Origin of the sequence: Pseudomonas sp. SW-3 (assembly GCF_016615645.1) — a bacterium.
In the GTDB taxonomy this organism is placed as follows: domain Bacteria; phylum Pseudomonadota; class Gammaproteobacteria; order Pseudomonadales; family Pseudomonadaceae; genus Aquipseudomonas; species Aquipseudomonas mandelii.
Map to the genome: position 1 here is coordinate 4,091,573 of NZ_CP067098.1, position 230,686 is coordinate 4,322,258.

General features: G+C 59.5%; 202 protein-coding genes, 9 tRNA genes and 7 pseudogenes (1 of these 218 only partly in view). 74 read left to right on the top strand and 144 right to left on the bottom strand.

Annotation, left to right across the window (positions count from 1 at the left end):
* The 8 genes from JIO00_RS18295 to JIO00_RS18330 all read left to right on the top strand — a co-directional run.
* A protein-coding gene (locus JIO00_RS18295) for a lipopolysaccharide biosynthesis protein (protein WP_077749050.1) crosses the window boundary here: on the top strand, positions 1-96 show its 3' end. Its footprint begins 1,209 nt before the window's first position; the window shows 96 of its 1,305 coding nt (coding positions 1,210-1,305); the start codon falls outside the window, past its left edge; its stop codon occupies positions 94-96.
* Positions 93-2,012: a hypothetical protein gene (locus JIO00_RS18300; RefSeq protein ID WP_200666538.1), complete on the top strand. Its 1,920-nt coding sequence runs from the start codon at positions 93-95 to the stop codon at positions 2,010-2,012. The genes JIO00_RS18295 and JIO00_RS18300 overlap by 4 nt, the downstream gene beginning before the upstream one ends.
* 86 nt (positions 2,013-2,098) lie before the next feature.
* On the top strand, positions 2,099-2,788 hold the full coding sequence (locus JIO00_RS18305; RefSeq protein ID WP_154501212.1) for an N-acetyltransferase: 690 nt from the start codon (positions 2,099-2,101) through the stop codon (positions 2,786-2,788).
* Between the two features lie 4 nt (positions 2,789-2,792).
* Positions 2,793-4,010 (top strand): GNAT family N-acetyltransferase, encoded by a 1,218-nt coding sequence (locus JIO00_RS18310; RefSeq protein WP_010455642.1) that lies wholly within the window; start codon positions 2,793-2,795, stop codon positions 4,008-4,010.
* Positions 3,982-4,773 (top strand): ChbG/HpnK family deacetylase, encoded by a 792-nt coding sequence (locus JIO00_RS18315; RefSeq protein ID WP_042932752.1) that lies wholly within the window; start codon positions 3,982-3,984, stop codon positions 4,771-4,773. The genes JIO00_RS18310 and JIO00_RS18315 overlap by 29 nt, the downstream gene beginning before the upstream one ends.
* A gap of 115 nt (positions 4,774-4,888) precedes the next feature.
* The gene (locus tag JIO00_RS18320; protein WP_077749045.1) at positions 4,889-5,581 is read left to right on the top strand and encodes an N-acetyltransferase; all 693 of its coding nucleotides are present in this window, start codon (positions 4,889-4,891) and stop codon (positions 5,579-5,581) included.
* A gap of 1,428 nt (positions 5,582-7,009) precedes the next feature.
* Positions 7,010-7,303 (top strand): type II toxin-antitoxin system RelE/ParE family toxin, encoded by a 294-nt coding sequence (locus JIO00_RS18325; RefSeq protein WP_010455649.1) that lies wholly within the window; start codon positions 7,010-7,012, stop codon positions 7,301-7,303.
* 2 nt (positions 7,304-7,305) lie between these two features.
* Positions 7,306-7,614 (top strand): addiction module antidote protein, encoded by a 309-nt coding sequence (locus JIO00_RS18330; protein WP_010455651.1) that lies wholly within the window; start codon positions 7,306-7,308, stop codon positions 7,612-7,614.
* 13 nt (positions 7,615-7,627) lie between these two features.
* On the opposite strand, the gene JIO00_RS18335 is transcribed toward JIO00_RS18330, so the two are convergent.
* A complete protein-coding gene (locus JIO00_RS18335) occupies positions 7,628-8,440 on the bottom strand; it encodes a class I SAM-dependent methyltransferase (RefSeq protein ID WP_200666539.1) in 813 nt (270 codons plus the stop codon).
* 179 nt (positions 8,441-8,619) lie between these two features.
* Here JIO00_RS18335 and JIO00_RS18340 point away from each other — a divergent pair, with 179 nt between their 5' ends.
* Positions 8,620-9,006, top strand: coding sequence for a hypothetical protein (locus tag JIO00_RS18340; RefSeq protein ID WP_083376379.1), 387 nt, complete (start codon positions 8,620-8,622; stop codon positions 9,004-9,006).
* Between the two features lie 3 nt (positions 9,007-9,009).
* Here JIO00_RS18340 and JIO00_RS18345 read toward each other — a convergent pair whose 3' ends face one another.
* The 5 genes and pseudogenes from JIO00_RS18345 to JIO00_RS18365 all read right to left on the bottom strand — a co-directional run bounded on the left by JIO00_RS18345 (position 9,010) and on the right by JIO00_RS18365 (position 14,263).
* The gene (locus tag JIO00_RS18345) at positions 9,010-10,437 is read right to left on the bottom strand and encodes a sigma-54-dependent transcriptional regulator (protein WP_154501214.1); all 1,428 of its coding nucleotides are present in this window, start codon (positions 10,435-10,437) and stop codon (positions 9,010-9,012) included.
* Positions 10,406-11,899, bottom strand: a complete 1,494-nt coding sequence (locus JIO00_RS18350) for a sensor histidine kinase (protein ID WP_200666541.1) — start codon at positions 11,897-11,899, stop codon at positions 10,406-10,408. The genes JIO00_RS18345 and JIO00_RS18350 overlap by 32 nt, the downstream gene beginning before the upstream one ends.
* 103 nt (positions 11,900-12,002) lie before the next feature.
* A pseudogene (locus JIO00_RS18355) lies at positions 12,003-12,242 on the bottom strand (SCO family protein); the annotation flags it as partial.
* A pseudogene (locus JIO00_RS18360) lies at positions 12,219-12,629 on the bottom strand (copper oxidase); the annotation flags it as partial. The pseudogenes JIO00_RS18355 and JIO00_RS18360, both read right to left, overlap by 24 nt.
* A 185-nt stretch (positions 12,630-12,814) precedes the next feature.
* Positions 12,815-14,263, bottom strand: a complete 1,449-nt coding sequence (locus JIO00_RS18365; protein ID WP_200666543.1) for a sensor histidine kinase — start codon at positions 14,261-14,263, stop codon at positions 12,815-12,817.
* Positions 14,264-14,554: 291 nt separating this feature from the next.
* Between JIO00_RS18365 and JIO00_RS18370 the strand changes: the two genes are divergently transcribed.
* The 4 genes from JIO00_RS18370 to JIO00_RS18385 are packed head-to-tail and all read left to right on the top strand — an operon-like array spanning position 14,555 to position 20,184.
* Positions 14,555-15,901, top strand: a complete 1,347-nt coding sequence (locus tag JIO00_RS18370) for a hypothetical protein (protein ID WP_083376373.1) — start codon at positions 14,555-14,557, stop codon at positions 15,899-15,901.
* A 35-nt stretch (positions 15,902-15,936) separates the two neighbouring features.
* On the top strand, positions 15,937-18,183 hold the full coding sequence (locus JIO00_RS18375) for an Ig-like domain-containing protein (RefSeq protein WP_010455667.1): 2,247 nt from the start codon (positions 15,937-15,939) through the stop codon (positions 18,181-18,183).
* Between the two features lie 60 nt (positions 18,184-18,243).
* Positions 18,244-18,705: a curlin gene (locus tag JIO00_RS18380; RefSeq protein WP_077750527.1), complete on the top strand. Its 462-nt coding sequence runs from the start codon at positions 18,244-18,246 to the stop codon at positions 18,703-18,705.
* A 27-nt stretch (positions 18,706-18,732) separates the two neighbouring features.
* Positions 18,733-20,184 (top strand): curlin, encoded by a 1,452-nt coding sequence (locus JIO00_RS18385; protein WP_145308173.1) that lies wholly within the window; start codon positions 18,733-18,735, stop codon positions 20,182-20,184.
* Between the two features lie 285 nt (positions 20,185-20,469).
* On the opposite strand, the gene JIO00_RS18390 is transcribed toward JIO00_RS18385, so the two are convergent.
* From JIO00_RS18390 to JIO00_RS18490, 21 genes are all read right to left on the bottom strand, one after another.
* Positions 20,470-20,829, bottom strand: coding sequence for a DUF6124 family protein (locus tag JIO00_RS18390; protein ID WP_010455672.1), 360 nt, complete (start codon positions 20,827-20,829; stop codon positions 20,470-20,472).
* 921 nt (positions 20,830-21,750) lie between these two features.
* On the bottom strand, positions 21,751-22,617 hold the full coding sequence (locus JIO00_RS18395; RefSeq protein ID WP_010455674.1) for a CsgG/HfaB family protein: 867 nt from the start codon (positions 22,615-22,617) through the stop codon (positions 21,751-21,753).
* A gap of 31 nt (positions 22,618-22,648) precedes the next feature.
* Positions 22,649-23,068 (bottom strand): curli assembly protein CsgF, encoded by a 420-nt coding sequence (locus JIO00_RS18400; protein ID WP_010455676.1) that lies wholly within the window; start codon positions 23,066-23,068, stop codon positions 22,649-22,651.
* Entirely contained in the window at positions 23,065-23,457 is a 393-nt protein-coding gene (gene csgE / locus JIO00_RS18405; RefSeq protein ID WP_010455679.1) for a curli production assembly/transport protein CsgE, read from the bottom strand. Before csgE ends, JIO00_RS18400 begins: the two co-directional genes overlap by 4 nt.
* Positions 23,454-23,993 (bottom strand): type II secretion system protein, encoded by a 540-nt coding sequence (locus JIO00_RS18410; RefSeq protein ID WP_010455681.1) that lies wholly within the window; start codon positions 23,991-23,993, stop codon positions 23,454-23,456. The genes csgE and JIO00_RS18410 overlap by 4 nt, the downstream gene beginning before the upstream one ends.
* The gene (locus JIO00_RS18415; protein ID WP_042932745.1) at positions 23,968-24,342 is read right to left on the bottom strand and encodes a type II secretion system protein; all 375 of its coding nucleotides are present in this window, start codon (positions 24,340-24,342) and stop codon (positions 23,968-23,970) included. The genes JIO00_RS18410 and JIO00_RS18415 overlap by 26 nt, the downstream gene beginning before the upstream one ends.
* Positions 24,343-24,345: 3 nt before the next feature.
* Entirely contained in the window at positions 24,346-24,819 is a 474-nt protein-coding gene (locus tag JIO00_RS18420; protein ID WP_200666545.1) for a type II secretion system protein, read from the bottom strand.
* Positions 24,820-24,821: 2 nt separating this feature from the next.
* Positions 24,822-26,657, bottom strand: a complete 1,836-nt coding sequence (locus tag JIO00_RS18425) for a type II secretion system protein GspD (RefSeq protein ID WP_077750408.1) — start codon at positions 26,655-26,657, stop codon at positions 24,822-24,824.
* The gene (locus JIO00_RS18430) at positions 26,654-27,172 is read right to left on the bottom strand and encodes a hypothetical protein (protein ID WP_200666547.1); all 519 of its coding nucleotides are present in this window, start codon (positions 27,170-27,172) and stop codon (positions 26,654-26,656) included. Before JIO00_RS18430 ends, JIO00_RS18425 begins: the two co-directional genes overlap by 4 nt.
* Complete coding sequence (locus JIO00_RS18435) at positions 27,172-27,720, bottom strand: GspMb/PilO family protein (protein WP_010455688.1); 549 nt, start codon at positions 27,718-27,720, stop codon at positions 27,172-27,174. The genes JIO00_RS18430 and JIO00_RS18435 overlap by 1 nt, the downstream gene beginning before the upstream one ends.
* Complete coding sequence (locus JIO00_RS18440; RefSeq protein WP_010455690.1) at positions 27,707-28,252, bottom strand: PilN domain-containing protein; 546 nt, start codon at positions 28,250-28,252, stop codon at positions 27,707-27,709. Before JIO00_RS18440 ends, JIO00_RS18435 begins: the two co-directional genes overlap by 14 nt.
* A gap of 1 nt (position 28,253) precedes the next feature.
* Positions 28,254-29,057, bottom strand: a complete 804-nt coding sequence (locus JIO00_RS18445) for a hypothetical protein (protein ID WP_042932742.1) — start codon at positions 29,055-29,057, stop codon at positions 28,254-28,256.
* The gene (locus JIO00_RS18450; protein WP_200666549.1) at positions 29,038-30,744 is read right to left on the bottom strand and encodes a GspE/PulE family protein; all 1,707 of its coding nucleotides are present in this window, start codon (positions 30,742-30,744) and stop codon (positions 29,038-29,040) included. Before JIO00_RS18450 ends, JIO00_RS18445 begins: the two co-directional genes overlap by 20 nt.
* Positions 30,745-30,828: 84 nt before the next feature.
* Positions 30,829-31,362, bottom strand: coding sequence for a response regulator (locus JIO00_RS18455; RefSeq protein WP_077750405.1), 534 nt, complete (start codon positions 31,360-31,362; stop codon positions 30,829-30,831).
* 219 nt (positions 31,363-31,581) lie between these two features.
* A complete protein-coding gene (locus tag JIO00_RS18460; protein WP_010455698.1) occupies positions 31,582-32,535 on the bottom strand; it encodes a peptidylprolyl isomerase in 954 nt (317 codons plus the stop codon).
* Positions 32,536-32,549: 14 nt separating this feature from the next.
* Positions 32,550-34,100 carry a cytochrome c/ABC transporter substrate-binding protein gene (locus JIO00_RS18465; protein ID WP_200666551.1) on the bottom strand — a complete coding sequence of 517 codons (1,551 nt, stop codon included), beginning with the start codon at positions 34,098-34,100 and terminating at the stop codon, positions 32,550-32,552.
* A 9-nt stretch (positions 34,101-34,109) separates the two neighbouring features.
* Complete coding sequence (locus JIO00_RS18470; RefSeq protein ID WP_200666552.1) at positions 34,110-34,730, bottom strand: SCO family protein; 621 nt, start codon at positions 34,728-34,730, stop codon at positions 34,110-34,112.
* Positions 34,727-35,383, bottom strand: a complete 657-nt coding sequence (locus tag JIO00_RS18475) for an SCO family protein (RefSeq protein ID WP_042932740.1) — start codon at positions 35,381-35,383, stop codon at positions 34,727-34,729. Before JIO00_RS18475 ends, JIO00_RS18470 begins: the two co-directional genes overlap by 4 nt.
* A gap of 13 nt (positions 35,384-35,396) precedes the next feature.
* Positions 35,397-37,349: a YVTN family beta-propeller repeat protein gene (locus JIO00_RS18480; protein WP_200666554.1), complete on the bottom strand. Its 1,953-nt coding sequence runs from the start codon at positions 37,347-37,349 to the stop codon at positions 35,397-35,399.
* A gap of 77 nt (positions 37,350-37,426) precedes the next feature.
* The gene (gene mnxG, locus JIO00_RS18485) at positions 37,427-43,252 is read right to left on the bottom strand and encodes a manganese-oxidizing multicopper oxidase MnxG (RefSeq protein ID WP_200666556.1); all 5,826 of its coding nucleotides are present in this window, start codon (positions 43,250-43,252) and stop codon (positions 37,427-37,429) included.
* Between the two features lie 205 nt (positions 43,253-43,457).
* On the bottom strand, positions 43,458-44,066 hold the full coding sequence (locus JIO00_RS18490; protein ID WP_010455720.1) for a lytic transglycosylase domain-containing protein: 609 nt from the start codon (positions 44,064-44,066) through the stop codon (positions 43,458-43,460).
* A gap of 195 nt (positions 44,067-44,261) precedes the next feature.
* Here JIO00_RS18490 and gspG point away from each other — a divergent pair, with 195 nt between their 5' ends.
* The 3 genes from gspG (at position 44,262) to JIO00_RS18505 (ending at position 46,579) form a co-directional block, all read left to right on the top strand.
* The gene (gene gspG, locus JIO00_RS18495) at positions 44,262-44,696 is read left to right on the top strand and encodes a type II secretion system major pseudopilin GspG (RefSeq protein WP_010455721.1); all 435 of its coding nucleotides are present in this window, start codon (positions 44,262-44,264) and stop codon (positions 44,694-44,696) included.
* Positions 44,697-44,710: 14 nt separating this feature from the next.
* Positions 44,711-45,898: a type II secretion system F family protein gene (locus JIO00_RS18500; RefSeq protein WP_200666558.1), complete on the top strand. Its 1,188-nt coding sequence runs from the start codon at positions 44,711-44,713 to the stop codon at positions 45,896-45,898.
* Positions 45,899-46,048: 150 nt separating this feature from the next.
* Positions 46,049-46,579: a hypothetical protein gene (locus JIO00_RS18505; RefSeq protein ID WP_234452904.1), complete on the top strand. Its 531-nt coding sequence runs from the start codon at positions 46,049-46,051 to the stop codon at positions 46,577-46,579.
* Positions 46,580-46,725: 146 nt separating this feature from the next.
* Here the strand turns inward: JIO00_RS18505 and JIO00_RS18510 are convergent.
* A pseudogene (locus JIO00_RS18510) lies at positions 46,726-47,037 on the bottom strand (LysR substrate-binding domain-containing protein); the annotation flags it as partial.
* A 441-nt stretch (positions 47,038-47,478) separates the two neighbouring features.
* On the opposite strand from JIO00_RS18510, the gene JIO00_RS18515 reads away from it, so the two are divergent.
* From JIO00_RS18515 to JIO00_RS18540, 6 genes are all read left to right on the top strand, one after another.
* On the top strand, positions 47,479-48,537 hold the full coding sequence (locus JIO00_RS18515) for a hypothetical protein (protein WP_077750461.1): 1,059 nt from the start codon (positions 47,479-47,481) through the stop codon (positions 48,535-48,537).
* Between the two features lie 130 nt (positions 48,538-48,667).
* Positions 48,668-49,900, top strand: a complete 1,233-nt coding sequence (locus tag JIO00_RS18520) for an MATE family efflux transporter (protein ID WP_234452969.1) — start codon at positions 48,668-48,670, stop codon at positions 49,898-49,900.
* Between the two features lie 91 nt (positions 49,901-49,991).
* Positions 49,992-51,041 carry a hypothetical protein gene (locus tag JIO00_RS18525; protein ID WP_077750462.1) on the top strand — a complete coding sequence of 350 codons (1,050 nt, stop codon included), beginning with the start codon at positions 49,992-49,994 and terminating at the stop codon, positions 51,039-51,041.
* Between the two features lie 5 nt (positions 51,042-51,046).
* The gene (locus JIO00_RS18530; protein ID WP_077750463.1) at positions 51,047-51,883 is read left to right on the top strand and encodes an inositol monophosphatase family protein; all 837 of its coding nucleotides are present in this window, start codon (positions 51,047-51,049) and stop codon (positions 51,881-51,883) included.
* A gap of 29 nt (positions 51,884-51,912) precedes the next feature.
* Entirely contained in the window at positions 51,913-53,049 is a 1,137-nt protein-coding gene (locus tag JIO00_RS18535) for a radical SAM protein (protein WP_077750464.1), read from the top strand.
* On the top strand, positions 53,046-53,732 hold the full coding sequence (locus JIO00_RS18540) for a dTMP kinase (RefSeq protein ID WP_077750465.1): 687 nt from the start codon (positions 53,046-53,048) through the stop codon (positions 53,730-53,732). The genes JIO00_RS18535 and JIO00_RS18540 overlap by 4 nt, the downstream gene beginning before the upstream one ends.
* A gap of 208 nt (positions 53,733-53,940) precedes the next feature.
* On the opposite strand, the gene JIO00_RS18545 is transcribed toward JIO00_RS18540, so the two are convergent.
* Positions 53,941-54,837, bottom strand: coding sequence for a LysR family transcriptional regulator (locus JIO00_RS18545; RefSeq protein ID WP_102595902.1), 897 nt, complete (start codon positions 54,835-54,837; stop codon positions 53,941-53,943).
* A 161-nt stretch (positions 54,838-54,998) separates the two neighbouring features.
* On the opposite strand from JIO00_RS18545, the gene JIO00_RS18550 reads away from it, so the two are divergent.
* Together JIO00_RS18550 and JIO00_RS18555 are read left to right on the top strand one after the other, a co-directional pair.
* The gene (locus JIO00_RS18550) at positions 54,999-56,018 is read left to right on the top strand and encodes an alpha/beta hydrolase (protein WP_010455725.1); all 1,020 of its coding nucleotides are present in this window, start codon (positions 54,999-55,001) and stop codon (positions 56,016-56,018) included.
* Positions 56,019-56,173: 155 nt separating this feature from the next.
* Positions 56,174-57,610 (top strand): mechanosensitive ion channel family protein, encoded by a 1,437-nt coding sequence (locus JIO00_RS18555; RefSeq protein WP_200666564.1) that lies wholly within the window; start codon positions 56,174-56,176, stop codon positions 57,608-57,610.
* Positions 57,611-57,820: 210 nt separating this feature from the next.
* Here JIO00_RS18555 and ycaC read toward each other — a convergent pair whose 3' ends face one another.
* The 5 genes from ycaC to JIO00_RS18580 form a co-directional block, all read right to left on the bottom strand.
* The gene (ycaC, locus tag JIO00_RS18560) at positions 57,821-58,447 is read right to left on the bottom strand and encodes an isochorismate family cysteine hydrolase YcaC (RefSeq protein WP_010455729.1); all 627 of its coding nucleotides are present in this window, start codon (positions 58,445-58,447) and stop codon (positions 57,821-57,823) included.
* A gap of 68 nt (positions 58,448-58,515) precedes the next feature.
* Entirely contained in the window at positions 58,516-60,354 is a 1,839-nt protein-coding gene (locus JIO00_RS18565; RefSeq protein WP_010455731.1) for an amidohydrolase, read from the bottom strand.
* Positions 60,351-60,944: an antibiotic biosynthesis monooxygenase gene (locus JIO00_RS18570; RefSeq protein WP_200666566.1), complete on the bottom strand. Its 594-nt coding sequence runs from the start codon at positions 60,942-60,944 to the stop codon at positions 60,351-60,353. Before JIO00_RS18570 ends, JIO00_RS18565 begins: the two co-directional genes overlap by 4 nt.
* Positions 60,937-61,353 carry a DoxX family protein gene (locus tag JIO00_RS18575; protein ID WP_200666567.1) on the bottom strand — a complete coding sequence of 139 codons (417 nt, stop codon included), beginning with the start codon at positions 61,351-61,353 and terminating at the stop codon, positions 60,937-60,939. Before JIO00_RS18575 ends, JIO00_RS18570 begins: the two co-directional genes overlap by 8 nt.
* A gap of 1,321 nt (positions 61,354-62,674) precedes the next feature.
* A complete protein-coding gene (locus tag JIO00_RS18580) occupies positions 62,675-63,595 on the bottom strand; it encodes a LysR family transcriptional regulator (RefSeq protein WP_145306316.1) in 921 nt (306 codons plus the stop codon).
* 157 nt (positions 63,596-63,752) lie between these two features.
* Between JIO00_RS18580 and JIO00_RS18585 the strand changes: the two genes are divergently transcribed.
* Entirely contained in the window at positions 63,753-64,193 is a 441-nt protein-coding gene (locus tag JIO00_RS18585; RefSeq protein WP_200666569.1) for a helix-turn-helix domain-containing protein, read from the top strand.
* A 55-nt stretch (positions 64,194-64,248) separates the two neighbouring features.
* On the opposite strand, the gene JIO00_RS18590 is transcribed toward JIO00_RS18585, so the two are convergent.
* Positions 64,249-65,073: an alpha/beta fold hydrolase gene (locus tag JIO00_RS18590; protein ID WP_172791304.1), complete on the bottom strand. Its 825-nt coding sequence runs from the start codon at positions 65,071-65,073 to the stop codon at positions 64,249-64,251.
* Positions 65,074-65,105: 32 nt separating this feature from the next.
* Complete coding sequence (locus JIO00_RS18595) at positions 65,106-65,681, bottom strand: flavodoxin family protein (RefSeq protein WP_102595815.1); 576 nt, start codon at positions 65,679-65,681, stop codon at positions 65,106-65,108.
* Between the two features lie 429 nt (positions 65,682-66,110).
* Between JIO00_RS18595 and JIO00_RS18600 the strand changes: the two genes are divergently transcribed.
* Positions 66,111-68,963 (top strand): ATP-binding protein, encoded by a 2,853-nt coding sequence (locus JIO00_RS18600; RefSeq protein WP_154912645.1) that lies wholly within the window; start codon positions 66,111-66,113, stop codon positions 68,961-68,963.
* Here the strand turns inward: JIO00_RS18600 and JIO00_RS18605 are convergent.
* On the bottom strand, positions 68,928-70,412 hold the full coding sequence (locus tag JIO00_RS18605; protein ID WP_200666571.1) for an ATP-binding protein: 1,485 nt from the start codon (positions 70,410-70,412) through the stop codon (positions 68,928-68,930). The genes JIO00_RS18600 and JIO00_RS18605 overlap by 36 nt on opposite strands.
* Before the next feature lie 185 nt (positions 70,413-70,597).
* Positions 70,598-71,548, bottom strand: coding sequence for a GlxA family transcriptional regulator (locus tag JIO00_RS18610; RefSeq protein WP_042932737.1), 951 nt, complete (start codon positions 71,546-71,548; stop codon positions 70,598-70,600).
* Positions 71,549-71,889: 341 nt separating this feature from the next.
* Between JIO00_RS18610 and JIO00_RS18615 the strand changes: the two genes are divergently transcribed.
* On the top strand, positions 71,890-72,612 hold the full coding sequence (locus tag JIO00_RS18615) for a pirin family protein (protein ID WP_010455748.1): 723 nt from the start codon (positions 71,890-71,892) through the stop codon (positions 72,610-72,612).
* Between the two features lie 194 nt (positions 72,613-72,806).
* On the opposite strand, the gene JIO00_RS18620 is transcribed toward JIO00_RS18615, so the two are convergent.
* Positions 72,807-73,682, bottom strand: coding sequence for a LysR family transcriptional regulator (locus JIO00_RS18620; protein ID WP_154912643.1), 876 nt, complete (start codon positions 73,680-73,682; stop codon positions 72,807-72,809).
* 115 nt (positions 73,683-73,797) lie between these two features.
* On the opposite strand from JIO00_RS18620, the gene JIO00_RS18625 reads away from it, so the two are divergent.
* Positions 73,798-75,015 carry a YbfB/YjiJ family MFS transporter gene (locus tag JIO00_RS18625; protein ID WP_200666573.1) on the top strand — a complete coding sequence of 406 codons (1,218 nt, stop codon included), beginning with the start codon at positions 73,798-73,800 and terminating at the stop codon, positions 75,013-75,015.
* A gap of 138 nt (positions 75,016-75,153) precedes the next feature.
* Entirely contained in the window at positions 75,154-76,152 is a 999-nt protein-coding gene (locus JIO00_RS18630; protein ID WP_200666575.1) for an NAD(P)H-quinone oxidoreductase, read from the top strand.
* Here the strand turns inward: JIO00_RS18630 and deoC are convergent, their stop codons facing one another.
* Positions 76,153-76,836 (bottom strand): deoxyribose-phosphate aldolase, encoded by a 684-nt coding sequence (gene deoC, locus JIO00_RS18635; protein WP_145306299.1) that lies wholly within the window; start codon positions 76,834-76,836, stop codon positions 76,153-76,155.
* Positions 76,837-76,963: 127 nt separating this feature from the next.
* Here deoC and deoR point away from each other — a divergent pair, with 127 nt between their 5' ends.
* Entirely contained in the window at positions 76,964-77,728 is a 765-nt protein-coding gene (gene deoR, locus JIO00_RS18640; RefSeq protein ID WP_010455758.1) for a DNA-binding transcriptional repressor DeoR, read from the top strand.
* Here the strand turns inward: deoR and JIO00_RS18645 are convergent.
* From JIO00_RS18645 to rbsK (JIO00_RS18655), 3 genes are read right to left on the bottom strand one after another with little or no spacing between them, the layout of a single operon-like run.
* The gene (locus JIO00_RS18645; RefSeq protein ID WP_200666577.1) at positions 77,721-78,779 is read right to left on the bottom strand and encodes an aldose 1-epimerase family protein; all 1,059 of its coding nucleotides are present in this window, start codon (positions 78,777-78,779) and stop codon (positions 77,721-77,723) included. The genes deoR and JIO00_RS18645 overlap by 8 nt on opposite strands.
* The gene (gene fucP / locus JIO00_RS18650; RefSeq protein ID WP_010455761.1) at positions 78,776-80,107 is read right to left on the bottom strand and encodes an L-fucose:H+ symporter permease; all 1,332 of its coding nucleotides are present in this window, start codon (positions 80,105-80,107) and stop codon (positions 78,776-78,778) included. The genes JIO00_RS18645 and fucP overlap by 4 nt, the downstream gene beginning before the upstream one ends.
* Before the next feature lie 44 nt (positions 80,108-80,151).
* Positions 80,152-81,078 (bottom strand): ribokinase, encoded by a 927-nt coding sequence (gene rbsK / locus JIO00_RS18655; protein ID WP_200666579.1) that lies wholly within the window; start codon positions 81,076-81,078, stop codon positions 80,152-80,154.
* A gap of 336 nt (positions 81,079-81,414) precedes the next feature.
* Here rbsK (JIO00_RS18655) and JIO00_RS18660 point away from each other — a divergent pair, with 336 nt between their 5' ends.
* On the top strand, positions 81,415-82,368 hold the full coding sequence (locus tag JIO00_RS18660) for an alpha/beta hydrolase (protein WP_200666581.1): 954 nt from the start codon (positions 81,415-81,417) through the stop codon (positions 82,366-82,368).
* Here the strand turns inward: JIO00_RS18660 and JIO00_RS18665 are convergent.
* From JIO00_RS18665 to JIO00_RS18675, 3 genes are all read right to left on the bottom strand, one after another.
* Positions 82,340-84,154, bottom strand: coding sequence for an ABC transporter ATP-binding protein (locus tag JIO00_RS18665; protein ID WP_200666583.1), 1,815 nt, complete (start codon positions 84,152-84,154; stop codon positions 82,340-82,342). The genes JIO00_RS18660 and JIO00_RS18665 overlap by 29 nt on opposite strands.
* 188 nt (positions 84,155-84,342) lie before the next feature.
* Positions 84,343-84,702, bottom strand: a complete 360-nt coding sequence (locus JIO00_RS18670) for a DUF6124 family protein (protein WP_102595833.1) — start codon at positions 84,700-84,702, stop codon at positions 84,343-84,345.
* Between the two features lie 401 nt (positions 84,703-85,103).
* Positions 85,104-86,117, bottom strand: coding sequence for an AraC family transcriptional regulator (locus JIO00_RS18675; protein ID WP_102595832.1), 1,014 nt, complete (start codon positions 86,115-86,117; stop codon positions 85,104-85,106).
* Positions 86,118-86,282: 165 nt separating this feature from the next.
* Here JIO00_RS18675 and JIO00_RS18680 point away from each other — a divergent pair, with 165 nt between their 5' ends.
* The 3 genes from JIO00_RS18680 to JIO00_RS18690 all read left to right on the top strand — a co-directional run bounded on the left by JIO00_RS18680 (position 86,283) and on the right by JIO00_RS18690 (position 88,289).
* A complete protein-coding gene (locus JIO00_RS18680; RefSeq protein WP_200666585.1) occupies positions 86,283-87,134 on the top strand; it encodes a 3-hydroxybutyryl-CoA dehydrogenase in 852 nt (283 codons plus the stop codon).
* Entirely contained in the window at positions 87,121-87,732 is a 612-nt protein-coding gene (locus JIO00_RS18685; protein WP_200666587.1) for a TetR/AcrR family transcriptional regulator, read from the top strand. Before JIO00_RS18680 ends, JIO00_RS18685 begins: the two co-directional genes overlap by 14 nt.
* A 143-nt stretch (positions 87,733-87,875) precedes the next feature.
* Positions 87,876-88,289, top strand: coding sequence for a VOC family protein (locus tag JIO00_RS18690; protein ID WP_010455786.1), 414 nt, complete (start codon positions 87,876-87,878; stop codon positions 88,287-88,289).
* A 56-nt stretch (positions 88,290-88,345) separates the two neighbouring features.
* Here JIO00_RS18690 and JIO00_RS18695 read toward each other — a convergent pair whose 3' ends face one another.
* Positions 88,346-89,572, bottom strand: a complete 1,227-nt coding sequence (locus tag JIO00_RS18695; RefSeq protein ID WP_200666589.1) for an RtcB family protein — start codon at positions 89,570-89,572, stop codon at positions 88,346-88,348.
* Between the two features lie 600 nt (positions 89,573-90,172).
* On the opposite strand from JIO00_RS18695, the gene JIO00_RS18700 reads away from it, so the two are divergent.
* The 3 genes from JIO00_RS18700 (at position 90,173) to JIO00_RS18710 (ending at position 91,587) form a co-directional block, all read left to right on the top strand.
* Positions 90,173-90,373 carry a hypothetical protein gene (locus JIO00_RS18700; RefSeq protein ID WP_042932734.1) on the top strand — a complete coding sequence of 67 codons (201 nt, stop codon included), beginning with the start codon at positions 90,173-90,175 and terminating at the stop codon, positions 90,371-90,373.
* Positions 90,374-90,515: 142 nt separating this feature from the next.
* Positions 90,516-91,223 carry a metallophosphoesterase gene (locus JIO00_RS18705; RefSeq protein WP_200666591.1) on the top strand — a complete coding sequence of 236 codons (708 nt, stop codon included), beginning with the start codon at positions 90,516-90,518 and terminating at the stop codon, positions 91,221-91,223.
* 88 nt (positions 91,224-91,311) lie between these two features.
* Positions 91,312-91,587 carry a hypothetical protein gene (locus JIO00_RS18710; protein ID WP_200666593.1) on the top strand — a complete coding sequence of 92 codons (276 nt, stop codon included), beginning with the start codon at positions 91,312-91,314 and terminating at the stop codon, positions 91,585-91,587.
* A gap of 144 nt (positions 91,588-91,731) precedes the next feature.
* Here JIO00_RS18710 and JIO00_RS18715 read toward each other — a convergent pair whose 3' ends face one another.
* The 3 genes from JIO00_RS18715 to JIO00_RS18725 form a co-directional block, all read right to left on the bottom strand.
* The gene (locus JIO00_RS18715; protein ID WP_200666595.1) at positions 91,732-92,112 is read right to left on the bottom strand and encodes a response regulator transcription factor; all 381 of its coding nucleotides are present in this window, start codon (positions 92,110-92,112) and stop codon (positions 91,732-91,734) included.
* 104 nt (positions 92,113-92,216) lie between these two features.
* Complete coding sequence (locus JIO00_RS18720; protein ID WP_010455797.1) at positions 92,217-93,140, bottom strand: LysR family transcriptional regulator; 924 nt, start codon at positions 93,138-93,140, stop codon at positions 92,217-92,219.
* A 31-nt stretch (positions 93,141-93,171) separates the two neighbouring features.
* Positions 93,172-94,236 carry a hypothetical protein gene (locus JIO00_RS18725; protein ID WP_010455798.1) on the bottom strand — a complete coding sequence of 355 codons (1,065 nt, stop codon included), beginning with the start codon at positions 94,234-94,236 and terminating at the stop codon, positions 93,172-93,174.
* Positions 94,237-94,611: 375 nt separating this feature from the next.
* Here JIO00_RS18725 and JIO00_RS18730 point away from each other — a divergent pair, with 375 nt between their 5' ends.
* Entirely contained in the window at positions 94,612-95,595 is a 984-nt protein-coding gene (locus JIO00_RS18730) for a quinone oxidoreductase family protein (protein ID WP_010455799.1), read from the top strand.
* A 381-nt stretch (positions 95,596-95,976) separates the two neighbouring features.
* The gene (locus tag JIO00_RS18735) at positions 95,977-96,495 is read left to right on the top strand and encodes a phage infection protein (RefSeq protein ID WP_200668656.1); all 519 of its coding nucleotides are present in this window, start codon (positions 95,977-95,979) and stop codon (positions 96,493-96,495) included.
* 98 nt (positions 96,496-96,593) lie between these two features.
* Here JIO00_RS18735 and JIO00_RS18740 read toward each other — a convergent pair whose 3' ends face one another.
* Entirely contained in the window at positions 96,594-102,065 is a 5,472-nt protein-coding gene (locus JIO00_RS18740) for a trifunctional serine/threonine-protein kinase/ATP-binding protein/sensor histidine kinase (RefSeq protein WP_200666597.1), read from the bottom strand.
* A gap of 267 nt (positions 102,066-102,332) precedes the next feature.
* On the opposite strand from JIO00_RS18740, the gene JIO00_RS18745 reads away from it, so the two are divergent.
* Together JIO00_RS18745 and JIO00_RS18750 are read left to right on the top strand one after the other, a co-directional pair.
* Positions 102,333-102,725 (top strand): response regulator transcription factor, encoded by a 393-nt coding sequence (locus JIO00_RS18745; RefSeq protein WP_010455803.1) that lies wholly within the window; start codon positions 102,333-102,335, stop codon positions 102,723-102,725.
* A 112-nt stretch (positions 102,726-102,837) separates the two neighbouring features.
* Complete coding sequence (locus JIO00_RS18750; RefSeq protein WP_154912632.1) at positions 102,838-103,695, top strand: hypothetical protein; 858 nt, start codon at positions 102,838-102,840, stop codon at positions 103,693-103,695.
* An 89-nt stretch (positions 103,696-103,784) separates the two neighbouring features.
* Here the strand turns inward: JIO00_RS18750 and JIO00_RS18755 are convergent, their stop codons facing one another.
* The 3 genes from JIO00_RS18755 to JIO00_RS29870 are packed head-to-tail and all read right to left on the bottom strand — an operon-like array spanning position 103,785 to position 104,975.
* Positions 103,785-104,519 carry a patatin-like phospholipase family protein gene (locus JIO00_RS18755; protein WP_200666599.1) on the bottom strand — a complete coding sequence of 245 codons (735 nt, stop codon included), beginning with the start codon at positions 104,517-104,519 and terminating at the stop codon, positions 103,785-103,787.
* Positions 104,467-104,667 carry a hypothetical protein gene (locus JIO00_RS30200; RefSeq protein ID WP_442793934.1) on the bottom strand — a complete coding sequence of 67 codons (201 nt, stop codon included), beginning with the start codon at positions 104,665-104,667 and terminating at the stop codon, positions 104,467-104,469. Before JIO00_RS30200 ends, JIO00_RS18755 begins: the two co-directional genes overlap by 53 nt.
* Positions 104,622-104,975: a hypothetical protein gene (locus JIO00_RS29870; RefSeq protein ID WP_234452906.1), complete on the bottom strand. Its 354-nt coding sequence runs from the start codon at positions 104,973-104,975 to the stop codon at positions 104,622-104,624. The genes JIO00_RS30200 and JIO00_RS29870 overlap by 46 nt, the downstream gene beginning before the upstream one ends.
* A 388-nt stretch (positions 104,976-105,363) precedes the next feature.
* On the opposite strand from JIO00_RS29870, the gene JIO00_RS18765 reads away from it, so the two are divergent.
* The gene (locus tag JIO00_RS18765; protein WP_010455806.1) at positions 105,364-106,383 is read left to right on the top strand and encodes a GlxA family transcriptional regulator; all 1,020 of its coding nucleotides are present in this window, start codon (positions 105,364-105,366) and stop codon (positions 106,381-106,383) included.
* Here JIO00_RS18765 and JIO00_RS18770 read toward each other — a convergent pair.
* Entirely contained in the window at positions 106,375-107,820 is a 1,446-nt protein-coding gene (locus tag JIO00_RS18770) for a mechanosensitive ion channel family protein (RefSeq protein WP_042932733.1), read from the bottom strand. The genes JIO00_RS18765 and JIO00_RS18770 overlap by 9 nt on opposite strands.
* A 27-nt stretch (positions 107,821-107,847) precedes the next feature.
* A complete protein-coding gene (locus JIO00_RS18775; protein ID WP_049870754.1) occupies positions 107,848-108,810 on the bottom strand; it encodes a LysR family transcriptional regulator in 963 nt (320 codons plus the stop codon).
* Between the two features lie 317 nt (positions 108,811-109,127).
* Between JIO00_RS18775 and JIO00_RS18780 the strand changes: the two genes are divergently transcribed.
* The 5 genes from JIO00_RS18780 (at position 109,128) to JIO00_RS18800 (ending at position 113,685) form a co-directional block, all read left to right on the top strand.
* The gene (locus JIO00_RS18780; protein WP_224795526.1) at positions 109,128-110,681 is read left to right on the top strand and encodes a sensor histidine kinase; all 1,554 of its coding nucleotides are present in this window, start codon (positions 109,128-109,130) and stop codon (positions 110,679-110,681) included.
* A 59-nt stretch (positions 110,682-110,740) separates the two neighbouring features.
* Positions 110,741-111,391: a response regulator transcription factor gene (locus JIO00_RS18785; protein WP_042932731.1), complete on the top strand. Its 651-nt coding sequence runs from the start codon at positions 110,741-110,743 to the stop codon at positions 111,389-111,391.
* A 102-nt stretch (positions 111,392-111,493) separates the two neighbouring features.
* On the top strand, positions 111,494-111,868 hold the full coding sequence (locus JIO00_RS18790; protein WP_042933056.1) for a response regulator transcription factor: 375 nt from the start codon (positions 111,494-111,496) through the stop codon (positions 111,866-111,868).
* 242 nt (positions 111,869-112,110) lie between these two features.
* Entirely contained in the window at positions 112,111-113,313 is a 1,203-nt protein-coding gene (locus JIO00_RS18795; protein WP_200666601.1) for an NAD(P)/FAD-dependent oxidoreductase, read from the top strand.
* Positions 113,314-113,424: 111 nt separating this feature from the next.
* Positions 113,425-113,685, top strand: a complete 261-nt coding sequence (locus tag JIO00_RS18800) for a hypothetical protein (protein ID WP_010455820.1) — start codon at positions 113,425-113,427, stop codon at positions 113,683-113,685.
* Between the two features lie 114 nt (positions 113,686-113,799).
* Here JIO00_RS18800 and JIO00_RS18805 read toward each other — a convergent pair whose 3' ends face one another.
* From JIO00_RS18805 to JIO00_RS18840, 8 genes and pseudogenes are all read right to left on the bottom strand, one after another.
* The gene (locus tag JIO00_RS18805) at positions 113,800-115,245 is read right to left on the bottom strand and encodes a sensor histidine kinase (protein ID WP_200666603.1); all 1,446 of its coding nucleotides are present in this window, start codon (positions 115,243-115,245) and stop codon (positions 113,800-113,802) included.
* A 201-nt stretch (positions 115,246-115,446) separates the two neighbouring features.
* Positions 115,447-117,090 (bottom strand): fatty acid--CoA ligase, encoded by a 1,644-nt coding sequence (locus tag JIO00_RS18810; protein WP_200666605.1) that lies wholly within the window; start codon positions 117,088-117,090, stop codon positions 115,447-115,449.
* Positions 117,091-117,121: 31 nt separating this feature from the next.
* Positions 117,122-118,900 (bottom strand): acyl-CoA dehydrogenase C-terminal domain-containing protein, encoded by a 1,779-nt coding sequence (locus JIO00_RS18815; protein WP_083376326.1) that lies wholly within the window; start codon positions 118,898-118,900, stop codon positions 117,122-117,124.
* A gap of 7 nt (positions 118,901-118,907) precedes the next feature.
* The gene (locus JIO00_RS18820; protein WP_083376325.1) at positions 118,908-121,427 is read right to left on the bottom strand and encodes an efflux RND transporter permease subunit; all 2,520 of its coding nucleotides are present in this window, start codon (positions 121,425-121,427) and stop codon (positions 118,908-118,910) included.
* Positions 121,428-121,458: 31 nt separating this feature from the next.
* Positions 121,459-122,536 (bottom strand): annotated as a pseudogene (locus tag JIO00_RS18825) (WD40/YVTN/BNR-like repeat-containing protein).
* Positions 122,537-122,685: 149 nt separating this feature from the next.
* A complete protein-coding gene (locus JIO00_RS18830; RefSeq protein ID WP_200666607.1) occupies positions 122,686-124,044 on the bottom strand; it encodes a DUF1329 domain-containing protein in 1,359 nt (452 codons plus the stop codon).
* Between the two features lie 41 nt (positions 124,045-124,085).
* On the bottom strand, positions 124,086-126,089 hold the full coding sequence (locus tag JIO00_RS18835) for a DUF1302 domain-containing protein (RefSeq protein WP_200666609.1): 2,004 nt from the start codon (positions 126,087-126,089) through the stop codon (positions 124,086-124,088).
* A 127-nt stretch (positions 126,090-126,216) separates the two neighbouring features.
* Complete coding sequence (locus tag JIO00_RS18840; RefSeq protein ID WP_154912627.1) at positions 126,217-126,783, bottom strand: RBBP9/YdeN family alpha/beta hydrolase; 567 nt, start codon at positions 126,781-126,783, stop codon at positions 126,217-126,219.
* 355 nt (positions 126,784-127,138) lie between these two features.
* On the opposite strand from JIO00_RS18840, the gene JIO00_RS18845 reads away from it, so the two are divergent.
* Entirely contained in the window at positions 127,139-128,191 is a 1,053-nt protein-coding gene (locus tag JIO00_RS18845) for an AraC family transcriptional regulator (RefSeq protein WP_010455830.1), read from the top strand.
* Positions 128,192-128,433: 242 nt separating this feature from the next.
* Here the strand turns inward: JIO00_RS18845 and JIO00_RS18850 are convergent, their stop codons facing one another.
* The 8 genes from JIO00_RS18850 to JIO00_RS18885 all read right to left on the bottom strand — a co-directional run bounded on the left by JIO00_RS18850 (position 128,434) and on the right by JIO00_RS18885 (position 135,369).
* Positions 128,434-129,444, bottom strand: a complete 1,011-nt coding sequence (locus JIO00_RS18850) for a YeiH family protein (protein WP_077748123.1) — start codon at positions 129,442-129,444, stop codon at positions 128,434-128,436.
* On the bottom strand, positions 129,441-129,767 hold the full coding sequence (locus tag JIO00_RS18855; RefSeq protein WP_010455834.1) for a Rieske (2Fe-2S) protein: 327 nt from the start codon (positions 129,765-129,767) through the stop codon (positions 129,441-129,443). Before JIO00_RS18855 ends, JIO00_RS18850 begins: the two co-directional genes overlap by 4 nt.
* Positions 129,764-130,429, bottom strand: coding sequence for a DsbA family oxidoreductase (locus JIO00_RS18860; protein WP_077748122.1), 666 nt, complete (start codon positions 130,427-130,429; stop codon positions 129,764-129,766). The genes JIO00_RS18855 and JIO00_RS18860 overlap by 4 nt, the downstream gene beginning before the upstream one ends.
* Positions 130,426-131,754 carry an MFS transporter gene (locus JIO00_RS18865; protein ID WP_077748121.1) on the bottom strand — a complete coding sequence of 443 codons (1,329 nt, stop codon included), beginning with the start codon at positions 131,752-131,754 and terminating at the stop codon, positions 130,426-130,428. The genes JIO00_RS18860 and JIO00_RS18865 overlap by 4 nt, the downstream gene beginning before the upstream one ends.
* 90 nt (positions 131,755-131,844) lie before the next feature.
* Positions 131,845-132,897 carry a 3-keto-5-aminohexanoate cleavage protein gene (locus tag JIO00_RS18870; protein WP_010455839.1) on the bottom strand — a complete coding sequence of 351 codons (1,053 nt, stop codon included), beginning with the start codon at positions 132,895-132,897 and terminating at the stop codon, positions 131,845-131,847.
* Between the two features lie 87 nt (positions 132,898-132,984).
* Entirely contained in the window at positions 132,985-133,833 is an 849-nt protein-coding gene (locus tag JIO00_RS18875; protein WP_200666611.1) for a TauD/TfdA dioxygenase family protein, read from the bottom strand.
* A gap of 13 nt (positions 133,834-133,846) precedes the next feature.
* Entirely contained in the window at positions 133,847-134,827 is a 981-nt protein-coding gene (locus JIO00_RS18880; protein WP_200666613.1) for a quinone oxidoreductase family protein, read from the bottom strand.
* A 344-nt stretch (positions 134,828-135,171) separates the two neighbouring features.
* Positions 135,172-135,369 (bottom strand): hypothetical protein, encoded by a 198-nt coding sequence (locus JIO00_RS18885; protein ID WP_200666615.1) that lies wholly within the window; start codon positions 135,367-135,369, stop codon positions 135,172-135,174.
* A gap of 385 nt (positions 135,370-135,754) precedes the next feature.
* On the opposite strand from JIO00_RS18885, the gene JIO00_RS18890 reads away from it, so the two are divergent.
* A complete protein-coding gene (locus tag JIO00_RS18890; RefSeq protein WP_042932728.1) occupies positions 135,755-137,197 on the top strand; it encodes a permease in 1,443 nt (480 codons plus the stop codon).
* A 22-nt stretch (positions 137,198-137,219) separates the two neighbouring features.
* A complete protein-coding gene (locus tag JIO00_RS18895) occupies positions 137,220-137,462 on the top strand; it encodes a thioredoxin family protein (protein ID WP_010455847.1) in 243 nt (80 codons plus the stop codon).
* Between the two features lie 271 nt (positions 137,463-137,733).
* On the opposite strand, the gene arsJ is transcribed toward JIO00_RS18895, so the two are convergent.
* The 9 genes and pseudogenes from arsJ to JIO00_RS18935 all read right to left on the bottom strand — a co-directional run bounded on the left by arsJ (position 137,734) and on the right by JIO00_RS18935 (position 144,921).
* Positions 137,734-138,954, bottom strand: coding sequence for an organoarsenical effux MFS transporter ArsJ (gene arsJ, locus JIO00_RS18900; protein ID WP_145306253.1), 1,221 nt, complete (start codon positions 138,952-138,954; stop codon positions 137,734-137,736).
* A gap of 9 nt (positions 138,955-138,963) precedes the next feature.
* A complete protein-coding gene (locus JIO00_RS18905) occupies positions 138,964-139,968 on the bottom strand; it encodes an ArsJ-associated glyceraldehyde-3-phosphate dehydrogenase (protein ID WP_077748114.1) in 1,005 nt (334 codons plus the stop codon).
* Positions 139,969-139,991: 23 nt separating this feature from the next.
* Entirely contained in the window at positions 139,992-140,267 is a 276-nt protein-coding gene (locus JIO00_RS18910; protein ID WP_077748113.1) for a protein-tyrosine phosphatase family protein, read from the bottom strand.
* 12 nt (positions 140,268-140,279) lie between these two features.
* The gene (gene arsH, locus JIO00_RS18915) at positions 140,280-140,996 is read right to left on the bottom strand and encodes an arsenical resistance protein ArsH (protein WP_010455860.1); all 717 of its coding nucleotides are present in this window, start codon (positions 140,994-140,996) and stop codon (positions 140,280-140,282) included.
* Positions 140,997-141,108: 112 nt separating this feature from the next.
* On the bottom strand, positions 141,109-141,579 hold the full coding sequence (locus tag JIO00_RS18920) for an arsenate reductase ArsC (RefSeq protein WP_200666616.1): 471 nt from the start codon (positions 141,577-141,579) through the stop codon (positions 141,109-141,111).
* A 27-nt stretch (positions 141,580-141,606) separates the two neighbouring features.
* Positions 141,607-141,978 (bottom strand): metalloregulator ArsR/SmtB family transcription factor, encoded by a 372-nt coding sequence (locus JIO00_RS29875; protein ID WP_010455862.1) that lies wholly within the window; start codon positions 141,976-141,978, stop codon positions 141,607-141,609.
* A gap of 9 nt (positions 141,979-141,987) precedes the next feature.
* A complete protein-coding gene (locus tag JIO00_RS29880; RefSeq protein WP_077748111.1) occupies positions 141,988-142,401 on the bottom strand; it encodes an arsenate reductase ArsC in 414 nt (137 codons plus the stop codon).
* 484 nt (positions 142,402-142,885) lie between these two features.
* Positions 142,886-143,224: pseudogene (locus JIO00_RS18930) on the bottom strand (PfkB family carbohydrate kinase); the annotation flags it as partial.
* 131 nt (positions 143,225-143,355) lie between these two features.
* The gene (locus tag JIO00_RS18935; protein ID WP_154501258.1) at positions 143,356-144,921 is read right to left on the bottom strand and encodes a carbohydrate porin; all 1,566 of its coding nucleotides are present in this window, start codon (positions 144,919-144,921) and stop codon (positions 143,356-143,358) included.
* A gap of 167 nt (positions 144,922-145,088) precedes the next feature.
* Between JIO00_RS18935 and JIO00_RS18940 the strand changes: the two genes are divergently transcribed.
* The 7 genes and pseudogenes from JIO00_RS18940 to JIO00_RS29885 form a co-directional block, all read left to right on the top strand.
* On the top strand, positions 145,089-146,363 hold the full coding sequence (locus JIO00_RS18940; protein WP_200668658.1) for an ABC transporter substrate-binding protein: 1,275 nt from the start codon (positions 145,089-145,091) through the stop codon (positions 146,361-146,363).
* 21 nt (positions 146,364-146,384) lie between these two features.
* Positions 146,385-147,347, top strand: coding sequence for a carbohydrate ABC transporter permease (locus tag JIO00_RS18945; RefSeq protein WP_200666618.1), 963 nt, complete (start codon positions 146,385-146,387; stop codon positions 147,345-147,347).
* Complete coding sequence (locus JIO00_RS18950) at positions 147,344-148,186, top strand: carbohydrate ABC transporter permease (RefSeq protein ID WP_077748107.1); 843 nt, start codon at positions 147,344-147,346, stop codon at positions 148,184-148,186. The genes JIO00_RS18945 and JIO00_RS18950 overlap by 4 nt, the downstream gene beginning before the upstream one ends.
* Before the next feature lie 27 nt (positions 148,187-148,213).
* Positions 148,214-149,359: an ABC transporter ATP-binding protein gene (locus JIO00_RS18955; protein ID WP_200666620.1), complete on the top strand. Its 1,146-nt coding sequence runs from the start codon at positions 148,214-148,216 to the stop codon at positions 149,357-149,359.
* Positions 149,356-150,858 (top strand): glycoside hydrolase family 32 protein, encoded by a 1,503-nt coding sequence (locus JIO00_RS18960; RefSeq protein ID WP_200666621.1) that lies wholly within the window; start codon positions 149,356-149,358, stop codon positions 150,856-150,858. Before JIO00_RS18955 ends, JIO00_RS18960 begins: the two co-directional genes overlap by 4 nt.
* Positions 150,859-150,933: 75 nt before the next feature.
* Positions 150,934-151,926, top strand: coding sequence for a LacI family DNA-binding transcriptional regulator (locus JIO00_RS18965; protein ID WP_154501260.1), 993 nt, complete (start codon positions 150,934-150,936; stop codon positions 151,924-151,926).
* A 522-nt stretch (positions 151,927-152,448) separates the two neighbouring features.
* Positions 152,449-152,746 (top strand): annotated as a pseudogene (locus JIO00_RS29885) (integrase); the annotation flags it as partial.
* A gap of 78 nt (positions 152,747-152,824) precedes the next feature.
* On the opposite strand, the gene JIO00_RS18970 reads toward JIO00_RS29885, so the two are convergent.
* The 9 genes from JIO00_RS18970 to thrS all read right to left on the bottom strand — a co-directional run bounded on the left by JIO00_RS18970 (position 152,825) and on the right by thrS (position 160,281).
* Positions 152,825-152,901, bottom strand: a tRNA-Pro gene (locus JIO00_RS18970).
* 89 nt (positions 152,902-152,990) lie between these two features.
* On the bottom strand, positions 152,991-153,347 hold the full coding sequence (locus JIO00_RS18975) for a MerR family transcriptional regulator (RefSeq protein WP_003179985.1): 357 nt from the start codon (positions 153,345-153,347) through the stop codon (positions 152,991-152,993).
* On the bottom strand, positions 153,328-153,630 hold the full coding sequence (gene ihfA, locus JIO00_RS18980) for an integration host factor subunit alpha (RefSeq protein ID WP_002553164.1): 303 nt from the start codon (positions 153,628-153,630) through the stop codon (positions 153,328-153,330). Before ihfA ends, JIO00_RS18975 begins: the two co-directional genes overlap by 20 nt.
* Positions 153,631-153,633: 3 nt before the next feature.
* On the bottom strand, positions 153,634-156,015 hold the full coding sequence (pheT, locus tag JIO00_RS18985; RefSeq protein ID WP_083376302.1) for a phenylalanine--tRNA ligase subunit beta: 2,382 nt from the start codon (positions 156,013-156,015) through the stop codon (positions 153,634-153,636).
* 26 nt (positions 156,016-156,041) lie between these two features.
* Positions 156,042-157,058 (bottom strand): phenylalanine--tRNA ligase subunit alpha, encoded by a 1,017-nt coding sequence (gene pheS, locus JIO00_RS18990; RefSeq protein ID WP_007905876.1) that lies wholly within the window; start codon positions 157,056-157,058, stop codon positions 156,042-156,044.
* Positions 157,059-157,167: 109 nt separating this feature from the next.
* Complete coding sequence (rplT, locus tag JIO00_RS18995) at positions 157,168-157,524, bottom strand: 50S ribosomal protein L20 (RefSeq protein WP_007905879.1); 357 nt, start codon at positions 157,522-157,524, stop codon at positions 157,168-157,170.
* A 28-nt stretch (positions 157,525-157,552) separates the two neighbouring features.
* Complete coding sequence (gene rpmI, locus JIO00_RS19000) at positions 157,553-157,747, bottom strand: 50S ribosomal protein L35 (RefSeq protein WP_002553160.1); 195 nt, start codon at positions 157,745-157,747, stop codon at positions 157,553-157,555.
* 60 nt (positions 157,748-157,807) lie between these two features.
* Positions 157,808-158,359, bottom strand: coding sequence for a translation initiation factor IF-3 (gene infC, locus JIO00_RS19005; protein WP_169857083.1), 552 nt, complete (start codon positions 158,357-158,359; stop codon positions 157,808-157,810).
* A complete protein-coding gene (gene thrS / locus JIO00_RS19010; RefSeq protein WP_200666623.1) occupies positions 158,359-160,281 on the bottom strand; it encodes a threonine--tRNA ligase in 1,923 nt (640 codons plus the stop codon). The genes infC and thrS overlap by 1 nt, the downstream gene beginning before the upstream one ends.
* 372 nt (positions 160,282-160,653) lie before the next feature.
* On the opposite strand from thrS, the gene JIO00_RS19015 reads away from it, so the two are divergent.
* Positions 160,654-160,956, top strand: coding sequence for a hypothetical protein (locus JIO00_RS19015; protein ID WP_200666625.1), 303 nt, complete (start codon positions 160,654-160,656; stop codon positions 160,954-160,956).
* A gap of 290 nt (positions 160,957-161,246) precedes the next feature.
* On the top strand, positions 161,247-161,459 hold the full coding sequence (locus JIO00_RS19020) for a cold-shock protein (RefSeq protein ID WP_007905882.1): 213 nt from the start codon (positions 161,247-161,249) through the stop codon (positions 161,457-161,459).
* A gap of 72 nt (positions 161,460-161,531) precedes the next feature.
* Here the strand turns inward: JIO00_RS19020 and JIO00_RS19025 are convergent, their stop codons facing one another.
* Both JIO00_RS19025 and JIO00_RS19030 read right to left on the bottom strand, forming a co-directional pair.
* Positions 161,532-161,852, bottom strand: coding sequence for an I78 family peptidase inhibitor (locus JIO00_RS19025; RefSeq protein WP_010455938.1), 321 nt, complete (start codon positions 161,850-161,852; stop codon positions 161,532-161,534).
* 167 nt (positions 161,853-162,019) lie between these two features.
* The gene (locus JIO00_RS19030) at positions 162,020-162,325 is read right to left on the bottom strand and encodes a hypothetical protein (protein ID WP_077748042.1); all 306 of its coding nucleotides are present in this window, start codon (positions 162,323-162,325) and stop codon (positions 162,020-162,022) included.
* A gap of 132 nt (positions 162,326-162,457) precedes the next feature.
* Here JIO00_RS19030 and JIO00_RS19035 point away from each other — a divergent pair, with 132 nt between their 5' ends.
* Positions 162,458-162,670 (top strand): hypothetical protein, encoded by a 213-nt coding sequence (locus tag JIO00_RS19035; protein WP_010455943.1) that lies wholly within the window; start codon positions 162,458-162,460, stop codon positions 162,668-162,670.
* Between the two features lie 32 nt (positions 162,671-162,702).
* Here JIO00_RS19035 and JIO00_RS19040 read toward each other — a convergent pair whose 3' ends face one another.
* From JIO00_RS19040 to JIO00_RS19075, 8 genes are all read right to left on the bottom strand, one after another.
* A complete protein-coding gene (locus JIO00_RS19040; protein ID WP_200666627.1) occupies positions 162,703-163,731 on the bottom strand; it encodes a nucleoside hydrolase in 1,029 nt (342 codons plus the stop codon).
* Between the two features lie 43 nt (positions 163,732-163,774).
* Positions 163,775-164,179 carry a D-ribose pyranase gene (rbsD, locus tag JIO00_RS19045; protein ID WP_010455947.1) on the bottom strand — a complete coding sequence of 135 codons (405 nt, stop codon included), beginning with the start codon at positions 164,177-164,179 and terminating at the stop codon, positions 163,775-163,777.
* Positions 164,176-165,093 carry a ribokinase gene (gene rbsK, locus JIO00_RS19050; RefSeq protein WP_200666629.1) on the bottom strand — a complete coding sequence of 306 codons (918 nt, stop codon included), beginning with the start codon at positions 165,091-165,093 and terminating at the stop codon, positions 164,176-164,178. The genes rbsD and rbsK (JIO00_RS19050) overlap by 4 nt, the downstream gene beginning before the upstream one ends.
* A 24-nt stretch (positions 165,094-165,117) precedes the next feature.
* Positions 165,118-166,137 (bottom strand): LacI family DNA-binding transcriptional regulator, encoded by a 1,020-nt coding sequence (locus tag JIO00_RS19055; RefSeq protein WP_010455951.1) that lies wholly within the window; start codon positions 166,135-166,137, stop codon positions 165,118-165,120.
* Positions 166,138-166,140: 3 nt separating this feature from the next.
* Entirely contained in the window at positions 166,141-167,118 is a 978-nt protein-coding gene (locus JIO00_RS19060; RefSeq protein WP_102595445.1) for an ABC transporter permease, read from the bottom strand.
* Positions 167,115-168,668, bottom strand: a complete 1,554-nt coding sequence (locus JIO00_RS19065) for a sugar ABC transporter ATP-binding protein (protein ID WP_200666631.1) — start codon at positions 168,666-168,668, stop codon at positions 167,115-167,117. Before JIO00_RS19065 ends, JIO00_RS19060 begins: the two co-directional genes overlap by 4 nt.
* A gap of 55 nt (positions 168,669-168,723) precedes the next feature.
* Positions 168,724-169,680, bottom strand: coding sequence for a sugar ABC transporter substrate-binding protein (locus JIO00_RS19070; RefSeq protein ID WP_010455958.1), 957 nt, complete (start codon positions 169,678-169,680; stop codon positions 168,724-168,726).
* A 176-nt stretch (positions 169,681-169,856) separates the two neighbouring features.
* Positions 169,857-170,294, bottom strand: coding sequence for a hypothetical protein (locus JIO00_RS19075; RefSeq protein ID WP_077748038.1), 438 nt, complete (start codon positions 170,292-170,294; stop codon positions 169,857-169,859).
* A gap of 346 nt (positions 170,295-170,640) precedes the next feature.
* Here JIO00_RS19075 and JIO00_RS19080 point away from each other — a divergent pair, with 346 nt between their 5' ends.
* The 3 genes from JIO00_RS19080 to JIO00_RS19090 all read left to right on the top strand — a co-directional run bounded on the left by JIO00_RS19080 (position 170,641) and on the right by JIO00_RS19090 (position 172,883).
* Positions 170,641-171,729, top strand: coding sequence for an asparaginase (locus JIO00_RS19080; RefSeq protein ID WP_010455963.1), 1,089 nt, complete (start codon positions 170,641-170,643; stop codon positions 171,727-171,729).
* A 169-nt stretch (positions 171,730-171,898) separates the two neighbouring features.
* Positions 171,899-172,189 (top strand): DUF1654 domain-containing protein, encoded by a 291-nt coding sequence (locus JIO00_RS19085; protein WP_042932723.1) that lies wholly within the window; start codon positions 171,899-171,901, stop codon positions 172,187-172,189.
* A gap of 4 nt (positions 172,190-172,193) precedes the next feature.
* Positions 172,194-172,883, top strand: a complete 690-nt coding sequence (locus JIO00_RS19090) for an endonuclease (protein WP_010455967.1) — start codon at positions 172,194-172,196, stop codon at positions 172,881-172,883.
* 58 nt (positions 172,884-172,941) lie between these two features.
* Here JIO00_RS19090 and JIO00_RS19095 read toward each other — a convergent pair whose 3' ends face one another.
* Together JIO00_RS19095 and JIO00_RS19100 are read right to left on the bottom strand one after the other, a co-directional pair.
* The gene (locus JIO00_RS19095; RefSeq protein WP_200666633.1) at positions 172,942-173,853 is read right to left on the bottom strand and encodes a siderophore-interacting protein; all 912 of its coding nucleotides are present in this window, start codon (positions 173,851-173,853) and stop codon (positions 172,942-172,944) included.
* A 101-nt stretch (positions 173,854-173,954) separates the two neighbouring features.
* Entirely contained in the window at positions 173,955-174,320 is a 366-nt protein-coding gene (locus JIO00_RS19100; RefSeq protein WP_010455972.1) for an SPOR domain-containing protein, read from the bottom strand.
* Between the two features lie 250 nt (positions 174,321-174,570).
* On the opposite strand from JIO00_RS19100, the gene csrA reads away from it, so the two are divergent.
* Complete coding sequence (gene csrA / locus JIO00_RS19105; RefSeq protein ID WP_007938114.1) at positions 174,571-174,765, top strand: carbon storage regulator CsrA; 195 nt, start codon at positions 174,571-174,573, stop codon at positions 174,763-174,765.
* Positions 174,766-174,950: 185 nt separating this feature from the next.
* Here csrA and JIO00_RS19110 read toward each other — a convergent pair whose 3' ends face one another.
* Positions 174,951-175,406, bottom strand: coding sequence for a DUF2214 family protein (locus JIO00_RS19110; RefSeq protein WP_077748036.1), 456 nt, complete (start codon positions 175,404-175,406; stop codon positions 174,951-174,953).
* Positions 175,407-175,863: 457 nt separating this feature from the next.
* Positions 175,864-176,058, bottom strand: a complete 195-nt coding sequence (locus JIO00_RS19115; RefSeq protein WP_010455982.1) for a hypothetical protein — start codon at positions 176,056-176,058, stop codon at positions 175,864-175,866.
* 191 nt (positions 176,059-176,249) lie between these two features.
* Between JIO00_RS19115 and JIO00_RS19120 the strand changes: the two genes are divergently transcribed.
* Positions 176,250-177,815: a methyl-accepting chemotaxis protein gene (locus JIO00_RS19120; RefSeq protein WP_200666635.1), complete on the top strand. Its 1,566-nt coding sequence runs from the start codon at positions 176,250-176,252 to the stop codon at positions 177,813-177,815.
* Between the two features lie 117 nt (positions 177,816-177,932).
* Here the strand turns inward: JIO00_RS19120 and JIO00_RS19125 are convergent, their stop codons facing one another.
* Together JIO00_RS19125 and JIO00_RS19130 are read right to left on the bottom strand one after the other, a co-directional pair.
* The gene (locus JIO00_RS19125) at positions 177,933-178,109 is read right to left on the bottom strand and encodes a hypothetical protein (RefSeq protein WP_200666637.1); all 177 of its coding nucleotides are present in this window, start codon (positions 178,107-178,109) and stop codon (positions 177,933-177,935) included.
* Between the two features lie 140 nt (positions 178,110-178,249).
* Positions 178,250-178,326, bottom strand: a tRNA-Val gene (locus tag JIO00_RS19130).
* Positions 178,327-178,509: 183 nt separating this feature from the next.
* Here JIO00_RS19130 and JIO00_RS19135 point away from each other — a divergent pair.
* Complete coding sequence (locus JIO00_RS19135; protein WP_010455992.1) at positions 178,510-179,793, top strand: NAD(P)/FAD-dependent oxidoreductase; 1,284 nt, start codon at positions 178,510-178,512, stop codon at positions 179,791-179,793.
* Positions 179,794-179,913: 120 nt separating this feature from the next.
* Here JIO00_RS19135 and JIO00_RS19140 read toward each other — a convergent pair whose 3' ends face one another.
* The 5 genes from JIO00_RS19140 to JIO00_RS19160 all read right to left on the bottom strand — a co-directional run bounded on the left by JIO00_RS19140 (position 179,914) and on the right by JIO00_RS19160 (position 186,614).
* Positions 179,914-180,885: an XdhC family protein gene (locus tag JIO00_RS19140; protein ID WP_102594072.1), complete on the bottom strand. Its 972-nt coding sequence runs from the start codon at positions 180,883-180,885 to the stop codon at positions 179,914-179,916.
* Between the two features lies 1 nt (position 180,886).
* The gene (locus JIO00_RS19145; protein ID WP_154912765.1) at positions 180,887-182,122 is read right to left on the bottom strand and encodes a c-type cytochrome; all 1,236 of its coding nucleotides are present in this window, start codon (positions 182,120-182,122) and stop codon (positions 180,887-180,889) included.
* A gap of 2 nt (positions 182,123-182,124) precedes the next feature.
* Positions 182,125-182,664: a (2Fe-2S)-binding protein gene (locus JIO00_RS19150; protein WP_154912766.1), complete on the bottom strand. Its 540-nt coding sequence runs from the start codon at positions 182,662-182,664 to the stop codon at positions 182,125-182,127.
* A complete protein-coding gene (locus JIO00_RS19155) occupies positions 182,657-185,488 on the bottom strand; it encodes a xanthine dehydrogenase family protein molybdopterin-binding subunit (protein WP_200666639.1) in 2,832 nt (943 codons plus the stop codon). The genes JIO00_RS19150 and JIO00_RS19155 overlap by 8 nt, the downstream gene beginning before the upstream one ends.
* A gap of 184 nt (positions 185,489-185,672) precedes the next feature.
* Positions 185,673-186,614, bottom strand: a complete 942-nt coding sequence (locus JIO00_RS19160; RefSeq protein ID WP_010456001.1) for a LysR family transcriptional regulator — start codon at positions 186,612-186,614, stop codon at positions 185,673-185,675.
* Between the two features lie 125 nt (positions 186,615-186,739).
* On the opposite strand from JIO00_RS19160, the gene JIO00_RS19165 reads away from it, so the two are divergent.
* From JIO00_RS19165 to aldA, 4 genes are read left to right on the top strand one after another with little or no spacing between them, the layout of a single operon-like run.
* On the top strand, positions 186,740-188,035 hold the full coding sequence (locus tag JIO00_RS19165) for an MFS transporter (protein ID WP_010456004.1): 1,296 nt from the start codon (positions 186,740-186,742) through the stop codon (positions 188,033-188,035).
* Positions 188,036-188,051: 16 nt separating this feature from the next.
* The gene (rhmD, locus tag JIO00_RS19170) at positions 188,052-189,236 is read left to right on the top strand and encodes an L-rhamnonate dehydratase (RefSeq protein WP_172791351.1); all 1,185 of its coding nucleotides are present in this window, start codon (positions 188,052-188,054) and stop codon (positions 189,234-189,236) included.
* Positions 189,237-189,250: 14 nt separating this feature from the next.
* Entirely contained in the window at positions 189,251-190,051 is an 801-nt protein-coding gene (locus tag JIO00_RS19175; protein WP_200666641.1) for an aldolase/citrate lyase family protein, read from the top strand.
* A gap of 20 nt (positions 190,052-190,071) precedes the next feature.
* Positions 190,072-191,505: an aldehyde dehydrogenase gene (gene aldA, locus JIO00_RS19180; RefSeq protein ID WP_200666643.1), complete on the top strand. Its 1,434-nt coding sequence runs from the start codon at positions 190,072-190,074 to the stop codon at positions 191,503-191,505.
* A 146-nt stretch (positions 191,506-191,651) separates the two neighbouring features.
* On the opposite strand, the pseudogene JIO00_RS19185 reads toward aldA, so the two are convergent.
* The 22 genes and pseudogenes from JIO00_RS19185 to leuC form a co-directional block, all read right to left on the bottom strand.
* Positions 191,652-194,074: pseudogene (locus tag JIO00_RS19185) on the bottom strand (TonB-dependent siderophore receptor).
* A gap of 67 nt (positions 194,075-194,141) precedes the next feature.
* Positions 194,142-195,092, bottom strand: a complete 951-nt coding sequence (locus JIO00_RS19190; protein WP_102594066.1) for a FecR domain-containing protein — start codon at positions 195,090-195,092, stop codon at positions 194,142-194,144.
* Positions 195,089-195,598 carry a sigma-70 family RNA polymerase sigma factor gene (locus JIO00_RS19195; RefSeq protein ID WP_042932721.1) on the bottom strand — a complete coding sequence of 170 codons (510 nt, stop codon included), beginning with the start codon at positions 195,596-195,598 and terminating at the stop codon, positions 195,089-195,091. Before JIO00_RS19195 ends, JIO00_RS19190 begins: the two co-directional genes overlap by 4 nt.
* Before the next feature lie 249 nt (positions 195,599-195,847).
* Positions 195,848-195,924: transfer RNA gene (locus JIO00_RS19200), tRNA-Asp, on the bottom strand.
* A gap of 105 nt (positions 195,925-196,029) precedes the next feature.
* Positions 196,030-196,106, bottom strand: a tRNA-Asp gene (locus tag JIO00_RS19205).
* Positions 196,107-196,161: 55 nt separating this feature from the next.
* Positions 196,162-196,237, bottom strand: a tRNA-Val gene (locus JIO00_RS19210).
* A gap of 182 nt (positions 196,238-196,419) precedes the next feature.
* Complete coding sequence (locus JIO00_RS19215) at positions 196,420-197,193, bottom strand: SDR family oxidoreductase (protein WP_010456018.1); 774 nt, start codon at positions 197,191-197,193, stop codon at positions 196,420-196,422.
* A complete protein-coding gene (locus tag JIO00_RS19220; RefSeq protein WP_010456020.1) occupies positions 197,190-198,401 on the bottom strand; it encodes an O-succinylhomoserine sulfhydrylase in 1,212 nt (403 codons plus the stop codon). The genes JIO00_RS19215 and JIO00_RS19220 overlap by 4 nt, the downstream gene beginning before the upstream one ends.
* Before the next feature lie 66 nt (positions 198,402-198,467).
* Entirely contained in the window at positions 198,468-199,973 is a 1,506-nt protein-coding gene (gene purF / locus JIO00_RS19225) for an amidophosphoribosyltransferase (protein WP_010456022.1), read from the bottom strand.
* 41 nt (positions 199,974-200,014) lie between these two features.
* On the bottom strand, positions 200,015-200,575 hold the full coding sequence (locus JIO00_RS19230; RefSeq protein ID WP_200666645.1) for a CvpA family protein: 561 nt from the start codon (positions 200,573-200,575) through the stop codon (positions 200,015-200,017).
* A gap of 98 nt (positions 200,576-200,673) precedes the next feature.
* Positions 200,674-201,336, bottom strand: a complete 663-nt coding sequence (locus JIO00_RS19235; RefSeq protein WP_010456026.1) for an SPOR domain-containing protein — start codon at positions 201,334-201,336, stop codon at positions 200,674-200,676.
* Complete coding sequence (folC, locus tag JIO00_RS19240) at positions 201,320-202,627, bottom strand: bifunctional tetrahydrofolate synthase/dihydrofolate synthase (protein WP_154912770.1); 1,308 nt, start codon at positions 202,625-202,627, stop codon at positions 201,320-201,322. The genes JIO00_RS19235 and folC overlap by 17 nt, the downstream gene beginning before the upstream one ends.
* On the bottom strand, positions 202,624-203,544 hold the full coding sequence (accD, locus tag JIO00_RS19245) for an acetyl-CoA carboxylase, carboxyltransferase subunit beta (RefSeq protein ID WP_010456031.1): 921 nt from the start codon (positions 203,542-203,544) through the stop codon (positions 202,624-202,626). The genes folC and accD overlap by 4 nt, the downstream gene beginning before the upstream one ends.
* 209 nt (positions 203,545-203,753) lie before the next feature.
* Entirely contained in the window at positions 203,754-204,377 is a 624-nt protein-coding gene (locus JIO00_RS19250) for a phosphoribosylanthranilate isomerase (RefSeq protein WP_010456034.1), read from the bottom strand.
* Positions 204,378-204,440: 63 nt separating this feature from the next.
* Positions 204,441-205,265: a tRNA pseudouridine(38-40) synthase TruA gene (gene truA / locus JIO00_RS19255; RefSeq protein WP_010456035.1), complete on the bottom strand. Its 825-nt coding sequence runs from the start codon at positions 205,263-205,265 to the stop codon at positions 204,441-204,443.
* A gap of 310 nt (positions 205,266-205,575) precedes the next feature.
* Positions 205,576-208,203, bottom strand: a complete 2,628-nt coding sequence (locus tag JIO00_RS19260; protein ID WP_200666647.1) for a FimV family protein — start codon at positions 208,201-208,203, stop codon at positions 205,576-205,578.
* Positions 208,204-208,411: 208 nt separating this feature from the next.
* Positions 208,412-209,422: an aspartate-semialdehyde dehydrogenase gene (locus JIO00_RS19265; protein WP_200666649.1), complete on the bottom strand. Its 1,011-nt coding sequence runs from the start codon at positions 209,420-209,422 to the stop codon at positions 208,412-208,414.
* A 269-nt stretch (positions 209,423-209,691) separates the two neighbouring features.
* On the bottom strand, positions 209,692-210,804 hold the full coding sequence (asd, locus tag JIO00_RS19270) for an aspartate-semialdehyde dehydrogenase (RefSeq protein ID WP_054052925.1): 1,113 nt from the start codon (positions 210,802-210,804) through the stop codon (positions 209,692-209,694).
* Positions 210,805-210,873: 69 nt separating this feature from the next.
* A complete protein-coding gene (leuB, locus tag JIO00_RS19275; RefSeq protein ID WP_154501291.1) occupies positions 210,874-211,956 on the bottom strand; it encodes a 3-isopropylmalate dehydrogenase in 1,083 nt (360 codons plus the stop codon).
* Between the two features lie 51 nt (positions 211,957-212,007).
* On the bottom strand, positions 212,008-212,775 hold the full coding sequence (locus JIO00_RS19280) for a class I SAM-dependent methyltransferase (protein WP_077750382.1): 768 nt from the start codon (positions 212,773-212,775) through the stop codon (positions 212,008-212,010).
* A gap of 139 nt (positions 212,776-212,914) precedes the next feature.
* Positions 212,915-213,559, bottom strand: coding sequence for a 3-isopropylmalate dehydratase small subunit (gene leuD, locus JIO00_RS19285; RefSeq protein ID WP_010456042.1), 645 nt, complete (start codon positions 213,557-213,559; stop codon positions 212,915-212,917).
* A gap of 11 nt (positions 213,560-213,570) precedes the next feature.
* Entirely contained in the window at positions 213,571-214,989 is a 1,419-nt protein-coding gene (gene leuC, locus JIO00_RS19290; protein WP_010456043.1) for a 3-isopropylmalate dehydratase large subunit, read from the bottom strand.
* Positions 214,990-215,131: 142 nt separating this feature from the next.
* Here leuC and JIO00_RS19295 point away from each other — a divergent pair, with 142 nt between their 5' ends.
* Positions 215,132-216,022: a LysR family transcriptional regulator gene (locus JIO00_RS19295; RefSeq protein ID WP_010456044.1), complete on the top strand. Its 891-nt coding sequence runs from the start codon at positions 215,132-215,134 to the stop codon at positions 216,020-216,022.
* Between the two features lie 66 nt (positions 216,023-216,088).
* Complete coding sequence (locus JIO00_RS19300; protein WP_200666651.1) at positions 216,089-219,367, top strand: PAS domain S-box protein; 3,279 nt, start codon at positions 216,089-216,091, stop codon at positions 219,365-219,367.
* Positions 219,368-219,417: 50 nt separating this feature from the next.
* Here the strand turns inward: JIO00_RS19300 and JIO00_RS19305 are convergent, their stop codons facing one another.
* The 10 genes from JIO00_RS19305 to gltX all read right to left on the bottom strand — a co-directional run bounded on the left by JIO00_RS19305 (position 219,418) and on the right by gltX (position 225,385).
* The gene (locus JIO00_RS19305; RefSeq protein ID WP_010456046.1) at positions 219,418-219,861 is read right to left on the bottom strand and encodes an Hsp20 family protein; all 444 of its coding nucleotides are present in this window, start codon (positions 219,859-219,861) and stop codon (positions 219,418-219,420) included.
* A gap of 131 nt (positions 219,862-219,992) precedes the next feature.
* Positions 219,993-220,952 (bottom strand): tRNA dihydrouridine synthase, encoded by a 960-nt coding sequence (locus tag JIO00_RS19310; protein ID WP_083376275.1) that lies wholly within the window; start codon positions 220,950-220,952, stop codon positions 219,993-219,995.
* A 172-nt stretch (positions 220,953-221,124) separates the two neighbouring features.
* Positions 221,125-221,562: an acyl-CoA thioesterase gene (locus JIO00_RS19315; protein WP_010456048.1), complete on the bottom strand. Its 438-nt coding sequence runs from the start codon at positions 221,560-221,562 to the stop codon at positions 221,125-221,127.
* A 48-nt stretch (positions 221,563-221,610) separates the two neighbouring features.
* On the bottom strand, positions 221,611-222,444 hold the full coding sequence (locus JIO00_RS19320) for an alpha/beta fold hydrolase (RefSeq protein ID WP_010456049.1): 834 nt from the start codon (positions 222,442-222,444) through the stop codon (positions 221,611-221,613).
* Positions 222,445-222,475: 31 nt separating this feature from the next.
* Positions 222,476-223,015: a TetR/AcrR family transcriptional regulator gene (locus JIO00_RS19325; protein WP_008151286.1), complete on the bottom strand. Its 540-nt coding sequence runs from the start codon at positions 223,013-223,015 to the stop codon at positions 222,476-222,478.
* A 183-nt stretch (positions 223,016-223,198) separates the two neighbouring features.
* Positions 223,199-223,274, bottom strand: a tRNA-Glu gene (locus JIO00_RS19330).
* An 80-nt stretch (positions 223,275-223,354) separates the two neighbouring features.
* Positions 223,355-223,430: transfer RNA gene (locus tag JIO00_RS19335), tRNA-Ala, on the bottom strand.
* 53 nt (positions 223,431-223,483) lie between these two features.
* Positions 223,484-223,559 (bottom strand) — tRNA-Glu (locus JIO00_RS19340).
* A 79-nt stretch (positions 223,560-223,638) separates the two neighbouring features.
* Positions 223,639-223,714, bottom strand: a tRNA-Ala gene (locus JIO00_RS19345).
* A gap of 189 nt (positions 223,715-223,903) precedes the next feature.
* On the bottom strand, positions 223,904-225,385 hold the full coding sequence (gene gltX, locus JIO00_RS19350) for a glutamate--tRNA ligase (RefSeq protein WP_200666653.1): 1,482 nt from the start codon (positions 225,383-225,385) through the stop codon (positions 223,904-223,906).
* 220 nt (positions 225,386-225,605) lie between these two features.
* On the opposite strand from gltX, the gene JIO00_RS19355 reads away from it, so the two are divergent.
* Complete coding sequence (locus tag JIO00_RS19355) at positions 225,606-226,655, top strand: HlyD family secretion protein (RefSeq protein ID WP_200666655.1); 1,050 nt, start codon at positions 225,606-225,608, stop codon at positions 226,653-226,655.
* Positions 226,656-226,704: 49 nt separating this feature from the next.
* Positions 226,705-228,195: an MDR family MFS transporter gene (locus JIO00_RS19360; RefSeq protein WP_172962157.1), complete on the top strand. Its 1,491-nt coding sequence runs from the start codon at positions 226,705-226,707 to the stop codon at positions 228,193-228,195.
* A gap of 147 nt (positions 228,196-228,342) precedes the next feature.
* Here JIO00_RS19360 and uvrB read toward each other — a convergent pair whose 3' ends face one another.
* Positions 228,343-230,358 carry an excinuclease ABC subunit UvrB gene (gene uvrB, locus JIO00_RS19365; protein WP_010456056.1) on the bottom strand — a complete coding sequence of 672 codons (2,016 nt, stop codon included), beginning with the start codon at positions 230,356-230,358 and terminating at the stop codon, positions 228,343-228,345.
* Positions 230,359-230,686 lie beyond the last annotated feature (328 nt).

The following is a 230,686-nucleotide window of genomic DNA, read 5'->3' on the forward strand; positions in this document are numbered from 1 at the left end:
TGCCGGTTGAGCGGCGTGCCGGTCTGGCAAACCCTGATCATCCTGCCCAGCGATGTAACGCCGATGCTGCACATGCTGCAACGGAAGTCGGCATGAAACGCCTGGTCCTGCTGTTTAGCCTTGGCCTCGCGCTGAGCGCCCAGGCGGCGCCCATGCGTTGGGCCGATATTCGCGACGGCAGCCTGTACCTGCAACCGGATCGTCCCGACACGCTGACCATTCGCTGGGCGCCGGCGTGGCAGGCGGATGCCAACGAAGAACGCCTGTACCTGCTCGACGGCCAGGGCAAACTCCAGGGCGAGCGCCTGATCGCCGCCAGCGAATCGCGCGGCAGCCAGAGCTGGCCGTTGACCCCGAGCGCCTCCAGCTATCAACTGGAAATTCCGGGCTACAGCTTCCGTCGCTACCGGGTTGAACACGACGAACACACGGTGGCGTTGTTCGCCCCGGCCAAGGTGCATTTCAGCGCCGAAACCCACAACGGCGATGAGCTGTACTTCAAGGTAGCGCCGGGTGAGCGCGCAGTGCTGGCCGGTAAGTTCCACGGCGGAGTCAGCGCCTTGCAAGCGCAGCGCGTGGGCGACGGCAAACAAGTGGCGCTGGCGCTGAAACCGTATCGGGGTTATTGGCAGTTCGACAAGGTCGAGTTGCCCGTCGCCACAGAAGCAAAGGTCTGGCGCCTGCGCCTGCAAGGCAGCGGCAAGGTGGCGTTCTGGCTAGATGGCACCGCCAACCTCTTCGCCCAGAATCCGCAGCAACTCAAGCCCCTGCGCGAGGACGATGGCCAGGTCCGGCTGACATTGCACAATAAAATGCTGGGGCCGACCCCGAACCTGGGCATCGCCCTGCCCTACGTCAAGGTGCCGGAATCGAGTTATGCCGTGCTCGATGCACTCAAGCCACAGGCGGGCACTTACTACAGTTTCGTCGACATCACGGCGAAGAATCCGCACTACGAAGATGAATTCCGTCGGCTGTATCAGGACCGCTTCGGCATCACCCAGGACATCACGCTGTTGGCCGGAAGCCAGCGCCAGGCTGACTTGCGCGCCGACACCCTGAGCAACGCCGGGCTCGACGCCTGGCTCGCGTCGACCCGGGCCCTGGGTGGCAAAGGCACGCACTACATCGGTTTTGCCGACGAGCCGAACCTCAATTACCCGGACTACGCCAACTACCAAAGCATCTTCAACAGCATGGCCCGGCAAGTGCGTAGCAATCCCGCCAATGCCAAGGCCGGCGTGCGCATCGCCATGCCCGCCAGTTCGCGACTGGTCAACGGCCCGTTTGCTGACAACGCCGCCGACAAACGCGGCATCGATTGGGCCAAACGCTTGCTGGCCGAATCCGGCGACAACATCGATGCCCTGGCCTGGCACGAATGGATGATTCGCGACCTGCTGGCAACACGGGTCTACCGTGACAGCGTGCGCCGCGCCGCCGACCTGGTCGGCCTCGACGCCCAGGGCCGGCCGCGCAAAGCCTTGCTGCTGGACCAGACCAACATGTCCAGCGGTTCCAGCCTCAGTCCTTACGATCAGGAAACCCACTTCGCATCGTTGTGGTGGACGTCGGTCGTCATCAACTCGTCCCAGGATGGCTTGCTGGAGATGCTGAGCTGGTTCCAGGCTGCTGACGAACCGAACTACCCCAAAGGCATGTTGCGTGTCCTCGGCGACGATCGCTTCGAGCTCAAGCCCGTGGGCCTGGCTCAGCAGTTCATCCGCCAGCATTGGCTGCACGACGTGATGCTCCTCGATAACGACGCCTTCGAGGTCGACGTGCTGGCCATGGCCGAGGACAAGAAGCGCAACCTTCTGGGCGTCAATAAAGCCACGCGCTTGCAGCGTGTGGCCCTGACTGGAGTCCAGTGTCCGCTGGCCAACGGTTCATTAAGCTACTTCGGTGCCGACAACCGCGCCCGCGACGCACCCTTCAATTGCCAGGACGGTCGCGTCAGCTTCGAGCTGCCAGGACGGACCCTGTTCAATCTCAGCTGGAGCGCCTCATGAATTGCCAAGTATTGAATAGCGAAATCGGCCATTGGCCGCACCTCGCATCACTCCACTCGCGGCCGAGACCGTCAGGAGTCAATAACATGAGCGTTTTGCAGAAACTCAGCCAACACATCAGACAAAAGGGTTGGCGTGCCACCCTCAATAAAATCTGGAAGCACTACGTGTTTTCCCACGAGGAACTGTTGTGGATGGAGCGCGACCTGATCACTCCATTGCCGCCTTACAAACTCCGGCCCTACCCGCCGCTGCAGGTAGTGCGCATCACCCCGGAAAACGCCGTGGCGTTCACCCGTTACTTCGGTGACCGCGTGGAGACCATGGCCGAACTGGCCCGTGAAGGCTACACCGGGCATATGCACCTGGACGACAAGGGTGATGCGGTGGCCTTCATCTGGGGTGCGGCACGCAACTATCACGACAAACACTATTACGGCTGCTGGTTCCCGGTGAAAGAAGGCGAGTTCTTCGAATTCGGCGGCGAGCTGACCCGCGCGTACTGGGGCACCGCGCTGTCGATGGATGTGCAGACGGAGTTGTGGAAAGCCATGCTGGACCAGGGTTGCCACACAGTGGTGGATGTCTGTGAGTCCCACAATGTCCCTGCCCTCAAGCTGCACATACGCACCGGCTACAAGGAACAAGGGCGGATCATGAACGTCTACGAGCTGTTTGGTCGCTGGCGCTTCTACCGCGAAACCCATTACAGCGGCTCACGCCTGGATGCCTTGCGCAAACCGGCACGTGAACCCGCCACAGCAGCGGTGAGCTGACCCTATGGCAGCACGATTCGAATGGCGCACTTCGTTGTGCGCCGCTGATTTCCCGGAAACGGCTTATGAAGCGTTGCGTCTGCGAGTGACGGACCACACACCGTTCAACACACTGGCCTGGATGCGTGCATCCGAACAGGCCCTGACCACCGGGCAACGCTTGCATGTGTTGCTTGGCTGGCAGGGTCATGAGCTGGTCTTGTGTTTGCCGTTGGTGGCCTCCGTCGAGCGTTTCGCCAGGCTGCCGTTTCGCGTGCTGCATCACCTTGGCTACCCACTCGCCGACCGCCTCGCGCTCCTTGCAAAAACGGACTCGGAGAATATCCGCAAGGCACTGATCGAGATACGCCGACAACTTCCCCACGCCCTGCTGCAACTCAACGAGTTGTCGGAACCGGTCGGCGAAGAAAGCGTGCTGACCGAGTGGATGGCGCACAGCTCGACCGGTGAACGGCGCCTCAGCTGTCGGGTGCCGGTGCACGTGATCAGCGACGCGGACCACCAGGAAGTTTCGGGTGACCCCCGCTATAAACTGCGCCGCGCACGCAAACGCATCGCAGCCTGTGGTGCTCAGGTTCGACGGATCACCCCCGATGCGTCGACCATGGGCCCGTTGTTGCAGGCCATCAGTGAAGTCGAAGCGGTCAGTTGGAAAGGCGATGAAGGCGTCGGGATTTTCGCCGACGAACGTCACCGACAATGGATGGACCGAGCCTTCACTGCCCTCGCCGAACAGGGGCTGGTGCGGGTCGTGGTGCTGGAGCTGGACGGGCGCTGCATCAGCTACCGCCTCGGGTTGCTGGAGCAAGGCCGGTTGTACGATTACAACCTGGCGTTCCTGCCGCAATACGCCGATCTGGGCAGCGGTCGGGTGCTGCTCGACGAGTGGATTCGCTGGGGGCTGGACGAGCACTGGCGCTGGATCGATGCCTCGCGGGTGAGCCTGGAAAATTCCAGCCATCAACTGCACGAACGCATGACCGGGCAACTCGAACACTGGCGCTGGAGTTTCTATTCCTGGCGCCCCAGCGGTCTGGCGCTGGGCCTGGCCCTGAGACTCTGGCAGCGGCTCAAACCCTTGTTGCAGAAATGGCAAGCCAAACGGGCAGCAGCGACCGTTGCCACTGCACCGGCGCCCGTTGCCGCAGTGGTCAAAGCAACGAAGCCAACCGACACAAACAGGGAGGGCGACCATGCCTCGCCAAGTCATAGTCAACGCTGACGATTTCGGTCTCAGCCCGTGCGAAAACGCGGTAATCCTGGGCGCCTTCCAGGCGGGGGTGATCAGCTCCGCCACGGCCATGGCCAATATGCCGGCCTTCGAAGCGGCGTGCATCATGGCCCAGCATCCGTTGCTCAAGGACCGGATCGGCCTGCATTTCAACCTCACGTATGGGCGTCCGTTGAGTCAGTCGATTCTGGGTCGAAGGAACTTCTGTGACAGCCATGGGGTGTTCGATCTCAACCTGTCCCGCCATCGCCTCTGGCTGAGCCGGGGGGACCGCGACGCAGTGTTGGAGGAGCTCAACGCCCAATGGCAACGCTGCGTGGACAACGGTGTACGGCCCAGCCACATCGATTCCCATCAACACGTTCACAACATCTGGCCCATCGGTGAGATCGTCGCCCGCTTCGCCGCGAGCCAAGGGGTGCCCGTGCGCCTTGCGCGCAATCTGGGGCAAAACCTGAGCTTGCCCAAGCGCGTGTTCAAGACCTTGCTCAACAGTCGTTTGCAGAGCCTGGCGGGTGTGACTGCGGATTATGTGTGCACGCCAGTGGACCTGCGCAATGAGGCCATGCCGACCGATGGTGTGCTGGAAATCGTGGCTCATCCGACTCAGCTTGGCGCTGATTTCGGTGATGCCTATTTGCAGCCAGAAGAGTCTCTAACCCTTGTTCTAGAGCGGCGTCTTCACGGTGTGCCGCGGGCATCCTATGGTGTTTTGAACAGCCATTTGGTGACCGGTGAAGCCGCGCTCGAATGAGTTACATACGTTGCAACACATTCAAAGCTGGCGCTTTGATATGAACTTTCAAGCTTGATCTATACCCATCAAAAGCGTTTTCACCCACACCCTGGCTTAGGCTAAGGAGAGCGTCATGAGCATCATCGAAAAGCTTCGCGAACGCATAAAACAAAAAGGCCTGAGCCGCACGTTCAACACGCTGTGGAAACGCTACGTGTTCTTCCACTGGGAGCTTTTATGGATGGAACGGGACCTGATCAGCCCGGTACCGCCGCACAAACTGCGTCCCTATTCGGGACTGCGCATGGTGACCATCACCCCTGAAAACGCCAGCGCCTTCGGCAAGCATTTTGGTGACCGCGTCGGGACCATGGCCGAACTCGCCACCGAGGGTCACACCGGGCACATGTATCTGGACGAAGAAGGCCACGCTGTTGCGTTCATCTGGGGCAGCGTCCGCGACTACCACGACCGTCACTATTACGGCTGCTGGTTCCCGGTCAAACCTGGTGAGTTCTTCGAGTTCGGCGGCGAAATGGCCCGCCCCTACTTCGGCACCAGCCTGTCGGTGGATGCTCAGGTAGACCTCTGGGCGGCAATGGCAGCCCAAGGCTGCAACAAGGTGGTGGACGTCTGCGAAACCCACAACATCCCTGCCCTGAAGCTGCACATCCGCATGGGCTACCACGAACAGGGTCGCGTCACCCACGTCTACGGCCTGTTCGGACTCTGGCGCTTCTACCGCGAAACCCGCTACACCGGCTCACGGCTTGATCCGCTGCGCAAACCGGGACGGCCAGTGGTAACAGGGGCGGCTAGCGCCTGATATCCGATAGACAGACCGAGTTGCGGCCATCGCGAGCAGGCTCGCTCCTACAGTGGGTTTTCAGCGCACGCAGATTTTGTGTTCGACGACGATCCAATGCAGGAGTGAGCCTGCTCGCGATGACGGCGGCACATTCGGTATTGATGTGACTGACAGAGAGCTATCGCGAGCAGGCTCGCTCCTACAGTGGATCTTCAGCGCATGCAGATTTTGTGTTCGACGACGATCCAATGTAGGAGTGAGCCTGCTCGCGATGGCGGCGGCACATTCGGTATTGATGTGACTGACAGAGAGCTATCGCGAGCAGGCTCGCTCCCACAGTGGATCTCCAGCGCACGCAGATTTTGTGTCCGACGACGATCCAATGTAGGAGTGAGCCTGCTCGCGATGGCGGCGGCACATTCAGTATTGATGTAACTGACAGATAGCTATCGCGAGCAGGCTCACTCCTACAGTGGATCTTCAGCGCACGCAGATTTTGTGTTCGACGACGATCCAATGCAGGAGTGAGCCTGCTCGCGATGGCGGTGGCACATTCGGCATTGATGTGACTGACAGATAGCTATCGCGAGCAGGCTCGCTCCTACAGTAGATCCTCAGCGCATGCGTATTTCGTGTTCGACGACGATCCAATGTAGGAGTGAGCCTGCTCGCGATGGCGGCGGCACATTCGGCATTGATGTGACTGACAGAGAGCTATCGCGAGCAGGCTCGCTCCTACAGTGGATCTGCGGTGCACACGGGCTTTGTGTACGGAGGGATTCAAATGTGGGAGCGAGCCTGCTCGCGATGGCGGCAGCACATTCGGCATTGATGTGACTGACAGAGAGCTATCGCGAGCAGGCTCGCTCCTACAGAGGATCTTTAGCGCACGCAGATTTTGTGTTCGACGACGATCCAATGTAGGAGTGAGCCTGCTCGCGATGGCGGCGGCACATTCAGCATTGATGTGACTGACAGAGAGCTATCGCGAGCAGGCTCGCTCCCACAGTAGATCCTCAGCGCATGCGTATTTCGTGTTCGACAACGATCCAATGTGGGAATGAGCCTGCTCGCGATGGCAGCGGCACATTCGGTATTGAAGTGACTGACAGTGAGCTATCGCGAGCAGGCTCGCTCCCACAGTGGATCTCCAGCGCACGCAGATTTTGTGTCCGACGACGATCCAATGTAGGAGTGAGCCTGCTCGCGATGGCGGCGGCACATTCGGTATTGATGTGACTGACAGAGAGCTATCGCGAGCAGGCTCGCTCCTACAGTGGATCTCCAGCGCACGAAGATTTTGTGTTCGACGACGATCAACTACAGGAGGGCCGGGTGATTTCGCTGCTGAGAGCGTGATACGTCCCACACATCTATGGGAAAAGCCATCCCTGGCGAAGGAAGCGCCTGACTGCTCATTCGTATCCAAGTGGATACATTTGAGCAATGAATTATATTGTTCAACAAACTATGATCTTCGTGGCATGGCATGCCTCAGTTCGTGACTTGCGGGCGAAGATTGCTATCGCTCGTCGCATTGATCGTGCCTCTGCAGGTAACCTGGGTGATATCAAGCCGGTGGGAGACGGCGTTTCCGAAATGCGCGTGGACGTCGGCGCCGGCTATCGGGTCTACTTCACTTTGCGAAACAGTGTCGTCATTGTGCTTTTGGCCGGTGGTGATAAATCTTCGCAAACCGCCGATATCAGGCGGGCTAAAAAATTGGCAAAGGAGGTTTAAACATGAGCCAGACTTTGACTACTTTCGATATGGCGGCACTGCTGGACAGTGACGAAGCCATTAGCGAGTACCTCTCACAAGTGCTCGCAGAGGGCGATAACGAGGAATTTCTTCGTGCTATCGGATACGTGGTGAAAGCGCGCGGAATGACACAGATTGCCAAGGACTCGGGTATGGGTCGCGAAAGCCTGTACAAGGCCTTCGCGCCCGGTGCAAAACCACGCTTTGATACGGTTTTGAAGGTCATCCATGCCCTCGGCATCGATCTCTGCGCGCAGCCAGGTCATTCGATCAATCACTCGGTGCTTTGAGAGATTCTTCTGGCTAGGCTGCTCGCTTCACCCCCACCCACGTAAAACACAACGGCAACTGCGCCGTCTGCCGCTCATACCGGTCATAGAGTTCCTCGCGGTTGGAATGCGGGTACTCCTTGAAATGGCTGATCTGCAGTCCCGCCTCGATGGCGCCGGTGAAGATGGCGCCCAGGGTGTGGACGAACCAGTAGGACGACGCGGTGTGCTGGTCGACTTTGCCTTCGTAGACGATCGGCTGGTCCTGCACGAACGGCTCGCTGCGAAAGTACGAGCTGTCCAGACGATAGGGATCGGCGGCCTCGGGGTCGACCATTTCCAGGAAGGGGTGGGTTTCGTACACCACCAACGCACCGCCGGGCTTGAGGGTCTGCGCGACATGGTGGAAGAATTCGCCGATGTCGGGCATCCAGTTCAAGACGCCGATGGTGATCAGCGCCACGTCGAAGCGGTCATGCAATTCAGCCGGCAGGTGATGAATGTCGGCCTCGATGAATTCGGGCTCATGGGGTGAGAGTCCAGCCAGTTCCCGCGCCTGATCGAGAAACGCGTCGGACTGGTCGACGCCCACCACGCTGCGAGCCCCCAGCGCAAACAGCGAAAGACTTTCCCGTCCGTTGTTGCAGCCCAGTTGCACCACGTCCTTGCCCTCGACGCCGACCTGCTCCAGTACACCGCGAAGTGTGTCATCGATGCAGCAAAAATCGCGATGACTGACCGCCTCCACCAGAGCCTGCCAATCGGGCGCGTCCTTGTGGTGTCGGGCGGAGTCGTTCCAGGCATCGCGGTTGCTGGCGATGGCATTTTTTTTGGTCGGCATTTCCATTGCACACTCCAGAATCCGGGTCATTGTTGACCGGCACGAGTCTAGATCAGGGGGCTGAAAAACCCCATTGGGCGTTTGTTGGAATGTTGTAATCCGGGCGTCGCGAACGCGTGCCCGTAGGGCAGCTATAGTTAATGGCCTTGGGGAAGTGCGGGAAAACCGATTTCGCAGGTGTTGCCATGAAAAAAACTGATCTGACGCTGTTGTTCGCCCTCAGCCTGACCGCCCTCACCGGCGCCCAGGCGGACGATACCCTGACACCCACCACTGACTACAGCAGTGAGTTCAATTATTACGGGGCCGACCAGCCCTTCGCCCACCCGGTGCCGCCCTCCCTGAGCACCGTGCCGCCTCGGTCATACATCCCGACCGCACCTCAGGATTTCATCCCGATTGCCAGCCAGCATGAGTTCCACGACTCAATATTACCGACCGTCGCGGATGCCTCAGTCCGGGTATTCATCCGTTCCTACGATCCGGTACGTGGCGTCTACGTCAACCAGGAAGTCCTCGACCCCACATGCGTGCTCGAATGCCTCATCCGTCAGGGGGCAACGTTGCAATAAACCTCACCACTGGCGTTTGTCCGGGCGAGCGAGGCCGAGTTTCTCGATCCGGTAACGCAGCATGTCGCGACTCAGGCCCAGCAAGCGTGCGGACTTGGTGACGTTCCAGTCGGTCTTGTCGAGCATCTTGCGCACCATGTCGCGCTCGACTTCCGGCAGGTTCATCGACTCGGTGCCGTTGTAGGCCGGTCGCGGTTCGTGGTGCTGGGGTTCTTGCAGCACGATCGGATCATCCACCAGGCTCAGGCAGACGTTGAGCTGATGGGCGGCAATCGTATCGCTTTGCGCCAACAACACGGTTTGCTCAAGCATGTTGCGCAATTCACGCACGTTGCCCGGCCAACTGTAGCTGAGCAGCAACTCTTCAGCCTGGTCACTGAAATGCAGGTGCGGTTTGCCATAGCGTTTGCCGTGGATCGCCAGGAAATGCCGGGCCAGCAGCAGGATATCGGCGCCGCGGGCATACAGGCGCGGCACCTTGATCGAAATAATGCGCAAACGGAAGAACAGGTCACGACGGAACTTGCCCTGTTGCACCATTTGTTCGAGGTTGCAGTTGGTCGCGCTGATTACCCGCAAATCGACCTTGCGTTCCTTGACCGAGCCGACCCGGCGGATGGTCCGGTCTTCCAGCAGCTTCAGCAGTTTGGCTTGCAGCAGCAGGTCCATTTCACCGACTTCATCGAGGAACAGCGTGCCGCCATCGGCCGCTTCCACCAGACCAACTCGACGGTCCTTGGCGTCGGTGAAGGCGCCCTTCTCGTGGCCGAACAGTTCCGACTCCACCAGATTGGAAGGGATCGACGCGCAGTTGAATTCAATGAACGGACCTTTGCTGCGCGGACCGTCGAAGTGCAGCGCCCGGGCCACCAGTTCCTTGCCGGTACCGGTCTCGCCTTCCACCAGCACGGGCGGCAGGTCGGTGTTGGCCATGCGCCGCTCGGCGTCGAGCAACTGGGTAATGGTGTTTTTCAAGTATTGCATCGGCGCCGATTCGCCGATCAATGCCTGTACGCCTGACTTCTGCGCCTCGCGCTCCTGATAAAACGACAGCGTGCGCTCCATTCGATCAGTGGCCAGGGCCTTGTCCAGCAGCAGCTTGAGTTCCGGCAAGGCCACCGGTTTGGTGACGTAATGAAAAGCGCCCTCTTTCATCGCCACCACGGCATCTTCGACGTTGCCGTAGCCGGTCATCATGATCACCTTCAGATCCGGCGCGCTGATGCGCAGCTTCTGGATCAGGTCGTGACCGCTCATGCCCGGCAGCGAGTTGTCGGTCAGCACCACATCAGGGGTGAACGCACCCAGTTTATCCAACGCCTCTTCAGCCGAATGGCAGACCGTCACCTCGAAGTCTTTGCGCTCCAGGTAGGTCTGAATATTCTCGGCCAGGAGTTCATCATCCTCGACCAGCAGTATGCTGTGCTCCATATTCCCCTCCCGTTGCCACTTTGAAATTGAGACAGACGCGGGTTCCTTCCTGCTCCTGGCTGGTCAGTTCGACCGAGCCCTCGAAACGCTCCATTATTCGTTTGACGAGGGCCAGGCCAACGCCCAACCCTCCCTGTTTGGTGGTGAAAAACGGCTTGAAGACCATCTGTTGCTGCTGCTTGGTCATGCCTTTGCCGGTATCGCTCAGGGTCATCCGCACCTGAGCGGACCTGGGGTGCTCAATATCGATACTGAGCAAACCGCCCTTGGGCATGGCCTCAAGGGCATTGGCAATCAGGCTATTAAGAATCTGGGTGAGCAGCACCCGTTGGCTGACGACCGGTGGACAGGTCTGCGGCGTGAAACGCACCTCCACGTTCGAGCGTCGGATCAGCGCGTCGAAAGCGCTCAGGGTGTCGTCGATGGCCAGCACCAGGTCCACCGTTTCGGAGTCGTCGTTTATCGGCCGCAACGACACCAGCAACTCCCGGACCCAGCGCGACATGCGATCGACCTGGTTGATGATGTCGCCGATGTTTTTCTGCGCACTCTGGCTGGCGATTTCCTGGGCCAGTTCGGCACTGGAACGGATGTTCGCCAGCGGATTGCGCAAGCTGTGGGCGACGGCCGAGGACATTTCTCCCAAGGCGACGAAGGTCTCGTTAGTGATCAATTGTTTTTGCTGGCTCTGCAGCAACACGGACGCACGCCGCACGATCCAGAACAGCCCAAGGTAGATAAGCAGGCCACCGAGCAAGGTCGCCAGCCAGATCGCCTTGAAGCCACGCTGAATGCGTTCCACCAGGTCCGCCGGTTCCTTGTAGATCTCGACCATGGCAATGACCTTGCTTTTGTCGGCATTGAACATCGGGATGTAATTCTCGATGAACAGGTACTTGGGCTCGCGCAACAGCATCTGTTCGGGACGTTCCTCGTCGATCTGGTGATAGCTGGTGGAGACCGGCTCCTTCATTTCAAAGGATTCGTCCAGTTCTTCATCACCTTCGACGCGCATGCCGATCATCTGTGGATTGGTCGACCAGACCACCGTGCGATCCAAGGCATACACCACCGCCAACAGCGTGTCCGGCAAGTGTTCGACGTGATCGAGAAACTCAATGCGGGCAGCGGCACGGGCACCTGGATTTACGTCGGGATAGGCGTTGTCTTCGCGCGGATCGAGCATCTCGCCCATGGTTCTTTTCAGGGTGATGCCGGCGTGGCGAATTTCCGCATCACCGATGGCCTGAATGAATTGCGCAGTCAGCATGGAATCACGCTCGATGCTCTCATCGACAACAAACCGCGTGGACACATAACCCAACCCCATCGCCACCACCGCAATGATGAGAAAGCTTCCCAGCGAAAACCAGCGCAGCAGATTGAACTGTCCACTTCGACTTTGGCCTTCTGCTGCCGGGGCGTCCGGCGCAGGTACTTTTTGTTGTTTCAGTATCTGCATGGGTCTTGTCCAGGGTGCTTGCATCAAGCCTTTTCAGTCATGTTTCGGATCAGTGTAGGTGGCATTGATCGTGGTCGACGGCTTCACTGATAGTATTTCGCCGCTATGGCACCTGCGCCGCTTGTAGCGGTTGCTGGCGATCGGTTTCTTCCTGCAAAAATCCCAGAATTGACTGCGCAGCATTCTCGTCCAGACGCAGATTGGGCATCGGGATTTTGTCGAAGCGTTCAAACAGTGCCAGCGCGAGCGGGTCCTTTTCAGCAAGCATGCGGTCCGGTTCGCGAATCCAACGGTTGAGCCAGGCCAGATCCCGTTGGCGCGTCACGCCGACCAGTTCCGGGCCGAACGCCTCAAACAACACCATCTGCTGAGTGAACGGCTGAGCGCCAAAGAGAGGGCTCGGTTTGCCATTGGCGGGGTAGTTGAAACTGGTCTGCATGGCAGGCGGCAGGATGTTTTCCGTGCGCGTCGTGTCTCGGCTGCCTTTGACGCCGTCGGGCAAATCGAAGGAATCTGCGTTGGCCTCGGGCAGGGTCAAAATGGCGTTCAGCGCCGCGGCTTCGTCAGCCGGTTCATCGTAGTAAGCCGAGGGGTCGGAAGGTTCTGGCTGTCGCTCGTCAACGATCGGGCTGGCCTGTAGCGTCGTGGTGCCGAGCGTCATTGTCAGGAGGACGCTCAAAGGTGTCAGGAGTCCGAACCACTTGCAGGGGGGCCGCGCGTTTCTGTCCATCACCAGCCGCCTCGACGTCATGAAGGAGGTGGTGGTGGCTTTGCAAGGAACTCGCCAGATCCATAACACTTTTATACAAAAGCATTAACACTCAACAAAACAATGGCTTATCAACAACGATGCACCCCGACCGGCGAAACGACTGGGTCCTGGTACCCGCTAGCGGGGAAAGTTCACACCCATGTTCAGGGAATCCGCCTGAACGACAGACGGACGCAAGTGCCCTCGCCTTCACGGCTACCCAGACTTACCCCGCCGCCGAAACGCTCCATGATCCGCTTCACCAGCACCAACCCGACACCCAGCCCGCCCTGCTTGGTGGTGAAGAATGGGCGGAACGCCATCCGGCGCTGTTCTTCGTTCATGCCTTTGCCGGTGTCGCACACGGCGACGCCAATGCCCCGGGTATCGGTCGGCTCCAGGGTAATGGTCAGTGTGCCACCCCGTTCCATCGCTTCCACGGCATTGGCCAACAGGCTGTTGAGGATCTGCGTAAGCTGCACCTGCTGGCTCAACACCATCGGCGTCTCCTGCGGCTCGAACACCACCTGCACACCGGCCTTGGCAATCTGATGCTCGAAGGCCATGAGGCTGTCATGCAGGGCCGCCACCAGGTTCACCGGCTCGGCGTCATCATTGAGCGGGCGTAAGGACTGCAGCAACTCCCTGACCCACTTCGACATGCGATCCACCTGACCGATGATGTCGTTGATGTTCTTGTGGGCCAGGCCAGTGTCGAACTCCAGGGCCAGTTCGGCGCTGGAGCGTATGGTCGCCAATGGGTTGCGCAGGCTGTGAGCCACCGCCGAGGACATCTCCCCGAGCGCCACGAAGGTTTCATTGGTAATCAGTTGTTTTTGCTGCACTGCCAGCAAAATGGCTGCCCGGCGCACGATCCAGTACAACCCGAGATAAATCAGTCCGCCGCCCAGGGCCGTGGCCAGCCAGATCAGTACCAGGCCGCGCTCCATGCGATCGATCAGGTCCCTGGGTTCCTTGTAGATCTCGACCATCGCCGTGACGGTATTGCCATCGGCATCGAACAGCGGGATGTAATTCTCTATGAAGATGTAGTCCGGGGGCGTGATGAACTTCTGCTCCATACGGCTTTTGTCGACGTTGTGATAACTGGCCGACACTGGAGTCTTGGAAGCGAAGGCCTGGTCCAGGTCTTCGTCGGCATGGATCGTGGTGCCCATCAGTGCCGGGTTGGTGGACCAGATCACCATGCGGTCAGGGGCATAAATGTTCGCCAGAATCACGTCTGGCAAATGCTGGATATGGTCGAGGAATTCACCACGGGCGCTGGCGCGGGCCATCGGGTCGACGTCAGGAAAGTCCCTGTCCTTGCGCGGGTCCAGCAGCTCGCCCATGGTTCGCACGTTGGGGATCGAGACATGGCGCACCTCGGCGGAGGCAATCGCTTGAATGAACTGGGAGGTGAGCAAGGCATCGCGCTGCACGCTTTCGGTAATCACGAACCGCGTCGACACCGCGCCCAGCGCCACGGCCACCGTGCCGATCACGGCCATGCTGATCAGCGAGAACCAGCGCAGCAGATTGAACGGCTGTTTGCGCGAGCTCAGGCGGATATCGCCCTCTTCTTTCAGGAGGGTGGTGGTCTGGATGTTCATGGACGTCGTTCCCCGAAACTCCCTATAGGGTTATAGCCCACTGCTCGATGTTTGCCCGACTTCGGGTGTTGTCCCCCCACCCAATTCCCCGCCTGCCCCACTGCCCCCACCTACCCCCAATGCTGGGGACAGTCGCCCGCTTACGCCCTCGCCCCCGCGAAACCGTTTGCGCGCTCCACGCCTTCACTGCGGGCCTCTGCCGGCCGTTTTGAAAGATTGGTATGGAAGTTGCCGAAGCCCTCCCAACTGACCCATCCCTACGGGGCAGGTACTCTGATAGAGGGAATACTCATGCACCCTTTACTGTCCAAAACGGCGGCCGCCCTGGTTGTCAGCGCTCTCGCCCAAAGTGTTGCCCAGGCAGCGCTGTTTGCCGTCGACCCCGGTCCCTATGTGCCAGCCAACGGCTCGTTCGCCGCCTGGTATCAGGACACCCATGGCCGCACCCTTGATCTGTGCCTGTCCAAGGCCGTCAGTTCGCGAGTCCCCGGCGCTCCCGGTGCACAGTCGTACATGTGCAACCTGCTGCCGACTCCCGGGGTTTTTGATGATGCGCAACCGGTCGTCTTTCCGACCAACTTCCCCGACGAAGCATTCTGGTTCACAGGCGACGGCGCCATTGTCGATGCCGCCCGGGGCATCGACCTGACCTACGTCAGTGCCATCGAAGCGGCCTTCAGCGGCGGCGACCCGGTCGAAGGTGATCAAATCAGCTTTGCGCGCATCCGCATCCGGGTGGACGTGCCCACCGCTGGCACCTACGTGATCACCCACCCCTACGGCGTCGATGTATTCAACGTCGACACCCCCGGGCGGCGGGCGATCAACATGACCCGGGACATCGGCATCGGCTCACCGAAAACCTACGACGGCGCTCTCAAGGGTGACATCGGACCGTTCCTGCGCAGTGTCAACGGCCCTTACACCGAAACCAATCCGGTGACCGGTGCTGCGGAGCAATTCGTCGGCGACCCGAACCTTTCGGAAGCCTTCACCGGCAGCCCTTTCAATACCAACTACATCCGCATCGAAGGTCCGAACGGACTGGACTTGCGCACCACGGTAATGGCCATCTCCGGCAAGTTATCGACGGTGGTGCGTCCGACTCCGATGATCACCCAGCGCAGTACCTACTCGCGCAAGGCCGGTGAAAGCGCCCCGGTGGCCCAACAAGACGTGTTCGTCATGGCCCCGCCGCCACCAGCCACTGTGACCCTGGACAGCAACAACCCGGCGCTGCACCTGACCGAGGCTGACACCACCGGAAACTGGTATGCGCAGTCCTCGAACAACCCGACGTTGCCGAGCACCCTGCAAGTGACGGCCGACAATCACCTGGCCATCCCCAGCAGCACGCCGACCACCTTGTCCATGCCCCTGACCGACCTGGTGGTGATCCAGCGTGCCGAGTACAGCTTGAGCTCCGGGCAATTGACGCTCGTGGCCTCGACCAGCGATGAAACCTCGCCGCCAGTGCTCACCGCCACCTCCGCCAGCGGTGCCGCCATTGGCGCCCTGAGTGGCGATGGCGCAGTGAAATCCCTGGCGACCGGCATCTCGCCGATTCCACCCGCCAAGGTTCGAGTGACGTCATCCAATGGCGGCAGCGACATCGAAGAAGTGGTCATCGTGCAATGAACGCTCACATGCGCAGATCCTCATCAGGAGGCATCATGAACAATTGGCCACGCCTGGCGCTCAACGCCCTGGGACTGACTCTATCGCTGTCCGGCAGTGCATTCGCGCAACTCGCGGCTGTCGACCCCGGCCCTTATACCTTCGCCACCGGGAAATTCCCGATGTGGTATCAGGACAACAATTTACTCTCGATGGAACTGTGCCAGTCCCGGGCAGTGAGCTCACGGGTAGGGACCACTGTGCCGCCGGCCTACATGTGCATCCTGCTGGCTGAACCGGGCATTTACGACGATGCCCAACCAATGATCTTCCCCGACAACTGGCCGCCGGAAGCGTTCTGGTTCCTGGCTGAGACTGCGATCCCGCAAATTGGCAACAGCGGCTATGAACTGGATGCCTACGTGGCCGGGATCGAGGCTGCATTCGGTGGCGGTAATCCGCTCGATGGCGATCAAGTGGCCTTCGCGCGGATTCGCGTTCGGGTCTCGGTGCCCACTGCCGGGGTGTACACCATCACTCACCCTTACGGGGTCGAAACGGTCAACGTCACCACGCCTGGCCGTCGTGCCATCAACATCACCCGGGACATCGGCATCGGTGCGCCTGGAAATTTCAGCGGCACGCTGAATGGCAACATCGGGCCGTTCCTGCGTAGCGTCAACGGTCCTTATACCGAGGTGAACCCGGACACCGGCGCCATCGAAACCTACGTTGGCGACCCGAACCTCACCGAACAGGTCACCGGCAGTCCCAATGACACCAACTTCGTCCGCATCACAGGTCCGGCCGGGACCATTCAAACCAATTTGTTCAACTTGTCCGGTAAAGTCCTGGACAGCCGTGCGCAAACCCCCGTGGAAGTTGATCGCGCTACTTACCGGCGCACCACTTCGGGTACAGGCACCAGCACCCGGGTCGAAGTCTTTGCCAAATCAGACAACAGTTCGACCCTGTGCTTTCGCGAAACCATCGCTCTGGTGCCGGGTCCGCCACTTTCGCCATGCCAGACCAACCTGTTGGGCGACAACAACGGCGGGTTCTTCGGTCAGCACCTGGCCAGCGGCACGCTGCCTTCGATCGTGGTCGTCACCGCCACCAATCCGTCGGGCACCACCCGGCCGACGGCGGTATCGAGCAAGGTCACTGACCTGGTGAAAATCCAGACCGCTCGCTACAACTGGAGCGATCACAGCCTGCTGATCGAGGCCACCTCCACGGATGAAGTGGCCGTGCCGGACATGGTTGCGCAAGGTTACGGACGCCTGTCGAAATCCGGCACCCTGCAACGACTGACCATCGCAGACCTGACTCAGCCACCGGCTACCGTCACCGTCAAATCCGCTGCTGGCGGCAGTGACACCGAACCTGTCGTGGTGGTCGGGACGGCTCCGGATACCGGTGAGAACCAGGCGCCGCTCTCAGTCGCCGACACTGGCAGCACCAGCTTCGGCGTGCCGCTGACCCTCAACCTGCTGGCCAACGACAGTGATCCCGATGGCAACACGCCGCTGAGCATCACCGCGCTGACCCCACCGGCTGCCGGGCAAGGCACCGTGGCATTGAGCGGCACGACTTCGGTGGTCTACACCCCGCCAGCCGTGGTCAATGCACCGCTGACAGCGACCTTCACCTACAAGGCTCAAGACGTCAAAGGCCTGGCCTCGACCGCTCCGGCGACCGTGACCATCACCGTGGCGCCCAACCAGTCTCCGGTGGCCGTCGCCGACAGCATCGCGACCCTCGGCGTGGCGATACCGATCAACGTGCTGGCCAACGACACCGATCCGGAAGGCAACGTGCCGCTCGCCGTCGCCAGCCTGACCCAACCGGCACTCAATCGCGGCAGCGTCAGCACCGACGGCACCGTCATCACCTACACCCCACCAGCGACGGTCACCACGGCCTTCACCACAACCTTCACCTACGTCGCCCGGGACAGCTTCGGCGCCCTGTCGGCTCCCGCTACCGTCACGGTGCAAGTCTCGCCACGGCCTGCTGCGGAAACCTTCACGGTCACCACGGCCACGGTGTCGGCGCGCTCCAACAACCGCTTCACCTGGGACTTTGCAGGTACCTCATCGGTGATTACCGGCAACGTCATCACCGTCAAGGTCAGCACCCCGACAGGGCTGGCAACTCTGGGCACCACCACGGTGCCGGTGACCGGTCGCTGGCGGTTGACGGTGAGCAACAGCACCACGGTGATTCCGTCGGCGAACCCGACAGCCACGATCACCTCGTCCCAAGGCACCGTGCGTACCGTGACAGTCATCTCCAACTGAGCCCTCGCCCCACCCGCCGATTCGGTGGGTGGGGCCGGCCTCTTCCCACAGGACAGCGCCATGAAAACGCCGACCGCCGCCCTGCTCTGCCTGCTTCTGCTTTGCAGCAGTGCAGGCGCGCGCGCCGACGATTTGATGGAGAACGACGACCTGGCACCCTCCGCCGACCTCGGCGAGTTGCCTCCACCGGTTGGCCAGCACGCGCTGATCGACCAGAACGGCCAGGCCAACGTGGCGCTGGTGCAACAGAACGGCCAGTCGTTGCTCGGCACCATCGTCCAGTCGGGCAGTAACCAGGAAGCCTGGATCCTGCAACAAGGCAGCGACCTCATGGCATTGATTACCCAGCAAGGTTCCGGCAACGCCGCCTCAATCACGCAAAACGGCAGCCACAACCGCGCGCAGATTTCGCAGAACGGCAATAACAACGACGCCAGCATCGACCAGGCCGGTACGGGACTTTCAAGCGCCGTGACCCAGTCGGGAAATGGCATGAGCGTTTCGGTCAAACAATATCGCTAAAGCACTGCACCACTTGGAGGTTTCATCATGTTCAAACTGACGCCCCTCACCGCTGCCATCCTGGTCATTGTCAGTGCCCAGGCAATGGCCGACGACAGCGTTTCCAACCAGTCCCAGGTCGGCACCGCCAACATTGCCGAAGTGAAACAGACCGCGGCCCCGTTCAGTACCGCAGCCCAACAGCAACTCGGCGAGGGTAACGATGCCATGGCGGTGCAAGACACCGCCACCGGCACCATCACCCAGGATCAGGCCGGCGACTTCAACGCCGGTTACGCTGAGCAACTGTTCGAGAACGGCAGCACCATCGTCCAGCAACAGGTCGGCAGTCTCAACATCAGCCATGCCAGTCAATCGATCGGCATGGGCGAAAACCAGGCGCTGCAACAACAGACGGGCAGCGGCAATTTCTCGTTCCTCTATCAGGACAGCCAGGAAGCCACCAAAGGCCAGACCTTCCAGTTCGGTGACGCCAACGAGGCCAATATCGAGCAGATTCAACTGGGCATCGCCAACAACGCGACGATCATCCAGTACGGCACCGCCAACTACGGCACCACTGAGCAGATCGCGCACATGGGCGGCGAGATCGGCATCAACCAGGCCGGCGAAGGCAACTATGCCTATGGCGACCAACGCGACGGCAACGGCGGCGTCATCACGATCAACCAGTTCGGCGACTTCAACGGCAGTGAAGTCTGGCAAGGCGGGCAAACCGCTAATAGTCAAGCCACCGTCAACCAGTACGGACAGACCAACGAAACCGTGGTCGACCAAAGCTTCGGCCAAAACAACAACGCCCAGGTCCTGCAAGTTGGCGACGTCAACGCCATTTATGCCGACCAGTTCGACTCCGTCGGCTCGGTGCTCGCGCTGTACCAGCAAGGCACCGGCAACGTGCACTTCACCTACCAGAGCGGCGACAGCCATGTGCTGAACGCCACCTCCGTGGGCACTGAAAACAAGGTCTACGCCAGCAACTGGAAAGGCCCGCAACTGGGCGGCCAATTCGGCAGCAACCAGCGTGCGACCGTCACCCAGGCCGGCAACGGCAACATCGCCAGCTTCAACCAGGATGGCGTCGGCCACATCATGACCACCAACCAGACCGGCACTGGCAACAAAACCACCATCAGCCAGGCCGACTCCTATAACGAGCTGTACTTCGACCAGAACGGCAGCGACAACATCCTGATCGCCGACCAGCGCGGCACCACCAACCTGGCCCAGGGCACCACCAACGGCACCGGCAACACCACCGAGTTCGACCAGTCCGGCACGGGCAACCAGGCATTCACCACGCAGCTGTATGGCAGCGACAACATGATCAGCGTCAAACAGGCTGACACCATGAACGTCGCCTACGTGACCCAGGGCGGTACCGGGAACATGGCCAGTGTTGATCAGAGCGGCATGACCCAAATGGCGACGGTTCAGCAGTTGGGCAGTGACAACCGGGCGACTGTGCTGCAGCAGTAATCGCAAGGCATAAAAAACCGCGGCCCTCGGGGGTGGGTCGCGGTTTTTTTGTGTGAGGCTGCGGCGAATTGGATGCCTGACAAGCCGCTTTCGAACGATTCGCGGCCCACTTGATGAACTCATACTGTGGCGAGGGAGCTTACTCCCGCTGGGCTGCGCAGCAGACCTAAACCCGGCAAACGCATCTCCATTGACACACCGCATTCACTGGTTTTTCGACGGCTTCGCCGCCGAGCGGGAGCAAGCTCCCTCGCCACAGAAACCCTCCCGCTCCAGACTCAGCGTTTACGCCTGCGGAACGACGTTATCCAGCGCCCGATTCACCGCCAGCTCGCCCAGCATGATGATTTGCTGAAGGGCCAGCATCGTGTTGCGTTGCGGGCCCTCGAGAAACCCCGCGAAGTCGCTGGCCATGACACTGGCTGAAGCCAGGGATTCGCAGGCATTGACCAACAGGGTTTCGGTGTCGATATCCGGGGCGATGAGGTAAATGGTGCTGGGCTTGCGTGGCGGGATCGCGCTTTTCAGCGGATTGAGATAGTGATCCAGCGCACGGTCGGCGGCTTCGTTGAGTTTTTTGGGATCAAGGGGATCGTAGGGGGAAACGTCGTCGGAGTGCGGGGGGTTGGGTGTGGCTTTGAACATGGTGAAACTCCTTTGAAAATTGGCGCCACCAAAACCCGTCGCTAAACAAATAAGGGTGGCGACTGTATGCAGGTTAGCGAACCGGTCAAAGGCACCCGGTAGACCCGAAGGTCTCCCGCACACAGTCACCATGACGAAATTACAGACGTAAAAGCCTGCTAGAAAGTCTGGAGCATTGATGCACTTTGAATGGTCCGAGTCGCTAAACCCGGCCGCTGAATTCAGCGACACGGAAACGATAAAGACCAGGCACAAAGCGCACAAGCCGGCGGATTCTGGCGCAGTCGTAGGCAACGGCGCAAGGAACTGTAGCTTTCAGGAAGTAACGCTAAACGCAATTAAACACACCCCTCAAATCAGCACACATTCCCTGTAGGAGTGAGCCTGCTCGCGATGGCATTGGATCAGCCGACATCAATGTTGAATGACACACCCCCATCGCGAGCAGGCTCGCTCCCACAGGGAATGACCTACATCTGCAAGTGATTGTTCGGCTGTCAGACCGCCTTCGCGGGCAAGCCTCGCTCCTACAAGGGGTTCGGTGTACACGCTTCGCTCCTCACCACTCATTAGGCCGAGCGTTAGCTCGCCTGCCTTTGATCTTGATCTGCTCGCCCCGTCGGGAGGCCGAGTGGAGGCGTTCATCTGGGGGGTGGGCGCGTAGCGCCGTGCGGCGAAGCCGCACACATCGAGAGGAGGTCGAAGCGAAGCCGACCGGAGGCGATGCCCCCAGATGAATGCCGGAGCGAGGGTACGCCGAGCCCAGGCGAGGGGCCGGACGTTGGGGCGAAGACCTTTGCTTCCTTTGGGGCGTTTGCCAAAGGGAGTCGCCGTAAGGGCGAAACCATAAGCAGCCGTTACCGCAGCAATGGATATGTACTCAGTCAACAAGAACCAGGTCGGCCCGAAGGCCGCCTAGGTTCACTCTTCCTCACCCTCAGGCACAACCTTGTTCTGGGTCAGGTAACGATCCAGCGTCGCATTGTTGTCAGGTGAAGAATTATCCCCCGCCACCTGCCACAAACGCCGTTCGATCCCCTGGGCCAACAGGTGCCCGACAGCCGCCTCGATCGCCGACAACACACACAACTGCGCCGGCTCGTTCGTGGTGTACCCGACCTCAGCCTCAAGCAACTTCTTGAACTCGATAAACTTGAACACCCCGGCACTGCGGCCCACGGAATAAATCGTCTTGCTGGTCATCACATTCGCCAGCACCTGCCCACTGCGTACATCCACCGCCCGCAGGTTGACCGTGACCTGATCTATCCGATACTCCCGGGAAATATCGATCCCCAGGTAGCGCGCCCCTTCCCCGCCACTGCGCACATTGGTGTCGTAGGCGATGATCCCGCCTTCGAGCATCATGTTCGCCGCTTGCAGCGGAGGCAGCTCGCCCTGAATGTTCACCGGCGTATTGGGCTTCTTCTGCGAGGCGCGAATGATCTTGCGCTCGGTCAGCAGGTTTTGCAGCCCTTCACGTTCCAGCACCACAAACCAGCCGCTGGCCTGCAACGCATCCATCAACATGCTCGCCGCGCCCTGGGTCACGCTGGTCGAAAACGAACTGGCCGGGGTCGGTTTGTACTGCCCGGTCTGGTCCCGGAAGCCGTACACCACCGCCATCAACCGGCCCTTGGGTCGTGGCATGTTGATCAAGTCGTAATAGGTCGACGCCCGGGGTGTCAGGGTCGGTGATTCGGTGTCCTGCTCGGCACCCACGTTCTCGCGCAAACTGCACCCTTGCAATGCCGCCAACATCAGCCCCAGCGCTATTATTTTTTTCATGTCCGTCTCTCCCCATCAACCCTGATCCCCGTCAAGGGGCGAGGCCATTCACCTGGATTTCCGAAATTTCACCGGTCGCTCGGTCGGTCACTTCAATGGTCAGTGCACCGGAGTCGTCGACGACGTTGACGATAAAGGCGTCGGTGGACAGGCTCCCGGTGTTGCCCGTGGAGATGTTGTCCAGCAACTGCCCCAGCAGCCGCGACTGCAACTGGCTGGTGAAGCGTTCGAGGGCCGAAGTCCCGGCCACAGACGTGCGGTTTTTCAGGTCAGGATCGTCGTAGTCGTTTTGTGCCTGGGCGTTGTTCAGCAACCAGGTGCCATTCAACGGGTTGCCGCCGAACGAAGGGTTGATGGGCGTGTAAACCAGCTCCGTGGCCTGCACCAGGCTGCAACTGCCCAGCCCGATCAACCAGAGCCCGAGGTTCCGTGAGACCGTTGTCGTTTTCATAATTCGTCCCTCTCAAGGTCCGTAGTGTCCTGCAACAAGGCTTCCAGCTTGCGCTGGACAATCTGTCCGCGAACCCAGTCGGCGGCGTCATAGGCCTCGTCCTTGAGTTCCACGGTGTTCGGCGGCAGGAAGCGTCGATAAACCAGTCGCTGCTGATATTCCACGGTCACCAGGCTGCCCCAGCGTGCCGAAGGTCGTTCGCGTACCACCAGGTTGAAATCCATCGGGCTGGTGGCACGCAGGCGTTCACTGAACGAGTAGTAAAAGTCGTGGCCGATGTGCGAGATCGTGTCATCGACGATAAAGCCCAGCATCTCGTCCTCCTCGCCGGCGCTGGCGAACGTCGCCACGAATGCGAGGATCAGGGCCGGCAGCCAGTGGCGGTTCATGGCGACACCGCCTGAGGCGATCCGGCCTGGGTTTTCACCGGCCCCGAAGCACCATCGAGGAAGGCTTTCTCGGCCACGAACTGCCAGTCCTTGTAGCTCGCCATGCCGGTGAAGTCCGACCACTGGCTGGGAAAATCCGACTGCTTCAGCGGCAGGTCCGTGGAAGGACTGCTGAGGCCGGTGATGCGTCCGTCGAACCCACGCATCAGCGTCCATTCACCGCCGCCGATCGGGTCCGGGTAGAGCTGGCGAATGTGATGTTTAGGCGTTGGAAAACGCTCGTCCTGCAACAGGTCTTCAAGTTCTTTCGGGTACTGCGCCAGCCCCGGAGAACTGCGGTAATAACTGCGCAACGCCTGGGCGTATTGCGTGCCGACCCACAGCAACTGACGTTCGCGATCACGGCGCGAGGCGGTTGACCACAACTCGCCGGCACTCGCCAGGCCCATGCCCATCAGCATGATCAGAAACAGCACGCCCAAGTACGTGAACCCGGCCTCGTCGGCGGGCTTACCACTCGGAATAAAGGCTGCCATCACGCGCCCTCCCTGTGGCACCGCTTTTGATATCGGCGACCCCGCCCGGTACGCCGTCAGGCGGCGCGACCAGCACCCAGAGGTCCTTGCGTTCGGAAATCGGGTCCATCGGCGGGTTGCGCAAGTAGCGCTGCTCCACCAGTTGTTCCAGGGAATCGGGATAGCGCCCGGTGTCGCCGTAGTAGTGATCCAGGGCTTCGCGCATGGCCGACAGGCTCTGGCGCAGCGTGGTTTCTTTCGAGGCCTCGAGGCTGTTGAAATAGCGTGGCAAGGCGATGGTCATCAGGGTCGCGATGATTGCCATGACCACCATCAGCTCTAGCAGGGTAAAACCCTTTTCCCGACGCATGATTCACCACTCCTTGTACGCGATGCCGTTGAGACCCTTGCCGCGTGCATGGGAGTAAACGTCAAAGACGTCTTCGCCCTCCCGCGGGTTCTGAGCCGTACTGTCGTAAGAGCGCAAGCCCCAAGCACCTTCATCGTCACGCTTGACCGGCGTCAGCGGGTCATGGGGCACGCGCCGTAAAAAGTAGAACTTGGCACCCTTGGCGCTGCGCACATCACGCACACCTTCCACCAACACTTGCAGGTTCGGTGGATAGCCGCTGCTGTTCAGCGACTTCTCGATGTAACCGGCGTCGAAGGCGCGTTTGTAGGCGTCGATGGCGTCGCGGATCTGGTACAGCGCCGCACGCAATTCCTGCTCTTTGCCCCGGCGCACCACGGTCTCGGTCAGCGGCGCGGCCATGCCGGCCAGCAGGCCGATCAGGGCCAGCGTCACCACGACTTCGATCAAGGTAAAACCACGTTGCGAGGCGTTCATGATCAAGGCTTCTCGACGACAACAGTGGTGGAATTGACCGCAACCGGCCGATCGATATGTTCATTCTGAATCGGCGCCTGCATCCGGCGGTCAGGCGCCTGGATGTGCATGCTGGTTTCGGTGCCGGTGGGGAATTCCATGTCCGACGGGCTCTGGTACGGCAGGTTGCGCACGATGCGCGGGGTGATGGAGAGCACCAGTTCCGATTTGCCGACGGTGTCCTTGTTGCTGCCGAACAACCGGCCAAGACCGGGAATGTCGCCCAGGCCCGGAATCTTGTTGCCGGTGGCGCCATGGTCGTTACGCACCAGGCCAGCAAGGATCTGGGTTTCGCCGTCATGCAAGCGCAGCGTGGTTTGGGCATTGCGGGTGTCGACCTGAACCGGAATCGTGCCTTGGCGGGTCGGTTCCAGTGGCGTGGCGTTACTGACTTCGAGTGCGATCTTGATCGCCACTTCGTTGTTCAGATGGATGGTCGGCTGCACTTCGAGCTTCAGACCGACGTCCAGGTAGGTGACGCTTTCAGTGATCACCGGACCTTGGGTCGACGGCACGGAGGTGGCGCTGATGATGGGCACACGCTGACCGATGTGGATGCGCGCCTGTTCACGGTTGCTCACGCGAATCACCGGGCTGGCCAGGGTGTTGATGTCGTTGTCCTGGGCGTTGATCTTGGCCTGAGGCGATGGCGAGATGGTGATCCGGCTGGAGTTGATGCCTTTGAGTTGATCGAGCAGGGTCACGGCCGAGCCGTCGCTGTTGACCACGCCGAAGGTGTTCGGCCATTGCAGTCCCAGGTCGAGAATCCGCTGAGTCGCGACTTCCATCACCTCCACTTCCAGCACCACTTCAGGGTTGGACTGGTCCTGCGACTGCAAGAGTTTTTCGGCCATGCGTATGGCGTCTTCGGTGTCGCGCATGGTCAGGGTGTTGAGGCGTTCATCGACGAACACGTCACGGGTCTTGAGCATGGTCTTGATCATGTTCAGCGCGGTGTTGGCATCGATGCTGGTCAGGTAGAACGTGCGCATCACCAGCTCTTGATAATCCTTGAGCTTCTGCGGCGAGTCCGGGTAGATCAGCAAGGTGTTTTCATTCACCACTTTCTGATGCAGCTGGTTCTGTTGCAGCAGCAGTTCCACGGCGTCTTCGATGCGCACGTCACGCACGAAGATGGTGGCTTTCATGTCGGGGCGCAGATCCTTGTCGAAGATGAAGTTCAAACCGGCGACCTGGGACAGCACTTCGAAGATGGTTTTCAGGTTGGCGTCGCGAAATTCCAGGGTCACCGGCCGGTCGAGACGGGTGCGCAGTTGCGGATAAGGAATCACGTTGCGGCTTTGCACCAGACGAATATTGTCTTGCAACTCCAGGGCACCGCCATTCTTGGGGTCCAGTTCGAGGATCTGTTTCACCTGACGGTCGGCGCCGTAGATGTCGCCGCGACGCAGGTCACCCCGGGCCAGTTCGAGTTTGTCATCAAGACTGCGCATGTGCTCTAGCTGGCGCATTGAGTCCTGGGCGCGGCGGTTGTTGGGTTCAATGGTCAACACCCGGCCATACTCCAGACGGGCCGAAGCGAAATCACGCTGGGCGCGATCCATGTCGGCCTGGGTCAACAATGCCGTCACGGCACGGGCACGGCCGCTGGTCAGGGCCAGGTGCAGCTCGGTATCCCGAGGGTTTTCCTTCAGCCCTTCCTCAATACGCGCCAGGCCGGCTTCGTACTGCCCCGACTCCATCAGGTCGGTTGCTTCCTGCTTGGCCACCTGCGCCGAACTGCACGCAGCCAGCCCTGCGCATATACAAAGGTTCATCAACAAACGGGAACTGTTCATTGCGTGCTCCCCACAGACAAGGTCTGGGACAAATGCAGAGGCAGGTAGACAAAGCTGAGTTCCACATCGGAAATCCCCTCGATCCGCCAGGTGTCGTCGATCACATCCCCTTTGCGCACGACGTATATTTTCTCGCCGTTCTGCAAAAACACTTGCAGGTCGGAACGGTCATTGAGCTTGCCGACGAACTGGAAAGGCATCGGCGGTACGCTGGGGACTGGCACCACCGGGGTCTGGTTGACGGGTTGTTCGGTGACGCTGGCCAGCATCGGTGCAGCCTTCCAGCTGCGGGCGGCGAATAGATCGCCGGACGGGCTCAGGTCCTTGATCACCGCGGGTTTGCCATTGGCTGAAGCGGCCGGCAGCGTGCCGCGAATTTTGCTTTTGGCGGGCGTGGCAGCGGTCGCAACCGACGCCTCGCCTTCGTCCGAAGGCATGAAGTAATCAGGCCCCCAGGTCAGCGCCGCGGCTACGCCGAAGAACGCCACCCAGCCCACCACGCGTTTGGTATTCATCATGACCTCGACAGGTAAAGGGTCATGCGGATCCGCCCGGTCAGGTCGGTGTCGGCGATTTTTTTACGCTGAAACTCCACGTCCTCCACCACCACGGCCGGCAACTGGCCGAGCAACGCGTGCAGGAAGCGCCGCAGTTGCGGGTAGCTGCCCCGCACCGGCAGCAGAATCTGATAACGGGCCAAGTGGGTCTTGGGGTCGATGCCCAATGAATATTCACCGCGCGCCAGGGTGATGTGTTCCTGGGCCGCCAGCGCGTAGATCTTGTCGATGGCCACCGTGGCCTGGGGCTGCGACGGCAGTTTGCTGCGGAAGTCGTCGAGCTGACGTTGCGGCACCACCGGGGCGGCGACACTGCCGTCTTCAACCTTGGCCAGGTACTCGCCGGCTTCGCGGGTCTGCTGGCTGAGGGTTTGCAACGAATTCCAGTCCGGCATCAGGCCACCCAGGGCCCAGGCCAGCGCCAGCAGCAACATCGCCAAGCCTGCCAGGCCGGGCATACCCAGGCCTTGCAGGTATTCGTGGACGATCAATCTAGGGATTCGCATCGCCGATCTCCCAGCTAGCCGACAGGTTGAATTGCACCGGTTGTTCCGGCGATTTCACGACAATTTCGTGGCTGAGCAGCGACACATCGGAGAGCTCGTCGCTGGCTTCGAGACGGCGGTGGAAGTCGAGCATCGCTTCCAGGTCCCGTGCTTCGGCGCTGATGCGCACCTGACCCTTGCGGGCATCCGGGGTCAGGGTCAGCAAAGCGATGTTGTCGCGCGGCATCGCTTCGAGCATGGCGAACAGACGTTCCCAGGGCCGGCGCAGTTGCTGCGAGACCTTGCGCATTTCTGCCAGGTTCTGTGCTTGCTCGCGGGTTTCGGCCGGGCTCAAAGTGACTTTGCTGCCGGTGTCGCCGGTGAGTTCACGCTGGGCACTTTGCAGATGGCCTTGCTGTTGCGAGGTCTGTTCGGCGACGTGCTGCTGGGCGACAAAACAGGTCACCACCAGCACCACGCCGCCCGCCAGCAGGCTCCAGCCCAATGGGCCCGAGCGGCGGCGCGGCTGGAAGTCGAGCGTCAGGGCGCGCATATCAGGCCACCGCCCGGGACATCACGTACAAACAATCGTGTACGGCTGTCCGGTCTTCTTCGAGGGTGCGCAAGTGCACACCGGGCACGTCGGGCTGTACCTCGATCCGCGCTGGCGCGTGCAGGTAAACGTTCAGCGGCCGCTCGCTGATGGAGGCTTGCAACTGGCTTTCCCGGCCGATCAGCGCGGTCAGTGCGGCATCGCTGTCGCTGCTGCCCACCGAACGCACCGAGGTCCAGCGCCCTTCCCTGGCCAGCAGCAAGACACTGCGTACGGGCTCGGCGACCACGAACAGGAAGTCACCGGCGTCGAGGCTTTTATCGAAGTGATTGAACGCCGCCATCAGGTACGGCTGTACCGACCGCAGGCGCAGGCCGCGACCGCTGACCAGATTGCGCAAACGCGTCAGCAAGTCTTGCGGCAGCGCGGTGGCGATCCGGTCGTAACCCGCAGGTTCAGCCGACAGCACCATGCTCCAGGGTTGGGCCGGTACACCGTAGAGGTCTTCGAAACACAGTTGGGCAAACCCGAGCAATTCGTCGGGGCTGCTGATCTGTTCGCTCCAGGGCACCAGGCAGAAGCGGCTGAAGTGACCGGAGACCACCACGCTCAGTTCCGCACCGGCCGGGGCGTGTTCGCCCAGCAAACGGTCGAGGGTTTCGAGGGCGACGGCCCAGGCATGGAAGCCTTCGTCGATAAAGCCGACGCTGCCCAGCCACAAGGTGTCGCCACCCTTGCGCTGACCCAGGCCGACACCACTGGCGCCGAGTACGGCGACATAACGATCACGAGACAAAAGTGACACGATTGATCTCCTCGAGCGTGGTCCGCCCCTCAGCTACCAGTTCCAGAGCGGACTCGCGCAACAAGCGCAAGCCACGATTGCAAGCGTGTGCCTTGATTTTCGAAACGGGTTGGCGCTCGACGATCATCTGCCGCAGTTCGTCGTCCAGGTGCAGCAGCTCGGCAATCGCGGTCCGCCCGCGATATCCGGTGCCGCGGCAATGGCCGCAGCCTTTGCCATGGACGAAGTGGTAGTGATCGACCTTTTGCGGATCGAGCCCTGAGAGGCGTAGTTCTTCATCGGTCGGGGTGCTCGGCACGCTGCAACTGGCGCACACCAGGCGGATCAGCCGCTGGGCGAGCACGGCGTTGAGGGCCGAGACGAGGCTGTAAGGGTCGATTTCCATCTGGGTGAACCGGCCAATCACGTCGAACACGTTGTTGGCGTGAATGGTGGTGAACACCAGGTGCCCGGTCAGGGCCGATTGCACGGCGATCTGTGCGGTGTCGGGGTCGCGGATCTCACCGACCATGATCTTGTCCGGGTCATGGCGCAGGATCGAGCGCAGGCCACGGGCAAAGGTCAGGCCTTTCTTTTCATTGACCGGGATTTGCAGCACGCCCGGGAGTTGGTACTCCACCGGGTCTTCAATGGTGATGATCTTGTCCACGCCGTGGTTGATCTCGGTGATCATGGCGTAGAGGGTGGTGGTCTTGCCGCTGCCGGTCGGGCCGGTCACCAGCACCATGCCGTAGGGTTCGGCGGCCAACCGGCGCAGCTGGCGCAGGGTGTTTTCTTCAAAGCCCAGGGCTTGCAATTGCACGCCGCTGACCTTGTCCGCCAGGTCCTGTTTGTCGAGCACCCGCAGCACCGCGTCTTCACCAAAAATGCTTGGCATGATCGAGACCCGGAAGTCGATCTGCCGGCCGCTGATGCCGATCTTGAAGCGACCGTCCTGGGGCACGCGTTTTTCGCCGATGTCCAGTTCGGCCATGACTTTGACCCGGGAGATCACCTGCTCGGCGAACTCGCTGCCCTGGATTTTGCTGATGTTGTTCAGCACGCCGTCGATCCGGTACTTGATCACCAGACCGCTGCCGGTGGTGCCCAGGTGGATGTCGCTGGCGTGCATTTTCAGCGCGTCGTAGAGGGTCGAGTTGACCAGTTTGACCACCACGCTGGCGTCTTCACTGATGCTGGTCAGGGACAGGCTTTGCAGGGTGTCGATTTCGACATTGGCGTCGGCCTGGGCGTTGAGCGATTCCACCGCGTGGAAACTCTCTTCGTGACGCGCCAGGTAGGCTTTCAGGTCGTCGGCATGCACCAGGTACAGCGGCGCGCCGTGCAGGCAGTCGTCGATCCACGCCAGACGGGTTGTGTCGAACGGATCGGCAAACACGCCAATGACCGCATCGTCATGACGCAGCAGGATGAATTCGCGCTTGAGGCATTGGGCCAGGGTGACCCGGTCGAACACCGGGGTGGCTTGAAACAGGGTGTCGGTGTCGAGCACCGGATAATGCAGGGTAGCGCCGAGGCACTGGATGAAGGGCATGGGGGCCAGTTCGCACAACCCCCCGAGGGCCTCCAGAACCCGCTCGCCGGAACCGGTTGCCAGGGCCCGGGCCTGGGCCAGTTGTTCACTGGAAAAGCGAGACGGTACACATTCCAACTGCGCCGGTTCTACGGCAAGGGATAGACGGTCCATGGCATGCTCTCCAACGCCGGGGGCTTTGAGCCCTGTCGACGCGGCAGGCCATTGCGGCGTATGCCGGAACGTCTTGTCGCGCCACTACTCCCCGGTGAGCAATTGTTGGTCGTCTGGTGCCTTGGAGGTCGATGGAGTTCGTCGACGATCTGCCAGCACCCAACTGCCGTCGTACAACTGCAGCGGGAAGCTTTCGGTCCTGCTCTGGCGTCGTTCGACGAATCCTTCGGACTTGCTCATGCCTGCTTTGGGTTCGCGCTCCATCCCCAAAAGGTCACAGACTGCACGGGCCAATTCCGCCAATGGAAACGGTTTGAACAGGATATGGCTGACTCCCAGTTGCCGGGCCCGCTCACAGACTTCAGCGGTTGGGTGCCCGGTAATCAGCACAAAATGGCAGTTCCTGTTCTGGCGGACGGCATCGAGCACCTGAAAGCCTTCCATGTCTGGCAAGCGGTAATCGAACACCATCACATCGGGTGAAAAACTTTTGGCTTCGCCGATAGCTGTTTCACCGTTGTGAGCTATCCGGACTTCCAGCGCTTGCGCCTGCAGGTAACCCTGGAGGTTTTCCGCCAGCAGCTGTTCGTCTTCAACAACCAGTACTTTGTTTAACAAGGTGGACTCCTTGAAACCGCAGGTCCGATATTCGTGCCTGGGAGTACGCGCCTTAATTAGGCTAACGCACACTTCATGCCAGACTGAGCGCCGGTTTTCGACCGCTTCATCTCTATGATTTTCATGAAAAAATCTTTTCGTTCAGGAACCCCGTCCCCCAAAGGCGGGGAAGCGCTCGGAATTGCCCCTGAAGCTTTCCCCACATTTGGGGGGGAACCTTCAATCGTCGTCAATCCGCTCGATTCGATTGCTTGATCGCAACTGCCCCAGAACTTGTAGACGAGCCTGGGACTTTTGCTGTCGGGCAAGGTAAGCCCGAACCATTTCAAGTCCCTGAGCTTCTGAGACATCGGCCGCCTCCTGGTGGTTCTGTAGGTAGATCAAATGCCAGCCCAACGGTGTGCGCACTGGCGCGCTGACGGATCCCGGCGCCAGCGCAAATGCCGCGGCTTCGAATTCCGGCATCATGCGCCCACGGGGAAAATAGCCCAGATCCCCGCCTTCGGTGGCGGAAGCATCTTCGGAGCCGGCCCGGGCAATGCTGGCAAAGTCCTCGCCCTGGCTGATTTTCACCCGCATCTCCTCTAAGCGTAGCCGGGCGGCTTCAACGGTGGCGGCATCGGCGCCCTGAGGCACTTTGACCAGGATGTGCCGCGCCTGGATTTGCTCGGGAGTGCTCATTTCGGCGCGGTGTTCCTCGTAGAACGCGCGGACCTGTTTTTCGTCCGGCTCAGCCACCTGGAGCAGGTCGGCGAACACCTTTTGCGCCGCGAGCTCACGGCGCGTGTACTCGATAAAGGTGGCTTCGTTGAAACCGGCGTCTTCCAGCCGGCGGGCGAACACCTCGGCCCCCCCCATCGCTTGCCGCGTCTGCTCAACCTGGCTTTGTACGACCTCATCGCTGATCTTCACCCCGCGTTTGCGCGCTTCCTGCCACAGCAACTCCTTATCGATCAGCGCATCCAGTGCTTTCTGGCGCAATTGCTTGTACGCCTTGGGGTTGCGAATGCTGCCCACTGCGCGGCCCTGGTCCTCCAGGTATTCGGCAAAATAGCGCTCGAGACGGAACTCGGAAATTTCCTCGCCATTGACCCGTGCGGCAGCCGGGCCGTTGCTGCAGAAGGCCACGGGGACCCACATCGTCAGCAGAATCAGCAGCGTCTTGAGTTTCATCATCAGCCCTCTTTTCAGGGTGTCACGGCAATCGGTTTGTACGGTGCGACCAGAAAGAAGCGCTGGTCGGGCAAATCTACGGTGACGATGTGGGCACCGCTCAAGCCCAGTCGGCGACCCGGACCGAAGCTGAGCAGCGGGGTCAGCCCGGTGTCGAAATCGTGCAACCCTTCCAGGGCACTGATGAGTTTTTCGCGGCTGGCGTCGCGCCCGGCCTGTTTCATGCCTTCGCTGAGCAGCAGCATCGAACTGTAGGCGCCGACTTGCAGCACCGCGTGCTCACCGCCGAGCCCCTGGTGCTCGCGCAGTTGCGTCAAGGCCAGGCGCCCGGCCAGCGTCCAGTCACTGGGCACGAACGGATAGGCCAGAAACACTCGCCGGGAAAACCCGCTGGGCAATTGAAACAGGTCACCTGCCACCTGATTCGACGCGGCGAACAGGTAAGGCACCTGCCCCGCCGTTTGCAGGCGCTCGGCGAAGCGACTGAAACCGACGCCGCTGCCCAGGTAAAACACCGATCGCGAGCCCAGCGGCAACTCGTCCTGCGCCGAGTTGTAGGCCTGCAGCCGCACTTGCTGCCAGGCGTGATCTTGCAGGTACTGGCCGAGGTGCTGCGCCGCCTCCTGTTGGCTCGGCTCGTCCGGGTAGACAATCAGCGTCGGGCCCTGGAGCAAGCGCAAATTGGCGGCACCGTAGTCGGCCAAGGCGATCAGTTGCTCGCGCAGCCCTGACAGCGGTTCGAAAATCTGCCGACTGGCCGGGGCCATGCCCTGCAACGAGAGCGGCCCGATCAGTGGAATGCCGGCGCGTTCCAGCCGCGTGACCAGTTCGGCGTCGAGCGCAGGTGCCAGTGGTGCGATCAGGGCGAACACCTGTTCCTGCTCAATCAAGCGATCCAGCGCCTGTTTGGCACTGGCGCGGTCCGGGCCCGGATCGAGGATGGTCAGGCGCAATTGCCGGCCATGGATCCCGCCCGCCTCGTTAATCCGCGCCACGCTGCCCTTGAGCACCGCCGCCACCGTGGCGCCCTCCGTGCTCAGCGGCCCCTGCCTCGGCAACAAGGTGCCCAAGTGCAGGCTGTCGGCGGTCAACCCGGGGTCGCGATCATCGGCCACGCGCTTGAGGTAGGCCGTGAGGTTGCGCTGATCATTCATCGACAGCACGAACCGGGGCATCGCCGGGTCGAGCCGATTATTCGCCGAATCGCGCCCTTCCTGGATCGCCCGGGCCAGTGCGCCCTCGGTGTAGGCCGGGTAATTGCGACCGTTGATCTGCTGTTGCCCGTAACCGCTGGAGAGCCGCGACCAGCTGATGTCCGGCGGCCGTACCCCGCCTTCGGGTCGCCCCTGGGCATCGGCGCCATGGCAATTGGCGCAGGGCAGGCTGGTGGCGGGCAGCAACATGCCCGCCGCGCCCACCCGAGCCATGATCGGCTCACCGCTTGCCGACACGCCCTCGCGATACAGCCGTTTACCGGCGCTTTCGCTGGGGCTCAGCGGCAACGCATTGGCGGCGAGATTGATGCCGCCAATCAGTAGCAGGCCGAGGACGAGGGCAATGTTCATGGCGCGTGCTCAACGACTGGCCACGGGCATTGTCAGCAACTGCAAGCGCTGGGCAATGGCGGCGGCCGGTGCATCGGGACGGATCTTGCTCCAGCGCTTGTTGGCCACGTCACCGACAATCAGCTGCGTCGAGTGCTGCTCGGGAGTCGGCACAATCTGGCCGATGCGCCCCAGTACAAGGTCCATTTGTGCCTTGTCGCCGGTGAGAAAAAGCCAGTGGGGGCCATCGACGCCCTGCTTCAAGGTGTAAGCCTTGAGTACCGCCGGCGTATCGCGCAGCGGATCACTGGTAAGGGAGATAAAGGTGATGCCATCGGCCTTGTCGCCCAGCACTTCGCGGACTTCCTTGAGCTTTTGGGTGATCAGCGGGCAGGCATCGTTGCAACTGGTGAAAATCACGTTAAGCAACACCACGCGGTTTTGTAGCGCGTCACTGTAGAAACGCAGCGTGTTGCCGTTCTGGTCCTGCAACGGCGTGTCGGTGAACCAGGTTTTCGCATCCTGGGTGCCGCCGGCCGGTTGCGCAGCGGCCACCGCCGGCGCCGGCTCCTGGTGTCCTTCGTGGGAAAACGCCATAAAGCTGATGACGCAAAAACACATCGTAAGGAAGATCAAGGCGAGGGCTTTCATGGTTGGTGCTCCATGGCAATGGCCGTGTGTTTGGCGTGGGCGTTGCGCTGGCCGCTGAGTTTCTCGACCTGGCGGGTCAGCACGGTCGGGTCGGTAAAACCGTAATAGCGTGTCCAGTGGCGGCTGTTGCCGTCCCCCACCAGAATCAGCGGTTGATGGCTTTTGAAGTCACCGCTGAAGGAGCCGAGGCCCTTGAGGGTCTCGTTGATCGACTGCGAGCTGCCAGTCAGCCAGCTCCAGCCCGGCCCCTTCTGGAAGCTGCGGGCGTAGTCGTTGAGACGCTTGGCGTCATCGCGCTGCGGGTCGATGCTGATGGACACCAGTTGCACCTCCTCGCCGACCCGGGCGCCGAGTTGCTTCTGCACCTTGCCCATGATCGAGGACACCACCGGGCACACCGTGGTGCAGCTGGTGTAGATGAAACTCATGACCACGATTTTGTCGGTCACCAGGTCCTTTTCCAGACGCACCGGTTTGCCGTTCTGGTCCACCAGCGCAACGTCGGCGAATTTGACCTGGGCGCTTTCCGAACTGGCACTTTTGGCCGGCATGTCATGCCCGGCGTGTTCATCCGCCGAGTGCGCCAGGGCCTGGCCGATGCCGACGGCCAACAGGCAGAACGTCAGCAGTCCACGGTGTGCGAATCGGTTCATGTCGGTTTCCTCTTCAGTGGGCATCGCCGGGAATCACCCGAACGCTGGCAAAGGTCTTGTCATCGAAACTCGCGCCAAGGGACGCCGCACGCACGTGCAGGTACCAGGCGCCGTTCTGGTCGAGGGTCACCGGGGCTTCATAGATGCCATTGCCCACGTCAAGGGCCGCGACTTGCTGGGCCCGGGAAGTCGGAGCACGGAAGTAGCGCACCTGAACGTCCTTGACCCCGCTGCGCTGTGCCTTCTGCTGGCCCTGAACAATGCGAAACCGCACGGTGTAAGGACTGCCGAGGGCGGCCGTGGATTTATCGAGCATGAACTCGACTTTTGGCACGCCGGGGAGCGTGGCGAGGTTCGGGTCTGGCTCAACCAGCGCCGTGAAGCAATGGATGATGTTCGGCTGGTTGAGCAGGAACGCCACGTCGAAACGCCCGGCGGCTGGCAGCTTGATCCGCGAACTGTAAAGCCCTGGCTCGACCTCGCGCAGGCTGCGGTCGATGACCATGGCGGCCCGCGCCACCTGCCCGCGATTGGGGTAGCCGGACATCGGCGCGTTCATGCCTTCGGCGTAGAAATAGGTGGTGTTGTCCACCGGGTTGACCACGAACACCGCGTTGTCGTCCCGCGACACCGCCAGGCTCGAGGCCAGGGGCAAATCACCGGCCAGTCGTGGCGCCTGGGGCCCGGCTTCGAAACCCTGACTGATCGGCGTGCGGCCGGCCCCCAACGACGAAAGGTTGATCATCGTGACCTTGGCCGAGGCCAGTCCGCGGACGTAGGCGTAGGCCTTGGTGAACACCACTTGATAGGGTTCGGCGGATACGTCCAGCTCGTGGATCATCGAATCGGTGGCCGCGTCGATCACCGCCACCTGGTTTTCCAGGGTGTTGAGGACGATGCCGAAACGCCCGTCCGCACTGAACCCCATCGGCCCCAGGCCCTGTTTCATTTTGATCACCCGCCGAACCGCGAGGCTGGCGGTATCGACCACGGTCACGCTGCCGTCCTTGCCGTCGGCGACATACACCGCCTGGGACAGCGGCGAGTACGCCACCGACAGCGGGTGCGAGCCGGTCTTGAGTTGCTTGCTGATGGTCAGGCTGGCGATGTCGATGATGCTCAGGGTGCCGTCGTCGCGGTTGCTGACGAAGGCAAAACGGCTGTCTTTGCTGAAGGCGATTTCATGGTGCCCGGCCCCGGTGGCCAGGTGTTTGAGTGGCTTGAGGCTGCGGGTGTCGATCACCGTGACCCCGGACTGCTCGGCGGTCTTGGCATTGTTGCCGACCCACAGCAGGCGCTCGTCCGGCTGCAAGGCTACGCGCACCGGGTTGCTGCCAGCGGCGACCGAGTCGACCAGCTTGAACTGCTCGCTGTCGATCACCGCCACTGCATCGGCGGTCGGCATGGAGACGAACACCCGTTTGTTGTCCTTGGGCGTGGTCCAGTCCATCGGCGGTTGCTTGATATCAATCCGCGTCATGGTGCTGGTGATGCCGCCCACCGACACCGACGGGTCGACCACCGAGACACTGGCGTCGCGGTTCATCACCAGCAGGAAGTAGCTGTTCAGGTCGAGCAGCGGCCGCGCGCCAATGCTGGATTTGAGGAAGACCCCGACCCGGGATTTGCAGCTTTGCTCGCGGCCCTGAGCCTTGTCGGCGGCGATGGTTTCCGGGTCCAGCCAGGCGCCGGGGTTGACGCCTGACAACGGCTGGCCCGAGGCACTGTCGCTGACGCGGAACTGCACGTCGGCAAACTCGCCTTCACGCAACACACCGTCCTTGGCCAATGACTTGACCTCAAGCGCCACCGAAATCCCGTCTCGGGAGAGGTTCTGACCGCTCCAGGTGTTCGGCAGTGCGACTTCGCTCAGCAGGTTGGGCGGCGCGGTGCGCCAGACGCCGAAGCTGATGAGTGCCACTGCGACGACCAGCCCACAACCGGCGATTTTTGTAGTCCTGTTCATTACCCTCTCCCCTTACAGATCTGTGCCTGCCTTGTCCCTTGTAGGTACGAGCGGTGTCAGCCCCCCAATCCCTGGCTTTACGGTGCCGGTGCAGGTTCTGGCTCGTTGGTCACCCGCAGCAATCCCCAAAGCCCGGCGGTGTTGCCGTAGGCGCCGTAATCGCGGAACAGGTAGTCGCCCGGTATTGCGTTGCTGCCCCCGGCGCTCGGGTGCATGAAGCTGAAGTGCGCCGCCGGCAGGATGCTTTCACGAGCGCCGATGTACATCGACATCGGGTTGTAGCCGAACCGCACCGACCCCACCCCAGGTGTCATCATCGGATAGCCACCGGTATCGCTCTTCTCCGACTGGAACGGGTTGACCGACCAGACGTGACCGTCCAGTTGGAAGGTCGTGCCGCGACTGCCACCGGTCGGCATCAGGATATGGGTGCGGAACGGTTGCCCCGGTTTCACATACAGCACCGGAGTCTGAGGATCGCCCCCGATGAGCGCATTGCTGTACGCCATATGCGCGTTAGGCACGTCACCGTAACCGGCGCCATTGGCGTGCCCGAACGGCGCATCCGGCGCCAACCCGAAGCGGAACCAGATCGGCTCGGCCTTGTAGTTGATGGCCATGCTCGAGTTGTCCTGTGGATCGGTCGGCACACCAAAGCCTTCGGCGGCAATACCTTCCACCGGCCGACCGTTGGCCCAGCGGATGTTCAACGCTTTCTGCCAGACCATCGCAAAGTCGCGGTAAGTGGTCTGCCCTGGTGCCGTGACCGTTGCGTTGGTTTTACGCGCATCCTCAACCCAGGTTGCGCCGACCGGCAGGATGGTCATCGCCCCACCCAAGCCTTTCTGCGGTTGTTTGATGAGGTCCGCCGGCGTGATATTCAGTCCGCCGAACTCCACCGCCGTGGCGTTGATGTTGTCGACACTGCGGCCCAGTTGCGAGATCGGCTTGCCTTCACGCTCCAGGTGCCCGGCGTAGTACTGATAAGTACGGGTCGGGTATGCGCCGCTGTTGCCGATGCGCGGTGGCACGGTCTGGATCGGGTTGGCGCCGACATTGGTGCCATCGGATTTGGTGATGTCATACGCCAGCAGTTGTGCATGCAGGCCAACATGGCTCGAAGGCCGCAGCAGGTTGTTGGTGAAGATGGTCGAGCCCTGGCCATTGTTGCGATCTCGCTTGACCAGCCCTTGCATCACGGCAGTCTGGGTCAGGTCGGGCATGACCACAGGCAAGCGGTTTTCCAGGGTGACGTTGATGCAGTCACCCGCCGCCGCGCGCAATACCAGCGGCTCCACCGGTACACCTGGTTTCATTGTTCCAGTGAGCGGATCGAGGTCGGATTTGCGCACGTACAGGATCGCAGTCGGATCATGCAACGGGCCGCTTTGACCGCCGATGGTGATGGTTTCGCCATCTTCAGGATCGACCACGGTGACCTGAGGGATGTTCACCGGCCGCGAGTTGAACACCAGGGTGCCACCCGCCGGGTTCAACGGCCCACCCACGTGTTGCCCGATACCGGCCGGATCGCCGATGGTCAGGTTCAACGGATTGCGCAGGATGTCGTTGGCCAGCGCCGCAACCACTTCATAGTTGCGTTGCACGGTCGGCCGGGTGCCGATGCCGTTCGGGTTGGCGCCATACCGTGGGCAGATGCCATCGAACGCCACGGTGTTGCGCATACCGGTCGGTTTCGGGTTGTTTGGCAGTGCGAACAGATCGCTGCGCTGGGTCGTGTAGTTGCGCATCACGCCCCAGATACCGTTCCAGTAACCTTCAATCGAAGCGTCCATCGAGTACAGGTAATCCCCCGTGGCCGCCGCCGAACTGGAGAGCATCGAGACCGGCGCGTTGAAGCCCAACTGTTCGGAGATACCGACCATCTGCGACGAGCGCCAGCCGGAGTTGGAGCTGTTGCCGAAGCCGGAACCGCTTTGCAGCCATTTCACGCCGTGCAGGGTCACGTTGTGCTCTTCTTCGTGACCGCCGGCATGCACCCGCAGCCGCACGTTGTCACCGGTGTAAGTGCGCAACATTGGCGTGAACGGGTCACCCGGTTCCGCGCCGCCACGGTTGACGTGTGGCGGGAACAGTGTGGTGCCGCCGGTTGGACCGGTGGCGGCGGTGACCAGGTTCGGTGCCAGGTTCATCGCCGGGATGGCGCGGTCGGTACGGCTTTGCATGGCGTACGCCAGGTCGCCGCCGAGGCCGTCGGCCTGCATGCCGCGCTTGCCGTCCGGGCCGACCTTGTTCGGGTCGTAGACCCGCAGGGCCAGCGGTTCGTTGCGGTAGTTGACCACGAACATGCCGGGGTCATCGACCGAAATCGCCTGTGGGCATGGCCGAGTCGGACAACCCGGCACCATACCGCCCTGCACTTCGATGATGCCGTCGAGCAAGGTGCTGGCGTTGTTGCGCACTGGCGGGTTGATCGCGTAGCGGAAGCTGTCCGCGGTGGCCGGGAAGGTTTGTGGATCAGGCACGCCGTTAGGACCGGCGCCCACATACACTCCGGCTTCATAGGCGTGCTGGAAGTCGCTGTACTCGAGGAAGAACTCACGGAAGCTGTCGTTCTTGCCGTCGCCGTCGATGTCCCCGGTGGACACCACCGCTTGCCACGACGTCGGCCCGCCGTCCTGGCGCGCGCCGCTGTACAAAGGCTCGCCGGTTTCGGCATGGAACCAGGTGGAACCGGCCGGTTCAGCCAGTACGGTGGCGTACAGGCCAATCTGTTGGTGAGTCGATGGGCCCAGGTGGTCATGGGTAAAAATGGTCCCCAGTCCACGGTCGACACCTTTGGCGTTTACCACCGGATCGGCGAACCAGCGCTGCATCGCCGTGCGCGCGCCCACCCAGTCCGCCCGGCCATACTGACCGAAGTACGGGTGATTCCTGGCTTTTGGACAGGCCGGTGTGCCGTCACGTGGATCGGTGCCTTCGCACTGGTTGAACTCGCGAATGGCGCGGATGCGTTCTTGCACGGCCCCCGGGGAAAGCACGCCGTCTTCGTAGTTCCAGCCGTTGGCCGAACCGTCGGCCGCCGTCAGGTCCCATTTGGGCAGGTGAATGTGCTGCCCGATCACGTCGGTCGGCGTGCGCACCTGATAGTCATCCATCTCATAGACGGCCGGCACCAGGTTGGTTTGCTGGTATTGCACGCAATCGAAGGTGTTCATGCGCATCACCAGCGGCTCTGGTGGACGCTGCTTGGTGATGACCGGCCAGGCGTCTTCCCACAGGGCCAGAATGCGCGCTTGCGGGAAGTGGTAGCCGACCTTGTTGTACACCGCGTCGAACTGGATGTTCGCCGCTTTGTAGACCCGTGGACGGTCGGCGGTGAAGGTCGAGGAGCCGGTGTAGGACATGCCGTCGATGCGTTCACCGCTGGCAAACTCGCCGGTGCCGGCGCTGCTGGTCAGGCGTTTCTGCCGGTCGTCCATGCACGGTTCGTAATAAGGCGCGCCGGCAATCGGCAAGGCACCGTTGGTGCGGAAGGCCTTCGCCACGATTTGATTGCCGGGCAGCAAGGCAAAGCTTGGGTGGTCCTTTTTGGCGTGGAAGGCCATGGCCGCCTGTTCGACTTCGGTGCCCTCTTCCGGCATGTAGATCGGTTTGGCGCGGGTCACTTCCTTGGAGAAATCCAGCGACGTGGTAATGGTGTGCGCCACGCCACCGGCGGAGAAACCGTCCAGGGAATGACGCCCCAGGCCGCCATCCCAGCCACCGGACTGCGCCGGGTCGAGGTTGGCCCACAAGGCGTTGCCGCTGGTTTTCAAGGACTGGGCCTTGGCCGCGTCGAGCATGTCCAGCGGTGGCGTCGGCGGACGTTGGCCGACCGAAGTTTCCATGCCGCCGATCCAGAACGGATAGCCAGGGTTTTTCAGGCTGCCGTCGGCATTGCGGTTGGCTTCGCTGCGATCCACCAGGGCCAGGGAACCGATGGCCTGAGCGCCGCCGCTGCTGCCGCTACCGCCGCCGTCGTCATCTTCTTCGTCATCGTCGTCACCACCACCGGCGACCAGGGTCTCGCCGATTTTCGGCACCACCGCGACCTTGCCTGGCATCGGCGCCATGGCTTTGCCCGGCAGCGGCACGACCGCTGGAATCGGCGTACCGGCAATGATTTCGCCATCGGGCAAGGCCCGCGCACCGGCCGCCGGTTTGCCGCTACGCAAGGCGTAGGGTTCGCTGTGGAACCCGTCGGCACCTTGCTGGGACACTTCGAGTCGGGTGCCTTCTTCAAACACGTCATGCACCCGCCACATGCTCCACATACCTTGTGCGAAGTGCGGATAGAAGTGGCAGTGGTAAATCGCATCGCCCGCTACGCGGTTACGGTTGCCCGAACCACCGTTGGCGATTTCATAGGTGTAGCCGGCACCCGGGCCGATGCCCTGGGCATCCACATAGTCGGAGTTGTCATCGTTGGGGTTGAACAGCCATTGATGACCGTGCAGGTGGAAGATGTGCTGCTCGTGGCCGTTGTGGGTGTTGCGGAATTTGACGAAGTCGCCAATGTAGCTGTGGTTGACGTTGGACGGCTCGGACGGATACAGCGCCATGGTCGCCTTGACCCCAATCTGATCGGCGCTCGGTACCTGCCCTGGAAGAATGCCTTCCAGGCCAGCGTTGGCCGGCACGTCCACCAGCATCGCCACGTCGCCGACAGTGTGCGAACTGAGGAAGAATTCTTCATAGGCGCAGGACAGGCAATCGTGCATCGGCCCGACACCCAGCCGGTTGGCCACCACCTCGGCGCCCATGCCGCCGGAGCCATAGTTGATCATGAACGAGTCGCGGGTCGGCTCCAGCACATGGGCCATGACCGGGTCGGCCCAATATGCGGGGAACGCCTGGGTCGCGGCGGTTTCATCCTGGAACTGCGAGGCGAAATCGCGGAACGGTTCCAGCCGGTTCGGAATCGCCGGGTTGCGTTTGCCGACGGCTTCCAGCGGATAGGTCGACGGCGGGAAGCTGCCGTCGGCGTTGCTGCCCATCACAATCGCGTCGCTTTCGCTGGAGATGATTTCATTGCCGTCGACCATGTTGATGATCGGTGTGCCGGCCTTGCCTTCACGGATCCACGGTTCGCGTTGCGGGTAGCGCGCCTGGTAGTCGACGATCGGTTGACCGGCCGGGGTGCGGCCGCTGCTGGCCAGGCGCATCTCTTCTTCGGTCACGGTGTTGCGGTAGCTGCGGCCTCCCTTGGGCACCACCACGACCTGGCCGAACAGGCCGTTGGCAACGTTGCCCGCATCGCCTTCACCACCGAACGTCGCGCCACGGCTGCTGGCGGCGAATGCACCTTCGCGCTCGGCGAACAAGGTGTAGGAACGGGTGCCGCCGGGGGCGACCAGCGAATTGCCGTTGCGCCCGGTGTACGAGGCGATGTCATCGATGCTGTTGACCGCTTGCATGCCGTTGACCTGGAAGCCGACGTGGCGGTCGGTGACCTGCTCATCGACTTTGAACTGCTCGACGTCACCGATTTCGACCTCCCCCTCGACCCCTTCCTCGCCGTTTTCGTGGCTGCCGGGATTGGCCTGATACGCCAGCAGGTTCTGCAGGTTGATGGTCAGGCAGTCACCAGCGGCCACCCGCAACACCAAGGGACGCGGACGCTTGTCGGGCCGCAGCGAGACTTTGCCCGGCACTGCCGCGCCGCCCTGAGCCAGGGACACATTGTGGTCGTCGACCACGTCACGGCGCAGGGCGAACATCATGCCGTTGGCGTTCTGCGCCCCGAGGCGGTTGAACATCAGCGGCTGATCCAGCGCCACGACGTTCGCCACCAGATTGCGCTCGCAGCGCAGGGCCGCCTCAGCCAGCTCGATGCCGAACATCGACACCACCAACAGCGCGAATTTAAACAAGGACGAAGTGTTGGGTATGCCGGTCATGATCACGGGCCTCGCTGTGGGTGCTCACAGGGAATAATTCTCGACAAATCCGCTTGAGCAATCCGCATGCCATAAATAATTCAGTTAGTTTTCAGCCACTTGAAGCGACGATCTGAGAACCCGGGGGATATTCCCCACTTATTCCCCACTTTTCGGCCCAGTCCTTGTTGCCCCACTATTGGGGGACGTTCCCCACACTCGCCGATCACAACGGTGCGTCCATGGCCAAGCCTTGCAAGCGCCGGTACTGGCGCAAAACGCTGGGCACATAACGCTGGGTTTCAGCAAACGGCGGGACCACTCCGCCACGGCTCAGCACCGCTTGCGGCCCGGCGTTGTAGGCCGCCACGGCGAGGGTGATGTCGTTGTCGAACAGGGTCAGCAGGCGCTTGAGGTATTTGGCGCCGCCCTGGATGTTGGCCTTGGGGTCATAGACGTTTTTCACCCCCATCTCCCGGGCGGTATCGGGCATCAATTGCATCAGCCCGCCGGCGCCTTTGGGGGACGTCGCATCCGAGTTGTAGCGGGACTCTTCGCGGATGACCGCGTGCAACAACGCGGCCGGCAATTCATTGGCCGTGGCGGCCGCCGACACCAGCTCTGCATAGGGTTGCCTGGCAATCATCTGGGGCTGCTGATCAAGACCGACCAGCGAGGATTGGGGCTCGTGAATCACCCGTTCATAGGTGCGGCCGGGACGGTGAACATTGGACAGTACGTAACTGCCCTTGGCGTCCACGGAAACGAACACATCGGCCTGTACGACGCTCGTCAGCAGCAAACAGCCGAGCAGTCCTGTGGTGAGTGTTTTCATTTTTTTGTCTCCCCTGCCCGGCCCCGAAAAATGGGGGTAATGCCCCAATGACCGGTAGTAAACAAGCCATACGCAAGCACTGTGCCGAAAGCGCAAAGGCCCGGAATACAGGGGTTGTGGAAGAATGACCGGGGGTGAGCATGGCAATTGCATACGCCTCCATGGCGACCCTTCTGCCGACTGTGTGAGGTCATCATGAATCAGCGTTTGCGTTCCGCCCCGCGCCCTCAAAGCGGGTTCACCCTGCTCGAACTGTTGGTGGTGCTGGTGGTGCTGGGGCTATTGGCCGGCATCGTCGCGCCGAAGTATTTCGCCCAACTGGGCCGCTCCGAAGTGAAGGTGGCCAAGGCGCAAATCGAAGGCTTGGGCAAAGCGCTCGACCTGTACCGTCTGGAGGTCGGTCATTACCCATCGACCGAACAAGGTTTGCAGGCGCTGGTCACTGCGCCAAGCGATGAAACCAAATGGACCGGTCCTTACTTGCAGAAAAAACTGCCGCAGGATCCGTGGGGCCGTAACTACAACTACCGCTACCCCGGCGAAAACGGCGAATACGATCTGTTGTCCATGGGCAAGGACGGCCAACCCGGCGGCGAAGGCGAAAACGCCGAAGTCACCAGCTGGCAATGACGGGGGGGCCGACCATGCGCTTTCATCTCAAGGCAGTGGGCAAGGCCGGCGTGGTCTCGATGACCGTCGAGGCCCCCGGCCACAGCGAGGCCCGGCGCATCGTCGAAGACCAGGGCTTGCGGGTGGTCAGCCTGCACGTCGAGCGGCACTGGCGCGCGTTGCGCCTTCGACAGCGCGAGACATTCAATCTGGTGTTGTTCAGCCAGGAACTGACCACCTTGCTCAACGCCGGCCTGCCGTTAATCGATGCGCTGGAAAGCCTCGCAGAAAAAGAGAACGCGCCACAGGCCCGTAAAACGTTGAGCGAACTGGTGCGCCTGCTGTATGAAGGCAAATCGTTCTCCCAGGCATTGGCCCAGCTGTCGGCGGTGTTCCCTCCGCTCTACGTCGCGCTGGTGCAGTCCAGTGAGAAGACCGGCGCCGTGGGTGATGCCCTGGGCCGCTATGTCAGCTATCGCCAGCGCATGGACGAGGTTCGGCAAAAAATCGTCAGCGCTTCGATCTACCCCCTGCTGTTGCTGGTGGTGGGCGGTGGCGTGGTGTTGTTCTTGATGGGTTACGTGGTGCCGCGCTTCAGCCTGGTGTTCGAAGGGCTGGGGTCGAATCTGCCGTGGCTGTCGCAAGTGCTGATGAGCTGCGGGATGTTCCTGCACGCCCACCAGGGTGAGTTCTTCGGCGCATTGGCGGCAATCATCGTCGCCCTCGGCTTTCTTCAGCGACAACCGGCTTTTCGTCGGGGCGTCGACCGTGTGATCGAAAAACACCCGGCGGTCCATCAACGCATTTTCATGTACGAACTGGCGCGCTTCTATCGCTCCCTGGGCATCCTGTTGCAGGGCGGCATTCCCCTCGTCACCGCCATGGGCATGGTTCGCGGCCTGCTCACCCCCGCCTCCCGCGTGCGCCTGGACCAGGCCTGCGAACGGGTACGCGAGGGGCAATCGCTGTCGGCCGCGCTGGAGCTCAATCACCTGGTGACCCCGGTCTCCCTGCGTTTGCTTCGAGCGGGCGAACAATCCGGCAACCTCGGCCAGATGATGGAGCGCAGCGCTGACTTCTACGACGAAGAAATCAGCCGCTGGATCGAATGGTTCGTGCGGCTGTTCGAACCCTTGCTCATGACCTTCATCGGCCTGCTGATCGGGGTCATCGTGATCCTGATGTACATCCCGATCTTCGAACTGGCCTCGAGTATTCACTGACCCGCTGGAACAGGGTCGATGTGTACCGTTCATCGTTCATACGCGTTGCCACTGAATTAATCGGCGCGTTGCGGTGTTCTCCCATTGAATCGAGCAGCAAGTTGCATTGTTCATCAACGTTCCAACCTGAATAAGAAGACGGAGAACGACATGCACATCAACAAGCTTTTACTGGCAGTAGCTATTGGCGCAGTTCTGTCGGCGTCTACCGTATTGATCCCGGACAGCTTGTCCGGGGTATCGAGTGCCCAGGCCAAGGATGGTGGTAGTGGTGGCGGCGGTGGATCGGGCGGCGGGGGCGGTGGTGGTGGTCACGGCGGCGGTGGGTCTGGCGGTGGTGGCGGAGGTCACGGCGGCGGTTCTGGTGGCGGTGGCGGCGGTCACGGCGGCGGTGGTTCCGGTGGCGGAAGCGGGGGCGGCGGCAATGGCGGTGGTCACGGTGGCAGCGGCGGCGGCGGCAATGGCGGCGGCCACAGTGGAAACGGCAGCGGCGGCAACAGCGGCAGCGGTCACAGCAGCGGCGACCATGGTTCGGGACACTCAGGCAGCTCAGCCTCATCCGGGCGCAGCGGCACTCACTCTGAGCCCGGCGACGATCACGGCGTGCACCGCTCGGGCGAAATCGGCGACGACCGCGGTGTGCATGTCGGTGGGGAGCCAGGCGATGACAAAAGGTCCTGACAAGGGCTGATCTTCAAAACCCCACAATCCCTTGTAGGAGCGAGGCTTGCCCGCGAAGGCGTCGTATCAGTCAGCGCTTGTTTTGAATGTCACGACGCCTTCGCGGGCAAGCCTCGCTCCTACAAGGAGATGTGTGATCCGGCGTCCTACAACCCACACTCAACCCGATCCAGCCGCTCGCGCAAAAACTCGATCAACGCCTGCACCGGCCGCGAACTCTGGCGATGCTGCGGATACACCGCCGACAACGTCAGCGGCGGCGGACGAAACTCATCCAGCACCGGCACCAGCCGACCCTCTTTCAGCGCCGAACCGACGATGAACGTCGGCAAATACGTAATCCCCATTCCGGCCACCGCCGCATCCTTGAGCAACTCCCCGTTATTGACCCGCATCCGGCCCGTCACGTTGACGCTCAGCGGCTTGCCCTGCCCTTCGAAACGCCATTGCACCTGACGCCAACGTGATCGCACCTATGATGAACCGAGAATCATCATCGGGTTCGTCGTGCTGGTGAAATCAGAGATGATCATGGCGTTCACTTTGGTGGCGTGCCAGGGACGCCGCCGGGCGTGACTAAACAAACCCCGAGCCTTGCACCAGTATTCAGCCCAGACGTTAATTCTGTAAGAGCTATCTCACAACAAAAAAGGAAGTTTCTTTCGTTAATTAAATACCAACACTTCAATACGCGTAAGAAAACTCTGATTTTCCATGTACATATTGACGACCAGCCGATATCACCACTAGGGTTTAATGCATAAACGTCACTATCTTGGGCTACCGACGAGTTTCAAAAAAAAAAAAACACTTACATCACCGATATTCTCAGGATTGACACTCGAACTTAATAAAGTAACAACAAACACACTCTCACACGTGCGCAAGGAATAACAAAAATGATACCACTCGTTAAAACAGCGCAGTCGAAAATCTCAGACAACGAAATCTCAATATTAAATGGAAGAGTATCAATTCCGAAAAACTATTTACGTGAAAGAGCTTATTTAGAAAGCACCAGCATTCTCGTGATCTCAGGTTCGTTAATCGAGGGCATTGGCACCATCCACTCCGATATCGATTGCATCGTTTTCTGCGAGCATCGACCCAAGGCAAGCAGCATGAAAAATTACGACCATGCGCTCATTACAGATATAAATTACCACCACATAACCCAAGACGAAGAAGTCCATAACACTACCAACTTCTATGGCGACACCAGTATCCACATTGATGCCGACTATATAACCTTTGCCGAACTGAACAACATTATCACCAAGATTGAGGTAGCATTCGATGAAATTTCTGGTGATCAGCGCTTCCTCTATGCCCCAGTACTGTCAAACACAGAGAACAACGTCATTCATAGATCATTAATCGGGCACGCGCTGGAGAATAAAGAAAAATTCAATCGGCTGAAATCCGAGATACCGCTGGAGAAACATATTTATGTAGCTCATCGTGAAAAACTGCCAGTATTTTATGCATTTCAAGATATTCAGGGTTGCTGGCAGTCGGGAAATCTTTGGATGGGTTGTGAAATTGCTCGGGACATGATGCTAAAAACGACGATGAGCTTTACCTACTTAACAGGCACAACGAACAAGCACTACAAATGGGTGTATTCGAACATGTTAAGAATTGATGGGTTTGATGAAATCAAGAACAGCTTTTTCTCCTTGGCTAGACGGGGAGCGGTTACAGAAACTGAATGCCTATCGTACATACAAGATATGCTGACATACATGGACCTGGTATTCTTAGCAATTGAAGGACTCCTAAAAAAAACCAATATCTATCCTTCAACGCAAAAATCTCTTTCCGTACTGGATGAGGAATTCAATAAACGAAAACAAACCAAACACAAAATATCAATGTGCGAATACTACTTCAGAAAAAAATACTTCGCTGCGGAGGGCACCCCCTCTTTAATTACCTTACTGAAAGAATGGGATTAAGAAGAATATATTTTAAACCCACCTTTCTACACACTTTAGGGCTTCGTTGTATTCTTTACACTAATACGGGTTAACGCATATGGAAATCACCCGAATAGCCGTCCCGCTAATATTTTCCAGATTAGGGGAGATGACCGCCTCATTGCTTTATTTTTCATTTATTGGACATTATATTGCTGATTCACTTAGTCATGCATCTTTTGCATGGGCGCTAATTTCTTTTCTAACCGTAGTAGCTATCGGATTTTTTTCAGCATCGCTTGTAAAAATAGCCGGGGCGACTGATCTAAATACGAAAAAAATCGAAAACGACCTGATTGTTTCATTTAGGCTAGCAATATTTCTTGGGGTTATTATTGTTGTTATTATCGCCGTAATTGGCACAAGCGCATCTAGATCAATTACGAACGACAGTGAGCTCGAGGCTTTAATAGCTCTATTCACTCTCTCACTCTCAATCCCCGCCCTATACCTACAAATAGTGATTTTCAACTTTTTCAACGCAACCAAAAAAACCATATACGAGGTGATATACACATGGTCATTCAATGCCACCCTCGCTTCAGCGTGCATAATTTTAGTTACGACGAACACAAACTTCAACTTTATTCATTTCGCCTTTATATATTCAGGCCTTAGATTAGTTTTTACTTGCCTTGCGCTAGCACTTTTTGATTTAAGGATCCGCCAACACATTTTTCACTTTAGCCACTCACAACCCATACCAAAAACAACATATGTGAATTACTTTGTTAACGGACTCCCAATGGCAATTTGTTTTGGAGGAGAAAGCTTATTATATTTTATTTTCCCTTTTATCTCAAAAACCATAGGCGATACGAGCTTATCGGCGTACCAGGCATCGCTGCATTTTTTAAGTTTCGTATATATGATCTCAATTGGAGTTGGAAACGCAACAGGGATAGGGGTTGCGCGATATTATGGCCTGAAAGACTTCAACTCATTGAGAGCCACCTATTCTCAAGGGATAATGTTCGGACTATTCATATTGCTTCCAATTTTGGTAGCATGTTTCTTCTTAAAGGAGGAGATATCTATAATATATTCATCCGACACGACAACAAGAAGATTAATCGAGGACAATATTTTGATCTCGATCCCTTTCTTATTATTTGAATATATTTATGTTGTGACTCGAATGACATTGAGAAGCATGGGGGACTTCTGGGTACCCACGCTAATGACTATATTGTCACTCAACATTCTAGGGCTAATACTATCTACCGGGTTGCTATCACTCCATGATTATAGCGTTAGCTCTCTATTTGTAACGCTAGTCTTTTGTTCATTATTTCTGATGCTGATTTTACTCTGGCGACTAGGACACGTCTTAAAAAAATAGCGATCCGTCAATTAATCGAAAATCAAAACAAGATACAAAATATTGTTTTTAGACTGACTGTCTATTTGCAAACTGTAGGGAGGACTTAACTATGAACCAGGTAAATCCCGTACTGCATTCGCTAAACCAGCGCACCAACTCCATCACTATCATAAGCGAGCATCATGGCTGGCGAACATTAAGTGGCGTTCAAACAAACGACTATTATGCTTACCGCAACGCTATTCTCAACGGCTGCCACCTTCAAAGAGCATCTTTCGATCTTCGGCACCCTGAAGAAATGATTTGCGACTTGAGCAACATCGAACCAATTTTTAATGGCATGTCCGCCGAGGAAATTCTGTCCATATGGGATTACTTGAGTTTAAGCACAAGTAAAATATCGGCCACAGCGATACGTAGAATTAACGGCGATGGCTTATCCCCGGAAATTGCCATTTCCGGCCCTTCGAAGACGGACCTTGTCAATCTGAAAAATACACTTATTAGTGAGGCATTTACGCACCTTCGTCGCGACACATTTCCTGTCCTTATGAAAGAATCCACTTACGGCATTGCAAAGAGCCGGCTACTTATAAACACGAGTAACGAAACCCTAGAGTTCCACAACAGGTTCTGCGCTTTTTATAGTAAGTTTATATCCCATGAACACTGGGATAACTGCTCTGCGCTTAATACCAGATATATTTACGAAAACCATGCAGTTTGGTCACAAATCGAAAAAATCTCAAAAAACAAACTATTTTTACTGTCCGCAGGCTTACCGATAGCCCTTGGCTACTTTGCAGCGACCGAAGATTCCAATATTTTTTTTTCAGAGGTTCATCGACAAAACGACTCTAGCCTGTTGAGTAGAGAAAATGCTTTTCAAGATATTTTTCCGCACCCGACCTCATCGAACGAATCATGGTTGATTATTGATAAAGCCTATACCGGGGGAAGCCTCAGGCAGGCGACAAACATGATCAGGAAAAAATTTGGATATGACATCGAAGTCAAAACTGTAGCGCTATTCCCTAAATCATTCAGTGCCTTTATGAGCGCGGATTATGCTGTTTATGCTGGAAAACTTTTCGAGGTCAAATCTTGCGCTTCACGATTAGACAGGAATCTGTGGCACAAACAATTGATAACGGAATAATCAACATGAGACCTTTATTTAAGCGCGAATATATTCTAGAGATAGAAAGATGTCTTTACGAAGCCAGAAAACAACTGCGCCGTTACTGGGCGGGAACTCTGGTTTGTTTGCCTTCCGTCAACCCTGAAGCAAAAAACTGGAATAATTCGCAAACCCAGTACGACCTGGACTGTCAGAGGATACTATACGACTGCCTTTCAAGCACTACTTTGGGAATCACGATTTATTCTGAAGAAAGTACTTCAGCGACCAAATATGGAGGAAATGAAAACTTCTACCTGTTAATAGACCCTCTAGATGGAACACACAACGCAATTCATGGGTTTCCTGCGTATACATCTAGCGTGGCTCTTTACCACGAGGGAGCCTATATTTTTGGTTGGGTTTATGATATCTCAAGAGATTTAGTCTATACCGCTGCGTTGGGCGAGGGATCCTACCTTCAGTCGCCTATTATTGTGAAAAGACTCTACACCCGTAAAGTCAGCTGCATTGAAGACATGCACATCTCTTTTCATCGGCCGAAAGACGATAGTGAAAAAATCACAATTCAAAAGCTCCTATGGACAGCAAACAAAGTCCGCATTTATTCATGCTCCTCATTAGAAATTTGTCTTATCGCCGCCGGAGTTCTTGATGCCTTTATTGACCTAGGCTCACCAGGACATGAGCGTAGTTGTGATATTGCCGCAGCGGAGTTGATTTTAAGAGAAGCCGGAGGCGCGCTATTTTATAAAGCAGGAAATGCTAGGTATTCCCTACCTCCGTCGCCCGCATCCCTTTCAGACTCCGAAACTTTGATTGCCTTGTCCTCCAAAGAGCTGATACGAATTTTCTTGTAAGTGCAGGATTAACTTAACTGGAGAAAATCATGCTAGTGGAAACTGTAAGCTTAAAACTTGAGTTATTGTGCAAGGGTGTTAGTTTTTCCAGAGAATTCCTGGAGTACTTTCAAGTCAGAACAGAGCATATTGAAAAAAGACGAGCTTATGGGACGGGAGACAGCATCATTCTTGGTTCGAACATTCGCACTCCGCAAGAAATCATTCTAGATGGACAGATCATTGCTGCTGCAAACTACAATCCGGATTCAAACTACTGCATTTCCTTAGAGAAAAAAAACCCTGTGCTCAAGCACGGGGATAAAACTGTGAAAATTACATTTCCAGTTAGGCCTAAATCTTACGGCACATATCTGAGCAACAACGAACTATTTGAGCAGCATATAACCGCATATGGCAATTCAACCCTTGGAGTTTTTTCCCCTGGTCATTGCTATTACTTCAACAACGGTAATGAGTGTAAGTTTTGCTCTTTGGGATCGGCAAGAGAAATACTATCCGATCACAAGATGCGAATAAAGGGTGACATCGCTGGTGAAGCCGTAGCCACAGCTATTAAGGAGGAGAGCGGACGATATAAAAGGGTTCTATTTAACGGCGGCACGATTCCAAATTACGACAAAGGATACTCGATACATATAGATCTAATGGATCGGGTAAAAGAAACGAACTATCAGAGCACCTTGGATTATCACTTAATTTCTATGCCTCCTAAGGATTTTCGCCTTTTTGATCGATTCAAAAAAACCGGCAATAACATGTCTATGAGTTTAGAGGTGTTCAACCCGACTCTATTTAAAGAAGTTTGCCCAGGCAAAGCACGTGATTACACTCGCGAACGGTTTTTGGCCGCTTTCGAAGCCGCTGTTGAAGTTCTAGGCCGTGGTAACGTATATGCAGGATTTGTGGCTGGGATGGAACCGCTGGAGTCAATAATTGAAGGTATTGAGTATTTCGGGGACAGGGGAGTGGTGCCTGCTGTTGCAGTATTTCATCCCGACGCCGGTTCACAATATTCTAATAGAAAGCGCCCATCAAAAGACTTCTTGACGGCAATCGGAAAAAAGATGTCGGAAATATATCACAGAGAAGGATTTCATCCGTTAATCGAGGGAAGTGGTAGAAACTCATTAGACACCGAAGCCTATTTAGGAGGATTTGCATGATGGGTACATCTGGCCAACCAGTATTTATCGCATTTGAAGGCACAGACGGCGCAGGAAAATCAACTATTGCCAGGGCAACTTTTGACAAAGTTTTTGAATCCTACTCAAAAATCACTTACATAGATAAAAATCGACCACCGGTATCATCAGGATATACAGAGTTTCATATGTCCCGCCTACGTGAAGTTCTTTGGGATTATCCGGATAACGCCCCTCTGGACCAACTGGGCGACAGGCATTGGATAAGTTTAATATCCGCTTGGTTTCAGGCCACGGATCATGCTGCGATCAGGCCACTAATCGGCTCTGGCGTTAGTTGCGTCGCTGATGGTTGGTATTACAAATATCTAGCGCGCTTTTTACTTAAAAATGAAAGTTTGGCTGAAGAGGCATTAACAATCTTCTCAACCATTAGACAACCGGATGCCGTAATTTTCCTGGATGTCGATCCTGCCCTTGCAGCACAAAGAAAGGGATCTTTCCGCCTTAGTGAAAGCGGTGCCTATGACGGAGGGAATGAAGATCGGCTTAAAAGCTTCATTGCGTATCAAAATAAGGTTCGAGCCAGTTATGAGCAATGTGGACTGGCCAATTGGGTGAGAATCGATACAACCGACCTCAGTGAGGAAGCAGTACTTGATAAAGCGGTTAGCGCGGTACAAAGCATACTCAACGGGATGTAGGGTTCGGTGACGAACACGGCGTGCATGTCGGTGGCGAGCCAGGCGACGACAAAAGGTCCTGACAGGGGCTGATCTTCAAACCCCCACAATCCCTTGTAGGAGCGAGGCTTGCCCGCGAAGGCGTCGTATCAGTCAACGCTTGTTTTGAATGTCACGACGCCTTCGCGGGCAAGCCTCGCTCCTACAAGGAGATGTGTGATCCGGCGTTCTACAACCCACACTCAACCCGATCCAGCCGCTCGCGCAAAAACTCAATCAACGCCTGCACCGGCCGCGAACTCTGGCGATGCTGCGGATACACCGCCGACAACGTCAGCGGCGGCGGACGAAACTCATCCAGCACCGGCACCAGCCGACCCTCTTTCAGCGCCGAACCGACGATGAACGTCGGCAAATACGTAATCCCCATTCCGGCCACCGCCGCATCCTTGAGCAACTCCCCGTTATTGACCCGCATCCGGCCCGTCACGTTGACGCTCAGCGGCTTGCCCTGCCCTTCGAAACGCCATTGCACCTGACGCCCGTGGCCGTAAGGCAGGCAGTCATGGTTGTGCAAATCTTCGGGTTTGAGCGGCGTGCCGCGCTCAGCCAGATAGGCCGGGCTGGCGCAGTACACGCGCTGGATGGAGGCGATGCGGCGGGCGATCAGGGTCGAGTCCTCCAGGATGCCGATGCGCAACGCCAGGTCGTAACCCTCGCTGAGCAAGTCCACCGGCCGATCGCTCAAGTCCACTTCCACCGTGACATCGCGATAGCGCTGCAAAAACAACGGCAGCAAGCAACCCAGATGCGCCAGCGCAAACGACAACGGCGCACTCACGCGGATGGTGCCGCGCGGCTCGGTGGTCTGGCCGGCGATGCCCTGCTCCACTTGCTCGACTTCACCGAGCAAACGTAACGCGGACTCGTAATAACTCTGGCCCAGCGGCGTGACGTCCAGCCGCCGCGTGGAGCGATTGAGCAGGCGCACGCCCAGACGCTCTTCGAGCTGCATCAAGCGCCGGCTGACAAACTGCTTGGACAGGCCCAATTGATCGGCTGCCGAGGTGAAGCTGCCGGAGTCCATGACCTGGCAAAAAATACGCATATCTTCGAACGGGTTCATTGTCACGCCTTGGTTGACAGTCAAACACTTTATAGCTGCTTTTTCCCTTTTGGGCGACCTATTAATCTGTGTCCACGGTGTTGCTGAGGCCTGACCTACAGCGCCAGCAGCGACCTGACCTCAGGTAATCAAAAATTAATTAATTAAAAAGGATTTGCCCCATGAACATCGTCAAACAAACCCTGACCGCTTCCCTTCTCGCCCTTTCCATCGGCAATGCATTCGCCGCCGGCAGCCCGGGTGTCGAACACAATACCCAGGCCTTCCTCGAAGCCCTCGCCGCCGGCGGTGGCAAGCCGCTTGAGCAGTTGAGCCCCAAAGATGCCCGTGCGGTCCTGACCGGTGCACAAAACTCGGTGAAGGTTGATCTGTCGGGTGTGGACGTCAGCGATCGTGCGATCAAGGTCGACGGGCAAACCATCAACCTGAAAATCGTCCGGCCGGCCAAGGTCAAAGGTGAATTGCCGGTGTTCATGTTCTTCCACGGTGGCGGCTGGGTGTTGGGCGATTACCCGACTCACCAGCGTCTGATCCACGATCTGGTGGTCGGCTCCGGCGCTGTCGCGGTGTATGTCGATTACACGCCGTCGCCGGAAGCGCATTACCCGACTGCGATCAACCAGGCCTACGCCGCGACCCGTTGGGTGGCCGAGCATGGCAAGGACATCGGCGTCGATGGCAAGCGCTTGGCGGTAGCCGGCAACAGCGTCGGCGGCAACATGGCGGCGGTCGTGGCGTTGATGGCCAAGGAACAGAAAGCCCCGGCGCTGCGCTTCCAGTTGTTGATGTGGCCGGTGACCAACGCACAGTTCGACAGCGGCTCGTACCAGCAATTTGCCGAAGGCCACTTCCTGACCAAGGGCATGATGAACTGGTTCTGGGACAACTACACGACCGACCAGGCCGAGCGTGCGCAGATCCATGCCTCGCCGTTGCAAGCCAGCGCCGAACAGCTCAAAGGCCTGCCCGCCGCCCTGGTGCAAACCGCCGAGTTCGACGTGTTGCGTGACGAAGGCGAAGCCTATGCCCGCCACCTCGACGCCGCCGGTGTGCCGGTCACGGCGGTGCGATACAACGGCATGATCCACGACTTCGGCCTGCTCAACCCGCTGAGCCAGATTCCGGAGGTGAAAGCGGCGGTTCGTCAGGCAGCACTGGAACTCAAGACTCACTTGAACTGAGTCACCTCGCCTCGCCACACAGCAATGTGTGGTGAGGCTGCTTTTTGTAGGAGCCAGGCTTGCCGGCGAAGGCGTACTTGAGGGCGCCTTCGCCGGCAAGCCTGGCTCCTTCAAAAAACTACCGCCAACAACAACCAGTCTGCCGGAGTTCCCCCATGTCTTTTGTCCTCGCTCACCTGCTGTCCTGGAGTGCCCTGCTGCTGGTGATCGACACCGTGCTCTGGCACCTCGCGCCGTTCAAGCATCGCGTCACGCGGGTTGGCGTGCGGCTGACGTTGTTTGTGCTGTTCAGCGCGCTGGTGATCAATGCCGGTGTGAGCCCGTTGCAGGCACCGTTGTTCGCCGAGGATCGTGTCGCGCAATTGGGCGCCACGGCGTTGGGGATTCTCTGGTGGCTGTACTCCGCGCGGGTGCTCACCGAAGTCATCGGCCTGGTGCTGATGCGCCGCATCGGTCACAGCGGTCGCTTGTTGCAGGACGTCATCGGCGCGCTGGTGTTCCTGATTGCAGTCGTCGCGGCGGCCGGTTACGTGCTGGAGCTGCCGGTGAAAGGCTTGCTGGCGACGTCCGGTGTCGTGGCCATCGTCGTCGGTCTGGCGTTGCAAAGCACCTTGAGCGACGTGTTTTCCGGGATCGTGCTCAACACCACCAAGCCGTATCAGGTGGATGACTGGATCATGATCGATGGCGTCGAAGGCAAAGTCCTCGACATCGACTGGCGCGCCACGCACCTGCTGACCAGCGCCGGCAGCACCGCTGTGGTGCCGAATTCGGTGGCGGCCAAGGCGAAAATCGTCAACCTCAGCCGGCCGACCAACATGCACGGCGTGTCCATCAGCATTCAAGTGCCCAACCACATCCGCCCGCGTCGGGTGCTGGATGCGCTGGAGCGCACGCTTCAAGGCAGCAGCAGTTTGCTGCTCAACCCGGCGCCGAAAGCCGTGCTCAAAGAGGCTGGCGAAACCATGTCCGAGTACGTGGCCAGCGGCTTTATCGCCGAGCTCGGCAAGAAGAGCGAGGTGCGCAATCAGCTGTTCGACCTGGCGCACCGGCACCTCGAAGCGGCGGGAATTTCCCGGCAGATCGATGGTGTTATTGAACCGACAACCCGCGCACGGGCGTTGCTGGATGAAGTGAAAGTCTTCCGCTCCCTGAGCGAGGACGAGCGTGATCAATTGGCTCAGTCCATGGTCCCGCAGCAATACGCGGCGGGTCAGGTGGTGCTGGAATTGGGCGAAGTGCCGGACAGCCTGATGGTGATCGCCACAGGCGTGGTCAGCGCCACCGTGCCCGATTGCACCGGGCAAACCGAAGCCGGGCGCATGGGGCCGAGTGAGGTGATGGGTGAACAAAGCGTGCTCACCGATACACCGTCCCAGGCCACCTTCACCACCCTGACCTCATGCATCATTTACCGGATCGACAAATCCCTGACCCGTGGTTGCATGGAACAACGGGTTGAAGTGGGTCGGGCACTGAACAAGCTGCAAGCGGTGCGGCAGCAGAACAGCCGGTTGGCGCTGATGGCCAAACCGGTTCCGATCAAGAAAAACGGCTTTCTCAACTGGCTGCAAAAACGCCAACAGGCCTAGTTTTTGTGGCTGCCTGAATGTTGTGGTGACGTGCTTTTGTGGCGAGGGAGCTTGCTTCCGCTTGAGCGCGCAGCGCTCACCCAAAAGGGGCTGCTTCGCAGCCCAGCAGGAGCAAGCTCCCTCGCCACAAAAAACCTCACCACCCCAATGAGGTTGTCCCAGACATAAAAATGCCCGCACAGTCGCGGGCATTTTTATGGATCGCCGGGCTTACTTCGAAGTCAGCGCCACGTAGCTGTTCATCAAGTTGCGATAGTTCGGAATACGCGGCGACAGCAGGTTCGCCAGGCCTTCCATGTCGTTGCGCCAGTCACCCTGCAGCTCGCACGCCACCGAGAACCAGTTGACCAATTGTGCTCCGGCCGCCGACATGCGAGCCCAGGCCGCTTGCTGCACGGTTTCGTTGAAGGTGCCCGAGGCGTCGGTCACTACAAACACTTCAAAGCCTTCCGCCAGTGCCGACAACGTCGGGAAAGTCACGCATACGTCGGTCACCACACCCGCGATGATCAGTTGCTTGCGGCCAGTGGCTTTAACGGCTTTGACGAAATCTTCGTTGTCCCAGGCATTGATCTGGCCTGGACGCGGGATGTACGGCGCGTCCGGGAACAGTTCCTTGAGCTCCGGCACCATCGGGCCGTTCGGGCCATTTTCGAAACTGGTGGTGAGGATGGTCGGCAATTTGAAGAACTTGGCCAGGTCCGCGAGGGCCAGCACGTTGTTCTTGAATTCGTTCGGCGAGAAATCCTGGACCAGCGAGATCAGGCCGGTCTGGTGGTCGACCAACAGGACTACGGCATCGTCTTTGTTCAGGCGCTTGTACGGAACGTTGCTCATGTGAAACTCCTCGATGGATGGGTATTACGCAAGGCGCCGACGCAGCGCATCGGCGCGTTTTGTGATCGTCAGAACGCGAAGCACGAGCAGCCGAACGCGCCCCAGAAACCGGCGAAATCGCTGACCGGCGCGTTCGACAACCGGGCCTTTTCATGGCTGTGGGCATGCACGCCGCACGGCCCGCTGCAATGGTGAACCTGCGCCTGCATCGGCGACGTCGGACGCCAATGACCCGGCACCTTGACCACCGGCGACCAGTCCGGCAGCACCGGCACGCTGGCAGGTCCCAGTTTTTCGAAATCACCGGCGGCGTACACCACCTTGCCGCCGACCACGGTCAACACCGATTCGATCCACTTGATCGCTTCTTCATCGACGCTGAAAAAGTCAGCGCTGAGCGCCGCGACATCCGCCAGTTGGCCAATCTTGATCTGGCCTTTCTTGCCCTGCTCGGACGAGAACCAGGCGCTGCCGTGGGTAAACAGCTCCAGCGCGGTCTGCCGGGACAGGCCCTCGGCGTGCAGTTCCAGGCCACCGACGGTGCGGCCACTGACCATCCAGTACAACGATGTCCAAGGATTGTAGCTCGACACCCGCGTGGCATCCGTACCGGCGCCGACCGGTACCCCTTCGGCCAACATGCGCTTGATCGGCGGGGTCGCCTCGGCGGCCTTGGCGCCATAACGCTCGACGAAATACTCGCCCTGAAACGCCATGCGATCCTGAATCGCAATACCGCCACCCAGCGCCCTCACCCGCTCGATGTTCTGCGGCGTAATGGTTTCAGCGTGGTCGAAAAACCATGGCAAACCGTTGAACGGAATGTCGCGGTTGACCTTCTCGAACACGTCGAGCATGCGGCTGATGGATTCGTTGTACGTGGCGTGCAGACGGAACGGCCAGCGCTGCTCGACGAGGTGGCGAACCACCGGTTCCAGCTCATCTTCCATGGTCTGCGGCAGGTCCGGACGTGGCTCGAGGAAGTCCTCGAAATCCGCCGCCGAAAACACCAGCATTTCCCCGGCGCCGTTGTGTCGCAGGTAATCGTCGCCCTGATGCAGGGTCACGCTCGACGTCCAGTTCTTGAAGTCGGTCAGCTCTTCTTTCGGCTTCTGCGTGAACAGGTTGTAGGCGATGCGAATGGTCAGCTGCTGGTCCTTGGCCAACTGTTCGATCACCTGATAATCGTCGGGATAGTTCTGGAAACCACCGCCGGCGTCGATGGCGCTGGTCAGGCCGAGGCGATTGAGTTCGCGCATGAACTGGCGCGTCGAGTTGACCTGATACTCCAGCGGCAACTTTGGCCCCTTGGCCAGCGTCGAGTACAAAATCATCGCATTGGGACGGGCGACCAGCATGCCGGTCGGCTCACCGTTGGCATCGCGCACAATCTCGCCACCCGGCGGGTTCGGCGTGTTGCGGGTGTAACCGGCCACGCGCAAAGCGGCGCGGTTGAGCAACGCGCGGTCGTACAAATGCAGGACAAACACTGGGGTGTCCGGCGCGGCCTGATTGAGTTCTTCGAGGGTCGGCATGCGCTTTTCGGCGAACTGGAATTCGTTCCAGCCACCGACCACCCGCACCCATTGCGGTGTGGGCGTGCGATCGGCCTGGTCCTTGAGCATGCGCAAGGCATCGACCACCGATGGCACGCCTTCCCAACGCAGTTCGAGGTTGTAATTCAGACCGCCGCGAATCAGGTGCAAGTGCGAGTCGTTGAGGCCGGGAATGACGCAACGCCCCTTGAGGTCGATGACCTGCGTGCCCGACCCGCGCAGGGCCATGGCTTCGGCGTCGGTGCCGACCGCGACGAAGCGACCTTCGCGGATCGCCACCGCGCTGGCGCGTGGGTTTTCACGGTCAACGGTATGAAATTGGCCATTGAATAAAATCAGATCGGCGTTCATCGCGTTTCCTTGGACGGAGTGGATTGAGACAGCCAGGGCGCGAACAGACGCGTCGCCATCGGCATGAACAGGTACACCACCGAAACGACGATGGTCAGCGTGATCAGGAACGTCGCGACCACGTAATTGGACAGGATGGCGTTAAGTTGCAGCAGCGGGCCCCAGAGCAGCGGCACCAGCAAGGTGTGCGGCAGAATCACCAGCAAGGTCACCACGGCCTGCTTCCAGCGCGGCGGCGGTGGCGAAGCGGCGTCGGCCTGCGGCGCGAACCAGAATTCGTTGACCGGATTGACCTCGGTCTGGTCGCCATCGGCGAGCATCGGCGTGGCTTCGTTGACCAAATCAAGGCGCTGCGGCGAATCGAGCCAACGCTGCATCGCGTCGGTGGAACAAAAGCGCAGCACGCAGGTGTACATGTCCAGGCCAGCGTTTTTACCGCGCATCACATCCACGCCCAAGTGCCCTTCCTGCTGCCCGGCGATGCTGACAATGTTGCGCAACCAGGCTTCATAGGGCGCGTCAAAACCGGCTTTGACCCGGTGCTTGATGACCAGGGTCACGACTTCCTCGAAACGATTGGATTCAGGCATAACGCAAAGCTCCGGCAAATCGGACATTGAGCGCCAGCCGTCCCGGCCCGGCGATAAGTAGGCTGGTGAACACAATCAACAGCAGCCAACCGAACTGCCCTTCATCGAGACTCCATTGCGCATGCACCACCAGCAGCGCGATCAGCAACACTGCCAAAATCGGCAGACACGCCAGACGCACCAACACCCCTGCGATAATCAGCAACGGGCACAGCACCTCGGCAAAAATCGCCAGCATCAGCGTGACATTCGCGCCGAGGTGAAACGGGTCTTCGATGACTTGCAGTTGAGCGCTGAAGTTAAGCAGCTTCGGCAAACCGTGCACCCACAGTAGAAACACACCGCCAGTGACCCGCAAAAACAGCAGTCCGAGATCCTGCGCCCGCTCATCCCATCGCGATGTATTCATGGGCTACCTGCACAAATGAAAAACCACCGACGTTCATGCGCCGGGACCTGGTTTGATAGTGCCGGGACGGGAGCGGGGAAAATTGGATGTACGTGCTGTTTTGCGGATGAGCCGGATCTACAACCGACGAAGATCCTGTGGGAGCGAGCCTGCTCGCGATAGCGGTGGATCATTCAGCCTTGATGGTGGCTGATACGCCGCCATCGCGAGCAGGCTCACTCCTACAATTGGATTGGGTGCATCTGCGAAATATTGGTCGGCTGGCAGGCCGCCTTCGCTGGCAGGCCAGCTCCCACAATTGGATTGGGTGTATCCGCAAAATGTTGGTCGGCTGTCAGGCCGCCTTCGCTGGCAGGCCAGCTCCCACAGTGGAATGTGGGTACCTGCAAGAGAATGGTCGGCTGTCAGGCCGCCTTCGCGGGCAAGCCTCGCTCCTACAGTGGAATGGGTGTACCTGCAAAAGATTGGTCGGCTGGCAGGCCGCCTTCGCGGGCAAGCCTCGCTCCTACAGTGGAATGGGTGTACCTGCAAAAGATTGGTCGGCTGGCAGGCCGTCTTCGCGGGCAAGCCTCGCTCCTACAGTGGAATGGATGTACCTGCAAGAGATTGGTCGGCTGTCAGGCCGTCTTCGCGGGCAAGCCTCGCTCCTACAGTGGAATGGGTGTACCTGCAAAAGATTGGTCGGCTGGCAGGCCGCCTTCGCGGGCAAGCCTCGCTCCTACAGTGGAATGGGTGTACCTGCAAGAGATTGGTTGGCTGTCAGGCCGCCATCGCGGGCAAACCTCGCTCCTACAGTGGAATGGGTGTACCTGCAAGAGATTGGTCGGCTGTCAGGCCGCCTTCGCGGGCAAGCCTCGCTCCTACAAGGGGTTCGGTGTACACGCTTCGCTTTTCACCACTCATTAGGCCGAGCGTTAGCTCGCCTGCTTTTGATCTTGATCTGCCCGCCCCTTCGGGAGGCCGAGTGGAGGCGTTCATCTGGGGGGTGGGCGCGTAGCGCCGTGCGGCGAAGCCGCACACATCGAGAGGAGGTCGAAGCGAAGCCGACCGGAGGCGATGCCCCCAGATGAATGCCGGAGCGAGGGTACGCCGAGCCTAGGCGAGGGGCTGGACGCTGGGGCGAAGACCTTTGCTTCCTTTGGGGCGTTTGCCAAAGGGAGTCGCCGTAAGGGCGAAACCATAAGCAGCCGTTACCGCAGAAATGGATATGTACACCTGAAAGAGATAGGTCGGCTATCAGGCCGCCTTCGCAAGCAGGCTCACCCCCACATTGGGACGGGTTACATCAAGGGGAACCTGGTCGGCCCGAAGGCCGCCACGTTCAAGCCGAAACCACCAAAGGCCTCGACATGAACTCACTGATCCGCGACCGCAACCACCGCTCCGCCGGATCATTGTCATGCACCCCACTCCAGGCCATCGACAACTGCGCCGCATCAATGGGAAACGGCGGATCCTCCGCCCGCAACGCACACCCCTCCACCAGCGCACACGCCGCATAATCCGGCACCGTGGCAATCATCTCAGTCCCGGCCAACAACGCCCGCAACCCGCTGAACTGCGGCACACCCAACACCACCCGACGGCTGCGACCGACCTTGGCCAGATCCAGATCGATATTGCCGCTCAAATCACCCGAGAACGACACCATGGCATGCGGACGTTCACAATATTCGTCCAGCGTCAGCGTCCCCGGCCGCTTGTCCCCGCGCAGCACCTTGCAAGGAATGTCCCGCAACTTCTTGCACTTGGCATTCGCCGGCAAATCCGTGGTGTAACTCACCCCCACGGAAATCTCACCCGAGGCCAGCAACGCCGGCATCAGCAGATAGTTGGCGCGACGCACCACCACCACGATCCCCGGCGCCTCTTCCTGCAATTGCCGCAACAACGGCGGAAACAAACCGAACTCGGCATCGTCCGACAACCCGATGCGGAACACATCGCTACTGGTCGTCGGATCGAATTCCTTCGCCCGACTGACCGCCCCGGAAATCACATCCATCGCCGGTTGCAGCTCCTTGAGAATAGCCAGTGCCCGCGCCGTCGGCTCCATGGCGCGACCATTGCGCAGCAACAACGGATCGTCGAACAAATCCCGTAACCGCCCCAGCGCCGCACTCACCGCCGGCTGCCCCATGAACAGTTTTTCAGCGACCCGGGTCAGGTTCTTTTCGAACATCAACGCTTCGAAAATCACCAGCAGGTTCATGTCGACGCGACGCAGATCGTTACGGTTCATAGGCACGGTTTCCTTGTGTGTTCAGCCAGGCTTGAGGGTAACGATTGTCTCTGACTTTACGTGAGACTGCCCACCCGGCATGAGGAATTAACAACGTTTAACTCGCCTGCCAAGGCCTCGCAACCAAGAATGAAACTCACCGACACGGACAATTGTCATGGCCCATTCTCAGCAAAACGTCGCCCGTGCTGCAGTCGATGAAGCACCCAAAAAAGCCACCGGCGGCTTGACCCCATGGCGTGAAGAGCTGGCCAAGCAACTGATCCTCGAACGCCTGGGTGAGACCGTTGAAGTCACCGAACTGGCCCGCGCCTGCGCCCTGTCGCGCAGTCATTTTTCCCGAGCGTTCAAGTGCAGCACCGGGCTCTCGCCCCAGGACTGGATTCGTCATCAACGCATCGCCCGGGCCAAGCAATTGATCCAGAACACCGACATGACGCTGACGCAAATCAGCCTCGAATGCGGTTTCTGCGATCAGGCGCATTTCTGCCACATCTTCACCCGCAGCGAAGGCATCAACCCATTTGCGTGGCGTTGCCGTGCGGTGCGCGCCCTTCCCCCACGTCGCGCCTGCACCGCTCAAACTCACGCGTTATAAAACCTGTTTTATCAGAGCGAAAACCGGCGCGGGTCCATGCCCGCGCCGGGGTACATCAACCCTTGAGAAACGCCAGCAGATCAGCGTTGAGCTGATCTTTGTGGGTATCCGTCAAGCCGTGGGGCGCGCCGGGGTAGACCTTCAGCTGCGAACCTTTCACCAGTTTTGCTGAGGCGATGCCCGCCGCTTCGAAGGGCACCACCTGGTCCGCGTCGCCGTGCACCACCAGCGTCGGGATGTCGAACTTCTTCAGGTCTTCGGTGAAGTCGGTTTCCGAGAACGCCTTGATGCAGTCGTAGGCGTTCTTGTGACCGGCCATCATGCCTTGCATCCAGAACCAGTCGATCATGCCCTGAGACGGCTTGGCGCCCGGTTTGTTGAAGCCGAAGAACGGCCCGCTGGCGAGGTCGATGTACAGCTGCGAACGGTCGGCCAGAGATGCCTGGCGAATGCCGTCGAACACTTCGATCGGCAGGCCACCGGGGTTGGCTTCGGTCTTGAGCATCAGCGGCGGCACCGCGGAAATCAGCCCGGCCTTGGCCACGCGACCGGTGCCGTGGCGACCGATGTAGCGCGCCACCTCGCCGCCGCCGGTGGAGAAGCCGAACAGCACGGCGTCTTTGAGGTCGAGCAACTCGATCAACTGCGCCAGGTCATCGGCGTAGGTGTCCATGTCGTTGCCAGTCCACGGCTGGCTGGAGCGGCCATGACCACGACGGTCGTGGGCGATCACCCGGTAGCCTTTGGAGGCCAGGAAGATCATCTGCGACTCCCAGCTGTCGGCGTTCAACGGCCAGCCGTGGCTGAAGACGATGGGTTGGCCGGTGCCCCAGTCCTTGTAGTAAATCTCGGTGCCATCTCGGGTCGTGAATGTACTCATGCGATGTCTCCTTTGCGAGTGTTGGGGGTGTATCAAAGCGGTGATGGGTTCATTCGTTCAGCCAGCCGCGCCACCCGCTCGCCGAGGTGCGCGGCGGTGCAACGGTCTTCGGGAGGTGGGGCGAGGTCCGGGGTCTGTTCGACATTCGACTGGGCCATGGCGCCGAGCGAGCTGCCGAGACGATTCATTTGCCCGTCGAAGGCACCGGTGCTGGAGCGCGCCGGCAGCAGGTCGAGGCCGACCCAGATCATCGAGTGCTGCGCGGCGAATACCGCCATCTGCAGCAAGGTGTTGAGTTTGTCGCCGCACAGGCAGCCGGAATTGGTGAAGCCCGCGGCCAGTTTGTCGCGCCACGGCTGGGCGAGGTAGAACGCCGCCGTGGACTCCATGAAGCCTTTGAACTGCGCCGACGCGCTGCCCATGTAGGTCGGGGCGCCGAAGATGATGGCGTCGGCGCTGTGCAACCGGTCCCAGTGCTGGTCCACTTCATCGACCGGAACCAGCAGGCAGGTGCTGCCCACGTGCCGTTCCACACCCAGGGCCACGGCTTCGGCCATGACCCGGGTGTGCCCGTAGCCACTGTGATAGACCACCACCACGTTGCTCATCCCGGTGTCCTCATGACAAGTTGATCCCTTTGCTACATGCCCCGCTCGCCAGCCCTGCACAATTCCCTGTGGGAGCGAGCCTGCTCGCGATGGCGGCGGCACATTCAACATCGATGCAAGCTGACCCACCGCTATCGCGAGCTGGCTCGCGCCTACAAGACCAGCGGGTGTTGAAGCAGCAGAGTTTTGGGCGTAGACCAGACGCAGGACGAGTTAAACGTTGTTAATTTTCGTTGGCGCGCCAAAAGCCTCAACAGCGGCTTTGCCAAGGTTGCCCCTCAATAAATGCGGCGCCTGCCAGGGACGCCAGGTACAGGCAGTCGCAGCGGACACCCGACAGTCAGGCGAACACCTCGTTGCGTTGCCGGAAAAACCTGAGGAATATGCTCGGAAACCGCGTACCAGACGGCTGCAAGCAGGAGCGACACGTTGACCCTTTCCCCAGAACAGGCCATCCATTTCGGCCCCTACCGGATCTATCCCGGACAACGCCTGGTGCTGGAGGCCGACCAGCCCCTGCGCCTGGGCCGGCGCGCCATGGATATTCTGCTGATCCTGCTGGAGCACGCCCCAAACGTGGTCAGCAAACAGCAACTGATCGCCGGGGTATGGCCCAAAAGCGTCGTCGAAGACATCAACCTGCGCGTGCACATGGCGGCGCTGCGCAAAGCCCTCGGCGACGGCCAGGCCGGCCAGCGCTATATCGTCACTGTCGCCCAGCGCGGCTACAGTTTTGTCGCGCCCTTCTCCCTCGAGTCCATCGAGCAGCACCCTGCGAGCGAAAGCCTCCAGCCGAGCGCCCATAACCTGCCGATCCGCCGGACGCGCATGATCGGTCGTCAATCGCTGGTCGAAAACCTGGTCACTCAGCTGTCACGCCAGCGCTTCATCACCCTCGTCGGCCCCGGTGGCATCGGCAAGACCACCGTGGCGCTGCGCGTCGCCGAACTGTTGATCGGCCGCTACCGGGACGGTATTCGCCTGCTGGACCTGGCGCCGCTCAGCGATCCGAGCATGATCAGCGCCCAGTTGGCGACGCTGCTGGATTTGTCCCTGCACGATGCCGAATCTACAAACGGACTGGCCACGTTCCTGCGCGAGCGGCGGATGCTGCTGGTGATCGACAACTGCGAGCACCTGCTCGACGCGGTCGCGCTGCTCTGCGAAAGCATCCTGCGCGCCGCGCCGCACGTGCACATCCTGGCCACCAGCCGCGAGAGCCTGCGGGCCGAAGGTGAGTTCGTCCAGCGTCTCGAATCGCTTGATTGCCCACCCCCCATCGCGGTGCTGGACCGCGCCCAGGCGCTGACCTTTTCCGCATTGCAACTGTTCGTCGAGCGGGCCATGGCCAGCCAGGACAGTTTCGAGCTGAGCGATGACGACCTGCCGTTATTGATTGACATCTGCCACCGCCTGGACGGCATTCCGCTGGCCATCGAACTGGCGGCGGCGCAAGTCAGTCACTTTGGTCTGAGCGGGTTGCTGACGCAGTTGCAAGGCAGTTTTCGCCTGCTAACCCAGGGCTGTCCGTCGACGCTGGGCCGGCACCAGACCCTGCGCGCCACGCTCGACTGGAGTTTCGAACTGCTCAACGCCTGCGAGCAAACCTGCCTGCGCCGACTGGGGGTGTTCAGGGGCGGTTTTACGCTGGAGTCGGCCGCGGCGGTGATCGTCGGCGAACACATCGAGCCCGGCGAGGTGTTTGGCTCGATCACGCAACTGGTGGCCAAGTCGTTGCTGAACGTGGAAGTGGGCGACGAAGAAGTGTTCTACCGCTTGCTCGACACCACCCGCAGCTACGCACTGGAAAAACTCGACCAGACCCTGGACCTGCCGGACACCCGAAAGCGCCACGCCGAACGCTGCCTGGCCTTGATGCATCAGGCTCAAACTGACTGGGAGCTGATTTCCACAGGCCTGTGGATCGAGCGTTACGCCCGCAGTCTGGATGACATTCGTTCGGCCCTCGACTGGGGCTTTAACGCCCAAGGTTCGCAGGCGCTGGCGATCCGGCTGACCGCGACGTCGACGCCGCTGTGGCAGGAGTTGTCGCTGCTCAAAGAACATGGCGTTTACGTGCGCAAGGCGCTGGCCTTGCTGGAGGCGGCGCCCGAGCCCTGTCCTCACCTGCAAATGGCCCTCAAGCTCGCCCTCGGCAGTTCCTGCTACCACACCCAGGGCGGCACGGCCGAAACCATTGCCGCGTTCGTCAGCGCCAGAACCCTGGCCAGGCACAACAACGACGTGGCCGGTCAACTGCGGGCGGTGTCCGGGCACATGGCGGTCAATCTCAGTTGCGGCCACTACCAAATGGCGCTGGAGCAGAGCCAGCTGTTCGACCGCCTGGGCGCCCAGGGTGACCCCGTGCTGTCGCTGAGCACGCACCGCTTGCGCGTCCTGGCCCTGCACTTTGCCGGCAATCAGCAACTGGCCCGGGTGAATGCCGAACAGGTCATCCAGCGCATGGCCCAGAGCGGGCACCTCAACCGCTTCACCCACGGCTTTGGCGTGCAATACGATCAGAGCGTGGCCGCCCTGACAATTCTGGCGCGCATCCTCTGGTTGCAAGGTCAGCCGGAGCAGGCGTGGCGCACCGCCCGCCAGGCGCTGGACATCGCGCTGCAGATCAACCACGGCACCTCCATTTGCTACACCCTGGCGCTGGCCGGCTGCCTGATCGCCCACTACAACGGCGACAGTACAACCGCACGCAAACTGTTACGGCTGCTACTGGAACAGGCGCAGAAACATTCGGTGCTGCTGTTTCATACGTGGGCGCAACACTACGCGCAAGTGATCGACCAGGCTGGAGCACCGTCGGCGCCACCGCCGGGTGCCGGGCTGATCAAGGAAATCATGGTCACGCTGGACGCCACGTTCGTCGATGACGCCTTGTGGCAACGGGCCGATACCGGGGCAGCGGGCTGGAGCACGGCGGAGATACTGCGGGCCAGGGCTGATGCGTTGCTGACTGAAGAAAATGCGCAGGCAGTGGATGACCCGAGTGAACGCGTTCGCGAGCAAGCTCGCTCCCAAAAAAGCGAGATGGCGGAGGAGGTATTGCTGCGAGCGTTGAATGTCGCCAGGCATCAGGGCGCCCTGGCCTGGGAGCTGCGCAGCGCCACTTCGCTGGCGCAATTGTGGCAGCGTCAGGGTCGGCATCAGCAGGCTCATGAACTGCTGACGCCGATCTACAACCGGTTCACCGAAGGCTTTGCTACCCCGGACCTGAGCAAAGTCCGTCGGCTACTCGACGAGCTGCATGGGCACCTGAACGCCTGAGACCCAGCGTGCCCGGCTGATGTAATGCGAGTAGCGCTGTTCGAACGTACGCAGGTGGCCGCTGTGTTCGAGTTTCTCCAGGGCATAGGTGCGCGTGGTATTGAGCAAGCGGTACCGCGTGGTGCCGTTGACCTGATCCATCGACAGCAGCGACTTGGCGACCAACCGCTGCACCAGCGTCGCCAGTTGATCGGGTTTGAGCAGCTCGCAACTGCTGACGCCAATCGCCGCCTCCAGGGTGAAGGACATCTTGAACACCGAGAGACGCTGCAACACGGTTTGCTCCCCCTGGCTCAGCCGTTCATAGCTCCAGTCCAGCGCGGCCTTGAGGGTCTGATGCCGGGGCACGGCTGTGCGCCGGCCCTGAGTCAGCAGTTGAAAACAGTTATCCAGTTGAGCCTGCAAGCCGACCAATGCCAGCGCATCGATCTGCGCCGCTGCCAGTTCAATGGCCAGCGGTAAACCGTCGAGCCGTCGACAGATTTCACGCACTGCCTTGAGGTCCTGTTCGCGCAAGGCAAACCCTTGTTGACGGGCTCGGGCGCGACTGACGAACAGCTGCACCGCCGAGTAGCCCATGGACTCGGCCACGCTGTGCAACGCCGACGCGGGCGGCAACGCCAACGACGGCAAGCGCAGGACTGTTTCCCCCGCCGCCATCAGCGGTTCACGACTGGTGACGAGAATCGACAGCCGAGGCGCCGACGCCAGCAAATCGTCGACCAATGCCCGGCAGCGTTCCAACAGGTGTTCGCAGTTGTCGAGCACCAGCAACATATGCCGATTCGCCAACACCTCCAGGGACGTGCCGACCTCCAGTTCCAGGGTTTGTGTCAGGTGATCCACCACGCGTGCGGGATCATCGAGCACCGCGAAATCCACCAGCCAAACGCCATCTTTATAGTGCTGCAACAGCAGTTCGGCCACGCGGAGCGCCACGGTGGTTTTGCCGATGCCAGCGGGGCCGACCAGGGTCATGAGCCGCCGAACCGGTAATTGCCGGACCAGGCTGCCGACCATCGAGTCCCGTCCGGTCACGGGTGTGAGCCGCGCAGGCAGGTTGTGTTGATGTTTTTGCGCGGTCTCGATCGAGACCACGGTGGTCGCCGGCACCGACTCCACCGGGGCGACAAAGCTGTAGCCGCGCTGGGGGATGTTGACGATGTAGCGCTCACCGTTCTGCCCGTCGCCAAGCGCCCGGCGCAGCGCCGCAATATGCACGCGCAGGTTGATTTCTTCGACCACGGACGTCGGCCAGACGTGGGCAATCAACTCGTCCTTGCTGACCACATGGCCGGCGCGCTCAACCAGCACCTGGAGGATATCCAGGGCGCGACCGCCCATGCGCAGTGGCCGATCACCGTCCAGGATCAGCCGTTGCCGCTGGTGAAAGGCGTAGGGGCCGAACCGCAGCACCGTATCGCTGTTTAAATCTCTGAAGCTGTTCATGCACGTTTGCGTGCTGAAAACCTGGCCCGGCTCACAGTGCAGAAATATCGATCGCACCCACCTTCCAGGCTCCCGCACCTCCATTGCAAAGAGTTCACGGCTATCTTGGCAGGCCTCGGTGACGGTACAACTGCCATGGGGGGAGCGTCACGGCCATTGCGGTGCGCACAACGGCCAAGAACGCTCTAGCTGAACTGTTCGCGGTATTGCGTCGGGGTCAGACCGAGCTTTTCAGCGAACAGAAAGCGCATATGGCGCACGCTGCCAAAGCCACTTTTGAAGGCCACGGTCTTGAGTGGCAGATCGCTGGTTTCCAGCAGATTCCTGGCGCAATCGATGCGCGCGCTTTGCAGAAACTCCATGGGCGTCATGTTCACGTCCCGGGCAAACATCCGGGCGAAGTGCCGCGTGCTCATGTTCGCCAGGCCGGCCATGCGTTCGATGCTGAAGGCTTCGTCGAGGTGTTCGAGCACGTGATTCTGCACGCGGGTGATCGGCGTTTCCTGCGGCGCGACAGTGGCCATCAACGGACTGAATTGCGCTTGCCCGCCCTGGCGTTTCATCACCACCAGCAACACCTTGGCCACGTCCTGGGCGACTTTCTTGCCGTGGTCTTTGGCGACCACCGCCAGTGCCAGGTCAATACCGGCAGTGACGCCGCCGGAGGTGATGAGGTTGCGGTCCTGCACGTAAATCTGATCGGTCTCCACCGTCGCCTTGGGAAAGCCTTTGATCAGCCGTTCGGTGTAATGCCAGTGGGTGGTGACGCGATAACCGTCCAGCAAACCGGCATGCCCCAACACGAACGCACCGGTGCAGATCGAGCCGTAGCGCCCGGCGCGATCGACAGCGGCTTTGAGCCAACACAGCAACGGCGGATGTTTTTCGTTGTACGCGCCCGGGCCGCCCGGCACCAGCAGCAGGTCATAGGCTTGATCGGCCTGATCGATGTGCAGATCGGCCTGCACGCTGACGCCGTTGGAGGCCCGCAACGCGCCATGCTCGGTGCCGATGGTCGCCAGTTCATAACGGTCATCTGCTGCCAGGTATCGATTGGCGATGGAAAACACTTCCATGGGCCCGGCCATGTCGAGCAGCAGAAAGTCCGGAAACAACACCATAGCCACGGTTTTCATGGGTTCACAGTCACTGAAGTCAAAAGAAGGTCCCTCTAACAAACACCAATCCCCTGTAGGAGTGAGCCTGCTCGCGATAGCGGTGTGTCAGTCAGCATAAATATTGAATGTAATGACGCTTTCGCGGGCAAGCCTCGCTCCTACAGGGTTCTTGCCAGGCATTGCTGTGCATTATGGCTAATGTCCGGCGCCAGCGTCGGAGGAAAATGCCTGAATGCCCGTTCATTACTGTCAACCACAAAGCGACAGTATTTCAATTTCCATCTACTTATTGCACCAGCCAGTAACCATTAACCTTCTCCTCACTCGGACGAATCAACGTCCCCACAGGAGATTTCATCATGCTGACCCTTCGCAAAGCCTCGGATCGCGGCGCCGCCAATCATGGTTGGTTGAAGTCGTTCCACACCTTTTCCTTCGCCAATTACCGCAACCCGAAAGAGCAGGGTTTTTCTGACCTGTTGGTGATCAACGATGACCGTGTGGCGGCCGGTAAAGGCTTCGGCCAGCACCCGCACCGCGACATGGAGATTTTCTCCTACGTGCTCGAAGGTGCTTTGGAACACAAGGACACCCTGGGCACCGGTTCGGTGATCCGTCCTGGCGATGTGCAATTGATGAGCGCCGGCAGCGGCGTGGCCCACAGCGAGTACAACCACTCGGCCACGCGGCCGGTGCACTTTCTGCAAATCTGGATCGTGCCGGACGTCAGCGGCGCCAAACCGCGTTATCAGCAAGAGCACTTCAGCACCCAGAAAAAACGTGGGCGCCTGCAACTGATCATCTCTCCCGACGGGGCCAAGGGTTCGCTGAAGGTGCGTCAGGACGCACGGGTGTATGCCGCGCTGATCGACGGCAAGGAAAGCGCCACACTGGAACTGGCCGCCAACCGCTACGCCTATGTGCACGTGGCCCGTGGCAGCGTCGAACTCAATGGCGTGCAGCTGCAAGAAGGTGATGGCGTGCGGGTGCGTGATGAGCAGGTGCTGGCGTTGAGCAACGGTGTGGATGCCGAAGTGCTGGTGTTTGACCTGCGCCCGCAGGAACTGCCAGAAATGCCATGACCGTGACTGACCTGGGGGCTTCTGTGTCCCCAGGCTTTACCAGCCAATCACATCATCTGTGGCGAGGGAGCTTGCTCCCGTTGGACTGCGAAGCAGTCCCCTTCTCTTTAGATAGACAGGGGGCCGCTCCGCAGCCCAGCGGGAGCAAGCTCCCTCGCCACAAGGGTTGTTTGAGTCCTTCGATTGGCGACGACTCACTCGCCGGTACCGGAAAACACCGCGACAATTTCATCGATAACCGCCCGAACCCTGGCCGTGTGCCGCAAGTCCGCGTGGGTCACCAGCCAGACGTCATAGGGCACCGGTCGCGTGCGCTCCGGCCATAACCTGACCAGCCCGTCCCTCTCCCCCATGTACACCGGAATTTCCCCGACCCCGAGCCCCGCCGCGATGGATCGGCGCACCAGCAGACTGGAACTCAGACTCGCCACAATCCGCCCGCGCCCCAGCGGTTCCGAGACCAGGGTCATGTCTTTATTGCCTTGCAGGTACGGCTGATACACCACCAGGTCGTGCCCTTCGAACGCCGAGCCCGGCGTTGGCACGCCATGGGCATCTACGTAATGCTGAGAAGCAAACAAACCCACCGGCCAGCGTGCGATGCGACGGGCGATCAGGTCCGGGTTGTCCGGCCGGGTGTTGCGCACGGCAATGTCGGCTTCGCGTTTGGCCAGGCTGAGAATCTGCGTGGAGGCGTCCAGTTGCACGCGCACGTCGGGGTGCTGTTCATGTAAGTGGGCAATGGCCGGGATCAGAAAATCGATGGCCAGGGAATCGGTGGTGCTGACCCGCACCAGCCCGGTCAGTCGATCGTCGAGCCCCTGAATCCGACGCTCCAGTTCCAGTGCCGAATGCTCCATTTTTTCCACGGCCGTCAGTGCCGCCTCACCCACCGCTGTCAGCGCATAGCCTTCAGAGGTGCGCAGAAACAGCGTCGCACTCAACGACTTCTCCAGCGCCGTGATCCGTCGACCGACCGTGGCCTGATCGACCCCCAGCACCCGCGCCGCGCCCCGCAGCGTCGACTCTCGGCACACCGCCAGAAACACCCGTGCGTCATCCCAATTCATACGGCTACCCCGCTGATGCAAATTTGCATCACCATAGCGCAAACTCGCTGCGTTATTACATCAACCGATCGGGATAGTCTGAAGGCCAGCGTAAAACCTTCTCAGGACCTTTCCCATGCACAGCACATCGACTACCTCGCGCAGCGCGATCTGGCTGCCGATCTTCGCCGGCCTCAGCGCCAGCTTGGTCAGCATCGGCCTGGCGCGGTTTGCCTACACGCCGCTGATTCCCTCATTGATCCAGGCGCACTGGTTTTCCGCCAGCGACGTGGTGTACCTCGGCGCCGCCAACCTCGTGGGTTACCTGATCGGTGCGCTGATCGGCCGGCCAGTGGCCAACCGCACGTCGAACAAAACCGCGTTACGCCTGATGATGCTGGCCGTGACCTTGTCGTTTTTCGCCTGCGGTTTTCCATTGTCGGTGAGCTGGTTCTTCGGCTGGCGATTGCTGTCGGGGGTTGCCGGTGGCGCAATCATGGTGTTGGTGGCCGCGACGGTATTGCCCCACGTGCCGGCGTCCCGCCGAGGTCTGGCCAGCGGTGCGATTTTCCTCGGCATCGGCCTGGGCATCGCCGGCTCGGGGACGATTGTGCCGCCGCTGCTGAGCCTTGGCTTGCAGCAAACCTGGTTTGGCCTGGGGCTGCTGTCACTGCTTCTGACAGCCACGAGTTGGTTCGGCTGGCCGAAAGAGGCGCATCATCAAGCCGTTGCGGTGTCGATCGAGAAAACCACCACATCAACCGACCCGGGGGTGTACCTGCTGTTCGCTCAATACGCCTTCATGGCCGCCGGGCTGGTGCCGGCCATGGTGTTTTTGGTGGATTACGTGGCCCGCGGCCTCGGCGCCGGCCCGCACATCGGCGCGCTGATCTGGGTGATGTACGGACTGGGCGCGATCATCGGGCCGGTGAGTTACGGTTTTCTGGCCGATCAACTGGGCGCAAAGCTGAGCATCCGCCTGGTGCTGGTGGTGCAGGCGATTGCCGTTGGCCTGCTGTCGATTTCCAGTTCGTTTACGGCATTGGCCGTGCTGGCCGTGATCCTCGGTTCGTTCCCGCCAGGCATCGTTCCACTGGCGCTGGCGCGGGTGCATGAACTGCTGCCGAACCATCACCAGCAGCAGATTGCCTGGAGCCGTGCGACGGTTTCATTCGCCACCTTCCAGGCGATTGCCGGGTTTGCGTATTCGGCGCTGTTCAATGCCAGCGGCGGGCAGCATGGGTTGTTGTTTGTGATTGCGGCGGGCGCGATTGTGATTGCACTGTTGCTGGAACAGGCCATGCGTTTGCTGAACAGACCCACTGTAGGAGTGAGCCTGCTCGCGAAGACGTAGGCAGATCCTGCAGCAATGTGACTGACATACCGCTATCGCGAGCAGGCTCGCTCCTACAGGGGGGCGGTGGTTTGGACTGAATTATTGGTTCACTGATGCGATCCCATTTACAGACGACTTTCTCCACAGGACTCCAACATGACTTTGCCCCACACCATGACCCTGATTGAAATCACCGAGCCCGGCGGCCCCGAGGTGTTGAAGCCGCGCCAGGAACCGGTGCCCACGGTCGGCGCAGGCGAAGTGCTGATCCGTGTGCACGCCGCCGGGGTCAACCGTCCCGATGTGATTCAACGCGCCGGCAAGTACCCGATGAAACCCGGCATGAGCCCGATTCCCGGGCTGGAAGTGGCCGGTGAAGTGGTGGCCGTCGGCACCGGCGTCAGCGAATTCATCATCGGCGACAACGTCTGTGCGCTGACCAATGGCGGTGGCTATGCGCAATATTGCGTTGCACCGGCCAGCCAGACGCTGCCGATTCCTGAGGGCATGGATTGGGTGCACGCAGCGGCCGTCCCGGAAACCTTCTTCACGGTGTGCGCCAACCTGTTCGACATGGGCGGCGCCAGCAAAGGCCAGCGCGCGTTGATTCACGGCGGCACCAGCGGCATTGGCACCACGGCGCTGATGCTCTGCCGCGAATTCGGCGTCAAGGCCTTCGCCACGGCGGGCAGTGAGGAGAAGTGCGCGGCGATCCGCAAGCTGGGTGCCGAAGCGATCAACTACCGCGACCAGGATTTCGTCCAGGTCATCGCGGAAAAAACCGCCGGCAAAGGCGTCAACGTGATCCTCGACATCATGGGCGGTTCGTACCTGAATCAGAACATCGCGGCACTGGGCATGGAGGGTCGCCTGGTGATGCTCGGCTTCCTCGGCGGAGCCCGCGCCAACGATGTCGACCTGATGGCGATCATGGGCAAGCGCGCGACGATCACCGGCTCGCTGATGCGCTCGCGCACCCGTGAAGAAAAAGCCTCGATCGCCGAACAGCTGCGCGAGTACGTGTGGCCGGTACTCTCTGCCGGGCGTTGCCTGCCGATGATCGACAAGGTTTACCCGTACACCGAGGCCGCGCAGGCTCATGCACGGATGGAAGCCGGCGATCACATTGGCAAGATTGTGTTGCAGGTGGACTGATCAGTAACCCTCGCCAGCCGCCAATGCGCCGCCGATGATCGCGATGCCCGAGCTGGTGCCCAGTCGCGTGGCGCCGGCTTCGATCATCGCCAGGGCGGTCGGGTAATCGCGCACGCCACCGGAGGCCTTGACGCCGATGTCGGGGCCGACGGTGCGACGCATCAGCGCAACGTCTTCCACGGTGGCGCCGCTGCGGCTGAAACCGGTCGAAGTCTTGACGAACGCGACCTTCAGCTCACGACAAATCTCGCAAGCCTTCACCTTTTCGGCATCGGTGAGCAGGCAGTTTTCCAGGATGACTTTCAGCGGCACCTTGCCGCACGCCTGCAACACCTGGGCGATGTCGTCGCGCACCTGATCAAACAAACCGTCCTTTAACCAGCCTATGTTCAACACCATGTCGACTTCCCCGGCACCGGCGGCAATCGCCCGCTCGGCTTCAAAGGCCTTGGTGTCGCTCAGGCCGGCGCCCAGCGGGAAGCCGACCACCGCGCAGATATTCACTCGCTGCCCTTCAAGGCACTGAGCCGCATGAGGGACTTGACCCGAATTCACGCACACCGAATAGAAGCCGTGTTCGGCAGCTTCGCGACACAGCGCGGCGATTTGCTCGCGGGAAGCATCAGGCGCCAGCAAGGTATGATCGATGTACTGCGCCAGCGCTTGGGGTTCGAGGTGTGCCATCGCAAAAACTCCTGTTTGTATATTCAAATGCCCCTGCGCCACAATCGAGGGTGATTCGCGCAAAAACGTTACAAAACTCACAAATAATGTTACTTAAATAACATCAACAATCAACCCCGGAATGCCTGTGGACAGTAAAAAAGCCGAGCGTCTCAAGCTGATTCAACAAGCCCTGCAAGACCAGAGCGCCATTCATCTGCGCGAGATGGCGGCATTGCTGGACGTGTCCGAGATGACCCTGCGCCGCGACCTCAGCAAGTACACCGACCACCTGCGCCTGCTCGGTGGCTACATCACCAGAATCCACGATGGCAACGAGCCCGGCGATTACCGCGTGGCCGAACAGGACACCCGCCACGTCGAAGAAAAACGCCGCATCGGCAAACTCGCCGCCGGGTTTATCCAGCCGGGCGACACGGTGTTCTTCGACTGCGGCACCACCACGCCTTTCGTGATCGATTTCATTCCCGACGAGCTCGAGTTCACCGCGGTGTGCAACTCCCTGAACGTGCTGACCAAACTGTCGCAAAAACCCAACTGCCACATCGTGGTGTGCGGCGGCACGTTCCATCGCAAGAACCAGGTGTTCGAGAACACCCGCGAAACCGGCATCCTCGACAGCGTGCGCCTGACCTGGGCCTTCGTTTCCGCCGCCGGCATCAGTCAGGACTTCGGCGTGACCTGCTTCAATTTCAATGAAGTGGAGGTCAAGCAGAAGGTCCTGCGCCAGGCGCAACAGCGGCTGCTGCTGGCTGACCACAGCAAGTTCGACACGGTGCGTACCGCGCATTTCGCCAACCTCGGGGATTTCCAGTTCGTGGTCAGCGACAAGAAAATCCCCAAGGCCTACCGCGACGCCATCACCGCCAGCGGCGCGCAGTTGATCATCTGATCAAGGCCTGTTGTTCCGCTGCACTCCGGTAACCGGTGGTGACGCAAAAATCCGCCGTCGCCCCTGCCGCCAGCGAACGCACATGGCCCTTGGCGGACTCGGCGCGATAGCCTTCCGGCTCGCAAGTGGACGGCAGCACAAACGCTGCCACTTGCTGATCGGGGTTGTGCAGGATCCAGCGCGCGGCGTGGTCGAATTGGTCTGGACGGTAGCGGGTGTAGAACGCCGCACCGTCGGGATGGCTCAGCAGAAAATGCGCATGACCGCTGTCGTCCGCCCGCACGCCGTCGAAGAAAAACACAATCTCGGGGTCGTAGAGCCTCGGCTGATCCAGGCAGGTGAACTGCTCCGGGTCTTTGGCCAGCACCTGCATGTATTCAGTCCAGGCCGGCGTCGGTTTGACGTGGGCCGGCACGCTGCTGCGCAAGCGCACGCGCTCGATACCCAAGGGCTCGATGAAGCGGGCGCCGTCGACATAGGCGTAATTCATGTGCGCCATGTACATCAGGTCCATCGGCTTGCCCGCCAGATTGGTCACCTGCATGGCGATGTCGAACAGCCCGGAATCAGCGCGCAACGTCACGCTGGGTCTGGCCAGGTATCGGTCACCAAACCCCTGCGCATATTCATACTCGCCACCCAGGCGCAGGTATTGACCGCTGCTGTCTTCACCGACCTCCAGCCAGGCACGATCCATCGCTGCGCAAGGCATCTCGCCGTGCAGCGGATGATCGTCCCCGGGGCTCGGGCAACCGTTGCGCAACAGGCCGCTGTGAAACATGAAACAGCCGTAAGTGCCGATCACCGTCGGGCTCGGTCGGGGCTGGCTGAACAGGTTGCTCATGGTCAGGTCGCAACCGTCGAACACGGCGGACCAGATCATCTGCCCCAGATACGGCAACACCACCAGACGGCCGCGACTGTTGGCCAACTCCAGCGCCAGAACACCACTGGGGTAAACCCAGGAACTGACCGTGAACGCCTCCGACTCCAGCAAAGTTTTGCGCGCCTCGCCGAACTGCGACGGCTGCAGGTTGATCCGTGTGTTCATGAAGTCACCACCGCACCCACTGGCCTCCGTTCGCTGTCGGAATGACGCAGGCAACGCACCGCGTACATCACGATCACGATGAAACACAGCAACGGCACGCTGTACGCCAGTTGCATGTTGCCGCCGCTGTAATCGGACAGCAGACCCTGGAAGATCGGGATCACCCCGCCACCGACAATGCTCATCACCAGCAGCGAACCGCCGACGCCGGTGTCTTCGCCCAGGCCGTCAATGGTCAAGCCGTAGATGGTCGGCCAGCAGGGACCGAGGAATACGCTGACGCCAACGGCGGCGTACACCGCCGTGATGTTCGGCACCAGGATCGTATACGCCAGCAACACAATGCACAGCACGCCATACACCGCCAACACCTTGGCCGGGTGCAGTTTGCGCATCAGCACGTTGGCGATCAGCTTGCCGACAAAATAGGCGGCGAAGGTGGTCAGCAAAAACCACGACGCGCTGCGTTCGTTCATGCCGCCCAACTGCATCGCCAGGCGAATGGTGAAACTCCAGACACCGACCTGGGCGCCGACATACAGAAACTGCGCCAGCACGCCAAAGGTGAAGCGCTTGTTGCGCCACAGTCGCGACAGGCTCTGGCCGAGACTGGCGGATTTCTTGCTGGCCACCTGATTGCCCTTGCACTTCGGAAACCGGGTGATGGCGATCAGGATGAACATCAGCACCAGCACCGCGATCATCCATTTGTACGGCAGCAAGGTGGACTGGATCATTTGCAGTTGCTGGACCGCCGCGTCCGAAGCGCTCATTTGCGTGAGCTGCTCGCGGGTGGCGTCGGTGTCCTTGAACATCACGAAGCTGCCGACGTAGACCCCGGCCATCGCGCCGAACGGATGGAAGGTCTGGGAGATATTCAGGCGGCGGGTGCCGGTTTCACGCGGGCCCATCAGCGTCGAATAGGTGTTGCACGCGGTTTCCAGAAACGACAGCCCCGCCGCGATCACAAACAGCGCCAGCAGGAACATGCCGTACTTGGCGGTCGACGCTGCCGGGAAGAACAGCAGGCAACCGAACATGTACAGCATCAAGCCGATGAGGATGGTGGTCTTGTAACTGAAACGGCGGACCACCAGCGCGGCCGGAATCGCCACGAAGAAATAGCCCAGGTAAAACGCCGACTGCACGAACGCGGTCTGGAAATCGCTGAGCAGAAAGGCCTTCTTGAAATGCGCGATGAGCACGTCGTTCATGCTCGCGGCGGCCGCCCACAGCGCGAAGATGCTGCACAGCAAAATGAAGGCGAACCAGGGCGTGCGGTTCAGGTAGAAACCATCGGCCGTCTGTTGGAGCGGAGGCTTTGTCATTGTTGTTCTCCGTGGTGAGTGTTGATGGGTAAATCAGCTTGATTTCAAGCGCCGGGCTGGCGCTGGAATTCAGCGAATGCAGTGGCGTCCGGGTAGGAGGTCTGGGTGCCCAGGCCGGTGACCGAGCAGGCGGAATACGCCACGGCCTGGATCATGGCGGCGCGGATGTCGCGGTCGCGGCTCCAGTGTTGAATGAAGCAACCGATGAAGGCATCGCCTGCGCCGGTGGTGTCGCGCGCGGCAACCGACAGGCCGGGAATCTGGAACTCGCCTTCCTCGCCGACGTACAGCGCGCCTTGCTGGCCGAGGGTCACGATGACGTGGCGAATGCCGTCGGCGACCAAGGTCTGGGCGGCTTTATGGGCCGACGCTGGGGAGTCCACGACCTGGCCGGTGATCAGCGCCAGCTCGGATTCGTTGGGCACCAGGAAATCCAGGTGCGCCAAATGCTCACGGCTCAGGCCGGACAAGGCTGGCGCCGGGTTGAGCAAGACTGGAATGTTGTGCGCGCGGCCGAATTCGATGGCGTGGTAAACGGTGTCGACATTGATTTCGAGCTGCAGAACGATCAGCGAGCACTCGCGCAACGCCTGGGCCGCCCCGTCGATATCCGCCGGGACCAGATGCGCGTTGGCGCCTTTGACGATGAGGATGCTGTTGTGCGAGTCGGCCTGGACGAAGATCGGCGCCACACCGCTGGACACGCCGGGCACGCGCTGCACGTAACGGGTGTCGATGCCAAAACGCTGGAAATTGGCCAGGGTGTTATCGGCAAACATGTCATCGCCGACCTTGGTGAGCATCAGCACATCCGCCCCGAGCTTCGCCGCGGCAACCGCCTGATTGGCGCCCTTGCCGCCGCACCCGAGGGCAAACCCCGGCGCTTCGAGCGTCTCACCCTGGGCCGGCATGCGGTCGATGTAGGTGATCAGATCCACCATATTGCTGCCGATGACTGCGATCTTGCTCATTGCTATCCCACCTTGATCCGGCTTGCCAGACTGATGCTGGACGTTGTTGTTTTGTTATTTAAATAACATTTTGTGTGATTATTCAATCTTTTTGTTGGGTGGGGTTTGAGGCAAAGACGAATGGCTTTGCGAGATGCGTGGGCAGAAGGGACGCCATCGCGAGCAGGCTCGCTCCCACATTGGAATGCGTTCCCCTGCAGGAGTGAGCCTGCTCGCGATGGGGCCCTAAGCATCACCGACTGATCCGTGCCCTTCATACGACTGTCGAATTTATCCCCACCTCCCCCACGCATCTGTTAAAACCCGAACTTTCCTTTTCACCCTCAGGCCGCCTGCATGTTTTCAAACCTGATGAGCCGCATAAGCCGCCGCTGGCTGCACTGGCTGTGCATGGCCACGCTGGTCGTCGGCTTGCCCGTCGGGTGCGGCGCACTCAAATACAAAGAACGTGAGCTGTTGTTCCGCATCGAGCCGGGCACCGCCGGCTGGTATCGCGGTTTACCAACAGACGTCCAGGAATTCGATATCAAGCCTGCCAGCTTCAAGGACGGGCAAAACCTGCATGCCTGGTGGTGGCCGGCCGCGCGCCGCGATGCGCCGTCGATCCTGTATTTGCATGGCGTGCGCTGGAACCTGACCGGTCAGGCGTTCCGCATCGAGCAATTGCGGGCGATGGGTTATTCGGTGCTGGCCATCGACTACCGCGGCTTCGGCCAGAGCAAGGGGGACCTGCCGTCGGAAGCCAGTGTCTACGAGGACGCCCGCGTCGCCTGGGAGCGCTTCAAGACGATGCAACCGGACGCCAACAAGCGCCTGATCTATGGCCATTCACTGGGCGGCGCGGTCGCCATCGACCTCGCGGCAGACCTGGCGACGCAGGCGAGAAAGGACCGCAACCCGATACCGGTGCGCGGTCTGGTGATCGAGTCCACCTTCACCTCGCTGGGCGATGCCGTGGCGCAAGTGGCCGACAGCAACCTGCCGGTGAAATGGTTGCCGGTGCGCTGGCTGCTGTCGCAGAAATTCGATTCCATCGACAAGATCGTCGACATCGACATGCCGCTCCTGGTGGTGCATGGCCTGGCCGACCCGTTCATGCCCTCGCGGTTCAGCCAGCAGCTGTTCAACGCCGCCAGCGAACCCAAGCGTCTGCTGTTGATCCCCGGCGGCACGCACAACAACAGCATGAGCCGGGGTGGCAGCCAATACCGCCAGGCACTCGAAGGTCTGATTAAAGCAAAACCACCGCAGATCGCCGGGCCTAGCGGTAACCCTGGGCTTGCAGGTTGAACAGCTGCGCATAGCGCCCGCCCGCAGCCACCAGACTGCCGTGATCGCCGCGCTCAAGGATCGCCCCCTGATCCAGCACGATGATGTGGTCGGCGTTGCGCACGCTGGAAAACCGGTGCGAGATCAGCAACGTCATGCGGCCTTCGGTGTGCTGGCTGAAATGCTCGAACACCGCCGCTTCCGCTGCCGGGTCGAGTGCCGAGGTCGGCTCGTCCAGAATCAGGATGTCGGCGTTACGGCGCATGTAAGCGCGAGACAAGGCAATCTTCTGCCACTGCCCCCCGGACAACTCCTGGCCACCGGCAAACCAGCGGCCCAGTTGAGTGGCGTAGCCTCGATCCAGCCCCTCGATAAACGGCGCGGCCATGCCTTCGGTGGCCGCTTCTCTCCAGCGTTGTTCATCGTTGAACGCCAGCGTATCGCCGACGCCGATGTTCTCGCCGACGGAAAACTGATAGCGGATGTAATCCTGAAAAATCACGCCGATGCGCCGGCGTAGCGCGTCTTCTTCCCAGGCCTGCAAATCGCTGCCGTCGAGCAGAATGCGCCCGTGATCGGGGCGATACAGACGGGTCAGCAACTTGATCAGCGTGGTCTTGCCCGAACCGTTCTCCCCCACCAGCGCCAGGCTGTGCCCCGGCACCAGGTGCAAGTCGATGCCTTCAAGGGCCGCGCGGCTCGCCCCCGGATAACGAAAACCAACGTTCTCGAATCGCAAACCATCGCCGGGCACGGCGCCCACCGTGAGATGCCCGGCATCGGCCACCACCGGCTCGGCGAGGTATTCGTAGAGGCTCGACAGGTAAAGCCCATCCTCGTAGAGGCCGCTGATGGCGCTCAAACTGTTGCTCACCGCCGTTTGCCCCTGCTTGAACAGCACCAGGTACATGGTCATCTGCCCGAGGCTGATCTGGCCGTGGACGGTATCGACCACCACCCACGCATAGGCCAGGTAAAACGCCCCCGTGCCGAGCAACCCCAGCACAAATCCCCAGCCATCGCGGCGCAAGGTCAGCCGCCGGTCTTCGGCATACAGGCGAGCAAACGTCTCGCGATAGCGCTTCAATAGCAGCGGCGCGAAGCCGAACAGTTTGACCTCTTTGATGTAGCCCTCGTGGGAGAGCAGCGTCTCGATGTAGTTCTGCTGCCGACTTTCCGGCGCCCGCCGCGTGAACAGCCGGAACGCATCCCCGGAAAAATGCGCCTCGGCGAAAAACACCGGCAACGCACCCACCACCAGCAACACCAGTGCCCAAGGCGAAAAATGCACCAGCAACACGCCGAAGCTGATCAACACGATCAGGTTCTGGACCAGCCCCAATGACTTCATCACCAACGCCAAAGGCCGGGTCGACGCCTCGCGCCGCACCCGCACCAACTTGTCGTAAAACTCGGAATTCTCGAACTGCACCAGCGACAACGTCTGGGCCTTCTCCAGAATCATCGTGTTGACCTTCTGCCCCAACTGCACCCGCAACAACGACTGCTGAACCGACAGCGCCCGCTGCGTCCCGGACAACAACGCCAGCACGCCCGCCTCGAACAACACGTAACGCACCACCGGCCACAGCGGCGCACTGCCCTGCTGCGCGTGCAATTGCATGGCGAAAACCACTGCGTCAACGATGCGCTGGCCCAGCCACGCGGCCAGCGCCGGAAGGACACCAGCGATCAGGGTCGCCAGCACGAGGCCGAGAAACAGCCCACGAGAAGTGCTCCAGACCAGCAGCAAGGCGCGTCGGGCCTGGTCGAGCAACGAGGTGAAACGGGAAAGTGCCGCAGGCATGGATTGATGAACTCGGCAAAGGAAGTCGCTGAACACTACAAAGACGTCATGGTACTTCAGCCAGAAATCCCACAGGCGAGAAACACCTGTGGCGAGGGCGCTTGCTCCCGCTGGGTCGCGCAGCGGCCCCAAAAAAGGCACCGCTGCACACCCCAACATCAGTTGCCACTCACCCCGGCAAACCGCACCTACTTGGACAGATCAATCCTATCCAATACCCGGTTCGCCGTAATCTCCGCCGTCATGATGCTGTTGGAAATACCCAACAGCGCATAACGCGACTCACCCTCCAGATGATCCACCAACTGGTGAACCATCACATCGACCGAGGCCAGCGTCTCAACCAGATACACCGCCAGCGTTTCGGCCGTGGCTTCGGGGTCCACGGAAAACAGGCTGCTGCGTATTCGCGGGGTGGCCTTGATGTCGGCATTCGACGGGAAGTGGAAGTCGAGCGCGCGCTCGGCGGCTTCGTTGAGCTTCTTTGAATCAGGTTCGTAGGGAGAGACCGGATCGGTGTCCGGTGGGTTGGGTGTTACCTTGAACATTGGCTCTAACCTCATCTAAGAGTGAGGCTGCAACCCGTTCGCGACTAAACGAAATGGAGGCAGCTGTGCACAGGTTAGTCGACCGATGAGCCAAGAAATCGGCGCGCCCGAAGGCGCCCTGCGCACAGCCACCATCAGGAGCAGGATGAGATACCCGACTGATAGAGACATCGTGCGACTTGACTACAACGGGCGACTAAACCCGACCACTGATGAGCAGTGGCAGGGAAACGATAGAGTCCGGGGTCAAACCGCACAAGCCGGCGGATTCTGGCGCAGCCGTAGGCAACGGCGCAAGGTTTTGTAGCTTTCAGGACGTAACCTTGACGGGTTTTAAACAAGCCCCGTTTCATGGTTAAACAACCGAGTCAGATGGCTCACAAAATGCCCGTTCAAAACGCTCACTGGGAATCCTGAAACCGCGCCCGATACCGCCCAGGACTCTCCCCCGTCCACTTCTTGAACGCCCGATGAAACGCGCTCGGTTCCTGAAACCCCAGCTGCTCAGCAATGTCACTGATACTCGCCCGGCTCTCACGCAGCTGCTCAAACGCCACCCCGCGCCGCACTTCATCCTTGATCTCCTGATACGAACAGCCTTCCCGCTCCAGTTTGCGGCGGAAGGTGCTGGGGCTCAGGTGTTGTTCCAGGGCGAACGCCTGCAAGGTCGGCCATTGGCTGTAATGGCTGTTGCGCAGGCGCTGATGGACTTGTGATGCCAGGCCATGCTGGTTGCGGAAGCGGATCACCAGCCATTGCGGTGCCGTGCGCAGGAACACTTTCAGTGAGGCCAGGTCCTGGACCACCGGCAGGCGCAGGTAGTGGCTGGCGAATTCGATTTCGGTGCGTTCGGCGCCGAAGGTCAGGTTGGGGCCCCAGAGCAATCGGTCGTCGCTGAGGGACACGCGCTCGTGGCGAAAGTCTGCGCGGTCGATGGGGATGCGCCGCCCGCCCAGCCAGCACAGCAGGCTGATCATCAACACCAGGAACGTCTCTTCACCGAAACGGCTGGCATCTTCGTTTTGCGCGTGGCTGTCCAGGCTGATGATCGCGCGTTTGCCGCGCACGGTCAGGGTGCCGCGAAAGTCGCGCAGGAACAGCGCGAAGTTGGCCAGGCACTGGCGCATGGCTTTGTGCAGGTCAGGTTCCTGGATCAAGGCGCGGCAGATCAGCGCGAAGCTGCCGGGTGGCATGCCGTGGGAGTCGAGTCGGAAGAACTCATCGTTCAATTCGCGGATCTGAATCAGCCATAGCGCAGCAAACGCGCTCGCCGGCACGCGGGCGGTCGGCTGCTCGATCAATGCCGGGTCGATGCCCGCCTCTTCCAGCGCAGCTCGCGAACGCTGCGGATTGTCCCCCTGCCCATGGATCATCGCCTGCACGAAGTAGGCCGCCACTGAGTCCTTTTCCCGCATTTGAACGCTTCTCTCCCCATCGCCCGACTGGCAAAAAACACCAGCACCGTTGAACAGTTGCGGCATAGGACAACCGCCCTGCCGGTTCTAGACTCGCGGCCAATAGTACGCCTTCGGCCGTTACGTCGGCCAAGGTATCGCAGGGTTTGATCGGAAGGACGGAACATGAATCTGCAAAACATCGGCGTGATCGGCGCGGGCACCATGGGCAACGGCATTGCGCAAGTCTGCGCAGTGGCCGGCTTCAACGTGACCTTGATCGACATCTCCGAGAGCGCGCTGCAAAAAGCCCTGGCCACCGTTGCCAAAAACCTCGACCGGCAGATTGCCAAGGAAACCCTGACCGAAGCGCAAAAGCTCGACGCCCTCGCCAGGATCCGCACCAGCACCGATTACAGCAGCCTGCACAACGTGCAGCTGGTGATCGAAGCCGCCACCGAAAACCTCGACCTGAAACTGCGCGTGCTGCAACAGATCGCCGCGCAGGTCAGCGCCGAGTGCGTGATTGCCTCCAACACCTCGTCGCTGTCGATTACTCAACTGGCCGCCAGCGTCAGCCAGCCTGAGCGTTTCATTGGCCTGCACTTCTTCAACCCGGTGCCGGTGATGGGCCTGATCGAAGTGATTCGTGGCCTGCAAACCAGCGACGCGACCCACGCCCTGGCGTTGGATATGGCCACCACCCTCGGCAAAACCGCGATCACCGCCGGCAACCGTCCGGGGTTCGTGGTCAACCGGATTCTGGTGCCGATGATCAACGAAGCGATTCTGGTGTTCCAGGAAGGCCTGGCCAGCGCCGACGACATCGACGCCGGCATGCGCCTGGGCTGCAACCAGCCGATCGGTCCGCTGGCGTTGGCCGACCTGATCGGCCTGGACACCGTGCTGGCCATTCTCGAAGCCTTCTACGACGGCTTCAACGACAGCAAATACCGCCCCGCTCCGCTGCTCAAGGAAATGGTCGCCGCCGGCTACCTGGGACGCAAGACAGGACGTGGCTTCCATGCCTATGCCTGAGCGTTGCTCGCGCTTCGCCGAGTACCGGGACATCGTGCTGGAGTTGTTCGCCAGCAAGGGGTTCGGGCAGGTCGGCATGCGTGAGCTGGCAACGTGCCTGGGGCTGTCCCCGGGCTCGTTGTATCACCATTACCCGAGCAAGCAGCACTTGCTGCTCGACCTGATCGAGGAGTTCTACGAAGAACTGCTGTCGACCCTGGGGCGCATCGACCAAAAAGGCTCGGCGAAACGCGACAAACTGCCCAACCTGATCCGCGCGCATTTGAATCTGCACCGGGAAATGCCGTGGCATTTTCGCCTGGCGGAGCGCGACAGCGGCTGCCTGAACGCCGAGCAGCAAGCGCGTGTTCGACAGTTGCGCGAGCAATACGAGCGCACGCTATTGAAGATGCTCGGCGCCCCGTCCCGCCTCGGCGAACAGGGTTTGATCGCCGCCGGACACGCCATCGCCAACTTGCTCAACAGCGCCCCCGGCTGGCTGGCACATCACCCGCTGGAGGACGCGCAGCGCGATGAGTTGCTGGAAAGCCTGGTGATCGGCGCCGTCGAGCGCTTGCTGCGCCCATCGCCCGCCACGCGTGCGGCGGCGGCGGCCTGAGTGTTCAAGCAATAAGCCTCGCTTCTTCCATAGAAAAAACGTCTAAACAAACCCGGCACGATTCCACGTCTAACGCTTTGCTACTTGGAGTCCATTCAAAGGCCAATGTGGGTCTCCAGACCCACGGTTACCGGGAGCAAAACATGAAAATCAATCCCTACCTCATCTTCAACGGCGACTGCAAAGCTGCCTTCACCTTCTATGAGCAAGCCCTGCCAGGCCAGATCGAAATGATGATGACCTTCGGCGAAAGCCCGGCGCGCGAACACTTCCCCGCCGACTTGCACAACCTGATCATTCATACCCGTCTGGCCGTGGGCGATCAGGCGATCATGGGTTCGGACACCACACCGGATCGCCCCACGGATGACATGAGCGGTTGCTCGGTCTCGCTGAACGTCGACAGCATTGCCGAAGCGCAACGTGTGTTCGACGCGTTATCAGAAGACGGCAAGGTGCAAATGCCACTGGAAGAGACTTTCTGGGCCGCACGCTTCGGAATGCTGGTGGACCGGTTTGGTGTGTCGTGGATGGTGAATTGCGAAAAGGATCAGTGACGAGTTCCAGACATCCAACAGCCCGATCAGGAAAGGTTGGGCTGGCGCAGTAGCGCCTATCCCTTCACGCACACCACCTGCCGCAAGGTGTACAGCACTTCCACCAGTTCGCGCTGGGCGTGCATGACGTGGTCGATGTTTTTGTAGGCCATGGGGATTTCATCGATCACCGATGCATCTTTGCGGCACTCGACGTGGGCGGTGGCGCGGACCTGATCTTCGACGGTGAACAGGCTTTTCGCTTTGGTGCGGCTCATGACGCGGCCGGCGCCGTGGCTGCAGGAACAGAACGATTGCTCGTTGCCGAGCCCGCGAACGATGAAACTTTTCGCGCCCATCGAGCCTGGGATGATCCCCAACTCGCCCTTCTGCGCCGACACCGCGCCCTTGCGGGTGACCAGAATATCCTGGCCAAAGTGCCGTTCTTTCTGCACATAGTTGTGGTGGCAGTTGACCGCTTCCAGAGCGACTTCGAACGGCTTGCTGATCAATTTACGTGTGGCCTGAATCACCGCGTGCATCATCAAGGCCCGGTTCTGTCTGGCGAAGTCCTGGGCCCAACCGACGGCTTCGACGTAATCATCAAAATGCCGGCTGCCTTCTTCGAAGTAGGCCAGATCACGGTCCGGCAGGTTGGCGAGGTGCTGGCGCATGTCGGCCTGAGCCAGTTGAATGAACAGGTTGCCGATGGCGTTGCCAACCCCGCGTGAACCGCTGTGCAGCATGAACCAGACGCGGTTGGTTTCATCCAGGCACACCTCGATGAAGTGGTTACCGCTGCCCAGCGTGCCCAGATGCCCGCGATTGTTGGTGTTGGCGAGTTTCGGGTATTTGTCGGTGATCGCCTTGAACCGCGGGTTCAGTGCGGCCCAAGCCTGATCGGCCTGTTTCGGAACGCTATCCCAAGCCCCTTTGTCCCGCACGCCACGCCCGACTGTGCGGCCATGGGGCACGGCTTTTTCGATTGCGCAGCGCAATCCATGCAGGTTATCCGGCAAGTCAGCGGCGGTCAGCGATGTGCGCGCGGCGATCATGCCGCAGCCAATGTCCACGCCGACAGCGGCGGGAATGATCGCACCCACCGTCGGAATCACACTGCCAATCGTCGAGCCTTTGCCCAGGTGCACGTCAGGCATCACCGCCAGGTGTTTGAAGATAAACGGCATCTTCGCGGTGTTGATCAATTGCTGCCTGGCTTCGTTTTCGACCGGGACGCCTTCGGTCCAGAGTTTGATCGGTTTACCGTTGGCGACTTCCAGCAGTTGGTAGTTAGGTGCTTGCATGTTTTCGAACAAGTGGCGCCTCGGCCCCTTGAGTTCCTTGGTTATTTCCTGGTTTCCAGGATCTTGTCAGCGAGCGCTTTGGCCCGCTTGATCGACAGGTTGTGCGTGGGCACCGTCTGATGAAAGAAGCGCCTCTATCTTACGCCCGAATATTCCCCTGAAAACCTCAACGTGATCACAGAACCAGTGGGAGCGTGGCTTGCCAGCGAAGAACGATGACACGCAATACCTGAAAAACCGCGGTGCATGCTTCGCGGGCAAGCTTCGCTCCCACTGGATTTTCGTCGCTCGTGGACTTAACGGCATCCGCCGAGGCCGCAGATGTTGAATGTCGAACGCGCTCTTCAGAGCTTGGCGATGGAGACCTCGGTGGATTTGACGAAGGCAATCACCTCGCTGCCCACGCATTTAAACCGTCGCGCTGAAGCCGACAACCCAGCAGCACGACAACCATTCGTCGCCTATGAAAACCTGGCGCACAACAGGCGGCCCTCTCTGGCTTAGGGATTGCACAAGCCGGTCTTGGCAGCCCCGGAACGACGTAATTCTGACGCGGCGGCCCTCTAATCAATGCTTGGTCAGTCCCCCCGGAGATGTAACGTGTCAACTCTCAATGAAATCGCAGCGAACCACGCGAGAATGGCTATGGCAAAGGCGCAAGAGTCGACCGGATTGAGTGAGCGACATCTTCAAATCGTCGGCAGCGTCGAAATCCGCACCAGCGATGAACAACCGCACGTTCCACTGCACTTCATCATCGTGACGCCGGAAAACCACCTCGCCCAGGCGGCTGGCTACTAACGCCGTCCCCTGACGATAAAACCCGGCGCAATGGCCGGGTTTTTCTATTAATCAACCCAAGCCCTTGCCCACGATTGGCGCCGACGCGCCTAAACTCAACTGACAACGAACTCGCCCTGCGATTGGAGGATGAGGCACTGTCATGTTTGAAATCTCAGCGGTGGCGCGGGTTAAGCGCTTCGCCGCAAACACGGCCGGCCGGGATTTCGCGGTTGGCGACATCCATGGCCACTTCACTCGGCTGCAAGCTGCGCTGGATGCCGCCAGGTTCACCCCTTCGGTCGATCGCCTGTTCAGTGTTGGCGATCTGATTGACCGCGGGCCCGAATGCCGCGCCGCGCTCGATTGGCTGGACAAGCCGTGGTTCCACGCCGTGTGCGGCAACCATGATGACTACGTGGTTCACTTCGATACCTGTGCCGTCGACAGCTGGATCTTCAACGGCGGCTTATGGTTCACGCACCTGTCGCTGCCCGAACAGAAAACATTCGCCGCGACGTTCGCCGAGTTGCCAATCGCAATCGAAGTCGAAACCGCCCAGGGCCTGATCGGCATCGTGCACGCCGATTGTCCGTTCCCATCATGGGCTCAACTGCGAAACGAACTGCAATCGCCCAAGAGCAGCCAGCGCCTGATGCAAGTCCAGAACCGCTGCCTATGGTCCCGCTGCCGCCTCGAACAGCGGGAAACACAGGGCGTTGCGGGTCTGCGTGCGCTGGTGGTCGGGCATAGTCCCATTCCCGTGCCCGTCAGGCTTGGCAATGTGATTCATATCGACACGGCGGGATGGAGGCCGGCGGAGGGCTATTTCACCCTGCTGAATCTCGAAACGCTTGAGCCGGCGCCTTGAGCATCCTGTACCGCTCGTCCTGACCTCGGCACGTTCACCTTCCATGCTTTTCCAATGGGTACATCCACTCGCACAGCAGGTGCAAACGATGAACAGCAAAATTGCTCCTCTCATGCTCGCCGGACTTGTCTCGATCTGCCCGCTCTACTCGCTCGCAACCGAGAAAACCACGGAAGACGCCACCCTCCCACCCAGCGCACTTCCCGGGCTCAACCAAGGCGAGTCGAATGCAGAAAAGGCTGACAAAAAGGGCGAGGAAGCATCGGGTTCCAATTCCGGCGCGCAATCGCATGAGATAGAAAAAGACGCCGCTGGTTCGAGTGGTTCAGGGAATGAAGGAGCCAAGTCGAAGCCGCAACAGTAAGCCTGCAGGCGAGTGGTGCACGGGCGTGAGTACGATAAAGGGCATCCCCCACGGCGCGAGCTCATCCCGGCACTGACGGTGATTGCCCCAAAACCCGTCACTTTTTGTGGCGGGCTTTTTTGCGTACGGCGCGTCGGATCGACGTTAGTCAGCCATTTTTATATTGAGGACGTCGTGCACATGAGCCATCAGTTGCTCACCATTGAAGGGCTTCCTGAAATAACCCCGCGCACCCAATTCCCGCGCCCTGATTTCCGTACTCTCTCCCACGCTGGCAGTGATGAAGATGACCGGGAAACGCATCGCACGCGCTTGCAGTGCTTCAACCAATTGAATGCCGTTCATGCCGGGCATCCGGATATCCGAAATAAGGCACGCCGTTAAATCCAGCGCCTTGCAAGCCAGAAACTCTTCGGCACAAGAAAAAGTACGACAGGCATACCCCATCGACCTCACCAGGCTGTCCAGTGAAGTACGAACAGTGTCGTCGTCATCAACGATCGAAATGATTGGAATGTTTGACAATTAATTCAACCTTGAAGTGATGGGAGCTAATCGATAAAGCGCCTCTTTTTCTTGAACACGCTCGTTCTGACGGGTGGCGTTGAAACCTGCATCGCTCATGGCCCTCAATGCCTGAATGGTTTCTCTGCCCCCCCTTCATGCTGCTTTAAAAAATCAATGAACACGCGCAGCTTTGGCGGCATGGCGCTGCGGCTGAAATAGTAAAGTGACAAACTGCGCCTGGGGCTCCAGTCCTCCAGCACTCTGACCAGGCGGCCATTGGCAAGGTAGTCCTGAACATAGCGGTCATACACATAGACAAAACCACAGCCATCAAGCGCAGCGCCGAGCAAGGTCATCCCGTCGTTGCTGGAAATGCGCCCTCTTGTCTCGATCTCGACATCCTGCCCCTCGCATGAAAATGTCCACCGCTCGCAGGCACCGGTCACGGCGCTGTTGTAGCGGACGCAATCATGGTCCAGAAGTTCTGCCGGAACCTTCGGTATGCCGTGAGCGTTGACATAGGCGGGCGATGCCACCACAGCCATCTGGATATCGGCGCCCAAAGGAACGGTCACCATGTCCTGTTCCAGCATTTTGTTCACTCTTATGCCGGCATCGAAACCGTCATTGACGATATCGACCACACGACTTTCGATGGCGATATCCAGATTGATGTCTGGATAGGCCGCCAGGAACCTGGGCACCAACGGTTCCAGAAACATCACATAGGCGCTGCGTGACATGGTCAACCGCAGCGTACCTGAAGGGTTCGCCGCGACCTCAGCCAAATCTGAAAAGGCGCTTTTCAGCTCAAGCACCAGCGGCGCAACCTTTCGATAGAACACTTCACCGGCCTCGGTCAGGCCCACGCTGCGCGTCGTTCGGTTGAACAGTCGAACGCCGGCACGTTTTTCCAACTGGCGGATGGCGTGACTGATCGCTGATTTGCTCACGCCCATCATGACCGCTGCCGCGGTAAAACCGCGCGAATCAGCCACGCAAACGAAGACTGTCAGCAGCTCGAATCCATCCGTATCGATTGTCAAAGCGGGTTCACCTGATAGTCAGAACAGCGCGTCAGGACAGTCGCAGCCCCGTGATGCCTAACATGATCGACAGGCTGGTCAGCACGCCGATAACGGCGCCACTCCACCAACAGATATTGGCTTTAGACAGGGAAACGCCGTGCGCCAGCATCACCACCCTGAGCCCTGAAAACAGGTGAGCAATGATAAAGAACACGCCAATTGCATAATGCGGCAGCAAACGAATGCCCCAAGGGTCATGAATCATTCCCACCGGATCACCGGACGCAAAGTCCCAGCCCGTTTCAATTCCGGCGTAGGTTCTTGCAAATACAAACACGGCGTTGAGGTGGCCCAGGATGAAGATGGACAGGAACACCCCGGAGCCCACTTGGAAAATACGATAGTTGTCGCCACCGACCGAGCTCCAGTTCCAGGCAAGGCGCAGGCCGCTGACCACCTGAAACAGCAGAGCAACGACCAGGATCGGTTCGACAAAGGATGAACGATAAACGGTTCGTCCCAGCTCCATGACCTTCGCGTGAACGTCCGGTCCGGCCAGGCCGAACAAATGATTGAACAAGTGAAAGACCACGAACAACAACACGATCACCCCGGCAATGCCGTGGGCCACTCGCAGTGCCGGCATGGAACGAATGGGCTTGATTGGCTGCTCGTTCTTGCCACCGTCTCTACTGAGATAAACTCCCAGCCCTATCCAGGACGCTGCCCAGAACCACTCATCCGGCACTGGGCTGCCCAACATGATCAGATTGACACCGACAAAGCAGTACAGCGTCGGCGCGCACATGATGAAGAGTGCCAAGCGTCTTGCTCTGAGCTGTGCTGCCGCGTTCTGTTGACGCGTAATGCGTTGGCACGCCAAGGCAAACCCCATGGCCGGCACCGCGAAAACGGCCACCATCAAGGCAATGGCCAGAAGCATGGAACCCAGCGGCATCGTCGAGCCCGGTTCAACCGACATGACCTGCGCGTGGAAGGCATTCAGGAAATAAGGGTATACGGCGGTCACCAGCACAGGCACCCAGATAGCCCATTTATGCGGCGCGTTTTGTACCGCCCTTTCGTAAGGGCTGACTGCCCACTTATCGACCATCCAACAACCCTCGAAAATAAGATAGTTATCGCAAGGATTGTAAAAGCCTATTCGCCCTGTGATATTCCAAGCAGAATGCCAGAGAAACGAAAAAACTAATGACTAACTAAGTATAGTCACACTATATGAAGGTATTAATCCTCAGAAAAAAACACACTTACTCTAGCGACTCACAAGTACTGACCCACCCGTAAATCCATTCAACCGACGATTGTCCAATTTCATTACACAGTCTGTGCACTGTCAGGATGATTGTCGCCTCAGCGCCAAGCCCTATAATTCGTTTGCCCCTATTGGCTACTTACAAATACCTGACTCCCTGAGTTGGCTGCTCACTCGAGCAGACACACACTCGCAATCATCAAGGAATCCAACATGACTCATCGTGCAAGAGCAGCTCGCATCCATGCTTACGGTCCGCCTGAAGTACTGGTATTTGAAAACATCGAAGTAGCGGAGCCCGGCCCCACTCAGGTATTGATCCGCAACACGGTCATCGGTTTGAATTTCGTCGAGGTTTATTACCGACGCGGGACATTTCCAGTGCCTGCATTCCCAGCCATTCTCGGTAATGAAGCGGTGGGTATCGTCGAGGCCGTCGGCGTCGATGTCGTGGGTATCAAGGTTGGAGACCGGGTCGTTTATTCGGACGATGTGCATGGCGCCTATTCAACGCTGTGCCTTTATCCCGCCGATCGCGTGGCAATCGTTCCGGATGACATCAGCGACAAACAAGCAGCGTCCAGCTTCCTGAAGGGCCTGACCGCACGTTACCTGCTCAAGGAAACCGTCAACCTCAAGGCGGGCGATACCGTGCTTTATCATGCCGCGGCAGGCGGCGTCGGGCAGTTGTTCACCCAGTGGGCAAAGGCGCTCGGTATACGGGTGATCGGTACGGTGTCTTCGGATGAAAAGATGGCTATTGCTTTAGCGGCAGGCTGTTCGCATGTCATCAACTACCGCACGGAAAACTTCGCCCATCGCGTCATGGAGCTCACCAATAATGTCGGCGTGAAAGCCGTATTCGACTCCGTGGGCAAGGACACTTTTGTCGACTCGTTGTCGGTGCTGCAGCCGAGGGGAACGCTTGTGGTATTTGGCAAGGCTTCCGGCAACCCTCCCTTGATCAACCCGTTCGACCTCGCACCGCGATCGCTGAACCTGACCTGGCCGGTATTGCCCGTGTACGTGGCAACAGCCGAACAGTTGGCGGTCGCGGCGCAAGACCTGTTTAACGCAATTACGACGGGAATAATCAATGTTGAGCCTGGGCGGGTTTATCCATTCGATCAACTAGTAGACGCCCACAGAGACCTTGAAGAACGCCGCACTACCGGTGCTACTGTTTTAATCGTTTGAACGACTCAAGTACGCTCATCCCGCCACAGGCCATACCAAGGGATGAGCAACTTATACGAAGATGCCTGCGCAGAGACCGTAGGCATAAGTGACGTCTCTGTTCATTCCTTTACTATTTGAATGGCTCTAACGAAACCAGCTTTTCACACGTTACCCGTTCAACTACATAAATAGCGCCTCGCAAACTTAAGGTTATTTATGAATTGAGCCTACTGACTAATCAGGGTGAATATAATGAAAACTTCCGAATTGGGTCTGGCCATCGCCTTTCTTGCCGCGACGGGTCTGATCGCTACCCAAGCTATCGCCTCCGAAGGGTACGCCGAACAAAATATTGCCGTCGGCCGGGAAAATAATGCACCGGATGATCGTGACCCACCGGTGCAACAACATCGCGCCAGATCGGCGCCAACTCGTGTCGCCGAAGGCGGATCGGATCGTCTGATCGAGCGCCGCAGTGTTGCCGAAGGTGGATCGGATCGCCTGATCGAGCGCCGCAGTGTTGCCGAAGGTGGATCGGATCGCCTGATCGAGCGCCGCAGTGTTGCCGAAGGTGGATCGGATCGCCTGATCGAGCGCCGCAGTGTTGCCGAAGGTGGATCGGATCGCCTGATCGAGCGCCGCAGTGTTGCCGAAGGTGGATCGGATCGCCTGATCGAGCGCCGCAGTGTTGCCGAAGGTGGATCGGATCGCCTGATCGAGCGCCGCAGTGTTGCCGAAGGTGGATCGGATCGCCTGATCGAGCGCCGCAGTGTTGCCGAAGGTGGATCGGATCGCCTGATCGAGCGCCGCAGTGTTGCCGAAGGTGGATCGGATCGCCTGATCGAGCGCCGTGTTGCCGATGTTGGCAATGCATACAACGGCGGGATGGATATCAATGCCCACTTTTCCATGGACTGACAGCTGTCGCGGGGGCGAGGACTCATTTCGCCGCTACGGTTACGCCCAGAAGCGTAAACATTCCGGGCGTAACACGGCGAATGCGAGCGGTGTCAGGTTCAATCCGTCGCAACAGGCAGCGTGAATTGGACCGTGGCCCCGCAAGGTTGATGAGCGCTTGCCCACAACCGGCCACCATGGGCCTCGATGATCGAGCGACAGATCGACAAGCCCATCCCCAGACCCGCAGGCTTGGTGGTGTAAAACGAGGTGAAGATCCGCTCAGCGGTTTCTGCCTCAAACCCGGGGCCCGAATCGCTGACGCTGATCAGCAAGTAGCCTGAGTCGCCCTCACCTGCGCTGATCAACAGTCGACGTTCGCCTTCAGGGTTGCTACTCATGGCTTCCAACGCATTCATGATCAAGTTGAGCAGAACCTGTTGCAGCTCGACCCGATCCCCCTCAATGGATGGCAACCCGTCCATGAGTCGAGTGTCCAACAACACCCCGTTTTTCATCATCTGGCCCCGGGTGAACTCGATCATTTCGCCGACTGCCGAATGAATATCGACTGGCCCCTTGGGCTGCGGCGCCTTGCGAATATGACCGCGGATTCGTCCCAGCACATCAGCCGCGCGATTGGCATCCTTGATGAGGCTGTCGAGTACCTGACGAACCTCGACGAGTTCAGGGGGCTGGGCGTTGAGCCAGCGTTTCGCCGCATTGGCGTTAAGGATGGCGGCGGCAATGGGTTGATTGACTTCATGAGCGATGGACGCCACCAACTGGCCCATGGTCGCCACGCGGTTTGCATGGGCCAACTCCGTCTGAACCTCGCGATATCGACGTTCGCTGTCACGGATTTTTTCTTCCGCCTCCTTGCGCTCGGTGAGATCCAGCACAAAAGCGACCCCTTCCGTGCTGCCAGGTTCGATCATGGCCAGGCCCACGATAACCGGCAGGCGACTGCCGTCCTTTTTGAAGTATTCCTTTTCGAAAGGCTGGGCATGTCCGGTTTGCACCGCCATCACCATCGAGCGTTCGCTGTTGTCGCGAAACTCCGGGACCGTCAGGTCACGCCAACTCAAAAGGCCCTTGTCCAGATCCTCCCGGGCGTAACCCAGCATGCTGAGAAAAGCGTCATTGGTTTCCAGAATGTCGCCGTCGGCGTTCCACACGACGATCCCGATAATGTTGGCATCAACGAGGCGCCGGATCTTCGCTTCGCGCTCCCCGACCTCGCGGTACAAACGGGCGTTTTCCAGTGAAATGGCCGCCTGCGACGCCACCAGTTTGAGAATCGCGACGCGGTCCGGACTGAACACCCGCACGCTCAGATTGTTTTCGAGGTAGAGCGCGCCGACCAGATTGGCCTGGTTCATCAACGGCAAGCACAGAACAGAACGGGTGCGATGCTGACGAATATAAGCGTCTGCGGCGAAGGGCGACTGCGTCACGGCATCGTCCAGAAACACACTCTCCCGGGTGCGCATGACATGGTTCAACACGGATTCGGGCATCAGTTCCATGCTGACCGGCGCATCGCGCAGTTGCGCGGCGCTGTCACCGGCGGTCACCTGCGCGGCGATGCGGTACTCGGCGCCCTTGCACAGAATCAACAGGCCGCGCTCGGCACCCGCCAATTCAATCGCCGTGCGCATCACCGTATCAATCAGTTTCTCCAGCACGATTTCACTCGACACGGCCTGCGACACCTTGAGAACGGTGGCGAGGTCAAGGTGCTCGACCGGCGTGGCCATGGTCGTTATCGCGCCAGGCGCGTGTTCTTCAGTCCTGAGCGACGGATACTTGGCTTCAAGCTGACGCACCTTGCCATCGCTGCCCCAACGCAAGTAGCCATATCGGGCATCCTGCAAATAGACACGGGCAATCTTGCCAAGACCGCGGGCCGCGTAGAAGCGTGAGGCAAGTTCGTTGGCCAACGCTTCGATGTGGATGAAACCGCTTTCCTGCGCCGTTTTGATCGCCTGCTCGTACAGCAGCTCGGCCTCAATGAGGCGCCCTTGCAGTCGTGCGATTTCGGCACCGACCAGTGCGGCCCGGCTCGCGAAATTCTCAGGACATTGCTGCTCCCACGTCTGCAGCTGCGCATGATCGGCCTGCATGGCGAGCAGGTGCTGCGCGCGTTGTTCACCCGAAACGCCATCACACGAGGCGGCCCGGGCCAGCGCGTCGTAGAAGTGATACTCGGCTTCCTCGAAAAACGAGTAGGACGTCCAGAGCAACTGCCGCGCCTTGGCGGAAGCGGACATTGCCGCCTCGATTTCGTCGGCCATGTAGTGCGCTTGCAGTTTACGAACCCAGTACCAACAAGCGGCCAATGCCAGGTCCGGACTGCTGGACAGATGGGCTTCGGTCTCGCGTTCCTCGAACTGTCCGTCGTCGAAGCAACCGAAGGCAGGCGTCAGGCCTCGGAGCATTCGGATCAGGGCAAGCTGCGTCACCATGAAATCAATGACCAGACCAAAACGGACTTTCCTCGCGTACGCCAGCCCCCGTTCGGCTTCGGCCTGGAGCTCGGGAAGCGAATCCCCGGCGAACAGTGAATCGGAGGTGAGGCAATTGCCTGCATAAGCGCCGTATGGAAGGTCGCCTATGCGGTTCGCCGCGACAAAGGCCCGATGCAGCAGGTCGCGACATTGCTCTACGGGTTTCATCCAGCGGACGGCAAAACTCGAGAAGCATAAATAGGTGCTGGCCTCGAATCGCTTAAGGCCGCGTTGCTCCACAAGATCACAGCCGAGTTGCCCAAACCGGAACCCCGCCTGGTAGTCACCGAAGCGCCTTCCGGCCACTCTGAAGACGTTGGCATAAAGCACACATGAGGCGTCGCAGTTACCCCGTTCGAGGCTGAGACTGACCGCTTTGCAAATCAGCAGGCAAGCCAGGTTCGCGTCCGTCTGCAAGGCGGGTGCAAAGAGCTTGCCCAGTGTGTTGACGGTCATCAGTGACGCCGCATCGTCCATCAACGGCAGGTCGATGAGTTCCTCGATCTGTCGGCTGCCCAGCAACGACCAGATGTGGTCATATTCTTCGCGCACTTCATCGTCGCTCGGATGGGCAGACCACTCGATGCCCACATGCCGCAGGTAAGCGAGGCAGACCGCCACGGCGCCGTCGCTGCGGTCCAGAAGCAAGTAGACGTCCATCTGCAAGCAAGCGACATTGGCTCGTTCGACCGTCGTCGTCGCGTGTGCCGACAGTGTCGTCAGGCGAGTGTCCGCGACGGCCAGTTGCCCGGTCAGGAACTCGCACTCGGCCCGGTTCAACTCCATTTCAAAGCGCAACGTGTGGCGCCGCACCCAACACTCCTCGTCCAGCAACTGGACGCCGGTGGTGAGGTAGTTGAGCGCTGACGCATAGGCGCTAGATGCCTTCGCGCGCTGGCCGGCGATCAGGTTGAACTCGGCCAGTTGTTCCTTTTCACTGGTGTCGGTGAGCAGTGCCGCGCCTTGATTGAGTTGACCCACGATGTCAAAGATCGCCTCATCCAACACTGACACCGGCGTTTGTGCGGCCAGTAACCGCCCTATTCGCAGGTGCGTGTGGGGGCGCAGTTCGACGGGGATCAGCGAATACGCCGCCTCATGGATGCGGTCGTGGACGAAACCGAACGCCCCGTCCAGGCGCTCGACCAGTTCCAGTCGGATCGCCTCCCACATCACCGCACGCAACTGTGACTTCGACAGGCCCAGTGCCAGGGAAAGCGTAGCGATTGCAGCGACGTTGCCCAGGCACGCCAGATGCTGCAGCGCCCGCTGTGTCTCGGCAGGCAGTCGGGCGAGTTTAGCGACCATCAGGTCTACAACGTTGTCTGTGTAGCCCATGGCGTGGATGCGATTGGGGTCCCAGCACCAGCGGCGTGCGCCATGATCGAAGGTCAGCAACTGCGCTTCGGCGAGTGCCTGCAGAAACTGAATCACGAAAAAAGGATTGCCGGCGGTCTTGTCCTCGATCAGCTGCGCCAAAGGTTCGACTCGCACGATCTCTTCGTGAAGGGTCTCGGCAATCAACTGCTCAATGTGGGTCCTGGCGAGCGGTGCCAGCATGATCTCATGGACCCGGCCCCCAGCCTTGCGGATGGACTTGAGCTTGGTCGTCAGTGGATGCGTGACATCCACCTCATTGCTGCGATAAGCCCCAACCAGCAACAGATGTCGCATGTCGGCGCTGGTGAGCAGATCCTCCAACAGGTCGAGCGTGGCGACGTCGAGCCATTGCAGATCATCAAGAAACAATGCCAGCGGATGTTCGGCCCGGGCGAAAACGCCGATGAAGTTGCGGAACACCACCAGGAAACGCCGTTGCGCCTGTTGCGGATCGAGTGTGGGGACCGGTGGCGGTTCGCCGATGACCAGTTTCAGCTCCGGGATGAGATCGGTCATGAGCCGTGCATTGGCCTCCAGTGCCTTATGCAACTTCTCACGCCAGTCCGCCAGTTCGGCGTCACTCTTGCCCAATAGCGTGCGCACCAGGCTTTGAAAGGCCTGCACCAACGTTGCGTAGGGAACATCACGGCGATACTGATCGAACTTGCCGGACACGAAAATTCCGCGTGGCGGCACTAACACTTTGTGCAGTTCGTTGACCACCGAAGACTTGCCGATGCCCGAATACCCGGTGACCAACACCAGTTCCGGCGCGCCGTTGGCAACGATCCGACCGAATGCGGCAATCAGTGTGTCGACCTCTTGCTCGCGACCGTACAGTTTTTCGGGGATCAGCAGGCGTTCCGAGGTGCCATGCTCGCTCAACGCGAAGGCGTTGATGGTGCCCAGGCGCTCCCAATCCGCCAGGCACTGGCGCAAATCATGTTCCACGCTGGACGCGGTCTGATAGCGCTCCTCGGCGGTCTTGGCGAGCAGCTTCATGACGATATCGGAGATCACTGGCGGTATGGTTTCAACGCGCAAACCAGGCGCCACCGGTTTTTTGGCGATATGGCAATGCACCCATTCCATCGGATCGGTCGCCGTGAATGGCAGCGAGCCGGTCAACATCTGGTAAAGCGTGATGCCAAAGGAATACAGGTCGCTGCGCGAATCGATCGAGCGATTCATCCGGCCGGTCTGCTCCGGCGCCATGTAAGCGAGTGTTCCCGCCATGGTTTCGGGCGCCTGCCGCTCGCGCGGTAACCGCGAGGTCAACCCGAATCCGGTCAGGCGCGCTTGCCCGTCGGCACAGTTCACCAGGATATGGCTGGGCTTGATGTCTTTGTGAACAAGCCCGCGCTGATGGAGCTTGCCCAACGCCACCGCAATGCTGATGGCGTGCTGCAAGAACGGCGACGTTTGCATGGGTGCGGCAAGCAGCTGCACCAGCGGTTCACCGCCGACATCCTCAAGCACCAAGTGCATCTGGCCAGCTTCGCGCACCAGTTCGAGGGGCCTGAGCGCCCAACTCTCGTCCAGTTCGTCCTTCAGGCCGAACTCATGCACGATGCGGCCCAGGCAGGCTGGATGCGGTTGCTCCGCTGCCGCTCGCGCCAGGAGAACCGTGCGATCACTGCCGCCCTGGCAGCGTCGCTCCCGACTGAACGTGCGCTCACCATCGTCCCACAGTATTTGCATTCTGGAATCCATTAGAGTTGGACATGCCGCAGTATGGCCTGCTGCTTTAATCTGTCGACTGATCGTCCAATGAATTCCAGTTGCCGGCACCATCGCACGGACGTGGCTTCCGGGGCTGCCAAGGGTCTGAGTACTGCGCAAGATGGCACTGAACGGCGGCTGCGGCATCAACACCTAAAGGTTAGTCAGTCATACATAGGTATACTTTCCCCCCCATCTGGACTGCGTATCTTGTAGTGACGACAAGTGCTGTCACGAGAAAACCCAATGACGCAAACCACTGCCATCCGTACGACAGCAATTATTGCGATTGTCGACGATGACGACTCCGTACGGAGTGCCCTGCAAAGCCTGTTAAGGTCCGGCGGTTATCAGACCCGAACCTACAGCAGCGCCTTGGCGTTTCTCGACGCAAACGTGTCGGCTGAAACCCATTGCCTGGTGTCCGATATTCAAATGCCGGGAATGAGCGGTGTCGAGATGTGTGAGCGGCTGGTCTCGATGGGCTTTCACATCCCCACGATTCTCATTACCGCCTACCCTGGTGCGGCGCCCGCCCTGAGTGCCCACAATCCAGAGCTGATCGCCTGCCTGTCCAAACCCTGTGACGCCGACAGACTGCTGAGCTGCATCGAAGCCGCCCTGCTCCAGCGGCATTGAGGGCCGACTAAACCTATGGATGATGGCGACGCTGTCCGAAAGATGATGTATTCACGGACAACGCATCTTCCATTCCTGCCTGACGCCGCGACTCACTCGCCAAGGAAGACCAATGTTAATCGGTTCCACCGCATCGAAAAGTGCGATGTCTGCCTACACGACTGCCGTCGACACCCAATCCGCCACTGAAGCTCAGCAGCGCATGGCCCAGGACGAGGCGCCACCGGTCAAAGCGAAAGAGGCCGATTCGGTGAGTCTCTCCAGCACCTCTACCGACTACAGCAAATCGATCGCAGGCAATGCGCCGTATTTCCCCGTGCGCGAAGGCATGAATGCCGATGCCCTGGTGTTAGGCGCCTCCAAGCCGGGCGCGGTCTCGAGTTCGAAGGACAAGACGTTTGAGCAAGTGGCCACCGATGCTCGCAAGCGCATGGATGAGAAATACGCCCAGATGAACGCCAGCGGCAAACCGTACACCGGCAGCGATGAGGACCGTAATGGCCTGATGGGTGATCTGGATCGTCGTTCGCTGAATGCAGTGGCCACCAATGAAGGCGGGATTTTCACGGCGCAGGAACAGGCCTCGGCACAAGCCTTGATGCGTCAGCAGGGGCGGCTTGCCACCGGCTATTACAGTGGCCCGGCGGACCAACAGCAAAACTGGAAAGATCCGTTTGCCAACGACCCTTTTGGTCGCGCCCGGGCGGCACTGGATTTTATGAATAACATGAGCCCGGAAGAAAAGGCCACGCCCGAATGGCTGTCACAACGCCTGTCTCTGGAAGCCGCCTTGAACCTGGGTCACAACACTGGCGCAGACCCAGTGGACAAGAAAAGCGGACACTTTCACAACCTGGCTGAAATTCTGGCGGGGGTGGTGACCGAGCCGGATACCCGGCAATCCAGCCAAGCCAAATACGGCGATCCCTCCGCGCAGATCTTGAAGAAACTCCAATCGCTGATCGCCTGAGCCAGAGATAACGAAAACGCCGCCTCATCGGGCGGCGTTCTCATTTATCGGACAAAGTCCCCAACCATTGATCTTATGAGCTTCGATGCTCAGGGCACGCTTTCAGCCAGAGGGGCGTCGCTGAGGCCTTGTGTCAGGTCGGTATAACGGGCGACACCCAAGTCGAACAGACCGGCCATGCGCGCGGCCTCGAAATCCAGTGGATCTGTATCCAGATCGGATGGCAGCGCCGCATACCGGAGCTGTACGTGATGGCGATGGGCAAACGCCGTGGCCATCGCAACGTGCATGCGCAGGTTGGCGCGGCTCAACGAGTCGAACGAACGTCCCATGATAGCGACGGCACCGCCACTCAATTGATTGTTACGGGGCGCCATCGGCGCGTTGATGATGATGAAAATCTTGCCCGGCATCAGGCTCGGCTGATTGATCTGCCACTGCACCAACGCTTCCGGCAACAGCAGGAAAGGCACATTGACTCCGCCATCGGCATGGATCTCCGAGGTATTACCATCAGCAATCGGTATCGGCGGAAAAATCCCCGGGACGCTGGCTGAAGCGGTCATGATCGTGCGAAACAGCGCCAGCGCCTGGTGTTCGTTTCCGGGTTCTTGAGCGGACAGCGCAATGGCCCCCATGTCCCAGATGTGCGTTTCCTGGGTATCGAGGTTGGTGGTCGCCACCAGCAGACGGCGACCCAGACGGTGCTGATCCGCCACGGCGTGCAACAACGCCGCACTGGTGTAGTGCTCAATGATCGCTGCAAGCGGTTCACCACTGTAAAGCGAGGGTCGCGCCAGCATGCCCAGGCCGCGCTCGGTCAATTGCGTCGCACCGACATTGCGGTAACCCCCGAATCAGGCGCGGGTCCCAGTATTTCCCGGCAAAGGCCAGTGGCGCGATCAACGCACCGGTGCTGACGCCGGTCACGAGATCGAAATCAGGGCGGGTGCCACTGCGACTCCAGCCCACCAGAACCCCAGCGCCAAACGCGCCATTGGCCCCCCCCCCCCGGAGATCGCCAGCGCAGTGATGCTCGTTCTCCCGGCCTTTTTGCGATCCGCCTCCCAGGCTTGCATGAACGCCATGGATTGCTGCGCGTTATCGGCCACAAAACGGAAGCGATTCAACGACGCGAATTCGCGAGTCGGCTGCGGGGTGGAAACCGTATCAATCATCGGGCGGCGGAGCGAGCCGCAGCCGCTCAACATCAATTCGAAAGTGATCATGATCACCAGCAACGGCTGGCGAAATTTCAGGCGTAGTGACTGATCGACCATGACAACGGATCTCTTGGCGAATGCTGGGGAAATTCAGGGAGAGCGCCCTGGTGAAGACAGCGCTCTACATAACAAACGTCAGTTTTTGCCAACCCTGAAAAGAAACAGCCAGACAGGTTTTGGGCGATATCTTTTTAGTTCTTAGTCGCTTAGTGAATTCGGTTACGAATCGTCGACTAACAGGAAATATTATCGATTGGCGCCGTTATTCGATATGACATATAACCCTGAATTACGGCCAGGAAAACGGGGCCTGCTCCTGCGTATAACCATTCGCAGATTGAGTGATCGCGAAAACTTGACAGGTTTTCAATACCGGCTTATTTCAATCGCGCCAGTCAAACCCCTTCATCGCCAATAACAGCGATAACCGAGTCTCGACGCAGCCATGAATTCCATTGTTCACGACACCGCCCCGCTCCATGAATCACTCTCTCAGCCGCGCAGCCTGGTGTTCCTGGCGTACCCCCAGATGGGCTTGCTTGACCTGACCGGCGCACAAACCGTGTTCTGGGCCGCCTCCAAAGCCATGGCCGAACGCGGTCTGCCAGGCTACTCGCTGCACACGGCAAGCCACGACGGTGGATTGATCGCTACCGCCGAAGGCCTATCGGTCCACACCACAGCCCTGCATTCACTCAACGGGATGGCGATCGATACGCTGATCGTGCCCGGAGCGCCGAACATCCGTCAGGCCATGATTGACAGCGTCGACCTGGTGAATTGGTTGCGCGAGGCGTCGGTCAAGGCCAAACGCACGGCCTCGGTGTGCAGCGGCACATTTCTGCTCGCCCAGGCAGGGCTACTTGAAGGCCTGCGGGCCGCCACGCACTGGGCAATGTGCGACATGCTCAAGAGCGGTTTCCCGACGATTGATGTCGACATCGATGCGATTTTTGTCCAGCAAGGAACTGTCTGGACATCGGCCGGGGTCACCACCGGCATCGACATGGCGCTGGCGTTGGTCGAGGCCGATTGCGGTCGTGAGGTCGCGTTGCAGGTGGCTCGGGAACTGGTGGTATTTCTCAAGCGCCCCGGTGGTCAGGCGCAGTTCAGCCAACTGCTGCAATCTCAAACGGACGACAGCGCCGGCTTCGACGATTTGCACCTGTGGATCAGCGCGAACCTCAGCGATGCCAGCCTGACGGTTGAAGCACTGGCTCGACAAGCCCAGATGAGTCCGCGCAACTTCTCCCGCGTCTACAAACGCAAGGTGGGACGGACACCGGCGAAGGCACTTGAGCTGTTTCGCATGGAAGCTGCACGGCGGATGCTCGAAGACTCTCAGCGCAACATCGACCAGATCGCGCAGTTGTGCGGTTTCGGCGATGAGGAGCGCATGCGCTACACCTTCCACCGCCACCTCTCGATTTCGCCTCGGGAATACCGCAGCCGCTTCTCACGCTGACGGCAGGCGTTTTTTCTGCAGCCAGCCGAGTAAGCCGCTGCGCTTGATGTGCGGCGTTTTTTTCGCAACCACCGACTCACGAATCTCCTCGCGCTGGTGCTGCAAATTATCCAGCGCGAGCTGCAGATCACTGTGGTGTTCCAATTGCGAGCCGAGCATGGCCTTCTCGATACGGAACAGACGCCCGCTGGTGAGGCTGCGAAATTCCGCTCTTGAGCGTCCTTGCGCGAGGATGCCCTCCTCGCCCATGACTTCGCCCGGGCCCAGGCGTCCGGCTTCGATGAAACGCTCGCCATCATGGATCGACGCTGAGATCACGCCGGTACTGATGAGCATGAGGCAGTCGGCGATTTCTTCGAACGCAAGAATCACTTGATCGGCCTGATAGTCCACGGCCGTCATGTGGTCGGCGAGTCGGTCACGGTCTTCCATGCTCAACGACCGGAACACTCTCACGTCTTCCAGCAAGCGTCGCGGCCGGCTCCATGCCTGAACGGCCGGTTCTGAAAGCCACGTCACCCCCGCCGCTTCGAGGTGCCGATGCGCGAGGTCGAACATCAGGTTGCGCACTTCGGTCTTGTGCGAAATCGATTCGATAAAGCCTTTGAGTTCGTATTCGTTGTATTCCAGGTGTGAGCTTTTCACCGACACTTTCGGCTTGAATCCGGGGAGCAAGGCGCGGGTGCCCTGCAAGGCTTTTTCCAGCGCGTCCATGGCCCGTCGTGGGCGCACATGACTGGGAATCGCGATGATCACAACGACCCCGTGCACATTGCCGGGACGGCTGAAATTGAGGATTTTGGTTTTCGCCGCCAGTGAGTTGGGCACGACGGCCATACTGCCCAGATCGGTCAGCAGGTGGGTGGAACGCCAGTCAATTTCCACCACTTTGCCTTCAATGCCGTCGATGGAAATCCAGTCGTCCAGGTCGTATGGCTTGGTGGTGTTGAGCACAATGCCGGAAAACACATCACTCAAGGTGCTCTGCAACGCAAGGCCGACAATGATCGCCATCGCCCCGGAAGTCGCCAGCAACCCTTTGACCGGCAACTGCAAGACATACGCCGCAGCGCCGACGATGGCGATCAGGAAAACGCCAGCCCCCATCACGTCATGCAACAAGCGTGCGGTGTGCCCTTCGCGCGAGGTCAGGCCATTGCCCAGAACCACCGTCAACGTCCTGGCCGCAAACAGCCACCAGGCGATGCCCAGAACGGTCGCCGCCAGATTCAGAATGGCGTCGTCAGGCCACAGCGGTGGCTGCAACGGGCTGATGCCGGCTGCCATCAATACCCAAGAGAACGCCACAAACAACACCATTCGTGAACAGATCCGCAACACAGGTTGGGTGGCGTCCAGGCAGTGCCACAGTGACAAGTCCAGCAGCATCAGGACGGCACCGATAATCAGCGGGTGTTCTTGCAAGAACATGAGCATTATTTCTTCCCGGAAGTCTGGATCGTCTCAGGCAACGGCGTAAGTGAAGGCCTCGGCCGACGCCGGGCGGCAGAGCGTTCCATCCTGCTCAGCCAGAAACGCGCTGCAGCGCGAGCGCAACCAGCGTTCGGCGGGGTCGTTGTGCGTCGCTCCGCGCCAGACCATTGAAAGTTCCTGCTGCGGCAGTTCGAGCGGCGCTACTTCGGCCCTCAGGCCACCGATCAAGGCCATGGACCGGGCAATGTAGTCCGGGACGATGGCAATCATGTCGCTGTTGGCCAAGAGCACCGGCAACGCGCTGAATTGCGGCACGGTCAACACGACCTTGCGATGACGGCCCAGGTGACTCAGCGCGCTGTCCGCGTCTTCAATGACATTGCCCATCGACGACACCACGGCATGTGGGCGTCGGCAGAATTCGTCCAACCCCAATTCACCGGCCTGCGAATCGGCGCGCAACAGCATCGGGCGAATCGAGCGCAGCGTTTTGCGCCGGGCATTGGCCGGCAGCTCAAGGGTGTGACTGATGCCCAGGGAGATGTCCCCTGAAGTCAACAGCTGCGGCATCTGCCAGTGATCCGCTCGGCGCACCACCAGCGTCATGTTCGGCGCCTCTGTCCGCAGGCGGCGCAGCAGTGTCGGCAGCAGCGCGTATTCGACATCATCCGAGAGACCGACATGAAAGGTTGCTTCGCTGGTCGCCGGATCGAAGGCCTGGCAACGACTCAGGGCCGCCGCAATGCCGTCCAGTGCTGGCGCAAGGTTGGAAAAGATCTCTTCCGCACGGGAGGTAGGCTCCATGACCCGACCGGACCGGATGAACAGCGGGTCGTCAAACATCAAGCGCAAACGCCCCAGGGCGCTGCTGATGGTGGGTTGGCCCAGAAACAGCTTCTCGCCGACACGACTGACATTTCGTTCGTGCATCATCGACTCGAAAACCACCAGCAGATTGATGTCAGCACGACGCAGGTCATTTCTGTTCATCATGGAAACCGCCCGACCATCAGGTCATTGAGGTTAAAGGATGCGGTGTCACCTCGCCCCTTCAAGCAATCGGAGCAGCGATGCGCGGTGTATGAACAGGTTATGCAAGTGGCCGCAGAACGTCTGTCGTACCTGAGGACAGCGCATTCATCCATGCGTCTAGCGTTCGATACTTGAGTATAGGGAGGGGGCATGAGCGGGAGCGCGGGAAGACTACGCGCGCGCACTTGGCGGTATTTCAGGGGTTTATGTCCTATTAGATGGAAACCATTGCTTTTACGATAGGCATCCATGCTCCGCCCCCATGACATCAGGAATGCATGACCACGATGAAAAACAACAGGTCAGCTACTGCGCGCAAATCGTCGCCATTTTTCTTCAACTTATTCGCCGCCACGCCGCGCACCTCCGACACGAGGACCGTTGACGCGGCCTCCAGCATCAGTCCCAATCCACTGATCAACGCATTGGGTTGGCTGGTCGGCCTGGTGGTGGTCATCGGCATCCTGGTGATCAACTCCGAAACCCGATCCGACTTCGCCCCGACGATTCTTTACATCACCTTGTTGTTGATGGCGGCCAATCTGTTCTCCATTAACGTGGTGATCAACATTGCACTAATGTGCATAGTGCTGCTGACAGCCACGTATTTTTACAACGGCGGTTATGAACGCTGGGAGTCGACCACTGGTTTTTTCCGGTGCCTGACGGCGCTCTCGGCAATCACCTTTCTCGCCCTGCGCAGCAAACACGCCGCGGACCGGCTGCGCCATAACGAGCTGTACCTGATCGGCGCGCAGCGCTTGAGCCAAACTGGCAGCGTCGGTTTCTGCGGTGACGACGAAGCAATGAGCTGGTCCGACGAATCGGCGCGAATTTTCGAATACCCCCTGACCCAACATCCGACGGCGGCGATGGTTCTGGCGCGGACTCATCCCGACGATCTGCCCTTGGTGCAGGGGGTGTTTGCCAAAGCAGCGCGCCATGAGCCGCTGCTCGAAATCCAGCACCGACTGCTGATGCCCGACGGCCGCATCAAGCATGTACATATGATTGCCAGCCCACTCTTCGAACAGCAGGACCGTTGTGAATACATTGGCGCGCTGATGGACATCACCGCGAGCAAGGAAGCCGAGACGGCGCTGTTCGGCATGCAGGCGCAATTGGCACATGTCACGCGCGTCACTTCACTCGGTGAGCTTGCTGCTTCCATTGCCCATGAAGTGAACCAGCCACTGACGGCGATCACCAGCAGCGGCGAAGCGTGTCGGCGCTGGCTTGATCGCCCAGTGCCGGATCAGAACGAAGCCCTGCAATCGCTTGATCGCATCATCGCCAGTTCGTGCCACGCCAGCGATGTCATCCGCCGAATCATCGCGCTGGCGCGCAAATCCGATCCACTGCGACAGCGCGAGTCGCTGGAGGACATCGTCAGCCAGACGCTTGGCCTGGTCCAGCATGAGCTGGCCTTGCACAAGATCAGCTTGAAAGTCGAGCTACCGGAGCACTCGAACTACGTGCATGCGGACCGGGTGCAATTGCAGCAAGTCATCATCAATCTGGTCGTCAATGCCTGCCACGCGATGGACGGGGTCAAGGTTGGCGACCGTTTTCTGCAGGTGCGCACGTGGGCAACGGATGATGAGGCCGTGGTGGAAGTGGCGGACCAGGGTTGGGGCATCGCGCCCGACGTTTTGTCTTCATTGTTCAACCCGTTCTTCACCACCAAGGAACGCGGGTTGGGCATGGGGCTTTCCATCTGCCGCTCAATCATCGATTTCCATGGGGGAAGGATCTGGGTAACCAGTACAGTCGGGCATGGCGCGTCATTCAAATTCGCGCTACCGCTTCTCTCCCAATGCGAATCGGACTAAATTGCTTTGACGCAGAACATTTCGCTTGAATCAGGATTACTGCTCTCTATGGATGCCTCATGAACGAACATCACCCTATGAACAAAGTCGTGAACCATGAGCCGCTGGTCTATATCGTCGATGATGACGCCCCGCTGCGCGAAGCACTCGGCAGCCTGTTGCGCTCCATCGGATTACAGGTGGCGCTGTTTGGCACGGTTACCGAGTTCATGAACTACGCCCGCCCCGACATCCCTAGCTGCCTGGTGCTGGATGTGCGACTGCAAGGTACCAGCGGGCTGGATTTCCAGAATGAGTTGGTGGCCGCCAATATCAACGTGCCGATCGTCTTCATGACCGGCCACGGCGACATCGCCATGACGGTCCGGGCCATGAAGGCAGGCGCCGTGGATTTTCTGGCCAAACCGTTCCGCGAGCAGGATTTGATTGATGCCGTTTCCGCCGCGCATGCCCGAGACAAACTGCGCCGCGAATCCGAACGTGGCAATGAGGAGTTGCGCAGCCGCTACGCGACACTCACACCGCGCGAGCAAACCGTCATGGCGCTGGCGGCCTCGGGGCTGATGAACAAACAGATTGCGGGAGAGATCGGCCTGAGCGAAATCACGGTAAAGATTCACCGTGGTCAGGCCATGCGCAAGATGTTCGCCCGCTCCTTCGCCGATCTGGTACGAATGGCGCAAGCACTTGGCGTCGATCGTTCTCAGTAAGGTTTTATACGCACGTATAGTACGTCCCCCGGGTGGACGGCGTATCTTGCGCTGATGGCGGGCCCCCTTGATGGGCTGCCTGATATCAGTCCAGGGATTGAAATGCCCCATACCGCTGTTGTTTCCGTTGTCGACGATGATGAGTCCGTGCGCATGGCGCTCGACAGTCTGTTGCGCTCAAACGGTTATACCGTGCGGGTGTATGCCACCGCCGAAGCGTTCCTCGCCGCCACCGGGACGCAAGACACCGGCTGCCTCATCTCCGATATACAAATGCCCGGCATGTCAGGCATTCAAATGTATGACGAGTTATCGGCCAGGGGGATCAGGATGCCGGTCATCTTCATCACCGGCTACCAAGGCTCGCCGCCCCGGGTCAGCGACAGATCCCCCGAGCCCGTCGCTTATTTCCCCAAGCCCTTCCCCTGCGGCGAGCTGATGGCCTGCCTCGAAGACATCCTCGATCGCAAGGCCTGAGCGTCGACGCTCCCTTGCTTTAATACCTTGGTATACACACCCCACACTTAGGCGTGTCGCAAATTACCCTATGTAGAAGTGCCCTGCCCATCCCCCCTCGATACCATCTCCTACAGCGAACCAAGCCGGATTAAGTGTTGCGGTTTTCCATTGAAGCCACGCACCTGGATCAAGCCGCATCACGGTCACGCTTAAACCGACAAACCCTTCAATGATCGACTTTTGTCTTCAGGAGCAACCCCATGAAACAGAACATTTTAGTAATCGGCGCAGGGTTTGGTGGTGTGTGGAGCGCATTGAGCGCTGCCCGTCTGTTAGACAAACATGACCGTAAAGACGTGCAGATCACCGTTTTGGCTCCCCAGGCAGAATTGCGCATCCGTCCGCGCTTCTATGAAGCGGATGTCCACACCATGATGGCGCCGCTCGGCGACCTGTTCGACGCTGTGGGCGTGAAATTCGTCAAAGGCAGCGCTGATCATATTGATGTGGAAAACAAGCAAGTCGCCTACAGCGACGTGTTTGGTACCCAAGGCACGCTGAGCTACGACCGACTGGTGCTCGCCGCTGGCAGCCGCGTGATTCGTCCAGCGCTTGAAGGCATGATCGAACACGCTTTCGACGTCGACCAGATCGAAGAAGCCAGCCGTCTTGAAGCCCACATCAAGTCGCTGAAAAACCTTCCGTACAGCACCGCCCGTAACACTGTGGTGGTCGCCGGTGGTGGCTTTACCGGGATTGAAACAGCCACCGAAATGCCCGCCCGTTTGCGTGCCGCGCTGGGTAGCGATGCCTCCATCAGAGTCATCGTGGTGGATCGCGGACCGCAAATTGCCGCCTCGATGGGCGATGGTATTCGTCCATCCATCATCGAAGCGTCGAACCACCTGGGGATCGAATGGGTGCTCAACAGCTCGGTCGCGTCGGTCGATGCCGGCGGCGTGACGCTCGCCGACGGCCAGCGCATTGAATCCAACACCGTGATCTGGATCGTAGGCTTTCGCGCCAGCCCGCTCACCGAACAAGTGGTGGGCACTCGCGACCCGCAAGGCCGTCTGCACGTCGACGGCAACCTGAAGGTGCTGGGCCATGCCGACGTTTTCGCCGCGGGTGACGTGGCGTACGCCGCCACCGACACCCTTGGCAACTTCGCCGGGATGTCCTGCCAGCACGCCATTTCCCTGGGCCGCTATGCCGGCAATAACGTCGCGGCGGATTTGCTGGGCGTCGAACCGATAACCTACAGCCAGCCCAAGTACGTGACCTGCCTGGACCTAGGCGCCTGGGGCGCGGTATTCACCGAAGGCTGGGATCGTCAATTGAAACTGGTCGGGCATGAGGCCAAGGAGCTCAAGACCCAGATCAACACCGTGTGGATTTATCCGCCGGCGGCTGATCGCGCGACTGCGCTGGCTGCTGCCGATCCGTTGATTCCAGTGGCCTGAACCTCTTCACAATGACCGCTCGCGGCCTCGGGAGACCGAGCCGCAACTCGGCGAACGACAACGCTGCGAGCGTTCATTGTGCTTCACGACATCCACCAGGGGCTGACCGACATGTATGACTTTTTCGAAAATCCGCACCGTGTGTTGAAGCTGTCGCACCTATTGCTGATCGGCGGGCTGGTGATGCTGTTGGTCGGGATCATCCTGGCGTATGGATGTGAGGCCTACCTGAAGTTACCCGAACTGATAGGCGCCCATGCGATGACGATTCTCGGTCCGACCGCGATCAAGCTGGGTTACGTCATGCGATTGCTGGCTTTCAACCGCTTGCGCCTCGACGGGATCGCGCAAGGCTATGGCGTCGCCGTTTGATCTGAATGTTCTTCCCTGACCGGTTCGGCTCTCTCCTTGCCGAACCGGCACTTCCCAAGCGCCCGCCACTGTTTTTTTTTGGCGGGCGTTTTTTTGCCTGGAATTCACCGGTGCTCAGCACTCACCTTTGAGCGCAGGCAACGCGATCGAGAACACCGCCCCTTCACCTTGATTGCTGGTTGCCCAGATGCGTCCCTCATGGAACTCGATGATGGAGCGGCAGATGGAAAGCCCCATGCCCAGCCCGTCAGCCTTGGTGGTGAAGAACGGATTGAACAACGATGGCAACGCCTCGGCTGTGATACCGGTGCCACAATCCCTGACTTCCAGAATGGCATCGTCGTTGTGCACCCACGTGCGGATCTTCAATATCCGCGTGCGTGGATCCACCTCGGTCATTGCCTGACAGGCATTGATGATCAGGTTCAGGATCACTTGCTGAAGCTGCACCCGGTCGGCGCCGACGTGCACCGGTATCACGGCCAGCTCCACACGCAACTTCACATGGTTGCGGCTCAGTTCGTATTGCACCAGGGCCAGCGTGTCACTGACGATCTCGTTGAAAGATTCACGCTGACGTTCAGGGTCGCCGTTACGCGAAAGCGTGCGGATGCGCCGAATGACTTCGCTGGCGCGATTGGAACTGCTGATCATGCGGTCAAGCGATGTGCGCACTTCACCGAGATCAGGTTCGCTGCGGTCGAGCCAGCGATGACAGGCTTCACCGCTGGTTCTGATCGCGGCAAGTGGCTGATTGACCTCGTGAGCAATGGACGCTGCCAGTTCGCCCAGCGAGGTCACGCGCGTGACATGCGCCAGCTGTGACTGTGATTGGAACAGCGCGTCTTCGGACTTTCTGGCTGCCGTGACATCCATCACCGCGCCGACGTACTCGAAGCCGTTATGTTGAGCCGGCAAGGGGTGAGCAATCATGTGGATGTACTTGATGCGACCATCCGGCATCTGCAACCGATGCTCGACTTCCAGGCGCGGTTCATGATGCGAGACCTGGTCGAAAACGCTTTCGACCAAATGCCGGTCATCGGGGTGCGTGCGCGCCAGAATCTTCAGCATGCTGGGGGTTTCTTTTACTGAGTACTCGAAGATCCTCGCGGTCTCCGCCGACCAGAAAATCTCTGAACGGTCGACCCGAAACCCGACGCTGCCGACCTGGCTGAGCCGTTGGGCACCCACCAGATAAGTCTCGTTACGACGCAACGTGTCCGCCAGTTGCTTGCTGCGCAAGGCTAGAAAAGTGATGGCAGACAACGAAACGATACAACGCACATAAGCCCCCACGGCTTCAGTGTTCAGGTAATCGCGTTCGACGATAAAAATGAAGGTCAGCACTGACAGACACGCCAAAGCGACGCAGATCACCAGTTTCACCGAAAACACATTGGCGGACATCAGCACCAGGGTCACGTACAGGACCGTCGTCGCCACGCTCAAGTTGGTAAAGAATTTGAACACGACGACGAAAGAGGCGACCAGCAAGGCGATCAGCAGCGCCATGGCATCGGTCTGGAAGTAATCTTTTCTAAGGGTCAGGGGCGGCATGAATTGTCCGGGCGTAACGGGTTGGTAACATACCCGCAGCGGACCGTGAGCTCCGCACCGAGCGACTGAAAGTCGACGTATGGAACGTTCGAAATGTGGACCGAATATAGTAAAAACACAGGCCTGGTGACAGGACGAATAACCCTGAAATCAAGACGTGTCAGCGCCCAAGGCGCTGACCTGTTGCACCCGCCACGCCTTTCAACTCGATACGCTTTTCCGGATGAGTTTCTTGTCAATCTTCCCGACGCTGGTTTTGGGGATTTCGGCGACGAACTTGAACTGCTTGGGGATCGCCCATTTGTTGATGCGGCCGCGCTCGACAAACCCTTGCAGGTGCGTCTCCAGGATCTTGCGGTCGAGGTACTGCCCCGGTTCGGACACCACCAGCGCCATGGGCCGTTCGCCCCATTGCTCATCGGCGATGCCCACGACCGCGACCGACATCACGGCAGCGTGCTCGCTGATCAGACTCTCCAGTTCCAGGGAGCTGATCCACTCCCCGCCTGTCTTGATCACGTCCTTGATTCGATCCTTGATTTCCACACCGCCCAACCCGTCGATGGAAGCCATGTCGCCGGTGTGCAGCCAGCCATCGCGCCAAAGTTCTGCACCCTTTTCCGGTTCCTTCAAATAGCCCTGGGTCAGCCACGGCGCGCGCACCACGATCTCTCCCAGCGACTCGCCGTCATGGGCAACGTCTTTGCCACTGGCGTCGATGATTTTCAGGTCGACCATCGGCACCGGCGTGCCCGTCTTGATACGAGCAGTCAGTTGGGCTAACGGGGATTGTTCGAGGTCTTCGTTACGCAGGTACGTCAGGCACAGCAATGGACAGGTTTCCGACATGCCGTAACCGCTGTGCACCTGCATACCTTTGGCGTTCGCTTCGCTGGCTATGCCTAAGGTCAGCGCGCTGCCGCCCAGGAGCATTTTCCAGCCATCAAAACGGGTGTGTGCCGCTTCCTCACAACCCAGGATCATTTGCAGAAGGGTCGGCACACAATGGGAGAACGTGACTTTCTCCTCCCGATACAGCCTGACCAGGCTGTTGGGTTCGTAGCGACCGGGGTACACCTGCTTGATTCCCATCAGGGTGGCAACATAGGGCACACCCCAGGCATGCACGTGAAACATCGGCGTGATCGGCATGTAGACATCATCCGAGCGCAGCAGCGGCAACCCCTGATAGACGCCCAAAGTGCCCACGGCATTCAAGGTGTGCAGGACCAGTTGGCGATGGGTGAAATACACGCCTTTAGGGTCGCCAGTGGTGCCCGTGGTGTAGAAAAGGGTCGCCACCGAGTGTTCATCGAAATCGGGAAAGTCGTATTGGTCTGTGGCCCCGGACAACAGGTTTTCATATTCCCCCAGCACCGGTAGCGACGTGTCGGTTGCTGTGTCGTCCGTGAGCTGCAGGTAACCTTTGACGGTTTCAAGCCGCCCGTGAATCTGTTCAACCAGCGGCAGGAAATCATCATGCACCAGCACCAGGTCATCCTCGGCATGGTTCATGGTGAAGAGCACCTGATCCGGCGAAAGACGGATGTTCACGGTGTGCAGCACCGCGCCGATCATCGGTATGGCAAAGAAGCACTCCAGGTAGCGATGGCTGTCCCAGTCGAGCAGGGCCACCGTATCCCCGGCCTTGACGCCGGCAGCGGTCAAGGCGTTGGCCAGTCGGCGGAACCGCTGGTTGAGGGTCTGGTAGCTGTAGCGCAGTTTGTCGGCATACACGATTTCCCGGCCCGGCTCGTAGCGCACGCCGGACAGCAACAATTGCTTGATCAGCAAGGGGTAGGCATAGGCGCCGTCGGCGGGCGGAATTATTTTTGTCGCCATCATGGTTGTGGTTCCCGGTCCTTTTTACGTGGGCTCAGAACTGCTCTGCATCCAATTGATAGAGGCATTCGCTGCCCGCCTTGGCCGACGCGCTCAACGAGTGGATACGTGGCAGCAGGCGGGCGAAGTAGAAGCGCGCGGTCGCCAGTTTGCTGGCGTAGAAATCGTCTTTGGAATGCGTGCTCATGGCAGCCTTGGCCATTCGCGCCCACATGTAGGCGTACGCGGTGTAGCCGAATACATGCAGGTATTCGACCGACGCCGCACCGATTTCATTCGGGTTGCTCTGGGCTCGGTCCAACAGCCATGCGGTCAGTTCGTCGAGGGTGTCGAGGGCGGCGTTCAACGGTTGGGTGAACTCGGCGAGGTCAGCGCAGGCGTTGGCGGTAAAGTTGCGGATTTCCGAAGCGAACAGCCGGTAGAGCGCCCCGTCGCTGCCGACGATTTTGCGCCCGACCAGGTCCAGGGACTGGATACCGTTGGTGCCTTCGTAGATCTGGGTGATGCGCACATCGCGCACCAATTGCTCCTGGCCCCACTCGCGAATATAGCCGTGGCCGCCGAGGATCTGCTGACCGTGGAGGGTGGTTTCCAGGCCCATGTCGGTGAGGAATGCCTTGGCCACCGGGGTCAGCAGCGACACCCGTTCCTGGGCGCGACTGCGGATCGCTGCGTCATCACTGTACTTGGCGATATCGAGTTGCAGCGCCACGTAGCTGGAGAACGCCCGCCCGCCTTCGTTCAAGGCCTTCATGGTCAACAGCATGCGGCGTACATCCGGGTGAACGATGATCGGATCGGCCGCTTTGTCCTTGTTCTGCGCGCCCGTCGGCGAACGGCTTTGCAGACGGTCACGGGCGTATTCGACGGCGTTCTGGTACGAACGCTCACCCAACGCCAGCCCCTGGATACCCACGCCCAGACGTTCGTAGTTCATCATGGTGAACATTGCCGCCAGGCCCTTGTTCGGCGCATCGATGATCCAGCCGGTCGCCCCGTCAAAGTTCATCACGCACGTGGCCGAGGCCTTGATGCCCATCTTGTGCTCGATGGAACCGCAGGACAGCGCGTTGCGTTCGCCCAGCGAGCCGTCGGTATTGACCAGCACCTTGGGCACCAGAAACAGCGAAATTCCCTTGGGACCGGCGGGTGCATCCGGTAACCGGGCCAGTACCAGATGAATGATGTTTTCGGTCAGGTCGTGCTCGCCGCCGGTGATGAAGATCTTGCTGCCGCTGATCTTGAAACTGCCGTCGGCCTGAGGTTCGGCACGGGTGCGAATCAGGCCCAGGTCCGTACCGGCATGCGCCTCGGTCAGGCACATGGAACCGGTCCAGGTGCCGGCGTACATGTTCGGCAGATAGCGTTCCTTGAGCTCCCGACTGGCGTGGGCATTGATCGACAGGCACGCACCGGCGGTCAGCATCGGGTACAGGCCGAACGACAGACTGGCCGAGTTGACCATCTCCTCGACCTGAGCCGAAATGGCCTTGGGCATGCCCATGCCACCGAACTGCGGATCACCACCAACACCCACCCAACCGCCGTCGGCGAATGCCTGGTACGCCGCGACAAAACCGTCCGGCGCCGTGACCGTGCCGTTGCTCCAGGTGCAGCCCTGCTCGTCGCTGCTGCGGTTCAGCGGTGCGATAACCTCACCACTGATTTTGCCAGCCTCTTCAAGGATCGCAGCGGCCGTTTCTTCATCGATCACCTCCCCAAGGCCAGGCAATTTGGCCCACAACCGGGACACCTGGAAGACCTCGTTGAGTACGAAGCGCATGTCGCGCAAAGGAGCTTTGTAATCAGACATCGTTGGCTTACTCGGAAGTGGTCAGGGCATGTGGCATGCCTGGACGTTGAGAGATCGGGGTGTTGTCGGCCTGCGTAACAGGCCCGGGTTCCAGCGCTCGTTCGCGAAGGAGGAAATAAGACAGGGCAGGAATCAGCACCAACGCGCCCAGCATGTTCCACAGGAACATGAAGGTCAGCAGGATGCCCATGTCAGCCTGGAACTTGATCGGCGACCAGACCCAGCACACCACGCCAGCCGCCAGGGTGATGCCCACCAGGCCCACGACCCGTCCGGTAAACGACACGGCGTTGCGGTAAGCCTGAGACAGCGGCAGGCCCTGGCGCTGGTAATGCAGTTGCACGCTGAGCAGATACAACGCGTAGTCCACGCCGATTCCCACGCCCAATGCGATCACCGGCAGGGTCGCGACCTTCACGCCAATGCCCATGGCCACCATCAACGCCTCGCAGAGGATCGACGTCAGCACCAGTGGCAACAGGGCAACCAGGGTCGCGCGCCAACTGCGGAAGGTGATCAGACAGAACAGCGTCACCGCCGCATAGACGTACAACAGCATGGTGCGATTGGCCTCGCGCACCACAATGTTGGTGGCCGCCTCAATCCCGGCAGACCCGGCCGCCAACAGGAACTGTCGATCTTCGCTGTTGTTCTCCCGGGCGAATTTTTCCGCGATGCCGACCACGGCATCCAGCGTCTCGGCCTTGTGGTCCTTGAGGAAGGTGATCACCGGCATCAGCGAACAATCGGTGTTGAACAACTCCGGCGAGTTGACCGAGGCTTGCTGCGCAGCGTAATTGAGCACGTCCTGATTGCGCTGGATGCTGTTGAGCTTGGGGTTGCCTTCATAGGTGCCAGCGGTGATTTGGCGCACCGCGTTCACCAGCGAAGCCGTCGCCTGCACGCCCGGATACTGCTGCAGCTCCCAGGCCAGTCGGTCGGCGAGAATCAACGTCTTGTAGTTCAGACAGCCTTCCGGTGCGGTCTTGATCATCACTGCGAACAGGTCGCTGGACAGCGCGTAGTGGCGGGTGATGTAGGCGTTGTCACGGTTGTAGCGCGAGTCGGCACGCAACTCAGGTGCGCCACTTTGCAGATCGCCGATTTTCAGTTGCAGGCTGACCATGAAGCCGCCGATGCCCATCAGCACCGCGACCAATACCGCCCCCGTGGCCCATTTGCGCGTGGTGAAACGGTCGAGCACGTCCCACAGTTTGCCGAAGCCTTTGTGCCCTTCTGCGCGCGTGTCGATGTTCAGCGCACGCTCGGCCGCCTTGGCGCCGACGCCGACATAAGACAGCGCCACCGGCATCAACAATAGCGAGGTGAAAATCAGCACCGCCACACCGATACTGGCGGTGATCGCCAGGTCCCGGATCACCGGAATATCGATCAGCATCAGCACCGCGAATCCGACGGCGTCGGCCAGCAGCGCCGTGACGCCGGCAATAAACAGACGGCGGAAGGTGTAGCGTGCGGCGATCAGTTTGTGGGTGCCACGGGCGATGTCTTGCATGATCCCGTTCATCTTCTGCGCCGCATGGGACACACCGATGGCAAAGATCAGAAAAGGCACCAGCACCGAATACGGGTCGATGGCATAGCCGAGCCAGGCGACGATGCCGAGTTGCCAGACCACAGCGATCAACGAGCAGCCGACCACCAGCAAGGTGCTGCGCACGCATCGTGTATAGGCGTAAATGATGACCAGCGAAGTGACCACGGCCAGGCCGAAGAACATCATCACTTGAATCAGTCCGTCGATCAGGTCGCCCATCAGTTTGGCGAAACCGATCACCCGGACTTTGTACGGGCCCTTGCCCTCCTCCCCGGCCTTGCGTGCAGCGCTGTCGCCGGCAAACTCGATCTTGTCGCGCAACTGCTCCTCAAGCATCTGCGAAAAGGCGTGGTAGTCGATGCGCTGACCGCTGGCCGTGGCCTTGTCCAGCAACGGCACGATCAGCATGCTCGATTTGTAGTCGCTGGCCACCAGACTGCCGACGATACCGGCGCGGGAAATGTTCTGGCGCAGTTGTTCTATTTCTTCAGGCTTGCCCTGGTAGGTATCGGGCATCACCGGGCCACCCTGGAAACCTTCCTCCGTCACTTCGGTCCAGCGCACCGCCGGGCTCCACAACGACTTCATCCAGGCGCGGTCGACGCCTTCGGTGAGAAACAATTGATCGTTGACCTGTTTGAGCACGTCCAGGTAAGCAGGGTCGAAGACATCGCCCTGAGTGGTCTCCACCACCACCCGCACCGAATTGCCCAAACCTCGCAGTGACTGGCGGTTTTCCAGGAAGTTCTGGATGTAGGGCTGGCTCTGCGGAATCATTTTCTCGAAACTTGGACGCAGCTCCAGCCGAGTCGCGGCCATGTAACCGAAGACCAGAGTGGCCAGCGCCATCAACAGCATGAACAGCGGACGGTAGTTGAACACCAGCCGCTCCAGCCGATTGCCGGAATCGCGGTCGAAATCATGCAGATCGCGGATCACCGGCATGGCGTCTTGTTTGATATTGCCCATGTCTGGGTTCTCGCTTTAAGGGTTCGAGGACTTATTCAACGGACAGCGTCCGCGCACCACGGCTGCCGACCACCACCAGCGCATCGGTGATGGCGCGCGTGACGCCCGTCACTGGCACCGGCTGGGCTTGCTGCACCCAGCGCTGTTGCGCACCGGTGCCCTGGCTCGCCAGCATCTGCCCGCCCTGGGTAAACAAGCGGTAATCACCATGGGCATCGACGAGGCCGGCGGTGATGCTGACGTGCAGGCCAGTGTCCAGCGAGGTCCAACTGAGGCCTGCATCGGTGCTGCGCAGCACATTGCCGCGCAAGCCGTAGACGAGCACTTCGCCGGGTTTGCCGACGACGCCGAAAAAGCTGCCCTGATAAGGTGTTTGCAGGGCGGCGAATCGCTGCTGGGCGTCATCCCACTTCAGCAACAGGCCCTGCTCGCCGACGATGTAAAGCGCATCGCCGGTGGCGGCGATGGCGTTGAGGTGAAAGCCCTGCGGGTTGTCGGTGCGATCCTGGAACGGCGTCCAGCTCTGGCCGCCATCCTCGGTGCGCAGGATCAGGTTGAACACCCCGACCACATAGCCGAGGCGGTCGTTGGCGAACCAGACATCAAGCAAGGGTTTGTCGGCACCCTGCGCCTCCAGCCGCTGACCTTCGGCGACCCGCAGCGGCCATTGTTCATTGCCAGGTTCGGCACGGGCCAACGCCTGGTAATGCTTGACCAGCAAGGCACCGATCTCGCGGCCGTCGAGTTGCTTGCTCCAGGTTGCACCCGCGTCATTGCTGTGCAACACCACGCCGTCGCCGCCCACCGCCCAGCCCTGAGTGGCGGAAGGAAAACTCACGGCATTGAGGTCGGCACTGACCGGCACAGCGGCCTGCTGCCAGTGCTGGCCGGCATCATCGGAATACAGAATGTGGCCACGCTGGCCGACGGCGACCAAGCGGTCGCCCGCGCGGGCCATGTCGGATAACGGGCTGTTGACGGCCAAGGCGCTGACTGACCCTGGCCGGCAGATCCAGCACGTCGACATAAGCGGACGCCTGGCTCAGGCCCTGCAACATTGCAAGCAGAGCGCCGAGCGCCAGCTGCAGGTAACTTTTGTACGAACACATACCGCGTCCTCTTCGGAAAACTGCGCCGGGACACACGTCCGTGTGCCTGACGTTCCAACCTGGCGTCCGAAACGGTCGGTATGCGCCGACCGTCGCGCGATCCCCTGCCTTGCAGGCAGCGGACCGAATGGACGCTTGTCACGGTTTGCTTAACGAATCCCGCTACCTGCCAGAGACTCCGACGACCATTGCGCCTTGGAAAGCGGATCGGTGTACTTGATGCCGCCATAAGGCCCGACCACACCGTTGATGTTGTAGGAACCACCCACCAGGTCGTAGATCATGAAGGGCGTGGAATCCGGGATCTGCTTGTCGTAGCTCTGGCTGAGGAACGCGAAGGAGCCACGGTACAACTGACCACGTGCGTCGTATTGATCAGAGGCCAGCGCGGTCCAGCTGTCTTCATCGAGGTAGAAGCGACGCTTCTGATAGATGTGTCGGGCGCCGGACTTGAGGTTGCCTTCCACCACCCAGACGCGGTGTTTTTCCCAACGCACGTAGTCGGGTGCCAGGTGATTGGCCGTGGTCAGCGATTTGGGATCCTGGGCGTAGGTCAGCTTGTAAGTGTTGTAGGGCACGATCATTTCCTGCTTGCCCACCAGCTTCCAGTCGTAGCGATCCAGCGCACCGTTGAACACGAAGACATCGTCGTAAGTACCCGCGCCAGCGGTGCCAGGGTTAGGCGTGTCGTAGGCCAGGTTCGGTGCCAGCTTGACCCGACGCTGGCCCGGCAGGTACTGCCAGGCACGGCGCGGTTGTTGCAACGGGTTGGCGGCGTCCTTGAGCATCACCGCTTCGCCGGCCCGGCGCGCAGGGCCGGTGTAGGACAGCTTCATCTGGTAATACACGTCGGCGCTGCTGATCGGCTGCGCGAGGTTTTCGTAGATCGGGTAGGAAATGAACGCCTGCCCAGTGGTCGCCAGGCTTGGCACGCCAGCGGAATCGACGTTCCAGGAGTCGTACTTGGAGCTGATGCTCACGCCCTGATATCGCAGCAGGAAGTTCCACATCGCTTCGTTGCCCGACTGCGGGATCGGGAACGGCACGCCCGGCAGTACGTTGTCGATGGCCAGCCCGTTTTCGAGGGATTTAGCGCCGCTGGCGTTTTTTACGCCGTTATCCAGAATGGCCTGGGGCAGCGAAACGGTGCGGTGGGTCGGGAACACATCGACACGGAAAGTCGGGAAACGCTTGGCCAGTTCAACGGTGGTAGCGCTGAGCATGCCCTTGTACTGCTCGACGTTTTTGCCGTCGATCTGCAGCAACGGTTTTTCACTGGCAAACGGATCCGGACGCATGCTGTCACCGGATTTGAAGCTGGCCGGCGGCGTGGTCAGGCCACCGTTGTAGGCGGGGATGGAACCATCAGCGTTCCCCGCTTTTTCAGCGCCCACCAGGGTCAGGCTGGTGCCCAACCGGGCAGCGTCCTGAGTTGAAACAGCGGCCTGTGCCTGGGCGGCAAGGACCATGGCCAGCGAAACGGCCAACACGGTTTTTGCGAATGTCATCTTGTTATTCTCCTGCTTGCATTGAGCAAATCAGTGGTGAATCAAAAAGTGGTTTTCATCGTCAGGTAAACGGCGCCACGGTCCTCAGTCGTGGCCCCGCCACCGGAGAAGGCGGAGTAGCCACCGGCGTAACAGGCGTAGTTTTCGTTACCGCTAAAGGCATTCGGCGCAGCGCCGTCGCCTCCGGTCGGACCGGTACTCACGCCGCTGACGTTGCACTTGTCGGCCTTGCCGAATGAGTCCACGTACTTCAGGTCGACAAAGTATTTGTTGTACACAACGGCCCCGAGGCCGATGGCGTAGTTACCGGTGTCTTTGGCGCCGCCACCGGAGACCGGTGAAACACCATCGAGACCGATGTTGATGGACATCGGGGCGTTGAGGTCGACACCAGGAAACACCTGGTACCAGGTAGGGGTGAAGTTGACCGCGATGCCCCAGTTGTCCCGGGTCGGCTGGTCGATGCCGCGATAGGTGTCCTTGCCCTTGTAGAGCGCCTCGTTGTTGCTATCGAGCTTGAGCAGGTTGCTGTAATACAGCTCGCCCAGCAGAGTGGCCGAATCGAACACAGGCGTTTTAGCAATGGTCATCAGGCCGTTGAGCGTCCAGTGCAAGGTGTCGCCGGTGGCGGCCATGCTGTCGCCCTTCTGCGGGGTGTCATAAACCACGCCGGTGGCAGCCGTGCGCGCAGGCAACAGGCCAAGACCTGCGCCCAGGCCCAGCGGACTGTTAGTGCTGACAACCGCCGGAATACTGGCCAACGGCATATTGTGACGAATGTTCAGGTCCGAACCGACGCTGATCCCGCCCACGTCCTTGGACAGGCTCAGGCCAACGATCTTGATGTTGTCGGCATAGGCCATTTGATAGGTGGCGGTGCTCAGCGAGTTGAGGGTGTTGACCACCGCAGGCACTTGCCCTGCCGGCCGGGTGCCGTTGGGATTGGCCGAACTCAGGCCTCTGGCATCCAGCCAGGCCTGCGGCAGGATTTCCGAGGTTTCGCGGTAGTAAACGCCGAGGGTCCCGTCCAGCCAGGCTGGCGACCACTTGGCCATAATCCCCCAGTCTCCGCGCTTGTCCGGCGTCAGGTCGTGACCGCGACGCACATTGGTCAAACCGTTGCAGGGTGCCAGACCACACCCCAGCGGACTGCCCGGCACCACGCCATTGGTGTTGCCCAGCAGGAAGGATTGCGCACCGAAACCGACCAGATCGGAACCGCCGTAATAAGTACCGGCTTCCGGCAGGCGCGCGGCGTCCCAATCCAGGAAATACTGAGCGCCTACGGTCAACTCGGGATTGACGGTGAATGACATCGACAACTGGTTACGCGGAACGAACAGTTCCTTGGCTTCGGTACCGGGCGAGGCAGCCAGTTTGGCCAGGTCCAGGCCCGATTGGCCGTAACTGTTCGAGTGCACCGGGTTGAGAATAGTCTCGCCCCAGAACACGTTATGCTGACCGGCCTTGACGCTTAACAGCGACTCCTCGCCCACTTCGGTGCTGTAGAACACGAAGGCGTCGAGGATTTCGCCGGAAGGACCGGTGTAATAACGCTGGGCGTAGTTGCTCAGGTGCGGGCTGCCATTGCCGACGTTGTCACGGGTGACCGCGGCCAGACGTGGGTCGTTGGCGACCAGCCCCGACCTTGCGTCGTTGCCGTTGACGAACGGATTGGAATTGGAACCGGTGTTCTCGTAGGCCTTGTCGTACCAACTGGCAGCGCTCACACGGAAACCCATGTGGTTCTGGTAGACCACATCCATCTCGGTCAACAGGTCGACACGGTGGGTGATGTTGGTCCCGGCCTTGCGGAAGTTGTAGTCGCCGTCGTTGTTGTTCGGCGTTGCCAGCATGCGCTTGTCGGCGCTTTCGGTGCGTACGCCGTAGTTGTACTTCACAGTGTTATCAAAACGCACGGTCCAGTCCGGGTTCCCGGTGTCGAGCTCGATCGCCTGCGCGACCGGCACGCCTGCGGCCAGAATGGCCGAGGCCAACAAGGTGTAACGCGAGGGTGCGAACCCGTGACTCTTATTGTTGTGCATTGCGTTGTCTCCGCCTTTTTGTATTTGTTTTAAGCGCAGCCGCCCTCGCGCAACCCCTTGTTCCAGGGGTTTACGTTTTCAGGAGTGAGGGCAAATGCCGGATGGCGCGGGCCAACCGGCGCCTGAATCAGCGGTCCAGTTCGAGGATGAGAGCTTCGGCTTGTGGCCAGCGCCCATACCCGGCGGCAGGATTGAGATGACCGACTTCGCCGAGATTGAGCAGCTCGCTGCCCCAGCCTTCGGCCATGCGCGTGGCGGCGTCCAGACTGGCGAGGTGGTCGTTGGTACTGGCGGCCAGCAGACTGCGGAACGGCAACCGGCCTTTGGGTAGAGGGTCCCAACCCTGGGTGCGCAGGGTTTCAGCGCAGGGGTAGCCCTGCGGCCATTGGGCATCAAGGTCCGGCGGAGCGGCCAGCAGCGCGCCCTTGATCGGCCGACTGTGACGCGCAGCCCAGTGCGCAACCATCAGCACGCCGGCGCTGTGAGCGACCAGAATCACCGGCCCGTCGATCTGCGCAAGTGTGTGCTGAATGGCTTCGATCCGCTTGCTGCAATCAAGCTTGTCGGTTTCAAGCGGCGGCACACTGCGCACCTTGCACAGCCTGGATTCAAGCAACGTTTGCCAATGCTCGGCAACGTGCTCACGCAGACCCGGTACGATCACAACGGTTGCGGCAGTTTGCAGTTTGTCCACATCAACACCTTCGCTTTCTCGATGACTCGACTGGCTCTATTGGCCAGGGGCTTTTTGTAGGAGTGACATTAAAGAGCGCCCGACCGAGGCGCTTTTCATTGGACGTCAGGCACTTTTCTTTTCATGACAAAATTCCGCGTATTGTCGCGTAGCGACCATTGGTCGAATATCCCCGCAGCTTCTCTCCAGCTCACTGTAATCAATGGGTGCGTGTCGTTTTTTACACTGTAACGATGTGATTCCGGCCAGCACCAGGCGAGCGCCCTCGACGTTGTCACAACTGTTCAATTGCTGAAGTGCTGGATATAGTCGCCACGCTCATTTGAATCGCAACCGGCCCAGGAAAGACCTTCGCATGCCCAAGCTTGTTCGCGCCGCCGTCTTGACCAACTACCTGGAGGTCACCCAGTACCTGGGGTTCAACCCCCGAGACGTACTGGCCGGCGTCGGTCTGAGTAAAGCCATATTGCAAGCTCCTGAACATCGCATCCCCATCGACGCCGCCGTGCGGTTGCTGGAGGATTCAGCCGCCGCCAGCGGCTGCCAGAGCTTCGGCTTGAGCATGGCCGAGTCGCGCCAGCTCTCGGACTTCGGCGTGGTCAGCCTGTTGCTCTCTCATCAGCGAACGCTGCGTGATGCGTTGCAAGTGTTGGTGCACTACCGTCATCTGATGAACGATTCGCTGGCCCTCTTCATCGAGGAGGCAGGCAAGATGGTGATCATTCGCGAAGAGGTGGTCACCGAATCGCCGATGCCCTGCCGACAAGCCAATGAACTGGCCATCGGGGTGATGTTCCGCCTGTGCGCCGCCCTGCTCGGCGCACACTGGCATCCCTACAGCGTCAACTTCACGCACCAGCCTCCCGACAACCTGCAACTGCATCGCCGCCTGTTCGGCTGCAAACTGGAGTTCGGCAGCGAGTTCAATGGCATCGTCTGCCCCAATGCCAGCCTCGACATGACCAACCCCCATGCCGACCCGGCCATGGCGCGCTACGCCCAGAGCTACCTTGACTCGCTGCTCAGCCACGAAGGCCCTTCGATGCTGTTCGAGGTGCGCAAAGCCATCTACCTGTTGTTGCCGATGGGGCGCGCCACCATCGAGCAGATCGCCCAGACCCAGGGCATGAACGTTCGGACCCTGCAGCGCCGCCTCAAAGACGACGGCTGCGCCTTCAACGACCTGATCAACGACGTGCGCCGCGACCTGGTGTTGCGCTACCTGGAAAACCCGAATTACTCGTTGGGGCGCATTGCCGACATGCTCGGCTATTCGATGGCGAGTTCCTTCACCCGTTGGTTCATCACCCAGTTCGGCATGCCGCCAGCGGCTTGGCGCAGTGCGCAAAAGCACACCGTCAAAGCACCGCCGGAGCTGACCACCCGGCCCGGCTCCAGCGAACCCTGAACCGAACGCAACAGACCCGGCGTTTTGCAAAAAAAAAAGCGGCGACTGCTGGTACAGTCGCCGCAAAAGAACCGGTGTCTGTGACACCGGCCGAGGAGTCCTGTGGCGAGGGAGCTTGCTCCCGCTGGGGTGCGCAGCGGCCCCAAAAAAGACGCCGAGTAGTTTCTGAAAAAGCACGGTGGTCTTTGTGGGGCGCTTCGCTCCCCAGCGGGAGCAAGCTCCCTCGCCACAAGTTTGTGTACCTACATTCCCCAGCGCAGCAACAACAGCACCAGCACGACGAGGAACACCGTCTCCCCCACCATCAACAAAATCGGCTTGATGCCCACCGCCGCCAGCTCCTTGAGTTGGGTTTTCATACCCAGGGCGCTGATGGAAACCACCAGGCACCAGCGCGACAACTCGTTGACCGACCCTTGCACCACCGGGGCCACCCAGCCGGTGCTGTTGATACAGGCCAACAACAGAAACCCGACGGCGAACCAAGGTAGCAGCGGAGGTCGTTTGCCTGCCGGGTCGGCGCCCTGCATGCGGGTGATCATGGCGGCACACACGATCACCGGCAGCAACATGGCAACCCGCATCAACTTGACCACCGTGGCCGTATCGCCGGTCTCGGTCGACATGCTGTAACCGGCACCGACCACCTGGGCGACATCGTGAATGGTCGCCCCCAGAAACACGCCCGCCACTTGTGGCGACAACGACAGCCAGTTGGCAATCATCGGATACACGATCATCGCCAGGGTCGACAGCGCCGACACCCCGATCACCGTGAATAACGTCGCGCGTTCTTTCTGCGGATGATTGGGCAATGCCGCCGCCAGCGCCAACGCGGCCGATGCCCCACAAATTGCAGTGGCGCCGCCGGTGAGCATGCCAAACAAACGCTGAAAGCCCAGCGCCTTGGCTGCGATCACTGAAACGCCGATGGTCACTACCACCAGAATCACCACCAGCGCCACAGGCTTCCAGCCCAGCGCAGCCATCTGTTCGAGGGTGATGCGCATGCCCAGCAGCGCCACACCAATGCGCAACACGGTGCGTGCGGTGAACTCAATGCCCGGCTTGCAAACACCGTCACCGGCCAGGAAGTTCAGCGCCATGCCCAGCAACAAAGCGAACAGCATTACCGGCGCGCCGTAGTGCTCGGACAAAAAGGACGCAGCCGCTGCAACGATCAGACTGACGATAAAGCCCGGCGCCAGTTCGCGCGTTCGGCTGTGGATACGGGTGAGAGCGATGGCGCTCATGGCGCGGCCTCCTCGGGAACGATAACGATGAAAGCCTGGCCGTCGATGATCTCAACCGGGTAGTTGGCGACTTTGACTGCGGTGGAATTAAGCAAGTAACCGCTGCGCAAATCGAATCGCAGGCCATGGGCGCAGCACTGAATCACCCACCCCTCAAGGCGCCCGCCACACAGCGAGGCGCCTTGATGGGGGCAACTGTCGTCGACGGCGAACACGTCACCTTCGACGTTGAATAGCGCCAGGCTTTTGTCATCGAATTCGAACAGTGCACGACCGCCCGCCTGCGGGAGCTTTCCGGCAGGCACGGGGATACGTCGGTTCATGCAGGTTGCCGCTCGTGATCACTTTCTTTCAGGGCCTGGTTCATGGCCCCGAGCAGCGCCTGAGCAGGTTGTGCACCGACCATCGTCATGCGACGGTCGAACTGAAAGCCCGGCACCCCACTGGTCGCGCCGGGAAAGCCGTCAAATGGCGTGGCGTCGCCCTTCAGGCAATCGAGCACCACCTGCGCATCAACGCCGCAGGAGCGGGCAATGGCGAGCAAGGTCTCGCGGCACCCCAGGTTTTCGCGTTTGCGGAAATAAGCGGCGAACAGCCGTTCGAGCAACATTTCACGCTGAGTAGCATTGCCCAGTACGCTGACGCGTTCGAACAAACGGTGCGCGTCTGCGGTGTTGGGCATTGTCTCGATGCGGCTGAAGTCGATGGTCAGTCCAACCGCCGCCGCAGCCTGCTGTACCTGGGCCTGGCGCATGGTCATAGCCTCGGCATTGCCCAGGCGTTTGCGGTAGAAATCGGCGAAGGGCTCCCCTTGTACCGGCAACTGAGGCAGCAACTGCACGCCATGCCACACCGTGGTGACCTGCACATCCGGGTGGCGACTGCGAAACTGTACTTGCGCATGCTCCAATTGGCGTTTGCCGATAAGGCACCAGGGGCAGATGAAATCGAAGAACACATCAATACGTAAACGACGACTACTCACAACTTCACCTCTAACACTGCTTTGCTAACCGAATCGTGGACTTGCTCGCCCTTAAGCCGGGCAATGTCCTTGTGGTAATGACACTTGGCATAAAAGAACACGGCCGCAGCCGCGATGCTGACCAGCGGCACCCATTGAAAAGCAGCCTGCAAGCCAATGAGGTCGGAGACCCTGCCGGTAATGAACGGCCCAGGCGCCAGCCCCAGCATGTTGTTGGCCAGGGTCAGCGTGGCGAAGGCCGTGCCGTGGACCGAGTAATGGGTCAGGTTGGCAACCATCGCTCCGCAAGGGCCAGTCGTGCCGGCGGCAATCAACATGCCCAGGCAGATCAGCGCCAGTTGCACAGGCCCTGCCGGCAGGGCAAATGCCGCCGACAACAGCAGGCAACTGCCCAGGCAATAGGCGATGGCCAAAGTGACTTTGCGCTCCGGCGAATGGCGCGACAGTCGATCGCTGAGCATGCCGCACAGGATCATCCCGGCCCCGCTGCACAGCACGATAATGGCCGCGACGCCGCCCGCCTTGTCCGTGGCCATGTCGTAATAGCGATTGAGGTAACTGGGCATCCACACAATCACCGTGCCGCCGACGAACAGTTGCAAGCCACTGCCGATGTAGGCAGCGATCACCGAACGGCTGGAAAACAGCGTACGCAACGGACGCTTGACCGCTGCCACCGCCTTGTTCGCCGCCTGGGCGGCACGTTGCGGCGCAATGCGCGCCTCCTTGACGATGACCGGGTAAAGCACGGCCAGCAGCAGACCGAACAACGCCATGCCGGCAAACGACCAGCGCCAGCCAAGTTTGGCGGCGATTGCACCGCCCAGCGCCATCCCTAATACCGAACCGAACATGCCGCCCGCCATGAAGGCACTGGCCAGCGTTGCACGCAGGTGCTTGGGAAAGACCGAAATGACGACTGCGATGCCGACGCTGCCGTACGCCGCTTCGCCAACGCCGACCATGAATCGTGCAATGAACATCTGCTGATAGTCCTGCGCCACGGCGCAACCCAGCGTCGCCAGACTCCACAGCAAGGCCATCAGCGCCAGGCTCTTGACCCGGCCAAAGCGATCTGCCAGCAATGACAGGGGAAATGTCAGCAGCCCCACCATCAGCGCGACAATGCCACTGAGCAAGCCAAGCTGGCCGTCGCTCAGAGCCCATTCGCCCTTGAGCATCGGGAACACCGCGTTCAAGACCTGGCGCGACATGTAATCGGATATCAACAGCCCGAACGTCAGTGCGAAGACGATCCAGGCATACGGTCGCGCAACACCGACAGCACTGTCGTCATCGTCTGCGGCGATTGGGTGAAAGGCCATGCAGCCTCCTCAAAGCTTTGTTTTATTGTTGTTATCAAGCGTGTTGCAGTGCAGCGAGCGGGAGGCCTGACCGCCCGCTGCGTCTGCCGATCAGCCGCGTTGCGGCACACCTTTCTGCCCAGCCTTGCGGTTGGGGGCCATGCCGTTGGCCAACAGCGTTTCTTCGATGCTCTGGTACTGCACGCCGATGCGGTAGATCTCACGGGCTTCTTTGCCGGTGGCGATTTCGCGACCCAGTTCATGGGCGATACGCACGGTCTGCCTGATCTGCGCAACTGAGCCGAAACGATCGCCCTTGTGATCAATGATAGTGTCTTCATTGCCCACTCGCGGGTGCAGACCCATGGCCATCGACATGGTGTTGAACGGCATGACGTTCTTGAGCAGCGACTCGGAGGTCAGGGTGCAACCGTCCGGCGCGCGGTGGATGAAGTTGAAGAAGTTGAACGGATTGGGACCGTCGAAACCGCCGCCAATGCCGATCCAGGTCAGGTTCAACGGACCCATGTAGACGCCCCTGCGCACCAGACGCTCGAGGGTTTCCATCGCGTGCATGCCGGTCAGCTGGAAGTGCGGCTGGATGCCGTTGTCCATCAGACGCTTGAGGTGTTCGGCGACCCAGGCCGGACCTGCCGGAACGGTCATTTCGCTGTAGGCGGCCTGAAACAGGGGATTGGCCAGGGACGTGCCTTCCAGGTATTGCGGATACAGCAACTCCATGATGTTCATCTGGGTGGTGTTGATAGCCACCGTGACCTGATCCGGTTTTGGCGTCAGCTCGGCCAGCATGTGTCGCGTATCGTCAGACAACCACTTGGCGGCTTCGCCATCGCTTTCCGGCGCGAAGGAAATCGAACCACCGACCTGGATGATCATGTCCGGCACGGCTTCACGCACACCGGCGATCAATTCGTTGAATTTGGACAGGCGCTTGGAACCCTTGCCGTCCAGCTCGCGCACGTGCAAGTGCAAGACGGTGGCCCCGGCCTCATAACATTCGACCGCTTTTTGCACCTGTTCATCCATGGTCAGCGGGATGTCTTCGGGGAAGTCTTCCGGCATCCATTCCGGGCCGTACGGGGCCACGGTGATGACCACCTTTTCCATGTTTTCCGGGTGCAGGGAATCGTCAAAAAATTGCATGAGTTACTCCTGTTCTTATGATTGTCGCGCCCACCCGGGATCGTGCCGGGCAGACGCGTTTACGAGTGCGAATGCAGAAGGGGTCGATCAGTAGGTCTTGTCGCCGATGATTCCGGCACGCTCCATCTTGCGATGGCACGGCGGATAATCCATGACGGCGTAGTGCTGGGTGCTGCGGTTGTCCCAGATGGCGATGCTGTTGGGCTTCCAGCGCCAGCGCACCTGATACTCGGGGATGAAGGCCTGGCTGATCAGGTAGCGCAGCAACTCGCTCGCGCCAGGGTTGGCGTCCTGGCCGAAGCGCACCCGCTCGGGGGTGTGGTAGTTGCTCAAGTGCGTCGTGAAGGCGTTGACGAACAGCACCTTTTCCCCGGTTTCCGGGTGGGTGCGAACCACCGGGTGTTCGGCATCGGGATACATCGCCTTGAGCGCCAGACGCTTTTCGATTGGCATGGCAGCACCGAAACTCGCTTCGATGCTGTGGCGGGCGCGCAGGTCGGCAATTTTCACCTTCACGTCCTCCGGCAAACGCGCGTAAGCCTCGACCATGTTGGCCCACATGGTGTCGCCGCCCACCGGCGGGCACTCTACGCAGCGCAACACGCAGCCCATCGGCGGCGCCTCGCGCCAGGTCGCGTCGGTATGCCAGGCGTTTTCGTAGCGGTCCATCGGCTGGTCCGGATTCTTGTAGATGCGCACCAGCCCGGGATGATCCGGATCGCTGCCGGCCACCGGATGGTCCTCCAACTCACCGAAGCGGCGGGCGAAGGCCACGTGCTCGGCGCGAGTGATGTCCTGATCACGCAGGAACACCACCCGATGCTTGAGCAACTGAGCACGAATCTCGCAAAAAAGACCGTCGTCATGGACCGCGTCGGCAAGATTGACGCCGATCAGTTCGGCGCCAATGCTGCAGGTCAATTGTTCGACTTTCATGGCAGATCGCTCCTTAGATGACGAAAATCGACGAGCCCGTCGTTTTGCGTGACTCAAGGTCGCGATGGGCCTGTACGGCGTCCTCCAACGCATAATGCTGGTTGATCTCGATCTTGATCCGACCACTGCCGACGTGGTCGAACAGCTCGCCGGCCAGGGCAGCTTTCTCTGCCGGATCGGCGATGTAGTCGGCCAGCGCCGGACGGGTCAGGAACAGTGAGCCCTTCATCGCCAGCATCACCGGGTCGAAAGCCGGAATCGGACCGGATGCGGTGCCAACGCAGACCATCAGTCCCCGACGCTTGAGCGAATCCAGTGATCCCATGAAGGTGTTTTTGCCAACGCTGTCGAACACCACGTTGACTCCCACGCCGGCAGTCAGCTCGCGCACGCGCTGGGCGACATTTTCGTGGCTGTAATTGATGACATGGTCGCAACCATGGGCCAGGGCAATTTCACCCTTGACCTCGGTGGACACAGTGCCGATGACGGTCAGGCCGAGCAGCTTGGCCCACTGTGAAACGATCAGCCCCACGCCACCGGCAGCGGCGTGCAGCAGAATGCTGTCGCCGGCCTTGAAATCATAAATGCGCCGCATCAGGTACGACGACGTCAGGCCACGCATGGTCATGGCGGCGGCCGTCTCGAAACTGATGGTTTCCGGCAGCTTGATCAGCGGCGCGGCCGCAATCAGTCGCTCGGTACTGTAGGCGCCCAAGGTATTGAGAAATCCGGTGTAGGTGACGCGATCCCCCACCTGAACGTTAGTCACACCCTCGCCGATGGCCTGGACCACACCGGACGCTTCAACCCCCATGCCGTTGGGCATCGGGATCGGGTAAGTGCCATTACGAAAATAGGTGTCGGCATAGTTCAGGCCGACCGCCACATGACGAAGACGGACCTGGCCCGGACCGGGTTCGCCGACATCGACCTCTTTATAACAAAGAACGTCGGGACCACCGGTTTCGTAGAAGCGTACGGCTTTGGCCATTTTTTCTTATTCTCCAGTCTGTGCAGCGTCGATTTACGCTGATTGGACTGTAGGACGCCGCCTGGCCAGCTGCTTTTCATCAGACGACAATGGCTTTTCATTTCATGACAATTGGCCACTGGCGCCCCCCCTTCTTAGGAAACCCGGTCAGCGCCATAGCGCAATTCAATTGACGCGCCACGGCCGGCTGTATGGGCTCTCACACTCAAAACCCGGACACAAAAAACCCCGCACACTGGCGGGGTTCGCAAACAGCAGGTGATTTACCAGGTACCCGTGCCACAAGGATTTTCTTTTGAAGCATAAGGCTTGGTCAATTTGCTGAATCCCAACTTTCAATCGACTTAAGGCTTGGGATGCTCGCTCGATACTGAATTATTGGCATCCACATCGGCCATTTCTTCATCGACAGGCGCCTCGTCGCCCCCTGGCAGCGGAACCTCAGGTTCATTCTCCTTTGAACCATGGCCTGTTTCGTTATCAGTCCCGCCCGTGACACCCTGTTGGGATTTGTTTCCTGGGGCATTTTCATCAATGTCCATGCTGGCTCTCCGTTCTGATGCACGGGATGTCGGTGCATGAACATCAGAGAGAAGCCAAGCCTTGCTAGTGCCGGGCACTGGACGAACGGCAGTGTGAACTCGGATAAAAAAGCAGACCGCCGGCATAACAAGCCCGAAAAGTCATAACCCGACCTTTTCACCTGCGTCTCACGCTATAGAGGCAGAGGTCGACCTTGCACAACGGAGGCTATGCGCAGCGATTCCGGTTGATCGTGATAGCCACCCTGGAGGCGCCCCTGAATCGGTCTTTCAGCACCACATCCTTGAAAAATTTTTCTGCGTGCAACTGATCGAAGTCAAACCCGGTCAACGCACAGCGGATACCATAAAACCTGACCTTAACGCTAAGGATTGAGGGCTCTCCATGGACCTCGTACTTAAGCTATTCAATGGCGGAGCCGGCAGTCTGGCTTCCTACTTGGCAGCCCACGTCCTTCTTTGCCTGTTGCCGGCGTTTTTTATCGCCGGGGCCATGACAGCACTTATTCCTAAAGCCAGCATCACTCACTGGCTAGGTCGACATGCACCTGTTTACGTTTCCTACCCTGCGGCGGCATTAGCCGGGTCACTGATTGCCGTCTGCTCATGCACAATTGTTCCTTTGTTCGCGGGCGTTTACCGCAAAGGAGCAGGTATCGGCCCGGCGATCACCTTCCTGTTTTTTGCTCCCGCAGGAAACATCATGGCCTTGGCCTATACCGGCAATATTCTGGGAGCGGAGTTTGCAATCGCCCGTCTGATCCTCTGCCTGATCTTCGGCATCGGTATTGGCTTGCTGATGGCTACCCTATTCTGGAAAGACGACCTGACCCACGACGCACAGGCGGATGCCCTGTTCGCAGAGAAGGCCAGCGTTTCCGGGCCTGCACTGGGCGTACTGCTATCTTTGGTGGCCTTGCTGATTGCGGGCACCTTGAAACTGTGGCCCCTGACCGCAGATCTGATCAGTTTCAAAGTCCCGCTTTTCTGGCCCCAGGCGTGGCAGGACACCTTGTTTGACTGGGTTCCATACGACGCCAGTAAAGGAGAAGAAGGCGTGAGCTTCCAAGGGTCTGTTCTCATCGCCCTACTCCTGATGATTGCCGCCACGGCCAAACGTGGTCTGGATAACATCACTGAAGGTGCCAACAACTGGACATGGGTTGCGCTGGGTCTGACCGCTAGTACCTTGCTGATCGCGTCAATGCGACTGACGCCAGAACCTGGCACATTAGCCTTTACCTTCACGGGTCGTGTATTCGGTGTCGCATTGACCATGCTGTCTGTTGGGTACTTTGCCCGAAAACTGCCAGCCGAAGACTGGCAAGGCTGGCTATGGGAAGCCTGGCGCTTCGTCAAGCAGATATTTGTTGTGCTGGTGGTGGGTGTATTCATTGTCGGCATGGTTCGCCAGGTGATTCAACCCGAGTGGATTGAAAGCCTTGCAGGCAGCAACACAGTGATCGCCAATGCCATAGCGGTAGGGTTCGGCGTGTTCATGTACTTCCCAACCCTGGTAGAAGTGCCCGTCGCCCGCATGTTCCTTGATCTCGGCATGCATCCTGGTCCGCTCTTGGCCTACTTGATGGCGGATCCTGAACTTAGCTTGCAGAGCATGCTCATGGTGGCGGCGGTGATTGGTCGCAAGAAGACCGCAGCCTATGTTGGGTTAGTCGCTTCGTTCAGCATCGTGGCAGGCCTGCTATTTGGTGCCTGGGTCGACGGCACCGGCTGGCTTACCCTTGGTGCAGGAATGGCGGCCTCACTGGCCATAACCGCTGCAATTTACCAGTTGATACGTTATCAGCGTAAACAAACAGCAAGCTGACTTACACACTAAGGAGCTTCCAATGCTGAACATCAAAATCCTCGGTTCAGGGTGCGCCAACTGCAAGAAGCTTGAGGCTGTAGCCCGTCAAGCCACGCAGAATCTAAATATCCAGGCCGAATTCGAAAAGATCACCGACATGGGCAAGATGATGACTTATGACATCCTCGCCACGCCGGCTCTGGTGATCAACGAGAAGGTTGTAAGCAGCGGGAAGATTCCGACTGTTGCGGATATCCAGGGCTGGATTTCGACTGCGCAATGATGCGCTGAAGGAGGATATCCCTCATCCCCCTGGTTATTGCGCCACTCACCTGTAAATCATGTCCCTTCAATCGTCTTGTCCATACCGGACGGACGCTTGGAGGGTGTCTCGCCTTTATCACAAGCGCTCAATGCGAACGCTGCAATCACCACGAAAGACAGTGCGGGGATGTGGATAAATTGCCCATGGCGTACCTCCGACAGCTGCTGATTCAGGCTCTACCCGCCCCCCAAACGCACATAGCGCGAAGAGGCTCATCGGCCTGACAGTTTCATATCGCCTCGGCATGCCTCGGCAGCCCGATAGAAATCAGTGCTGCGAGCAGAACGAATGCGCTCGATATCCACAAGCACGCTTGCAGCCCATACACCTGATAAACCCACCCGGACAGTACTGTACCTATCAGCCTTCCCATCGCATTCGACATGTAATAAAACCCCACATCCAGCGACACGCCATCTTCCTTGGCATAGGACACGATCAAGTAGCTGTGCAGCGACGAATTCACCGCGAACAGCGCACCAAAGACCATCAATCCGCCGAGTAGCATCATCTGCTGCGACAAAGCCGTGTTAAGCCCGAGAGCAATTGCCGCAGGCAAGCCTGCCAGTGCAAGGGCCCACAGAAATGCCGCACGACCATCCGGTACGTGGCCGCGTTTCTTGCCAGTGATGTTGGGCGCAAACGACTGCACGATGCCGTAGCCGATCACCCACGCCGCAAGGAAGCCACCCACCTTCCAGAAGTCCCAGCCGAACACGCTGCTCAGGTACACCGGCAAGGCCACCACAAACCAGACGTCACGGGCTCCGAACAAGAACATCCGCGCCGCCGAGAGGATATTGATCGCCCGACTCTTGGACAGGATGTCGCGAAACTTGGGTTTGGCTTTCGCTTTGCCCAAGTCCTTCTTCAGCAGTATCAAGCTGCTGATCCAGATCAGCGCCAGAACACCCGCCATGGCCAGCAATGCACCTTTGAAGCCGATCAGTGCCAGCAAGGCTCCGCCGAGAAAGAAGCCGACCCCCTTGAGTGCGTTCTTCGAGCCGGTGAGGATTGCCACCCACTTGTAGAGCTTTCCCTGTTGCCCATCCGGAACAAGAAGCTTGATGGAGCTTTTGGCACTCATCTTGTTCAGGTCTTTGGCAATCCCCGACAGCGCCTGTGCGCCCATCACCCATGGGATGGTTAGCCAAGCGACAGGAACCGTCAGCATCAACAGCGCCACGACTTGGATACCCAGGCCGATATTCATGGTTCGATTCAGTCCCAGCCGGGCGCCGAGGTAGCCACCCACCAGGTTGGTGATCACGCCAAAGATTTCGTAGAACAGAAACAACGCCGCGATTTGCAGTGGGCTGTAGCCCAACGCGTGAAAGTGCAACACCACCAACATGCGCAAGGCACCGTCGGTGAGGGTGAAGGCCCAATAGTTGCCCGTGACGAGCAAGTACTGCCGCACTTCCGGAGCGAGGGCTGACAACGCTTTCATGACCGCTCCTTAGTCCGCCAGACTGACCAGTCTGGCCAGTTCGACGGCGCGATTGGCATAGCCCCATTCGTTGTCGTACCAGGCATAGATCTTCACTTGAGTACCATTGATCACCATCGTCGACAGTGCATCGATGATCGATGAACGCGGGTCGGTGCGGTAGTCGATGGACACCAACGGACGCTCCTCAAAACCGAGGATGTCTTTCAGCTCGTTCTCGGAGGCGTCCTTGAGGAGTTGATTCACCTCCTCAACAGTGGTGGCACGCTCGACTTCAAAGACGCAGTCGGTCAGCGACGCGTTGGCCAGCGGCACACGAACGGCATGACCATTCAGGCGTCCGCGCAGTTCGGGGAAGATTTCGGCAATGGCGGTGGCCGAGCCGGTACTGGTTGGAATCAGGCTCATGCCCGAAGCACGCGCACGACGCAGATCCTTGTGCGGTTGATCGAGAATGCTTTGGGTGTTCGTCAGGTCGTGGATAGTGGTGATCGAGCCATGACGAATGCCCAGTTTCTCGTGGATGACTTTCACCACGGGTGCCAGACAGTTGGTGGTGCACGAAGCGGCGGTAACGATGCGATGTTCAGCCGGTTTGAACAACTGATGGTTGACGCCCATGACGACGTTCAACGCCCCTTTTTCCTTCACCGGAGCGCAAACCACCACACGCTTGACGCCCTGATCCAGGTAGGCTTGCAACACCGCCACGGTTTTCATCTTGCCGCTGGCCTCGATCACCAGATCGCAACCCGACCAGTCGGTGTCGGCAATCGCTTTGTTAGCTGTCACCTTGATGCGCTTGCCGCCAATCACCACCTGATCGCCTTCCGCGCTGGCTTCGTGGTGCCAACGACCATGCACCGAGTCGAAGTTCAGCAAGTGTGCATGCGTCGCCGCGTCACCCGCTGGATCGTTGATCTGCACGAATTCGAATTCTGGCCAGCCCCAGGCTGCTCGCAGCGCGAGGCGACCGATCCGACCGAAACCATTGATGCCAACTTTGATAGTCATGTTGTTGTGCTCTGTATCTGTTGTCAGTGGGAGTTCGACTGAGTGTCGAACTGGCCGATGTATTCGATATGGGCAGGATGTTGAATGGCGCGTGGACGCAACGACTGAACATCGCGGATGGCATCGCTGAATGGCACATCGCTCTCGATCAACAGTTGAGCGGCGACCAAACCGGTACGACCCGATCCGCCCTTGCAATGGATGGCGATGGTGTCCCCTTCGGTCAGCCGCTGCGGGGTGAAGATCAATTGGCCATTGAACTGTGCCAAGGGAAGTACCGAATAAGGGTGGTGTTGCACGGTGAAAAATCCTCAGATGGAGCGCTGATTGACACGTTTCATGAGTTCTTCCGCCGACTCTTTGCGCTCGGAATAACGATCAACCAGATAGTCCTGACGGTCGCGAAGCAGCAGCGTGAATTTCACCAACTCTTCCATCACATCCACGATGCGGTCGTAGAACGGAGAAGGTTTCATCCGGCCGTTATCGTCGAACTCCATATAGGCCTTTGGCACGGAGGATTGGTTGGGGATGGTGAACATGCGCATCCAACGTCCCAGCACTCGCAGCTGATTGACCACGTTGAACGACTGCGAGCCACCACACACCTGCATGACGGCGAGGGTTTTGCCCTGGGTCGGGCGTACCGCACCCATTGCGAGTGGCACCCAGTCGATCTGCGCCTTGAAGACCGCGCTCATGGAACCGTGACGCTCCGGGGAACACCAGACCTGCCCTTCCGACCACAACATCAGCTCGCGTAACTCCTTCACGCGCGGATGGTTGTCGGGGGCGTCATCTGGCAGCGGCAAACCGGACGGATTGAAAATCCGCGCCTCGGCGCCGAAGTGCTCCAGCAGTCGAGCGGCCTCCTCGACCATCAGGCGACTGAAGGAGCGCTCACGGGTCGATCCGTACAGCAGCAAAATGCGCGGCTTGTGGATGGAGGTCTTCTCGATGCCCAGCTTGTCAGCCGACGGAAGATCAACCAGGTCGGTATCGAGTTGGGGGATGTCGTCTTCAAACATAGTCTTTGTCCTGCGCAACAGCGCTCTTGGAGTCATCGAACCAACGGCCCTTCAACCAGATATCGGCCCAGGAAGGAAAGGCGATTTTTACTCATGGTCATTGTTCCTGTGGTTACAGCCTGCCAATCAGGGCCAGTTCTGCCTTGAGCTGTTCGGCACTCAGTCGGGCAAGCGGTAAAGCCAAGAAAGCTTCAATACGGGTTTGGATCTGCTCCAAGGTGGCTTCAAAAGCCGCATCGATCTCTTCTTGCGTCCCGTGGTATTCCGAAGGGTCAGCCAGCCCCCAGTGGGCTTTGGTGGCGGGTCCAAAAAATACCGGGCAAGCTTCACCAGCTGCCTTGTCGCACACCGTGATGACGAAATCAGGTGCCAAATTCACATGGACATCGCTGGACTTACTGAACAGCCCGAGCGTCGACATACCAGCGTTTTCCAAAGTTTTGAGACTCAGCGGATGCACGTCGCCTTTGGGTTGACTGCCCGCGCTGTAGGCTTTCATGCCTTGCGGTGCCAAGTGATTGAAAACCGCCTCACAAAGGATGCTGCGACAGCTATTGGCCGTGCAGAGGAACAGGATTTTCATCGAGTGATCTCATAGTCGAAGACGGAATCAGGCGATTTTGCTTTCACAGCACACGGCTGCCCGTTCAGGACGGTCACCCATTTCATCAAGGCGTTTGGCATCAGGGCTCAACCAGTGTTTGTTGCTTTCCAGCACGGTGGTCAGCACTTGATGAACCCAATCAGGGAGATTCGGGTGCAGTCGGTAATACACCCATTGGCCTTGCCGACGGTCCGACAACAGGCCGCAAGTACGCAGTTGCGCCAGGTGCCTGGAGATTTTTGGCTGACTCTCGTTCAACGCGCAGGTCAGCTCGCAAACACAAAGCTCTCCTTCACGGGTGATGAGCATCATCGTGCGGACCCGAGTGTCGTCAGCAAGGCATTTGAAAACAGTGGTCGGTGTCAGATGGTCAGCCATATCGTTTTCTCAGTGCTTGTTTTTGACCAAGACGAACATCTTGATGCGCTCATGAATTTCGTGAAGGGTGTGACGGAAGGCATCGGGTTTGGTGCTGGTGACCGGGTCTTCAAAACTCCAGGCCAATGCCTCACCCGCTCCAGGTAAAGACCGGCATTGCGCAGCGGCTTTATCACACAAGGTGATGACGTAATCGAAACGCTCACCACGAAACTCGTCTATCGACTTGCTACGTAATCCTTCGGTGCTCACACCGATGTGTGAAAGCGCCTCGAAGGTGCGCGGATCTACCTGAGTTGGAGTTGTGCCGGCGCTGAACGCCTCGAAATGCTCCGAATCGGTATGCCTCAGCAACGCTTGGGCCAACTGGGAGCGTGCAGCGTTGGCAGTACAGACAAACAGAACACGGGCTTTGCTGGTCATTGTGAAGCCTCAGCTCATATGCGGTTTGACGAATATATGTTTTCCCGTATGTAAGGTAAAGAGCCAACGAACATTAATCCATCAAAACGATTGGACGCCGCCGAGCACCTTCAATGAAAGCTTTGTATCAAGGCGCTAGCCAGCCTTCCGTGCCTCTTAAAATATCTGCGACGATGTATATATGGTTTCTGTAATAAATCTGTCACTCACGCAGAAATTGGTCGCCCTTGGCTCAAGGACTACCTGGATGTGCAAAAGAAAAAAAAGGTCGCCCCTATGCCGCCCCGGTCATCGAGGGCGGGTCAGGTTGCTGCGCACTGGGCTTTGCAACAAACCGGCGAGGTACGCTTTGAGTTGCGGGATCAAGTGCTATACGCAACTCGGCGAGCAGGCTCATGTCAGGTCGGATTCCAGTCGCCACAATGATTGTGGTCCACAGGTGGAAGTATCTGGCCTCCCGCCTTCACAACCAACCCTTGATCTATCCTTCTGGCATCAGATCCGGATCAAAAAACAGATCAGCATCTCCAGCAAAAAAGTATCTTGGAGGACGGCTCGATGGAACGATGGCGACCAAAGGATCTCGGTCTACCCGTTGGATAAACCTCATATCTAATGCTGCCGCTTCCGACTGCGAAACTATCTCGTCACCCAGTGAATCTATGCTCACCGCCCCAGCAAAAACGCTGTTAACACCCAAGCGACTTAGCGCTCGTGCAACGTTCCAGGGAGCACCGCCTGGGTAGCCTTTCCACTGTCCAGGAGTGCCTTGGACAAGGTCGGTCAGGGCTTCGCCAAATACTACTGCGCGAGGCAATACCATCGTCATTTCCTCATTTTTTCGTAGGGATAACTGCTGGCTGATCAGTTTTGACCGGTAATCAATTACTCAATACGCTTGGTGAAAAGCAGGGATCGATGAGCTGAAGGCGTGTTGGCCGACGCGTTCAAACATTAAAACCAGGTTTCCATTTGTATCCCGTATTGCCACACACCTCCGGCGTTGAAGTCCGTCTTGCCGAAGGAGTCTGAGGTACTGTATCTGTCCAGATCCGAAGACCAATTCATGAAGCTCGCGAACACACGCAGTTCGGGACGAGTGAGCAGGTCTCCAACGTCAGGTTTGAATGTCGGCGCGATCGTGAATTTCCAGAAGTTACCGTCGACCGCATTACGTTGTAGATAGCCCTTCGGGTCGAGGTTCATGGTTTGCCAGCTCATTTCGTAGGCCATCTCGAAATTGCTGTTGATTGCATTGGCCAAACGCATGTTCAGGGTCATCCAACGGTAATTGTCACCTTTAACGTATCTATCCTTGCTCTGTTCGACCAACAAGCTGGGGCCGATGCGCCAACCAGGCGCTATGGGTGTCTCGCCGTAAAGTGCCAGGCGCAGAGCGCGGGCATCGTCAATCAATTCACCATCCGAGCCGACGTTCTTGACCTCTGCCCCCAGACCTTGCCCATAGAGCAGTGCCGTTTTGAAGAAGCCTTCTCGGCCGAAAAAGTTTTTCTGGTGATTCGCCAGCATGCTGTGCAACCCGGAATCTGCTGGTGTCAGCCCCGCTTCATTACTGCGGGTGCCAATGTCGTTTTTCCTGGAGCCAATGGCATTGAACATCCACTGCCACTGACCATTATCGAAGAACTGGTTGGAGGTCAGAATGTAGCTTTCCACGTCTGCGTTGATGCCGCCTTCACTGAAATCCCCGTAGTTACGCCCGACCAAGGAGTAATTCGAGCGCCAACTCTTGTTCATCTGCACATCGTAGATTCCCCCCCCGGTACCAGCCAGATAGACAACGTCCGAGTCCAGCCAGTGGATATCGAAGTTATCTCGATCAAATCGCTTACCTGCCCACAAGGTCGCGTTCTCGAACACTGAATTACCCTTGAATGCAGCGAGATGGTCGAGCTCTGTAAATACCTGACGCACGTTCAGGTTGCTTTCGTCGGCCGTCCAGTCATTGGAGCTTTCCACTCCATCGGCGATGGAAACCGTGAATTTGGAACGGGTGCCGTTCTGCGCATAGGCCTCTTTCGACAGGTCGATGCGCATGTAGGTGTCGTCTTCATTGCCGAGTCGCCCGACGGCGCCACCGACTGAACCGGCCGGGGTTGTATAAGGGCCGCCACGACCACCACCTAGCCCATCGTTGATCAGCAATCCGGAACGGGCATAACCCTTAAAGCTGAAACCGTCCGTGAGGTGGCCGCTGCTGCCCTGCTTTTCCATGCTTTGCTGACGGGCTTCCAGTTTTGCCAGCCGGGTGTCCAACCCAGGCGCCTCAATGGCTGTCGCAGTGGACGCAACAGGCTGCGCGGCGGGAGTGGCGAGTTTGATCTGCTGCAATTCCCTGGCGAGTGCCTGGGTCTGTTGTTCAGCTGCGGCTGCGCGCTTTTCCGCTGCGCTGGCACGGACTTCAAACGCGGCCATGCGTTCTTCCAGAGTCGCGGCCTGAGAGGTCGCCGCCGAGGTGCCGAGCACACCTGCGAGTAGCCAGCTTGATGCTTTCTGCATGTGGATTCCCTGTTTTGTTTTTATTGTGTAATTCCCGCGACCATCCATTTTTCGTGAGTTGTAAATTGTGGTAATCGACGAAAAAATGGATGCTTCATCGCAAATACGCTGCTACATTTGGCGATGTTAACGTTAACTTTTCTAAAAACAAAAATAAAGGGTGCTCAATGAAACATCTGAAATCTCTCCTTCCAGCAGCACTAACCACCCTCTGTGCCGGACTTCCATCCGTCTCGAGCGCAGCCGATTTGACGATTTCGTGCGGTGCAGTGGGGGCCGAATTACAACTGTGCAAGGAGGCTGTCGAGGCGTGGTCGAAACAGACCGGCAACAACGTCGAGGTGGTTTCCACGCCTAACTCGGCAACCGAGAGGTTGTCGTTCTACCAACAGATCCTCAGTGCTCAGTCCACCGACATCGACATCATTCAAATCGATATGGTGTGGCCAGGGATGCTGGCCAAACATCTGATGGATCTGCGCGAGGTGCTGCCCGCCAACGCGACTCAAGGTTACTTCCAGACACAGGTGGATAACGCCACGGTGAATGGACGACTGGTGACGATGCCGTGGTTCACCGACTCGGGCCTGCTGTATTACCGCAAGGACTTGCTTGAGAAGTACGCCAAGCAGGTTCCCCAGACCTGGGAGGAAATGACCGCTACCGCCAGGGATGTTCAACAAGCAGAGCGCACTGCCGGGAACCCCAATGCATGGGGTTACATCTTTCAGGGACGCGCTTACGAGGGGCTGACGTGTAATGCGCTGGAGTGGATCAGCAGCCAACCGGAAGGCGGACTGGTCAATCCAGCAGGAGATATCGTGGTCAACAGTCAGGCCTCGAGAACTGCTTTGACCCTGGCGAAAAGCTGGGTAGGAGACATCTCCCCGCGTGGCGTCCTCAACTACACCGAGGAAGAAGGACGAGGCGTATTCCAGTCGGGAAATGCGTTGTTCATGCGTAACTGGCCTTATGTCTGGGCCTTGGTACAAAGCCAGGATAGTGCCGTAAAAGATAAAGTCGGCGTCGCTCCCCTGCCCCGAGGCGGCATGACCGGCACCCATGCCTCCACCCTCGGTGGCTGGGGCCTGGCGGTATCGCGTTACAGCGCCCATCCAAAACTTGCCGCAGAACTGGTGACCTACCTGACCAGTGCCCGGCAGCAAAAACATCGAGCTTTAGTAGGCGGCTATAACCCGGTTATCGAGTCGCTTTATCAAGACCCCGAGCTGCTCGCGGCCATGCCTTATTACAGTCAACTCCTCAGTATTCTCAACGAAGGGGTCATGCGCCCCGCCTCAATAACAGCCGAGCGCTATCCACGGGTCTCCAACGCGTTCTTCGATCGAGTGCATGGCGTGCTGGCAGGCGAGTTGCCGGTCGATCAGGCGCTGGCCGAACTGGAAAGCGAACTCACGCGCATCAAACGCCGGAACTGGTAAGCCACAAGGAAGGAATTCACCATGTCTGTCTCTATTACCCATGCCCCCTGTGACGAGTTCCTGGTCACCAGGGAAACGCCTGTACAGCGTCGCCGAGTACGCGCCGCCTGGCTGTTTCTGACACCGATGTTGATGTGTCTGGCCCTCGTGGCCGCCTGGCCGCTACTGCGTACATTCTGGTTCAGCCTGACTGACGCCACCCTGACTGACACCCGTGGTGGATCCTTCGTAGGCTTGAGCAATTATCTGTTCCACAACGGTTCCAACTGGTCGGGCATCCTGGTCGATCCACAATGGTGGAACGCTGTGCGCAACACGTTGCATTTCACTGTGGTGTCGGTGGGACTGGAAGTCGTACTAGGGCTACTGGTGGCGTTGCTGTTGAACATCAAGTTCACCGGCCGTTCTTTGGTGCGTGCGTTGATTCTGATTCCGTGGGCGATTCCTACCATTGTCTCGGCGAAGATCTGGTCATGGATGCTCAACGACCAGTTCGGCATCATCAATCACCTGATGCTAAGTATCGGCCTGATTGACGCTCCCCTGGCCTGGACAGCAGACGCGGATCTGTCGATGTGGGCGGTGATCATCGTCGACGTCTGGAAGACCGTCCCTTTTGTCACGCTGCTGATGCTGGCGGCCTTGCAGATGTTGCCGAGCGATTGCTACGAAGCCGCCAGGGTCGATGGCATTCATCCGCTGAAGGTATTCTGGCGTGTCACGCTTCCCCTGCTGATGCCCGCACTGCTGGTGGCGGCGATCTTCCGCATCCTCGACTCGCTGCGGGTTTTCGACGTCATCTATGTGCTGACCTCGAACTCATCGAGCACCATGAGCATGTCGGTCTATGCCCGCCAGCACCTGGTGGAGTTCCAGGATGTTGGCTATGGCAGCGCGGCCTCGACTCTGTTGTTTCTGGTCGTTGCGGTAATCGCCATGCTTTATCTCTACCTCGGACGCCGTCAACTGGAGGTTCGGTCATGAGCCAGCGCCTACTGAAAAAAGCGCTGTGGCGCCTCGGGTTCTGGTGTCTGATCGGGGTGTTGCTGCTGTATGCGGTCTTCCCTTTCTACTACGCCATCGTGACTTCGCTAAAGCCGTCCAGTGCCTTGTTCAAGGTGAGCTACTGGATCGAAAACCCCGACTTTTCCAATTACGCGGCGGTACTCCATCAAGCCTCATTCCTGCGGGCTATCGGTAACTCGCTGCTGGTTGCGCTGTGCGTGGTGACGCTGGCGCTGTTTCTCAGCCTGACCGCCGCCTATGCCTTGGGAAGGGTGAAATTCCGTGGACGTGGCACGGTATTGATGATGGTTCTCGGCGTGTCGATGTTTCCCCAAGTCGCTGTACTGTCGGGGCTGTTCGAAGTGATCCGCGCCCTGGGTCTGTACAACACGTCTTTGGCGTTGATCCTGAGCTACACGATTTTCACCCTGCCCTTCACCGTGTGGGTGCTGACCACGTTCATGGGGCAACTGCCCCATGAACTGGAGGAAGCAGCAATCATGGATGGCGCTTCGCCCTGGGTCACGCTGACCCGCGTGTTGTTGCCGCTGCTCTGGCCTGCACTGGTCACCACTGGCCTGTTGGCCTTTATCGCAGCCTGGAACGAGTTCCTGTTTGCCTTGACCTTCACCCTCACAGACACGCAACGCACAGTACCGGTCGCCATCGCCTTGATTTCCGGCGGTAGCCCCCATGAGTTGCCTTGGGGGCTGTTGATGGCCGCCTCGGTGCTGGTCACCGTCCCACTGGTGATTCTGGTGCTGATCTTCCAGCGCCGAATCGTTTCCGGTCTCACTACCGGCGCGTTAAAGGGTTGATGCCCAACACGTACAAGGAACAGCATCGTGATCAAATTGAAACTGGACAACGTGAACAAACAATTGGGCGGCGTGCGGATTCTTCGCGACGTTAGCCTGGAGATTGCTGCGGGTGAATTCGTGGTGTTCGTTGGCCCTTCTGGCTGCGGAAAGTCGACCCTGCTGCGACTGATTGCCGGACTGGATTCGATCTGCGGCGGCGACCTGCTGATCGACGGGCTACGGGTCAACGACCTGGAACCGCGCGAGCGTGGCGTCGGTATGGTGTTTCAGTCTTATGCGCTGTACCCGCACATGAGCGTCTACGACAACATCAGCTTTGGTCTCAAACTGGCCAAGACTGAAAAGAGCAGCCTGCGCGAGCGCGTGCTGAAAACAGCGCAAATCCTTCAGTTGGACAAACTGCTGCAACGCAAGCCAAAAGAACTGTCTGGAGGGCAGCGTCAGCGAGTGGCAATGGGCAGAGCCATGGCGCGCGAGCCGGACATTTTGTTGTTCGATGAGCCGCTCTCCAATCTGGATGCATCCTTGCGGGTGCAGATGCGCAACGAAATCGCCCGGCTGCATGATCGACTGGGCTCGACGATGATCTACGTCACTCACGATCAAGTGGAAGCGATGACCCTGGCCGACAAAATTGTTGTGCTCAACGGCGGTCGCGTAGAGCAGGTCGGTTCACCGCGCGAACTCTATGAACGCCCGGCCAGCCGCTTTGTCGCCGGTTTTCTCGGTTCGCCCAGAATGAACTTTCTGACGGCGCGCCTGCATGCCCCGGGCGAAACCAGCCTGGTCGATACTCCCGTTTTGGGTATGACCTCCCTGCCCTTCGACAGCTCGAACCTGGCGGCAGACGCCCCGCTTAGCCTGGGAATTCGCCCGGAACACATGTCGCTCAAGGCGGCGCAGGGAACTGCCGGCATCGTCGTTACCGCGGTCGAATACCTGGGCAGTGAAACCTATGTGCACCTGGATACAGGTCAGGACGAGCCACTGATCTGTCGTTGTGAAGTCAACGCCGGATGGCAGGCAGGCGATCGGGTCGAACTGCAGCTGGACTTCGACAACCTGCACCTGTTCGACGCCGACGGCGCGGCCTTGAGGCGCCACCCACATGTCATTGAAACCCTGCCGGATGACGTCTCTCCACGCTCAGTCCGAGCAGGCGCCCTATGACCTTATCTTTGAATACCATGAGCGATCCAATGTCTTCGTCCCTTGACCTTGCGCAGCGCGCACTGGGAGACAGCCTGTCTCGCGTCATCCAGGATTACCGACCCGGTTATCATATTTCCCCGCCGGCAGGCTGGATGAACGACCCTAATGGGGTAGTGTACTTTCGTGGCGAATATCACGTTTTCTATCAGCACCACCCCTTCGACGCGAAATGGGGCCCGATGTATTGGGGCCACGCCAAGAGTGCCGATCTGGTTCATTGGCAGCACCTGCCCATTGCGCTGGCACCCGGTGATGACTTCGACCGTGACGGATGTTTTTCCGGTAGCGCAGTGGTGTGTGGAGACACCTTGGCACTGATCTACACCGGACACACCTGGCTGGGGGAAGTGGGTGACGAACGCTTGATCCGACAAGTCCAGTGCCTGGCCACCAGCATCGACGGCATCCGGTTCGTCAAGCATGGCGCAGTCATCGAGACCGCGCCGCAAGACACTATCATGCACTTTCGTGACCCCAAGGTATGGAAGGAGGATGACTATTGGTACCTCATTGTCGGCGCACGTCTGGGCGATATGCCGCTGCTTCCGCTGTACCGTTCCACGGATCTGCATACTTGGGAGTTCCTTGATTATGTGTCCAGCGGCAGCGAGGGCGATGGCTATATGTGGGAGTGCCCGGATCTGTTTCGACTGAACGGACGCGATGTGCTGCTGTACTCCCCCCAAGGCATGCTACCCCATGGTTACGAACGGCTTAACAAGTTCCAGACTGGTTACCGAGTGGGCCGACTCGACAACGAGTGGAACTTCACCGGCGGGCCTTTTATCGAGTTGGATAACGGCCACGATTTCTATGCAGCGCAGACGCTATTGGCCGCCGATGGTCGACGCCTCGTGTGGGCGTGGCTCGACATGTGGGAAAGCCCGATGCCGAGCCAGGCCCATCACTGGTGCGGCATGCTCGGATTGCCACGCGAACTTGAACTGTGCGCAGATCGCCTTTTCGTGTATCCGGCACGGGAGCTCACCGCTCTGCGAATGACGCTATTGCCTGGTACGCCGTGGTGGGAGGAGTCGGGAACCCGGTGGGTGCCGGAAGTGAATGGCGATATGCTCGAAATCCATGTGCATCTGGATTTGTTCGGGTGCACCGACGGCCACTTGGGAGTCGCCTTGCGTTGCAGCGACGATGGCCGTGAAGAAACCCTGCTCTACTACGATGCATCACTGAATCGCCTGGTGCTTGACCGCAGCCGCTCGGGTGCGCAAGTCACAGGCCAGCGCAGCGTATCGATAGACCCGATACAAGAGCGACTGGAACTGCGCGTGTTCCTCGATCGCTCGTCCATCGAGGTGTTCGACGAAAACGGACGTTTCAGCCTCAGCAGTCGCCTCTATCCGCGGCCCGACAGTCTGGGCGTGAAGCTGCTAGCAAGCGGGAGTGGCGGGCGTGTCTCGATTCCCAAGGCATGGCCTCTCGACTCGGGATGGCTATGAGCGGCGTCATTCGGGTCGCGAGAAGCGCGGGCCATGTGTCATGATTCTGCGTCAACCTGACCGGCCTCACTTCGCATGACTTCAGTGAAAGACGTTGCACAGCTGGCCGGCGTGTCCCTGATGACGGTTTCTCGAGCGCTCAACACTCCGGAAAAACTGAGCCCCGAAACTCTTCTGCGGGTGCGTCGTGCCATTGATGAACTGCAATTCGTACCGAGCCTGTCGGCGCGCAAGATGCGCGGCGACAACCTCCAGTCGCGAACCATCGGTGTGTTCGCGCTGGACACCGCGACCACACCATTCGCGGTCGAGCTGCTGCTGTCCATCGAGCAGACCGCGCAGCAAGCCGGCTGGAATGTATTTATCCTCAACCTGTTAAGCAACCCGCCCACCGACCAGAACATCGACCTGATGCTATCGCACCGTCCGGACGGCTTGATCTTCAGCGCCATGGGGTTTCGCCAGGTGTGCATTCCCGAGCGATTGAAGAGCAAACCCCTGGTGCTCGCCAATTGCCTGGCAGATGACAGCCGTCTCGTCAGCTATGTACCAGACGACGAAATGGGGCAGTATCGGGCCGTACACCACGCGTTGAACCTCGGCTATAAGCGCCCTCTGTGTATCAATCTGCCAAAACAAAGTCTGGCCTGGGGCCTGCGACAAAAAGGCATGCAGCGTGCCTGTCAGGCATTCGGACTGGCGCCTGACGCGCTCCTGCAATACGACCTTTCCGATCATGATGCCTATTGTGAAACAGCAGCTATCCTCGACCGGCACGTCATTGATGGTCGTCCCCAATTTGATATTCTGATCTGCGGCAATGACCGCATTGCCTTTTGTGCCTATCAGCTGCTGTTGGGCCGTGGCCTGAAAATTCCCAACGATGTCGCCGTGCTCGGCTACGACAATATGATCGGTATTGCTGAGCTGTTTATCCCGCCGCTGACCACGGTGCAACTGCCGTACTACGAGATCGGTCGCAAGGCTGCACGGCACCTGATAGAGACCCTCGACGTATCGGGAGCCCAGCCAGTTGATTGTCCATTGGTGGTTAGGGCATCGCTATAAGATTTAGTTAATTCGGTGATAGCGCCCCCGCTTGCTTTCGATTTGCCACTGGCCTGTCACCGACCACTTATGGCCCAAAGTGTGCTGCATTCCTGCACTCCAAGCCTACCCTTCCGCTGTTCCTCTGACTTTCGACGCACAACCTACAGTTACCGCGCCCGCAAGTGCGGTCACTCCGGAACGAATTGGCGGTAACTGGGATTCCAACCCTTGGGTCTGGGCGGTTCCGTTCAAGCAGTCGATTCCGTGATCGTCCCTATCGCCGCCCTCGCCTACATGGCCTGGCTCATCTACAAGGGGCCACGGGGATGAGTCGACGCCTAGCGTCTTCCTGCCAACACAAGAAATTGGTTTACGACGATAAAGAACGGCGCGTTTGGTGCAGTTGATTGTGAAACAGAAGTGGAGGCCTTCGACGCGCTCATAGGGCTCGTTGAGGTATTCAGCGGTGGTATGAGCTCGATACAGCGACGTCGCCGTTCACTGGAAGAGGCCGAGAAACCCCAGATAAGAAGCTGATAGAAACATGCGCAGACGAAGGACCACTGGACGAAGATTCAAGAGAGGTATTTGACTCGAGCGTTCAAGGACGCCCGGGAGGCGGCAGACTGCTACAAGGGATGGAGGAGGAAGAGTTGCCGGACTTTCACAAAGTGCGAGTGCGCTGTCGCTGCACCTGTACAAGAAAGCCGGAAAGGATGGTCAAAAAATTGCGGGCCATGCGAGCGAGGGCATGACCAGAAACTACCAGCGAGACCACGAGGAAATGATCTGGTCCGAGGCAATTCCGGACCTGAATATCAGCGAAATCACCGGGTAGTCTTGCGCCAGTTTTGCGCAGACGCAAAAAAGCCGATCTATATGATCGGCTTAAGTGTCTGATTCTACTCAGAAAATATGGTCGGGACGGAGTGATTCGAACACTCGACCCCTAGCACCCCATGCTAGTGCGCTACCGGACTGCGCTACGCCCCGACTAGGCGTGAAACTCGTTCCTCTTCTCGAAGAACGCTCAAGAATATATCGCAAGCTTTTGAAAACTGGAAGTATTCAAATGCAGGAAATTATTTCTTGAGGACAACCAACACATCTTCCAACTCAGCAATCATCTGCCGAATCATCTGTTTGTATTGGGTGGTGTCGTCTTTGGCTTCATCGCCGGACAAACGCAAGCGCGCGCCGCCGATGGTGAACCCTTGATCATAAAGAAGCGCGCGGATCTGCCGGATCATCAGCACGTCTTGTCGCTGATAATACCGGCGGTTTCCGCGGCGTTTGACGGGGTTGAGTTGAGGAAACTCCTGCTCCCAATAGCGCAGCACGTGCGGTTTTACCGCACACAGCTCGCTGACTTCACCAATGGTGAAGTAGCGTTTGCCTGGGATGACGGGTAGCTCGTCGTTATGACTTGGTTCCAGCATAAGCCTCAACTCGGGCCTTCAACTTCTGCCCTGGACGAAAGGTGACCACACGGCGAGCCGTGATCGGGATTTCTTCACCCGTTTTCGGATTGCGGCCAGGCCGCTGGCGTTTGTCCCGAAGGTCGAAATTGCCGAAACCGGACAATTTGACTTGTTCGTTGTCTTCAAGAGCGTGCCTGATTTCTTCAAAAAACAGTTCGACCAATTCCTTGGCCTCCCGTTTATTCAGGCCCAGCTCTTCATACAGACGTTCCGCCATCTCAGCTTTCGTCAGAGCCCCCATACGTCACTTCCTTAACGTGGCGTTCAACCTTTGTTCGAGCGAGGTGAGGATGTTTTGCGTCGTGGTATTCACCTCATCGTCATTAAGAGTGCGCGATGGATGCTGCCAGGTCAAGCCGACTGCAAGGCTTTTTCTATCAGGATCAATGCCTTTACCCTGATACACGTCAAATAGCCTGAGGTCTGTGAGCCATTCGCCTGCATTTTCACGGATTACATCCAGTACGGCACTGGCCGCAACGTCTGTGGACGCAATCAGTGCCAGGTCACGACGCACTTCAGGAAAGCGTGATAACTCCTGGAATTTTGGCATTTTTCCCAATGCCACTTCGGCCAGAACCAGCTCGAAGACGAAAACCGGACGGTCGAGACCGAGGGTTTTTGACAACTCAGGGTGGATAGCGCCGACGAAGCCAACCAGACGACCTTCTCGTTCGATGCGCGCGGTTTGACCCGGGTGCAACGCAGGGTGTTTGCCCGGCACGAAAGTGAACGAATCCAGCGCACCGGCAAAGCCCAGCACCGCTTCCACGTCGGCTTTGACGTCGAAGAAATCCACGACATCGCGACCCTGAGCCCAGCCTTCCGGCAGACGGCTACCGCAAACAACACCCGCAATCATCGGCTCTTGCTTCAGGCCTTCCAGCTGACCGACAAAACGCAGGCCGCTTTCGAACAGACGGACGCGATCCTGTTGACGGTTCAGGTTGTGCTGAAGTGCCTTGACCAGACCGGGCCACAAGGACGAGCGCATGGCCGCCATGTCGTTCGAGATCGGGTTGGCCAGCAGCAGCGGCTCGACACCCGGATTAAACAACTCGAATTGTTTCGGATCGATGAAACTGTAGGTGATCGCTTCCTGATAACCACGCGCCACCAGCAGGCGACGCAGTTCAGGCAGATCGCTACGCGCTTCGGCTTTGGCTTGCGGTGCCAGGCGAGCTTGCGGGTAGCGAACCGGCAGACGGTTGTAGCCGTACAGACGGGCCAGCTCTTCGATCAGATCGACTTCCAGGCTGATGTCGAAGCGGTGGCTTGGCACTTCAACGCGCCACTGCCCTGCTCCATCTGCAGCAATCTTCAGGCCCAGGCCGCTGAGCAGACGCTCGACTTCGGCCGACTCCATTTCCATGCCCAGCATCTGAGTGATGCGCTGCGCACGCAGGGTGACCGGAGCAATCTTCGGCAGGTGCTGTTCGCTGACGGTTTCGATGATCGGGCCAGCTTCGCCGCCAGTGATTTCCAACAGCAGGCCAGTGGCGCGCTCCATGGCTTCACGGGCCAATTGCCAATCCACGCCACGCTCGTAGCGGTGCGAAGCATCAGTGTGCAGGCCGTAAGAACGAGCCTTGCCAGCGACGGCAATCTGATCGAAGAACGCACTTTCCAGGAATACATCACGCGTGGTCGCGGTGTTGACGCCACTGTGCTCGCCCCCCATGACGCCAGCGATGGCCAAGGCGCGGGTATGGTCGGCAATCACCAGCGTATCGCTACGCAGGCTGACTTCCTGGCCGTCGAGCAGTACCAGCTTCTCGCCTTCTTCGGCCATGCGCACGCGGATGCCGCCATTGATTTCAGCGAGATCGAACGCGTGCAGCGGCTGACCCAGCTCAAGCATCACGTAGTTGGTGATGTCCACGGCAGCGTCGATGCTGCGCACGTCGCCACGACGCAAGCGCTCGACCATCCACAGCGGCGTAGGCTTGGACAGATCGACGTTACGGATCACACGACCCAGGTAACGCGGGCAAGCGGCTGGCGCCAGTACTTCGATCGAGCGCACTTCGTCATGCACGGCGGGCACAACAGCCACCACCGGACGGGTGACTTCAGCGTCATACAGCGCGCCGACTTCACGGGCCAGACCGGCCAGGGACAGGCAATCGCCGCGGTTCGGGGTCAGGTCAACCTCGATGCTGGCATCGTCCAGGCTCAGGTACTCGCGAATATCCAGACCGACCGGCGCATCCGCTGGCAATTCCATCAGGCCATCGTTGCCTTCGCCGACTTGCAGCTCGGCTTGCGAGCACAGCATGCCGTTGGACTCAACGCCACGCAGCTTGGCTTTCTTGATTTTGAAGTCGCCTGGCAGTTCGGCACCGATCATGGCGAACGGGATCTTCAGGCCAGGGCGCACGTTTGGCGCTCCGCACACAACCTGGAAGGTTTCCGAGCCATTGCTGACCTGGCAAACGCGCAACTTGTCGGCGTCCGGGTGCTGCTCGGTGCTCAGCACCTCACCCACGACCACGCCACTGAATTCACCGGCGGCCAGCGTAACGCTATCGACCTCAAGACCGGCCATCGACAGACGGGCAACCAGCTCGTCGCGACTTACCTGCGGGCTTACCCAGCCACGCAGCCATTGTTCACTGAATTTCATCCTGCTCTCCTAAGAATTCGTTACGACTAGCGAAATTGCGCGAGGAACCGCAAGTCGTTGTCGAAGAACAGACGCAAGTCATTCACGCCGTAACGCAGCATGGCCAGACGCTCAACGCCCATGCCGAAGGCAAAGCCCGAAAACTCTTCCGGGTCGATTCCGGACATGCGCAGCACGTTCGGGTGAACCATCCCGCAGCCCATGACTTCCAGCCAGCCCGTCTGTTTGCAGACGCGGCAGCCTTTGCCGCTGCACATCACGCATTCCATGTCGACTTCAGCGGACGGCTCGGTGAACGGGAAGTACGAAGGACGGAAACGCACGGCCAGCTCTTTTTCGAAGAACACGCGCAGGAACTCTTCGATGGTCCCTTTGAGGTCGGCGAAGTTGATGTCGCGGTCGACCAGCAGGCCTTCGACCTGGTGGAACATCGGCGAGTGGGTGATATCGGAGTCGCTACGGTACACACGGCCTGGGCAGACGATGCGGATCGGTGGTTGTTTCGATTCCATGGTGCGGACCTGTACCGGCGAGGTATGGGTGCGCAGCAACATGTTGGCATTGAAATAGAAAGTGTCATGCATCGACCGGGCCGGGTGATGGCCTGGGATGTTGAGCGCTTCGAAGTTGTGGTAGTCGTCTTCGACCTCAGGACCTTCGGCGATGCCGTAGCCAATGTGGGTGAAGAACTGTTCGATACGTTCCAGAGTACGAGTAACCGGATGCAGACCACCCGAGGTCTGGCCGCGGCCAGGCAGGGTCACGTCAATGGACTCGGCAGACAGTTTGGCGGCCAGATCGGCCTCTTCAAACAGCGCCTTGCGGGCATTGAGAACCTCTGTGACACGCTCCTTGGCAACGTTGATCAGGGCGCCGACTTGCGGACGCTCTTCTGCCGGCAAATTCCCCAGGGTCTTCATCACCTGAGTCAATTCACCCTTCTTGCCAAGGTAGTGAACCCGGATTTGCTCCAGGGCATTGATATCTTCAGCGCTTTGCACAGCCTCTAGTGCTTGAGAGACGAGCGCGTCCAGGTTTTCCATGTACAGACTCCAGATACAAAATAGGGGAAGAGCTTGAAGGCTCTTCCCCTATTTATGACGTTTAACACCTGGTCCCACAGAGGTGAGACCGGGTGACTGTCGGGGGTACTTAAGCCAAGGTGGCTTTAGCTTTCTCGACAATCGCAGCAAACGCCGCTTTTTCGTTCACTGCCAGATCAGCCAGAACCTTACGGTCGATCTCGATGGACGCTTTTTTCAGGCCGGCGATGAAACGGCTGTAGGACAGACCGTTGATACGTGCACCAGCGTTGATACGAGCGATCCACAGAGCGCGGAACTGACGTTTTTTCTGACGACGGTCACGGTAGGCGTATTGGCCTGCCTTGATTACCGCTTGCTTGGCAACACGGAATACGCGCGAGCGAGCGCCGTAGTAGCCTTTAGCAAGTTTCAGAATTTTTTTGTGACGTTTACGGGCAATGACGCCACGCTTTACACGAGCCATGAGTTACTTCCTCTATTCTTGACTAAAATTAACGAAGGCGCAGCATGCGCTCGACTTTTGCCACGTCAGACGGATGCAGCAAGCTGCTACCGCGCAGTTGACGCTTACGCTTGGTCGACATTTTAGTCAGGATGTGGCTCTTGAAAGCGTGCTTGTGCTTGATACCGTTAGCAGTTTTCAGAAACCGCTTAGCAGCACCACTTTTCGTTTTCATTTTTGGCATGTTCGGATACTCCGCATTCAGTTGATAAACATAATCAGAAGGCCTGCCGTGCCCTGATGATTACTTCTTCTTTTTCGGGGCGATGACCATGATCAGCTGGCGTCCTTCCATCTTAGGATGCTGTTCGACCGAACCGTACTCGAGCAAGTCACCTTCAACTCGCTTGAGGAGTTCCATCCCCAGCTCCTGGTGGGCCATCTCACGGCCGCGGAATCGCAAGGATACCTTGGCCCTGTCCCCATCACTCAGGAAACGTACCAGGTTGCGCAGTTTTACCTGGTAATCCCCTTCCTCCGTCCCTGGACGAAACTTGATTTCTTTAACCTGAATCTGCTTCTGGTTTTTCTTGGCCGCGGCAATCTGCTTCTTCTTCTCGAAGATCGATTTGCCGTAGTCCATCAGTTTGCAAACAGGGGGTACTGCATCGGCGGAAATTTCCACCAAATCCAGTTTGGCCTCTTCAGCCTTAAGAAGCGCGTCTTCAATTGACACAATCCCAAGCTGTTCACCTTCAGCCCCAATTAACCGAACCTCGCGTGCCGAGATATTCTCGTTGATCGGGGCTTTCGGTGCAGCTCGTTTATCTTGTCTCATTTCACGCTTAATAGTAATTACTCCGAATCTGGGCGACCACGCCGGGAAACCGCTTGCGCGAGAAACTCAGCGAACTGGGCGACGGGCATCGAGCCCAGGTCAGCACCTTCACGAGTACGCACAGCGACAGTCTGCATCTCGACTTCCCGATCTCCGATAACCAAGAGATAAGGAACCTTGAGCAAAGTATGCTCGCGGATTTTAAAGCCGATCTTTTCATTTCTCAAGTCAGACTTGGCACGAAATCCGCTTTCGTTGAGGGTTTTTTCGACCTCGGCGGCAAAATCGGCCTGTTTGTCAGTGATATTCATGATCACTGCCTGGGTCGGAGCCAGCCACGCAGGGAATGCACCCTCGTAGTGCTCGATCAGGATTCCGACGAAACGCTCGAAGGATCCGAGGATCGCCCGGTGCAACATCACCGGGTGCTTTCGACTGTTGTCTTCGGAGACGTATTCGGCTCCCAGACGGACAGGCAGGTTAAAATCGAGCTGAAGGGTACCACACTGCCAGACACGGCCGAGGCAATCTTTCAGCGAGAACTCGATTTTCGGACCGTAGAACGCACCCTCGCCCGGCTGCAGATCGTACGGCAAGCCAGCGCTATCAAGGGCTGCAGCCAGTGCAGCTTCGGCGCGATCCCACAGTTCGTCGGAACCGACGCGTTTTTCCGGACGAGTGGACAGCTTCATCTCGACGTCTTTGAAGCCGAAGTCGGCATAAACGTCCATGGTCAGCTTGATGAATGCAGCGGATTCGGCCTGCATCTGCTCTTCAGTACAGAAGATGTGGGCGTCGTCCTGAGTGAAGGCGCGAACGCGCATGATGCCGTGCAGTGCACCCGACGGCTCGTTACGGTGACAGGCACCGAACTCGGCCAGACGAATCGGCAGCTCGCGGTAGCTCTTCAGGCCCTGATTGAATACCTGCACGTGGCACGGGCAGTTCATCGGCTTGATGGCGTAGTCGCGGTTTTCCGACTGAGTGGTAAACATGTTGTCGGCGTAGTTGGCCCAGTGCCCGGATTTCTCCCACAGGCTGCGGTCAACGACTTGTGGAGTTTTGATCTCCAGATAGCCGTTGTCGCGCTGAACCTTGCGCATGTACTGCTCGAGCACCTGGTACAGAGTCCAGCCGTTCGGGTGCCAGAACACCATGCCCGGCGACTCTTCCTGGGTATGAAACAGGCCCAGGCGCTTGCCGATCTTGCGGTGATCGCGCTTTTCAGCTTCTTCGATGCGCTGGATGTAAGCCGCCAGCTGCTTCTTGTCCGCCCAAGCGGTGCCGTAAACGCGCTGCAACTGCTCGTTCTTGGCATCGCCACGCCAGTAGGCGCCGGACAACTTGGTCAACTTGAAGGATTTCAGGAAGCGCGTATTCGGCACGTGCGGACCACGGCACATGTCGACGTATTCTTCGTGATAGTACAGGCCCATGGCCTGCTCGTTCGGCATGTCCTCGACCAGGCGCAGCTTGTAGTCTTCGCCACGGGCCTTGAACACTTCGATCACTTCGGCGCGCGGAGTGACTTTCTTGATCACGTCGTAATCTTTCTCGATCAGCTGCTGCATGCGCTGTTCGATGGCTGCCAGGTCGTCCGGAGTGAAAGGACGTTCGAAGGCGATGTCGTAATAGAAGCCTTCGTCGATGACCGGACCGATGACCATCTTGGCGGTCGGGTACAGCTGCTTGACCGCGTGGCCAACCAGGTGGGCGCAAGAGTGGCGAATGATCTCCAGCCCCTCTTCATCCTTTGGCGTAATGATTTGCAGCGTGGAATCGCTGTCGATGATGTCGCTGGCGTCGACCAGCTTGCCATTGACCTTGCCGGCCACGGTGGCCTTGGCCAGACCTGCACCAATGGATGCGGCGACCTCGGCTACGGAAACCGGGTGATCGAATGAACGTTGACTGCCGTCGGGAAGAGTAATAGTTGGCATGGCGCCTCCTCTCCTAGTGGTGACCCCTACCAAAGGTCACGTGGGTTGGGATGAGCCAGTACAAGATCCGATCCAGGCCATTCAATGACGAACGCCTGCCTTACAGCGGCAGGAGCCTTGCGGCCAACCGGAAAACCGAACCAGAGTGACTGGGATTCAAATCAGGGTTATTCGCGCCGTTGCCGCCACCGGGACTGAAGGTCATCCGGAGCCCGCAAAAGCCCGAGCGAGGCATGCTAGCACAGATGAACGGTCATCGATGCAACGAGGCTTATGCCGGGGCAAATCTCGCAATTTATGCCAGAGTGCTGAACTTGGACCCCACTTTACCCCTCAGATAACAAGACATTGACCCACAAGGAGCATCCCAGCATGCGTCTGAATCGTTTGTTCGCAGTCGTCGCCCCCATCGTTCTGTTGCTGCCATTGGCCGCCCATGCCGATTGGCCAAAGGGCGAGCGCGAAAAATACATGGCTCAGTGCACAGATGCGGCCACTCCGCAGATTGGTGCGGCCGCAGCGAAGGCCCACTGCGCTTGCGGTGCTGATGCGATCAAATCGTATCCGGCGGCTGACATCCAGTCATTGATGGACAATAAGGCCAGCCCGGAATTGCAGCAGAAAGCTCTGGGTCAGATAGCCAAATGCAAGGCCAATACACCGGCGAAGAAGTGACAAAAAAGTCCTTTTGACTCGGCTTATCGCTGATAAAAACCGCTGCATTTGAGCTTTTTCGTACAATTTATGCAGGTTTTACAGGTTTTTTTATCGTCTTTACTTTCGGCTGAAAGCCTTGTAAAACGGGGCTTTCAGCTACATCAAGCAGCAAACGGAACGCGACTGCACGGCAAACAGCACGTCCGGGGGGCTCCCAAAGCGAACATTTCGACTATGATACCCCGGTGTGCCCAGTTGGCCTGAGCAGCACAGCACTACTGAAAATATATGTTTCTTGGAGATACACCATGTCTAATCGCCAAACCGGCACCGTTAAATGGTTCAACGATGAAAAAGGCTTCGGCTTCATCACTCCTCAAGGTGGCGGTGACGACCTGTTCGTACACTTCAAAGCTATCGAAAGCGACGGTTTCAAAAGCCTGAAAGAAGGCCAAACCGTTTCCTTCGTGGCTGAGAAAGGCCAAAAGGGTATGCAAGCTGCACAAGTCCGCGCTGAGTAATTTTCAGCCGCACTAAAAAAACCCCGTCCATGTGACGGGGTTTTTTATGGGTGAAGCAAAAGCCTGAAGCGATCAGCCGCAGTTGACGCGGGTGACCACCCGGCTGGCATCGGTGTTGAGGTTCAGACGATCGGAGCGGTATTCCAGCGTCACCATATCGCTAGGCGACAGGAACCGTGCGTTCTGTGCGCCTGCGCGGGTACGTGCCTGCTCCAACAGTGCGGGCGAAGCCGGTTTGCCGATGGCGAATTCGGCTGCCTTTGCCTCACAACGGCTGTGACCTGTGTCAGACGTCGCTACAGGGTCTGCCGCCGACTCGGAGGACGTGCTACTGCAACCAGCCAGCAAAGTGACGGCGAACAAAGTACCCAATGACGCGAGCTTCCAAGGCATGAAGCCTCCTTTTTTCCAATAGTTAAGCTGAGATCTTGCGACCGCCAATCCGGCATTTGGTTTCAAGGTGAGTGCCATCACTCCGCCCTGGAACCGCACGAGCGGCGAGTTTGCCTGAGCATCGCCGCGCCGTTCATCACTCAATCGTGACTGAATATGAACAGCCCTCAATAGACGTCGATGTAATCATACGGCGGGTTCGGCCAGTTCTCTTTCAGCGCATTGAAGATCTGCATGACCCAGACCTCATCGCTTGCTGCGACCAAGCCTACGTAACCGGAGCCCTTGGCCCACGTCTCCAGCCGAAACAATAGTCCGTTGATATCGGTGCCGCCCACAACACCCGATGAAATATAGGCAACGCCAGCCTTGGTCACCCGCAGTTGCGTATGCTCGTCATCACTGGCAGAAGCCAGTAACTGGCGCACCGCCTCGAGGGTCAAGCCGTCGGGCGTGTTCAAATCGATCTGCACAGCACGGTCCTTGAAAATTCGTCAAAGACCAAGTGTCGCATAGCCCTCCTCTCATGCCTAAGTCGGAGTGCCAAACGCCGCGCAAAATGGTTAACTCGACACTCAGACTTTCCCGACTTCACGAGCGCCATCATGTCCACCATAAGCATCGACGCCAACATCACCGTCAAGTGGCCGCAGGGTCACAGCTCTTACAGCCCGGGCAGCCCGGAAGAGTTCGCAATCATTGGCATCGATCTATTGGTCAAGGAACTGGGAACTGAAGCGGCCAGGAAATTCATCGCGCAGATATTCGAAAAATACCCCGCCGGCTATATGGGCTTGACAGAGAACGAGCGGGCGTAAAACCCGCAGGCTGGCACCTGCGGGTGTGAAACTTACTTCAGACGAGCCAGACGCTGGGTCAGCAAGTCGAAGAAACCCTGGGCGTCGCCGCTTTCTACCCAGAATGCATTCTTCGGCGCTTTCAGGCCGTCATACCAGTCGACGATGGTTTGGCCGAAGGTCGGGCCTTCGCGGCTATCAACGACCACATTGACCGAGCGACCGGTGAACAATTCAGGCTTGAGCAGGTAGGCGATGACGGTGGCGTCATGCACCGGGCCACCCGGAATGCCGTAGTGTTCCATGTCGCCTTTGACGTACTCATTGAGAATGTCGCCCACCAGCTTGCTGGCGTTGTTGTTGATCGCTGCGATCTGCTTCAGGCGCGCCTCACTGGTGAGGATCTTGTGGGTCACGTCCAGCGGCAGATAGGTCAGCTTCACGCCACTCTTGAGCACCACTTCCGCAGCCTGCGGGTCGGCGAACAGGTTGAACTCGGCCACCGGGGTGATGTTGCCGCCGTTGAAATGCGCTCCCCCCATGATCACCACTTCCTTGATGCCCTGAACGATTTCAGGTTCCTGGATCAGCGCCAGGGCCAGGTTGGTCTGTGGACCGAGCATGGCGATGGTGACGCTGTGAGGCTTGGCGGCCTTCAAAGTGTCGATCAGGTACTCGACCGCATTGCCTTCGGCCAGGCCTTTCTTCGGCTCATGCACGGTGACGCCCGACAAGCCCTCCTTGCCATGGATGTTCTCGGCATAAATCGGTGTGCGCATCAACGGTTTCGGTGCGCCTGCGTAGACCGGCACCTCCTCGCGCCCCGCCCATTCACGGGACAGTCGCGCATTTCGCGAAGTCTTGTCCAGTCGCACGTTGCCCGCGACGGTGGTCAGCGCACGGATATTCAATTCTTCCGGCGACGCCAACGCAAACAGCAAAGCGACGACGTCGTCGGCACCCGGGTCGGTGTCGATGATCAAATCGATCTTTTCCGCAGCCTGGGCGCTTGTTGCAGTAATCAGGGACAAAAGCAGCAAACTCCGGAGCAGGTGGTGCAGTTTCTGAGCATAGCGGTGCATATCGCACTCCTTGTGCGTGGGGAAACAGATTGTGTACAGCGGGTCAGAAGGTCACCCCCGAGACCAGCACGATGTTGCAGTACGGCGCACATTCGCCGGTACGAACAATCGCTCGCGCCTGTCGACTGAGGACTTTGAATTGTTCATGGCTGAGCAGCTCACGCTGGCCCAGCGCGCCTTTGGCATTCAGCTCATCCAGAGAGCGCAAGGCGGGTGGTTGTTTGTCCAGAATTTCCTGGGCCAGCACATGGCGCTCAACCTGCATTTCGCTGAGCACGACGTTCAAGGTGCTGACGAAATCCGGAATACCCTGGGTCAGGGCCAGGTCGATCAGTTCGACGCCCGGCGGTACGGGCAGGCCGGCATCGCCGATCACGACCATGTCGCCGTGCCCCAGGGAAGCGATCAGCCGAGACAGCGCGACGTTGAGCAAAGGTGTCTTTTTCATGGTGCTTTGTTCGCCTGTACTTCGGACAAGGTGGGAATCGAGGGTTGCGCGCCGGCACGGGTGACTGAAAGCGCCGCGGCTACCTGGCCGAAACGGATCGCTTCAGCTTCGGTTTTGCCGGACGCCAGCGCGGCAGCAAAACCGCCGACGAAGGTATCGCCGGCCGCCGTGGTATCGACAGCCTTCACCGTCGGTGCCGGGAAATGTTCGAAGCCTGTACCGTTGGCGAACATTGACCCTTGAGCACCCAGGGTGATGATGACCTTACCGGCACCCAGTGCGATCAATCGGGTTGCGGCGGTTTCGGCGGACGCAAGGGAGTCAACCGGCAAACCGCTCAGCGCCGAGGCCTCGCTTTCATTGGGAATCAGGTAATCGATGGACGCATACCAATCTGCTGGCAGCGGACGACTGGCCGGCGCCGGGTTGAGGATAACGATTTTGCCCAGCTCACGGCCGCGCTTGAGGGCGTGACCCACCGTGGCATCCGGCACTTCCAGCTGACAAATAATCACGTCCGCCGCCTGCAACACGGCATCGAACCGGTCGATCACCTGTGGCGTCAGCGCACCATTGGCACCGGCGACGATCACGATTGCGTTCTGGCTGTTGTCATCGACCACAATCAATGCCACGCCGCTGGAACCCTCGACAGTGCTGACGGCCTGGCAGTCGATCTGCTCGACCATCAGAGCCCTGCGCAGTTCTTCACCGTAAGCATCGCTGCCGATACAACCGACCATCGACACCTGCGCCCCCAGCCGCGCCGCAGCGACCGCCTGGTTCGCGCCCTTGCCGCCGGAAACCGTGGCAAACGACTGCCCGATCAGCGTCTCACCGCCACGGGGCAGCCGTGGAGCCCGGGTCACCAGGTCCATGTTCAGGCTGCCTATCACCACTACTTTTGCTGGCATACATCACTACTCGTCAATTCGGTTTCAGCGGTATTCGTCGAACACACCGGCAAGCGGCGCAGTCGATTCTCGCAGGACAATACTGGGCGTCACGATCCGCTGATCGGTGGCCATGTCGGGTGTTGCGATTCGTCGTAACAGAACCTCGGCCGCCATCTCACCGAGTTGCAGGATCGACTGGCCCACGGTGGTCAGCGCCGGGTAGACATAACGGCTCATCTGGATATCGTCGAAGCCGATCACCGACAGTTCTGTCGGCACACGCACATTGCGCTCGGCAGCCGCTCGCAACACGCCAATGCCAATCATGTCGTTGCCGGCGAAGATCGCGCTGGGCGGGTTCTTTTCCAGCAGAATCGCGGCGGCGTTGTAACCGCCAGTGCTGGTGAAGTCACTTTCCAGCATGCGCTCGCGATGCACTTCCACCCCCGCCTCTTTCAAGGCTCGGCAATAACCGGCCAGACGCATCTGCGCCACGCTGGTACCTGCCGGGCCACCGATGGTGGCAATGTCCCGGTGGCCCAGCTCCAGCAGATGCCGGGTGGCCAGGTAGGCACCGTATTCGTGATCGATTCGCACCAGGTCGGCATTTACACCTTCCAGCCCGCGGTCGACGATGACCATCGGTGTGCGCACGCCGGCGAGACCTTCTGCCAGCCCCGCGTCGCCACCGGCCGAGGCCACGATCAACCCGTCGATGCGTTTTTCCAGCAGCACGCGCAGGTAACTGCGCTGTTTGTCCGGGTTGTCGTCGGAGTTGCAGAGGATCACGCAATAGCCGTTACGCTCGCAGTAATCCTCAATGCCACGGGCCAGTTCAGCGAAGTACGGGTTGAGGCTGTTAGGCACCAGCAAACCGATGGTCGCCGTGGTCTTGGCTTTCAATGATCGGGCCACGGCGCTCGGCACGTAGTCCAGGGTCTTGATCGCCGCCTCGACTTTGATCCGTACCTCTTCGCTGACCGGCCGGGTCTTGTTCACCACATGGGACACCGTGGTGTAGGAAATCCCCGCGAGTGCCGCTACATCCTTGATCGTTGCCATGACTCAGGTCCGCCGGCTTGCGCGCTGACTGCGATAAGTATCAAGCACCACCGCCACCACGATCACTGCGCCGGTGATGATGCGTTTGGTCGGCTCGGTCGCGCCGATCTGCGCCAGGCCCGCCGCCAGTACGGAAATGATCAGAACCCCGAAGAAGGTGCTGATTACCGAACCACGGCCGCCCATCAGACTGGTGCCGCCGATCACCACCGCGGCGATCACTTGCAGCTCCAATCCGGAGCCGGCATTCGGGTCCGCCGCTTCCAGACGGGAAATCTGAAACAGCGCGGCGATACCGGCCAACAGCCCCATCAGACTGAATACCAGGATCTTGTAGGGTTTTGGATTGATCCCGGCCAGACGCACCGCTTCTTCGTTGGTGCCGATGCCGATCAGGTAGCGGCCGAACACGGTACGGGTCAGCACGGCCTGGGCGATGATGATGATCAGCAAGGCAATGATGAACGACGGCGAGATGCCAAAGGCAATCGGGTTGGACAGCCAGGCAAAGGCGTCACCGATGTAAGCCGTCCGCGAGCCGGTCATCTGATACGCCACGCCACGGGCCATTTCCAGCACGCCAAGGGACACGATGAACGACGGAATTCGCCACGCCACGGTGATCGATCCGGTGATGGTCCCGGCCAATGCCGCGATCGCCATGCCGAGCAGCGCTGCAGGCAGGACGCTCCAGCCCCAGCCAAGAATCGCCACGCTGACGGCCGACGCTGCGAGCGCCAACACCGAGCCGACCGACAGGTCGATACCGCCGATGATCAGCACGAACGTCATGCCGACCGCCAGCACCATCAGATCGGGAATCTGGTTGGCCAGGGTGCTGAAGGTGTCGTAGGACAGGAAGTGGCTGCTCAATACCGAGAACAGCGCAACCATCGCCAGCAAGGCACCGGCCAGGCCCAGATAGGTGCCCAGGCCGTAGAAATTGCCACTACGTTTGCCGGCAGGAGATGCAGTTTTCATGGAAGATCCCTAGGCGCTGCTTCGTTGAGCAACGCATCACGTTTTTGGTAGCCGGCGAACGCGGCAGCAAGCAAATCATCCTGGGTCCAGCTGTCGCGCTCGAAAGTGTCGATCAGGCGCCCCGCCGACAACACGCCGATCCGGTCGCAGATCAGCATCAGTTCACGCAGGTCGCTGGACACCACCACCAGCGCTTTGCCCTGCCGGGTCAGTTCACCGAGCAGCGCATAGATGTCGAACTTGGCGCCCACATCGATGCCACGGGTCGGTTCATCGAACAGCATCACCGAACAGTCGCGCTCCAACCAACGGCCGATCACGACCTTCTGCTGGTTGCCACCCGACAGCTCGGAAACCAGTTGCGTCGGACTCGAACTGCGGATGCGCATGGCATCGATCTGACGTTGGGCCAGGGACATTTCGTCAGCGTTGTTGACGATGCCGCCACTGGAAATCACCGGCATGTTGCCCAGCGCGATGTTGGCGCTGATCGACTGGGTCAGCAGCAGGCCTTCGCCTTTGCGGTCCTCGGTGATCAGGGCGATGCCGTGACCGACCGCATCGGCCGGCGAACGGATGCTCACTACCTGAGCCGGTGACCCCAGCGCAACGGTGCCACTGTCCGCGGTGTCGGCACCGAAGATCAGACGCAGCAACTCGGTGCGCCCTGCCCCGATCAATCCGGAAATCCCGTAGATCTCACCGGCGCGGACTTCGAAGGACACGTCGCGAACTTTGTCCGAGCGAGTCAGCCCTCTGACCGTCAAGGCGGGAGCGCCAATGTTGCGCGGCCCCAGGTCGATGTGTTCGCCGAGTTCACGGCCGACCATCAACGTGACCAGTTGCTCGCTGTTGTAATTGGCCATCGGCTCGACGCAGACCAGGTTGCCGTCACGCAACACCGCAATGCGCTGGGCGACCCGCGCCAGCTCTTCGAGGCGGTGGGAGATGTAGATGATCGACACGCCCCGAGCTTGCAGGCGGGTGATCTGCTCGAACAGCATCTCGACTTCACGGGCGGTCAACATGGCCGTCGGTTCGTCGAGGATCAGCACATGGCAATCGCCGATCAGATTGCGCGCGATCTCGACCATTTGTTGGTGGCCGATGCCGAGTTCGCCGACCAGGGTGTCCGGGTCGATCGCGTCGAGCCCAACCTGGGCCATGGCCTCGATCGCGGCTTTGCGCAGTTGTTTGCGGCTGATCCAGCCGCCATTGCTGGGAAGGTTGTCGAGAAACAGATTTTCCGCCACTGACAGGGTCGGCAACAGATTGAGTTCTTGCATGACCATGCGGATGCCCAGGTCTTCGGCCTGGGTGCGGCTGCCAGGGCGGTATTCCTGCCCCTGAAATTGCATCTGGCCGGTGGTCGGCGTGACCAGCCCGCCAATGATTTTCGACAGCGTGCTCTTGCCGGCACCGTTCTCGCCGGTCAGCGCCAGCACTTCACCGCGCATCAGCGTCAGGTCAATGCCGGTCAGGACGGGTTGGGCGTAGGTCTTGCCGATGCCGCTGACCGAGAGGACAGCGTTCGGGGCGGAAACTGACATAAAACTCTCCATGCGCTCGCCCGATCGGGCGAGCACCGTTGTGCCGCCAGAAGGGTTACTTGGTGACCAGCTCTACCGGCGTTTCGATCACGCCGTTGGCGCCGCTGTCGACCTTCTCGCCCTTGATGATTTTCAGCGCAGTCTCGATACCGAACACGGCTTGCCTGGCGGCAAACTGGTCAGCGGTCGCCAGGACCCGGCCGTCTTTCAACATTGGCTTGATGGCGTTGATGTTGTCGTAACCAACCACTTGCACCTTGCCGGCCTTGCCTGCCGCACGCACGGCGGAAACGGCACCGACGGCCATGCTGTCGTTACCGGCCAGCAGCGCTTTGACGTCCGGGTATTCGCTGAGGATCGAGGCGGCAACCTTGTTGCCCTTGTCGATCTCCCAGTCACCGGATTGCAACGAGACGACCTTGATCTGCGCCGCTTCCATCGCGTCTTTGAAGCCTGCGGTGCGGGCCTGGGCGTTGGTGGTGGTGGACACGCCTTCGATGATGCCGACTTCGTCACCGGCCTTCAGCTGCTTGGCCAGATACTCGCCGACCAGACGAGCGCCTTTGCGGTTATCCGGGCCTACGAACGGGACGGTGATGTTCTTGCTTTTGACCACGGCCGGGTCGAGCTGGTTATCGATGTTGATCACGGTGATACCGGCATCGATGGCTTTCTTGATCACGGGAACCATGGCCTTGGAGTCAGCCGGCGCGATGACCAGCGCATTGACCTTGGCCAGAATCATTTGCTCGACGATGCGCGTCTGGCCCGCAGTATCCGTTTCGTCCTTGATGCCGTTGGAGATCAGCTCGAAATCGCCGGAATGGTCTTTTTGATAAGCCTTGGCACCGTCTTCCATGGTCAGGAAGAACTCGTTGGCCAGGGACTTCATGACCAGTGCGACTTTGGGTTTTTCAGGAGTCTCGGCGAAAGCCGAAGAGACAGGCAGCGCGGCAGATGCGGCGGCCAGCATAGCGACAGCAAGAAGACGTCCAGCGAATGGCAGCTTCATGGGTTCACTCCGATCTTATGATTATTGTGAGCAACGCTTGCGCTGGCGTAAGCTTCATGGCGTCCGACTATGGACAGAGCCATCAAGAACAACGCGCAAACGTTTGCGTAGACCGAACTATGCGAACCCTGCTGTGATTTGTCAACGACCTGTTTTGTGTCTCGGTTGGCACCAGATCACGCCGTCGTGCTGACCAGACCACCCGCGCTGGAGTCTTTGGCCAGTTCTTTCACCAGATTCCCGGTGACTTGCGCCAGCGCACCATTGGTCTCGGCGATCTGCCCCTGGATCGACATGACGGCTGTGGCTTTGGCCTCCTCGGTTGGATAGGACGCTGCCTGAGCGGCCGCCAATTGCTGCTGTTGTTCGCGCAATTGCTGTTGCAGTTCCTGCATACGCTTGAGCAACACCTGAACCGCAATACTCTGGCTGCTTTTGCTCTCGGATTTGCTTTCGTCCTGAGCAGCCCCTCCGGTTCTGACCTGGTTTTCTTCTTTTCCAGTCAGCTGTGTCGACGCCTCTTCCGTCGCTTCGCTCAAGGCATTGATCGTCGACGGTGTCTTGCCACCAATGGTGATTGCGCCCGCATTTGGAAAACCGACAGAAAAAGACATGTGCACTCCCGAAAAAAAATCCCTTGAAGGGACATCGACCTGTGCGCGGGTTTCTTTAGCACTGATTTTCTATCTGGCAAGGCGAAGAGTTCACCAGAGGTCGTAGGCCTTTTCGGAGAGCCGAACGCGAAACCTCAACTAATTCGGAAACCCGGACACGAAGCTGTTTAAGGCCGGTAACCCACTGGGTAAATATTGATATAAATCATCCAGTTAAAAGTTTTTCTCATTCAACGTAGGGCTGGTACAGATCCTGCTCTTCACCTAGACCCCAAGCGTTCAGATCTGCCTGGGGCGTATCTAGATGAACTTGCATCAGCACCGTCTCACTACTAGAGAGAAAATAATGAAATCTGCCTTCAACACCTTTATTCCGGGCGCTTTGGCCCTCCTGCTGCTCCTGCCTACCGCTCTTCAGGCAAAAGAAGTCGAAACCCAACAGAAACTGGCCAACGTGGTGATCCTCGCCACCGGCGGCACCATTGCCGGTGCCGGCGCCAGCGCTGCTAACAGCGCGACCTACCAGGCAGCGAAAGTCGGCATCGAGCAACTGATCGCCGGGGTTCCGGAGCTCAGCCAGCTGGCCAACGTTCGCGGCGAACAGGTCATGCAGATCGCCTCGGAAAGCATCACCAACGACAACCTGCTGCAACTGGGTCGCCGCGTCGCCGAACTGGCCGACAGCAAAGACGTCGACGGGATCGTGATCACCCACGGCACCGACACCCTGGAAGAAACCGCGTACTTCCTGAACCTGGTGGAAAAAACCGACAAGCCAATCATCGTCGTCGGCTCCATGCGCCCAGGCACCGCAATGTCGGCTGACGGCATGCTGAACCTGTACAACGCCGTCGCCGTCGCCAGCAGCAAAGACGCCCGCGGCAAAGGCGTGCTGGTGACCATGAATGATGAGATCCAGTCGGGGCGCGACGTCAGCAAAATGATCAACATCAAAACCGAGGCATTCAAAAGTGCCTGGGGGCCGCTCGGCATGGTAGTTGAGGGCAAATCCTACTGGTTCCGTCTGCCGGCCAAGCGTCACACCATGGATTCGGAATTCGACATCAAAACCATCAAGAGCCTGCCTGACGTCGAAATCGCCTATTCCTACGGCAACGTCAGCGACACGGCCTACAAGGCACTGGCTCAATCCGGTGCCAAAGCGATCATCCATGCCGGCACCGGCAACGGTTCGGTCTCCTCGCGCGTGGTCCCTGCCCTGCAAGCCCTGCGCAAGGACGGCGTGCAAATCATTCGTTCGTCCCACGTCAACGCCGGCGGTTTCGTCCTGCGTAATGCCGAACAGCCTGACGACAAGTACGACTGGGTCGTGGCGCATGACCTGAACCCGCAAAAAGCCCGCATCCTGGCCATGGTCGCGCTGACCAAGACCAACGACAGCAAAGAGCTGCAACGGATGTTCTGGGAATACTGATTCGCCTTCGCCCGACCGACTCCGGTCGGGCACTGCATTCACCACTCGCCAGCCTGGGCGAGTGGTTCATACCCCGCCTGATACTCCGATAAAAATTTTCCCTTATTCCTACACCAAATGGAAAAAACTGCTGTCAGAGGATTTTCTTGAATTTTAAGCAGTTGCGAAAATGCCTACAGTTAAATACTGTATGCACGTACAGCTTAATAAGGATAATTCCGTGGCCTCCACCTCTGCTTCTCCTGATGCCTATCAACGCATGGGCATACGCGTTCAGAAAATCATCAATTCCCCCACCGCTCAGAAAGCCAAAGCCGCACTGATCTTCCGTTTACCGGACGAGCCTGTGGATGAGTGGGAGCAATTGCTCGAAGAAATTGATGAGAACGACAACGTCACCCTCGCCTATCGCGACGATGGCGGTGTGCAGATTTTCTGGGTTGTGCCGAAGGAAGATTGAGTCAATGAGTGTCCGCTGGTTTGCTTTGCTGTTTCTGTTCATCACCCTTGGCGCCCAGGCTGGCGCCCCCCGCACCTTCAACGAAGCCAAGAAAGTCGCCTGGAAGCTTTACGCGCCGCAATCCACCGAGTTCTATTGCGGCTGTAAATACACCGGCAACAAGGTCAACCTCGCAGCCTGTGGGTATGTGCCGCGCAAGAACGCCAAGCGCGCCGCCCGCATTGAGTGGGAGCACATTGTTCCCGCTTGGCAAATCGGCCATCAGCGTCAGTGCTGGCAAGAGGGCGGACGCAAGAACTGCACGCGGTACGATCCGGTCTATCAAAAGGCGGAGGCTGATCTGCACAACCTGGTGCCGAGCATCGGCGAAGTGAACGGCGATCGCAGTAACTTCAGTTTCGGTTGGCTGCCGGTGCAATCGGGTCAGTACGGTTCGTGCCTGACCCAGGTCGATTTCAAGGCGAAGAAAGTCATGCCCCGCCCCTCCATTCGCGGCATGATCGCCCGGACGTATTTCTACATGAGCAAACAGTACGGTTTGCGCCTGTCGAAACAGGACCGGCAACTGTACGACGCGTGGAACAAGACCTATCCGGTTGAAGCCTGGGAACGTCAGCGCAACCAGAGCGTGGCCTGCGTGATGGGTCGGGGCAACGAGTTTGTCGGGCCCGTGGACATGAAAGCCTGCGGCTGATCGACCGCATAAAACCAAAAAGGCCTCGGGCATTCATGCCCGAGGCCTTTTTACGTTTCTATCCGCCGCTTTTGTTGTAGCGCCAGTAACCCATCAGATTCAGTGACTCCCGAGCGATGCCGCGCTCCTTGATCAAGTACTTGCGCAGGCTCATCACGGCCATCGTTTCCCCGGCGATCCAACCGTAGAAACCCTGACCGGTCGAGTCGGAGGTTTCCCAGAGAATCTCTTGGTCGACATCGACCTTGGCCAGCTCCACTGTTGCGTGAGTCTGTGAGGAAGTAACCGGCAGCTCCGCCCCACGGACCGCTTCAACCATCAGCGAACCTGCTGCCCTACCGGCGGAATGATCCCGGACCAGCCACCGCACTGACAACCCAGGCCATTCAGGAACCGGCAATGCGTCTTCTGCGCTGGCCACCTCGAAAAATGCCTGAGTCGTCGGCGGCTCGGCCAAGGCAGCCATCTCGTCCAGAATGCCGAGAGCGGCGGGCAATGCCGTGGCATCAGCCACCAGCAACAGATGCTTGAGCGTGTGAGGCGGCTTCCATTCGAAACCTCCCGCGTCTTGCGCTGAAAACTGACGATCAGGCGCAACAATCTGGATTGGCTCGCCCACTCCCGACCGGATTGCCCAACGGGAAGCCGGACCGGTTTCACCGTGCAATACGAAGTCGATGTCCACTTCGCCTTGCTCGGCCCGCAGATGCCGGATGGTGTAAGTGCGCATTGCCGGACGCTGGTTGGCCGGCATTGAACGGTAGCGCGCATACCAATGCTGGTCATGAGCCAGTCTGGCAGGCGACCCGTCTTCGGCTGGAAAGAATAGTTTGACGCGCTGATCCGGCGCCCAGGTGGCCATTTCGGTGACCATCGGACCGGCCAGGGTCACGCGCATTAAATGTGGGCTGAGGGTCTTTTTGTGCGCCAGGACCGCGTCGAATATTTTGTAAGGGGTGGCGGAGGCCATGGAGAGCTCCTTCTGGGAATCGACAGTGACTACGCTTAGAGACGAGTCAATGTGGATCCCCTTTAAGGGGCTTCGACGGAAGGCCTGCGTGAAAAGGGCTGTTACTGGGCTACGGGACGCTCAAGCACCAGCACTTCGATGTTCTGTTTCTTGGCCCGGGTAAGCGCCGCAGCCACTTCGGCCTGCTTGGCTTCGGCCTCGGCTTTCGAATTGAATGGTCCGAGCAGAATTCGGGTCTTGCCGTTTTCCTTGACGATGCTGGACACAAAGCTGTGCTCGATCAGCCAACCGCTCAGGTCGCTGACAGCCTGGGGCGTTTCGCCTCTCACTTCGACATCCCATTGCGGCCCGGTGACTGCCGCGGGCGCGGAAACGACTGCCGGCTTCGGCTTTTGAGCGTCAACACCCTTACCTTGATCGCACCCAACCAGCGCCAGTACTGCGATTACCAAGACCATTTTGCGCACAACGTGTCCCTCTGAATGCTGAAAGCGGCGATTTTAGCATTCATGAATACTTCCCGAGTGCCGCAAAATGGGCGCAAAACAACGAGAATGATGGTTGCGGCCTCTGTATAGTTACGCCTTGGGAATTAATGCAGCATCTGCGCGTCAGAAAGAGGCACCCAAACCGTGAGACTTCGCACTAATCTATACATACCACCGACCTCTGCACTGTTCGAATCAGGTGCCCTACAAAGCAATCAAGGAGAAGACCATGCTGATACTCACCCGCAAAGTCGGTGAAAGCATAAATATCGGTGACGACATTACGATCACCATACTGGGCGTGAGCGGCCAGCAAGTCCGGATCGGGATCAACGCGCCGAAAGACGTCGCAGTGCATCGCGAAGAAATCTATCAACGCATTCAGGCTGGCCTGACCGCTCCAGACAAGCCGCAAACTCCCTGAATCCTGTTGCAGTCAGTAGCCAGCCCGTTCAGTCCCGGACAACGGCTGGCTAAAGATTCAAGCGTAGTATTGCCATCCGTTCGCCCCTGCCCGCCAAAACGTGAAGCCGATATTAACGACACGTCCCCTGCACTGACTGTCAGACGTTTCTGATTATCCCCCAGGAAGAACGTGATCCGACTCGGCTAACCAAACGTTACGCCGCGCGCCATGCCCGTGGCCGCCACCACCATCAGCAACACCAGCAGCCCTTCGATATGACTGATCCGCGCAAACAGCTTCGCGCGCCCGGTATCGATCGCCGCGCCACGACTCAGTGCGACCCGCCATTTGATCAGCGTGATCATCGGCGCCACTTCGAGCAGCAAGATCAGCACGAACAGCGTCATCTTGAGATGGAACAATGGCTGGTGAAGGTAGTAATCCGTACCTTTTTCGTACCCACCGAAGGCCCGCATCCCACCGGAGATCAAGAGGATCACGGCAGAGATCCCCCACAGATTATCGGCCATCAACACTCGGCGAGCCTCCCCCGACCCGGCCGCCAGACGGCTGAATGCGGTTCCCCGCGTCAGTACAGCCCAGAACCCCAAGGCGAAAGCCAGCAAGTGAATTGCCGCAAGCGACCAATGAACCAGCATCGATTGACTCCTATCAGACTGAGTTTGAGTTTGGCCAGTCAGTAGTAGTCCAAAAAACCGCGATTCGCCCGGGTTTGCACAGGAGGCGTTTCGCGCTTCTCCATAGAAGCGGCACGGCACACAGGCAACTTTTTCAGAGTGAAGGCAGGCGGCGGAGGTGTCCTTGCGATGTTCGAGCGAACCAGGACAAACCTCAGGCAAAAAAAAATCCCAAGCAGCTGATGGACGCTTGGGACTTAAAAATGCATAAACCGTGGTGGTGAACGCGAAGCAATCTTACCTAAAACCGACACTTGTAACAATATATTTTGAGGACCGTTCGGTTAATTAATTTTATAAGTGCTTAAATATCCACACTATTTTTGTGGAGCTTGAACAATTCTATAACGGCCAGTGTCGTAACTGAGCATCTATTAGAGCGCCAAACAGAGAGCCCAGCACGATGGCTGGGCCCTGGTTATTTTCTGTTTTCCATCATCTTATCGGCGAGCGCTTTGGCCCTTTCAATCAACAGATTCTGCCTGTCTTCGTGAGTAGCCCCTCCGACAACGGGTGCCGTCAGATTACTTTCCGCAATCAACGCAGCGCAGAAGTATTGATCCCAAACAGCCTTGCCCTCAGACGCCTGTTTGTTCATTTGGTCGGCGATCATATGCGGCTCCTTTTGGTGGGATAGCACCGCTATCTTACGCCTGAACCGCAAACAACCTCAGCCGCTGAAGACCAACGCAAACGCGCCGCCCCATAAACTTTCCGACACAAGACAGTTTCATTTCCAAGAACTCGTTAACCTTTTGCAAATTCTTGCCGATGTCTCAAGCTTAGGGCATAGGAGCAACACAGATGAGAAACAATCAACCCGTTACACAACGTGAGGTTGCCCTTGGACCTCAACAGAAACTCATCTCGACAACGGACTCACGAGGGGTCATCACTTACTGCAACGACGCCTTCGTAGACATCAGCGGTTTCAACAAGTCAGATCTGATAGGTGCCCCGCAAAACATCGTTCGTCATCCTGACGTGCCATCCGCCATATTCGCCCATATGTGGAGCGCCCTCAAACAAGGCAACCCGTGGATGGGCATCGTCAAGAACCGCTCCAGGAACGGCGACCACTACTGGGTCAATGCCTACGTCACGCCCATATTTGAAGGGAGCCAAGTCGTTGGTTATGAGTCGGTCCGGGTAAAACCGAGCATCGAACAAATCCGCCGGGCCGAAGCTCTCTATAAACGAATCAACCGGGGCAAGTCGGCAGTCCCCGGCAGCGACAAATGGCAACCCGTCTTGATGGACTGGCTGCCGTTCCTGGCCATGGGCTTAGCGGGGACTTTGGGCGGTGTTTTCCTCAGTCCTCCCTTGGCAGCATTGGTAGCCGTAGGTGTATCGGCTCCGATGGGCCTGATTGCTTCGCGCCGGCAGAAGCGCGGTGCGCTGCATCTGCTGGAAATGGCAGAGGCTTCCACTTCCGACCAACTGATCGCGCAAATGTATAGCGACGAGCGAGGTCATCAGGCGCGTCTTGAAACGACCTTCGTGAGCCAGGCATCACACCTCAAGACTTGCCTGACACGCTTACAAGACACCGCAGAGCAGCTCACCGGGCTGGCCGGGAGATCTGACGCTCTCGCCTCCGACAGTTCACGTGGACTTGATCGCCAACGAATCGAAACCGAGCAGGTATCGGCCGCCGTCAATCAGATGGCAGCGACCACGCAAGAGGTCGCAAGCCATGTCCAGCGCACTGCCGACGCCACCCAGGCAGCCAACGTGCTGACAGGCCGCGGACGTGACGTAGCCCGGGACACCCGCGACGCCATTCAGCGGCTCTCCAATGTGGTAGGCGAGACAGGCCAGACCGTCGCGCAACTGGCCAAAGACAGTAACGAAATAGGGACGGTCGTCGATGTGATCAAAGGCATTGCCGATCAAACCAACTTATTGGCGCTCAATGCCGCAATCGAAGCTGCACGCGCGGGAGAAATGGGCCGAGGTTTTGCGGTCGTCGCGGACGAAGTACGCCAATTGGCACAGCGAACAACCGAGTCGACGACCCAGATTCACGGCCTGATTTCCAAGCTACAGGTCTCTTCAAACAATGCCGTGAAGACTATGGAAAGCGGCCAGCGCCAGGCCGAAGAAGGAGTTGCGTGGGTGCTGGAGGCCGACAAAGCCCTGATCGGCATTAGTGAAGCCGTCGCCAACATCACCGATATGACAACCCAGATCGCGGCCGCGACTGAAGAGCAGTCGGCCGTCGCAGAGGAAATCAGCCGCAACATCACCACCATCGCAACCCTCGCCGATCAGACGTCTGAGCAAGCCAGGCATTCCGCCGAGGTAACCAAGGAACTAACACAGACAGCTAAAACTCAGTATTCGCTGGTTGAGCGCTTTAACCGATAGCCCCTGCTCTTACTGATCAGGGATCTAAATAGAAAAAGCAGGATGATCAATCCTGCTGTTTACGTCATTTCTCTGCTCGACGCTCAAGATTAGCTATGGCGTAAACGGCCGAGAAGCTCACTTGTTCGTCTGCATCCAGCCGATCAACCTAAAGGCGAGCCCTGGAATGAGCAGCCCGGGCGCCATGCCACTGAACGCTGCTTCGTTCCACAAGCCGGTCAAGCCAAAGCTGGATCCGCAAATGGCCAGCGGGATGCCGGTTAGAAACATGGGATTTCGAAATGCCTTATCCATAGCAAGATCTCCTTAACAATTTCGCTGGCTGAACTATACCGTTTGTAGGTGAGCGGCTGGAATTGCTAAACGCCAGACAACAAAAAAAGGCCCACCTTTCGGTGAGCCCTTCTAGACCGCCCAGCAGAGCGGATTTTGTTTGGTAGGCGCGATTGGACTCGAACCAACGACCCCCACCATGTCAAGGTGGTGCTCTAACCAACTGAGCTACGTGCCTGCTGTGAGGCGGCATTCTACGGAATTTCGGAGGGGTGTCAACACCTTTTTTCGAGCTAACCCTATGAATATGCAAAATATTTAATTTAGCGGCGGTTAAGAAGATTTTCCGGTGGCTGGCGGTCGATTTTTAACTCGGGTAGGATCGAGGCACTCGTAAAATATATTAAACAGAGGCAGCCGGATGGCGAACACCCCCTACCCCGAATCCTATTACGCCGCGTCGGCCAATGCGGTTCCGCCGCGCCCGGCCTTGCAGGATGACGTAGAGACTGATGTCTGTGTGATCGGTGCCGGTTACACCGGTCTGTCCTCAGCCCTGTTTTTGCTGGAGAACGGTTTCAAGGTCACGGTGCTGGAAGCCGCCAAGGTGGGTTTTGGTGCGTCGGGCCGTAACGGTGGGCAGATCGTTAACAGTTATAGCCGTGACATCGATGTGATCGAACGCAGCGTCGGTCCCAAGCAGGCTCAGTTGCTGGGGCAAATGGCGTTTGAAGGCGGGCGGATCATTCGTGAGCGGGTCGCCAAATATAATATCCAGTGCGACTTGAAGGACGGTGGCGTGTTCGCTGCCATCACTGCCAAGCAGATGGGCCATCTGGAATCGCAGAAACGCCTGTGGGAACGTTTTGGTCATACGCAGCTTGAGTTGCTGGATCAAAAGCGCATACGTGAAGTGGTGGCCTGCGAGCAATACGTCGGCGGCATGCTCGACATGAGCGGCGGGCACATTCACCCACTCAACCTGGCGTTGGGCGAAGCGGCGGCGGTCGAGTCGCTGGGCGGTACTATTTATGAGCAGTCGCCAGCGGTCCGCATTGAGCGCGGCGCAAATCCGGTGGTGCATACGCCGCAGGGCAAGGTCAGGGCCAAGTTCATTATCGTGGCCGGCAATGCCTATCTCGGCAATCTGGTGCCGGAACTCGCGGCCAAGTCGATGCCTTGCGGCACTCAGGTCATCACCACCGAGCCTTTGGGCGATGAATTGGCCAAGCGTCTGCTGCCGCAGGATTACTGCGTCGAGGACTGCAATTACCTGCTCGATTACTACCGCCTGACCGGCGACAAGCGCCTGGTCTTCGGGGGTGGTGTTGTCTATGGCGCGCGGGATCCGGCGAACATCGAAGCGATCATCCGGCCGAAGATGCTCAAGGCGTTCCCGCAACTCAAGGACGTGAAGATTGATTACGCCTGGACCGGCAATTTCCTGCTGACCCTCTCGCGCCTTCCCCAGGTCGGGCGGATCGGCGACAACATCTACTATTCCCAGGGCTGCAGCGGCCACGGCGTCACGTACACGCACCTGGCGGGCAAGGTGCTGGCCGAAGCGCTGCGTGGCCAGGCTGAGCGTTTCGACGCGTTTGCCGATCTGCCCCACTACCCGTTCCCCGGCGGGCAATTGCTGCGCACACCGTTTGCCGCGCTGGGTGCTTGGTATTACGGGCTGCGGGACAAGTTCGGGTACTAAGAACGACTGAAATCCTTTGTAGGAGCGAGCCTGCTCGCGAAGGCGGCGAAACAGTCAACATGGATGTTGGATGTGCCGGCCTCTTCGCGAGCAGGCTCGCTCCCACAAGGGGAATGGTGTCTAAAGTCGATCCCGTGCGATGCCGCTGCGGATTCGCAGGATGTCGGCGAGTACGGCGAGGGCAATTTCCGCAGGGGTTTTACTGCCCAGATTCAGGCCGATGGGCGCATGAATCCGCGCCAGCTCTGCGTCTCCCAACCCACCAATCCTGCGCAACCGCTCGAAGCGCTTCTGCGAGGTCTGCAGGGAGCCCATCACACCGATGTAAAACGCCTCGGTGCGCACGGCTTCCATCATCGCCAAATCGTCGATGCGCGGATCGTGAGTCAAGGCCACCACCGCGGTGTCGCTGTGGCAGCCGCCATCAGCAATGAACACGGACGGCAATTGACGACGAATCTCAACGTTTTCCAGCACGACACCTTCCAGCACCTCGTCGCGCGGATCACAGAGAATCACTTCGAACCCGAGGCCAACCGCAAACTCCGCGCACGCCTGGGCGACGCTGGAATACCCCGCCAACAGCAAACGCTGAGCCGCGCCGATCCGCACGCGCACCCGATCAATCTCCCGTTCGATGCGCACGCCCTGCTCACGATCAGTGAATAGGCTGCGTGCACCGCTGGCCAGATCAATCTCGCGGATCAGCCGCCGCTGGCCCAGCAACGCCGACTCCAGCTCCCGCAGATGAGCCTGAACTTCACACCCGGATTCGAGCTTCTCCACCAGTACATCGAGCACACCACCGCAGGGCAGACTCACACGAGAATGCGGATCGTCGCCGTCGCCATAACGGACCACGCTGACCGCATCAACAAACGCGCCCTCGGCGACGCGTTCGAGAAAGTCTTCCTCGACGCAGCCGCCGGACAGCGAGCCGATCCATTGTCCGTCGGTGTTCACCGCCAGCAACGAGCCCGGCGCGCGCGGCGCCGAGCCATAGGTGGCGAGCACCGTGCACAGCCAGATGCGCTGGCCGGCCATCGACCATTCCAGCGCCCGGCGCACGACTTGCAGATCGAGATGCTGCATGTCAGTGCGCCTTGTGCTCGAGTGGCGGTGCATCGGCGCGCAACGTCTGCACGTCGCTCACGGCCAGATCACCTGTCTGACCACCCCACCCTTGACGCAGGTAGTTGAGCAGATCGGTGAGTTGCTCGTGACTGAGCTTCTCCGCGAACCCCGGCATCGGTTGCATGTGTTCGAACCCGGTGAATTTCTGCTCACCAATGCCGTCGTCGATCACCCGCACCAGGTTGCGCGGATCTTCCAGGCGCAGCGTGGTGTTGCCGCGCATGGCCACGGCGATGTGCGGCTTGCCCTCGCCGCCGACCGCGTGGCAACCGGCGCAGACGTTCAGGTAATCCTGACGACCGCGCTGGGCGCTGGCACCGAGCTTGTCCAGCGGCACGTCGGTCAGAACCTTCGCGGTCGGCGGTTGATCGCCGAGCAGGAAGGTCGCCATCGCTGCCAGGTCCGGGTCATTGAGGCCTTGGGTGCTGTTGTGAAACACCGGGAACATCTCGTTGAACATCGTGCCCTGGGCGCTCATGCCATGTTTGAGGAACGTGCTCAGGTCCTGATGACTCCAGCCGCGAGCGGCCAGGTCGTTGGCCAGCAGGCTAGGCGCCAGATAGCCGTTGAGCACGCCGCCGGTCATGCGTTTGTCCTGCTGCATCGCGCCCGGCAAGCCGCGCGGGGTGTGGCATTCGCCGCAGTGACCGAGCACATCGACCATGTACTGGCCGCGCTTGAAGGCTTCGCTTTTGCCGTCGGCCGGCGCCAGCTTCACTTCCTTGCCGTAGAGCATGTTCCAGCCCGTCAAGCCCAGGCGCACGTTGAACGGAAAGCTCAGGCTCGTGACCGGCGCTGCCCGTTCGATCGGCTCGACGGTTTTCAGGTACGCGTGAATCGCATCGGAATCTGCGCGCGGCATCAAGTGATAGGAGGTGTACGGCATCGCCGGATACAGGTTCGCGCCATCGCGACGCTTGCCCTCGGTGAGCGCGGCGAAGAATTCGTCATCGTTGTACAAACCGATGCCGTGCTCTTTGCTCGGGGTGATATTGGTGCCGTAGATCGTGCCGAACGGCGAGACGATCGGCAGCCCACCGGCATACGGCGCGCCACCCGGCGCGGTGTGGCAGGCCATGCAATCGGCGGCGCGGGCGAGATAGGCACCACGAACGACTTGATCATCCGCATGAGCCAGCAACACAGACGCAGCCAGACTCACCGCCAACGCCAGACGGGACAGTAAATGCTTCATGCTCAACCCTCCTTGACCAGGCCGAGATCGGTCAGCACGTTGCGCGTCGCGCTGTAATACCGCACGTAGCCGGTGCAGCGGCAGATATGGTGACCGAGGCTGTCCTCGATGACTTTTTCCAGCTGGCTTTTGACGATGGGCTGACGTTGCAGCTTCTCCACCAACACCGTCGCGGCATTTACAAAACCCGGTGCGCAGTAGCTGCACTGGAAGGCAAATTCATCGACGAAGCGCTGCTGGATCGGATTGAGTTCGGTGACCTGGCCCTGTTCATCGCGGGTCGCGTGGCCTTCAATGGTGCGCACTTTTTGGCCTTCGAAATAGTGCGCACCGGTGATGCAGGTGCGCACTTCTTCGCTGGTGCCGTCCGGGTTGTCGACGATCACTACGCAGGCGTGGCAGATGCCCTGGCCGCAACCCAGGCGCGAGCCGGTGAGGTTTTTGTATTCGTGCAGGTAATCGATCATCGGCAGGTCATCAGGGATGTCCACCGGGCCGACGGATTGACCGTTGAGGGTCAGTTGAAGCGGACGGTTAGCCATTGAGGGCCTCCTTGATGCGGGCAGAAGTGATAGGCAGGTCGCGGACCCGTTTGCCGATGGCATGCGCCACAGCGTTACCGATGGCGCCGACCACCGGGATCATCACCACTTCGGCGATGCCCTTGGATGGATCGCTCGGCGACAGCGGCGGCAGGATTTCGGCCGTCTGCGTCCACACCGCTACGTGGCGCGCCATCGGCAAGCGGTAGCGGTTAAAATTCCAGTCACCCTCCCCCGGCCCGCCTTCGTACAGCGGCATCTCCTCCATCAACGCATGGCCGATGCCCATGGCGATCCCGCCTTCGAGCTGGCCCTTGACCAGTTCTTCCACCAGCACCCGACCGCACTCGACCCACGAGTGGTGGTTGAGCACCTGCACTTCGGCGGAGCCCTTGTTCACTTTCAGTTCCACCAGCGTCGCCACCGGGCTGTAATACGTCACCGCCGCGTTGTTCAACTGCGTGTCCGGGTAATGCACGTTCTGGCGATCCAGCAAGTGAAAACCGGCGCTGTTCATCTGCGCCTTTTTCACGCTCGGCGCGCCATCGCCGTACTTGACCGCCAAGCCGTCCAGCGGCAGACGTTCACGCACGCCGTCGATGCTGAACTCGGCCTCGGCCCAGCTCCAGCGGTTGAAACCGTGCACGGTCGCGCCGGTCACCAGGCCTTTTTCGTGGGCGTGCCTGGCCAGTTGCTCAAAGCTCAGCGGCTGCATGCCGTTGGCGGTGAGTCGGCCGTCGACCCAATGCGCATCTTCACGGCGCACCACATACGGGTTGGCCTGGCCGCCGTAAGGGCCCTGGCCCCAGATCTGCAACGCCGCCGGCCACAAACCGTGGTTGAACAACACGCGCGCAGCTTCACGGGTGGCGTGGCTGAAGTAATAGGCGGAGTTGGTCGCCGATGAGGCCGAGGCGAGTTTGCCGACCCAGCGCGGATTGCGCAGCACAGTGTCCTGCTCGGCCTGGCTCATGAGGTACGGGTTGCCGCCGGTGATCAGCTGCAACTCTTTCCATTCGGTCTCGCCGGTCTTCACTTCAGTCGCCGGGACGCCAAGGAAATCCGCCACGACCAAGGCTTGCGAGGTGGACATGCCGGTGCCGATTTCGATACCGATGTGGCGCAGGGTGATGTGCCCATCAGCGGTGAATTCGATGCTGGCCATCGGCGCTTCGGAACCGGTGCCGAAGTCTTTCTGGCAGATGGCAAAACCGACGCCGTACCAGTTGTCCGGGTCCCGGGCTTCGCGCTGCTTTTTGATCGCATCGCGGTTTTTCCAGACTTCGTGAACAGCGGCTTTATCGAGAATTTCGTGCAGGCGCAACGCGCCTGCCGGCACCGCGCCCTGGGTGTTTTTCATGCCCGAGACCATGGCGTTTTTCTTGCGCAGATCAATGGCGTCAATGCCGAGGCGATCGGCAATCTCATCGACCATCATCTCGGTCGAGGCCATGCTTTGCAGGGTGCCGTATCCACGCATTGACCCGGCTTCAACGGCGCGGGAATGGTAGGCGGTGACCTGCAAATCGTTCTGCGGCATGTAGTAGATCGACTGCGCCGCCGTGGCGCCAACCGCCGCGACAGAGGGGCTGTAGTTGATCCGTCCACCGCCGTCGACGTTCATCTCGGCGCGGAAAATCTTGAAGCTGTGATCGGTCTTGTCGACCGCCAGTTGGTAGCGGATATCGAACGGGTGACGCTTGATGCCGCTCTGGAACTGCTCGTAGCGATCGTTGGCCAGACGCACCGGCACACCGGCGCCGTACAACGCCGCAAGCGCCGCGTAGTACACGAAAATGTTGTGATCTTTGGAGCCATAACCGACGGTGTAGCCCGGGTGCATGTTCAGGTTGGCCAGGCCGAAACGCGACGGTGCGATCATCTTCGCGGTTTCGGTCGCCGTCTCCAGCGGGCACTGGGTGGCGACGACAAAATGCAGGGTTTTGGTCGCCGGGTCGTACCAGCCGTTGCCGTTGTCTGGCTCCATCGCGGCCGGTTCGATTGACGGGGTTTTGTAGCGCTCGTCGAACACCAGCCAGTTGTCTGGCGGCGTGTCGATTTGCTGCTTCATGCGCTCGGCGTAGAACAAGCCGCGCTCGGTCAGGTTGCCGTGCAGGTTCGGTTGGGAATTCCACACCAGACGACGGTTGCGCAGCATCGGGAACAGGATCGAATCCTTCAGGCTGGCGAATTCGTCTTCATCCGCCGAGGTCGCCCCACCGACGCGCACGTAGCGGAAACTGCCGTAGGGATCGCCTTCGTAGAACGGCACTTTGTCGCCGTAACGAATCGCTTTGTCATTGAATTTGAGTTTGGCCTTGGCCTGGCGGAAGCGTTCGAAGTCGTTCCAGATCAGGATCGCCACGGGATGGCCGATGAACATCGGCACCTTGCCCTCCGGCAGCAGCGGATCCGGCGCGTGCTCTTCCGGGAAGGCGATGCCGTCCTTGTCCAGGTCGGAGGCGGTGACGATGCGGTCCGGCTGCAAGTCGGCGCCGAGCCACGTCAGGTCGTAACCGGCATAAATGCGATCGGCCTTGGTGGTCTTCAGCAGCATGGCGTGGCCTTGTTGCTGCGGCCAGCCCGGCATGTCCTTGGCGCGGATGTCGCGGGCAAACACTTTGCTGCCGCAGACCTTGGACAAGGCATCGTTACGCGAGCGCGCCTTGCCGTTGTTGCCGAGCCATTGCTCGGAAGGCACGGTCACGCTGTTTTCCATCAAGGCCGCCAGCGCCTGACTGCTGAGCGGCGTGAGCGTCACGCTCACACCCGCCACCAGCCCGCCCTGAAGGAACGAGCGCCGGGATATTTCACGGTTGGACATGGATCATCCTCTGGGCGGTTATGGGTCCGCCCTTCTGGTTATGTTCTGGGGATCTCGAGTCTTGCAGAAGCCCTTTTTGACGAGGCAAAGGGCTGTGTTGACAGTGCAAAGCTGACCGAAAGGTTAACTTTATAGGTATATCGGCTTGTAGAAAACAACTGGCAACAAAAATCTGACCAAAGAATCAGAAAACCGCCGCTTTCCGGCGAAGCAAATCGATGAACAAACCCAACTCCCGGCTGATGTGTTCACCCTTGCGCAGCAACAATCCGAACGGTGCCAGTTGCACATCCAGCTCCACCGGCAGCGCCACCACCAGACCCATTTTCAGGTAGTCGCGCAACGCGGTTTCCGAGAGCACCATGATGGCGTCGGTCAGTTGAATCAGTTGCTGCATCGAGTACACCGAGCTGCATTCGATGATGTCGGCGGGTGTCGGCAAGGCCAGGCGCTGCAAGGCCTGATCCAGCCCGATGCGCGCCGGGCTGGTTTCCGGCTGCAGGATCCACGGCCAGCCGCTGACCAGTTCCGAGAGTTCGAGCGTTTCCCGTTGCACCAAGGGATGACCGGCGTGAACGACAACCAGCAACCGTTCGTTGCCCAGTTGTTCGAACTCGTAATGTTCGCTGTCGGTGGCAGCGTTGCGACGGGCAATGGCGAGGTCGATGCGGCCCTGCTCCAGCAACTGGATCACCTGATCGCTGGTGTCGCCCATGATGCGAATGCGCAATTGCGGATTGAGCGCCTTGATTTCGGCAATCGAATCCATCACCAGGTCCGGTGCGGCGCCCATGATGGTGCCGATGGACAGATAACCGTAACCGCCCTGCTGCCGCGCGATCAGGTCTTCGGCGCAGCGGTCGAGGCCGCTGAGGGCGGATTCGGCGAAACGAATCAACTCGCTGCCCAGCGCTGTTGGCCGCATTCCGCGCGGCAGGCGCTCGAACAGATCGCAGCCGAACATGTCTTCAATCTCATGCAGCATCCGGGTCGCCGCCGGTTGCGACATGTTCAGGCTTTGCGAGGCGCGGTGCAGGTTCTGGCTGCTGCTGAGCGTCACCAGCATGTGCAAATGCTTGTAGCGCAGGCGGTTGAGCAGGCTGCGGGAGATGATCGGCGTGGTCATGGCGGGCCTTTGTTATCGATACCCTCAAGGTATCAGTTGTGAGCTAGATTCGATTTGTAACGCATCGATCCGCGGCCGTACAGTCTTTCCCATAAGAACAAATGCCCTACCAAAGGAAAACTGCGATGAAGACTCTACCTGCGCCTCTGCTCGCCAAAATTTCCTGGCGGCTACTCCCCTTCCTGCTACTGATGTACATCATGGCCTTCCTCGACCGCGCCAACGTCGGGTTCGCCAAGCAAGCCTTTCAAGCCGACACCAATATCAGCGACGCTGCCTTCGCCTTCGGCGCCGGGGTGTTTTTCGTGGGTTACGCGCTGCTTGAAGTGCCGAGCAATCTGATCCTGCACCGTGTCGGCGCCCGCCTGTGGATGTGCCGGATCATGGTGACCTGGGGCCTGGTCTCCGCCGCCATGGTCTTTGCTCACACCGAAACCAGTTTCTACGTCCTGCGCTTCTTGCTGGGCGTGGCCGAGGCCGGCTTCTTCCCCGGCGTCATCCTTTACCTCACCTACTGGTTCCCCAGCGCCGCGCGCGGCAAAGCCATGGGCTTTTTCTACTTCGGTGCACCGCTGGCGTTCATCTTTGGCAGTCCGTTGTCTGGCTTGCTGCTGGAGCTGGACGGATTTGCCGGCGTCCACGGCTGGCAGTGGCTGTTCGCGGTTGAAGGCTTGATGGCCACGGCGGTGGGCGTCTGGGCCTATTGGTATCTGGACAATCGCCCGGCCGACGCGAAGTGGCTGACGGTTGAAGAACGCCAGCAAGTGCAAGGCATCCTCGATCAAGAAGACAGCCACAAACAGAATCATGGCCGCAGCCTGCTCAATGTTCTGTGCCAACCCTCAGTCCTGTACTTGTGCCTGATTTATCTGCTGATTCAGGCCAGCGTCTACGGCGTGGTGTTCTATCTGCCGACCCAGGTCGGCGGGCTGCTGGGCACCAAGGTCGGGCTGATGGTCGGACTGGTCACGGCGATCCCATGGATCTGCGCGATAGTCGCGGCGTACCTGATCCCCGGCTACAGCGACCGCACCGGCGAACGTCGCCGCACCGCCTGCCTGACGTTGCTGATGTCCGCAGCCGGAATCGCCTGCTCGGTGACCTTCGCCAGCCCGTTCCTCGGCATCGTCGCCCTGTGTTTCGCCGCTTCCGGTTTCATCGCGGTGCAACCGGTGTTCTGGACCTTCCCTTCCAGCTATCTCGCCGGCAGCGCCGCTGCAGCCGGGATCGCTTTGATCAACTCGTTCGGCGCCCTCGGCGGCTTCATCGCCCCGGTCCTGAAGAACTGGGCCGAAGGCGCCTTCCATTCACCGGCCGCAGGCTTGTACGTGCTGGCCGGCACCACCGTCATCGCCGCGTTGCTGGTCCTGGGCATCCGCTCACCCGTCCACAAGCCTTCCAACACACCGGCCACCGTTTAACCTGAGGAGTCACACCATGGGCATTCCAACCATCAAACACGTCCGCGCCTTCACGTTGAGAGGCGGCGGCGCGGATTATCACGATCAGGCGGACGGTCACTGGATCGACGATCACATTGCCACGCCGATGAGCAAATACCCCGAGTACCGCCAGAGCCGCCGCACCTTCGGCATCAACGTGCTCGGCACGCTGGTGGTCGAGATCGAAGCCAGCGACGGCACGGTCGGTTTCGCCGTCACCACCGGTGGCGAGCCTGCCGCGTACATTGTCGAAAAACACTTGGCGCGTTTTCTCGAAGGCGCACGGGTGACCGACATCGAAAAAATCTGGGACCAGATGTACCAATCGACCCTGTATTACGGTCGCAAAGGCATCGTCATCAACACGATCTCCGGGGTTGATCTGGCGTTGTGGGACTTGCTCGGCAAGATCCGCAAAGAGCCGGTGCATCAGTTGCTCGGCGGTGCGGTGCGCGACGAATTGCAGTTCTACGCCACCGGCGCCCGTCCGGACCTGGCACAGAAAATGGGCTTCATTGGCGGCAAGATGCCGTTGCACCACGGCCCGGCCGAAGGCGAGGAAGGCCTGCGCAAGAACCTCGAAGAACTGGCGACCATGCGCGAGCGGGTGGGCCCGGACTTCTGGCTGATGCTCGATTGCTGGATGAGCCTGGACCTCAACTACGCCACCAAGCTGGCGGTCGGCGCCCACGAGTACGGCTTGAAGTGGATCGAAGAGGCTCTGCCGCCGGACGATTACTGGGGCTACGCGGCCCTGCGCAACAACGTGCCCAAAGGCATGCTGGTGACCACTGGCGAACACGAAGCCACCCGCTGGGGTTTCCGCATGCTCCTGGAAATGGGCTGCTGCGACATCATCCAGCCGGACGTCGGCTGGTGCGGCGGGATCACCGAACTGGTGAAGATTTCCGCCCTGGCCGATGCCCACAACGCGCTGGTGATTCCTCACGGCTCTTCGGTGTACAGCTACCACTTCGTCGCCACCCGGCATAACAGCCCGTTCGCCGAGTTTCTGATGATGGCGCCGAAGGCTGACGAAGTGGTGCCGATGTTCCACCCGCAATTGCTCGGCGAACCGGTGCCGGTGAACGGCCGCATGCGCCTGTCGGCACTCGACCAGCCAGGTTTCGGCGTGACCCTGAATCCGGAATGCCACCTGCATCGGCCGTACAACCGCTGAGAAAGGACCCCGCTATGAACATGCCTCACAACGCTTTCAAGGCCGCGCTGAAAAATCCGGCGACCCAGTACGGAATCTGGGCCGGTTTCGCCACCGGCTACGCCGCCGAAATCGTCGCCACCACCGGTTACGACTGGATGCTGATCGACGGTGAACACGCGCCGAACACCGTGCCCGGCGTACTCGCGCAATTGCAGGCGGTGGCGCCCTACACCACGGCGCCCGTCGTGCGTGCGGTGACGGGCGACGCCAACCTGATCAAGCAACTGCTGGATATCGGTGCGCAGACGCTGATGATTCCGATGGTGGAAACCGCAGAGCAAGCGGCCGCCCTGGTGCGCGCCATGCGCTATCCGCCGCATGGCATTCGTGGCGTCGGCGGCGGCCTGACTCGCGCCACGCGCTGGGACGGCGTGCCGGATTATTTGAACACCGTCCATGAGCAGTTGTGCCTGATCGTTCAGGTGGAATCGCGGATTGGCGTGGAAAACGTCGAAGCGATCGCCGCCGTCGAAGGCGTCGACGCGGTGTTTATCGGCCCGGCGGATTTGTCCATCGGCCTCGGCCATGCCGGCAACCCTGGCCATCCTGACGTTCAGGAACGCATCCAGCACGCAGTGAAAGCAACGCTCGCAGCCGGCAAGGCTTGCGGCATCCTCGCGCCGAACGAAGAAGACGCGCGCCGCTATCAAAGCTGGGGCTGCCAGTTCATTGCCGTGGCCATCGACATCAGCCTGCTGCGCCAAAGCGCCACGGCCACCCTCGCCCGTTACCGCGCACCGGCCACCGAACACGCGCCGTCGCGCACTTACTGATCAGCCAAGGAGTCGCCCCAATGTCGTCCGTGCCCGTGTACGAAAACTTCATCAACGGCCAGTTCGTGGCCAGCACTGCCCATCTCGATGTGATCAACCCGGCCACGGGTGTCGTGCTGTCGAAAGTCCCGGCCTCGACGGCCGAAGACGTCGACCGCGCCCTTGCCGCCGCGCGCGCCGCGCAAAAAGATTGGTCGCGCAAACCGGCGATTGAACGCGCCGGGCATCTACGCCGGATCGCCGCCAAGCTGCGGGAGAACGTCCAGCACTTGGCCCGCACCATCACCCTCGAACAAGGCAAGGTCAGCGGCCTGGCGGAAGTGGAAGTCAATTTCACCGCCGACTACCTCGACTACATGGCCGAGTGGGCCCGGCGCATCGAAGGCGAAATCATCACCAGCGACCGGCAGAACGAAAACATCTTTCTGTTTCGCAAACCACTGGGCGTGGTCGCCGGGATTCTGCCGTGGAATTTCCCGTTTTTCCTGATCGCCCGCAAGATGGCGCCGGCCCTGCTGACCGGCAATACCATCGTGATCAAACCCAGTGAAGAAACCCCGAACAACTGCTTCGAATTCGCCCGGCTGGTGGCCGAAACCGATCTGCCGGCGGGCGTGTTCAACGTGGTTTGCGGCGATGGTCGAGTGGGCGCGGCGCTCAGTGCGCACAAGGGCGTGGACATGATCAGCTTCACCGGCAGCGTCGACACCGGTTCGCGAATCATGGCCGCCGCCGCACCGAACATCACCAAACTCAACCTGGAACTGGGCGGCAAGGCGCCGGCCATTGTGCTGGCGGATGCCGACCTTGATCTGGCAGTAAAAGCCATTCGCGATTCGCGGATCATCAACAGCGGTCAGGTGTGCAATTGCGCCGAGCGGGTGTACGTCGAACGCAAGGTCGCCGACTCGTTTATCGAACGCATCGCAGCGGCGATGAGCGCCACCCGGTATGGCGATCCGATTGCCCGGCCAGAGGTGGAAATGGGCCCGCTGATCAACCGTCAGGGCCTGGACAGCGTCAACCGCAAAGTGCGCACGGCCTTGAGCCAGGGCGCGAGTCTGATCAGCGGTGGGCAGATTGCCGATTTGCCGAACGGCTTTCACTTCCAGCCCACGGTATTGGCCGGGTGCAGCGCCGACATGGAGATCATGCGCGAAGAGATTTTCGGCCCGGTGCTGCCGATCCAGATTATCGACGACCTCGACGAAGCCATCGCCCTGGCCAACGACTGCGACTATGGCCTGACTTCGTCGATCTACACCCGCGACCTCAGTAAAACCATGCACGCAATGCGCGAGCTGGATTTTGGTGAGACTTACGTCAACCGCGAGAACTTCGAGGCCATGCAGGGCTTCCATGCCGGGGTGCGTAAATCCGGGATTGGCGGCGCGGATGGCAAGCATGGGCTTTACGAGTACACCCATACGCATGCGGTGTATTTGCAGGGCTGAGTCTTGCGGCGTTGCTGATGCCGCTATCGCGAGCAGGCTCGCTCCCACAGGGGATTGGTGTTGTTGATTAAATCTATGCAACAACACAAAACCAGTGTGGGAGCGAGCCTGCTCGCGATGGCGTCGGGTCAGTCAACGCGATGCCGTCAGAAGTCGACGGTCGCCGAAAGCAGATAGGTCCGCGGTGTCGACAGCGTCAACCCTGGCTCACTGTCATCCGACGCCCCGGCCGAACTCCAGTAGCGCTTGTCGGCCACGTTCTCGATGTTGGCGCGCAATGTGATGTTCTTTTCCTCGACCTTGAACGCGTAGCGTGCGCCCACGTCGAAACGCTCCCACGAGTCGATCTCCTTGTTGTTGGACTGGTCCAGATACTGCGAACTGGAATAGATGCCCCGGCTGGTGAGGGTCAGGCCCTGCACGGTCGGCACGTCCCACTCGGCGCCCAGGTTGACGTTGTATTTCGGAGTGGCCGGCGCCCGGTTGCCGTCGAAGGTGCCATTGGCGGTGTTGGTCAACTCGCTGTCGATATACATGACACCGCCGAGCAAGCGGAAACCCTCGAGCGGTTCACCGAACACACTCAGTTCCACACCCGTGTTTTCACGCTTGCCGTTCGGGCCGAAAACCCGCGTAGTGGCGTTGGTCTCATAGGCCGGCTGCTTGATCCGGAACACCGCAGCGGTCATGGCAAACGCGCCAGCGTCATACTTGGCGCCGACCTCGACCTGGCGGCTGATGAATGGCGGGAAAATCTCGTCTTCGTTGATCGAGGTCGATGGCGCGATCTTGCCTTGGCTCAGGCCTTCCATGTAGTTCGCGTACAGCGACAGCTTATCGGTGGCCTTGAACAGGATGCCACCCGACGGCGAAACCTTTTCCTCGTCGTAGGCCGTGTCGCCTTTGACGTTATCCGACCAGTCGTCGACCTTCACCCGCTGCCAGCGGGCGCCCAGGGTCAGCAGCAGCCGGTCATCGAAGAATCCCAGGGTGTCGGACAAGGCCACGCCGCTGAAGCGGTTCTCGGTATAGACCTTCGGATCCTGGCGCGTCGGCCTGACCGGCGTCGGTGTTTCCACAGGGTTGTAGAGGTTGCTGGGGGCCGCCGCGTAACGTGCTCCACCGTTCTCGAAGTCCATGTAGAAATAACTGGCCGCCAGGTTGACCTCGTGGCTCACCGGGCCGGTATGAAACCAGTTGCGCACCCCAGCCGTGGCCGTCCGGACGTTTTCGTCGCGGGTGAAATCACGGGGTTGAACGCTGAAATCGCCCTTGTCGTTGGTGACCGCGACGGCATGCCGGAGAAAGTCATGATTGCTTTTGCGCGCGCCCACACCGCCGTAGAGCATGACGGAATCGTTGACGTCGAATTCGGCGTTCACCGTGCCGAAGGTGTCGTTGGTACTCGCCTTGCTCCAGGGTTGTGCATAGTTGTGACGCACATCGCTGGCATGTGGAACCTGCGCGTTGGCGTTGACCTGCACCCGCTCCTGCGGCGCGTCGGTATCACGCTCGGTACGGCCGACGTCCGTCGAAAGACGCAGGCGTTCACCGCGAAAATCCAGGCCCAGCACGGCCATCTCGCGATCGACATTCTGCTGATCCCATTCGGTGTCGCCGGACTGCTTCACGCCATTGAAACGAATGCCGAACTTGTTGTCTTCACCAAAGCGCGGCCAACATCCACTGCGCCGCCGACCTGGCTGTCGGAAGCGTACATACCGGTAAACGAAGTAATGGGCTTGTCGGTGGCGCGCTTGGCCACCACGTTGATCCCGCCACCCACGCTGCCCCGCGGCGAGATGCCGTTGATCAGTTGGCTCGGACCTTTGATCACATCGACACGATCGGCCATCTCCATATCAATCGTATAAGTCGGCAACACGCCGTAGAGACCGTTGTAGGCAACATCACTGTTGAACAGGCTCAACCCTCGAATGGTGAACTGCTCATAGCGCCCACCCGCCGGGTTCGTGGCACGAACCGATGGATCGTTGGCGATCAGGTCGCCCAAGGTCCGCGCCTGCTGGTTCTTGACCACCTCGCTGGTGTAGGTGGTCATGCTGAACGGCGTTTCCATGAAATCTTTGGAGCCCAGCAAGCCTTGCGAACCGCGACGCGAGACCTGGCCGCCGGCATACGGATCACCGTCCACCGGGTCGATGGAACCGAGAATCGAGGTGGCGCCGAGTTGCAGACCGCTGCCTTCGGGCGCCGGGGTCAGGATGTAGGCCTGCTCGCCCACCGGTTGCAATTGCAGACCGGAACCCTGCAACAGCCGCGCAAAGCCCTCCTCCACGGCGAACTCGCCGGACAGACCGGGGCTGTTGCGACCGCTCACCAGCGCCGGGTCCACAGACAGATTGACCCCGGCCAGACCCGCGAAACGGGTCAGCGCTGCACCAAGGCTGCCTGCCGGCACCTGATAACTGCGTCGAGGCGCGTCTTCGGCCCAACCGGCGGTGATAAACAACGGACAGGCACTGAGGCTCAGCAACAGGCTCAAGTGCATTAACGGGCGCAGGCGGGATGAAGCCAAACGCGGACTCGACGGGAACACTGCGGGCATTGAAGAAGCTCTCTTGATTCGTTCACTTGCCTTGAATGACAAGCGACGCGAAAAAAGGGGACACCCTTCAAACACTATTTTTGCGCGGCAGTAGCGTGACCCAATAACGCGTACGCGAATGCACCTCCAGCGGCAAGCTGGCCGCTAACAGCGTGAGGATACGATCGGTGTCTTCCAGGCGAAAACTGCCGGTGACACGCAGGGATTCCAGTTCCGGCTCCCAGCGCAGCACACCCGGGCGATAGGTGCTGAGTTCACGCAGGAAATCCCCCAGAGGCTGGTTCTGTGCCATCAACACACCGTCTCGCCAGCCTGGAGCAAGCACGTCGAAGGGCTCCACAGCGCCGGCACCTGCCGCCTGAAGGCTGACTTGCTGGCCTGCGCGCAATGAAAAGACCGGTCCGCGCAAAGGCTCCAACTGCACCGCGCCGTTGAGCACCGACACCCGGCAACCCGTCGGCCACTGGCGAACACACACTTCGCTCTGACTGACGACTACCTGGCCGAAGTGAGTCTGGATCGTCAGCGGCGACGAACCGGGGACTTTCAGGGCTATTTCGCCCTCCACGAGCTTCAGTAGCCGAGTGTTCAGATCGATATCGACGGCGCTCGCGGTGTTCAATTGCAGCGAGCTGCCATCGGTCAACCGGACTTTCTTGCCCTCGCCGGTCGCCGTGCGCAGGTCGGCGCCCCAGACATCCAAAGGCAACTGCCGACTGATCAGCCAGGCAGTCGGCACCAACGCCACCGCTCCCACGGCGCGCTTGAGCACCGCACGCCGGCTCGGCTGCGGCCTATCCAGACTGGCCATCGCCAATGCTGAAGGCAGGTCGCTAAAACGTTGACGCAAGCGTTGCGCTTTCTGCCAGGCCTGTTCGTGACTGGAATGGCTGTCACGCCAGGTCTGCAACTCGGCACGGTCCTGCTCATTGGCAGTGCCCGATTCCATCAGCGCCAGCCACTGCGCGGCAGCCCGCATGACTTGGCGGGCGTCGGCCGAAGGGGCTGAACCGATCACAGGTCCACCAGCAGGCAGTGTTCGTAGGCTTGGGCCATGTAGCGCTTGATCGTGCGTTCGGAGACTTGCAGGCGCTCGGCGATTTGCTGGTAACCCAGGCCTTCCAGTTGGCTCCAGAGAAATGCCCGTCGTACCGGGGTCGGCAATCCATCGAGCAATTCGTCGAGGGCTTGCAGGGTTTCCAGCAGAATCCAGCGCTGCTCAGGGGATGGCACGCAGTCTTCGGGCAGCAGCGCCAGGGCGTTGAGGTAAGCCTGTTCGAGGCTGCGGCGCTTGTAGAAGTTGGTCAGCAGCCGTTTGCCCACGGTCGCCAGGTAGGCGCGGGGCTCTTGCAGGTCAGCAATGTGCTGGGAGCTGGCGAGCACACGCACGAACGTATCCTGGCTCAGGTCCGCCGCATCATGACCATTGCTCATGCGCCGCCTCAACCAGTTTTCGAGCCAGCCGCGATGGTCGCGGTACAAGTCATGGAAGGTTTGCTCCTCCGGCATCGCTGCATCGCTCATTTCAAGAAGCCCTGTGCCAAGGAGTTATCGTAAATGAGAGTGATTCTAATTAATGTCAGGCGTGCGAAGGAAGCCCTTTATGCATCGACTGAGCAGAAAGGTTCATTGGGGAGGGTATGGATGAGAGAAAAGCCAAATCGCAGACACAAAAAACCCCGGTCTTTCGACCAGGGTCTTTGCTATCGACTCGAAGATTGCCAGCGGCTTTCTTCGTAGCTCCAAGGCGTTCAGCGGGCCTTGAGGCAGATATGGCGCAGCGGACGGGACTCGAACCCGCGACCCCCGGCGTGACAGGCCGGTATTCTAACCGACTGAACTACCGCTGCGTATCGCTTTGAGCTGACGCTCAATTAACTCGTCTGACTGAAAGCTCCGAGACTTTTCAATCTCTCTTTCAATCTCGAATCAGGTCAAGCCTGACTCGGAAAATATGGCGCAGCGGACGGGACTCGAACCCGCGACCCCCGGCGTGACAGGCCGGTATTCTAACCGACTGAACTACCGCTGCGCGTCGGTGGAGGCTTTTAACAGCTTCCATCTTGCTCTCGCAAGACTCTCGGATTTGGTGGGTGATGACGGGATCGAACCGCCGACATTCTGCTTGTAAGGCAGACGCTCTCCCAGCTGAGCTAATCACCCGTTTGCATCTCCGAGGCCGCGAAATTTACGCAGGTAGCGAACCTAAGTCAATAGCAGGATTGAAGTTTTTTCAAAACAGCTCCAAGTACAAGCTTCAAGCGGCAAGTAAAAGCAGGATCGCGTATTCCGGGCTTGCACGGGCTCGCATTTACTTGCCGCTTGTAGCTTGAGACTTGCAGCTTCTACTTGTAGACCATCTTCTTGGTCATGCCGCCATCGACCACAAATTCCTGGCCGGTGACGAACCCGGCATTCTTCGACAACAGCCACGCCACCATCGCCGCGACGTCTTCGACAGTCCCGACCCTGCCCGCCGGATGCTGGGCATGGTCGGCATCGGTCAGGGGGGCGGCACGTCGTGCCGCCGGGTCTCGCGCATCGATCCAGCCAGGGCTGACCGCGTTGACGCGTATTTCCGGCCCAAGGCTGATGGCCAACGCGTGAGTCAGGGCCAGCAGGCCGCCCTTGCTCGCCGCGTAAGCCTCTGTATCAGGCTCTGATTGCCCGGCACGGGTCGAGGCCAGGTTGACGATCGCACCGCTGTGAGCGCGCAGATACGGCGCACAGTGTTTGGCCAACAGCATTGGCCCACTGAGATTGACCGCCAGCACCCGGTTCCAGTAAGCCAGGTCGAGGCTTTCCAGGGTGATGTTGTGCGGGTCGGCCACCGCCGCGTTGCACACCAGCGCATCCAGACGCCCGAATTGACCCAGCACCTCCGCAACGCCCAGCGCCACTTGCCCCTCGTTCGAGACGTCCATGGCGACGAACCAGGCGTTTGCGCCCAGCACTTTTGTCACCTTCGAACCACGCTCTCGATCAAGATCGGTCAGCACCACCTGCCAGCCTTCGCTGATCAGCCAGGCCGCGATCCCCAACCCGATGCCGCGTGCAGCACCGGTGACCAGTGCAACGCGGCCATGGGTGCCGGTACCCGGCGTCGCCAACTCGATCACAAGGCCGCCAACCCGCGCGCCAGATCGGCTTGCAGGTCTGCCACGTCTTCCAGACCGACCGCGATGCGGATCAGGCTGTCACGAATGCCCGCCGCTTCACGCTCTTGCGGCGCCAGACGGCCGTGGGAGGTGGTGCTCGGGTGCGTGATCGTGGTTTTGCTGTCGCCCAGGTTGGCGGTGATCGAAATCAGACGGGTCGCATCGATAAAGCGCCAGGCGCCCTCTTTGCCGCCCTTGACCTCGAAACTCACCACGGCGCCGAAACCTTTCTGCTGGCGCAGCGCCAGTTCGTGCTGCGGATGGCTCTTGAGGCCGGCGTAATGGACTTTCTCGATGCCGTCCTGCTGCTCCAGCCACTCGGCCAGTTGCTGGGCGTTGGCGCAATGCGCCTTCATGCGCAGGCTCAGGGTTTCCAGACCCTTGAGGAAGATCCAGGCGTTAAACGGGCTCAGGGTCGGCCCGGCGGTGCGCAGGAAACCCACCACTTCTTTCATCTGCTCGCTGCGACCGGCGACAACGCCGCCCATGCAACGGCCCTGGCCGTCGATGAACTTGGTCGCCGAGTGCACGACGATGTCCGCGCCCATCTTCAGCGGTTGTTGCAACGCAGGGGTGCAGAAGCAGTTGTCGACCACCAGCATCGCGCCTTTGGCATGAGCGATTTTCGCCAGCTCGGCAATGTCTACCAGCTCTGCCAATGGATTGGACGGCGACTCGACGAACAGCAATTTGGTGTTGGCCTTGATGGCTGCGTCCCAACCGGACAGGTCCGCCAAAGGCACGTAGTCGACTTCGATGCCGAAGCGCTTGAAGTACTTTTCGAAGAGACTGATGGTCGAGCCGAACACGCTGCGCGACACCAGCACGTGATCACCAGCGCTGCACAGGCTCATGACCACCGCCATGATCGCTGCCATGCCGGTGGCCGTGGCGACCGCTTGCTCGGCGCTTTCCAGCGCGGCAATGCGCTCTTCGAACGCGCGAACGGTCGGGTTGGTATAACGCGAGTAAACGTTGCCCGGCACTTCACCGGCAAAGCGCGCCGCCGCATCGGCAGCGGTACGGAATACGTAGCTTGAAGTGAAGAACATCGGATCACCGTGTTCGCCTTCCGGCGTGCGGTGCTGACCGGCGCGTACGGCCAGGGTATCGAACGCTACGCCTTCGAGGTCGCTGTCCAGCCGACCGGCATCCCAATCCTGACTCATGCTGTCACTCCTTGCCTTGTTCTTTATCAGTAGATACAAAACCGGCCCCTCAGGGCCGGTAGTTACTCAGTTGTTGTACAGATCAATGATCGCGCTGACGGCCTGCGTCTTGACCTTGGAGGCATCGTTACGTGCCTGCTCGATCTTGTTCAGGTAAGCCTCGTCGACGTCACCGGTGACGTACTGGCCGTCGAACACCGCACAATCGAACTTCTCGATCTTGATCTTGCCGCCACCGACCGCTTCGATCAAGTCAGGCAAGTCCTGATAGATCAGCCAGTCGGCGCCGATCAGGTCGGCAACGTCCTGGGTCGAACGATTGTGGGCGATCAGCTCGTGAGCGCTCGGCATGTCGATACCGTAGACGTTCGGGTAGCGAACGGCCGGTGCTGCGGAGCAGAAGTAGACGTTTTTCGCGCCGGCTTCACGGGCCATCTGGATGATCTGCTTGCACGTGGTGCCACGAACGATCGAGTCGTCCACCAGCATCACGTTCTTGCCGCGGAATTCCAGTTCGATGGCGTTGAGCTTCTGGCGTACGGATTTTTTCCGTGCGGCCTGGCCCGGCATGATGAAGGTCCGGCCGATGTAGCGGTTTTTCACGAAGCCTTCGCGGAACTTGACGCCCAGGTGGTTCGCCAGCTCCAGGGCCGCAGTGCGGCTGGTGTCCGGGATCGGGATGACCACGTCGATGTCGTGTTCAGGACGTTCGCGCAGGATCTTCTCGGCGAGCTTCTCGCCCATGCGCAGACGGGCCTTGTACACCGACACGCCGTCGATGATCGAGTCCGGACGCGCCAGGTAGACGTGTTCGAAGATGCACGGGGTCAGGGACGGGTTGGTCGCGCACTGACGGGTGTGCAGCTTGCCATCTTCAGTGATGTAGACCGCTTCGCCTGGTGCCAGGTCGCGAATAAGGGTGAAGCCGAGCACGTCCAGGGAGACGCTTTCGGAGGCGATCATGTACTCGACGCCTTCGTCGGTGTGACGCTGACCGAAGACGATCGGGCGGATGCCGTGCGGGTCGCGGAAACCGACGATGCCGTAACCGGTCACCATTGCCACGACCGCATAACCACCGACGCAACGGTTATGCACGTCGGTTACAGCGGCGAATACGTCTTCTTCGGTAGGCTGCAACTTGCCGCGCTGGGCCAGTTCGTGCGCGAACACGTTGAGCAGCACTTCCGAATCGGAGTTGGTGTTGACGTGGCGCAGGTCAGATTCGTAAATCTCCTTGGCCAGCTGTTCAACGTTGGTCAGGTTACCGTTGTGCGCCAGGGTGATGCCGTAAGGCGAGTTGACGTAAAACGGTTGAGCTTCGGCCGAGGTCGAGCTGCCCGCGGTCGGGTAACGCACATGGCCAATGCCCATGTGACCGACCAGGCGCTGCATGTGACGCTGATGGAACACGTCACGCACCAGGCCATTGTCCTTGCGCAGGAATAACCGGCCATCATGGCTGGTCACGATACCGGCAGCGTCCTGGCCGCGGTGCTGGAGGACGGTTAGCGCGTCATACAGCGCCTGATTGACGTTCGACTTACCGACGATACCGACGATGCCACACATGCGACGCAACCCCTACTTAATGGATCTGAACTGAACACAACTCACAGAGGCGTTTTGGCCGTCGGCAAGAGGTGCTCCTTGAACGGTATCTCAGCGGGTACGCTGATACCGCTGGCAAGCCACTGACTGCTCCACCCGAGGATCAGGTTTTTGGACCAGTCTGCGACCAATAGAAATTTTGGCACGAGCTGTGACTGTTGCCACCACCCGTCCTGCTGTACCGGCCCCAGGCTCAACAGCCCGACCGCCACGACCACCAGCAACACGCCACGCGCGGCGCCGAAGGCCATGCCGAGGAATCGATCGGTCCCGGATAGCCCGGTGACGCGTACCAACTCGCCGATAAGATAATTGATCATTGCGCCTACGATTAACGTGGCGATAAACATGATGGCGCAGCCCGTGATCACACGAGCTGATGGCGTTTCGATGTATCCGGCGAGGTGCTCGGACAATGCACCACCGAACATCCAGGCGACGACTCCTGCGATGATCCAGGTCACCAGCGATAATGCTTCTTTGACGAAGCCGCGGCTCAGACTGATCAATGCGGAGATGGCGACGATTGCAACGATCGCCCAGTCAACCCAGGTAAATGGCACAGTGCAGCCTACAGACGGATAAGGCGGCGCATTTTAGCAGAGCGCATGGCTATCGGTAAGCTGCGATTGTCAGTGCATTTCAAATCGGGGCGATAGTTTTAGTTGCGCTCAGGCTGGAAACGCACCACAAACCCCTTGAGGTTCTTCTGGCGGCCCAACAAGTCGCGCAGGCGATCCGCTTCGGCGCGCTCGATCAGCGGCCCGACAAACACCCGATTCTTGCCATCGGCCGTGCGGATATAGGCGTTATAGCCCTGACTGCGCAGGTCTTTTTGCAAACTTTCTGCGCTTGCACGGCTCGACAGACTGGCCAGTTGCACCGACCAGCTGACCGACAGGCCATTGGCATCGACGCGGCTTTGAGTCGTGTCTGGCTTGCCCGGCGCGGCCGTAATCGGCTGGGCAGGCGGCGTGGTCGGCGCAGCAGGCTTGACCACCGGCGCGGGAGCGACCGGTTTGGTAGCAGGCGCAGCCGCGGCTGGCGCACTCGGGGTGATCGGCGCCACGGGTGCTTCTTGCTGAGCGATCTCGTCATCGCTTGGCACAGGTTCCTGAGGCAGCGCTTGTGGCTCGGGCACCACCACTGGCTCGACCTGCACTGGCGGCACCGAGGGTGCTTGCGGCGCAGCCGGGGCTTCGACCGTCACTTGACGCTGCTCATCCTGGCGGGAAAACAGCATCGGCAGAAAAATAACCGCCAGCGCCACCAGAACCAGGGCGCCAACCATGCGCTGTTTGTATGCCTTATCCAGCAATGCCATTTGCCGCTTCCTCCGTGGAGCGCCGGGCCAGCCATTCGAGGGCCTCGGCGACACAATAAAATGATCCGAACAACAGAATCTCGTCGTCGCTCGTTGCCAGTGCGCACTGCCCTTCCAGGGCGGCGGCCACACTGTCATAAGACGTTACCGCAGCGCCAAGGTTCTGCAACGCCGCCTGCAAATCGGCCACCGGGCGCGCACGCGGCGAATCCAGCGGCGCGACAGCCCATTGCTGGACACTAGCATTCAATTCACTGACAACACCATCCAGATCCTTGTCCGCCAACAAGCCAAACACCGCCAGACGCTTGCCGACCGGCGGACGAACGGCCAGACGGCGCGCCAGATACTCGGCTGCATGCGGGTTATGCCCCACATCCAGCAACAGGTTCAGACGCTTGCCCTGCCAGTCGATTTGACGGCGGTCAAGACGACCTGCCACCCGCGTCGCTGTCAGCGCATTGATTACTTGCGAATCGACCCACGGCAAACCGAGCAACAGGTAAGCCTGCAAGGCCAGTGCGGCGTTTTCCATCGGCAGATCGAGCAACGGCAGATCATGCAACTCGACCACTCGCCCTTGAGCGTCAAGACCGCGCCATTGCCAATTGTGATCGGTCACACCGAGGTCGAAATCGCGCCCACGCAGGAAAAACGGGCAATTGAGCTCGCGGGCTTTATCCAGCAGAGGTTGCGGAGGATTCAGGTCACCACAGAGCGCAGGCGCGCCCTGGCGGAAGATGCCGGCTTTCTCAAAAGCCACGGATTCGCGGGTATCGCCCAGGTAATCGGCGTGATCGACGCCAATACTGGTGACCAGCGCCATGTCGGCATCGACCACGTTGACCGTGTCCAGACGCCCACCCAAGCCGACTTCCAGCACCACGGCATCAAGCGCTGCCTGTTGAAACAGCCAGAACGCCGCCAGGGTGCCCATCTCGAAGTACGTCAGGGAAGTGTCGCCACGGCCCGCCTCGACCGCAGCAAAGGCTTCGCACAACTCGGCGTCCGTCGCTTCGACGCCGTTGACCTGCACCCGCTCGTTGTAACGCAGCAGGTGCGGAGAATTGTAGACACCAACGCTCAGGCCTTGAGCCCGCAGCAACGAGGCCACGAATGCACAGGTGGACCCCTTGCCATTGGTGCCGGTGACCGTGATCACCCGAGGCGCCAGCTTGCCCAGTCCCATGCGGGACGCTACCTGTTGCGAGCGCTCCAGGCCCATGTCGATGGCCGAAGGGTGCAACTGCTCTAGGTAGGCGAGCCACTCGCCAAGGGTACGTTCGGTCATAGGTTGGCAGGTACCGGTGGAACCACGATCGGCTCAATGGGTGCGGCAACGAATTTTGGCGTCGGCAGACCCATCATTTGTGCCAGCAGGTTGCCCAGGCGCGGACGCAGTTCCTGACGGTGAATGATCATGTCGATTGCACCGTGCTCCAGCAGGAACTCGCTACGCTGGAAACCTTCCGGCAGTTTTTCACGCACGGTCTGTTCGATCACGCGTGGACCGGCGAAGCCGATCAGGGCTTTCGGCTCACCGACAATCACGTCGCCCAGCATCGCCAGACTGGCGGAAACGCCGCCGTAGACCGGATCGGTCAGCACCGAGATGAACGGAATGCCTTCTTCACGCAGACGCGCCAGGACCGCAGAGGTCTTGGCCATTTGCATCAGGGAGATCAGGGCTTCCTGCATCCGCGCACCACCGGAAGCGGCGAAACAGATCATCGGGCAACGGTTTTCCAGCGCGTAGTTGGCGGCGCGGACAAAACGCTCACCCACGATGGCGCCCATCGACCCCCCCATGAAGGAGAACTCGAAAGCCGAGACCACCACTGGCATGCCCAGCAGGGTGCCGCTCATGGAGATCAGTGCGTCTTTTTCGCCAGTCTGCTTTTGCGCAGCGGTCAGGCGGTCCTTGTACTTCTTGCCATCGCGGAATTTCAGGCGATCAACCGGCTCCAGGTCCGCGCCCAATTCTGCACGGCCTTCGGCGTCGAGGAAGATGTCGATGCGCGCGCGGGCGCCGATACGCATGTGGTGGTTGCACTTGGGGCAAACGTCCAGGGTCTTTTCCAGCTCCGGACGATACAGCACAGCCTCGCAAGACGGGCATTTGTGCCACAGACCTTCAGGCACCGAGCTCTTCTTGACCTCGGAACGCATGATCGAAGGGATCAGTTTGTCTACTAACCAGTTGCTCATGCTTTCTTTCTCCAGTACCGGCGGCCCGAACGCTCTGGTTCGCAGCCCCGCGTATGCCCTTGAGCTAAATTCATGTGTGTGGCGATGATCGGTGGATGGCCGGGTCAGCGAAACGTGACCTGCGTACAATCCAAAAATCCTCAGCCGTGCCTGCTTTGTGCAGCGCAGTGCATTTTGGGACGGCGGCAGTCTGCCAGCCGTCACATCAACTACGTGCTACTACGTACCGCCTTGATGAATGCCTGAATCTTTGCGTGATCCTTGATGCCCTTGCTCGCTTCTACCCCGCCGCTGACGTCCACCGCATAAGGCCGGACCCGGGCGATTGCCTCAGCCACGTTATCCGGCGTCAGGCCACCAGCGAGGATGATCGGCTTGCTCAAGCCCTGCGGTATCAGAGACCAGTCGAACGCCTCACCGGTTCCACCGGGAACACCTTCGACATAGGCATCAAGCAGGATACCGCTGGCACTTGGAAACGCATCGCAGGCCGCCGCGATGTCGTCGCCGGCCTTGACCCGCAACGCCTTGATGTACGGGCGGTGCCAGCCTTCACATTCGGCTGCGGTTTCGTCGCCATGGAACTGCAACAGGTCCAGCGGTACGGCGTCGAGCAGCTCGCCCAACTCGCAGCGGCTGCTGTTGACGAACAACCCCACGGTGGTCACGAACGGCGGCAGCAACTTGATAATGTCGCGCGCCTGCTGGAACGTGACGGCCCGCGGACTCTTGGCGTAAAACACAAACCCGATGGCATCCGCCCCGGCCTCGACCGCCGCCAACGCATCTTCTATGCGGGTAATCCCACAAATCTTGCTGCGAACGGCTGACATGTCGATAAAACCTCAGGGCAAATCCGAGAAAGTCCCGGATGGTAACAAATGCGTTCGAGGGCGTCAGCCGTCAAGTTCAGAGAAGCCGGTGAGGAAGTGTGGGCCGATGTAACGCTCAGGCAATTGGAACTCGTCGCGATACTCGACCTGCACCAGATACAGGCCAAACGGATGCGCCGTCACCCCGCCAGAACGACGGATCCGACTCTCCAGCACTTCCTTCATCCACTCCACCGGACGCTCGCCCGCACCGATGGTCATCAAGACACCGGCGATGTTGCGCACCATGTGGTGCAGGAAGGCGCTGGCGCGGATATCCAGGACGATCATCTTGCCGTGGCGCGTGACACGCAGGTGATGCAGTTCCTTGATCGGCGATTTGGCCTGGCACTGACCGGCGCGGAATGCGCTGAAATCATGGGTACCGACCAGGTACTGGGCGGCCTCGGCCATGCGCTCCACATCGAGCGGACGGTGGTTCCAGGTGATTTCTTCGTTGAGATGCGCCGGGCGGATCTGATCGTTGTAGATCACATACCGATAACGGCGGGCGATGGCCTTGAAGCGCGCATGAAAATGCGCCGGCATGACCTTGGCCCAGCTGACACTGACGTCGTGGGGCAAGTTGATGTTGGCGCCCATGACCCAGGCCTTCATCGAACGCTCGACCTGCGTATCGAAATGCACCACTTGGCCGCACGCATGCACGCCCGCATCAGTGCGCCCGGCGCAGAGCAGCGACACCGGTGAGTCGGCGACTTTGGATAAGGCCTTTTCGAGGGTTTCCTGCACAGTGAGCACACCGGAGGCCTGGCGCTGCCAGCCGCGATAACGCGAGCCTTTGTATTCAACGCCCAACGCGATCCGGAAAAAGCCGTCGGCCGCCATTTCGGCAGCCGGGTTATCTATATTTGCCAAGGAGTCACAGCCTGCTGATGTGCGCAAAGGCGGGCATTATAAAGCTGTCCGGCGGGGATACCAGCACAACAGAAAGTACGATATTGAATGTTGCAGCCCTTTCGCGGGCAAGCCCGCCCCCACAGTGTTTCGGGGGTGTTCTCAGGTTATGTGACCGCCACAAAACCTTGTGGGAGCGAACCTGCTCGCGATGCCGGCCTGACAGACGCCGTCGGACCACCACTGAAACAAAAACGGCAGCCTCAATGGGCTGCCGTTCTGTTTATTGCCTACCGATCACTCAAGCCAGATGCGAAAGCATCTCCTTGGCCTCGCTCTTCTGGCCAGCATTCCCCTCGACCACAACCTCATTGAGGATGTCCCGAGCGCCGTCGTTGTCACCCATGTCGATGTAGGCCTGGGCCAGATCGAGTTTGGTGGCGACTTCATCGGTGCCGGAGAGGAAGTCGAAGTCCGGCTCGTCCGCCGCAGAAGCCATAGCGTCTTCTGCAGTAAAGGTCGGCTCACTCATGCTCTGGGACAAACGATCCAGCTCGGCGTTGACGTCATCCAGTTCAGCGGCAAAGGCGTCCTTGACCTCAGGCTCGGCCGGGGCGGCATCCATTTCATCAGCCAGCGACAGGTCGAAATCGGCCGGCAGCTCCAGATCGTCCTGAGGCACTTCAGGTTTTACAGGCTCCGCAGGCAGGTCCTTCACGCCTTCGTCCAGATCCAGCAGGAAGTCATCTTCAGCGAGGAGATCCTGCGATGTATCACCGCCCAGATCCATGTCCAGATCGAAGTCCGACAGGTCGTCGAGGTTTTCCTTGATTTCGGTCTGTTCCTTCAATACCGATTCAAAGCTCAGGTCATCGTCCAGCGGAAACTCGTCAAGGTCAGCCGCAGCTTCCGGCTCTGGCGTGACCACTGCGGGTGACGCGGCTTCCAGGTCATCCAGGCTCAGGTCGAAGGCACTGTCCAGGTCATCGGCCGGTGCTTGCGGCTCGTCCAGCAACAGGTCCTTGACGTACTGCGCGTCCAGCTCGGCAGCGAGGGCGGCGGCAGCAAGACCACCGGCAGCCGCGATAGCCATTGCCGGGAAGCGGCTTTTAAGCTGCTCGACCTGGGCGAAGTTGTCACCGTTGGCGACCAACTGACGCTCCTGGGCAACAAATGCATCGCGATCGCCCTGCTGACCGTAGACTTCCATCAGTTTCAGACGCAAGTCGCTGCGCTGTGGCTCTTGCTTGATGCCGTCTTCGAGCAACGCAGCGGCCTGGTTCAGACGACCGGCGGCAATGTGCGACTGAGCCTTGGTCAGTACGTCGTCATTGCGCTCGGCCGCTGGCGACACCAGCGGCGCGGCGATCGGCGTCGTCATTACATCCGGGGCTGGAGCTGGAGCTGGAGCAGGCGCTGGCGCAGGTGGTGGCGTTGGAATCGGCGCGGTAGCGAGTTTCACGCTCGGCGGCGGAACTTCCAAACCTTCGAAGCTGCTTTCTGGCAGGTCCTGCTCGGCAGAGAATTCCTTCTCTTCTTCCAGGGCACGCGCCATGCGCAGGTGTTTCTCGGCTTCTTGCTGCGCCTTGCGGCGACGCGCCAGCAACAGCAGCAGAAGCAGCAGAACCACTGCCCCACCGCCTACCAGACCCAGCAGGACCGGATTGGTCAGCAGTTCGTTGAATTTCTGCTCGTCGGAAGCTACCGGTGTCGGCTCGATTGGCGGCTCGGCAGGCACGGGTGCAGGAGCAGTCTCAGGCGCAGACGTTTCCGGAGCAGGAACCACTTCAGTCGGTGCTGCCGCAGGGTTCGCGGCCAGTTCAGCAGACATTGCCGGAGGGGTCGTCGCTGGAGTCGAAGCCGACGCTCCCGCTGCGCCTTCAGCCTGCAACTTGGCCAGTTGATTGTTCTTCAGCTCGATCAGGCGCTGCAGCTTATCCAGCTGACTTTGCAGATCGGTCATGCGGCTTTTCAGTTCAGCGTTGTCACGACGGGTCGTGTCGAGGCTTTCCTGGGTCACCGCCAGTTTGTTGTTCAAGGCTTTGGCATCACCTGCAGCGCCTTTGCCCTTGCCGGTTTCGGCAGAAACCAGGCTCAGGTTGTCTTTCGCCGTTTGCGATGGAGCTGCGTCAGCGCGGCCACGCTTGGTGGCATCGAGTTGCTGCTGCCCGGCACCGGGCTTCGCCACATAACGACGACCCTGGCGCCATGCGGTGTTCTGGGCAGCGACCTCAGCGATTGCCTTGGGTTGCGGCAGGCTGGTGCTCTGCGCCTGATCCGGCAAGCGCAGCACCTGACCGGTTTTCAGCCGGTTGATGTTGCCGTCGATGAAGGCATCCGGGTTCAGCGCCTGGATGGCCAGCATGGTTTGCTGGACCGAACCGCCATTACGCGCTTTCGCGGCGATTTCCCACAGGGTATCGCGCGGCGTGGTGGTGTATTGGGACGGCTGGGTGGCACCGGTCACCGGCGCAGTGACCGTTTCGGTCGGCGCAGGCTGCGCAGCCGCTTCAGCGGTCTGCGGGGAGAATTTGGAAGGATCGAGCAGCACGCTGTAATCGCGCAGCAAACGACCGTTGGGCCACATCACCTGAACCAGGAATTTCACCATGGGTTCGGACAGTGGTTTGCTGGACGTTACACGCAGGATACTTTTGCCGCTGGCATTGAGCACGGGCGTGAAGGTCAGGTCGTTGAGAAACGCCTGGCGATCGACACCGGCCTTGGCGAAATCTTCGGGTGACGCCAGGCTCGGCACCACTTCTGCGGCGGTGAGGTCCTTGACGTCGAGCAGCTCGATTTCCGCCACCAGAGGTTGGTTCAGCGTCGACTTCAGGGTCAATTCCCCGAGCCCGAGGGCATGCGCCATACCGGAGGACAGCGCCGAGGCGGCCGCTATTGCTAACACCAGTTTGCGAACTTGAACCATAGCCTCATCCTTTGTTTGAACATTCCTCGGCCAGCGAGAAGGTGTTGATAGCCGCTGCCGTAAGGCATTGCGCGCGGCGACGAAGGGTCGTCACGCGCGATCATTTCATAAATGCCCCGGAAAGCCCCGAAGAGTGGCTCGCCATCAGCAATCCGGCCAAGCATAGCGCTCGACTGGACTCATTCGAAAAATTGTTGCCAAGTATCTTTTACAGCAGGTCTTTTATCAACAATTCAGCCACCTGCACAGCATTGAGCGCAGCGCCTTTACGCACGTTATCTGACGTCAGCCACAAATTAAGTTCCGACGGGTCGTCGATTCCGGCGCGAACCCGACCAACGTAGACCACGTCCTGCCCTACTGCATCGCCTACTGCCGTCGGGTAATCGCCGGCTTCCACCAGTTCGATACCCGGTGCGTCTTCCAGCGCCGCGTTGACTTTCGCCAGGTCCACAGCGCTCGCTGACTGCAAGGTCACGCTAAAGCTATCGCCAAAAAACACCGGGGCTTGAATGCAAGTGACAGAAATCTTTAATAAAGGCAGCGCCATGACCTGACGCAGCTCACGCACCAGGCGTTTTTCCAGCAGCGTATGACCCTGCTCATCAGGCTTGCCGACCTGAGCCAACAGGTTGAAAGCCATCTGCCGATCAAAGAAAGTCGGCTCCAGCGGACGCACATTGAGAAGCTCGGCGGTCTGCCGGGCCAGCTCGGTCACGGCTTCGCGCCCCTGGGCGGAAACGGCCAGGCAGGCGGTCAGGTTGATGCGCTGCAGGTCGAGCAAACCGAGCAGCGGCGCCAAAACCACGGCCAGCGTGGTGGCCGACGGGCTTGGGCTGCAGACCTGAAACGGCTTTTTCAAACCGGCCAAGACGTCGGCGTTGGCTTCCGGCACCACTTGCGGCGCCTGATTGGCCGGCAAAGCGCCGGACAGGTCGATCAGCGAACAACCGGCAGCGGTCGCGCGCGAGGCAAAACTCAGGGTCACTGCCGGACCGGCAGCGAAAAACACCAGCTGAACCTTGCTGAAATCGAATTCGTCGACTTCACGCACCCGCACGTTCTTGCCGCGAAACGGCACCGAATGCCCGGCGGATTCGCTACTGGCCAGCAAATGGAGGTTGCCGACCGGGAAGTCGCGTTCTTCGAGAATCTGCACGAGCGTTTCGCCGACAGTACCGGTGGCGCCGATCACGGCAATATCAAAGGACTGGCTCATGGTTCTACCTCTGGCGAAACGGGGGGAGCGGCACTTTACCGGGTGGGTGGCGCGCAGGCAATTCGGCTGGGGTTTTGTGGTGTATGCGCCGGCTTCTTCGCGGGCAAGCCTCGCTTCTACGGGTTGTGTGTCGGTCGCGAAATCTTGAAACAACCGCGATACCTGTAGGAGCGAGGCTTGCCCGCGAAGAGGCCCTTCCTGACGACATACCTTCCCAAAAAAAACCCGCACCTCTTTCAAGGCGCGGGTTCTTTGATTACTTCAATCGATCAACGCTCAAGCAGGATCCGCAGCATGCGACGCAGCGGTTCGGCCGCGCCCCACAGCAGTTGGTCGCCGACGGTAAACGCGCCGACGTACTGCGTGCCCATGTTCAGCTTGCGCAGACGGCCAACCGGTACGTTCAGGGTGCCGGTGACTTTCGTCGGGCTCAGTTCCTGAATGCTGGCTTCGCGATTGTTCGGCACCAGTTTGACCCAAGGGTTGTGCTGGCTGATCAGCCCTTCGATGTCGGCGATCGGCACGTCTTTGTTCAGCTTGATGGTCAGCGCCTGGCTGTGGCAGCGCATGGCGCCGATGCGCACGCAGATGCCATCCACCGGGATCGGGCTCTTGAAGCGACCGAGGATCTTGTTGGTCTCGGCCTGGGCCTTCCATTCTTCGCGGCTCTGACCGTTCGGCAGCTCCTTGTCGATCCACGGGATCAGGCTGCCGGCCAGCGGAACGCCGAAGTTTTCGGTCGGGTACGCGTCGCTGCGCATGGCTTCGGCCACACGGCGGTCGATGTCGAGGATGGCGCTGGCCGGGTCGGCCAGTTGATCGGCGACAGCGGCGTGGGTCGCGCCCATTTGCTTGATCAGTTCACGCATGTTCTGCGCGCCGGCACCGGAGGCCGCCTGATAAGTCATGGCGCTCATCCACTCGACCAGACCGGCTTCGAACAGGCCGCCAAGGCCCATCAGCATCAGGCTGACGGTGCAGTTGCCGCCGATGTAGTTCTTGGTGCCCGCGTCGAGCTGCTGGTCGATGACCTTGCGGTTCACCGGATCCAGCACGATCACCGCGTCATCCTGCATGCGCAGGCTGGAAGCGGCGTCGATCCAGTAACCCTGCCAGCCGGCTTCGCGCAGCTTCGGGAATACTTCGCTGGTGTAGTCGCCACCCTGGCAGGTCAGAATCACGTCGAGGGTTTTCAGCTCTTCAATGCTGTAAGCGTCCTTGAGCGGAGCAATGTCCTTGCCCACGGACGGGCCTTGGCCACCGACATTGGAAGTGGTGAAAAACACCGGCTCAATAAGATCGAAATCCTGCTCTTCCAGCATCCGCTGCATGAGCACGGAACCGACCATACCGCGCCAACCGATCAGACCTACACGTTTCATCGCAACTACACCTTCTTTAAAAAGTGGGCCGCTGCTTTCAAGAGTGAAAGTGGCAGCGGGCCCGAGAGATTACAGATTCCGCAGCGCGGCGACTACTGCGTCGCCCATTTCCTGCGTACCGACTTTAGTGCAACCGGCCGACCAGATGTCGCCCGTGCGCAGCCCCTGATCCAATACCAGACTGACGGCTTTCTCGATGGCATCGGCCGCGTCCTGCAGGTTGAAGCTGTAACGCAGCATCATCGACACCGACAGAATGGTCGCCAACGGGTTGGCAATGCCTTTGCCAGCGATGTCTGGCGCCGAACCGTGGCAAGGCTCGTACATGCCCTTGTTGTTGGTATCCAGGGATGCCGACGGCAGCATGCCGATGGAACCGGTGAGCATCGATGCCTGGTCAGACAGAATGTCGCCGAACATGTTTTCGGTAACGATCACGTCGAATTGCTTCGGCGCACGCACCAGCTGCATGGCGGCGTTGTCGACGTACATGTGGCTCAGTTCGACTTCCGGGTAATCCTTGCCCACTTGCTCGACGATTTCGCGCCACAGTTGGCTCGAAGCCAGCACGTTGGCCTTGTCCACCGAGCACAGCTTTTTGCCGCGCACCATGGCCATGTCGAAACCGACACGGGCGATGCGGCGGATTTCGCTTTCGCTGTACGGCAGCGTGTCGTAAGCCTGACGCTCGCCGTTTTCCAGGGTGCGGGTACCGCGTGGCGCACCGAAATAGATGCCGCCGGTCAGTTCACGGACGATCAGGATGTCCAGGCCCGAAACGATTTCAGGCTTCAGGCTCGATGCCTCGGCCAGTTGCGGGTAGAGGATCGCCGGGCGCAGGTTGCCAAACAGGCCCAGTTGCGCACGAATCTTCAGCAGGCCGCGCTCAGGGCGGATGTCACGCTCGATGGTGTCCCATTTCGGGCCGCCCACGGCGCCCAGCAGCACAGCGTCGGCTGCGCGCGCACGGTCGAGGGTTTCGTCGGCCAATGGCACGCCGTGCTTGTCGATGGCGGCGCCGCCGATCAGGTCGTGGCTCAGCTCGAAGCCCAGGCTGTACTTGTCGTTGGCCAGCTCCAGCACCTTGACCGCTTCGGCCATGATTTCCGGGCCAATACCATCACCTGGGAGAATCAGAATCTGCTTGCTCATGCTTTCCTCATGTCATCAGTCGGTGCGCCCTTGAGCACACCCGGAAAAATTCTATCGTTCGGCCATCAGCACCAGCACATCGGTACTGAACGAACCATCGGCCTCAATCTCAAAATATTCGCGCACTTCATTGCCCATCGACTGCTGCAACTCGCGGATCGCCGCGCGCATCACTTCTGGCGTGCGCATGCGTTCGACCCAGGAGTTGTACTCCAGCCGCAACCGTTGACGCGTAGTGCTACGGGTATGCAACCCCGCTTCGCTGACCTGACGTAACCACTCGCCGGCGGAATAATCGCGCACATGGCTGGTGTCGCGCAGCACTTCGACGCTTTGCAGATAAGTGTCAAACAACGGACTGCCCGGTGACAACACGTCGATGAACGCCGCCACCCCACCCGGCTTCAGTACCCGCCGGACTTCGCGCAGGGCCAGGCCGAGGTCGCTCCAATGGTGCGCCGAGTAACGACTGAAGACGAAGTCGAACTCACCATCGGCAAACGGCAGGCGCTCGGCGGCACCGTTGACCGTAGTCACATTGCTCAAACCACGGTCCACAGCGGCGACGGTAACCACGTCGAGCATCTGCTGGGACAAATCGTAGGCCACCACTTCCTTGACCAGCGACGCCACGTGAAAACTGACGTGACCAGCGCCACACCCCAGGTCCAGCACCCGAGCATCGCCCTGCCCGGCCAGTTCGGCCTGTAGCAGCGCGAATTCGGTGCCTTGAGCGTGTACGGCGCTGCTCAGATAGGCCGAGGCCTGTTCACCGAATTGCTTTTGGACTACCTGGTTGTGCTGGGCGGTGCGGGTCATGGGGGACTTCCTTTTGGGGTTTAGCCTTGTGTTGTCTGGGCGGGCCTCTTCGCGGGCGAGCCTCGCTCCTACAGGGAGACGTATCTCAGCCGTAGGAGCGAGGCTTGCCCGCGAAGGCGTCATCACGCCTTACGCAAACTTACGCGTCGCGAAACAACCAAGGCTGGCTCGCCCGGTGCTTGGCTTCAAACGTCGCAATCGCTTCATGGTCCATCAACGTCAGACCGATATCGTCCAGACCGTTGAGCAGGCAATGCTTACGGAAGGCGTCAATTTCAAAGCTCAACACCTTGCCATCCGGACGGGTAACGGTCTGGGCCTGCAAATCGACCTGCAACTGATAACCCGGGGTCACTTCCACCTGCTGGAACAGCTCATCCACTTCAGCGTCGCTCAAGATGATCGGCAGCAAGCCGTTCTTGAAGCTGTTGTTGAAGAAAATGTCGGCGTAGCTCGGCGCGATGATGCTGCGGAAACCGTATTCCTCCAGCGCCCACGGCGCATGTTCACGACTGGAACCGCAACCGAAGTTTTCGCGGGCCAGCAACACGCTGGCGCCTTGATAACGCTCGGCGTTGAGGACGAAGTCCTTGTTCAACGGGCGCTTGGAATTGTCCTGATAAGGCTGCCCGACATCCAGGTAGCGCCACTCATCGAACAGGTTTGGGCCGAAACCCGTGCGCTTGATCGACTTCAAGAATTGCTTCGGGATGATCTGGTCGGTGTCGACGTTGGCACGATCCAGAGGCGCGACAAGACCAGTGTGCTGGGTAAAAGCTTTCATGCTGCGCTCCTTTAGATCAATTCACGGACGTCGACGAAACGACCGTTCACCGCGGCGGCGGCGGCCATGGCCGGGCTCACGAGGTGGGTACGGCCACCGGCGCCCTGACGGCCTTCGAAATTGCGGTTGGAGGTCGAGGCGCAATGCTCGCCCGACTCCAAACGGTCCGGGTTCATCGCCAGGCACATCGAGCAACCCGGCTCACGCCATTCGAAACCGGCGTCGAGGAAAATCTTGTCCAGGCCTTCCGATTCAGCCTGGGCCTTCACCAGACCCGAGCCCGGCACCACGATGGCCTGTTTGATGGTCGAAGCGACTTTGCGACCTTTGGCGATCACGGCGGCAGCACGCAAATCTTCGATGCGCGAGTTGGTGCAGGAACCGATGAACACGCGGTCCAGCTGAATGTCGGTAATTGCCTGATTGGCAGTCAAACCCATGTATTTCAAGGCGCGTTCGATGGAGCCGCGCTTGACCAGGTCCATTTCCTTCGCAGGGTCCGGCACGTTCTGATCCACAGCCAACACCATCTCAGGCGAAGTGCCCCAGCTGACTTGTGGCTTGATCTGGGTGGCGTCGAGCTCGACGACGGTGTCGAACGTGGCGTCTTCATCAGTCACCAGGTCTTTCCACGCTTCGACGGCCAAGTCCCATTCCGCGCCTTTCGGAGCGAATGGACGGCCCTTCACGTAGGCGACGGTTTTTTCGTCAGCGGCGACCAGTCCTACGCGAGCGCCAGCCTCGATGGACATGTTGCAAATGGTCATGCGGCCTTCGACCGACAGATCACGAATCGCACTACCGGCGAACTCGATGGCATGGCCGTTACCGCCGGCAGTGCCGATCTTGCCAATGACCGCGAGAACGATGTCCTTGGCGGTCACGCCGAACGGCAATTTCCCTTCGACCGACACCCGCATATTCTTCATTTTCTTGGCGACCAGACACTGGGTGGCGAGCACGTGCTCGACCTCGGACGTGCCGATACCGTGAGCCAACGCGCCAAACGCGCCGTGGGTCGAGGTGTGGGAGTCGCCGCAGACAACGGTCATGCCCGGCAAGGTTGCGCCCTGTTCCGGGCCGATGACGTGGACGATGCCTTGGCGCACGTCGTTCATCTTGAACTCGACGATGCCGTATTCGTCACAGTTGTCATCGAGGGTCTGGACCTGCAAACGCGAGACCTGGTCGGCAATGGCTTCGATGCCGCCCTTGCGTTCCGGGGTGGTCGGTACGTTGTGGTCCGGGGTCGCGATGTTGGCATCGATGCGCCAAGGCTTGCGCCCGGCCAGACGCAGGCCTTCAAAGGCTTGCGGCGAGGTCACTTCGTGAATGATGTGACGATCGATGTAGATCAAGGCAGAGCCATCGTCGCGCTGCTTGACCAAATGCGAATCCCAGAGCTTGTCGTAGAGCGTTTTGCCGGCCATCAGACGGTTTCCTCATCAGCTTGTTTCTATGCCCCGGGCCGTTTGTATAACCCTTTGGCTTGTGAGGTCGATCCTAGGGGGTTACATTAAATAACTCAAATTCATATTTTTCATGCTTTGGATAACCAACTGGAATACCGCAATGGACCTGGCTAATCTCAATGCTTTCATCGCCATTGCCGAGACCGGAAGCTTCTCCGGCGCGGGAGAACGGCTGCACCTGACGCAACCGGCGATCAGCAAGCGCATCGCCGGGCTGGAGCAGCAATTGAAGGTGCGGCTTTTCGATCGACTGGGTCGTGAAGTCGGCCTGACCGAGGCCGGTCGCGCCCTGTTGCCGCGGGCCTATCAGATTCTCAATGTGCTGGATGACACCCGCCGCGCCCTGACCAACCTGACCGGCGAAGTGACCGGGCGCCTGACGCTGGCCACCAGTCACCACATTGGCTTGCACCGCTTACCGCCCTTATTAAGGGAGTTCACCCGACGCTACCCACAAGTGGCGCTGGATATTCAGTTTCTCGATTCGGAAGTGGCCTACGAGGAAATCCTCCATGGCCGCGCGGAACTGGCGGTGATCACCCTCGCCCCGGAACCTCATACCTTGGTCAAAGCCACGCCTGTGTGGGACGACCCCCTGGATTTCGTGGTCGCCCCGGAGCATTCGCTGATCAGCAACGGCCCAGTCAGCCTGGCGGACATTGCCCTGCATCCGGCGGTGTTTCCCGGCGGCAACACGTTCACTCATCACATTGTCCAGCGCCTGTTCGAGGCTCAGGGACTGACGCCGAACATCGCCATGAGCACCAACTATCTGGAAACCATCAAGATGATGGTCTCGATCGGCCTGGCCTGGAGCGTTTTGCCGCGAACGATGCTCGACGATCAAGTTGCGCGAATACCTTTGCCGGGCATACAACTGACTCGCCAGCTAGGCTATATCCTGCACACCGAACGGACGCTGTCGAATGCGGCACGGGCCTTCATGGCCTTGCTGGATGCACAAATCGATCTGCCAGGGATTCAAGGCTAACGTGTGCTACTGCCATAGAGCCGCGAACCCCTGCGCCTAACGCCCAATTCAGCCCAAGGCCTGCCAATGCCGAAATCTGTTGACCGTATTCCGCCGATGCCACGTATACAGGCGCTTGACCCGAAACGGTCCGAGCAGAGCTGGGAAAGCGCACCACAGTTGTTGGCCGCCCTCAACGGCGCGCGCCTGGGCGCCTGGTATTGGGACATCGAGCGCGGACAGATCAGCTGGTCGCGGGGTACCCAGGCGTTGTTCGGCTTCGATCCCCGACAGCCGTTGCCGACCGATCTGGAATACCTCGACTTGCTGCCTCCGGAGGATCGGGCAAAAACCATTCGCGCCTTTCATGCCGTGATCGCCGGCGCCCCGCTGGAGCAGGCGATGCACCACCGCATCCGCTGGCCCGACGGCAGCCTGCACTGGCTGGAGATCAACGGCAGCTTGCTGCCGGACAAAGACGGTCGGCCACGGATGATTGGGGTCATTCGCGAAATCACCCATCAGCGCCAGCGCGAACAGGCCCTGAGCAGCTCGGAAAAACGCTTTGCCACGCTGTTTCACCTGTGCCCGAACATGGTGCTGCTGACCCGCCAGGAAGATGGCCTGATTACCGAAGCCAATCAGTATTTCGAAAGCCTCTTCGGCTGGCCGGTGCAGGACGCCATTGGCCGAACCACCGTCGAACTGGGCCTCTGGGTGCACCCGGAACAACGGGACGTGCTGGTCAAGGCGACCAAGGCCAAGGGCGAACTGACCAGCATGGAGGTGCAGTTTCGCGCCAGCAATGGCCAGATCCACGACGGCATCCTCAGCGCACAGAAAGTCGAACTCGAAGGCCAGCCCTACCTGCTGAGCACTTTCCTTGACACCACGGAACGCAAGGCCGCCGAACTCGCGCTGAAAGACAGCCAGGAACGCCTCGACCTGGCCCTGGATTCGGCGCAACTCGGCACCTGGGACTGGCACATTCCCAGCGGCATGCTGTACGGCTCGGCGCGGGCCGCGCAGTTGCACGGGCTGGAGGCCATACCCTTCCATGAGTCCTTCGACGCGTTTTTCGAAGGTGTGCCCGACGAAGAACGCGGCAGCATGCGCGACGCTTATCGCAGCCTGCGCGAAGGACCGGCCGGCAATTATCAGCTGACTTATCGCGTGCAGTTGCCGGACGGCAGTTCACGCTACCTGGAAAGTCGTGCCCGCCTCTACCGCGATGAAAACGGCACACCGCTGCGCATGGCCGGCACCTTGCTGGACATCACCGATCAAGTGGAGCGCGAACAACGGCTGGTGGCCTCCGAAGAGAAATTCGCCACGCTGTTTCAAGTCAGCCCGGACCCGATCTGCGTCACGCGCCAGGACACCGGCCAGTTCATCGAGATCAACTCCAGCTTTACCCAGACCTTCGGCTGGAGCGCCGCCGAAGTGATTGACCGCAGGGCCGACGAAATCGGCCTGTGGGACGCGTCAGCGAAAAGCCTGCAACGAATTGAACAAGTCATCCGCGAACAGGGGCTGAACAATGTCGCGATCATCGCCCAACACAAAAACGGGCAAGCCCTGACCTGCGTGATTTCCAGCCGGCAGATCAGCGTGGGCGACCAGCCGTGCATCGTCACGACCCTGCGCGACATTACCCAGCAACAGCGTTCCGAAGCGGCACTCAAGGCCAGCGAAGAGAAGTTTGCCAAGGCGTTTCACTCAAGCCCGGACGCGATCACCATCACCGAACGCGATACCGGGCGCTACCTGGAGGTCAACGATGGTTTTTGTCGCCTGACCGGTTACCGCGCCGACGAAGTGGTCGGCCGCACGGTGTATCAAGTCGGCATCTGGGCAGAAGAGAAACAGCGCTCAGCGCTGCTGGCCGAGTTGCAGCTTAAGGGTCGTGTGCATCACCAGGAAATGCTGGGCCGCAATAAGCGCGGCGAACTGCTGACCGTCGAAGTCTCGGTGGAGCCAATCACCCTCAACGAAACCGCATGCCTGTTGCTGACTGGCCGAGACGTCAGCCTGTTGAAAAATGCCGAAGCGCAGATTCGCCATCTGGCCTACCACGACCCGCTGACCAACCTTCCGAACCGCGCCCTGTTGATGGATCGCCTGAGCCAGCAGATCGCCCTGCTCAAGCGCCACAACCTGCGCGGTGCGCTGCTGTTCCTGGACCTCGATCATTTCAAGCACATCAACGATTCCCTGGGTCACCCGGTGGGCGACACGGTGCTGAAAATCATCACGGCTCGGCTTGAAGCCAGCGTGCGCATGGAAGACACCGTGGCACGCCTGGGTGGCGATGAATTTGTGGTGCTGCTCAGCGGCCTTGAGGGCTCGCGCAATGAAGTCAGCGCCCAGGTTCGGGAGTTGGCGGACACGTTGCGTGAACTGTTGTCGGAGCCGATGTTCCTCGACGGCCAGCGCCTGCAAGTGACACCGAGCATCGGCATCGCGTTGATCCCCGACCACGGCTCGACCCCGACCGACCTGCTCAAACGTGCCGACATTGCGCTTTACCGCGCCAAAGACTCGGGCCGCAACATGGCGCAGATGTATCACAACACCATGCAGAAGGCGGCCAGTGAACGCCTGCGCATGGAAACCGACTTGCGCCTGGCCCTTTCCCGGGGCGAGTTTCATGTGCATTACCAACCCCAGGTCGACGCTCGGGGCAACCGTATTGTCGGCGCCGAAGCGCTGGTGCGCTGGGACCACCCGGAACTCGGCCCGCAATCGCCCACCGAATTCATCAAGGTGCTGGAGGACAGCGGGCTGATTCTGGAAGTGGGCACGTGGATCATCGACGAAGCCTGTGGGGCCTTCAAAAAGCTGGTTGCCAAAGGCCTGGTGAACCCGCTCAGCTTCAGCCTGTGCGTGAACATCAGCCCGAGGCAATTTCGTCAAAACGACTTCGTCGAACGCATCGAATACAGCCTCAGCAGCCACGGCCTGCCCTGCTCGTTGCTGAAACTGGAAATCACCGAAGGGATCGTCATCCAGAACCTGGAAGACACCATCAACAAAATGCGCCGCCTGAAAAAACTCGGCGTGAGCTTTGCAATGGACGACTTCGGCACCGGCTACTCCTCGCTGACCTACCTCAAGCGCCTGCCGGTCGACACGCTGAAAATCGATCAGTCGTTCATCCGCGATGCCACCACCGACCCCAACGACGCCGAAATCATCCGCGCCATCGTGGCCATGGCCCGCAGCCTGGAATTGAAAGTGATCGCCGAAGGGGTGGAAACGGCGGAGCAGCTGGAATTTTTGCAGGGGCTGGGGTGCCATTTTTATCAGGGGTATTTGCACAGTCGGCCGCTGCCGGTGGAGGAGTTCCAGAAACTCCTCAAATAACGGGTACAAAAAAGGGCGCCGAATGGCGCCCTTCTCATTGCCCTGACTCGTTACTGCAGAGCGGGTTTTTGCGTCCCGTTGATCGGGATGCGTTTGGCTTTTGCCTCTTCCGGTATCACCCGCAACAGGTCGATGCTCAACAAACCGTTGCTCAGGCCGGCAGCCTTGATTTCGATATGGTCCGCCAGACGGAAGGACAGTTTGAAGGCGCGCTGAGCGATGCCTTGGTACAGATAGGTGACGTCTTCATTCGCGTCACGCTTGCCACCACTGATGGTCAGCACCCCTTTTTCCACTTGCAGATCCAGGTCTTCTTCCTGGAACCCGGCGGCCGCCACGACGATGCGGTATTGGTCATCACCATGCTTTTCAACGTTGTAAGGTGGGTAGGTGCTGCCTGGCTCGTTGCGCAGGGCGGTTTCGAACAAGTCATTGAAGCGGTCGAAGCCCACCGAGGAACGGAACAGGGGCGCCATCGAAAATGCAGTACTCATGATTCAAATCTCCTGAAAACAGATCAGCAAGTTTTTTTGTCTCCGCGACCCGAATTCGGCATCGCGTAATCCCTACATAGGGATCTCCGATTGCTTTTCAAGAGATTATTTTCAGATTTTTTGCGTTTTTTTCAGGCCGCTTCCGACACCTGTAGCCCCAACAAACGCGAGACTTGATCCAGTTCGGTCTCTCGACGCAACACGGTAAACAGCTCCACCGCCTCAGGATAATTGCGGGTCAACATCGCCAGCCATTGCTTCAAGCGACCCGGCGACTGGCGGGCAGTCATCTGCGCCTTGGCTTGCAGCCAGAAGTCCTGGATCAGTGGCAGCAACTCGGCCCACGTCATCTCGACCACTTCTTCACCGGCCCGCGCCGCCGCGATCTGCCGGGCCAGGTCCGGACGCGACACCAGGCCGCGACCGAGCATGATGTCTTCCACGCCGCTGATTTCGCGGCAACGGCGCCAATCTTCAACGCTCCAGATGTCGCCATTGGCGAACACTGGAACCTTGACCACTTCCTGCACGCGGGGGATCCATTCCCAATGCGCAGGCGGCTTGTAACCGTCGGTTTTGGTCCGCGCGTGCACCACGATGTGCGCCGCGCCGCCTTCGGCCAGCGCTGTTGCGCAGACCAGCGAACCGTCCGGGCTGTCGAAGCCCAGGCGCATTTTCGCGGTAACCGGAATGTGCGCCGGCACAGCGCGGCGGACGTGTTCAACGATTTGGTTGAGCAGTTCAGGTTCTTTCAGCAGGACGGCGCCGCCACGGGACTTGTTGACGGTCTTGGCCGGGCAGCCGAAGTTCAGGTCGATCACCTCGGAACCCAGCTCGCAGGCCAGCGCGGCGTTTTCAGCCAGACACACCGGATCGGAACCGAGCAACTGCACCCGCAGCGGCACGCCGGACGCGGTGCGGGCGCCGGTCAATAATTCCGGGCCGAACTTGTGATAATAGGCGGGCGTGAGCAGTTGATCGTTGATCCGAATAAACTCGGTCACGCACCAATCGATACCGCCCACACGGGTCAGCACGTCCCGCAGGATGTTGTCGACCAACCCCTCCATGGGCGCCAAAGCAATTTGCATGAAAAACACACTCAACGAAAAACGTGCGGCAGTTTACTGGATTCTCTGTCGAAAGACTTGCATCTGCCTCTGTGGCGAGGGAGCTTGCTCCCGTTAGAGTGCGTGGCACTCTCCATTGCAAGGGACCGCTTCGCGCTCCAGCGGGAGCAAGCGCCCTCGCCACAGGATCGCGTCAACCTGGAACTTGCAACGCCGGGCCGTAGCCTTCGATGAACTCGGCCGGCATCCGCTTGGGCTTGCCGGTGGACAGTTCGATGCAGACGAAAGTGGTTTGCGCGCGCAGCAACGTGGTGTTATCGCTGGGGCGCTTCAACTGGAAGTGGCGGGTCATTTTCAGGCGCTGATCCCAATCGACAATCCAGGTCGCCAATTGCAACTCATCGCCCTCATAGGCGGCGGCCAGGTAATCGATCTCGTGCCGCACCACCGCCATCGCCCGATCCAGCCGACGATACTCGACCAGGTCCAGCCCCAGCCGCTGCGAGTGACGCCAGGCGCAGCGTTCGAGCCAGGTCACGTACACCGCGTTGTTCGCGTGCCCCAGCCCGTCGATGTCCTCGGCGCCGACTTCCAGATCAATGATAAATGGCGTTGCCCGATCCCAGCCCATGCCCCACTCCCGGTCAGATGATGTCGACCGGGGCAGTGTAACGGATGCTCAGGCCGATTGGCGCGATTGCAGGCTGCGGCCAGCCAGCAGTGATAACACGCCATCAATCACCCGAGGATCGGCCAGCACGCGTTGATGCCCGCCCTCCTCCAGGCGTAACAGCCGGCTGTCGAACCACGCCTCATTGATCAACTGGGACTCCTTGACCGGAACAAAGCAATCATCTTCGGCGTGGACGATCAGCCCCGGCATGTCGAGCTGATAGTGAGCAACATCCAGCGTTGCAGCGCGCATGCCGACGTCTTTCTCGACCTGGCGAATAAACGCCGAACGCGCTTTGGGCGGCAGCCGCACGTAACGGGCAAAACCGCGCAACACCCCGAGAATCCGCGCCGGTGCGGCGATGGTGACCAGGGTTTCGGTGCGCAAACCCAACTGCACGGCGAGCATCGCACTGGCGCCGCCCATGGAGTGGCCAATGACGGCTCGCAGCGGCGGCAACTCGGCGGCCGCTTCGAGCATGGCCCGGGCAAACAGCACCACGTTGGCTTCACTGCCCGGTGAGCGACCATGAGCAGGACCGTCGAGCGCTACGACGGTGTAGCCAGCATCGACCAGCGCCGTGATGAGACTCGCAAACTGTGTCGGCCGCCCTTCCCAACCGTGCATCAGCAACACGGCCGGACCTTGCCCCCAGCGCAGCGCCGAGAGGCCGAAGCGCAAGGTTATCCGTTCGGATTTCGCCAGCAGCGGCAATTCCCAGTCACGCGGTGGCAACTCTCGCGGCGTCATGAACGCCAGTCGCATTTTGCTCGCGACCAGTTTCGGTGCAAACCAGCCCAAGGTGCCATTAACGCCACGAACCCACTTCAACGTGCTCATCGCTCTCACTCCTCAGGCCAATGCCTTCAGGTCATAGCACCGCCGACTTGGCGGCGCGCAGCAATCGATCGGACAACTCTCCTGGCCCCAGCGCCCTAGCCAGAGCCAGACCCCCGACCATCAAGGCCATGTCGGCCAAGGCTTTGTCGGTGTCTTCCGGGCTGGCCGCCAACTGCGCGACCATCATTTCCACATGCTCATTCAGCGCCACGCGAAACGCGTCCGGCAGGCGACCCAACTCACCGACAGACGCCGGGATCGGGCACGCGGAATCCGAGGAATCACGGTGTTTGCGTGACAGGTAAAACGCAGCCACCAACGCGCGACGCTCTTCGCCGGTCAATTCGGCGTCCATGTCGGCGATCAAGCCACGGCGGTGACCGAGCAGTTGCTTGAATGCTTCCAGCATCATGGCGTCCTTGCTTTCGAAGTGCGCATAGAAGCCGCCAACCGTCAGGCCGGCTGCGCCCATCACTTCGCCCACGCTCGGTTCGGCCGGGCCGCGCTGAATCAGCGCTGCGCTGGCGGCCTTGAGAATGCGTTCGCGGGTTTGAGCTTTTTTATCGTTCATCGTTGCCTCCGAATATTACGACTAGAATATTATTCTCATAATAATTTTCCGCAAGTCGTGGATGTGACCGCTGGTCTGAAGAACAGTTTGAAAGAAATGGGGGATTTGGCCAAACGCCAGACAAACAAAAGGGCCATTCAATAATTGAATGACCCTTATAAAATCCCGCAGAGCGGGTAATCGTGGCGTCCCCTAGGGGACTCGAACCCCTGTTACCGCCGTGAAAGGGCGGTGTCCTAGGCCACTAGACGAAGGGGACGCAAAACCTTCTATACAACTGATCAGTGCTGAGAGCTGATCGATTCAAGGCCGGTGTGGCCAGACCTTGAACTGTAAAATTGGTGGAGCTAAGCGGGATCGAACCGCTGACCTCCTGCATGCCATGCAGGCGCTCTCCCAGCTGAGCTATAGCCCCGGATTTTTCGCCTCGCGGCGGAGCGACATCTTGCAACATCGCTTCTGTAAAACTGGCGTCCCCTAGGGGACTCGAACCCCTGTTACCGCCGTGAAAGGGCGGTGTCCTAGGCCACTAGACGAAGGGGACGCAAACCCTTCTATACAACAGATCAACGCTGATTGTTGATCGCTTCAAGGCCGGTGTGGCCAGACCTTGAAGTGTAAATTGGTGGAGCTAGACGGGATCGAACCGTCGACCTCTTGCATGCCATGCAAGCGCTCTCCCAGCTGAGCTATAGCCCCTCATCGCTGAGGACGGGGCGAATCTTAATGGCGCTTCGGAAAGCTGTCAAACTTATTTTTAACAATTTTCAAAATTTTTTGTCGCCATAACAATCACTTACCGCCCTCCCCCCGGAAAAACGGGGGTGGCGCCGAAGATCACGATCAAATGATCGCCACCTCCGGCAGCCCCTACGAGGTCAAACGTCCTCAGGCGATGTTGCCCAGGAGTTTTTCCCACTCCTTGTTTTCCTTCTTCGACACGCCGCCCAGCAGGTCGATGGCCTGGCGCAGACGGAAACGGGTCAGGTCCGGACCAAGGATTTCCATCGCATCGAGCACCGACACCGAACTGGCCTGGCCAGTGATCGCGGCGAACATCAGCGGCATGGCGTCACGCAGCTTCAGCTCCAGGGATTCGACCACCGCCTGAATCGTTGCGGTGATGCTGTCCTTCTCCCACTGACGCAGGCTTTCCAGCTTCCACAGAATCAGCTGCATCAACTGACGAACCTGGTCGCCCGAGAGCTTCTTCGATTCGAACAGCTTGGCATCCGGGTTCACGCCACCGGCGAAGAAAAAGCCGGCCAGCGGTGCAACCTGGCTGAAGGTCTCGACGCGACCCTGCACGTGCGGCGCAATCTTCATCATGTATTCCGGGTTCAGCGCCCAGGTTTGCAGGCGCGAAGCGAACTCTTCCACCGGCAAGTCACGCAGCCATTGGCCGTTGAGCCACGACAGCTTCTCGATGTCGAAAATCGGCCCGCCGAGGGACACGCGGCTCAGGTCGAAATTGTCGACCATTTCCTGCAGCGAGAATTTTTCGCGCTCGTCCGGCATCGACCACCCCATGCGGCCGAGGTAGTTGAGCATCGCTTCCGGCATGAAGCCCATGCGCTCGTAGAACGTCACCGAGGTCGGGTTCTTGCGCTTGGACAGCTTGCTCTTGTCCGGGTTACGCAGCAGCGGCATGTAGCACAGCTCCGGTTGTTCCCAGCCGAAGTATTCATAAAGCAGGATCAGCTTCGGCGCCGATGGCAGCCACTCTTCACCGCGCAGAACGTGGGTAATGCCCATCAAGTGGTCGTCGACCACGTTGGCCAGGAAGTACGTCGGCAGGCCGTCAGTCTTCATCAACACTTGCATGTCCATGCGATCCCACGGGATCTCGACGTCGCCACGCAGCATGTCCGGTACCACGCAAACGCCTTCGCTCGGCACTTTCATGCGGATCACATGAGGCTCGCCAGCGGCCAGGCGCCGGGCGACTTCTTCTTTCGAGAGCAACAGCGCACGGCCGTCGTAACGCGGGGTTTCGCCACGGGCCATTTGTTCGGCGCGCATCTGGTCCAGCTCTTCGGCGGTGCAGAAGCACGGGAAGGCGTGGCCCATCTCGACCAACTGCTGGCAGTACTTCTGATAGATGTCGCCGCGTTCGCTTTGACGATACGGACCGTGCGGGCCGCCAACGTCCGGACCTTCGCTCCACTCGATGCCCAACCAGCGCAAGGCGTCGAAAATCTGCTGTTCGGACTCCCGGGTCGAGCGCAACTGGTCGGTGTCTTCGATCCGCAGGATGAACTCACCGCCATGCTGCTTGGCAAAGCAGTAGTTGAACAAAGCGATGTAAGCGGTACCTACGTGGGGGTCCCCGGTAGGCGATGGCGCGATGCGCGTGCGGACGGTGGTCATGGCAAGTCTCGAAATGAAGATAAAACAAAGGGCGAATGGTAACAGGCGATACCCGCCCGGCTCCAGTCAGCAGGGCATTTAAGCCAAGGTTGCGTCTACAACGGGCCTGAGTCGCGATGAATGACGGATTATCAGCCGATGGCATTTACCCACTATCGACTGTATGCAAGATTCACCTGCTGATAACTTTCCTTACAATTTCTCGACTACAGTCTGCCCCATGCCTGCCCAACTCAAGCGACGCCTGTTTATTTTCCTGCTGATCGTCCTGCTGATTGCCGGGGGCTTCTTCGCCCAATGGTTCTTCAAGGGGCGGTTTTATGAAAGCACCGACAACGCCTATGTCCAGGGCGAGATCACCCGTGTCTCAAGCCAATTGGGCGCGCGCATCGATCAGGTGCTGGTGCAGGACAATCAGCACGTTGAGAAAGGCCAGTTGCTGATCAAGCTCGAAGGCGATGACTTCCACCTCGCCGTCGACCGCGCCAATGCCACCCTCGCTACCCGACAAGCCGAACGTTTGCAGGCGCAAAGCAAACTGACCCAGCAAGCCAGCCTGATCGCCGCCAGCGAGGCGCAAGTCGCCTCCAGCCAGGCCAGCCTTGGGCGTTCGCAGATCGACTTGTCCCGCGCGCAAACCCTGCGCAAACCCGGCTACGTCTCGGAGGAACGGGTGACCACCCTCTCCGCCGACAACCACATCGCCCGCTCGCAAGTGACCAAGGCCCAGGCCGACGCACAAAGCCAACGCCAGCAAGTCAATTCCTTGAGCGCCGAGATCAAGCGCCTCGACGCGATGATCGCCAACGCCAAAACCGACCTCGCCCAGGCCGAACTGAACCTGACCCGCAGCGAAATCCACGCGCCGATCAGCGGCCTGATCGGCCAACGCGCGGCTCGACAAGGCCAATACGTGCAAGCCGGCGCCTATCTTTTGTCGATCGTCCCGGACCAGGACATCTGGATTCAGGCCAACTTCAAGGAAACCCAGATCGGCCACATGCAGCCCGGCCAGAAAGCCACGCTGACCTTCGACGCCTACAGCGACACACCGATAGACGCACGGGCCGACAGCCTGTTCGCCGCCTCGGGCGCACAGTTCAGCCTGTTGCCGCCGGACAATGCCACGGGCAATTTCACCAAAGTCGTACAACGGATCCCGGTAAAACTGACGTTCGCTGCGGACAACCCGCTGCACGGCAAGATTCGCCCAGGGATGTCGGTCACCGCCAAAGTGAACATCAAAGACGCCCCTGACGATGGCCGGTGATCAACTGAACCGCCCGGCCGGCGAACCGACCCGGCGGGACTGGATTGCGGTGATGAGCGTGATGCTCGGCGCCTTCATGGCCGTGCTGGATATCCAGATCACCAACTCGTCGCTCAAGGATATTCAGGGCGCGCTGTCGGCCACCCTGGAAGAAGGCTCGTGGATTTCCACGTCCTATCTGGTGGCGGAAATCATCATGATCCCGCTGACCGCGTGGCTGGTGCAGCTGCTGTCGGCGCGACGCCTGGCAGTCTGGGTTTCATTGGGATTTCTCGCCGCCTCGCTGCTTTGCTCCATGGCCTGGAGCCTGGAGAGCATGATCATCTTTCGGGCGTTACAGGGCTTCACCGGCGGCGCCCTGATTCCGCTGGCATTCACCCTCACGCTGATCAAACTCCCGGAACACCACCGCGCCAAAGGCATGGCCATGTTCGCCATGACCGCGACATTCGCGCCCTCCATTGGCCCAACCCTTGGCGGCTGGCTGACCGAAAACTGGGGCTGGGAGTACATTTTCTACATCAACATACCGCCCGGCCTGATCATGATCGCCGGCCTGATGTACGGCCTGGAGAAGAAAGAGGCGCACTGGGAACTGCTCAAAAGCACCGACTACATGGGCATCCTCACGCTTGGCGTCGGCCTCGGCTGTTTGCAGGTGTTTCTGGAAGAAGGCCATCGCAAGGACTGGCTCGAGTCGAACCTGATCGTGACCCTGGGCAGCATCGCGCTGGTGAGCCTGATCACTTTTGTAATCGTGCAGTTTTCCAAGCCCAATCCGCTGATCAACCTCGGCATTCTGGGTAATCGCAACTTCGGTTTGTCGAGTATTTCCAGCCTAGGAATGGGCGTCGGCTTGTACGGCTCGATCTTCCTGTTACCGCTGTACCTGGCGCAGATCCAGAACTACAACGCCCTGCAGATCGGCGAAGTGATCATGTGGATGGGGGTGCCGCAGCTGTTTCTGATTCCGCTGGTGCCCAAGCTGATGAAATACGTGTCGCCCAAATGGCTGTGCGCAATAGGCTTCGGGCTGTTCGGGTTGGCGAGCTTTTCGTCGGGGGTGCTGAACCCGGACTTTGCCGGGCCGCAGTTCAATCAGATCCAGATCATCCGGGCGCTGGGCCAGCCGCTGATCATGGTGACCATCTCGCTGATCGCCACCGCTTACATCCTGCCGCAGGACGCGGGATCGGCGTCGAGCCTGTTCAATATCCTGCGCAACCTCGGCGGCGCGATTGGCATCGCCCTCCTCGCGACCTTGCTGGACGCGCGAACCAAGACCTACTTTGATTACTTGCGTGAATCCATCGTGCCGAGCAATCCGCAGGTGGCGGAGCGAATGGCGTCGATGACGGACCGGTTCGGCAGTGAGACGGCAGCGCTGGGCAAGCTGAGCGAGATTGCGCATCAGCAGGCGTCGATCATGGCGTACAACGATGCGTTTCACTTTGTCGGGATTGCGCTGGGGATCAGCATGATTGCGGTGTTGTTGACCAAGGCGTTGCCGGTGGGGCTCAAGGCTGGCGAGGCGCACTAACCCCGATTGCGGTGGCGACCTTTCGGACGCCTTCGCGGGCGAGCCTCGCTCCTACAAGGTTTGTGGCGCGCCCGTGAGATGTGAACGGCGCAAAATCTGAAGGCGCGAGGCTTGTCCGCGAAAGTGCATGCACATTCACCGCAAATCTCAGACAGTAATCAATCGATCCCGCAACTTGCCAATCTCATCGCGCATCTGCGCCGCCGCTTCAAACTCCAGATCCCGCGCCAGCGCGTACATCTTCTCTTCCAGCGCTTTGATGCGCTTGGCGATCTCGCCCGGTGAGCGCAATTCGGCTTCGTACTTGGCGCTTTCCTCGGCGGCCTTGGCCATGCCTTTGCGCTTCTTGCTGCGCGAGCCCGGCACGGTGGCGCCTTCCATGATGTCGGCCACGTCCTTGAACACACCCTTCGGCGTGATGCCATTGGCGAGGTTGAAGGCGATCTGCTTGTCGCGACGCCGTTCGGTCTCGCCGATCGCCCGCTCCATGGAACCGGTGATGCGATCCGCATACAGAATCGCCCGGCCATTGAGGTTACGCGCGGCCCGGCCGATGGTCTGGATCAACGAACGCTCGGAACGCAGGAAACCCTCCTTGTCTGCATCGAGAATCGCCACCAGCGACACTTCCGGCATGTCCAGGCCCTCACGCAGCAGGTTGATCCCCACCAGCACATCGAACGTGCCCAGACGCAGATCGCGGATGATTTCGACCCGCTCCACGGTGTCGATGTCCGAGTGCAGGTAACGCACCCGCACGCCATGGTCGGCCAGGTAATCGGTCAAGTCTTCAGACATGCGTTTGGTCAGCGTAGTCACCAGCACCCGCTCTTCCAGCGCCACACGTTTACCGATTTCCGAGAGCAAGTCGTCGACTTGGGTCAGCGCCGGGCGGATTTCGATCTGCGGATCCACCAGCCCGGTTGGGCGAACCAGTTGCTCGACCACGCGACCGGCGTGCTCCGCTTCGTAATTGCCCGGCGTGGCCGAGACGAAAATCGTCTGCGGGCTGATGCTTTCAAATTCGTCGAAACGCATCGGCCGGTTATCCAGCGCTGACGGCAAGCGGAAGCCGTATTCCACCAGCGTCTCTTTACGGGAGCGGTCGCCCTTATACATGGCACCGACCTGCGGCACGCTGACGTGGGATTCGTCGATCACCAGCAAGGCGTCGGCGGGCAGGTAGTCGAACAGGGTCGGTGGCGCCTGGCCGGATTCACGGCCCGACAGGTAGCGCGAGTAGTTTTCGATACCGTTGCAGTAACCCAGTTCGAGGATCATCTCCAGGTCGAAACGGGTGCGCTGCTCCAGGCGCTGGGCTTCCACCAGTTTGTTGTTGGTTCGCAGGTAATCCAGGCGCTCCTGCAATTCGACCTTGATCCCTTCGACGGCACCCAGCAGGGTTTCCCGTGGCGTCACGTAATGGCTTTTCGGGTAGAAAGTGAATCGCGGCAACTTGCGGATTACTTCGCCGGTCAGCGGATCGAAAGCCGACAGGCTCTCGACTTCGTCATCGAACAGCTCGATGCGGATCGCTTCGAAGTCGGATTCCGCCGGGTGGATATCGATCACATCGCCGCGCACCCGGAAGGTCGCCCGGGCGAACTCCATGTCATTGCGGGTGTATTGCAAGTCTGCCAGGCGACGCAGCAACGCACGTTGATCGAGCTTGTCGCCGCGATCCACGTGCAGCACCATTTTCAAATAGGTTTCCGGACTGCCCAAACCATAGATGCACGACACCGTGGTGACGATGATCGCGTCCTTGCGTTCCAGCAGCGCCTTGGTCGCGGACAGCCGCATCTGCTCGATGTGGTCGTTGATCGAGGCGTCTTTCTCGATGAAGGTGTCCGATGACGGCACATAGGCTTCTGGCTGGTAGTAGTCGTAGTAGGAAACGAAGTACTCGACGGCATTGTTCGGGAAGAACGCCTTGAACTCACCATACAACTGCGCGGCCAGGGTCTTGTTCGGCGCCAGCACCAAGGTCGGACGCTGTACCTGGGCGATCACGTTGGCGATGCTGAAGGTCTTGCCCGAGCCGGTCACACCAAGCAACGTCTGGTGCGCCAGCCCGGCTTCGATGCCCTCGACCATCAGGCGGATGGCTTCCGGCTGATCGCCGGCGGGCTCGAAGCGGGTGACTAGCTGGAATTCAGACATGTATACCTCTGATATCGCGCCAGCGCGGTCAAACCGGCAGCAACGAGAAAGACCGCAAACGACTCACGCCGCCCGAAAAAAACAGGATTGTGCTCAATGTGGAGCCGATTGCTTGCGCTTTCAAGGCAAACGTCCTACATCCCTTGAAGTCTTTGATGCCGGCATTCGACTAACGGTCGAAAAATAATCGAAAAAACTTACCTGAAAAGCTGATTCGTCTGTCGCCATCAATCGCAGATGGCCTCTATACTAGCTCCCCGTTTGTGCACCGCTCTAGTGCATTCGGCTGGAGCGCGACACGTCCCTCCACACTCCATTCAGAGCCGCC

Excerpts from the sequence above, each read along its gene's own strand:
- JIO00_RS18300 (WP_200666538.1), top strand. The coding sequence starts at position 93 with ATGAAACGCCTGGTCCTGCTGTTTAGCCTTGGCCTCGCGCTGAGCGCC.
- JIO00_RS18305 (WP_154501212.1), top strand. The coding sequence starts at position 2,099 with ATGAGCGTTTTGCAGAAACTCAGCCAACACATCAGACAAAAGGGTTGG.
- JIO00_RS18310 (WP_010455642.1), top strand. The coding sequence starts at position 2,793 with ATGGCAGCACGATTCGAATGGCGCACTTCGTTGTGCGCCGCTGATTTC.
- JIO00_RS18315 (WP_042932752.1), top strand. The coding sequence starts at position 3,982 with ATGCCTCGCCAAGTCATAGTCAACGCTGACGATTTCGGTCTCAGCCCG.
- JIO00_RS18320 (WP_077749045.1), top strand. The coding sequence starts at position 4,889 with ATGAGCATCATCGAAAAGCTTCGCGAACGCATAAAACAAAAAGGCCTG.
- JIO00_RS18325 (WP_010455649.1), top strand. The coding sequence starts at position 7,010 with ATGAATTATATTGTTCAACAAACTATGATCTTCGTGGCATGGCATGCC.
- JIO00_RS18330 (WP_010455651.1), top strand. The coding sequence starts at position 7,306 with ATGAGCCAGACTTTGACTACTTTCGATATGGCGGCACTGCTGGACAGT.
- JIO00_RS18335 (WP_200666539.1), bottom strand. The coding sequence starts at position 8,440 with ATGGAAATGCCGACCAAAAAAAATGCCATCGCCAGCAACCGCGATGCC.
- JIO00_RS18340 (WP_083376379.1), top strand. The coding sequence starts at position 8,620 with ATGAAAAAAACTGATCTGACGCTGTTGTTCGCCCTCAGCCTGACCGCC.
- JIO00_RS18345 (WP_154501214.1), bottom strand. The coding sequence starts at position 10,437 with ATGGAGCACAGCATACTGCTGGTCGAGGATGATGAACTCCTGGCCGAG.
- JIO00_RS18350 (WP_200666541.1), bottom strand. The coding sequence starts at position 11,899 with ATGCAGATACTGAAACAACAAAAAGTACCTGCGCCGGACGCCCCGGCA.
- JIO00_RS18365 (WP_200666543.1), bottom strand. The coding sequence starts at position 14,263 with ATGAACATCCAGACCACCACCCTCCTGAAAGAAGAGGGCGATATCCGC.
- JIO00_RS18370 (WP_083376373.1), top strand. The coding sequence starts at position 14,555 with ATGCACCCTTTACTGTCCAAAACGGCGGCCGCCCTGGTTGTCAGCGCT.
- JIO00_RS18375 (WP_010455667.1), top strand. The coding sequence starts at position 15,937 with ATGAACAATTGGCCACGCCTGGCGCTCAACGCCCTGGGACTGACTCTA.
- JIO00_RS18380 (WP_077750527.1), top strand. The coding sequence starts at position 18,244 with ATGAAAACGCCGACCGCCGCCCTGCTCTGCCTGCTTCTGCTTTGCAGC.
- JIO00_RS18385 (WP_145308173.1), top strand. The coding sequence starts at position 18,733 with ATGTTCAAACTGACGCCCCTCACCGCTGCCATCCTGGTCATTGTCAGT.
- JIO00_RS18390 (WP_010455672.1), bottom strand. The coding sequence starts at position 20,829 with ATGTTCAAAGCCACACCCAACCCCCCGCACTCCGACGACGTTTCCCCC.
- JIO00_RS18395 (WP_010455674.1), bottom strand. The coding sequence starts at position 22,617 with ATGAAAAAAATAATAGCGCTGGGGCTGATGTTGGCGGCATTGCAAGGG.
- JIO00_RS18400 (WP_010455676.1), bottom strand. The coding sequence starts at position 23,068 with ATGAAAACGACAACGGTCTCACGGAACCTCGGGCTCTGGTTGATCGGG.
- csgE (WP_010455679.1), bottom strand. The coding sequence starts at position 23,457 with ATGAACCGCCACTGGCTGCCGGCCCTGATCCTCGCATTCGTGGCGACG.
- JIO00_RS18410 (WP_010455681.1), bottom strand. The coding sequence starts at position 23,993 with ATGGCAGCCTTTATTCCGAGTGGTAAGCCCGCCGACGAGGCCGGGTTC.
- JIO00_RS18415 (WP_042932745.1), bottom strand. The coding sequence starts at position 24,342 with ATGCGTCGGGAAAAGGGTTTTACCCTGCTAGAGCTGATGGTGGTCATG.
- JIO00_RS18420 (WP_200666545.1), bottom strand. The coding sequence starts at position 24,819 with ATGAACGCCTCGCAACGTGGTTTTACCTTGATCGAAGTCGTGGTGACG.
- JIO00_RS18425 (WP_077750408.1), bottom strand. The coding sequence starts at position 26,657 with ATGAACAGTTCCCGTTTGTTGATGAACCTTTGTATATGCGCAGGGCTG.
- JIO00_RS18430 (WP_200666547.1), bottom strand. The coding sequence starts at position 27,172 with ATGAATACCAAACGCGTGGTGGGCTGGGTGGCGTTCTTCGGCGTAGCC.
- JIO00_RS18435 (WP_010455688.1), bottom strand. The coding sequence starts at position 27,720 with ATGCGAATCCCTAGATTGATCGTCCACGAATACCTGCAAGGCCTGGGT.
- JIO00_RS18440 (WP_010455690.1), bottom strand. The coding sequence starts at position 28,252 with ATGCGCGCCCTGACGCTCGACTTCCAGCCGCGCCGCCGCTCGGGCCCA.
- JIO00_RS18450 (WP_200666549.1), bottom strand. The coding sequence starts at position 30,744 with ATGGACCGTCTATCCCTTGCCGTAGAACCGGCGCAGTTGGAATGTGTA.
- JIO00_RS18460 (WP_010455698.1), bottom strand. The coding sequence starts at position 32,535 with ATGAAACTCAAGACGCTGCTGATTCTGCTGACGATGTGGGTCCCCGTG.
- JIO00_RS18465 (WP_200666551.1), bottom strand. The coding sequence starts at position 34,100 with ATGAACATTGCCCTCGTCCTCGGCCTGCTACTGATTGGCGGCATCAAT.
- JIO00_RS18470 (WP_200666552.1), bottom strand. The coding sequence starts at position 34,730 with ATGAAAGCCCTCGCCTTGATCTTCCTTACGATGTGTTTTTGCGTCATC.
- JIO00_RS18475 (WP_042932740.1), bottom strand. The coding sequence starts at position 35,383 with ATGAACCGATTCGCACACCGTGGACTGCTGACGTTCTGCCTGTTGGCC.
- JIO00_RS18480 (WP_200666554.1), bottom strand. The coding sequence starts at position 37,349 with ATGAACAGGACTACAAAAATCGCCGGTTGTGGGCTGGTCGTCGCAGTG.
- mnxG (WP_200666556.1), bottom strand. The coding sequence starts at position 43,252 with ATGACCGGCATACCCAACACTTCGTCCTTGTTTAAATTCGCGCTGTTG.
- JIO00_RS18490 (WP_010455720.1), bottom strand. The coding sequence starts at position 44,066 with ATGAAAACACTCACCACAGGACTGCTCGGCTGTTTGCTGCTGACGAGC.
- gspG (WP_010455721.1), top strand. The coding sequence starts at position 44,262 with ATGAATCAGCGTTTGCGTTCCGCCCCGCGCCCTCAAAGCGGGTTCACC.
- JIO00_RS18500 (WP_200666558.1), top strand. The coding sequence starts at position 44,711 with ATGCGCTTTCATCTCAAGGCAGTGGGCAAGGCCGGCGTGGTCTCGATG.
- JIO00_RS18505 (WP_234452904.1), top strand. The coding sequence starts at position 46,049 with ATGCACATCAACAAGCTTTTACTGGCAGTAGCTATTGGCGCAGTTCTG.
- JIO00_RS18515 (WP_077750461.1), top strand. The coding sequence starts at position 47,479 with ATGATACCACTCGTTAAAACAGCGCAGTCGAAAATCTCAGACAACGAA.
- JIO00_RS18520 (WP_234452969.1), top strand. The coding sequence starts at position 48,668 with ATGACCGCCTCATTGCTTTATTTTTCATTTATTGGACATTATATTGCT.
- JIO00_RS18525 (WP_077750462.1), top strand. The coding sequence starts at position 49,992 with ATGAACCAGGTAAATCCCGTACTGCATTCGCTAAACCAGCGCACCAAC.
- JIO00_RS18530 (WP_077750463.1), top strand. The coding sequence starts at position 51,047 with ATGAGACCTTTATTTAAGCGCGAATATATTCTAGAGATAGAAAGATGT.
- JIO00_RS18535 (WP_077750464.1), top strand. The coding sequence starts at position 51,913 with ATGCTAGTGGAAACTGTAAGCTTAAAACTTGAGTTATTGTGCAAGGGT.
- JIO00_RS18540 (WP_077750465.1), top strand. The coding sequence starts at position 53,046 with ATGATGGGTACATCTGGCCAACCAGTATTTATCGCATTTGAAGGCACA.
- JIO00_RS18545 (WP_102595902.1), bottom strand. The coding sequence starts at position 54,837 with ATGAACCCGTTCGAAGATATGCGTATTTTTTGCCAGGTCATGGACTCC.
- JIO00_RS18550 (WP_010455725.1), top strand. The coding sequence starts at position 54,999 with ATGAACATCGTCAAACAAACCCTGACCGCTTCCCTTCTCGCCCTTTCC.
- JIO00_RS18555 (WP_200666564.1), top strand. The coding sequence starts at position 56,174 with ATGTCTTTTGTCCTCGCTCACCTGCTGTCCTGGAGTGCCCTGCTGCTG.
- ycaC (WP_010455729.1), bottom strand. The coding sequence starts at position 58,447 with ATGAGCAACGTTCCGTACAAGCGCCTGAACAAAGACGATGCCGTAGTC.
- JIO00_RS18565 (WP_010455731.1), bottom strand. The coding sequence starts at position 60,354 with ATGAACGCCGATCTGATTTTATTCAATGGCCAATTTCATACCGTTGAC.
- JIO00_RS18570 (WP_200666566.1), bottom strand. The coding sequence starts at position 60,944 with ATGCCTGAATCCAATCGTTTCGAGGAAGTCGTGACCCTGGTCATCAAG.
- JIO00_RS18575 (WP_200666567.1), bottom strand. The coding sequence starts at position 61,353 with ATGAATACATCGCGATGGGATGAGCGGGCGCAGGATCTCGGACTGCTG.
- JIO00_RS18580 (WP_145306316.1), bottom strand. The coding sequence starts at position 63,595 with ATGAACCGTAACGATCTGCGTCGCGTCGACATGAACCTGCTGGTGATT.
- JIO00_RS18585 (WP_200666569.1), top strand. The coding sequence starts at position 63,753 with ATGGCCCATTCTCAGCAAAACGTCGCCCGTGCTGCAGTCGATGAAGCA.
- JIO00_RS18590 (WP_172791304.1), bottom strand. The coding sequence starts at position 65,073 with ATGAGTACATTCACGACCCGAGATGGCACCGAGATTTACTACAAGGAC.
- JIO00_RS18595 (WP_102595815.1), bottom strand. The coding sequence starts at position 65,681 with ATGAGCAACGTGGTGGTGGTCTATCACAGTGGCTACGGGCACACCCGG.
- JIO00_RS18605 (WP_200666571.1), bottom strand. The coding sequence starts at position 70,412 with ATGAACAGCTTCAGAGATTTAAACAGCGATACGGTGCTGCGGTTCGGC.
- JIO00_RS18610 (WP_042932737.1), bottom strand. The coding sequence starts at position 71,548 with ATGAAAACCGTGGCTATGGTGTTGTTTCCGGACTTTCTGCTGCTCGAC.
- JIO00_RS18615 (WP_010455748.1), top strand. The coding sequence starts at position 71,890 with ATGCTGACCCTTCGCAAAGCCTCGGATCGCGGCGCCGCCAATCATGGT.
- JIO00_RS18620 (WP_154912643.1), bottom strand. The coding sequence starts at position 73,682 with ATGAATTGGGATGACGCACGGGTGTTTCTGGCGGTGTGCCGAGAGTCG.
- JIO00_RS18625 (WP_200666573.1), top strand. The coding sequence starts at position 73,798 with ATGCACAGCACATCGACTACCTCGCGCAGCGCGATCTGGCTGCCGATC.
- JIO00_RS18630 (WP_200666575.1), top strand. The coding sequence starts at position 75,154 with ATGACTTTGCCCCACACCATGACCCTGATTGAAATCACCGAGCCCGGC.
- deoC (WP_145306299.1), bottom strand. The coding sequence starts at position 76,836 with ATGGCACACCTCGAACCCCAAGCGCTGGCGCAGTACATCGATCATACC.
- JIO00_RS18645 (WP_200666577.1), bottom strand. The coding sequence starts at position 78,779 with ATGAACACACGGATCAACCTGCAGCCGTCGCAGTTCGGCGAGGCGCGC.
- fucP (WP_010455761.1), bottom strand. The coding sequence starts at position 80,107 with ATGACAAAGCCTCCGCTCCAACAGACGGCCGATGGTTTCTACCTGAAC.
- rbsK (WP_200666579.1), bottom strand. The coding sequence starts at position 81,078 with ATGAGCAAGATCGCAGTCATCGGCAGCAATATGGTGGATCTGATCACC.
- JIO00_RS18660 (WP_200666581.1), top strand. The coding sequence starts at position 81,415 with ATGTTTTCAAACCTGATGAGCCGCATAAGCCGCCGCTGGCTGCACTGG.
- JIO00_RS18665 (WP_200666583.1), bottom strand. The coding sequence starts at position 84,154 with ATGCCTGCGGCACTTTCCCGTTTCACCTCGTTGCTCGACCAGGCCCGA.
- JIO00_RS18670 (WP_102595833.1), bottom strand. The coding sequence starts at position 84,702 with ATGTTCAAGGTAACACCCAACCCACCGGACACCGATCCGGTCTCTCCC.
- JIO00_RS18675 (WP_102595832.1), bottom strand. The coding sequence starts at position 86,117 with ATGCGGGAAAAGGACTCAGTGGCGGCCTACTTCGTGCAGGCGATGATC.
- JIO00_RS18680 (WP_200666585.1), top strand. The coding sequence starts at position 86,283 with ATGAATCTGCAAAACATCGGCGTGATCGGCGCGGGCACCATGGGCAAC.
- JIO00_RS18685 (WP_200666587.1), top strand. The coding sequence starts at position 87,121 with ATGCCTATGCCTGAGCGTTGCTCGCGCTTCGCCGAGTACCGGGACATC.
- JIO00_RS18690 (WP_010455786.1), top strand. The coding sequence starts at position 87,876 with ATGAAAATCAATCCCTACCTCATCTTCAACGGCGACTGCAAAGCTGCC.
- JIO00_RS18695 (WP_200666589.1), bottom strand. The coding sequence starts at position 89,572 with ATGCAAGCACCTAACTACCAACTGCTGGAAGTCGCCAACGGTAAACCG.
- JIO00_RS18705 (WP_200666591.1), top strand. The coding sequence starts at position 90,516 with ATGTTTGAAATCTCAGCGGTGGCGCGGGTTAAGCGCTTCGCCGCAAAC.
- JIO00_RS18710 (WP_200666593.1), top strand. The coding sequence starts at position 91,312 with ATGAACAGCAAAATTGCTCCTCTCATGCTCGCCGGACTTGTCTCGATC.
- JIO00_RS18725 (WP_010455798.1), bottom strand. The coding sequence starts at position 94,236 with ATGGTCGATAAGTGGGCAGTCAGCCCTTACGAAAGGGCGGTACAAAAC.
- JIO00_RS18730 (WP_010455799.1), top strand. The coding sequence starts at position 94,612 with ATGACTCATCGTGCAAGAGCAGCTCGCATCCATGCTTACGGTCCGCCT.
- JIO00_RS18740 (WP_200666597.1), bottom strand. The coding sequence starts at position 102,065 with ATGCAAATACTGTGGGACGATGGTGAGCGCACGTTCAGTCGGGAGCGA.
- JIO00_RS18745 (WP_010455803.1), top strand. The coding sequence starts at position 102,333 with ATGACGCAAACCACTGCCATCCGTACGACAGCAATTATTGCGATTGTC.
- JIO00_RS18750 (WP_154912632.1), top strand. The coding sequence starts at position 102,838 with ATGTTAATCGGTTCCACCGCATCGAAAAGTGCGATGTCTGCCTACACG.
- JIO00_RS29870 (WP_234452906.1), bottom strand. The coding sequence starts at position 104,975 with ATGGTCGATCAGTCACTACGCCTGAAATTTCGCCAGCCGTTGCTGGTG.
- JIO00_RS18765 (WP_010455806.1), top strand. The coding sequence starts at position 105,364 with ATGAATTCCATTGTTCACGACACCGCCCCGCTCCATGAATCACTCTCT.
- JIO00_RS18770 (WP_042932733.1), bottom strand. The coding sequence starts at position 107,820 with ATGCTCATGTTCTTGCAAGAACACCCGCTGATTATCGGTGCCGTCCTG.
- JIO00_RS18775 (WP_049870754.1), bottom strand. The coding sequence starts at position 108,810 with ATGATGAACAGAAATGACCTGCGTCGTGCTGACATCAATCTGCTGGTG.
- JIO00_RS18780 (WP_224795526.1), top strand. The coding sequence starts at position 109,128 with ATGACCACGATGAAAAACAACAGGTCAGCTACTGCGCGCAAATCGTCG.
- JIO00_RS18785 (WP_042932731.1), top strand. The coding sequence starts at position 110,741 with ATGAACGAACATCACCCTATGAACAAAGTCGTGAACCATGAGCCGCTG.
- JIO00_RS18790 (WP_042933056.1), top strand. The coding sequence starts at position 111,494 with ATGCCCCATACCGCTGTTGTTTCCGTTGTCGACGATGATGAGTCCGTG.
- JIO00_RS18795 (WP_200666601.1), top strand. The coding sequence starts at position 112,111 with ATGAAACAGAACATTTTAGTAATCGGCGCAGGGTTTGGTGGTGTGTGG.
- JIO00_RS18800 (WP_010455820.1), top strand. The coding sequence starts at position 113,425 with ATGTATGACTTTTTCGAAAATCCGCACCGTGTGTTGAAGCTGTCGCAC.
- JIO00_RS18805 (WP_200666603.1), bottom strand. The coding sequence starts at position 115,245 with ATGCCGCCCCTGACCCTTAGAAAAGATTACTTCCAGACCGATGCCATG.
- JIO00_RS18810 (WP_200666605.1), bottom strand. The coding sequence starts at position 117,090 with ATGATGGCGACAAAAATAATTCCGCCCGCCGACGGCGCCTATGCCTAC.
- JIO00_RS18815 (WP_083376326.1), bottom strand. The coding sequence starts at position 118,900 with ATGTCTGATTACAAAGCTCCTTTGCGCGACATGCGCTTCGTACTCAAC.
- JIO00_RS18820 (WP_083376325.1), bottom strand. The coding sequence starts at position 121,427 with ATGGGCAATATCAAACAAGACGCCATGCCGGTGATCCGCGATCTGCAT.
- JIO00_RS18830 (WP_200666607.1), bottom strand. The coding sequence starts at position 124,044 with ATGACATTCGCAAAAACCGTGTTGGCCGTTTCGCTGGCCATGGTCCTT.
- JIO00_RS18835 (WP_200666609.1), bottom strand. The coding sequence starts at position 126,089 with ATGCACAACAATAAGAGTCACGGGTTCGCACCCTCGCGTTACACCTTG.
- JIO00_RS18845 (WP_010455830.1), top strand. The coding sequence starts at position 127,139 with ATGCCCAAGCTTGTTCGCGCCGCCGTCTTGACCAACTACCTGGAGGTC.
- JIO00_RS18850 (WP_077748123.1), bottom strand. The coding sequence starts at position 129,444 with ATGAGCGCCATCGCTCTCACCCGTATCCACAGCCGAACGCGCGAACTG.
- JIO00_RS18855 (WP_010455834.1), bottom strand. The coding sequence starts at position 129,767 with ATGAACCGACGTATCCCCGTGCCTGCCGGAAAGCTCCCGCAGGCGGGC.
- JIO00_RS18865 (WP_077748121.1), bottom strand. The coding sequence starts at position 131,754 with ATGGCCTTTCACCCAATCGCCGCAGACGATGACGACAGTGCTGTCGGT.
- JIO00_RS18870 (WP_010455839.1), bottom strand. The coding sequence starts at position 132,897 with ATGCAATTTTTTGACGATTCCCTGCACCCGGAAAACATGGAAAAGGTG.
- JIO00_RS18875 (WP_200666611.1), bottom strand. The coding sequence starts at position 133,833 with ATGAAAGTCGAACAATTGACCTGCAGCATTGGCGCCGAACTGATCGGC.
- JIO00_RS18880 (WP_200666613.1), bottom strand. The coding sequence starts at position 134,827 with ATGGCCAAAGCCGTACGCTTCTACGAAACCGGTGGTCCCGACGTTCTT.
- JIO00_RS18885 (WP_200666615.1), bottom strand. The coding sequence starts at position 135,369 with ATGGACATTGATGAAAATGCCCCAGGAAACAAATCCCAACAGGGTGTC.
- JIO00_RS18890 (WP_042932728.1), top strand. The coding sequence starts at position 135,755 with ATGGACCTCGTACTTAAGCTATTCAATGGCGGAGCCGGCAGTCTGGCT.
- JIO00_RS18895 (WP_010455847.1), top strand. The coding sequence starts at position 137,220 with ATGCTGAACATCAAAATCCTCGGTTCAGGGTGCGCCAACTGCAAGAAG.
- arsJ (WP_145306253.1), bottom strand. The coding sequence starts at position 138,954 with ATGAAAGCGTTGTCAGCCCTCGCTCCGGAAGTGCGGCAGTACTTGCTC.
- JIO00_RS18905 (WP_077748114.1), bottom strand. The coding sequence starts at position 139,968 with ATGACTATCAAAGTTGGCATCAATGGTTTCGGTCGGATCGGTCGCCTC.
- arsH (WP_010455860.1), bottom strand. The coding sequence starts at position 140,996 with ATGTTTGAAGACGACATCCCCCAACTCGATACCGACCTGGTTGATCTT.
- JIO00_RS18920 (WP_200666616.1), bottom strand. The coding sequence starts at position 141,579 with ATGAAAATCCTGTTCCTCTGCACGGCCAATAGCTGTCGCAGCATCCTT.
- JIO00_RS29875 (WP_010455862.1), bottom strand. The coding sequence starts at position 141,978 with ATGGCTGACCATCTGACACCGACCACTGTTTTCAAATGCCTTGCTGAC.
- JIO00_RS29880 (WP_077748111.1), bottom strand. The coding sequence starts at position 142,401 with ATGACCAGCAAAGCCCGTGTTCTGTTTGTCTGTACTGCCAACGCTGCA.
- JIO00_RS18935 (WP_154501258.1), bottom strand. The coding sequence starts at position 144,921 with ATGCAGAAAGCATCAAGCTGGCTACTCGCAGGTGTGCTCGGCACCTCG.
- JIO00_RS18940 (WP_200668658.1), top strand. The coding sequence starts at position 145,089 with ATGAAACATCTGAAATCTCTCCTTCCAGCAGCACTAACCACCCTCTGT.
- JIO00_RS18945 (WP_200666618.1), top strand. The coding sequence starts at position 146,385 with ATGTCTGTCTCTATTACCCATGCCCCCTGTGACGAGTTCCTGGTCACC.
- JIO00_RS18950 (WP_077748107.1), top strand. The coding sequence starts at position 147,344 with ATGAGCCAGCGCCTACTGAAAAAAGCGCTGTGGCGCCTCGGGTTCTGG.
- JIO00_RS18960 (WP_200666621.1), top strand. The coding sequence starts at position 149,356 with ATGACCTTATCTTTGAATACCATGAGCGATCCAATGTCTTCGTCCCTT.
- JIO00_RS18965 (WP_154501260.1), top strand. The coding sequence starts at position 150,934 with ATGACTTCAGTGAAAGACGTTGCACAGCTGGCCGGCGTGTCCCTGATG.
- JIO00_RS18975 (WP_003179985.1), bottom strand. The coding sequence starts at position 153,347 with ATGCTGGAACCAAGTCATAACGACGAGCTACCCGTCATCCCAGGCAAA.
- ihfA (WP_002553164.1), bottom strand. The coding sequence starts at position 153,630 with ATGGGGGCTCTGACGAAAGCTGAGATGGCGGAACGTCTGTATGAAGAG.
- pheT (WP_083376302.1), bottom strand. The coding sequence starts at position 156,015 with ATGAAATTCAGTGAACAATGGCTGCGTGGCTGGGTAAGCCCGCAGGTA.
- pheS (WP_007905876.1), bottom strand. The coding sequence starts at position 157,058 with ATGGAAAACCTGGACGCGCTCGTCTCTCAAGCACTAGAGGCTGTGCAA.
- rplT (WP_007905879.1), bottom strand. The coding sequence starts at position 157,524 with ATGGCTCGTGTAAAGCGTGGCGTCATTGCCCGTAAACGTCACAAAAAA.
- rpmI (WP_002553160.1), bottom strand. The coding sequence starts at position 157,747 with ATGCCAAAAATGAAAACGAAAAGTGGTGCTGCTAAGCGGTTTCTGAAA.
- thrS (WP_200666623.1), bottom strand. The coding sequence starts at position 160,281 with ATGCCAACTATTACTCTTCCCGACGGCAGTCAACGTTCATTCGATCAC.
- JIO00_RS19015 (WP_200666625.1), top strand. The coding sequence starts at position 160,654 with ATGCGTCTGAATCGTTTGTTCGCAGTCGTCGCCCCCATCGTTCTGTTG.
- JIO00_RS19020 (WP_007905882.1), top strand. The coding sequence starts at position 161,247 with ATGTCTAATCGCCAAACCGGCACCGTTAAATGGTTCAACGATGAAAAA.
- JIO00_RS19025 (WP_010455938.1), bottom strand. The coding sequence starts at position 161,852 with ATGCCTTGGAAGCTCGCGTCATTGGGTACTTTGTTCGCCGTCACTTTG.
- JIO00_RS19035 (WP_010455943.1), top strand. The coding sequence starts at position 162,458 with ATGTCCACCATAAGCATCGACGCCAACATCACCGTCAAGTGGCCGCAG.
- JIO00_RS19040 (WP_200666627.1), bottom strand. The coding sequence starts at position 163,731 with ATGCACCGCTATGCTCAGAAACTGCACCACCTGCTCCGGAGTTTGCTG.
- rbsD (WP_010455947.1), bottom strand. The coding sequence starts at position 164,179 with ATGAAAAAGACACCTTTGCTCAACGTCGCGCTGTCTCGGCTGATCGCT.
- rbsK (WP_200666629.1), bottom strand. The coding sequence starts at position 165,093 with ATGCCAGCAAAAGTAGTGGTGATAGGCAGCCTGAACATGGACCTGGTG.
- JIO00_RS19055 (WP_010455951.1), bottom strand. The coding sequence starts at position 166,137 with ATGGCAACGATCAAGGATGTAGCGGCACTCGCGGGGATTTCCTACACC.
- JIO00_RS19060 (WP_102595445.1), bottom strand. The coding sequence starts at position 167,118 with ATGAAAACTGCATCTCCTGCCGGCAAACGTAGTGGCAATTTCTACGGC.
- JIO00_RS19065 (WP_200666631.1), bottom strand. The coding sequence starts at position 168,668 with ATGTCAGTTTCCGCCCCGAACGCTGTCCTCTCGGTCAGCGGCATCGGC.
- JIO00_RS19070 (WP_010455958.1), bottom strand. The coding sequence starts at position 169,680 with ATGAAGCTGCCATTCGCTGGACGTCTTCTTGCTGTCGCTATGCTGGCC.
- JIO00_RS19075 (WP_077748038.1), bottom strand. The coding sequence starts at position 170,294 with ATGTCTTTTTCTGTCGGTTTTCCAAATGCGGGCGCAATCACCATTGGT.
- JIO00_RS19080 (WP_010455963.1), top strand. The coding sequence starts at position 170,641 with ATGAAATCTGCCTTCAACACCTTTATTCCGGGCGCTTTGGCCCTCCTG.
- JIO00_RS19085 (WP_042932723.1), top strand. The coding sequence starts at position 171,899 with ATGCCTACAGTTAAATACTGTATGCACGTACAGCTTAATAAGGATAAT.
- JIO00_RS19090 (WP_010455967.1), top strand. The coding sequence starts at position 172,194 with ATGAGTGTCCGCTGGTTTGCTTTGCTGTTTCTGTTCATCACCCTTGGC.
- JIO00_RS19095 (WP_200666633.1), bottom strand. The coding sequence starts at position 173,853 with ATGGCCTCCGCCACCCCTTACAAAATATTCGACGCGGTCCTGGCGCAC.
- csrA (WP_007938114.1), top strand. The coding sequence starts at position 174,571 with ATGCTGATACTCACCCGCAAAGTCGGTGAAAGCATAAATATCGGTGAC.
- JIO00_RS19110 (WP_077748036.1), bottom strand. The coding sequence starts at position 175,406 with ATGCTGGTTCATTGGTCGCTTGCGGCAATTCACTTGCTGGCTTTCGCC.
- JIO00_RS19115 (WP_010455982.1), bottom strand. The coding sequence starts at position 176,058 with ATGATCGCCGACCAAATGAACAAACAGGCGTCTGAGGGCAAGGCTGTT.
- JIO00_RS19120 (WP_200666635.1), top strand. The coding sequence starts at position 176,250 with ATGAGAAACAATCAACCCGTTACACAACGTGAGGTTGCCCTTGGACCT.
- JIO00_RS19125 (WP_200666637.1), bottom strand. The coding sequence starts at position 178,109 with ATGGATAAGGCATTTCGAAATCCCATGTTTCTAACCGGCATCCCGCTG.
- JIO00_RS19135 (WP_010455992.1), top strand. The coding sequence starts at position 178,510 with ATGGCGAACACCCCCTACCCCGAATCCTATTACGCCGCGTCGGCCAAT.
- JIO00_RS19140 (WP_102594072.1), bottom strand. The coding sequence starts at position 180,885 with ATGCAGCATCTCGATCTGCAAGTCGTGCGCCGGGCGCTGGAATGGTCG.
- JIO00_RS19145 (WP_154912765.1), bottom strand. The coding sequence starts at position 182,122 with ATGAAGCATTTACTGTCCCGTCTGGCGTTGGCGGTGAGTCTGGCTGCG.
- JIO00_RS19150 (WP_154912766.1), bottom strand. The coding sequence starts at position 182,664 with ATGGCTAACCGTCCGCTTCAACTGACCCTCAACGGTCAATCCGTCGGC.
- JIO00_RS19155 (WP_200666639.1), bottom strand. The coding sequence starts at position 185,488 with ATGTCCAACCGTGAAATATCCCGGCGCTCGTTCCTTCAGGGCGGGCTG.
- JIO00_RS19160 (WP_010456001.1), bottom strand. The coding sequence starts at position 186,614 with ATGACCACGCCGATCATCTCCCGCAGCCTGCTCAACCGCCTGCGCTAC.
- JIO00_RS19165 (WP_010456004.1), top strand. The coding sequence starts at position 186,740 with ATGAAGACTCTACCTGCGCCTCTGCTCGCCAAAATTTCCTGGCGGCTA.
- rhmD (WP_172791351.1), top strand. The coding sequence starts at position 188,052 with ATGGGCATTCCAACCATCAAACACGTCCGCGCCTTCACGTTGAGAGGC.
- JIO00_RS19175 (WP_200666641.1), top strand. The coding sequence starts at position 189,251 with ATGAACATGCCTCACAACGCTTTCAAGGCCGCGCTGAAAAATCCGGCG.
- aldA (WP_200666643.1), top strand. The coding sequence starts at position 190,072 with ATGTCGTCCGTGCCCGTGTACGAAAACTTCATCAACGGCCAGTTCGTG.
- JIO00_RS19195 (WP_042932721.1), bottom strand. The coding sequence starts at position 195,598 with ATGAGCGATGCAGCGATGCCGGAGGAGCAAACCTTCCATGACTTGTAC.
- JIO00_RS19220 (WP_010456020.1), bottom strand. The coding sequence starts at position 198,401 with ATGAGTCAGGATTGGGATGCCGGTCGGCTGGACAGCGACCTCGAAGGC.
- purF (WP_010456022.1), bottom strand. The coding sequence starts at position 199,973 with ATGTGTGGCATCGTCGGTATCGTCGGTAAGTCGAACGTCAATCAGGCG.
- JIO00_RS19235 (WP_010456026.1), bottom strand. The coding sequence starts at position 201,336 with ATGGCATTGCTGGATAAGGCATACAAACAGCGCATGGTTGGCGCCCTG.
- folC (WP_154912770.1), bottom strand. The coding sequence starts at position 202,627 with ATGACCGAACGTACCCTTGGCGAGTGGCTCGCCTACCTAGAGCAGTTG.
- accD (WP_010456031.1), bottom strand. The coding sequence starts at position 203,544 with ATGAGCAACTGGTTAGTAGACAAACTGATCCCTTCGATCATGCGTTCC.
- JIO00_RS19250 (WP_010456034.1), bottom strand. The coding sequence starts at position 204,377 with ATGTCAGCCGTTCGCAGCAAGATTTGTGGGATTACCCGCATAGAAGAT.
- truA (WP_010456035.1), bottom strand. The coding sequence starts at position 205,265 with ATGGCGGCCGACGGCTTTTTCCGGATCGCGTTGGGCGTTGAATACAAA.
- JIO00_RS19260 (WP_200666647.1), bottom strand. The coding sequence starts at position 208,203 with ATGGTTCAAGTTCGCAAACTGGTGTTAGCAATAGCGGCCGCCTCGGCG.
- JIO00_RS19265 (WP_200666649.1), bottom strand. The coding sequence starts at position 209,422 with ATGAGCCAGTCCTTTGATATTGCCGTGATCGGCGCCACCGGTACTGTC.
- asd (WP_054052925.1), bottom strand. The coding sequence starts at position 210,804 with ATGAAACGTGTAGGTCTGATCGGTTGGCGCGGTATGGTCGGTTCCGTG.
- leuB (WP_154501291.1), bottom strand. The coding sequence starts at position 211,956 with ATGAGCAAGCAGATTCTGATTCTCCCAGGTGATGGTATTGGCCCGGAA.
- JIO00_RS19280 (WP_077750382.1), bottom strand. The coding sequence starts at position 212,775 with ATGACCCGCACCGCCCAGCACAACCAGGTAGTCCAAAAGCAATTCGGT.
- leuD (WP_010456042.1), bottom strand. The coding sequence starts at position 213,559 with ATGAAAGCTTTTACCCAGCACACTGGTCTTGTCGCGCCTCTGGATCGT.
- leuC (WP_010456043.1), bottom strand. The coding sequence starts at position 214,989 with ATGGCCGGCAAAACGCTCTACGACAAGCTCTGGGATTCGCATTTGGTC.
- JIO00_RS19295 (WP_010456044.1), top strand. The coding sequence starts at position 215,132 with ATGGACCTGGCTAATCTCAATGCTTTCATCGCCATTGCCGAGACCGGA.
- JIO00_RS19300 (WP_200666651.1), top strand. The coding sequence starts at position 216,089 with ATGCCGAAATCTGTTGACCGTATTCCGCCGATGCCACGTATACAGGCG.
- JIO00_RS19305 (WP_010456046.1), bottom strand. The coding sequence starts at position 219,861 with ATGAGTACTGCATTTTCGATGGCGCCCCTGTTCCGTTCCTCGGTGGGC.
- JIO00_RS19310 (WP_083376275.1), bottom strand. The coding sequence starts at position 220,952 with ATGCAAATTGCTTTGGCGCCCATGGAGGGGTTGGTCGACAACATCCTG.
- JIO00_RS19315 (WP_010456048.1), bottom strand. The coding sequence starts at position 221,562 with ATGGGCTGGGATCGGGCAACGCCATTTATCATTGATCTGGAAGTCGGC.
- JIO00_RS19320 (WP_010456049.1), bottom strand. The coding sequence starts at position 222,444 with ATGAGCACGTTGAAGTGGGTTCGTGGCGTTAATGGCACCTTGGGCTGG.
- JIO00_RS19325 (WP_008151286.1), bottom strand. The coding sequence starts at position 223,015 with ATGAACGATAAAAAAGCTCAAACCCGCGAACGCATTCTCAAGGCCGCC.
- gltX (WP_200666653.1), bottom strand. The coding sequence starts at position 225,385 with ATGACCACCGTCCGCACGCGCATCGCGCCATCGCCTACCGGGGACCCC.
- JIO00_RS19355 (WP_200666655.1), top strand. The coding sequence starts at position 225,606 with ATGCCTGCCCAACTCAAGCGACGCCTGTTTATTTTCCTGCTGATCGTC.
- uvrB (WP_010456056.1), bottom strand. The coding sequence starts at position 230,358 with ATGTCTGAATTCCAGCTAGTCACCCGCTTCGAGCCCGCCGGCGATCAG.